The following is a 195338-nucleotide window of genomic DNA, read 5'->3' as shown; positions in this document are numbered from 1 at the left end:
CCCCCCGATGGTCGAGGTCCGGGGACCGCCGGCGACGAGCCTCGAGACCGCCCCGCGGAAAAAAGTCCCTCCATGAGGCAACCAAACCGGCGTCTGTCGCGTCAGACCTCCTTGAGACCACCGTCTCGTCCTCAGACACCAGGACCTCGGACAAGGATCGGCATGACGCAGCCCGCCACCCCAGCAGTGACGCAGGACATCACCCTGCACTGCCTCGACGAGCGCGGCGACGTCGCGTTCGTCGCGTCGTTCGGCTACGGGCCCGGCGACCCGTACGCCGTGTGGCTGACCTTCCACCTCCCCGGCGGCGACGTGAGCTGGGCGGTGGCCCGCTCGCTGATCGTCCGGGGGCTCACCGAGCCGGTGGGCGACGGCGACATCCGACTGTGGCCCTCGATCGACGCCGAGGGGCACGCCGTCGTCGTGTTCGACTTTCACTCCCCCAGCGGCAGGCTGCTCACGCACGCCCGCACCGCCGAGCTGCACACGTTCCTGGGTCAGACCCGCACGGTCGTGCCGTTCGGACAGGAGAGCGCCAGCCTGGATCTCGACGGCTTGGTCGACGCCCTGCTCGTGCCCTCAGAGGCCGAGTAGCTCCGGCTCCCGCTGGCGCCAGGTCGCCAGTGCGTCGCGCGTCACCGGACCCGGCGCCTCGAGCTCGACCCCGTCCCACCGGGTCACGCCCTGGACGTCGCGCGTGGTCGACGCCAGGAAGATCTCGCTCGCGGTCGCCACGACCTCCAGCGGCTCGTCGACCTCCCGACCGCCGTACCACTCGAGGATGAGCGCCCGCGTCACCCCCGCCAGGCACCCGCTGGCCAGGGTCGGCGTCCGCAGCTCGCCGTCGACGACGTAGAAGACGTTGGACCCCGTGCCCTCGCACAGGTGGCCCTGGAGGTTGGCGAACACCGCCTCCGTCGCACCGCGGCGCTTGGCCTCGGCCAGCGCGATGACGTTCTCCGCGTAGGACGTGGTCTTGAGTCCCGCGGTCGCGCCCCGCTCGTTGCGCGGCCAGGGCACCGTCGCCACCGTCGTCGTCGGCGCAGCGGGGTCCATGGGCGCCGCGACCACGACGATCGTGGGCGGATGGTCGCCGCGCCCCGACCCCAGCGGCGCCGGCCCGCCCGTCACCGTGATCCGGACCCGGCCCAGTGGCAGATCCTGTCCCTCCACCGTGGCCCGCACCCCACGCCGTACGGCGTCCAGGTCGACCTCCGGCAGTCCCAGCCCGGCCGCGGAGCGCTGGAGGCGCGCCAGGTGCCGCTCGAGGGCGAACGGCAGCCCCTCGACGACCTTGATCGCCTCGAACACCCCGTCCCCCACCGTGAACCCGTGGTCCACGACCGGCACGGCCGGTCCCGTCGGGTCGGGCAGCAGGTCTCCGTCGATCCAAGCGCGCATCCCGCCACTCTAGGAGGCCGGCCACACGCTCCGAAGCAGCCCGCGCGCGACACACGGCGAGGCCGGTTTGGGACCGCCGCGAACCATCGGGTACGGTTCTCACGCACATCAGGTCCGACCGCAAGGTGGGAGCCGATGAGCGTGCGGACATAGCTCAGTTGGTAGAGCGCAACCTTGCCAAGGTTGAGGTCGCGAGTTCGAGTCTCGTTGTCCGCTCGGAGTAGGTCGTTGGAGGCCTGGCCGTCACGGTGGGTTGGCCGAGAGGCGAGGCAACGGACTGCAAATCCGTGTACACGGGTTCAAATCCCGTACCCACCTCCACAACTTCACAGCGGGCGATTGGCGCAGTGGTAGCGCGCTTCCCTGACACGGAAGAGGTCACTGGTTCAAACCCAGTATCGCCCACCAGTTTCACGCTCAAACGGTGGCATTCAGCCGCCCCATGGTGAAGCATGACCCCCCATGAGATGGCTACAGAGATGGCTGACACAGCCATGAGCCGCGCTGAGTACGGCGCCGGGAGCATGTTCCAGCGCTCATCCGACTGGCGATGGATCGGCACCATCGAGGCCGGATACACCGCTTCGGGCGCCCGGCGCAGGCTCACCGTCTCGACCAAGGGATGCACCGGAGGGTGCGCCAAACGCTGCCCGCACGTCGCTGCCATCAAGCGCAAGATGCGCGACAAGAAGGTAGAAGTCGACCGCGAGGGTCACCGCCAGGTCAAGCGCACCACCTCCGTGGCGAAGTGGTCAGAGATGTGGCTCGAGGACATCCAGACCAAGGTGCGACCATCCGCCTACGAGACCGACAGGGCCGCGGTTCGTGCGATCGTCGCGGCCATCGGCGCGGTGAAGCTCGCCGATCTCACCCCCACAGATGTGAAGGCTGTCGCCAAACGCCTGCGAGCGCAGAAGAAGTCGACGTCGACCGCCCTGCGATACCACGGGTCCCTGATTCGGATGCTCAAGGCGGCATCGAGGGAGGGCTACGCGATCCCGCCGAACGTGCTGCTTGCCGACAAGCCCACCAAGGCCGTCAATGACCGCCAGGCGGTGTCGTTCGAGCACTCCATCAAGGCGCTGGAGGTGATCGCCAAGCGCCCGAACGGCTCCCGCTGGGCGCTCGCCTTCCTTCAGGGGCTCCGTCAGGCGGAGGCGCTGGGACTCACCTGGGATCAGGTCGACCTTGACCGGGGCGCGCTGACCATCTCCTGGCAAGTCAAGTCCCTGCGCTACGTCGACCGCGCGGACCCTAGCGCCGGCTTTCAGATGCCAGACGGCTATGAGGCGCGTCACCTCGTCGGCGCCACCCACCTCGTGCGGCCGAAGTCGCAGGCCGGTTGGCGCGTCATCCCGCTCGTGCCGTGGGCCACGAGCGCGCTGCGGGTCTGGCGCGACCTCGCTCCCCCCCATGAGCTGGTGTGGCCTGGCCGAACTCGGCGGGGGCTCACCTGGCCCCGCAACCCCGCCAGCGACCGCGACGAGTGGGAGGCAATCCAGACCGAGGCCGGGATTGCGCACCCGACCGGGCGCCTCTACGCAGTCCATGAGATCCGCCACGGTACGGCGACGCTGCTTATGGAACTGGGTGTCCCAGAGTCGGTTCGCATCGCCATCATGGGTCACTCGTCCATCGCCGTCACGCGCGGCTACGAGTTCGTGGACATTGAGCAGTCGCGCAAGGCGCTGGAGCAGGTGGCCGAGCGACTTGCGCTCACTCCCCCACGGTGACCTCAGCCATCCGCCGATCCATGTAGCGCTGCTCGTTGCGCCACAGGCTGCCCAGCCGGACCTCCAGCATCCACGGGTCCACCCATAGATCCTCGGCAGCGCGTTCATAGTCGCCATGGTGGTAGGACAGGGTGTCCGCAATGTCCCTCACTGAGGACAGCAGCAGCCGCGACGCCCGGCGATCAACCCGCACCTCTTCATGCAGGACGAAACACCGGGACGTCGGGCCACGTAGGACGTGCTCTACCTCGTGGGTGATCGTGCAACGACGCTCCTCGAACGACAGCCCCTCACGCAAAGTGATCGTGCGGTCGATGAAGTTTGTGTAGCCGTACATGTCGTCCGGCAGGTCGCATGACCAGGCGAGCTTCCACGAAGGCCCCAAGTCGCGCATCCTGCGCCACGCGTGGAATCTGTGTGTCTTCATGCCGGCGGACGCTAGATCGCGGCACCGACAACGGGCTCTTAATCGGACTAGTCCGGCGGCTGCTCTGTCGTGCCGCGCGGCTTGCGCTTCTGGTTGCGGCGCGCGGCTACGTGCATTGAGTCAGTCTTCGGGGGCGGCTTGGGTAGGTCGATGACAGCGGCGCCGCCGGCTCCGTCGTCACCATCTGTATTGGCGGCGGCTTTGACACCGTGACCACCTGCTCTCTTGTCCTCGACGAAGAGCTGAATCACACGGTCGACAGCCTTGCGCTGGTCGTGGTCCATGAGGTCGGCGTCCGCCGGGGGCTCGTAGGTTTCCTCGACCGAGCGCGCGATGCCGATCCATTCATTCAGCCGGATACGTGAGACGCCCAGGACGTCAGCAACCTCGTTTACATTGCGTTGTTCCGGGGTGCCGATGCCGAAGACCATTCGCCGGACAGTCTCGGTGGCTAGCGAGGTTGCCCCCGCGAGCCGCGACACGGACGGCTTGTCGTTGTGCGTGAAGCCCTTCGACTTCATCACCTTGGCCCAGGTCTCGGGCACTTCCTTGCTCACGTCTACGGACTCTCCATGTCGAAGGCCGTTGCTGGCAAACAGCAACGTAGACAAAGGGTAGCCAAATTCCGCCCATGTAGTTACCTGCCGTGCTGGTCAGCAGCCTGCGCGGGGAGACGGGACGTAGACAAACCCGTCTACCTGCTGCTAACGTCTTGTCAGCAGTTAGTAAATGGTCTACGTTGAAGGAGTTGGCGTGATCGCCACCTATTGGAGGCTCGACATGAAGCTCAAGAGCAGGGATGTGCTCCGGCAGTACATGAAGTTCCGGGGCGTCAACGTCCGACAACTGGCCGAGCAGTCAGGGGTCAGCCGCTCGACGGTCGGGCACCTGCACAGCGGCAAACGGAAGGGGTGCCGGCCGGAGGCGGCGACGGCGATCGAAGCCGCGCTTCAGGCACCCCCGGGGCTTCTTTTCGACGCTGTAGTTACTAACGTCTCGCGAGAGGTTGGTGTCCCAGCATGACCACTCCCCTGGCCTACTCGATGTCCGGCGCCGTCGCGGCGAGCGGCATGTCTCGCTCGTCGCTGGAGCGCGCGATCGGCGCTGGCCGCCTCAAGGCGAAGAAGTCCAGTGAGGATGAGGACGGCAATCCGACTGGTAACTGGGTCATCCTCGCGTCCGCGCTTGAGGACTTCCTGAACTCGCTGGCCGACGCATGACCAGCATCTACTTCGCCCGCGTTGGCGAGTACGTGAAGATCGGCTCTGCGAGCTGCGTTCACAAGCGCATGAGGACTGTGCTGAATGGCACGCGCTTGATCTGTCCTGACGACCTGGACCGCACTCTTCCGATCGAGCTTCTACGCCTAGTTCCCAACTGTCGCCGCCGCGACGAGCTGAACATGCACCTCCTTTTCGCGGCCCACTGGGAAGTCGGTGAGTGGTTTCGCTGGTCGCCGACCTTCCGGTTCCAGATGGAGACGATGCGATTCGTCACCCACGCCGAGCGCTTAGTGCTGCTGAGGCAGGCGCGGCGCTCGTTGGGGATCGTGCCCGGCGCTCCGGTCAAGGAGTGGCACTGGGGTCAGCAGGTTCACGAGGTGCTGGCTGAGGCCAAGGCCCGACGCCTCTCGACGTCTCGTGACGACCAGCGACGTGCAGCATGACCCGCGCCCGCCTCACCCTCACCCTCCGCTGGCTCGCCCTGGTCACCCTCCCCCTCGCCGCGTGGGCCTACATCGTCGCGTCGCTCGCAGGCGGTGCGCGATGACCGGGCTGTCGGCGGAGGACAAGGTCACCCTCACCGCGCACTTCTGGGGGTGTTGCATCACCCCTGACGCCTCGCAGTTGACCGACCTAATCGCGCCCGCCGTCGAGCAGCTCATCGCCCGCCACCTCGAGGCGTTCAAGGCCGAGGCGGTCGCAGCGATCGAGGCGCGCATGGGTCGGGACGCGGACTACGACGACGGGATGGAAGACGCCGCCCACATCGTCCGCTACCTCACCCCATAGCCCCCCGCCGCCGACCTGTGGGCAGCGCGTCGGCGGCGGGGTCGCAAGACAGAAAGCGCGAGGCCCGCACCACCACCAGCAGCACGGGCCTCGCAACGGACTTCAATCGAAAGGTTACGGCATGACCACCACCGCCCGACCAACTCCCCTCCACACCCTCGCCGCCCTCATCGGCGGCAACGTGGTCGACTTCGACCGCATCGGCCACCTCCCCCACGGCGGCAAGGTCTACGCATCGTTCACCGGCAAGGTTCGTCTCGACCGTCCTGGGCTGCCGGTGCTCGACCTCGGGATGCAGAGCGACGGGGCCGAGCTGCTCGCGGCTGCGTACTCCGCTGCGGTTGAGGCGGTGGCGTCGTGAGCACCTTCGCCGAACCCGACCTCATCGCCGCCTTCACCGCGACCGAACACAACCTCGGCCGCCGACCCCGCACCGAGACGCCGCTCTCGTTCAGCGACTGCATCAGCGACGGGCTCGACATGGACATGGACGACGGCGAGATCCAGGACGCCGAGAACAGGTACGAGCGCGGATTGGACCGGTGGTTCGAGTGAGCGCCTGGCGTACCGAGACCCACCCCGCCGCAACCCTCACCGACGCCGAGTGGTCATCACTCGACCGTGTCCGCGGCAACGTCCGGGTCGCACGCAACAGCCCGGTCGCCGTTGAGCTGACGGACCTGCGGGCGCTCGTGGCGGCAGTGGAGCGGCTAGAGCGACAGGCGGCGGCGGCATGAACGACTTCCTGACCGTCACCACCGCCATGTGGGAGTCGCCGCTCATCAAGTTCCTCGCCGCCATTGGGCTGCTGCTGCTCGGCATCCAACTCTGCGCACGGTTCGCCGTCTGGTGCCTGACGCAACTCGAGGGCAGTGACGCCGAGTGGGACGACGTGGACTGGTCGGAGGTGCGGCGATGACGTTCTACGACGACGCCGACGTGTCCTGCCCCCGCTGCTCGCTCGACATGGACGCAGCCGACCTCTGTGAGCACGAGGACCCAATGTGCGCGAGGTGCTGCACGGTCGAGAAGCACGAGGACGAGCTGTACGCGGCCTGGCTCTGCCTGGGGTTCACGTCGGAGGCGGTCGCATGACCGCCGTACTGGTCACCGACGCGCCGGCCAACTCTGACGCCTGGCACGCCGCACGCCGACAGGGCATCGGCGCCTCGGAGATCGCTGCCGTCGTGGGCCTGTCGCCGTTCGAGTCGCCGTTCTCGCTGTGGCACCGCAAGAAGGGCAACCTGTCGGGACCCGACCCGTCCAACCCGCTGTTCTACTGGGGCCACGCGCTTGAGCCTCTGGTTGCTGCGAAGTTCGCCGAGGATCACCCCGACTACCGCGCCAAGATGATGGGGACCTACCGCCACTCGCGCAGGCCCTGGCAGTTCGCCAACCTCGACCGCGCCCTAACTCGACGCGACTCCAAGCAGATCATGCCGCTGGAGATCAAGACGACGCGCTACCCGGACGGTTGGGGCAGGTCGGAATCGATGGCACCTGACGCCATCCCGCTGCACGTGCGCTGCCAGGTGTTGCAGCAGATGGACGTGTTCTCTGCGCCCTACGCCTGGGTTGCGGTGCTCATCGGTGGCAACGACTACCGCGAGTACCGCATCGAGTACGACGCCGAGGATGCCGCCGCACTCCGCGAGGCGGGCTCCGCGTTCTGGGACTCGCTACAGACCGACGACGAACCGCCGATCGACGCCAGCTTCGAGACCTACGAAGCGGTGCGCGAACTCCACCCGGAGATCGACCCTGACCTTGACTGCGTGCTCGACCAGCAGATGTGGAACGAGTTCGCCACCACCAAGGCCCAGGCCGACCGCTGGGAGCGAGAGCACCAGAAGGTCAAGTCCCAGATCCTCGCCGCGATGGGCGATGCCCGCCGCGCCCTCGTCAACAACACCCCCGTGCTGCGACGCCAGAAGGCGCGCGGCGGGTCAGTAGCCCTCTACCCCGTGAAGGAATCCGCATGAGCGCCAACAGGCCCGCCTGGGCCAACAGGCCCGCCTGGGCCAGCGAGTACGTGACCTACGAAGACATCGTCAAGTCCTGGGGTTGGCGTGTCGCCAACTTCGAGACGTTCGGCGACTACCAAGGCGACCACCTAGCCCTATTGGAACGCGGTCCCGAAATTGGCCTCATCGTGTTCGGCTACGGATCCTGCTCCGGCTGCGACGAACTGCAGGACATTACGCCCTACCCCACCTATGACGACGACGAGCCAGCCGACTGGTCCCCCGTTATCGACTTCGCCATCCGCCTGCGCGACTCCGTCCACTGGGAGCCCTCTCGTGACGCGCTCCGCGACTGGATTGACGGCGCCCCCCAGAACCACTGGTGGTCATACGACGACGAGATCTCGTCGTGGTTGAACGCGAACCTCGGAACCACTCTGAAAGTCGAGGACTACTGATGTCTCAAATCTCCAAGGCCATCGCCACCCGCTCCGACGCCGCAGACCGCGACCTCGACGCAGCGACCGACTACGCGCGGAAGATCAGCGTCTCCGACCTGCTCCCCGACGCCTACAAGGGCAAGCCCGGCAACGTCCTACTCGCCATCGAGTATGGCCGAAGCGTCGGCATCGACCCCATCACCGCCATGAACATGGTTCACACCATCAAGGGCAAGCCGACCGCCTCCGCGCAGCTCGTGGGCGCCCTGGTCCGCCGCGCCGGTCACCGCCTCCGCGTCTCCTGGGATGGCACTACCGCCGTCGCTGAGATCACCCGTGCCGACGACGCCGACTTCACCTTCCGCAGCGAGTGGACGATGGCCCGCGCGCAGGCTGCTGGACTGTCGTCGAACCCCAACTACAAGAACCACCTGCCGGCCATGCTCAAGGCCCGCGCTATCACCGAGGTTTCGCGCGACGCCTGCCCCGAAGCGCTCGCCGGTATCGCCTACGTCGCCGACGAGGTGGGCGGCTCTGTCGAGGTGGTCGCTGAGCAGACCATGACGCCCGAGCTGCATGTCGACGACGACGGTCAGGTCCACACCGCCGAACTCGTTGACGACGACGCCGACTACCTCGCAGCGATGAACGCCGAGTCCGCGTCATGACCGCCGAGCACACCGCCTGCACCCCGGGCACCTGCCGCGCGACCGACCACCACCGCGCAGTGACGTGCGGTGCCGGCGGTGACGCGCAGGCCCTGGCAGCAGTCGAGGCCGTCGCGCGGGTCGAGGCGCTGGCTGACGAGTACGACCGGCATGAGAACTGGCGGACCTGGCGCATCGGATCCAGCATCCGCGCCGCGCTCCGACCAGAAGGCGGCGACCAGTGAACATCCGCGACCTCATGCAGCCACTCCCACTACCGCCACGACCAAGCCGCTGGGCACAACTCCTCCACCGCCGCCGCTGCAACGACCGGGTGCGCATCAGCCCATCCGTGCGGGCGTGCTCAGTGTGCGGGGATATGCGGGGTGTGTGGTGAGCACCGCCACCCAAGGCCGAGCCCGCGAGCACAAGGTCCGCGACCACATGGCCGACGCCGGCTGGCACTTCATCATGCGAGCCGCCGCGTCAAAGGGGCCCGCCGACCTCCTGCTCGCCCACCCGGAACACGGCGCCGCGCTCGTCCAGGTCGGCACCACCAGCAAGAGCCTCGGACCCGCAGACCGCATCCGATTCCTCACCGCAGCCGACCTCTGCGGCGCGCTGCCCATCCTCGCCACCGTCATCCCCGACCCCGGCAAGGCCACCACCATCCGCTACCTGCTCGTCGGTCCTGGGCCAGCGAGCACCTGGGAGGCGTACACGCCATGAACTACGACGGCCCAGCTCTCATGCACATGCGCCGACCAGCCCAGCGCGCCACGATCGAGGTCCCCCGCGAGAAGGACAGCAACCCACGCTCAGCCTGCTACAACGACCCGCGCTTCATCAGCACCGACCGAGCCGACCGCGAAGCTGCCATCGAGATATGCGACGGCTGCTACTTCCGCGCATGCCAGGACGTCATGGCCGACCTCCTGCCCAGTGAGCGCGCCAACCTCAAGGGTGTCTGGGATGGCACCTACTACAGCGAGGCGCAGTCTCGTCGCGGTGTCGCAGGTGGTGTCGCATGAGCCCGGAGGATTCCCGGCATGGCACCGAAGCGGGCCACGAGCAGCACGTCCGCGACGGCGAGGACCCGTGCGCGGCGTGCCATCACGCGAAGATCATCGCGGGTCGCAGACGGACGAAGCGCAAGACGATGGGCTACGTCTACCAGCGCCCGCTTGGCCCCTTGTTCGCCGTCCTGCGCAACCTCATCGACAAGGGCGTCACGAGTAGGGAGATCGAGGCAGCAACCGGCCTAGTGGAATCCCAGGTCTGGCGCGCCATCAACGGTGGCCCCGAGACCGTCGTCTACACCCGCACCTGGCACAAGATTGCGACGATCGACCTCGACAAGATCGTGACGCCCATCGGCATCACTCGCCGAATCCGGGCACTGCGCTGGCAGGGCTACTCGACTGACGCCATTGCAAGGCGCGCCGGCTGCCACGTCGACACGGTGCGTGACGCCCAAGAGGACGTGCGCATGTTCATCGCGTCCAAGGTCCGCGACGGCATCGTGGCCGCCTATGAAGAGATGTCCTTTGAGCCGCCGCGACCCAGGGGGCAGCAGGAGAAGGCTGGGGTCACTCGGTCTCGCAACACTGCGCTTCGTCGAGGCTGGCACTCGCCGATGGCCTGGGACCGAATCGACCTCGACGACGAACCTGGCAGTGGCGCATCGGAGCACGTCTACCAAGCCGCTGAGTTGGTCGCCGAGTGGGACCACCTTCGCAAGTCGGGCGAGTCCATCGAGCAGGCCGCACGTCAGCTCGGCGTCACTGTCGGCGCCATCGAGAAGGCCATTGAACGGACATCGAAGGGAAGTGCCGCGTGATGACCGCCCTCGGCCTCGCCAACTTCACCTACCGACCAGGGGGTGACTTCTAGTGGCGTGGTTTAACGTGGACGACCACTTCCACAGTCACCCCAAGGCGCGTCGAGCAGGCCTCGAGGCGATCGGCTTGTGGACCATCGCCGGGTCACACTGCCGCGCCCACAAGAGCAACGGTTTCGTGCCCGAGTGGCTGGTGCTGTCCTGGCCGCGCGGACGAGCGACCGCCAAGCGACTCGTGTCCGCCGGCCTGTGGCTCCCCGACGTCGAGGAGGGCGAGCCAGGGTGGCGCTTCCACGACTGGCTCGACATCCACAACGACGCCGACGAGCTGGAGCGGCAACGAGAGGCTGCGCGCGAACGTCAGCGCAAGCGTCGCGCCAAGTTGGAGGAACTCAGGAACGGGGCGACGCCATGAGTCACGTGACACGTCACGTGACAAAACGTGACACCGAGCGTGACATGTCACGCGTGACGGTTCACGTGAGTCACGCGACCACCACCACACCCCACCGCATTAAGTCTTTGGTTGCTCTTGTCTGTGGTGTCAGTGGATCAAGTTTCATTCATCTAACGGTGAGTGGGTCGCCCACCAAGCGCCCTGATCACCTCGCTGCCCTGCCGAGCGGGGTGGCATGAATGACGAGATTGCAGCAGATCACTCACAAGCAAGCCATCGCACTCGCCCGCTTCATCGCCGAACTGCGCCCCGACTGGGATGCTCCCGGTGTCGAAGCTGCACTTGGCAGAGCGCGCACCCTGGCACCCGCCCACGACGTCGCCATCGCCGCGATCAAGGCCGCGAGCATCCAGCACAACCAGACGCCCGCGATCATCGCGCTCGAGGGTCCTCACTGGCGCGGCTCTGAGCACACGCCGCGTCACGAGGAGCCCGAGCGTCACGAGCGGTGCTCTGTGTGCCAGAAGCGTCAGGCCGCGTGTGAGTCGCAGCGGCTGGCTGGTGATGACCACAGCTTCCGCCCCGACGTGCGATCCGAGCGGCCGACTGTCGACGTCACCGCCACAGTCGCCGGACTCAGGACGCTGCTCGAGCCCACCGCAACACCGCCCGCACCCGAACCACTGCCGGCGATCGAAGACCGCAACCCGGCGGCTGTCGCAGTACGTGAAGCCGTGACCGCGCACGACGAGAGGACCGACTGATGACCGCGCACACCCGAACGACCCTCGGTTGCCGCTGGTGTGGCGAGCCGGAGCGGAACTGCCCGAACGTCGAGGGCGAGTGCTGCTGCCTGCCTTGCTATGAGCACGGACACGCGCCCACTAAAGACCGCAATCCGGCGGCGGTCGCAGCACGCGCACAACTCGCCACCACGACTGAGGAGACCGCATGAGCACCGAACTGCATATCGAACTGGCCGCCCGGATGCCGTGGCTGAGCGCCGAGCCTGACTCAATGTGGGTGGCGTCCGGCAAGTCCCCACATGGCTCATTCACTGACTGCCTGGTCCGCGCACTACCCCCGATGGTCACTGGCAGTGAGACGCCGGTCTTCGAGGTACTCATCTACGCGCAACTCGGCTACTGCGTCCCAGCGAGCAGCGTCACCACCGCCAAAGAGCTGCTGCTCGTGATGGCCGACGACCCACGGACCGCCTACTACGTCGATGACCAGCCGACCCTGGACGCACACCTCAAGGCCGAGCGATGAGCGCACAACTCGGCCGTGAGCCCGAGCACATGCCCGAGGCCGCACCCATCACCGAGCGCCAGGAGGCGACCGCATGACCGACCTGACTGCCGCGATTGACGCCTTCCTCAATAAGTACCCCGACAACACACCACTGACCTGGCAGCGACGACGCAAGCCGAACGCGCTCGACGTGATGGTTGCCGACCTGCTCGCCGCCGCCGACCGCACAACCACCAACCCCACAGCCGTCGCGGCGCCCAAGAAGAAGGCCCAGCCTGAGGAGAGCGAATGAATCCCAACGAGTGTGGCGGCTGTCAGAACATCGGCTCCCACCGCCGCCACTGCCCGCGCCATCCCGACTACCACCCGTACCGCCTGCTCGCCGACCGCGCCGAAAGCATCGGGGACAGCATCGGCGTCCCCGAGTTGGCGAACCTGGCGTGGGCTCTGGCGGGTGCGATCCGCGAGGCGATCCCCGATCACCCATACCGCCCCCGAGCCACCACCCCCACCCCGGCGGCCGACGAGAACGGGGCGGGCGCGTGAGTGGGCTCAGTGTCGGCCAGGAGGTCTGGCGGCACGACGTCAACCAAGACCGACTCGGCGGCCCGCGGCGCGTGATCGTGACGAAGGTGGGTCGCAAGCTGGTCACGATCGAGGACAAGGGTCGGCCCGAGGTCTTCCGTGTCGACACTGGCCGCGCGAACGACGCCTACGGTCACGGCTGGCTGTGCACCGACGAGCAACATGCCGAGCACGAAGCCAGGTCGGCAGTGATGGATCGCCTGCACGCGCTCAAGATTCGGTTCGACATGGGTGGCTACGACCGGCGCTACTCAGTCGAGACGCTTGCCGCCGTTGCGGACATCCTCGAGGACGCGCCCACCGCCGAGGCCGACCGATGACCCGCCCGCCAACAACCGGCCCCCACGAGTGCAAGGCGTGCGGCGCGTTGCCGTACAGCGCGCACGAGGCCGGCTGCGCGAGGGTGGCGGACTCGTGAGCGGGGCGACGTTCGCCGCACTGGCTGAGGAGATTGTCCGCGACCGGATGCGCCACTACGGCTACACCGAGGAGCGACTGGCGGCAGCAGAGAACATCGACCACCAGGACGAGGGCTGCACCTACGAGGGGTTTGTCGGCTGGACCTGTGTTGACGAGGACGACCAGCCCATCCATCCAGACCGCGACGAGTTGGAACGCGCCGCCGAGTTCGTCGTCTGGATCTTCGAGCACCCGACCGCCGCCAGAGCCCTAGCCGCCCTGACTGACCCCGAGACCGAGACCGACCGAAGCGAGGACGCATGAGCCACGACAACGCGCCCACATGGCACGAGAATGCCCACCCCACGCCGGAGCAGCTGGCCGACTATCTGGCCGCCATCTCTCGCGAGAAGCGCATCGAGGTAGCCGAGGTGCTGCTCGACGCGATGGACCGGGCCGACAGGTGTTTCCTCGCGGACCATGAGGGCCGACTTGCCGCCATCAAGGCCGAGATGGCCGCCGCTACCCAGGACTCCGCATGACCACCGCAGGCGGCACGCTGGGCGAGGTGCTGGCTGAGGTTCTGCGCGGCATCGACCAGACCGAGGCGGATGGCTCCGGGGGATGGTGGGAGGTATCGACCGGAGCGGGCTTCGGGGCCGAGCGACTGGCCGCGACTGAGGCCGCCGTGCTCGCGTGGATTGCGGAGCGGCTGGATGGGGCGCGGGATGAGGTGGCGGCCGACGTCGCCTCCACTTTTGGCGGATGGCATGACCCAGACCCAGAGCAGGACGGCGACGACTGGACACCTGAGGCCGACGCCGCGCTGACCGCCGTCCGCACCGCGCTGGGGATCGAGGCGCCATGACGATCGACTGTGCAGGCCGCCACCAGTGCGAACCGAGTTGGTATCCGACCGAGATGACTGACCGATGGACCTGCCCCAACTGTGGGGCCGCACATGAACCCCTCTCGGTCGCGGACATGCGACTTCCCGCAAGCGCCCGCCGCTTCGTGAAGCCGGGCCAGTTGGGGTGGGTGCGCCGACCAGTAGGACACAACGAGACGCCTGCGGGCGAAGGGGGATCACGATGAGTGAGCATGAGCGACCAGAGATCCAGGCCGGTCCAGTCGTCAAGGTGGCCCGAGACCTGACGGAGATCGTCAAGCTCGCGACCATGCTCGACGACCAAGCCGAGCACAAGGCGAACAGTCCCGACCACCTCCCTGGCGGTCGCGCATTGGCGTCCATCGCCCCGGTCGCCAACCTCGAGTCCTGGGAGCACCAGTACGAGGGCTACGAGGCGCACAACGCCCGAGTCGCCAATGGTGAGCCCGGCCATCACGTCGACCTGAGCCACATCGAGGACGAGGACGACACTTGGGAGCCGCCGCTGCAAACCCTGTGCTTCTGGTCCGAGCAGTGGCGCCAGATCCACGAAGCCGAGTACGGCGCCCGGGTGACCATCGAGTCCGAGGCCGCATTCATCCGATGGGCGCTCAACTGGGCCTGGGACAACGAGATCCACTGGGATGACTTCGCCGCCGACATCCGCAAGACGCGAGTGCGCATCGAGGAAGTCCTGTACGCCGGCGCCCGGGTCGAGCGCACCCGCGTGCCCTGCACTCGTGAAGCGTGCGAGAAGAGGCCTCGACTCATCAAGCTCTACGGCACCACCGTCGCTGAGGATGGCTACAAGTGCCCGGGCTGCAAGAGCCGCTATGACCAGCAGGAGTTCGCACGCGCGAAGTTGGCGCACCTCACCAGCGAAGGCGCGGAGCGACACGTCAAGATGCAGGACGCGCGCGACGCGATCGACCGGCCTGGCCGCACGTGGCGCAAGTGGATTCGGCTCTGGTACGTCCGCTCCTACCGCGACTCGCGCACCGGGCAGGTGTGGGTCTGGTGGCCGGACGTGCGCGAGATGGACATCGTCACGAAGCGAAAATCCAAGAGTGCGTGACACGAACTACATGCGTGTGGTTTAATGTCTGTGCCGGGGTTGGCTTAATTGCCGACCCTGCACATAGATCGCCACCGTCCTCCGGGACTGGTGGCGTTTTCTATCTCGGGACCGCCTCGGTAGCAGGGGCTACGGCTACGAGCAGCTACCGCAACCCCGCCCACTGCGGACGACGGGTGCGCAACCACCGCAGTGGGATTCGGGGGTGACTCGCATGACGGCAACGATCACGATCACGCGCGCTGGCGACGAGGACGAGTCGGTCCTGGTCGACGCAACCTGCACTGAGGGCGAGAGTCTGACGCTGGCCGAAGCGCTCGGACTGATCGAGCTGGCGAAGGCGACGCTGATCGGGCAGGCGCAGTGACCACACCGCAGACCTCGGCGAATGAGGAGGCTCTAGTGAACCTCGACTACAGCTACCCCCAGGGTGTGCCGACGTCCGCCGCCTGCCGCCACTGCATGCGCGCGAGGATCGTCCACAACGGCGCCCTCCTGTGCCGGATCTGCGATGGCGACGCCGACAAGCAGGGCGGCCTGTGAGCCATGACTACGCAGGTCGCGACCACCACTGACGACGTCACGCGCGACGACGTCATTGAGGCGCTCGGCTACCTGAACAAGTCCGCCATGCAACTCGCTCGCTGCGGCTACACGAGCACCAGGACCCCGCGCTACTCGTTCCTCCACGCCAGCATCAACGACCTGCTCGACGAGCTGGACGCCAGGGCGTGAGTCTCGTGACCGGCGACAATGCCCCCTGGGATCGCGATGGCTGGACCCTTCCGCCTCGCTGCTGCGGCACGTTCGCTGCGGACCCGCACTCGTGTGAGGTGTGCGGGAACGCGGTGCTGAGTGTGCCGGACTCGATTGTGCTCGGCGAGAACTAGCACCGCATTGAGGACGGATACAGACAGCGCGCCCATCAGCGCCCTGTCTGTATCCGCACCACCACAGACTCCGCGACCATCCGCACGGGTGGCCGCGGGCGCCACGTCTCGGACCCACCCCGCCGCAAGGCGCGTCCCCGGAGGTTCCTCCGTGTCTGCACTCGCACAGAAGATCGCCACCACTCCGCTCCCATCTGAGCGCGTGCGTCGCGGCCCAGCCAACGCATGCTTCCCGCTCTACGGCGCCGGCGACCTAGAAGACCTAGGGGAGATCGAGCGCCTACGCGAATCGCTCACGTGGCGCGAAGTGCAATCCCACATCGACGGGCTGCTCGACATCGCCAAGCCACTGCCGCTGGAGAAGTTCCGGTATCACTGGCGCCGCCGCTGCTTCTGCTGGCCCGAGGATCTGCGCCGATGAGCGACCTCGCGGACAAGTTGCGCAAGGTCGGCACCATTGAGCGCGAACACCTGGCGAACAAGGGCACGTTCACCATCGAGTCCGATGGCGGCAAGTTCGAGGACGTCACCCTCGATGCCCCAGTGGTTGACTCCGACTTCTCGCGCGTCTTCCGCATCTTCCAGCAGGACCCTGACGAGTTCGAGATCGTAGACGACACAGTCCGCATGTCCACCTGGCAGCAGTCTGCGCGTGCCAAGGATGGCCACCGCGACCTGATCCAGCTCTACTCCTACTCGGCCCGCTTCCAACGCAAGCCCAAGCAGCGGCTCTCCGACGAGGAGATCGCCGAGCGTCGCAAGGCTGTTGCGAAGTGGAAGTTGCCAAGCAAGAAGGCTCGGCAGACGCCACCGAACGAGCCGTTCCACATCCAGCACCGGACGCCTGTCGCAGCGGTCGTCAACCTCGCCGACATCCAAGGCGGCAAGTCCGAGGGTGGCGGAGTTGCAGCAACCCAGCAGCGGCTGCTCGACGGGCTCGAGAATGTTGACCGCTGGCTCAGTCGTATGACTGGCGACTACAACATCAACGAGATCGTCGTCGTCAACAACGGCGACCCGATGGAGAACTGCGCCGGCAACTACGCCGCCCAACTGTTCACCGTCGAGCTCAACACCCGCCAGCAAATGAACTTCGTTTTGGATATTTGGGAGCAGTACGCCAAGCACCTGTTCCCCCGCTTCGACAAGGCACGGTTCGTGTCGGTGCTCTGCAACCACGGCGAGTTCGGCCGCATGGGTGGCGCCAAGAACCAGACCAGCGACAGCGACAACGCGGGCGGCTTTCTCGCCGAGACGTTGCGCCGCGTGCTCGATCGCCCTGAGTTTGACCACGTGCAGTGGACCATCCCGCACGACGAGATGAACGTCTACACCACCATCGCCGGCATTCCTGTCGCGTTCAACCACGGCCACAAGATCCCCGGCTCCGACGCCAACGGCTTCGAGAAGTGGCTCAATGGCCAGGTTCGCGGCGACGCCAATGCACACGCTGCACGCATCTGGCAGACCGCACACCGCCACCACTTCGCCGCCTGGGATATGGGCTCGTGCTCAGTCTTCCAAGCGCCCAGCCTTGACGGTGGCAGTAAGTGGCTCAAGGACATCACCGGCCGGTACTCACGCTCGGGCATCCTCGCCTACCTCGTTGGAGACCATGCCCCGCTGGGCTGGTCAGACATGGCGTTCTTGTGATGAGCAGGCAACTCGACGACGGCTGCCTGAGCTGCAACGCCAGTGTCGTCCTCTGCGACCTGCTGCAAGACGAGCGCTTCAAGCACACCGCCGCACCGTGCTGCACAACCTGCGCCGAGGTAGGCCACCGCACACCCACAGACAGCCCCCACCCTGAGACCACACCACAGCCACGGACAGCCACGCGCGAGTCATATAGGCCAACGGGTCCAGCGAGTCGGGGCGCAAGTTCATGACCGTCCGCGTCTGCCTCGAGCCCGGCTGTCCCACACTCACTCGGCGCACACGCTGTGCCGACCACGAGCGGGCGAAGGACAAGGCTCGAGGCACACGGCAAGAGCGCGGCTATGGCGCTGACCATGAGGCGAGGCGTGCTGAGTGGGCGCCGATCGTGGCACAAGGTGGCGTGCAGTGCTGGCGCTGCCGTGAGGTGCTGGACCCCGCGCTTCCTTGGCACCTCGGGCATGACGACCACGACCGGACCAAGTACCGCGGCCCCGAGTGTGTGCCGTGCAACACCGCTACGGCTGGGCGGAGTGCATAGTCATGCAGCCCAGCGCATAGGGGTGGGGGGTGACCCCCATTGACCGCGCCAAACAGGACCGCGGGGAAGGCATCTCGCAGTCCAGACCCCTGAACTTTCGTACCAACCCTTGTTTGACTGCATAACCATGCATGGCCGCGATGGCCCTGCGGACGGCGCGATGCCGGAAGGAAGATGCTCATGTCGAATGCACCCGAGTCGCTCGCCTCCGGTGGGCGCAGTCTGTGGGACGCGATCAGCGACGCGCATGAACTTGACGCGACGCAGCTCGTCCAACTCGAGGAAGCCTGCCGAGCCAAGGACCGCTGCGACTTTCTCGACGGTCGACTCCGCGAGGAGATGGACTCGACGGTTCTCAAGGACGCGAACGCTACGGCGAATCTGCTCAAGCAGCTCCTCGCAGCCCTTCGCCTTCCTGACGCCCAGACGGGCAAGAGGCCACAGTTCCGCGGCCCCCGCGGCGCCGTGAAGCCGCAGGTCCCGGGCGGCAAGGTCTCCAGCCTCGACAGGGCGCGAGCCGCCAAGAGCTCCTGATGCCCTGGGCTGGCCCATTGTTCGAGGGCCATGTCTGCTCACTGGGCTACGAGATGCTCGACTGGTATCACGCCTACGAGTGTCACGGTCCTGGCGACGTGCAGGGCGAGCCACTGGACTACGACGACGAGATGCGCGACTTCGTCATCGAGGTCTACCGCATTGACCCCGAGACTGGCCGCCGCGTCTACGACGAGGGTGTGCTGTCCCGCGCAAAGGGCCGCGCCAAGTCTGAGACCGCCGGCCACATCGGCATCGGCGAGGCGTTCGGCCCTGTCCGCTTCGATGGCTGGGATGCTGATGGCCAGCCGGTCGGACGCCCAGTTACCTCCCCACTGCTCAAGTGCCTCGCTACCGAGGAGTCGCAGGCGGGCAACACGTTCGAGAACATCGCCTTCATCGCCGGCGAGTGGGGTCCCGACGTCCACCCCGAGATCTACGGCGGCGTCTCCGGCATTCGTCAGTACCAGTCCGCCACCGCTCTCTATCTGCCCCACGGGGGCGAGATCCGCGCCTGTACCGCAGGCTCCGCGTCCAAGGATGGCGGCAAAGAGACTTGGGTCTGTGCGGACGAGTCGCACCTGTACGTCCTGCGCGAACTCAAGAACATGTACGCCACCGTTCGGCGCAACCTGGGCAAGCGGAAGATCGCCGAGCCGTGGATGCTCCAGACATCTACCGCCTACCGCCCCGGCGAGCAATCCATCTTCGAGGAGACGCTGACCTCGTGGCGCAAGGGCGAACTCTCCCCCACCGTCCTGGTCGACCACCGCGAGGCCAAGGGCAAGATTGACCTCGACGACGAGGCGCACACCATGCGCCAACTCAATCAGGTCTACGGCGCCGCGGCTGGCTGGATGGACCTCGACCGGATCTACCGCGAGATGCGTGACCCGCGCTCGTGCCCTGACGTCGAGACCGCCGCCCGCTACTTCCTCAACCGGCCCATGAGCGGTCAGGACGCCTGGATCGCCAAGGATGTCCACGAGCGCCAGACCCGCCCCGAGATCGTCGAGCCCGGCACGCCTATCGCGATCGGCTTTGACGGGTCCCTCAACGACGACAGCACGGTGCTCCGCGGCTGTCGCATGTCGGATGGCTACCTGTTCAAGATCGGCGTCTGGGCCAAGCCTGACGGCCCGCAGGGCATCGGCTGGGAGGTCCCGCGCCGTGAGGTGCTGGCGGCCTTCCGCGCCGCGTTCGCCAACTACGACGTGACTCGCGCCTACTGCGACCCCCACGAGTGGCGCTCGGACATCGACATGCTGGCTGACGAACTCGGAACCGAGCGCGTCATCCCGTGGACCACTGGTCGGCACGTCGCAATGGGCGCCGCGCTGGATCGCCTCCACACGGGCCTCATGGTCGGCGAGATCTTCCATGACGCCGACCTGGTGGCTGCTGAGCACTACGGCAACGCCTACGTAGCCAAGCGCGGCCAGATCCGTCTGGTCCGCAAGGAGCACCCCAACTCGGGTCGAAAGATCGACTCCGTGGTGGGCGACGCACTCGCCCTAGAAGCACGATCCGACGCCTTGGCCGCTGGCTGGGGCAAGACAGTTGATACGAGCGTGCTCGTGTTCCGATGACGGGAGGTCGACCGTGGCCCTGAGCCTCGATGACGCCCGCCTTGTGAATGATTTGTCGAACCAGTTGACGACCCGCTCTCACATCGATGAGCGGTTCCGTCGCTACTACCAGGGCACGCAGCGTCTCGAGCAGATCGGCTTGGCCGTCCCGCCCGAACTGCGGCGCTTTGAGACGGTCGTGAACTGGCCCCGCCTCGCCTTGGACTCCCTCAATGAGCGCCTGGATGTGAAGTCCTTCATTCTCCCCGGTGAGGACGTCGCAGACGCCGGGCTGGCGGAGGCGTGGGCGGCGAACGACCTTGACTCCGAGGCTCCGAAGCTGCACATCGACACCCTCATCTACGGCCGCGGCTTCGTCTGTGCCGGCACCAATGACGAGGACTCCGAGCGCCCGCTACTGACGGTCGAGTCGCCGCGCGAGCTGATGGTCGAGATGGATCACCGGACCCGCCGCGTGAATCGCGCCTTCCGTGTTTACGGCCAGGACGAGACGGACCTTCAGCCCAAGTACGCCACCATCTACCAGCCCGACCTGACCCGCTGGCTGGTCCGCGATCAGGGCCGCTGGGTCGAGTACGACCGCGACGAGCACAACCTTGGCCGCGTCCCGGTGGTGCCGTTCTTCAATCGCCTCCTGACGGGCGACTGGCTGGGTGAGTCGGAGATGACCGACATCATCCCCCTGACGGACGCAGCGGCTCGCTCGCTGACCAACCTCCAGTTGGCCGGCGAGACTCACGCGGTGCCCCAGAAGTACGTGCTGGGCGCCACTAAGGGCGATTTCGTGGACCCGACGACCAACGAGGTCATCCCAGCTTGGGAGTCCTACATGTCGGCCTTCCTGGCGATGGGCAACGAGAAGGCCACGGTTGGCCAACTCCAAGGCACGTCGCTCTCAAACTTCCACGACACGGTCAACCACTACGCCCGTCTCGTGGCTGCGATCACGGGCCTGCCGCCGCACTTCCTCGGCTTCTCCAGCGAGAACCCCGCCTCGGCTGACGCGATCCGCTCGAGCGAGTCTCGTCTGGTCAAGCGTGCGGAACTCAAGCAGCGCCAGTACGGCGACTCGTGGGGCCGCGTGATGAGCCTCTACTTGCGCCTGCGTGACGGGGACTGGCCTGATGGGCGACAGATCCGTACCGAGTGGTACGACGCCTCCACCCCCACCGTCGCGGCGCGCACCGATGCCGTCGTGAAGTTGATGTCGACCGACATCATCAGCCGCGAGGGCGCCTGGGACGAGCTCGGCTGGTCCGAGGCTCGCAAGGCGCGGGAGCGCGGCTACTTCGAGCGCCAGGCCCTCGACCCCGTGACCCGCGCGATCGTTGACGGCCTTGGCGACGAAGCCCCCCCGCTCGGCGCGTAGGAACTACGCCCTTTCGGCGCTCATCTCGCGCCGCGCGGTCACTGAGGCCCGCAAGGTGCGGGCTAAGGGCTCAGCGGCGGTCGCAAGCGTTGTGGCGGCACATCAGATCGCCAATGCCCAGACATCACAGACCGCCGTGGCCGAGATGCTTGCCGAGCAGGAGATCGACTCCATTGCGGAGGCGCTCCTGAATCTGGCCTCGTTCACCACAGCCCCTGACGACCTGGACCGAATGGTCGCGGACATCGAGACGGACATGGAGTTCGACCGTCTGGTCGCCTCCATCGTCACCGACGCTGCCCGCGCCGCCGAGTCTGTTGCCACCGCCATCCGGCCGAACATCTACCACGTCCGCTTCTTGTCGCCGCCGAGCTGCGCACGCTGCGTCATCCTCGCCGGCAGGGTCTACCGCTGGTCTGACGGCTTCCAACGCCACCCCGGCTGCGACTGCTCGATGATCCCCACGACGGTCGCTAGCCCGCTTGTGCAGGACGTGGACGCGCTGGTCGCCAACGGCCAGGTGCGCGGGCTCTCTAAGGCGGATCTGCAAGCGCTGCGAGATGGCGCCGACCTGAGCCAGGTCGTGAACGTCCGCGGAAAGAAGGCGGGACTGCTCGAGGCCGGTCACGCGCTCACCCGCGGCGGGCGCCCCACTCCCGCCGGCATCTACCGCCTGGCCGGTGACGACCGAGACGAAGCGCTGCGCCTGCTCGCTCGCTACGGCTTCATCACCCCCTGATTCTTCCCGACGACGCGAGGTCGACGGGTCACTCCGCGATGGAGGCTCCACATGTCCGAAACCACCACCGAGACCACCACCGAGACCACTGAGAAGACGCAGGGCGACCCCGCAGACTCTCCGCTGGGCGAAGGTGGGGCGAAGGCCCTTGTGGCCGAGCGCGAAGCCCGCAAGGCGGCCGAGAAGGCCGCCGCTGCGTTGCAGAAGCAGCTCGACGACATCAACGCTGCCAACCTCTCGGATCTCGAGAAGGCGCAGAACGCGGCCAAGGCTGCGGAGGAGGCCGCCACCAAGGCGTCCACCGAAGCGCTTCGCTACCGGATCGCCGCCGAGAGCGGCATCAAGGAGCACGCCGACCTGATTCTCACGGCCTCCGACGAGGAGACCATGCGGAAGCAGGCGGCCCTCTGGGTGGAGCGGACTCCGACCGGACTCAAGCCCGACCCGTCACAGGGCGCGAAGGGCAGCGACACGAAGGCGTCGACCGCGGACCAGTTCGCGGCGGCCATCGATGGCGCATTCACCCGTTGACACACTCTCCGAAAGGTAGGTAACCAACATGGCTGTTGGCGACCTCAAGCGCTCCACCTCTGGTGTTGTGCTCCCCGCGCAGGTCTCGTCCGAGATCTGGGCCACCACGCAGGAGGAGTCGGCCGTCATGGCCGCTTCCCGCCAGATCGCCCTCCCGGGCTCTGGCATCACGATCCCGCTCATCACCGGCGACTCCGCCGCTGACTGGGTTGCTGAGTCGGCCGAGAAGCCGGTCTCGCACGCGACCGTGTCCAGCAAGAACATGACCCCCTACAAGCTGGCCGTCATCGAGACCTTCTCGATGGAGTTCCGGCGCGACCTGCCGGCCCTCTACGCCGAGCTCGCCCGCCGCCTCCCGAACGCGCTGGCCAAGAAGTTCGACAACACCGTGCTCTCCGGCTCGGCCCCCGGCTCGAACTTCGACGTCCTGACGGCCGCCCCGGTCCTCACGGTCGACGGCACGAACACCTACCAGGATCTCGTCGCTGCCTTCTCGGCCGTCGCGGCTGCTGGCGGGGACGTGTCGGCCTGGCTCGCCTCCCCGGCATTCCAGGCGACGCTGCTCGGCACGGTCGACGGCTTCGGTCGCCCGCTGTTCACGAACAGCCCGACGACCGATGCTGTGGTCGGCTCCATCCTGGGTCGCCCCGTCTACGGCACCAGCCGGACCTTCCCGGCCTCGACCACGCTCGGGGACACCGTCGCCGTCGCCGGAGACTTCGCCAACTCGGCGATCTACGGCACCGTCGAGGGCATCCAGGTCGACGTGTCCGACCAGGCCACCGTCAACGACGGCAGCACGCAGGTCAACCTGTGGCAGCGCAACATGTTCGCGATCCGTGCGGAGATCGAGGTGGGTTTCATCACCCGCAACGTGAACCACTTCGTTCGGATCACCGACGGCGTCGTCGACACCCCGTGATCGTCCTGAAGAACCCGGCGACGGGCCACGAGGTGAGGACCGACCGAGAGTCGGCCCCCTTCTGGCTCGCCGCTGGCTACCGGGACGAGAAGCCCAAGGCGCCGGCCAAGAAGGCCGCGCCTCGCAAGTCGAGCAAGTAGGAGGTGGGGCGGTCATGGCAGTTGCGCACTACGAAGACGTGGCCGTGGCGCTTGGCCGCCCCATCACCGACCCCGCCGAGCAGGCGCAGATCACCTACTGGCTGAATGCCGCCGAGCTCGTGATCGGCGCTCGCCTGGGCGATATCACCCTACTCGACCGAGGCGTGCTGCTCTATGTCGAGGTCGAGGCTGTCGTGGCCCGGTTGCAGAACCCGGGCGGCTACCAGTCGGAGACGATCGACGACTACACCTACCGCTTCGGGACCGAGACGCGCCGCGTCACGATCCTTGATGAGTGGTGGCGCCTCCTGTCCCCCAACAGTGGGGATGGCGCGTTCACCATTCGTCCGCACTATGACGATGGCGGCGAGCTCTACCCCGACTGGTGGCACGACCTGTGACGGTCCAGTCCGTAGTTGCCGCCGGGCGTCGCGCCGCACTGGCCCGCATGACCTCCCGCGTCAACATCTGGCGCAGGGTTGGTCTCAGTGAGCAGGACGAGGACAACGGCTCTGAGGCGGTCGTGTGGGCGGCGGTCTACGTCGACCACCCGTTTCGTCTCGGCGGCTCTGAGCGCGGCGGTTCCAGTACGCACACGGTCAGTGTCGGCGGCGTCGAGATGCAGCTTGCGACGCGCGTGGGCAATCTCCCGCACGACACCGACGACCTCATGGATGGCGACCTGATCGAGGTCATCAGCGGCGAGGGTGCTGCGGTCGATTCGGTGTTCCGCATCGTCGAGGCCGACTGGGCTGACCAGCAGACCGCGCGGCGTGTGCCCGTCGTGGCTGCCGATCGACCGGAGGAGTGGCCGTGAGCGTCCGCGTAGAGCACTCCATCGGCGATCTCGCGAAGGATATGGCGAACATCGCGCGCAAGGCCAAGCCGGACATGGCCCGCGTCGTGAAGCGCAACACTCGCGAGGGCAACACACTTGCCCGCAAGTTCGCCCGCGCGTCGTCCGGCCCGCACGGACTCAACTACTTCAAGCGCATCACGCACGAGATGATCGACCCCCTGACTGGCGAGTACGGCCCCCACGGCGACGTTGCCGGGAACGCGGTCGGTGGCGGTTGGCGTCACGGCCCCCCGAACAATGACCTGCCGAAGTCCGCGGACATCATCGGCCCGAAGTTCGGCAACGACATCCAAGACCTGCCGGGCAAGTGGTTCTGGTGAGCCTCATCGACGCCCGCCCCCACTCGGCGGCGGTCAAAGCGGCGATCAAGGCCCAGTTCGGCCCGCGCGACGCCTACGACTACGGCACCGTCCCGGGCGACAAGAACGCGGCGACAGAGAGTCTCCGCAAGGCGAAGCTGCCTGACATCTTCGCGGTCGTCTCGGTCGAGCGCCGCTACAGCCCGGTCCTGCGCACCACCGCTCAGGCTGGCTCGGCTGGCTGGCGCGTGTCGGTGCGCTGCATGGGCCGCACGGTCCTCGAGGCGCAGTGGGCCATGTTCCACGCCAGCCTCGCCCTGAACGAGCGCCGCCTGCTGGTCGACGACAAGCACACGACGCCGTTGCAGTTCGAGTCCGACGAGGCGCCCGCCTGGGATGACGCCCGATTCGCCGGCCTCGTGATCTTCACCTACGCCCACTGAATCCACCCTCACCGAAGGAGCCGCAATGGCTGACCTTGTACGCGTGCGCCTAGACGGCGTGGAGAAGAACGTCGGCCGCGAGTTCGCCGACGCCTACGACCTCGAGGTGCTGGACGAGTCGCCCTACCGCGGTGACGGCCAGCTCCGACCCACGACCCGCAAGGGCGGACGGCCCCGCAAGCCGAAGACAACCGTTGCTGACCAGGCAGCGGCGAAGAAGGCAGCCGCCGTGGCCGCCGACGACACGGCCAAGGAGGCCTGATCAATATGAGCGTGATCTTTCCCGAAGCTACTCAGGTGTACGGCAACACGAGCGTTGCCGTCGTCCAGGACATGGCGGACATGTCCGCCCCCGACCTGTCGACCGACATCCTCGCGTCGACCACCGTCAACGTGAGCTGCTTCCTCTACAGCGGCGGTGTCGGCACCTCGACCACCAACAAGGGCGAGGCTCCCCGGCGCCTCTGCACGACGTCGGTGCTCCAGAACTTCGGCACCACGACCTACGAGGTGACCGACCTTCAGTACACCTACGACCCGCAGGCGGCGCTGTCGACCGATGACAACAAGGCTCGCGCTGCCCTGACCGAGGGGTCGGAGGTCTACCTGATCCTGCGGCGCGGTCTGAACGCTCAGGACACGGCGTTCGCTGCCGGGCAGTACGTGGACGTCTGGCACGTCCGCCTCGGCCCGCAGAACAAGACCCAGACCGGCGACGGCGAATTTGACGAGTATTCAGTAACGCAGACCGTCGTGGCGATCGAGCCCCCGGTCGAGGACGTCCAGATCCTCGCCTGATTCAACGACCGGGCGGCGCGTGTTGGCTGACGCGCGCCGTCCGGTTCATCAGCCACCTCAGCCGTAGGAGCACCATGAGCAAGACCCTCGCAGAACTGCGCGCCAACCCGCCCAAGTCTCGCCCCGAGCGCTCCGTGACCGTCTGCCTGGCGCCGCATCTGGTCGCCGAGGTGCAGCAGTTGACGGACGAACTCGACACGCTCCCTCGAGCCGCAGTGGTCGACGCGGACGGCGAGCGCAATGGCCCTCCCCGACGCGTCGGACAGTCTGCCGAGCCTCCCCGCGCCGCCGAGATCCGCGCCCGCCTGGCCGAGTGCCTGGACGAAATGGCCGAGCACGAGGGCGAGCTGCGGGTGCGCGCCAACCTGACCGATGGCGAGTGGCGCAACTGGGCCAACGCGCACCCTGCCCGCGACGAGGGTCAGCCTGGGTACGCGCGTGACCAGGAAGTCACGATGGGCTACTGCAATGCGGACGCCCTGATTGACAGCCTCGGCAAGTACGCGCACTCGTGGAACGGCGACCCGCTCACCGAGTCCGACTGGGCCGAGGTGATCGAGCCGAACCTCGGTGGCCCCGACCTCAAGCAGATCGCCACCCACGTGGTCGCGATGTTTGAGAGCCGCCTGGATTTCAGGCAGTGGCGGAGCGCCTTGTCAGCCAACCTCAGCAGGTCCAGCGCCTCCGCCTCGCCCGCGACCTCCACGTCAGCCCCCGCCGACTCCACGGCTGGGAGCCCCGAACCTTCCAAGTCGGCTACGACCAGCACGGAGCCCGCGTCCCCCTAGCGGACGCCTGGGAGATCGTCACCGAGACTGAGCCCGAGTGGTCCGACGACGACCGGGCACAGATGCTCGGCCTCGAGGCCTACGAGCGCGGCATCTGTGAGTGCGGGTTCCATCGGAGCCTGACGAGCGACATGTCGAACGTGTTCCAGCCCTCCACTGAGGTCTGCACTGTCTGCTCTGGTGCCGCCCGGTATGCCCGAGTGCTGGCCGATCAGGACGAGAAGCAGATCAAGGCGCTGGGCGAGAATCCCCCGCCGAACGCGCACCGTCCCACCGATGGGCGGCACCTGTACATGCGGCAGTTGAACGCGGGCGAGATCGAGGAGCTACGCGCGCGTCGGCCTAGTCGCGCTGCGGCTTCACCAGGTCCAGGCCCAAGTTCAGCAAACAGACCACGGCGATCAGTAGAGCGATAAACGCGAGCACTGCGCCGGCGCCATTGTCGCGGCCAATCACCAGCGCTCCCAGCCCTATCGGGGCGGCGAGGCATAGGCCGCCCAGGCTCTGCCGAATGCGCTCAGTCACCCCCGCACCATAAGCCCACCTCGCGACTTCTGTCGCGTCCCGACGTAGAAGCGAGGTGCTCCAAATGGCGGTCCGCAATGAGGCAGTTCGCATCTCGGCGATCGACGACTTCTCCACGCCGGTCGCAAAGATGGCGGCGCGCGCTGCCCTGCTCAAGGGCGCGCTCGACACCCTCGATGGCACCAGCATCAATACGACCCGCAGCCTGGGCGACACGGCCAGGGGTGTCGATGATCTCGACCGCTCCACTCGCCGAGCCGAGCCGAGCATCAACCAGTTTTCGGGTCGCCTCCGCCTGATCGCTGAGGCCGCATCGGTGCTCGGTCCCGCCCTGATCCCCATCGGTGCAGTCGGAGTCCCCGCCCTTGCCGGCCTGGCCTCCGCAACGACGGCGGCTGCCATCGCGGGCGGGACCGCGATCGTGGCATTCCAGGGCGTCGGCGATGCGCTCAAGGCTGTCAGTGAGGCCGAGCTGGACCCGACTGTCGCGAACCTCGAGAAGGCGCACGAGGCGATGCAGAGGCTCGGCCCCGATGCGCGCGCCTTTGTGACCGAGTTTCAGGGGTTCCGTCCCGTCCTAACGGACATCCGGGACGCTGCGGCGGCTGGTTGGTTCCCGGGACTGACGGAGTCGCTTGACAGTTTCGAGCGCCTGGCCCCCAGTGTCATCACGCTGTTTGAGCGCGTTGGCGAGGCTGGCGGGCAGGCCGTGGCGAGTGGTGCCGAGTCGCTGGCTGGCGGGCGGTGGCGAGAGTTCTTCGACTTCCTCGCCGACGAGGCCCCCGCGACCATCACTCAGCTTTCGAGGATTGTCGGCGACCTGACTCACGGCATGTCTGAGATGTGGATGTCGTTCGACCCGGGCAACGATGCCTTCCTGTCGTGGGTGGGCGACGTTGCTGACGGCTTCGACTCGTGGGCGTCTTCGGCGGGCGGCCGCGAGGACATCGAGTCCTTCCTGGCCTATGTGAGCGAGACCGGCCCCGATGTCGCGGACGCCTTCGGGTCGCTGGTCAACATGCTGGTCCAGGTGACGCAGGCCGCCGCCCCACTGGGCGGCCCTGTCCTGAACGCCATCTCGGCGGTCGCGGACGTCATCGCCGCCATTGCGGACAGCAGTCTCGGCACTCCCATCTTCACCAGCCTTGCTGCGATGACGCTGCTGACGCGCGCCACCACGGTTTGGGGTGCCGCCTCGACCACCGCGGCGGGCAAGTTCGTTGCGGGCCAGGTTCTCGCCCAGAATGCGGCGGGCAAGACGGTCGTCAGCATGTCCGGTCTCGCTAAGTCTGCGGGCTTGCTGGCTGTCGCCTACGCGGCTATCGAGAGCGGCTCGGGCATCATCGACTCGTTCGGTCGCCAGCGTGACGCCGCGGACAGTGCCTCTACGTCCTACGTCGAGCTGAAGAAGAACCTTGAAGCGTCGAACGTTGGCAAGTTCGCAGATGACTTTGGCATCGACATCGACCGCCTCGCGGAAGAGATGTCGCGGCTCGGCAGTGGGGGGAGCTACTACGCCGAGGTTGTCGAGAAGATGGGGGCGGCGAATGACAACTTCGGCGGCCGGGTGCGCCAGACCGCCGACTTCCTCAACCCCTTCATTGGCCAGACCGAGAAGGCCAGCCTCGCCGCCTATGACCTTGGAAACATCCTTGAAGGCGTCGGAGAGCGAGAGCCTGGCCGACTGATTGCCGGCATGGCGCCCCACCTCGGCGTGGCCGCCGAGGCGATGGACCGGGCGGGCACCAGCGCCTCGGACCTCAGGAGCCAACTACTCCGCCTGAACGACGCCCTCCAAAACCGAGCCAGTTGGCGTGACTACGAGGCCGCCCTGGATGACGTGACTGCCTCCATCAAGGAGAACGGCCGGACCCTCGACACGAACACTGCCAAGGGTCGCGCCAATGAGGCATCACTGGATGCCATCGCGGGCTCGGCGCTCAAGCTCGCCGAGGATATGGAGGGCATCAACCGGGTCCGCTTCCTCCAGCGCGCGCGTGCGGACCTCATTGATGCGGCCCAGAAGTTTGGAATGAGCGAGAGGGCCGCGCAAGAACTTGCGGACACGCTGGGCCTCGTCGGCCGCATGAACGTCGAGCCGACGATCACGGTCGACAACGGTCGAGCCAAGGCCGTCATCAGCGAGACGGCCCGGATGCTGCGCTCTATCGACGGCACTGGCGCCACCACCTACATCCGCACGATCCGCACCGAGGGCAACATGGGCGGCGGCCCGGCCCCGATCCGCGGCGGTTTCGCGTCTGGCGGCTACACGGGTCCGGGCGGCAAGTACGAGCCCGCCGGCATCGTTCACCGCGGCGAGGTCGTGATCCCGCAGGAGTACGTCAAGCGCGACTGGTCGATGCTGACCTCGCGCTACGGCCACCTCCCCGGGTTTGCCGAGGGTGGCGTGGTGAGTGGCAACCGCGGCACCGTCTTCGCCGGGCCAGGCGATTCCGCGAACGGCTTCAACCTCGTCGCCATGTCGCTGCGTGGCCTCAATCGCGCGCTCCGTGAGTCGGAGAAGGCGATCGACAAGGAGAAGCAGAAGCGCGACGACCTTGTGAGTCGGCGCGATGAGGTCCGATCTGGTATCAGTGGTGGTCTCACGGCGGATCTGTGGTCTGGCCCGTCGAACCCGTGGGCGGCTGGTGCGACGGCGAACCCGACCGACGCTCTCCAGCAGTCGACGGCGAACGCGCGGGAGTTCACGAAGCTCATCAAGCAGCTCAAGGGTCGCGGCCTGGATGGTGCGGCGCTGGCTGAGGTGATTGGCTCCGGCGACCTGGAGCGCGCCCGCATGATGGCGTCGCTTCCGGCGTCGGCGCTGCGTCAGTTCGAGACGGCCTACAACCAGAACCAGCAGGCGCTCAGCACTGCCGGTGTCGCTGGCGGTCAGGCGCTCGGTCTGGATCGCGGCATCGCCCGCCTGGACACCCACCTTGCAGGTCTGCGTGGCGACGTGAGGCGGCTCGAGGCTGCCATCAAGGCCAAGGAGAAGGGCGACCACAAGTCGCGCCGGGACGCCGCAGAGTTCGCAGCCCGCGGGCAGCGTCGCGGCGCAGCTCAAGGAGCGAGGAACCGCCCGAATGGTTGACGAGCAGCACGAGCTGATGTTCGGTGACGTGGATCTGGTTTCGGCCAACCCCTCCACGGTGGGCTATGAGGTCAACACCCTCGCAGAGTTGGACTTCGGCAACCCCGAGCCCGTGGTGGCGCCTATTCAGTCGCTGCTCCTCAATGGCTCGCTGGCCGAGGTGTTGTCCTACGACAACCGCAACATCGTCATTCGAGTGGAGATCTCCGGCCCCTCGCTCGTCGACGTGTCGGCGGGCGAGGAAGCACTGATGGCTGAGGTCCGCAAGGGCCGCAACACGCTTACGTGGCTGCCCGCTGACTCGTTCGCTAGCCCGATCGTGTTCGACGTCATCTGGTCGCGCTTCGACTACACCTACGACGACCTCGACGAGGCGCTCCGGCAGAAGCGCACGTTCGTCATCACCCTCAACTGCGCCCCATTCGGTCGCGACGACGAGGAGACCGAGGTCCAGGCGGTCGCGACGGGCGAGTCGCCTCCGGCCCCAGTCACGGACACGGTCGACGCCTGCACTTCCGCCGCTGGTTGGCAATTGACCAGCTTCCCGTCGGCCGGGGCGGTGGGCTTCAACTCGGTGGTCGGTCCCACGGCGACGGACGGCGGCGTGCGTGGCACGTTGAACGCCTACGACAGCGGCAACAGCAACCCGCGCCCCGACCTGTGGGTGAGCCTGACGCGCACCGGACTGTCTGCGGACATGACGGCGACCCCGTACCTGTTGGTCACGGTGCGCCGGTACTTCACCAGGTTTCCGTTCCTGCGCTACGAGTTCCGCGTCAACGGCTCTCTGGTGCAGCCATTGGCCGCGTCTGGGCTCGTGTTCTACCTGGACCTGACGGGCATTGTGACCGTGACGTCGCTGGAGGTGCGCGCCGTCCACGCCTACCGGCACGGCGGCGATGCACTGGGTTACATGACGTTGTCGGTGGACGACATCACCCGCACCAACGTCGCCCCGTTCATCGGCACCCGGCGGATGCAGTTCCGCAAGTTCGTCGTTGGCGGATCGGCGCCCACGGAGGCGTCGCTGCAACTGGCCCACGAGTCGTCGTCACTGGGTGACGTGCGGATCTACACGATGCCCGCCCGGAACTCTGGCTATCAGCCCCCCTTGAGGCAGTACCGGACTGATGGTGCCACGCCGACCCCCGACACGAACACCGCGTCTGGCGGGCGGTCGATGCTGAACGGCGGCACCCCGGAAACCTATGACGTTCCGGCGCACTCGCTCATCGCGGGGACACATCTGCTCGAGGCGATCCTTCGGGGCACCATCGGGCCGAAGGCGGTCAACTACTCCATCTCGACCCTGGTGGGCGACACGGAGCACGGCGTCGTCTCGGGCATCGCGCTGTTCGCGCTCCAGTCCACCGACTGGCAGATCGTCCCCCTGGCGAGCCTGCCCCTGCCCCCGGTCGCATTGCCTGCGGGCTCGACGGCCAAGGTGCGGATCGAGCTGTCATCGCCCACGGCTGTGGAGATCGACGATGCGTTCATCTACAACACCGACGAGGGCCGCCTGACTGGTGTCATCTGCGGCACCGAGTCGCCCACCACCGGCGGCTCGTCGTCGCGGGTGTGGGTGGATGCGCCCCGCCTGGACTGGCCCAACCCTGCGATCTGGCTGGGCACCCTGGCGGATCGCTCTGATGCCCGCCACGCAATCGCCGGCGGTCCCGCTGAGGGTGGCGAGGTGCCGGCGCAGGGCACGCACATCTTTGAGCCGGGCGAGGTGAACCTGTTCACCCTGTCGACGAAGGCGCCTGACGTGGCGGCGTCCCTGCGCTACTTCCGTCGCTATCAGCACAACCGGACTGACTGATGCAGCGCGACTTCGCGATCAACGTCAACAACACCGCCCTGTCCTTCATCAGGGGCGCGTGGTGGGGCGAGCCGGTGATGACGACTCGGCGTCGTGGCGGCTCGTGGGAGCTGACCTGGAGGATGGACTTCAAGCGCGGGTTTCGTCACCCGGACCTCGTGCGCGGCGCCACCGTGACCGCCCGGATCGGTTCGCTGATCGAGTGGCGCGGACAGTTGACCGAGCCCGACATGGACTCGATGCAGTTCACCGCGCAGGGCCAGTGCCGCCAGGCCGAGACCGCGTTGGCGCTGGGCTTCGATGGGATGACGTCCAACCCGAGCGACGCCGTGTTCTACGCCGAGGCCCGCGGTCTCATCGACTGGGGTGGGCTCGAGGTTCTGAGCCCTGTCACCAGCACCGGGACGACCGACCACCCCATGACGATCGCCGAACTCCTGGACGCCTACACCCTTGAGCACGGGACCAACTGGCAGGTCGTTCCCGACTGGGGTCTCGGCACCTACGCGGACCCCACGGTGCCCCGATGGATGGTGACCCCGAACACGGGTGTACTCGGCGTTGCTGACGACGACTACTGGACCAACCTCGTGGGCACCTACCTGACCACCACCGGGGACTACGAACTCGTGACGTCGTCGGATGCCACCCCGCATGTTGGTCGCCGCGAGCGGGCCGTGGACCTGACCGCACTGGGCAGAATGACCTCCGCCCGCGCTCAGGCCGCATTGGACGCGATGCTCGCCAAGGGCCTGGCGCGCACGGGGTGGACGAACGGCATCGAGATTGGCCGCGGACAACTGTTTACGATGGGCGGCACCCCTGCAGCGCCCTCCGTGGTGCGCGGCGGCCACATGGTCCACCTGGCCGGTCTTGCCGACGAGCGGGGTATCGCTCAGTTCACCAACATCATCGTGGACGAGGCGGTGTGGAACGTCGCCGAGGACACTGTGCAGTTGAATCCGGTCGGCCTCGCCCCGCGCGATCTGCCTTCGATCATCGAGTCGATGGGCGGGAAGCTCGTATGACCCGCCGCGCCTGCCAATCCCCAACCCACTGCGACCTGCTCGGCGCCGTGAACCCGAAGAAAGTGGGCTGACTGTGGCTACGACCTTCACGCTGACCGGCGGCATCGCGTCGCTGATCGGTGCGCCCTTCGCGCCAAAGAGGGCTTACGCCTACATCGAGCTTGCGAACGCCGATGACGGCATCGTGGACCAGGGTGAGGCGCGCTGGCTGCTGGGCAGGTGGCCGCTGACGTTGGATGCTGAGGGCGAGTTCACGGTCACGCTGCCCTCGACGGCGCCGGGTGCTGGCTACCTCCCCAATGGCGGCTTCCTGTACCGGCTCGTGGTGGGCTACCGGGACTCTGTGGGCAAGTCCAAGGCCGTCGTGGAGACGTCGGGCGCGTTCGAGCTGACTGGCAACCGGACCCTGGCCTACGCGCTGGCGAACTCAGTCGGGCTCAAGTCGATCTCCTTGGTTGAGTGGGTCGACTTCCTGGCCGAGTTCGCTGGGATGCTCGCGGCGGCAGCGGGCTCGGCCACCTCGGCCGCTGCGTCTGCCGCCTCTGCCGCCGCCTCTGCCGCACTCGCTGAGGACATCTCGAACATCGAGACCCCCGACGCGCTCGTAGAGACGCTGGTCAAGTACCCGAGCCTCACCTCCGATGCGCTCGGGACACAGTTCGCCAACCGCGCCGACACGGCCACCCTGTCCTTGGCGCCGAAGTTCGACAAGGTCGGCGTCGTGCTCGACCGCGGTTACGCTCCGACCGCAACATGGATGGGCATCGAAGGCGCCGCCGTGATCCGTGACTTCGACGGCATCCCGGTCAAGATCGACGGCGCGTACTGGCTCGCCTACGTCGGTTACGGGCAGACCATCGACGGACAGCAGCGCGGCACCATCGGGTTCGCCTACGCCACCGACCTGGCCGATGCGGCGACCTACGTCCAGCAGAACGACATGGGCTTCTCCTTTGGGCCGTCGATGAACCCCGGCGACCCCGACTCTGACTCCGTGTCTGGTGTGTGTCCGGTCCTGGATGACGCAGGCACGACCCTGCACCTGTTCTACATGGGCGGCACCGAGCCGGGTGGCGAGCAGGGCACGATCACGATGTGCCACGCCTCTGCTCCCCTGGCTGGAGTTCTTACCGGTAGCCCTACTTGGACTCGCCACGGTCAGGTCATCGGCCTGGGTCCGGCTGGCACCTGGACCGACACTGCCATCTGGAAGCCACGCCTGCTGCGTGACCCCAAGGGCACTTACCTGCTGCTGTTCTTCAACGCATCCGGCACCTACCTCGGCGTCCCGGACAAGGAGCGCATCGGTTACGCCGTCTCCTCTACTGGCATCAATGGCCCCTTCGCCGTCACCGACACGCCCATCTTGAACATCGGCCGCCCTGGCGCCTGGGATGATGAGCGAATCGGCGACCCCTCGCTGGAGGTCATCGGGGACACCGTCGTCATGGAATACTTCGGCAACGCGGCCGGTGGACTGCGCCCCTCAGACGGGCTCGCCTGGACCACGCTCGCCGACTTCCCCACTGGCCCCGGCGGCGGCATGTGGAACAAGCACCCCGCAAACCCGCTCCTCGAGCCTGGCCCGGCTGGGTCCTTCGACGTCACTGCCGCACACAAGCCCGAGCGTGTCCGTGAGGTTGACGGACGCCGGCGACTGCTGCACCTCTACACCGCGGTCGGTCACGATGGGAAGGGTGACGCCGCAGACATCGCGGGGCAGGGATTCAACATCGCGGCAGCCGTTGCCGCCAGTGGTCCTTCGGGTCTCGTGACGACTGCGCCCCGGCTTCGGTTCGAGCAGCACACGAATGCTGGCGCCGAGATCGCCATCTCCACCACGAGCTGGGGTGACCAACTGTCGGGGATGGACAACTATCTCACCGCCAAGGTGGGCGACGTGATCGAGGTCGGAGTCTCGCTGCGCTATGGCGACGAAGCTGCGGTGTGCTACTTGATGCCCGCCTTCGTCAAGGGCGGGGTGCCCACGAGCACGCTAGCCGCCGCGGCCGGCGCAGCGGACGGCGTGGCAGGTTGGATCTGCTCAGGCGGCACGCAAGGCAACGTCAGCGGGTCGGTACATCTCGTCGTGACCGCCTCCGATCTCGACGCTGGCGGCATGGTCCGGGTTCGCGTGCGCAGCCGCGTGACTAGTGGCACCAAGACCATCTTCGGGACTACGCAGCCGGCGCACATCTGGGCACGCAATCACGGCAAGGCCAACGACTACTAGCCACACCTCCGAACTACGCCGTGTTCACCGTCCGCAACCTGTCCTAGATTCGGCGGGCCACCAGCGCCAGGCTCGCAGCGTGCTCGCGCTTGACGTTGCGCTCGGTCAGCATCCCGGCGCCGCGTAGCGCCGGAGTCGCCAGGAGCGCGGCCTTGCGGCTGAGCGGTCGGCGGTACACCAGCGAGCACCCGGCCGACGCGAGCCGGCCGGTGTAGTAGTGGTGCCGCTCGATCTGGAAGCCGGCCGGCGCTAGCAGGGCCTCCATGTCCTCGATCCAGTAGCCATCGCGCACGTGCCCGATGGCCTCATGGAACTCGCGCCCAAACACCTTCGGGTAGTTGGGCGTGGGGACCGAGATGACCAGGGACGCACCGGGTCGCAGGGCTGCTGCGAGCTGGCGGGCGGCGGTCTCGTGGTCGTCGATGTGCTCCATGACGTCGATGACCAACGCCTGGTCGAACGCCGCCCCCTCCTCCCCGAGGGTGCGCAGGTCTGCTTGCCCCAGCGTGATGTTCGGGTAGGCGAGGGTCTCCTGGATCTGGTGTGCGAGGCCGAGCAGCTCGGTGTCGAACTCGCTCGACACGATCTGTCCGCCCATCCGGGACGCGAGGGCGAAGGTCATTACCCCGGAGTTGGCGCCGACCTCAAGGGTCCGCTCGGCGGTGAAGTCGATGTACCTCTTGGCCGCGTTCCATCGGAAGTGGCTGTGCAGGTCGTCGATGCCGAAGATTCGGTGGTAAGTCTTTCGCGCCGCGCTTGTGTGTAGGACTGCGTGCGAGGCGCCCAGGGTTGCCGTCATAGGCGTGGACGCTACAGGTCCCACAGGCGGCGCTCGACCTCAAACCACAGATCGTCGTCACCCATCAGCGTGGCCAAGGTCCGCACGCGGATGGTCCTGGGCGGCATCCCTGGGAAGTGAACCGTGAGGGTGTCGTCGGGGTCCAAGGGGCGCTCCTCGCCGTCCTGGCTGACGCTAACGATCCTCACGAGGCGGCGTCCCCCCTGATTCCGCGACCGCAATTAGTAGATCCCAGACGCGTCGACTCATGCCGAGAGTCTGCCATCAGTGGCCCCTGCGCTCCCCCGCTTCACCCACCCGAAGGAGACCTCCATGCCGCTCCCCGCTGGCGTCAACACGCGAGTCGTAACGCTCGGCCCCGGCACGACGATGGAGGCTGGTGAGGCGCTCGGCGTGAGGGCCACCGTGAAGGCCTCGCGCAACCTCGTGTGGGCTGCGACTGGTACCGCTGTCCGCAAGGTCGAGAAGACCTACGAGAACGACTCCGGCCTTGAGCTGGAGTTCGAGCTGCCGGTGACCGACCAGGAGGGTTGGCTGCTCAACGGCGGCATCGTCGATGTCTCGGATGGGAAGCAGTCCCACTACTACGTCATCGGCGTGGAGTTCTTCCTGATCGGCAGTTCGCGGCCCGTGTCGACCGACACCCTCGGCCCGTTCTCGATTCCCCAGGGTGACGGTTCGCCGCTGGACCTGGACAAGCTGATCCCTGCCACCACTGCTGGCGGCGCGACGATCTCGATTCCCGACTCGTGGTCGGAGGCGGTGGCGCTCGCTCAGGCTGCTGCGGCTGAGGCGGCGGCTGCGATGGTGGACTCCGAGACCTTCGTGCGGACGACCGTGGTGAGCGACATCCCCGACCCGGAGACCGAGATCGGGGGCGCCCTTTCGGCCACGATTGCCGCCGAGGCGGCGCCGGTCGCAGACGAGCAGATCACCGCCCGCACTCACGGCATCGACCTGCCGAAGTGGCGGGCCGCTCGAGACGCCGTGCTCGCGGGGACCCGCGACGCCAAGATTCTCTGCATCGGCGACTCGACCACCATCGGCGCCGGCACTCTCACTGGAACGCCCAACTCCTACCCCTACCTCATCGCCTCACAGCTCGCCGCGAGCAGCATTCCCGCAGCGCGCGGCCTCGCAGTCCCGAATCGGGCGATCGGCCCCGACGTCCGGTGGTCGGTCGGCGCTGGCTGGGTCGAGGAGGCGTTCGGCTTCGGCGGCGACACGGCGATCAAGGGCAACGTCGGCTGCTCCCCGATGACCTTCACCGACGCCACCCTCGCCGACCGCTACGACGTCTTCTACCTCGCGATCACCGGTGCTGGCGACCTGACCGTGCAGGCGACGGGCGGCTCCCCGATCACACAGCCCACCACCGTCACGCCCGGCCCCGAGGTGCGGAAGATCACCGTCTCCGCAGGCTCGGCGGCGACCACCAACGTAGTGACGCTCACCAACGCCAGCAGCGCCGTGGTGCACGTCGTGGGCATCGAGCCCTGGCACTCCACGACCAAGCGCGTGCGGGTCGCCAATGCTGGCAAGGCGGGCTCTACAACCGACACGTGGATCGCGAGTTTGTCGGGCATCGGCGCGCCGGGCTGCATCCGCAAGTACGCCCCCGACCTCACGATCATCAACCTCGGCGTAAACGACGCCTTCACCCCCAATAGCGCAGCCACCTACCTGGAGAACCTCGCCACCCTTATTGCCGTGGCTTCCGAGTCCGGCGACGTCCTGCTACACCTCCCCGTGCCCGTCACCTCCGCGGCCGACGCCACCCGCAAGGCCAACGAGCCCGCCTATGGTCCGGCGCTGCTCGGCACCGACTGGAACGTCCTCGACCTCTGGGGCGACGGTGGCTGGGGCGCGCCCAGCGCGAACGTCGCTCAGGGCAAGGGGTGGATGCTCGACGCTCTGCACCCGAACGCGGCCGGAAATGCGGCGCTCGCGGCCTTCATCCTGCCCACACTGCTTTCCGACACCGAGCGCATCGCCACCACGGGTGGGGTCGAGGCTCTAGTCGGTGACCTTGCTGGCCAGGCCGACGTGCAGATCTTCAACGCCAGCGGCACCTGGATGAAGAAGTCCGGCGCCAAGTCGGTCAACGTGTTCCTGATCGGTCCTGGCGGCGGCGGCGGCGCAGGTGCTCGCGGCACCTCGGGCACCGCGCTGACCGGCGGCGCCGGTGGCGGTGGTGGTGGCGTCACGTTCGCCACCCTGCCCGCCTCGATCCTGGCTGACTCGGTCACCGTGACCGTCCCGGCCGGCGGCACAGGCGGGGCGGCGCAGAGCGTGAACGACAGCGCGGGAGCCGCGGGAAGCCCGCCTTCCGGCGGCACCGTCTTCGGTCAGCTCGCCGCATCTCGCGGCACTGGTGGTGCGGGCGGGACTACCACGGGATCGTCCGCGGTCGCCGGCACGGGCGGAACCGGCGTCCTAGCTGGCGGTGCTGGCGGTGCGGCCTCGGCTGGCAACAACGGCAACGCAGCAGCAGCCCCGGCCGGCGCTCCCGGTGGCGGTGGCGGTGGCGGCGTCTCCACGGTCCCCGCGGGCAAACTCGGTGGCGCCGGCGGAACGAGCGCGATCTACGTCGGTACCGCCGGCGCAGCAGGCGCGATCGACGGTGCCGGTGGCTCTGGTGCCGCGCTGGTGCTCGTCGGTGGTGGTGGCGGTGGCGGTGGCTCCTCCATCACAGGCGTCGGCCGATCGGGCGGCGCAGGCGCGGCCGGTGCTGGCGGCGGGGGTGGCGGCGCGTCCCTCAATGGCAACAACTCCGGTGCTGGCGGCGCTGGCGGCAACGGCCTCTGCGTCGTTGTGACGTACTTCTAGCCGCGCCACCCCGCAATAAGGAAGCGGGCGCCCCAGTGAGCCGGGGCGCCCTGGCCTTACGACGACCGCGGCAACGGCGTCGAAGGTTCCGAGCAACCAACCATGCACTAGGCGGTCACGTCTAGAGCCCAATCGCGAGGAGCCCGCGATGTTCACCCGACAGGCCAGCCTCGGAGGCGACCCAATGGACTCCCACCTGGTCCGCCGCTTCGGTTACCGAGGCGCCGCATTGCTCATGCTCGGGGCAACCTGGGTCCTGTTCAGTGGCTCCATCCTCATCCGCCCCACAGAGGCCCGCCCCTGGGTCTTCCACGAGTTGATCCCCATACCAATCCGGGCCGTGATGTGGATCACGGTCGGCCTTGTAGCAATCGGCTACGGACTGCGCGGCGCCGAGAAGGACGACACGGTCGGCATGGTCGCGCTGATGGTGATGCCGCTAGAGCGCTTCGTGTCGTTCGCGGTGTCCTGGATCGCCTACCTCGCCACCTCCGCAGCGCACCACTTCTCCCCCGACGTCAAGGTCATCGGGTACGAGGAAGGCGGCTACTCGGCGCTCGTCTGGCTCCTCATCGTCACGCTCCTGCGTCTGGTCGCCGGGTGGCCCAATCCCCGCCGCGTCCTTGCCGTGTCGAGCGGTGACGCCGATGTCTGAGGTCGCAACCGGAGTCATCGCATCCGCCGGGACCATCTTCTGCGCCTGGCTCGTCCTCCTCGGGGTGCGCCACACGGCCCGCGCCTCCACCCAGGCCAACGCCGACACCGTCAGCGCCACCGAGCAGGCCACCGCCGTGCAGGCGCTGGAGTCGATGACGCTCAACCTGTTGCAGCCGTACCGCGACGAGGTCGACCGACTCAGGCAGCAGATGCTCGAGCTGTCAGCGGCGCGCACCGTGGAGCGCATCGAGAGTGACCGGAAGAGCGCAGAAGAGCGCACCGAGCGCGAACAGAAGGCGGCCGAGATTCAGGACCAGATCGCCCGCCAGTCGGAGCGCATCGACATCCTGACCGTCGAGGTCAAGCACTGGAAGGGCATGGCTCGGGCGATTGCTCGGTGGGCCACGACGCTGCGCGATCAGGTGCTGGCTCTCGGCGGCACCGTCCCGACGCTGCCTGACGAACTGCTCGTGGCTCAGCTTCTCGACGAAGACGACCACCTCTGACCCTGCTCCACCGCGTCCGGCTGCGGGTCGGGCGCCTGATCTACGGAGGCACTCGTGCTGACTGACCTTGCCGACGCCTGCCGCAAGTCGGGCCTGAACGTCATTGAGCTGTCCGGCTGGCGCACCCGCGCACGGCCCGCATCGACGGGTGGCTTCGACCCCCGCGGCGTGCTCGTTCACCACACGGGCGGCGCATCCGACACCAAGGAGTACGCGCTGTGGATGGCCGCCACCGGGCGCGCTGACCTGCCGGCGCCGCTGTGTCAGCTCGCACTCGACCGCAAGGGCACCGTCTACGTCTGCGCCGCCGGTCGCGCCAACCACGGCGGCGACGCGAAGGCCACGGGTCCGATGCCCGCGGGCGATGGGAACGCGCTCTACATCGGCATCGAGGCCATGAACGACGGCTCCGAGGGCTGGGCCCCGACGCAGTACGCCGCCTACGTGGCCCTGTGCGCCGCCCTGTGTGACCACTACGGCTGGCCCGCATCCCACGTCCGCGCACACCGCGAGACCAGCCTGACCGGCAAGTGGGACCCGGGCCTGCTCGACATGGACAAGTTCCGCAACGACATCGCCGCACGCCTGGAGGAAGACGAAATGAACGCTGACGAGATCCGCAAGATCATCCGCGAGGAGATCAACGCCTCCAAGCTCGACGTCGGCCGCAAGCACGAGTGGTCTGAGGACACGGTGGCCGAGACGCTGGTCAACCGGCTCGGGCGCATCGAGACGCTGCTGACCAAGTTGCTCGAGGGCAAGGGCAAGTAGTCGTGCCCCGCGTCCTGCGAGTCGGAAGCTGGAACATGAAGGAAGGCCGACCCGCTGGCCGCAAGGTGGTCGACCAAGCAGCCAACGAGGCCGAGGAACTGATCGACGCGTTCGGCCTCGACGTCGCCACCTTCCACGAGGCCAAGCGCTACGCCGGGACCATCGCACGACGAGCACGCGCCGCCGGTCTCAAGGTGGTCCGCTACGACGTCGACGACCCGGCACGCGACTCGCTGATCGTGGCGCGCAAGGGTCTGCGCGCGTGGGGTCGGCGGCTGCACAAGCTCGAGCGCAAGGGCTGGGAGCGGCGACCTGGACGACCGGGGCTGCACCACCCGCGCTCTGCCGTGTCGGCTGTCGTCGGCGGCGTTCGCATCGTCGCGGTCCACATGCCTCCGACGCCCGGACTCAAGGCATACCCGCGGCGAGACGCCGCCTGGGACAACTCGCTCGCCACACTGGCCCGTCTCGGCCGCCGCTGGAACCGCTGGGGTCGCCCGTGGGTGATGACCGGCGACTGGAACCGTGCCGCGTCGTCGCCCGAGGTCCGCGAGTTCGTCAGGCGCCTCGGGGCCAAGGTCTACAGCAACGGCGGCATCGACTACGTCATCGCGCGCGGGGTCGGCATCAAGGACCTGCGGCGCGAGGACTTCGGCGGGAGCGATCACGCCCCTGTCCTGTTCAACATCGTCAAGGAGTAGGTATGCCCACCATCAACATCCCGCCCAAGGTTCGCTTCGTCCTCTACCTCGCCGGCGTACTCGGTGCGGTTCTCGTGCAGTACGCCATGGACAAGACATGGTTCGGCGAGGCTGAGATGCGCCTCTGGTCCGGCGTTGCGGCCGTACTGTTCGCACTCGCCGCTGCCAAGGTCCACACCTCTGACGCACCGCCCGACGCCGAGTAGTCATGCCCAACCGCGACGTCCGACTAGGGCTCGCGCTCGGGGCGATGCTGACCACCGCCGTCCTCGCAGCCTGCACGGTCGCGGGGCACGTGCTGTTCCACCGCACGATCCTCTGACGCGGTACACTTGTACTGCCGTTCGGCGGCGTGGACTTCGGGTCTGTAGCCGCCGATCTGAGCAAGCGGGACAGGTTCCTAGGACGCCCTGCCACGCAGTCGCCCCCCGTTGACTTCGGTCAGCGGGGGGCTTTCGTGCTTCCTGAGCCGCACACACAAGCGCCGCCGTCACCTCCGTTGGGAGGTGGCGGCGGCGCTTCTGCTATTTCGGCTGGACCTAATGGGCGGCCGAGTGAAGGCTGTCACCTTATGGACGGCTTCCTCGTGCTCACACATCTCGCGGCGGCCTTCGGAGGCGGGCTGGTGGGGTGGTCTATGTGTCGGCGGCGGGGTTAACCGGCAGGCGCGTAGACCTTGACGGGAATCCCGGCCTCGCGCGCCAACCTCATGCAGTTCTTGGTGCCACGCGACGACGGCAGCGGGAATGCGAGACACACGTCAGCACCGAGACCGACCATGTGGGCATTGCGCTTCGGCCCCAGCACGTGACCATCCGGCCCCATCTCGGCGGGGTGACCCTCGACCGGGTAGCCCCAGCCGCGCCACGTCTCAGCGGCGATCTGGTCGGCGCCGCCTAGGTGACACTCGCCCTGCACCAGCACTGCGTCGTTCGGCTTGCCAAGCATGTGCCAGGCCTCAGAGAGCGCGCTGCGGATCGTCTGCGCGTCCGTCCAGTCGCGCGACCCGGTGACGAGGATGCGCCCGCTCATGCGCCCGCCTCCCGCTTCCACCGCTGCTCGGTCATCGCTTGCTCTTCACGTAGCGCTCCAGCGCCTCGCGCAGCACGTCACTGATGTTCTCCTGGCGCTCGTCGGCCTTCGCTTTTGCCGCTTCCCAGAGGTCGGCGGGGACGCGTAGGGAGCGCATGACCATCTTGGGCTTCGCCACGCGGTGCAGCGTAGTCATGCCGACCCCTTGCCTAACATGAAGCCTCGCGTCGGGCCGCACCAGTGCTGCTCTTTGCGGTCGGCCCACTCGTTGAGCTCTGCCGCCAACGCCCGGACCGTGACTGGGGTCATCTGGCCGCCGAACTGGGCGGAGAACTGCAGCACCGGACCCGTGTCGACGAACGCGGCGTCGGCGCGACTTTCGCCTTCAGGCATGAGCGCGATGTGCCCGCGACTCTTGTTCCCGTTCGCGACGTTGTCCGCCAGGGCGAACAGGGGGAGGTCGCCGGCCGCGTCGCCCGGCTCAATGAAGCCCATCAGACGCTCCGGCCGGTGATCGGCCGTCCCCATCACGCCACCGCCAGGGCGAGGGACTTGGCGGACTTGAGCGAGTCGGTCATGCCAACCTCGCGCTCGTTGACCTTGACCGCCCAGAGGCCCAGCTCGGTCTGGATGACCTCGGCCGAGAACAGGCCAGTCGCGGTGCGGAGGTTGAGGGAGTACCAACCATTGAGGACTCGGGTCCAGCGGGGCTTCGTCGTCGTCATGTAGGAATCATGGCATGGCGTCATTACGTTTGTCAATACGTTCGTCCCTACAAACTCCGCCACTTGCCGCCGCCTCCTACCCTGCCGCCATGACCTACCGCCGCTCCGACCCACTCGACCCGCCGCTGGTCGAGGTCAACATCGACGGCGCATGGTGGCCCGGTGTCGTCGAAGCGCAAGAGCTGCGAGACGGCGAGTGGCACGTCTGCGTCGTGTGGCAGCAGGACGGGAATCGGCGGGGCTGGTTTCCGGCTGGGAGGGTGCGGGGGGATGGGACTGACTGGGCGCGGGGGCGGGATGTCGGCGGCGACACCTAGCCTCCAACGCGTGACCACCATGGGGGGCGGGCTCAGCGACCGCGAGCACAAGACGCTGCAACTCGAGGCCGTGCGCTTCAAACACGCCGGGGTCAAGGTCGGCCGGATACGTGAGCTGTTCGGCGAGAGCGAGACGCGCTACTACGCGAGGCTGGATGCGCTGCTGGACGAGCCGGCGGCGGTGGCTGCGTATCCGGCGGTGGTCAGGAGGTTGATTCGGCTCAGGCAGGCGAGGCGGGTGGCGAGGTCTGGGGCGTATTCTGGAGTTAATGGCTGACGACATGGCTGACATCTAGCCCGAAAAGAGGCGCTGTGAGCGTCAATAACGCTTCCCTGACACGGAAGAGGTCACTGGTTCAAACCCAGTATCGCCCACCAGAGAATCACCGCAGGTCAGAGGCCCTTTCGAGGGCCTCTTTCTGTTCCGCCGGAGGTGCAGTTCGTCCTCGCCACCGCTGATGTGCTCATCATCACGCCTGACGTCGCGGGCCGGTCGATGTGACCGCCGCCACGTGATGCGAGCCGCGTCGAAGGGTCGGTCCGGTACGCCTCAGACGGCCGCCTAAATTAGGCTCTTTAACCCCTCAACGTAAGGAACTCCATGCGCCGTACGCTCCCCCGCTCGACCCGCATCGCCGTCGCCGGCATCGCCTCGCTCGCCCTGTTCGGGCTGACCGCATGCTCGGACGACTCGGACTCGGACAACGCGTCCGACACGTCGTCCGAGTCGCCGAGCGAGACCGAGAGCGAGAGCGACGCCCCGACCGAGGAGCCGACGGCCTCGGAGGACGACGAGAGCGCGGCCTCAGGGTCCCAGCCGGAGTGGGCCAACCCGGTGACGACGCCGGGCGAGAAGATCACCACGATCGAGGCCGGGGACATGACGGTCGACGTCTACCAGGTGGGCACTGCCAAGGCGACGGAGACCGGCCAGTTCGTCGACCCCGACACCAACAAGCCCCTGCTCGCGGTGGGCGACGAGATCGTGTTCGTCAACTTCGTCGTCACCAACAACGGCGACGACATCGACCTCGGCTCGAGCGGCGTGAGCATCGACGCACGGTACGACGACTGGCCCTACATGCAGGGCATGGACTCGGTCGTGGACGACGCGCTGTTCGAGGCGCAGGACGTCAACGACGGTGCCTTCGCGCCCGGCTCGTACGTCGACCCGTCGGTCTACACCTTCGGGTCCGGGCAGGTCATCTCGTTCGGCGAGAACTTCATCTACCAGAAGGACTCGCCGATCACCTTCAAGGTGTCGGTGACCCCCGTCGACGCCGAGGGCGAGCTGCTGCACGACGAGCGGATCGAGGCCGAGGGCGCCGCGACCATCTCGTAGGGGTCCGGAGGACGGGCGCGGTGGTTTCGAGACTCGCTGCGCTCGCACTCAACCAGCAAAAGGAGCGGGCGCAGCAGCCTCGAGGCTCGCTGCGCCCGTGCCTCAACCGCAGAGAGGCAGCCGCTCAGGCGCGGCGGACCCGACCTGCCAGCAGATAGGCGACCGGGCCGAAGGGCTGCACCGCGAAGGACAGCGCCCACAGGGGCTTGGGGCCCCGGACCTGGTCGGCCGGGCGAGACGCCAGGTCGCGTGATGCGGCGGTGGTCAGGACCACCTCGACGAGGCTGGCCGCGACGATGATGCGTCGTTGGCGCCGGGTGAGGTCGGACCACTTCTTCTTCGCCACCCTCCGATCCTAGGCCGCGTCACCCCCGACACGGGCACACGGGTGGGCCGGTGCGTAGTTCGACGCGAGCGAGGCGGGAGGAGTGAACCGGTGTCTCGGGGGGAAGGGAGTGGGGGCATCACCCCGATCCCTGGCAGAGACGAGAAGCCGATGGACCAGCAGCACACCTCCTGGGCAGTGACCAGGGAGGGCGTCCGGCACCAGCTCACCCTGAGTGCCGAGGGTCTGACCCTGCGCGAGTCCGACGGCGAGGGGGTCGCCCACTACTCCTGGGGGGAGGTGCCGCTGGTCGTGTTCCCGACCCCGCTCAGCGTCGAGCTGCACACCGAGCACGCCGGGGTGATCAACCTCGCGGTGCACGCAGGCTCGATCCAGCGTGACCTGCGCGAGACCCTGCACGAGCTCGGGGTCAGCGTCCGGACGCCGCCGAGGCCCGCCCCTTTGACGGTCGATCTGGACGACCGCGTGACCCAGCGGCGGCGCCCCAAGTATGTCGACGGGGCGGGCTACCTGGCGCTCGGCCTGGCCATCAACGTGATCGGGGCGCTCATGCTCCTGGCGTCCTCGAACGCCCAGACCAGCGCGACGGCCGGTGGGATCACGGCCGGGTACGTGATCGCGTGGCTGACTATTGGCGTCGGCTCGCTCGTCTCGAGCATCGGGGTGGTCGCCATCGGCGTCACCATCGGGCTGCGGCGGGCGGTCGACCTCATGGGTCCGCCCTCGCAGTGGGGGGCCTGGCGGTAGGAGTCGTCCGACGAGGTCTGAGACCCCGACCACCGACCGGCGTCAGGGGCGAGTGACGTCCCCGAGGTCGAGCCGGAAGCGCTTGCCGGTGACGGCCACGGGGATCAGCTCGACGACGTCGTACTTGGGCGTGGAGACCCACGGCCGGCCGGGCAGGTCGTCGGCGCGGCCCCGCTCGTCCTCCTCGAGCCGGCGCAGGACGCCGCGGGCCACGACGGACCAGGCACCCTCGAGGTCGTGCCAGTCGATCTCGAAGGCGACGTCGCTCTGCAGTGCGGCGGCCAGCAGCTTGTTGCCCGGCGCCGTGCGGAACAGCAGGCTGCGGTTGTCGATCAGGTAGTTGATCGGGACGATGTGGACCTCGTCGACCAGGCGGTAGGCCAGGCGGCCGAACTCCTCCAGCTCGAGCAGCTCCCAGCACTCCTCGAGTGTCAGGTCCTCGACCGGTTCGTGGACGGACTGTGCGGTCATCATGGTGCTCACCTCGTTCCGGGGCCGACGGGCAGCTGCGCGTCGTGGTCTCGATGCTGGTACCTCGAGCGCGCCAGCAGGAGGGTCCTTGGTCCCGTCGCCTACGGACCTCAGGCCGTCACCAGGCCCCGCGGCGAGACCCGCTGAGCGGGCCGCCGTCTGGACCCCGGTCCCGGGCCATGGTTAGGCTCCTGAAGTCCAGGGAATGGACCTGTCGACCTATCCGGCGCGCCCGGCGCCGGGACAGAGGTTGTCGAACGAGGACGGTCCGGATGCCGCTTTCACTGCCACGAGAGACCGGCGTACCGGTGCGACTTGCGATCATCACCGACGAGGACGTCGTGTACCGGGGCCTGTCCTCCGTGGTGGTGGAGATGGGCGCGCGGATCCAGCTGCTCGGCCGCACCGTGGACCTCACCGCCGACCCGGGCGTCGACGTCGTGCTGTACGACGTCGCCGGTCTCAGCAGCGGCAGTGCCGACGAGCTCGAGTGGCTGGTCAAGGAGTCCCACGCCGCCGTAGTGGCGATCGCCCGCGACCTGCGCCCCGACCTGGCCAGCCGCGCCCTCGAGAAGGGCGTCGACGGCGCCATCTCGATGTCGGCCGGCACCCAGGAGATCATCCGGGCGATCGAGGCGGCCGCGGCCGGCGACCTCGCGGGGGACCACTCCCCCGAGGCCACCGACTACACCGCCAACCCGAGCCGGCTCGGAGTCGCCGAGGGTCTCTCGCCGCGCGAGGTCGAGGTGATGGGCCTGATCACCCAGGGCCTCGGCAACGACGACATCGCGCATCGGCTCTACCTGAGCATCAACTCGGTGAAGACCTACATCCGCTCGGCCTACCGAAAGACCGGCGTCACCAGCCGAAGCCAGGCCATCGCGTGGTCGGTGCAGCACGGCTTCGCACTCGGCGATGTCCCCGACGCCCCCGCGCAGGGCACCGACGGGCCGTAGGTCGCCTCGCCCTCGCCATGCCCCCGTCGGGTCCGCCGCCGGGCGCGAGTCGCGATCGTGAGCAACTTGTGAGCGAGAAGCGCTGCGCCCCGGCCACGATGCGACATACCGTGTCCACGTCGTATCGGACGGGTCGGGTGATCTGAGAACACGCCGCACTCTGCGTCGCATATGACCGAAACCACCGCTCCGCCTACGAGTAAGAGGCGGACCGGTGGTCTTCGTCATTGACGTTACACCCGGCCGGGATTCCTCCGCGCTCCGCACAATTCACCCGGAGGGATGAGGCGTACGTCACACCACCTCAGTACGTTGGCGGCGTCGGCGGTCTCGAGAGTCAGGGCTTACGCAGCCCTATCGGGAGGACTGCACCTCGAAAGAGACCGCCGACGCCATCCTCCCCGGGTCTCCCGCCGGACGAAGGGCCCGAACGGCGTCATCCGGGGTGATCTACGTCCACTTGGGCGCAAGCCGTTGGGGCGAGGCCGCTCGTCGGCTACCGTGGTGACTGCCGGACCGCTGGCGACCCGAGACGCCAGCGGTTCGGCCTCTTCATGCCTCGTCTCGCGCCCTGGCCGGCCTACGACGGGGTCAGCAGCACGGCGGGCACCCACTCCTCGACCAGCTGCCACGCGTCGGGTCGCAGCTGCACCACGTACGCCACCCGGCCCTCCCAGCCCGTCTCCGCCTGGCGCCACTCCACGAGCAGCCCTGGCCGCTTCACCCCGTGGCGGTCGAGGGCATCGGCGACCCAGCAGTGCCGCGCGGGACACGTCTCGCGCGGTGGGGCAGCTGCGGGACCAGGGGGCGCGCCCGGGCGGACGCGCTCGGAGAGTGGCACCCCGATGCCCTGCTTTCCCCAGCCGCCGCCCATCCCTCCATGGTCTCACACGTTCGAACACACGTTCGACTCAGTGGAGCCTCCGCCAGGTAGGGCTCGTCGGTCATCGCACGCCTCAGTCGGAGGCCGTCTCCTCGTGGTGCGTGCCGGGGCGCGGCGCCCAGGGCAGCTCCTTGGCCGGGCGTACGACGATCAGCCGGTCGCCACGGGCCAGCTGGGTGACGACCGGGTCGAAGTAGCGGTAGACCTTCTCGTCACGCACGACCGAGATCACCTGGTCGGGCAGCTGCTGGGGCTGCTTGCCGACCTCGCTGACCAGCAGGTCGCGCTCGGCCACCTCGAGCCCCTCGCCGTAGGTGAGCAGGTCCTCCATGACCGAGCCCAGCGTCGGCGACAGCGACGAGAGTCCCAGCAGCCGGCCGACGGCGTCGGAGGAGGTGATGACGGAGTTGGCGCCGGACTGGCGCATCAGCGGGGCGTTCTCCTGCTCCTTGACCGCCGCGACGATCCAGGCATCGGGGTTGAGCTGACGGACGGTCAGCGCGGAGAGGACGTTGGAGTCGTCGCGGTTGGTGGTGATGATGATCTGGTCGGCCTCCCCCACTCCGGCGCGGCGCAGCACCTCACGACGCGTGGCGTCGCCGGAGACGACCGCCAGTCCGTCGGCGTGCGCGTCGGCGAGCGCGGTCGGGCTCGGATCGACGATCACGATCGCCTCGCGGTTCTGGCCGTTGTTGACCAGGGTGTCCACGGCGCTCCTGCCCTTCGTGCCGTAGCCGACGACGACGACGTGGTGGCCCATGTTCTTCCTCCAGCGAGAGACCCGGAACATCTCCCGGCCCTGCGACGCCAGCACCTCGAGGGTGGTGCCGATCAACAGGACCAGGAAGGCGATGCGGGCGGGGGTGATGATGAACGCGTTGACGAGTCGTGCGCCGTCGGTGACGGGGGCGATGTCGCCGTACCCGGTCGTGCTGAGCGTGACGGTCGTGTAGTAGATCGCGTCGATGAGGCTGATCTCGTTGTCCGGGTCGTTGCCGTCGACGTAGCCCTTGCGGTCGAGGTAGACCAGGAGCACGGTGCCGACCAGGATCCCGAGCGCCGCGAGCAGCCGGCGACCGAGCTCCCACCATGGGGAGCGGACGACCTCGGGCAGTGCGATGCGCCCACGGAAGGCGCTACCCGCCTGGTCCCCCGTCACGTCCACCACAGGGCGAATCTAGTGGACGCCCCTCACGGCTCCGCTCAGGACCGCTCCTTCGTCATGCGGTTCCTCAGCAGGTGCACGAGCTCCAGGCGCGCGTGGGCGGTGCCCTTCTGCGGGAAGACCGTGTCGAACGCGGCGTTGACGGCCGCGCCGATGAGCACGGCCAGCGCCAGGATGTAGAGCCACAGGAGCACCGCGATGGGCGCCGCGAGCGGCCCGTAGATCGACGTGGAGTCGGCGGCGGTCACGGTGAGCACCCAGCGCAGGACATAGGAGCCCACGATCCACGCGACCAGCGAGAACGTGGCGCCCGGGAGGTTGAAGCTCCAGTTGGTCCGCACCGGCACCGACAGGTGGTAGAGCGTGGCGAGGAAGCACACGCAGACCGCCACGACGACCGGCCAGTAGAAGCCCATCACGAACTGCGCGCTGTCGGGCAGGGCCTCGCTGACCAGCTTGGGTCCGGCGACCACCAGGGGGATCGAGACCGCGCCGGTGATCAGGGCGAGGATGTAGAGCACGAAGGACAGCGCCCGGGTCTTGATGATCCCGCGGTGCCCGCCGAGCCCGTGCATGATCGTGATGGTGTCGATGAAGACGTTGAGCGCGCGCGAGCCCGACCAGAGGGCGAGCACGAAGCCGAGCGAGACCACGTCGAAGCGGCCGGTCTCGAGCTCCTCCATGGTGCGGACGACGATCTGGTTGACGGCGCTGTCGGTGAGGAACGACGACGACAGGTCGACCACGGCCTGGCGGACGTCCTCGACCTGGGCGGTGGTGAAGCGGTCCGAGACGTAGCCGATGGCACCCGCGAGCGCGAAGATCAGCGGCGGCACCGACAGTACCGCGAAGAACGCCGCCTCGGCGGCCAGACCGGTCACGCGGTAGCGCAGGCAGGCGCTCACGGTGGTGACGACGAGCCGCCAGAGGGTCTCGCCGTGGCGCGCGAGGCTCCTGGCCCGGCCCGGTGAGGCGGTGTCCTGGGTGTCCGCCGCCATGGCTCTACGGTAGTCGTATGGCACTCCCGGACCCGCCAACCCCGACGCGCCGCGAGGTGCGCGTCACCACCAACCAGGCGCCTCCGCTCGTCGGTCACAACGTCGTCACCGCCGACGCCGCGCTCAGCGAGGCGGTGCTCCACCACGCCGGCCCCGAGGTCCTGGAGGACCTGGTGGCCCTGGGTGCCGAGGCCGGCACCGCGGAGGCGCGCGAGCACGGCCGGCTCGCCAACGAGCACCACCCGGTGCTCACGCCGTACGACCGGTACGGCGAGCGGATCGACGAGGTCGTCTTCCACCCCTCGTGGCACTGGCTGATGGAGCGCGCGGTCGGCCACGGCCTCGCCGCGACGCCGTGGGAGCAGCAGGAGGCCGGCAGTCCGCACGCGCACCTGCGCCGGGCCGCGGGCTTCATGGCGTGGTCGCACACCGAGCCGGGCCACGGCTGTCCGATCTCGATGACGTACGCGGCCGTGCCCGCGCTCCGCGCCGACGACGCGGTTGCGAAGGAGTGGACACCGCTGCTGGCCTCGACGACCTACGACCCTGGCCTGCGCCCCATCGCGCAGAAGCGCGGCGCCCTCGTCGGCATGGGCATGACCGAGAAGCAGGGCGGCTCCGACGTGCGGGCCAACGTGACCGTGGCGCGGCCGACCGCGGTGGACGGCGAGTACACGCTGCACGGGCACAAGTGGTTCACCTCCGCCCCGATGAACGACATGTTCCTGGTGCTGGCGCAGACCGACGGGGGCCTCACCTGCTTCGTGCTCCCCCGCGTCCTGCCCGACGGCACCCGCAACCAGCTCGACGTCGTCCGACTCAAGGACAAGCTGGGCAACCGCTCCAACGCCTCCTCGGAGCTGGAGCTCGACGGCACGCTCGCCCGCCGGCTCGGTGATGAGGGACGCGGGGTACGCACCATCATCGAGATGGTGGCCGCCACCCGGCTTGACTGCGTGCTGGGGTCGGCGTCGCTGATGCGGCGCGCGGTCTCGGAGGCCTCGTGGCACGCCGCGCACCGCTCGGCGTTCGGCTCCCTGCTGGCCGACAAGCCGCTGATGCAGAACGTCCTGGCCGACCTGGCCGTGGAGTCCGAGGCCGCGACGGCGCTCGCGCTGCGGCTCGCGTCGGCTGTCGACCGAGGCGACGACCCGCACGAGGCGGCGCTGCGGAGGATCGCGCTGCCGCTCGCGAAGCTCTGGGTCTGCAAGCGCACGCCCGCCCACGTGGCGGAGGCCCTGGAGTGCCTCGGTGGCAACGGCTACGTCGAGGAGTCGGTCCTGCCGCTGCTCTACCGCGAGGCGCCGCTCAACTCGGTCTGGGAGGGCTCGGGCAACGTCAACGCGCTCGACGTCCTGCGGGCCCTCGCGCGTGAGCCGGAGGCCCTGGCCGCATGGATCACCGAGGTCGGCCTGGCCCGGGGCGCCGACGCGCGCCTCGACCGCGCCGTCGACGACACCCTGGCGATGCTCGGGGAGTCCGCGTCGCTGGAGGTCGGCGCCCGCCGCCTCGCCGCGCGCATGGCGCTGTGCCTGCAGGGCTCGCTGCTCGTGCGCTTCGCGCCGCCCGAGGTCGCCGACGTCTTCTGCGCCTCGCGCCTCGGCTCGTCGTACGACGGGGTCTACGGCGCGCTGGCCTCCGGGGACCTGCGCGCCATCGTCGACCGCACCCTGCCTACCGACCGCTGACCCGTCAGAGAGTGTCTGACGGGTCAGCGGTGCGGCGAGCTAGGACAGGACCAGTCCGGGGTAGAGCGGGTGCTTGTCGAGCATCTCGGCGGAGGCGTCCTTGACCTTGTCGGCGATGCCGTCGCCGAGGGCGTAGGACGCCTTCGACGGGCCGCCGGCCTTGGTGGTGCCGGGCTGGGTGTTCTGCAGGACGTGGACGATCAGCTCGGCCACCTGGTCGAACTCGTCGTGGCCGAAGCCGCGGGTCGTGAGCGCGGGGGTGCCCAGGCGGATGCCGGAGGTGTACCAGGCGCCGTTGGGGTCCGAGGGAATCGAGTTGCGGTTGGTCACGACGCCCGCGTCGAGCAGCGCCGACTCGGCCTGACGGCCGGTGAGGCCGAAGCCGGAGACGTCGAGCAGCACCAGGTGGTTGTCGGTGCCGCCGGTGACGAGCCTGGCGTCGCGCTTGAGGAACCCCTCGGCCAGCGACTTGGCGTTGTCGGCGACCTTCTGAGCGTAGGCCTGGAACGACGGCTGGCGCGCCTCGGCCAGCGCGACCGCCTTGGCGGCCATGACGTGCGAGAGCGGGCCGCCGAGCACCATCGGGCACCCGCGGTCGACCGACGAGGCGTACTCCTCGGTGGCCAGCACCATCCCGCCGCGCGGGCCGCGCAGGCTCTTGTGGGTCGTGGTCGTCACGACGTGCGCGTGCGGGACCGGGTCCTCGTCACCGGTGAAGACCTTGCCGGCCACCAGCCCGGCGAAGTGCGCCATGTCGACCATGAGCGTGGCGCCGACCTCGTCGGCGATCTCGCGCATCTTGGCGAAGTTCACGCGCCGGGGGTACGCCGAGTAGCCGGCCACCAGGATCAGCGGCTTGAACTCGCGGGCCTTGGCCGCCACGGCGTCGTAGTCGAGCAGCCCCGTCTCCGGGTCGGTGCCGTACTGCTGCTGGTGGAACATCTTGCCGCTGATGTTGGGACGGAAGCCGTGGGTGAGGTGGCCGCCGGCGTCCAGGCTCATCCCGAGCAGCCGCTGGTTGCCGAGCTCGTGGCGCAGCGACTCCCAGTCTGCGTCGGTGAGCTCGTTGATGTTCTTCGAGCCGGCCTTCTCCAGCCAGGGGCCCTCGACCCGGTGGGCCAGGATCGACCAGAACGCGACCAGGTTGGCGTCGATCCCGGAGTGCGGCTGGGCGTAGGCGTACTCGGCCCCGAAGAGCTCACGTGCGTGCTCGGCGGCGAGCGCCTCGACGGTGTCGACGTTCTGGCAGCCGGCGTAGAAGCGGTGCCCGACCGTGCCCTCGGCGTACTTGTCGCTGAACCAGGTCCCCATCGTCAGCAGCACCGCGGGCGAGGCGTAGTTCTCGCTCGCGATCAGCTTGAGCGAGCCGCGCTGGTCGGCCAGCTCCTTGCGGGTCGCGTCGGCGATGCGAGGCTCCACCGAGGCGATGACCTCGAGGGCTTGGGAGTAGGCGCTGCTGGTCAGGGCATCGATGTCGGCCATGACCGCAGCCTAGTGATCCGGCGGGCGGCGGCCCAACGACCGCCGCACGCCGGACGCTCAGGGGTTCGACCGACGCGCGGGACGTGCGGGCACGCGCGCCGACGCCGCGGTCCCGGCCTTGACCGCCCAGCGGCCGTAGGCGTAGCACTCGGCGCTGCTGCAGGCGTAGTAGATGCCGAAGCCGTCGCGCGAGACGCCGGAGGGACCGCCGCCGAGCTCGTCCTGGAAGAAGATGTTGCCGTAGGTCGCACCGCCGCGGTTGAGCTCGTAGAAGCAGGCCCAGCCCGCGGGTCCGACGCGTCCCGGGCCGGGGCACTCGGTGGTCATGGCGGCGCCCGAGTTGATGTAGGTGACCCGCGAGAGCGGGATGTCGCCGGGCAGTCGGCTGGGCAGCGTGACCGCGTCCGCGACGTACCCGTCCGCGTTGCCACCCCACGCGCCCCACAGCCCGGACTGGACCGTCCCGGGCGCGGCCGCCACGCTCCTCAGCTGGGTGGAGTCCAGCCCGTCGAGGCGGTTGGCGTCGGGCGCCTTGGCGATGATGTCGTTGGGCAGGCGACCCTGCTTGTTGGTCGCGACCAGCTTGCCGGCGCGCTTCTTCACCGAGGCTCCGGCGCCCACGGCGCTCTTGTGGTCGACGGTGTCGGCGTTGGTGATCTTGGCGGCGACGCTGGGGGCGGCGAGCACGAGGACGCTGACGACGAGCGCCACGGCGGCGCTGCGCAGGTCGCGACTGAGCTGCTCTCGGCGGAACAGGCGGGGGCGGGTGATCGGTGTCATGGGCGGTTCCTCTCGGAGGGGAGTTCCACGTTCCTCCGCCCTGCGCTCCCCCGCATGACACGGATGGGTCATATCCCCTGCCCATCCCCTCCCAGGGTGGCCGGTGTGACCTGCGCCGCACTACTCACCAGTACAGGCGTGGAGGCCTCAACGAGGGTCTTAGATGCTGGACTCGCATTCCACATCATGAGATTTCAGGTTGTGGGCACCTCGTCCGAACCCTGAGACTGCTTGACATGATCAGCGCCCGGACGCACGCCTACCTCGTGGTACGTCGCCACGTGGACTTCGGGCGCACGCGCAGCGCGATGTGTTGGCCCCGCTGAACAACGCCACCCCGATCATCCCGCGCCGGCCCGTCCGAGGCCCGCGGCACTCAGCGAAGGACCAGCTCCTCATGCCCGATCAGCGCTTCCAGGCCAAGCCTCCCGCCCACACCGAGGTCCCCCGCCCCAAGCGGGCCGAGGGTCAGTGGGCGTTCGGCTACACCGAGCCGCTGAACAAGAACGAGCAGTCCAAGAAGGACGACGACCCGCTCAACGTCCGCGCCCGGATCATCAACATCTACTCCAAGCGCGGCTTCGCCTCGATCGACCCCGCCGACCTGCGCGGCCGCTTCCGGTGGATGGGCCTCTACACCCAGCGCGCGCCCGGCTTCGACGGCGGCAAGACCGCGACACTGGAGGAGGAGGAGCTCGACGACGAGTTCTTCATGCTCCGTGTGCGCTCCGACGGCCGACTCCTGGACCACGAGGCAGTGCGGACCCTGGGCCGCATCGGGGTCGACTTCGCCCGTGACACCGCCGACGTCACCGACCGCGAGAACATCCAGTACCACTGGATCCGCGTCGAGGACGTTCCGGAGATCTGGGACCGGCTCGACGCCGCCGGGCTCAGCAGCCTCGAGGCCTGCGGCGACTCCCCGCGGCCCTTCCTCGGCTCGCCGGTCGCCGGCGTCGCCCAGGACGAGATCATCGACGGCACCCGGGCGCTGGAGGAGATCTTCGAACGCTTCATCGGCAACCCCGACTTCTCCAACTTCCCGCGCAAGTTCAAGACCGCGGTGACCGGCCACCCGAGCCACGACGTCTCCCCCGAGACCAACGACATCTCCTTCGTCGGCACCGTCCACCCCGAGCTCGGCCCCGGCTTCGACCTCTGGGTCGGCGGCGGCCTGTCCACCAACCCGATGCTCGCCGCCCGGATGGGCGTCTGGGTCCCGCTGGACGAGGTGGCCGACGTCTGGGCCGGCGTGGCCGGCATCTTCCGCGACTACGGCTACCGCCGGCTGCGCTCCCGGGCGCGCCTGAAGTTCCTGGTCGCCGACTGGGGCATCGAGAAGTTCCGCGAGGTCCTCGAGAACGAGTACCTCGGCCGCCCGCTCGTCTCCACCCCCTCGCCGCCGTCCCCGGTGGGCCACCGCGACCACATCGGCGTCCACCCGCAGAAGGACGGCAAGTTCTACGTGGGCATCGCGCCCACGGTCGGTCGGGTGTCCGGCACGCTGCTGGTGCAGCTGGCCGACCTGATCGAGGAGTACGGCGTGGCGGGCGCCCGCCTCACGCCGTACCAGAAGATCGTGCTGATCGGCGTCGACGAGGCTCAGGTCGAGCCGCTCGTCGCCCGGCTCGACGCCATCGGGCTCTCGGCGCGGCCCTCCAACTGGCGGCGCAACACGATGGCCTGCACCGGCATCGAGTTCTGCAAGCTGGCGATCGTCGACACCAAGGAGCGCGCCCGCGCGCTCGTGGGCGAGCTGGAGAAGCGCTTCCCCGACCTGGACACGCCGATCACGGTCAACGTCAACGGCTGCCCCAACGCCTGCGCCCGCACGCAGGTCGCCGACATCGGGCTCAAGGGCCAGCTGGTCATGTCCGACGGCGCGCAGGTCGAGGGCTTCCAGGTGCACCTCGGCGGCGCCACCGGCCTGGAGGCCAACTTCGGTCGCAAGCTGCGCGCCCACAAGGTCACCAGCGCGGGCCTGGACGACTACATCACCGTGGTCGTCGGCAACTTCCTCGCCGACCGCACCGAGGGTGAGCGCTTCGCCACCTGGGTGGCGCGCGCCGACGAGGAGCTGCTACGCGGCGAGAAGGCGTTGACCACGCTATGAGCCCACTCCGCGACGTTCTCGCCCTCCCCCGCCTCGCTCCTCCGTCCGACAGGCTCGCGGGGACCCCGAGATGAGCAACGAGCGCGCTGTGCCGTTCCACTGCCCCTACTGCGCCGACGACAACCTGTGGCCGCACGAGTCGGACGACTCGTCGGTCAAGGGTGCCTGGGAGTGCCGGTCCTGCCAGCGCGCGTTCACCGTGAAGATGCTCGGCATGCTGCGACGCGAGGTGCAGGCATGAGCACCCCCACCAGCCACTCGCTGCGCTCGCGCCTCGCCGGGGGCCCCGCATGACCACCGCCACCACCGCCGCCGCCCGCGCCAACCGCGGCTCCCACACCGCCGGCCGCTCCCCCGAGGAGCTGCGCGAGCTGGTGTCCCACTGGGGTGCGGAGCTCGAGCTGGCCCCGGCCGAGCACATCATCGAGTGGGCCGCCGCCACGTTCGGCGAGCGGTTCTGCATCACCTCCTCGATGGGCGACGCCGTGCTCGCCGACCTGGCCGCCAAGACGGTGCCGGGCATCGACGTCGTCTTCCTCGACACCGGCTACCACTTCATCGAGACCATCGGCACCCGCGACGCCGTCCAGGCCACCCTCGACGTCAACCTGCTCACCATCACCCCCGTGCAGTCGGTGGCCGAGCAGGACGCCGCGTACGGCAAGGACCTCTACAAGACCGACCCCGACCTGTGCTGCGCGCTGCGCAAGGTCACGCCGCTGGCCGAGTCGCTGGCGTCGTACGACGCCTGGGCGACGGGGCTGCGCCGTGCCGAGACGCACAACCGGGTGATCGCACCGGTGATCGGCTGGGACGCCAAGAAGGGCAAGGTCAAGGTCTCTCCGCTCGCGCGGTGGACCGACGAGCAGGTCGATCGCTACATCGCCGAGAACGGCGTGCTGGTCAACCCGCTCGTCTACGACGGCTACCCCTCCATCGGGTGCGCACCGTGCACCCGGCGCGTCGCCCCCGGCGAGGACCCGCGCAGCGGCCGCTGGGCCGGCACCAACAAGACCGAGTGCGGGATCCACTCATGACCCCGATCCCAGCCCGACAGCGTCGTCGGCCCACCGAAGCACCCGCAACCCTGGAGAGGAGGCCACGCTGATGGCCGCTCCCGCCCTGGTGGCCCTGGCTCACGGCAGTCGTGACCCACGGTCGACCAAGACCATCACCGCCCTGGTCGCCGAGGTCAAGGCGATGCGTCCCGACCTGCGCGTCGAGAAGGCGTTCCTGGACCTGGCGAAGCCGGGCTTCCAGGCGGTCGTCGATCGCCTGGTCAAGGCCGGGCACGACGAGATCGTCGTCGTACCGCTGCTCCTGACCGAGGCGGCCCACGCCGCCAAGGACGTACCGGACGCCGTCGCCGAGGCCACCTCTCGCCACCCCGGGCTGCAGATCCGGGTCACCTCGATCCTCGGGCTCGAGGCGTGTTTCCTGGAGGTGCTCGACGAGCGCCTGCGCGAGTCGCTGCGCCGCTCGCGGGTCCGTGAGCTGGACGCCCTGGTCCTGGCCGCGGCCGGCTCCACCGACCCGCTCGCCAACCAGGCCGTCTCCCGCCTGGCCCGGCTATGGGGCACCCACCACAAGCTGCCGGTCAGCGCGGCGTACGCCGCCAGCGCCCCGCCGGCCACCGGCGAGGCCGTACGCACCTTCCGTGCCGAGGGCCGCCGCCACATCGCGGTCGCGTCGCTCTTCCTGGCCCCCGGCGACCTGGTCGACCGAGCCGCGGAGCTCGCCCTCGAGGCGGGCGCCGTCGCCGTCTCCGAGCCCCTCGGCGCCCACCCCGAGGTGGCCCGCACGATCCTCGCCCGCTACGCCGTCGGCGCCGTCGAGCTCGTCCCCGTCTGACGCCGACCCGTCAGCCGACGAGCTGGGTGAGCAGGCGCTCGAGCTGGCGGGGCGGATCGGCGGTGACGCCGCCGTGGACGGGGCCGGGCTGCAGCACCGTGCTCTTGGGGGCCTTGAGGAAGCCGAAGCGCTGGCCGAGGGGCTGGGCCGCGGCCGCCCCCCCTCGAGGATCGCCGGCGCAGATGGCCTCGACGTAGGCGAGCGCATCGCAGACCTGGTCGACGTCGAGGCGCGGGTCGAGGGCGAGCAGGCGATCCCGGTCGGCGTTCCAGGCGACGCCTAGGTAGTCGGTGGCCTGGCAGTAGACGACCACGCCGACGTTGAGGAACTCCTCGCGCTCCACGCGGGGCACGCAGCGCAGCACCACGTACTGGTAGGCGAGGCGGGCGGTCATCGGCCGGCCTCCGTCGGGAGCCACTGCCGGGTGCCCAGGCGGGCGGTGAGGAAGTCGACGTACGCCGCCCGCAGCGTGGCCGGGTCCCCGGCGCCGGGCACCCCCTCCAGCCAGGCGTCAGGCACCTGCGCAACGACCTCGGCGAGCAGCTCGGGGGTCACCAGCGCGGAGAGCCGCTCGTCGGTGGCTCCCAGGTCCGCGACGCGGTCCAGCAGCACGTGATCGCTCGGGTCCCAGGGCTGGGCGGCGAAGCGGGCCGGGTCGGTCACGCCCCCCGACCAGGCGTGGTGGAAGTACAGCGAGGCGCCGTGGTCGATCACCCACAGGTGCCCGTGCCAGAGCAGGAGGTTGGGGTTGCGCCACGTGCGGTCGACGTTGGCACAGAAGGCGTCCAGCCAGACGATCGCCGCCGCGTCGCCGGCGTCGGCCGGCAGCTCGCCGTCGTACCCGAAGGAGCCGGGCAGGAAGTCGACTCCGAGATTGAGCCCGGGGCTGGCGTTGAGCAGGTCCTGGACCTCCTCGTCGGCCTCGTAGCGCGCGATCTGCGGGTCCAGGTCGAGGGCGACCAGACGCGGGGTGTCGAGGCCGAGGTGGCGCGCGAGCTCCCCCACGATGACCTCCGCGACCAGGACCCGCACGCCCTGGCCGGCGCCGCGGAACTTGCAGACGTAGGTGCCGAGGTCGTCGGCCTCCACGATCCCGGGCAGGCTGCCGCCCTCGCGCAGCGGCGTGATGTAGCGAGTGACGGAGACGGTCTCGATCACGCCACCGGCACCTCGTTCAGGAGCCGGGCGCGCTGCTCCTCGACGTCGAAGTCCGCTGGCGGCCAGGTCGGTGCCATCTGCAGGAGCTTCTCGTGGAGCAGTCGGGCGATGGTGAGGTTGCGGAACCACTTGCGATCGCTCGGCACGACGTGCCAGGGCGCGACTTCGGTGTTGGTGCGCTCCAGTGCGACCTCGTAGGCCTCCCGGTACGCCACCCAGTGGGCGCGCTCGTCGACGTCGCCGGGGCTGAACTTCCAGTACTTCGCCGGGTTGTCGAGGCGGGCGAGGAGCCGCTCCTTCTGCTCGGCCGCGGAGATGTGCAGCATGCACTTGAGCACCACGGTCCCGGCTGCGACCAGCTCCTGCTCGAACTCGTTGATCGCGTCGTAGCGGCGCTCGATCTCGTCGGCGTCGGCGAGCTGGTGCACGCGCCCGATCAGCACGTCCTCGTAGTGCGAGCGGTCGAACACGCCGATGTGCCCGGGCTCGGGCAGCGCCTGGCGGATGCGCCACAGGAAGTCGTGACGGAGCTCCTCGGCGGTGGGCGCCTTGAACGCCGTGATCTGCACCCCCTGGGGGTCGACCACGCCCACGGTGTGGCGCAGTACCCCGCCCTTGCCTGAGGTGTCCATGCCCTGCAGGATCAGCAACAGCCGACGCGGGGATCCGGTGGTGCGCTCGGCGAAGAGCCGCTCCTGGACATCGGCCAGCTCGGGGGCGAGCGCCGCCAAGGCCGCCTCCCCCGCCTCCTTGTCGCCGTCGAAGCCGGGGGTCGCGTCCGTCGGGATGTCCTTCAGAGACACGGGGCCGGGGGGGAGGCGCACCAGGGGCTCGACGGTCGCGGGGGTCATGGGAGCACTATCCCAGCCCGGTCAGCCGAGCACGGTCGCCACGTCCAGGGTGCAACCGACGACGGTCGCGACGCCGCCGTCGCTCTGTGGCTCGTCGAACCAGACGCCTCGGCTGAAGCCGACCTTGTCGAGCACCCTCAGCGAGGCGGCGTTGCGGTGGTCGGGCGCCGCGAACAGCGACCGGGCGTCGGGGAAGCGCCGCAGCGCCCGCGGCATCCAGGCCCACAGCAGGCGGGCGCCGAAGCCCCGGCCCAGCCAGCTCGGCTCCCCGATCGCGTAGTCCACCCCGATCGCGTCGGGGTCAGGCGTGAGCATCGCGAAGTCCGGGTGGTCGCGGACCCGGTAGTCCTGCAGGAACCCCACGGAGCGGCCGTTGACCTCGGCGACGTGCATGCGGGTCGGCGTCATGCCGTCGATCGAGGGACCGTAGCGGGCGGTGACCCCCTCGAGGGTGGTGTCACCGTCGGTGGGCCACCAGCGGCGGACGTGGTCCGCGACGAGCCAGCGCGCCATGTCCGGGAGGTCGCCTGGGGTCATCGGGCGCACGGCGACCCGGTTGTCGTGGTCGACCAGGAACTGCTTGACCTCGCCGGACAGGTCGACCGGGACCGGCTCGGCGGGCCGACTGGCGACGGTACGGCGCGCGGCGGCGGCCCACGACTCGCCCTCGTGCACGGCACCGAGGAGGTCGTGACCGCGGTCGCGCACGACCAGCCGCACGGCAGGTCCGCTCATCCGTGCGCGGAGCCGCCGCGTCGTACGACCGGCGGCTGGCTCGACCACGGGAAGTCGATCCAGCGCTCGGTGTGACGCCAGACGTAGTCGGGCTGCACCACCGTCCACGGCTTCTCGTAGATGACCGCACTGCGAGCCTCGGCGACGTGGCCGGCGCAGAACTCCTGGACGATCTCCAGGGTCTTGCCGGTGTCGGCCACGTCGTCGGCGATGAGGACCTTGAGCCCGGACAGGTCCACCGCCGCCGGGGTCGGCGGGAGCATGATCGGGACATCGAGGCGGGAGTCGACGCCGGTGTAGAACTCGACGTTGACCGCGGAGAGGTTCTTCACGTCAAGCGCGTAGCCCAGGCCCATGCCCAGACCCAGTCCACCGCGCGCGATGCAGAGCACCAGGTCCGGCTCGTAACCGTCCTCGGCGACCATCTGCGCCAGGTCGCGCACCGCGCCGCCGAACATCTCGTAATTCAGGATCTCGCGTTCATCGGCCACGGGGTGATTGTGGCATCCCGCTGCCGCGAGCCTTCCCCGCTCGCGAGCGGCACCGTCGCTAGAGATCGGCGGGGGCCTCGCGATCGGCGGCCTGGAGCTCGTCCTTGACGACGCGGAAGGCGAGACCGGAGCCGTAGCCCTTGCGGGCGAGCATGCCCACCAGGCGGCGCGTGGCGGTGGTGTCGTCGACGCGGGTCAGGGTGCGCAGCTTCTTACGGACCAGCAGCCGCGCGGAGTGCTCCTCGTCGGCCGGGTCGATCTCGTCGAGGGCCTCGCGGGCGACCTCGTCGTCGATGCCCTTGCGGCGCAGCTCCTGGGCCAGCGCGCGGCGGGCCAGGCCCTTGCCGGGCTGACGACTGGCCACCCAGAGCCGAGCGAAGGACTCGTCGTCGACGAGCCCGACCTCCTCGAACCGGTCGAGCAGGCGGGTCGCCAGCTCGTCGGGGACCCCCTTCTTGGCCAGCTTGGTGGCCAGCTCGCTGCGGGAGCGCGCCTGGCCGGTCAGCTGGTCCAGCAGGATCTTGCGGGCGACCGACTCCAGGTCGGCGTCCGGCCCCGTGGCCACCGGGTCGTCGGGGGGTGGTGACGGCGCGGAACGCGTCCACGCCGCCACCCCGTCCCGGACATCACCGAGCCAGGGGTCGGACTCAGAAGGAGTCGACACCGATCGGCTCGTCGCTCAGGTCGTCGGCGGGCGTGTCGACCTGGGGGCCGACGCCGAGCTTCTCGAGGATCTTCTTCTCCAGCTCGTTGGCCAGGTCGGGGTTGTCCTTGAGGAAGGTACGGGCGTTCTCCTTGCCCTGGCCGAGCTGGTCGCCCTCGTAGGTGTACCAAGCGCCGGCCTTGCGGACCAGGCCGGCCTCGACGCCGACGTCGATCAGGCCGCCCTCGCGGCTGATCCCCTTGCCGTACATGATGTCGAACTCGGCCTGCTTGAACGGCGGGGCCACCTTGTTCTTCACGACCTTGACCCGGGTCCGGTTGCCGACCATATCGGTGCCGTCCTTGAGGGTCTCGATGCGACGCACGTCAAGACGGACCGAGGAGTAGAACTTCAGCGCCTTGCCACCGGTGGTGGTCTCGGGCGAGCCGAACATCACGCCGATCTTCTCGCGGAGCTGGTTGATGAAGATCATCGTGGTGCCGGAGTTGTTGAGGGCACCGGTCATCTTGCGCAGCGCCTGGCTCATCAGCCGGGCCTGCAGTCCGACGTGGCTGTCGCCCATCTCGCCCTCGATCTCGGCTCGGGGCACGAGCGCCGCGACCGAGTCGATGACGATCAGGTCGAGCGCGCCCGAGCGGATCAGCATGTCGGCGATCTCGAGCGCCTGCTCACCGGAGTCGGGCTGCGAGACCAGCAGGGCGTCGGTGTCGACGCCGAGCGCCTTGGCGTAGTCGGGGTCGAGCGCGTGCTCGGCGTCGATGAACGCCACGATGCCGCCAGCACGCTGGGCGTTGGCCACCGCGTGCAGGGCGACGGTCGTCTTGCCGGAGGACTCCGGCCCGTAGATCTCCACGACTCGACCACGCGGGAGTCCGCCGAGGCCCAGAGCCACGTCGAGCGCGATCGACCCCGTGGGGATGACTTCGAGGGGGGCGCGCGTCTCGTCGCCCAGGCGCATGACCGAGCCCTTGCCGAACTGCTTCTCGATGTTGAGCAGTGCCGCGTCGAGGGCCTTGTCGCGGTCTCCACCAGCCATGATGTGTCCGTCCTTCGTCTGTGTGTGCGAGCTTCGTCGGTTGTCGTCGTCGTCTGGTTGGACGCTAGACCCGACCGCCGACAGTCCGCCTCCCCGGCGGGCGGGGCTGTGGATGGCGCCGGCGCCAGCCGGTGGCTGCGCCTGCTTACGAAGACCAACCTAGCCCGAACACCTGTTCGATCCGCGCTTGGCCGTCCGGCGTGTCGCGCCAGGAGTGCGGACTCGGCGCCGCCGGCTCGTCCGGGGCGGCCAGCGCCGCGACCAGCCCGCCCAGCAGGAAGGCCCCGATGGCCGCCGCGAGCGTGCTGCTGGCGAGCCGCGGCACCCACGGACGGGCGGGCGGAGCCCCGTGGAAGCGGTGGGTCAACGCATGGCCCTAATGGCACAGCCGGTCAGGCAGTGCAGGGTGGCGCCGGCGGCCATCGCGTTGCGGCCGGACGCCTCCCGATGGGCTTGGTGTGCGATCCCGGCGTGGTCGTGGCTCACGGCCGCCTCCTTGCGTAATTACCCTAGGGGGGTATAGTACCGAGACATGCAGATCCCGTCGAGCACCCTGGCGCGTGCCCTGGTGTTCGTGGCCGGTTTGGCGCTCGTCTTCGGCGTCGCCCTAGCCGCCGGCGCCACCCTCGGCCCCGTCGACACCGAGCCGCGCGGCCACGACGACACCCACGTGGAGCCCATCGGATCGCAGGCCACCGCCTCCCCGCAGAGCGTGCCCGGTGGCCTCCAGTCCGCGCAGGGCGGCTACCGGCTGGTGCTGGCCGACACCCGCCTCTCCCCCGGCGCCGGCCGCCCGGTGTCGTTCACCATCGAGGGGCCCGAGGGCCCGGTCGCCGAGTACGACGTCGCGCACACCAAGCTCCTGCACCTGATCGCCGTCCGCCGAGACTTCGAGGGGTTCCAGCACGTCCACCCCACGCTCGCCGCGGACGGCACCTGGGCCACCACCCTCGACCTCACCGGCGGCAGCTGGCGGGTCTTCGCGGACTTCACCCCCGCCGAGGGCGAGCCGCTCACGCTGGGCGCCGACCTCGCCGTCCCGGGCCCTGCCGCGGCCACCGACCCGCGGCCGGAGACCCGCAGCGTGACCGTCGACGGCTACACGGTCACGCTCACGGGCGACCTCCTCGCCGGCGCCCACTCCGAGCTCACGCTCACCGTCACCCGCGACGGCCGCCCGGTGAGCGACCTGCAGCCCTATCTCGGGGCCTACGGCCACCTGGTCGCGCTGCGCGAGGGCGACCTGGCCTACCTGCACGTGCACCCCACCGGCGAGCCGGGCGACGGCGTCACGGCCCCGGGCCCGGACGTGACGTTCGGGGTGGAGGTGCCCAGCCAGGGCGACTACCAGCTCTACCTCGACTTCCGCCACAACGGCGTCGTCCGTACGGCACACCTCGCCCTTCCCGCCTCCGCTGACGGGCACGACGACGGCGGGCACGACGACGGCGGGCACGACGACGGCGGGCACGGCCCCTAGCGCGCGCATCGTCGTACCCTCGGCGGGTGGTCCACGAGCTCTCCCGCACCGACGCGCGGCGGTTGGCGCTGCGCGGGCAGCTGTTGACCGGGGAGCGCCCCGACGACTGGCTCGCGGTGCTGCGCCGACTCACGATCCTCCAGCACGACCAGACCAACCACGTCGCCCGCAACGCCGACCTGGTGCTCTGGACCCGGCTCGGGTCTTCCTACTCCCCCGACGACCTCGCCACCGCCGTCGAGGAGCAGCGGGTCCTGGAGCTGGAGGGCCGCCTACGACCCTGCGAGGACCTGGCCCTGTTCCGCGCAGACATGGCCGACTGGCCGGGGCGCGGCCGGCTGCGGCCGTGGCAGGAGGAGCAACGGCAGTGGGTGGAGGCCAACACCGCCTGCCGGCTCGACATCCTCGACCGGCTGCGGATGGCGGGCCCGCTGCCCGCGAGCGAGCTCCCCGACACCTGCGCGCGGCCGTGGCGCTCGAGCGGGTGGAACAACCACCGCAACGTCGTCATGCTGCTCCACCTGCTGGTCGCTCGCGGCGAGGTGGCCTCGGCCGGGCGTGAGGGCCGCGAGACGCTGTGGGACCTGGCCGAGCGCGTCTACCCCGACGACCCGGTCGTGCCCGCCCCGGAAGCGGCGCGCGTGCGTGACGAGCGCCGACTGCGCTCCCTCGGGATCGCCCGTGCCCGCGCCGCGGCCGTGCCCGGCGAGCCCTCCACCAGCGGAGATGCGGGTGAGCCGGCCGTCATCGAGGGAGTCAAGGGCCGGTGGCGGGTGGATCCCCAGCTGCTCGAGGAGCTGTTCGCTCAGCCGTTCACCGCGCGCGCGGCTCTGCTCTCCCCTCTCGACCGGCTCGTGTTCGACCGCCGACGGACCCACGAGCTGTTCGACTTCGACTACCAGCTGGAGATGTACAAGCCGCGTGACCAGCGCCGCTGGGGCTACTGGGCGCTCCCGGTCCTGTACGGCGACCGGCTGGTCGGCAAGCTCGACGCGACGGCCGACCGCAGGGAGGGCGAGCTCCGCGTCGACGCGCTCCACGAGGATGTGCCGTTCACGAAGGCCATGACCGCCGCCGTGGACGAGGAGATCCGCGACCTCGCCGGGTGGCTGGGTCTCGAGCTCGTGGTGGCCGACGAGACGTCGTAGTCGGCTCGAGCCCGTCAGCCGAGGAGACGCCGGCGAGCGGCAAAGGCGGCGGCCACGACGCCGAGGGCGAGCGCGGTCGTGGCCAGGGCGAGGACGGGGTAGCCGAGCAGCCCGACCACCAGGCCGGCGAGCCCGCCGGCGCCGGCCGCCGTCACGCCCATGGTGACGTCAGCCAGGCCCTGGACGTCGGTGCGGGAGTCGAGCGGCGCCAGGTCGGCCACCATCGTCGAGGCGGACACGGTGGCCAGCGACCAGCCCAGCCCCAGCAGGAACAGGCCGGCGAAGATCTGCCAGGACGTCCCCTCCGGTGCGGCCGAGCAGAGGACCAGCGAGACCAGCAGCACCACCCCACCAGCGGCCAGCACCGGCGGCCGGCCGGCACGGTCGGCGAGCAGCCCGACCACAGGCGAGAACGCGAACATGCCGAGCACGTGGACGCTGATCACGAATCCGATCAGGTCCAGCTCGGCGCCGCCGTGCTCCATGTGGATCGGGGTCATCGTCATCACCCCCACCATCGCGGCGTGCGCCCCGGCGAGGCCGGCGACGGCGAGCGCCAGCGCCGGCTCGGCTCGCAGGACGGCGCGGGCCCGGCCCCACGAGGTGCCGGTGGGAGGCGCGGCCGGACGCTCCGCGAGCTCACGGGCCAGCAGCAGCGGGTCCGGCCGGAGCCGGATGAGCACCACCACGGCGGCGAGCAGCATCCCGATGCCCCCGAGGGCGAAGGGCCCCGTCAGGACCGGGATGCCGAGCAGGTCGGCGAACGACGCAGCCGGTCCGGTCAGGTTGGGGCCGACGACCGCGCCGATGGTCGTGGCCCAGACCACGACGGACAGCGCCCGAGCCCGGCGTTCGGGAGCAGCCAGGTCCGTGGCGGCGTAGCGCGAGGCGTTGTTGGCCGCCGTCGTCGCGCCGATCAGGATCGCGCCGATCAGCAGCAGGAGCATCGACCCGATGACGCCGGCGACCACCGCCAGCAGCGCTCCGAGGGCGCCGAGCAGGAGCCCCGTGGCGAGGCCGACCCGGCGCCCGCGCGCGGACATCACCCGAGCCAGCAGGTACGACGCCCCGGCCGCGCCCAGCACCTGGAAGGTGCCGGCGAGCCCCGCCATGCTCTCCGACCCGGACAGGTCGCGCGCGAGCAGCGAGGCCGTGGCGATCCCGATCGTGATGCCGAGCGCGCCGACGGCCTGCGACAGCACCAGGGACCGGATCGTGGCCGCCTGCACGGCGGCCACGTCGACCGCCGCGCCCCTCAGCGTCGACACGGCCTCAGCGCTCGCGGTCGGGCAGCTCGAGGACGCGCCACACGACCGCCCACACCTGCTTGGGCTCGACGCCGGCGTCCAGCGCCTCGGTGACGGTGCGGCCACCGAGGTCGCTCATGACGAACGTGTCGGCCCACACCTGGTAGTAACCCGTCCCGAGAGCGGCCTCGAGCCGGGCCCGGAGCTCGGTGTGCCTCATCGACTCCTCCGCACGTCCCAGAGGTGGTGGACCGCGTCGTGCAGGTGGTAGCGCGCGATCGTGTCCACGGTGAACTCGCTGCCGTTGCTGCGCACGCCGCGCCTGTCCCACGCGTCGTGGGGCACGGCGTCATAGGTGTCGGCGACCCGGGCGGCGGCAGCGAGCAGCTCGGTCCCGACGGCGGCGGGCTCCTGCAGGTCGTAGCGCTCCGCGAGCGCGGTCTGGTCCTGGTCCCAGTTGGGAAAGGTCGGAGCGTCGTCCTCCAGCATCGACCGCACGCGAGCATCGAAGACGCGGTGGACGTCACGGACGTGGCAGGCGTACTCGGCCGTCGACCAGACGCCGGTCGTCCTCCGCCGCGCCGCATCGGGCTCGGCGAGCGCGGCCTGGAAGGCCTCGGCGTTGGCGCGCACAGCGGCACCCAGAGCGGCGCGCTCGACGTCGGCGGCCACGAACCCGCACTCGCCGCAGGGCCGCTCGAGCACCCAGGTCCAGTCCTTGGTGTCGGGCTCGACGGCGGAGGGGTTCGACATGACGCCATCCTCTCAACCGGCGCCGACACCGGCGGCCCCGGATCCTGCCAAAGGTGGCGTGGTTTGCGGACAGGTCGGTGGCTCAGGTCAGCAGCAGCCGGTCCAGCCGCCGGCGTACGACGAGCAGCCCGACCACCCCCATCACGACGAGGTAGACCACCGAGACCGCCGACGCCCACGACAGCGCTCCGGTCGTCAGCTCGCGGCAGAGCACGACCCCGCGGTAGAGCGGCGTCGCCTCGACCAGCCAGCGCACCCAACCGTCGAAGGCGGTGACGGGGAAGAAGGTGGCCGAGAAGAGAAAGAGCGGCAGCTGCACGAGGGTGACCTTCTCGAAGTCCTGCCACGAGGTCAGGTACGTCGTGAGGGCCATGCACACCGCGCTGAACGCGAACCCGATCAGCAGCGCCGCAGGCAGCGCCAGCACCGCCCACCACGACCCGACCAGTCCCATCGCCGCCATGACCAGCAGGAACATCGCGGAGTAGCTGCCGCCGCGCAGCTGGCCCCACGCGATCTCGCCGCGCGCGATGTCGCCGGTGGTGAGCGGCGTCGCGAGCATCTGGTCGTAGAGGCGCACGTAGCGCAGCTTGAAGAACACGTTGAAGCTCGAGTCGAGCAGCGCGCCGTTGAACGCCGACGCCGCGAGCATCCCGGGCGCCACGAACTCGGCGTAGGGGATCACCTCGCCGTTGAACTCGAAGGTGTCGATCAGCTGTCCGACGCCGATGCCGATCGAGAGCAGGTAGAAGACCGGCTCGAGGAAGCCGGTGAGGAACAGCTTCCACGCCTGGCGGTAGACGACGTAGTTGCGGAGCACCAGCAGCCGCAGTGCGGCGGCCGATGAGAGCGGGCGGCCGGGGTGGGCGTCGGGGTAGGGAGTGGCGCTCACGTGATGAGCCTCCGGGTCAGGCCACGCACCGCCCAGGACCAGCCCACGACGAGCAGGACCAGCAGGACGGCGAGGTTGACGGCGGCCGTGGACCAGTCGACCGTGTCGAGGCAGAACATCCGGGAGAGGCTCACGCCCTGCCACAGCGGCGTGATCCTGGCCAGCACGGAGCCCACGTCGCCCAGGTTGGAGACGGGGAAGAACGCGCCGCTGAACAGGAACATCGGGAAGACGCCCAGCCGGAAGAGCACCCCGAACCCCTCGTCCGACTCCAGACGCGCGCTGAAGCCGAACACCAGGGTCGCGAACACCATCCCCACCAGGAGCTGGGAGGCGAACGCCAGGAACGGGCCCCACCACGACTCGAAGACGCCGAACGGCACCAGCACGAGCATGAAGACCCCGCAGGAGGTGGCCAGCCGGGCGAGCACGAACATCAGGTGCCCGGCGACCAGGTGGACCGGCGCCAGCGGCGTGGCGATCTGGCCGAAGTACGACTTGTGCCACTTGATCGCACCCATCACCGGGTACGTCGTCTCGCTGACCGCGGTCTGCATGGCGTGGGCCGCGACCAGGCCCGGCACCATGAACGCGAGGTAGGACGTCGCGCCCTCGAGCTCGGCCGGGTCGCCCTCGATGAAGCCGCCGAGCAGGACCCCCATCGCCAGCACGTAGAAGAGCGGGGAGACGAACGAGGAGATGATCGAGCCGCGCCAGGTGCGCCGGTAGACCGTCCACCAGTAGTCGACCTGACGGCGCAGGCCCTCGGTGAGAGTGAGCTGGCTGACCATCAGTCCACCAGGGTCCGGCCGGTGAGGCGCAGGAACACGTCCTCCAGCGTCGAGCGCCGCACCAGCACCGCCACCGGGGTCAGGCCGCGCTCGTGGGTCTTGGCGATGACCTCCTCGCCGTCGTCGCTGTAGACCAGCAGCCGGTCGGGCAGCACCTCGATGCGCGAGCCGAGGTCGGCGATCTGGTCGGCCAGAGCCTCGTGGGTCCGACCCTCCTCAGCCACGCCGAACCGCAGCTCGGCGACCTCGCGCGTGGCGTGCTCGCGGATGAGCGAGAGCGGCGACCCCTCGGCCACGATCACCCCCTTGTCCATGACCACGAGCCGGTCGCAGAGCTGCTCCGCCTCGTCCATGTAGTGCGTCGTGAGCACCAGCGTCACCCCGGACTGCTTGAGCCGGAAGAGTCGGTCCCACAGCACGTGGCGGGCCTGCGGGTCCAGGCCGGTGGTGGGTTCGTCCAGCAGCAGCAGCTCGGGCCGGTTGATCAGGCTGCGCGCGATGGTCAGCCGCCGCTTCATGCCGCCGGACAGGTCCTCGACCTTGGCCTTCGCCTTCTCGGTGAGCTGGACGAACTCCAAGAGCTCGTCGGCGCGCGCGCTGACCTCGCCCTTGGGGATCCCGAAGTAGCGCCCGTAGATGTAGAGGTTGTCGCGCACGTTGAGCTCGGTGTCGAGGGTGTCCTCCTGCGGGCAGACCCCCAGGCGTCCGCGGATCGCGGGGCCGTCGACGGCCGGGTCCATGCCCAGGATCCGCAGCTCGCCGCCACTGACCGGCGACACCGCGGCGACCATCCGCATGGTCGAGGACTTGCCGGCGCCGTTGGGTCCGAGGAACCCGAACGCCTCGCCGCGGCGTACGTCGACGTCGATGCCCTTGACGGCCTCGAAGTCGCCGAAGGACTTGCGCAGACCGACCGCCCGGATCATCGACTCGCTCACGGCCGCGACTGTATAAGCCCTCGCTGTCCTCGCACTCCGGCCACAAGCTGCGCTACGCCGGGCTGCTGGTGTCGGCGCTGGACCTGGATCGGGTACCCCCTCCCCTGGGTGACTTGCTCGCCTCGCTCTGACCGCGTTATAGTCATTTTGACTTCAACTGGACGGATGTCGAATGAACGTCTCAGCCGGACTGCTCACCGACCGCTACGAGCTCACGATGCTCTCGTCGTGGGTCACCGACGGCAGCGTCGGCGACCGCGCGGTGTTCGAGGCCTTCGCCCGGAGCCTGCCCGAGGGCCGCCGCTACGGGATGCTCGCCGGCCTCGGGCGGCTGCTGCCCCTGATCGCCGACTTCACCTTCGACGCCGACGAGGTGGCCTGGCTGCAGGCCGAGGGCGTCGTCAACGAGCCGACCGCCGACTACCTGCGCACCTTCCGCTTCTCCGGCGACATCGACGGCTACCGCGAGGGCGACCTGTACTTCCCCCAGAGCCCGGTCCTCACCGTCACCGGCACGCTGGGCGAGTGCGTGCTCCTGGAGACCCTGGTGCTCAGCGTGCTCAACCACGACACCGCGATCGCCAGCGCCGCGGCCCGGATGGTGACCGCCGCCGAGGGCCGCCCGCTCGTCGAGATGGGCAGTCGCCGCACCCACGAGGAGGCCGCGGTCGCGGCCGCCCGGGCGGCGTACGTCGCCGGGTTCGCCGCCACCAGCAACCTCGCCGCGGGGCGGCGCCACGGCGTGCCCACGGTCGGCACGGCCGCGCACGCGTTCACGCTCGCCCACGCGAGCGAGGCCGACGCGTTCCGCAGCCAGGTCGCCACCCAGGGCGCCGGCACCACGCTCCTGGTCGACACCTTCGACATCGAGCAGGGCATCCGCACCGCCGTCGAGGTGGCCGGACCCGGGCTCGGCGCCGTCCGCATCGACTCCGGGGACCTTGCGGTCGAGTCGCGGCGCGCCCGCGTGCTGCTCGACTCGCTCGGCGCGACGTCCACCCGGATCACGGTGACCAGCGACCTCGACGAGTACGTCATCGCCGCGCTGGCCGACGCACCGATCGACGGGTACGGCGTCGGCACCCGCGTCGTCACCGGCTCGGGCCACCCGACCTCGAGCATGGTCTACAAGCTGGTCGCCGTCGCGGACTCACCGGACGGCGAGCTGCGTCCGGTGGCGAAGAAGTCCGCGGCCAAGGCCTCGACCGGCGGCCGCAAGGCGGTCCGGCGCACCTATGAGGACGGGATGCTCGTCGCCGAGACGTTCGCGCTCGGCGAGCCGGGGCCAGGCAGCGTCCAGGTGCCGCTCGTGCGCGACGGGAAGGTCGTGCACGAGCCGACCCTCGACGAGGTCCGCGCACACGCCGCCTCCGTGCTCGCGTCCCTGCCGCGCGACGCCCTCGGCGTCAGCCACGGACCGCCGTACCTCACCGCCCACCCCGAGACCGAGGAGCCCGCATGACCGCCGCACCGCAGACCGACCCGCAGGCCGGCCCCCACGCCGCCCGCCGCGCCCTGATCGTCGTCGACGTGCAGAACGACTTCGTCGAGGGCGGCTCCCTCGGCGTGGCCGGGGGGCGTGACGTCGCCACGCGCATCAGTCAGCACCTCGCCACCCATGCCGCCGACTACGCCACCGTCGTCGCCTCCCGCGACTGGCACGACCCGCACAGCCACAACGGCGGCCACTTCGCGACCGAGGGCGAGGAGCCCGACTACGCCACCACCTGGCCGCAGCACTGCGTGAGTGACGGTGCGGGCGCCGACTACGCGCCCGGGCTGGCGCTCGACCTGGTCAGCCACCACGTCCGCAAAGGGCAGGGGACGCCCGCCTACTCGGCCTTCGAGGGTGTCGACGAGGAGGGCCGCTCGCTCGCCGAGCTGCTGACGTCGTACGACGTGACGGAGGTGGACGTGGTCGGCATCGCGACCGACTACTGCGTGCTGCAGACCGTGCTGGACGCCCGCGGGCGCGAGCTGGGCGTGCGCCTGCTCGACGGCCTGCACGCCGGGGTCGCACCCGAGACCAGCGCGGCCGCGCTGGCGTCGATGGCCGAGTCCGGGGCCGAGGTGGTGGCGCCGTGAGCGAGCACCCGCCCTTCGCCGTGGCCGTCGACCTCGCGGTCTTCACGATCCGCGACGGCGTCCTGTGCGTGCTGCTGGTGGAGCGCGGCGAGGACCCGTACGAGGGAGCCTGGGCCCTGCCGGGCGGCTTCGTACAGCCCGACGAGGACGCCGAGACCGCGGCCTGGCGCGAGCTGCGCGAGGAGACCGCGGTGGACCGGTTCCCCGGTCACCTCGAGCAGCTGCGCACCTACTCCGCGCCCGACCGCGACCCGCGGATGCGCGTGGTCTCGGTGGCGCACGTCGCCTTCGCGCCCGACCTGCCGGAGCCCGCGGCCGGCTCCGACGCCGCGGGCGCCCGCTGGTGGCCGGTCGACGGCCTGCCCGACCTCGCCTTCGACCACGCGACGATCCTCGACGACGCGCTCGAGCGGGTGCGGGCGAAGCTGGAGTACACGACGCTGGCCCTGGAGTTCGTCTCCGAGCCGTTCACCCTCCCGGAGCTGCGCGCGGTCTACACCGCGGTGTGGGGCACCCCGCCCGACCTCGGCAACTTCCGCCGCAAGGTCCTCGGCACCGCCGGCTTCGTCGTCCCCACCGGCGAGCTGGGGGAGGCCTCCGGCTCCGGCGGCCGCAAGGCCCTCCTCTACCGCCGTGGCGACGCCACCGCCCTCCAGCCCCCCATGCTCCGCCCCACCTTGTGAGGCCTCCTGGGGGATAGTGCCGGACGTTCGTGTCGTCTGGGAGCCGTGTCGGTGACACGAACGTCCGGGACTACCGCGACGACCCAGACTGCGTTGTGGGTGGCGTAGGCAAGGATGGAGTGGTGTCAGACGCGCTCGCCCGGTTCAGCGAACCGACCCGCACCTGGTTCGGTGCGGCGTTCGCGGAGCCGACTCCGGCGCAGGCCGGCGCGTGGGCCGCGATCGGGGCCGGGCGGCATGCGCTGGTGGTGGCGCCGACGGGGTCCGGCAAGACGCTCAGTGCTTTCCTGTGGTCGATCGACCGGCTGCTGACCGAGCCGCCACCCGCGGACAAGGCGCGCCGCTGCCGGGTTCTCTACGTCTCGCCGCTCAAGGCCCTCGCCGTCGACGTCGAGCGCAACCTCCGCGCGCCGCTGACCGGCATCCGCCACACCGCCGACCGGCTCGGCGTCCCCGCGCCCGAGCTGCGCGTCGGCGTACGCAGCGGCGACACCAGCGCCGCCGACCGCCGCAAGCTCACCACCTCGCCGCCCGACATCATGATCACGACGCCGGAGTCGCTGTTCCTGATGCTCACCAGCCAGGCCCGTGAGTCCCTGCGCGGCGTGGAGACGGTGATCGTCGACGAGGTGCACGCGGTGGCCGGCACCAAGCGCGGCGCCCACCTCGCGCTGTCGCTCGAGCGCCTCGACGAGCTGCTCGACAAGCCTGCCCAGCGCATCGGGCTGTCCGCCACCGTCCGGCCCCTCGAGGAGGTCGCGCGCTTCCTCGGCGGCACCGCCCCGGTCGAGATCGTCGCCCCACCGGCTCACAAGTTGTGGGACCTCAAGGTCGTCGTCCCGGTCGAGGACATGACCGCCCCCGACGACTTCCACGAGGACTCCGACGAGCCGCGCAACACCAGCATCTGGCCGCATGTCGAGGAGAGCGTGGTCGACCTGATCGAGGCGCACCGCTCCACGATCGTGTTCGCCAACTCCCGGCGTCTCGCCGAGCGGCTGACCGCACGCCTCAACGAGATCGCCACCGCCCGCGCCCACCCCGACGCCGAGGCAGGGGCGCCCGGCCGGCCCCCCGCGGAGATCATGGCCCAGAGCGGGGTCTCGCAGCTCGCACCCCGGCCACCGGAGGCGGGCGAGACGGTGATCGCCAAGGCCCACCACGGCTCGGTGTCCAAGGAGCAGCGCGCGCTCATCGAGGACGACCTCAAGCGCGGCCGGCTGCCGGCCGTGGTCGCCACCAGCAGCCTCGAGCTCGGCATCGACATGGGCGCGGTCGACCTGGTGGTCCAGATCGAGTCGCCGCCGTCGGTCGCCAGCGCCCTCCAGCGCGTCGGCCGGGCCGGGCACCAGGTGGGTGAGACCAGCCGCGGCGTGCTGTTCCCCAAGCACCGCGGCGACCTCGCGCAGACCGCCGTCGCCGTCGAGCGCATGCGCACCGGCGGCATCGAGTCGCTGCGCGTGCCCGCCAACCCGCTCGACGTCCTCGCCCAGCAGGTGGTCGCTGCGACGGCGCTGGACGCCTGGGACGTCGACGAGCTCTTCGCCGTCGTACGCCGGACCGCCTCGTTCAGCAGCCTGCCCCGCTCGGCCTACGAGGCGACCCTCGACCTGCTCAGCGGCCGCTACCCGTCGGACGAGTTCGCCGAGCTGCGCCCGCGCATCGTCTGGGACCGCGTCACCGGCAGCCTCACCGGTCGCCCCGGCGCCCAGCGGCTCGCCGTCACCAGCGGCGGCACGATCCCCGACCGCGGGCTCTTCGGGGTCTTCCTGGTCGGCGGCGAGGGCCCGGGCAGGCGCGTCGGCGAGCTCGACGAGGAGATGGTCTACGAGTCGCGGGTGGGTGACATCTTCGCGCTCGGCGCCACCAGCTGGCGGATCGAGGACATCACCCACGACCGCGTGCTGGTCACCCCCGCCCCGGGCGTCCCCGGGCGGCTGCCGTTCTGGAAGGGCGACGGGCTCGGCCGCCCCGCCGAGCTGGGCGCCGCGATCGGGGCCTTCACCCGCGAGCTGGGCGCTCTGCCGCGACCCCAGGCCGTGGACCGGGCCCAGGAGGGCGGGCTCGACGCCTGGGCGGCCGGCAACCTGGTCAGCTACCTGCACGACCAGCTCGAGGCGACCAACGTGCTGCCCAGCGACACCTCGCTGGTGGTGGAGCGGTTCCGCGACGAGCTGGGTGACTGGCGCCTGGTCGTCCACTCCCCCTTCGGCAAGCCGGTCCACGCCCCCTGGGCGCTGGCCATCAACGCCCGGCTGCGCGAGCGCCACGGCGTCGACGGCCAGGCGATGGCCTCCGACGACGGCATCGTGATCCGGATCCCCGACACCGACGCCGAGCCGCCCACCGGCGAGCTCATCGTCTTCGGGTCCGACGAGATCGAGGACCTGGTCACCCAGGAGGTCGGCGGCTCCGCGCTGTTCGCCGCGCGCTTCCGCGAGTGCGCGGCCCGCGCCCTGCTGCTCCCCCGGCGCGACCCCGGCCGCCGCTCGCCGCTGTGGCAGCAGCGCCAGCGCTCGGCCGCCCTGCTCGAGGTGGCCGCCCGCTACCCCTCCTTCCCGATCGTGCTCGAGGCCGTCCGCGAGTGCCTCCAGGACGTCTACGACCTGCCCGCGCTGCTGGCACTCATGCGCTCGGTGGAGCGGCGCGAGGTGCACGTGGTCGACGTCGCCACCACCAGCCCTTCCCCCTACGCCGCGACCCTGCTCTTCGGCTACGTCGCCCAGTTCGTCTACGAGGGCGACTCCCCCATCGCCGAGCGCCGGGCCGCCGCGCTCTCGCTCGACCAGGGGCTGCTCGCCGAGCTGCTCGGCCGCGCCGAGCTGCGCGAGCTGCTCGACCCCGACGTGCTCGCGGAGGTGGAGGCCGAGCTGCAGCGCCTGGCCCCGGACCGTCGGGCCCGGGACGCCGAGGGCGTGGTCGACCTCCTGCGGATGCTGGGTCCGCTGAGCGCCGCGCAGGTCGCGGCCCGCACCGTCGACGACGCCGACGTCACCGGCTGGCTGGGCGCCCTCGCCGACGCGCGGCGGGTCGTCGCGGTCCGCATCGGGGGCGAGGAGCGGTGGACGGTGGTCGAGGACGTCGCCCGCCTCCGCGACGGTCTCGGTACGCCGGTCCCTCCCGGCACGCCCGACGCCTTCACCGAGCCGGTCGAGGACCCGCTCGGCGACCTGCTCTCCCGGTTCGCGCGCACCCACGGCCCGTTCACCACCGAGCAGGTCGCGGAGCGCTTCGGCCTCGGCGCCGCGGTCGTCCGCCACACCCTGCAGCGGCTCGCCGCCCAGGGCCGGGTGCTCGAGGGCGAGTTCCGCCCGTCCGGCTCGGGCTCGGAGTGGTGCGAGGCCGAGGTGCTCCGCAAGCTGCGCCGCCGCTCGTTGGCCCGGCTGCGCAAGGAGGTCGAGCCCGTCGAGCCCGAGGCCCTAGCGAGGTTCCTCGGCGCGTGGCAGCACGTCGCCGGTGCGGCCGGCCGTGGTCTGCGCGGCATCGACGGAGTCCTCGCGGCCGTCGACCAGCTCGCCGGCGCCCCGGTGCCGGCCTCGGCCCTCGAGCCGCTCGTGCTCGGTGCCCGGGTGCGCGACTACGCGCCGTCGTACCTCGACGAGCTCACCGCCTCCGGCGAGGTCCTCTGGGCCGGCCACGGCAGCCTGCCCGGGGCCGACGGCTGGGTCTCGCTCCACCTCGCCGACTCCGCCCCGCTGACGCTGCCCGAGCCCGCGCCGCTCGAGTACGCCGCCCTCCACGAGGCCGTGCTGGAGGCGCTGGCGCCCGGAGGTGCATGGTTCTTCCGCCAGCTCTCCGACGCCGTGCGGTCGGTGTCCGACGCGACCCTCTCGGCCGCGCTGTGGGAGCTGGTCTGGGCTGGCCGCATCAGCAACGACACCCTGGTGCCGCTGCGCGCCCTGACGCGTGCCGGCACCCCCAGCCACCGAAGCCGGCGTCCCCCGCCGCGGGCAGGGCGGCCCGCCCGCACCGGTCCTCCGGAGACCGCCGGCCGCTGGGCCCTGCTTCCGGCCGTCGACACCGACCCCACGCGCCGCGCGCACGCGACGGCCGAGCGGCTGCTGGACCGCCACGGTGTGGTGATCCGTGGCGCCGTGATGAGCGAGCGGGTGCCGGGCGGGTTCGCCGCGGTCTACAAGGTGCTCTCGGCGTTCGAGGACTCCGGCCGCTGCCGCCGCGGCTACTTCGTGAGCGGCCTCGGCGCGGCGCAGTTCGGCACCGCCGGGGCGATCGACCGGCTCCGCACGTTCTCCGAGCGGCCCTCCGACGCCAAGCCCACCGCCGTCGCGCTCGCCGCGACCGACCCGGCCAACCCCTACGGCGCCGCGCTGGGCTGGCCGGAGGGCGAGGGCGGCCACCGTCCCGGCCGCAAGGCCGGGGCCATCGTGGTCATGGTCGACGGCGCCCTCGTCCTGTACGTCGAGCGCGGCGGCAAGACGCTGCTCACCTGGAGCGACGACGTCGACCTGCTCACCCCGGCCGCCGCCTCCCTGGCCGAGGCGGTGGCGCGCGGCTCCCTCGGGCGGCTCACCGTCGAGAAGGCCGACGGCGCGGCGCTGCTGGGCGGAGGCTCGACCCCGCTGCGCGCGGCGCTGGACGCCGCCGGCTTCGTCGCCACGCCACGAGGCCTGAGGTTGCGCGGTGCCTGAGGGCGACACCGTCTACCGCGCGGCCCGCAAGCTCGACCGCGCGCTCTCCGGCCAGCTCCTGGTCCGCACGGACCTGCGGGTGCCGCAGCACGCCACGGCCGACCTCTCCGGCGGCACGGTCATCGCGACCGTCTCGCGGGGCAAGCACCTGCTCACCCGGATCCAGCGCGACGACGAGCGCTGGACGCTGCACACGCACCTGAAGATGGAGGGCTCGTGGCGCCTCCACAAGCCCGGTCAGCGCTGGTCGCGACCGGCCCACCAGGCGCGGGTCGTGCTCGAGACCGCCGAGACGACCGCCGTCGGGTTCTCCCTCGGCATCGTCGAGCTCCTGCCCACGGCCGAGGAGGACCGCGTCGTCGGCCACCTGGGACCGGACCTGCTCGGCCCCGACTGGGACGAGGAGGAGGCCCTGCGTCGCCTGCGCGAGGACCCCGACCGCCCCATCGGGGAGGCGCTGCTCGACCAGACCCGGCTGGCGGGCATCGGCAACATGTACCTGGCCGAGCTCTGTTTCGTCAGCGGCCTGCACCCCCGCACCCGTGTCGGGCAGGTGCCGGCGCTACCCCGCCTGCTCCGCCGGGCGCGGCAGATGCTGGAGCTCAACAAGGAGCGCGCACAGCAGGCCACCACCGGTGACCTGCGCAACCCGCTGTGGGTCTACCGCCGCGACACGGCGTCGTGTCGGCGCTGCGGCAGCCGGATCCGCGTCGACCTGGTGGGTCCGCCCGGGCGCGAGCGGGCGTCCTACTGGTGCCCGGTCTGCCAGCCGGAGCCCGAGCCGATGATCGGCTGAGGATCAGGCGGCGGAGGCGACCACGTCGCCGGCCGGGCGCCGGGCGTTGACCGAGATCGGAGTGGCGGCCAGCGCCGCCTCCTCGAGGGCGACCGCGAGCGAGACCTCGCTGAGGACCTCCGACAGCGGGGCGTCCAAGGCGGCGCACAGCGAGGCCAGCAGCTCGGAGGACGCCTCCTTCTGACCGCGCTCGATCTCGGAGATGTAGCCCAGGCTGACCCGGGCATCGGCGGAGACCTCGCGCAGGGTCATCCCGCGCTCCATCCGACGGGCACGGAGCACGTCACCCAGGAGCCGACGAAACAGCACCACGAGGGTTCCCCTTCCCACTCGATGAGGTGGATATGTCCCCAACGCTACCGGAGAGGCGTTTCTTCCGGACGGAGGAGGCCCAGGAGCGCCGCCAGGGCCTCCTCGCAGGTGCGCTGCTGGATGACCGCCCGGCCGCCCGTCAGCTCCAGCGACAGCACGGTCGCCCCCGCGGGCCCGGCCACCGCCACGAACACCGTGCCCGGCGCCTTGTCCTCCTGCCGGTCCGGTCCGGCGACGCCCGTGGTGCTCACGGCGTACGTCGCCCCGAGGACGCGGCGAGCGCCCTCGGCCATGGCGCGAGCGCAGGCGGCCGAGATCACGCCGTGCTCCTCGACCAGCGCGGACGGCACACCAAGGACGCCGGTCTTGACGTCGGTGGCGTAGGAGACGATGCCGCCGCGGTAGCAGCGCGAGGCCCCGGGCACGCTGGTGAGCAGCGCCGCGAGCCGGCCCCCCGTGAGCGACTCGGCCGTGCCGAGCGTGGCCGTGGCCGCGACCAGCGCGTCCTGGACGGAGGCGGCGAGGGCGGTGCTGTCGGGCCTGGGCGTGCGTGCCATGTCGGCATTGTGCCCGCCCGCAGCCACGACAGCGGGGCCGGCCCCGAGGGCCGGCGCCCGCTGTCGTGGGGTGCTGGGTCAGGTCAGCGCCGCACCACCCGGATGATGTGGCGGACGGTGCCCGCCTTCACCCGGCTGTCACCGCGGTAGACGATGGTCAGCCGCTTGCGGCCCACCGTCCTCCAGACCGGCAGCTTGACCTTGGCCACGCCGTCGACCAGCCGGACCGTGATCACGCCCTTGCGCGTGCCCCGGATCTTGACCACCCCGGTCGGCTTCCCGCCCGGCGCGGTGATCGTGACCCGCACCTTCGCCCTGGTCTTGCCGCGCACGACCTTGGCCGGGAAGTGCTTGACCTTGATCGTCGGCGTCACCTTGACCGGAGCCGGCGGGGTGTCGTCGGCCACGGCGATCGGCACCTCGACCTCCGTGCCGGTGCTGGCGCCCGTGAGCGTGAGCGCCTGCGCGCCGGAGCCCACGCTGGCCGGCAACCGCACGCTGACCGTGGCCTTGCCGGCCTCGTCGGAGGCCGCGACGGGCGTGTGGTCCAGCGGGAAGGTGCCCAGCTGGGTCTCCCCCCACGTGACGACGACCTCGGCGTCCTTCACGTCGCTCGGTCCGGTGAAGGACCAGGACGACACGTCGAACGCCACGGCGTCGCCGGCGTCGTACTCGGCGGGCGCCCCGGAGGGGAAGGAGACCCCGACGGCGTGCTGGCGGTAGTCCACCGGTCGCGGTGCCTCGTCGGCGAACTCCGCCATGAAGTCGACCATGGCCTGGAGGTCGGCCTTGCCGGTGTCGCGCTTGTTGGTGCCGTTGTTGAAGGCACCGAAGTTGTCGCCACCGGCGGCGAGGAAGGAGTTGGCGGTGACCGAGTACGTCGCCGTGGAGATGATCGGCTCGCCGTCGAGCGACATCGAAGTGATCCGCGACCCCTGCGGCTTTGCCGGATCGTAGGTGTACTCGAAGCCCGAGGACGCCCCCAGCTTCAGGAACGGCCGCGACGAGCCCGCGGGCTGCCACTGCTGCTCCAGGACCGCCTTGATGTCCGCGCCGGTCAGGTCCATGTTGACCAGGGTGTTGGCGAAGGGCTGCACCACGGCGGCCTGCTTGTAGGTCAGCGTCCGCGGGAAGGCCCCGCTGCCGCTGCCGGACATGTCCGCCCGCAGGCCACCGGGGTTCATGAACGCGATCTGCGCCTCCCCGGCCTCCGGGGTGTCCGTGGCCCAGCGCTGGACCTCGGCCACCAGGTTGCCCAGGGCCGACTCGCCACCGCGGTTCTCGGTGGTGCCGTCGGCCAGCTTGGCCCGGTCGAAGCGACCGCCGATCTGTCCGAGCGAACGTGCACCGAGGGTCTCGGCCTGCGTCGCCGCCTCGTCGACGATCGCCTTCGTGGCCGGGTCGACGGGGTAGTTGGCGGTGAAGGCCGTGCCGGGGCCGGAGCCGTCGGCGTCGGTGGCCAGCGGCAGGATCGACTGCGCCTTGGCGACGAGCCGGCCGTCCTGGTCGAACTGGAACTTCAGCTGGTTCAGGTTGGTGCCGTACTGGCCGGCCGAGACCACCGGGCGCTCCGTGACCGCGCGACCCTGCGTGGCCCAGGCGGGCACGGGGACCGAGTGGTTGTAGGCGAGGTGGGTGTGACCCGAGACGATGGCGTCCACGTCGGGGCTGACCCCGTTGACGATCCGACCGAACGCCGAGTCGTCGGTCGCGTCGGCCAGGGCCGGCGACTTGGCGCCCTCGTGGACCAGCAGCACGACGAGGTCGACGGGGTCGGCACCGGAGCGCAGCTGCGCCGCCGCCCGGTTGGTGGCCGCGACCACGTCGGTCACGCTCACGCCCGCCATCCGCGACGGGGTGACCAGCGTGAGCAGGTCCTCGGTGACGGCGCCGACGAAGCCGACCCTGACGTCCCCGAAGTCCTCGACCCAGGTCTCGGCCAGCTCCTCACGTCCGTCGGACGCGTCGACGTTGGCGGCGAGGTACTCCCACTCCGCGCGGTCCTGCACGCGGCCCACCAGGTCGTCGTAGCCCTGGTCGAACTCGTGGTTGCCGGCGGCCGAGACATCCAGTCCGGCCTCGTTGAGCGCGTCGATCGTCGGCTCGTCCTCCTGGATGAACGACTCGAACGTCGAGGCGCCGATGAGGTCGCCGGCGGCGGCGAACACCGTGTCGGGGTTCTCCTGCTCGAGCTGCTTGACCGCCCCGGAGAGCACCGCGGCACCACCTTCGGCGCCGTTGGCGAGCAGGCGCCCGTGGTAGTCGTTGGTGGCCAGGATCTGCACCTCGGTGCCGGTCGTCGCGACGTCGAGGCCCACGAGCTTCGGGTTGTGGTCCGAGGCCGCGAACGGGTCGTTGCCGTTGAAGAAGCGGGTCGGGTTGTAGTTGAACCGGCTGTACTGGAACGCGACCGGCTCGTTGGCGTTGATCTCCCACTGGTCGGCTCCCGTCACCATCGTCCGCGCGGCGGTGTTGGCCAGGACGTGGTCGAGCGAGCCCGAGAGTCCGTCGAAGCTGTAGGAGTACTCCCCTGCCGTGGACGACCCGACGATCTCGTAGCCCGCGTTCTTGAGGACCTCCATCGGCTGCTCGAAGCTGTAGGAGTTGAAGTCGCCGGTCAGGAAGATCTCGTCGATCCCGCGCTCCTGGGCGAAGGAGCCCGCGAAGTCGACGAGGGCCTGCGCCTGCCGCACGCGGTCGCCGTTGTAGGCGCCCTGCCCGTCGCCGGTGTCGACGTTGTCGCCGGTGGCGCCGGAGGAGCCCTTGGACTTGAAGTGGTTGACGATGACGCCGAAGGCGTCCGCGTCGGTCGAGCCCACCGGCTTGAACGCCTGGGCGAGCGGCTCGCGAGCGTTGGCGAACGGCGCGGAGCCCACGAGCACCTTGGCAGCACCCACGGGCGCGAGGACGGTCGGGTCGTAGATGAACGCGTTGCGGATCACGTCCTGCTCTGCGAGGGCCGGGAGCTGCTCGGCTGCCGGGGAGGGCGGGTAGGCCCAGCGGCGAGCGCCCGCGGCGGTGTTGAGCGCCTTGACCAGCTGCGCCACCGCGTCGTCGCGGTTGGTCTCGCCGAGCAGCTTGACGGAGTTCTCGATCTCCTCGAGGGAGACCACGTCGGCATCCAGTGTGTTGATCGCCTTGACGATCTTGTTCTGCTGACGGGTGAGGTCACCCGGCTCGGCGGCGCCGCGCGGCCCGTTGGGCGTGCACGAGTTGACGGCGACGGGGTCGTTGTCGCGGTCGCCGTAGTAGGTGCAGGTGCCGCCGCGGGCCTCGAAGGCCGCGCCGGTGGTGTTGAAGTAGTTGAGCACGTTGAAGGTGGCCAGCTTGACGTTGCCCCCGACCGCCTGCGGCGCGAGGTTGGCCGAGCGGGTGTCGCTGAACGTCGCCACGTCGCTGCCGTCCCCGACGACGCGCTGCTGCGGCTGGAACTTCCAGGTGCTGTTGCGGTAGTCGAGCACCACGGGGGCGTTGATGGCGGCCTGGGCACCGACCCGGATCGACTTCGTGGGCGTCAGCCAGGGCAGCGGGATCTGCAGGTTGTCGCGCTCCTCGACGCCGTCGTTGTTGTTGTCGATGTCGAGGAAGTCGATGGACGCACCGTCGTCGAGCGCCACCGCGCGGCCGGCGTTGTCCGCCTCGACGGCGTCGGCCTCCGGGGTGTTCGGCGCGGCGACGTCGGTGGGCTGGCGCAGCGGCGTGCTGCCCGCCGCGAGGCCGATCTCGGCGTACTGGTTGATCGTGTAGGCGTTGGTCACCGTGAAGGGGCCGGTCGGGGCCAGGAGCTCGCCCTCGTGGGCCTCGCGCTCCGCCTCGGTCGCCGGCAGGGCGGTGGCCAGCGGCGTGACCCCGGGCAGGTCGGCGACCGGGGTCACCGTGACCGGCACCGTGGCGGAGACCTGGGTGAGCTCGGTGAGGCCTCCGAACTCGACGACCTTGCCGCGCACCTGCACGGAGTCGCCCACGGCGGGCATGGACTCCCCGAGCGCGGGAGTGAAGACGAAGATGCCGTCGGAGGCCCCCGGGGTCGCGTCGGCCGCGCCGCCGGTGCCACCGGTCTGCAGGAAGAAGCCCCCGAGGCCGCCCGTGGGATAGCGGGCCGTCACCACGCCCGTGGTGGTGGCGTTGTCGCCGGAGTAGGGGCTGGTGGACCCGGTGCCCTGGATCTCCGCGATGCTCGCGGTGACGTCTTGTGCCGGGTCCGGAACCTCGCCGGCCGCGTTGACCGGGGTCGGCGCGCCGGAGGTGAAGTCGGCGATGTTGTTGTCGGTGTCGGCGCCGGCCGCGTTGCGCGACGACGACGTCGCGTTGCTCATGGCGGGCGCCTTGCCGGTGCCCTCCCAGACGTTGCCGTTGACGCCGACCAGGTCGATGATCGCCGCATTGGCGGCGAGGCTGTTGACGCCCGGGTCGACCGGCGCCGTGCCGTTGGACAGGATCGCCGTGCCACCGGTGCCACCCATGGCGATCACCCCGGTCACGTCGGGGGTCGGCAGCGGGGTGGTCCCGCCGGTGCCGGCGCCCTGCTGGACGAGGTAGTGCTTGCCGGCAGGAACCGAGCCGTTGAGCGGCGTCACGCCGCTGGCGGCACCGGTGCTGCCGGCGCTGCGCCACTGGACCGACCACCCGGAGACGTCGATCGGGGCCGTGGTGGGGTTGTACAGCTCGATGAAGTCGTTCGTGAGCGTGGCACCGCTGTTGCCGCCGCCGCCGTAGACCTCGCTGATGACGAGGTCCTCCGGCGCGGCATGGGCCGCGGGCAAGGTGATGACCGAGAGCCCGGTCGCGGCGATCGTGAGTCCGAGTGCCGTGGCCAATCTCTGCCGAGATGAGGACATGTAGCGTTCTCCAGAGGGTGAAAAGGGAGGGCCCCCGAGTGGGACCTGGGTCACCCTAACCCTGGATCGTCCGGGCGAATCCGCCGCCGGATGAACTATTCGGTAACGACGGGGGCACGGACGCGAGATTTGTCCGAATCGCAAGCCCGCTACGGGATAAGTCTCAGGTGGAGGGTGAGACCGGCCCCTCCCGGCGGGCCCGGCGGACGTCGCGGAAGAACTCGTAGCCCGACCAGAGCGTCATCGCCACCGCGCCCGCGAGCAGCACCTCGAAAAGGTAGAACAGCACCTCGCCGGGGACCTCCAGGGCGCCGTCGAGCTGGCGCAGGGGCAGAATCAGCCCCCCGAGGGCAAGGGCCTGGAGCACGGTCTTGATCTTCCCGCTCTGCGCGGCGGCGATGACGACGTGCTTGAGCACCGAGAGCCGCAGCAGGGTCACGCTCCACTCGCGCAGGAGCACCAGCATGGTGACCCACCACCAGATGTCGCCGACGATCGAGAGCCCGATGAAGGCCATGCCGGTGATCGCCTTGTCGGCGATGGGGTCGGCGATCTTGCCGAAGTCGGTGACCAGGTTGCGGGCCCGGGCGATGTCGCCGTCGATCTTGTCGGTGATCATCGCGGCCAGGAAGATCGCGTAGGCCACGCAGCGCCACAGCACCGAGTCACCGCCGTCGACGAGCAGCGCCCAGCCGAAGAACGGCACCATCAGGATGCGCAGCGTGGTCAGTGCGTTCGGCAGGTTCCAGTTGGAGCCGGTGGACATCTGCGGGTCGACGGCGCTCACAGTACGACCGCCTCCGCGACCAGGTCGACACCCTCCGTGGCCACGACGAGCGCCGGCACCAGGTCGCCCACGCGGGCGCCGGTCTCCAGGCCGGTCACCGTCGTCGTGCCGTCCACCTCGGGCCCCTGGTGCGCGCCTCGTCCCTCGGCAACGTCGCCGTCCAGGGACTCGACGAGCACCACGACCCGCTCGCCGATGCGCTCCTCGGCTCGCTGCGCGTTGAGCTCCTCCACCAGGCCGCCGACGTGCTCGAGCCGGGCCCGCACCTCGTCCTCGTCGAGCTTGCCGTCGTAGGACGCGGCCTCGGTGCCGTCCTCGTCGGAGTAGCCGAACACGCCGGTCACGTCCATGCGGGCGGCGACCAGGAAGTCGCACAGCGTCTCCAGGTCGTCCTCGGTCTCGCCGGGGAACCCCACGATGACGTTGGAGCGCACCCCGGCCTGCGGCGCATGGGCCCGCACCTGGTCGAGCAGGCCCAGGAAGCTGTCGGGGTCGCCGAAGCGGCGCATCCGCCGCAGCACCGTGGCGCTGGCGTGCTGGAAGGAGAGGTCGAAGTACGGCGCCACCCCGGGCGTCGTCGCGATCGCCTCGATCAGTCCGGGCCGGGTCTCGGCGGGCTGCAGGTAGGAGACCCGGACCCGGTCGACGCCGTCGACCGCCGCGAGCTCGGGCAGCAGGGTCTCGAGCAGCCGCAGGTCGCCGAGGTCCTTGCCGTAGGACGTGGAGTTCTCGCTGACCAGGAACAGCTCGCGCGCGCCCTGCTCGGCCAGCCAGCGCGCCTCCTGCAGGACGTCGCTGGGCCGGCGGCTGACGAAGGAGCCACGGAAGGCCGGGATGGCACAGAAGGAGCAGCGCCGGTCGCAGCCACTGGCCAGCTTGAGCGCGGCCATCGGGCCTGCGTCCAGCCGGCGACGTACCGCACGAGGCCCGGTCGCCGGGCCACCGAGGCCGACCGTGGTGACGTCTGCGGCGTCGCCGTGCCCCGGGACCGGCACGGTGGAGGCCGCGCGGTCCACGGGCGAGATGGGCAGCAGCAGCCGGCGGTCCTGCGGGGTGTGCGGGTGGTGGGTCTCCCCCGCGACGATGGAGCGCAGCCGGGCTGCGATGTCGGGGTAGTCGTCGAAGCCCAGCACCGCGTCGGCCTCGGGCAGCGACTCGGCGAGGTCCTTGCCGTAGCGCTCGGCGAGGCAGCCGACGGCGACGACGGCCTGCGCGCGACCACCCTGCTCGGCCGACGCCTTGAGGTCGGCGGCCTGCAGCAGGGTGTCGACAGAGTCCTTCTTGGCGGCCTCCACGAAGCCGCAGGTGTTGACCACGACGGTGTCGGCGGTGGCCGGGTCGTCGACGAGCAGGAACCCGTCGGCCTCGAGCCGGCCCGCGAGCTCCTCGGAGTCGACCTCGTTGCGGGCACACCCGAGGGTCACCATCGCCACCGACAGCAGGGGGCGGGAGTCAGTCGTGTGGATGGCCATGATCACCGTCGAGTATGCCCGTCGGCCCTGCCCGCCGTCGAAACGGCGCAGGGCCCCGCACCGCCGGTCAGCGGACGACGTAGGTGGCGGAGGACTCCTGGCCGGTCTTGCCCATCTCGCCGCGGTCGTCGCCGGCGATGCTCACGGTGACCGACCCGTCGCTGGACTGCACCCGCACGGGCGGCGCGACCTTGAGCGTGACGCTCTGCATGAAGGCGACGGCGCCGTCGTAGACGATGTTGCCGCCGGCGTCGCGCACGACCACGGTCGCACCGCCGCCGCTCGCGGTCAGCACGAAGGGCACCTTCGGTGCGTTGACGGTGGTGCCGTTGGCGAGGCCGCCGCTGGCGTTGAGGCGCGGACGCTCGTCGACCTTGCTGCCCCCGCTGGTGACCAGGTGGACGATCGAGCCGACCAGCACGACCGCCATCACCGCGGCCACGAGGACCGACCAGTTGGGCCCGCCGCGGGTGCCGCGGATCGACCCGCCGAACCCGGTCGCGAGCTCGGACTCGAACACCCGGCGCGGGTCGACCGGTGCGTCGGCGTACCGCTCGTCGTAGGACACGAGCAGCGGCGCCACGTCGACGCCGAGGACCCGGGAGAGCGTGCGCAGGTGGCCGCGGGCGTAGAAGTCGCCGCCACAGGGCGCGAAGTCGTCGACCTCGATCGCCTCGATGACGTGCGGACGGATGCGGGTGCGGTCGGCGAGCTGGTCGACGGTGAGACCCAGGCGGGTCCGGGCGGCGGCCAGCTCGGGCCCGATCACCGGGTCGGCGACCAGCGGCACATCGGACAGGTCCCCGATGACCACCGTGCCTTCGTGCTCGGGCGGCAGGTCCTCGCGCGCCCAGGACTGGGTGTCCTCGGTCGTGAGCGGCCGCACGTTCTCGACCCGCTCGGGCTCCGGGTCGGGCACGTGGCGTGACTCGGACCGGGCCGCGCGCAGCAGGGCCCGCAGCGGGCCGGGGGTCGGGCTGGCCAGCGCCGCCGACACGGCGGGGGCCGCCGTCGACCCGGCCTCCGCGGCGCGATCGTCGAGCGGCTCGTCCTCGACCGGCTCCTCGACGAACTTGTCCACTGGCTCCTCGACGGGCTCCTCGACAGGCTCCTCGACGCGGTGGGCTTCGACCGACTCGTCCGCGAGGGGCTCGTTCTCGGCGTCCTCCAGCTCGTCGGCGGGGACCAGGTCGATCTCGACCACGTCGGCGGTGTAGCCGGAGTGGGCGAGCAGGGTGACGGCGAGATCGTCGCCGGCGCCGGTGACGTGGGAGGCGAGGCCCAGGCGGACTCCCCACTCGGTGCCGTCGGCGCCGAAGACGTCGAGCCGGCCGTCGCGCAACGGGCCGCGCGGGGTCAGGTGCTCGACGCGCTCCACCTCCGACCACGGCAGGCCGTGCCAGGACCGGCCGCGGCGTACACGCAGGCCGTGCTCGTCGGCCACCAGCAGCGGCGCGCGGGCGTCGAGCAGCGCGGCGAGATAGACCCCGCCCAGCAGGGCCATGACCCCGAACAGCGACCAGTCGAGGACCGAGCCGGTGTCGGTGGCGCGCACCAGGTAGGCGATCGCCAGCACGGCGCCGGCGACGCCGATGGCGGCGGCCAGCGGCACCCGGCGGCGCACCTCGGTGGTGGCCGGCACGTCGGTCACGTCGGGCCCGTCGGTCTCGTTCAGGGCCACGGCGGTGTCGCTCACCTCGGTCACAGCTCCCCCTGCAAGGTCATGATCACGGCGTCCAGCTCGTCGGGCTTCACCAGCACGTCGCGGGCCTTGGAGCCCTCGCTCGGCCCGACCACTCCCCTGCTCTCCATGATGTCCATCAGCCGGCCGGCCTTGGCGAAGCCGACGCGCAGCTTGCGCTGCAGCATCGAGGTCGACCCGAACTGCGTGGTGACCACCAGCTCGATCGCCTGCACGACGAGGTCCATGTCGTCGCCGATGTCGTCGTCGATCTCGCGCTTGCTCTGCGCCGGCGCGGTGACGTCCTCGCGGTAGGTCGGCTCGAGCTGGCCCTTGCAGTGCGCGACGACCTGCGCGATCTCGGCCTCGGTCACCCAGGATCCCTGCACGCGCACGGCCTTCGAGGCGCCCATCGGCAGGAACAGCCCGTCGCCCTGCCCGACCAGCTTCTCGGCGCCGGGCTGGTCCAGGATCACCCGGCTGTCGGCCAGCGAGCTGGTGGCGAACGCCAGCCGCGACGGCACGTTGGCCTTGATCAGGCCGGTGACGACGTCCACCGACGGCCGCTGGGTGGCCAGCACCAGGTGGATGCCGGCCGCGCGGGCGAGCTGGGTGATGCGGACGACCGAGTCCTCGACGTCGCGCGGGGAGACCATCATCAGGTCGGCGAGCTCGTCGACGATCACCAGCAGGTAGGGGTACGGCGAGAGCACCCGCTCGCTGCCCGGCGGCACCTCGACCTTGCCGGCGCGGACCGCCTTGTTGAAGTCGTCGATGTGGCGGAACCCGAAGTTGGCCAGGTCGTCGTAGCGCAGGTCCATCTCGCGCACGACCCACTGCAGCGCCTCGGCGGCCTTCTTGGGGTTCGTGATGATCGGGGTGATCAGGTGCGGCACGCCCTCGTAGGCGTTGAGCTCGACCCGCTTGGGGTCGACCATGATCATCCGGACCTCGTCGGGCGTGGAGCGCATCAGGATCGAGGTGATCATCGAGTTGATGAACGACGACTTCCCCGAGCCGGTGGCACCGGCCACCAGCAGGTGCGGCATCTTCGCGAGGTTGGCGACGACGAAGCCGCCCTCCACGTCCTTGCCCAGGCCGGCCACCATCGGGTGGTGGTCGGAGCGCGCCGCGTTGGAGCGCAGCACGTCGCCGAGCGAGACGATCTCCTTGTCGACGTTGGGGATCTCGATCCCGATCGCGGACTTGCCGGGGATCGGGCTCAGGATCCGCACATCGGCGGAGGCCACGGCGTAGGCGATGTTCTTGGAGAGGGCGGTGACCTTCTCGATCTTGACGGCCGGGCCGACCTCGACCTCGTAGCGGGTGACCGTGGGGCCGCGGGTGTAGCCCGTGACCTGGGCGTCGATGCCGAACTCGTCCATGACCTGCGTCAGCCGGCCCACCACGTCGTCGCTCGCCTTGGAGCGCGCCTTGTGGACCGACCCGGGCTTGAGGACCTCGTTGCCGGGCAGCGAGTAGGCGATGTCGCCCGACAGCGACAGCTGCTCGACGCGCTGCGGGATCGGCGTGTGCGGGGGCGGCTCGAGGTCGCCCTTGTCCTCCACGACGACGTCGGGCACGACCGGGGGGTGGCTGCCCATGATGTCGAGGCCGGCCTCCTCCTCTTCCAGTGCGACGTCGAGCGCGTCGGCCTTGCGGCGGCGCTTGGGCTTCTCCTCGACCACCGGGGTGTCGTAGGGGACGTCGCCGGTGTGCGGGTCGACGTCGAGGCCCTTGCGCCCGCCCCGGGTGCGGATCGGCTGGGTGGCGTCGAGGTCCTCGTCGTCGTCCAGGTCGCGGCCCAGCGCACTGTCACGCAGCGCCGCGAGACGCTCCGGCACCCGGTAGAGAGGAGTGGCGGTGATGACCAGGGTGCCGAAGAACGCGAGCAGCACGAGCAGCGGCACCACGACGTAGGTCGACTGCAGCAGGTCGAGTAGCAGCGAGGCGACGACGAAGCCGACGGCCCCGCCGGCCTGCTGCAGGTCGCTGGAGTCGCCGACGGCGGGCTGGGGGTTGCCGTTGGCGATGTGGACGAGGCCGAGGATGCCCAGCGTGAACGCCGCCCAGCCGACGAGCTGACGGCCCGCGGGCCCGGTGGCGACCGGGTCACGCATCAGGCGGAGACCGGCGACCACGACCAGCAGCGGCACGAACCAGCCGACCTTGCCGACCGAGCCGGCCACCGCCGTGCGGACGACCTCCATGACGCCGCCGGGCAGCTGGAACCACACCGCGCCCGCCACGACCACGGCGAGCCCGAACAGGAAGAGCCCGCCGCCGTCGCGGCGCTGCTCGGGCTCGAGGTCCCGGGCCGTGTGGCCCACCCCCCGGGCGAGCGCGCCGACGCCGTGGGCGATGCCGAGCCACACCGCGGCGAGGCCACGGAAGACGGCGAGGAAGAGCCGGGCGACCGGTCCGGTGCCGCTGCGTACGGCGCGAGGCGCCGGGCGGGCCGCGGGGCGGCCCTTCGCCGGGGTGCGCTTCGCGGCGGCCGTCGTGCGGCCGCGGCTCTTCGCCTGGGTGGTCCTGCTGGGTGACTTCCGGGCACTCCGCGTTCGGGCGCTCGAGCCTCCTCGTCCGCTGCTCGACCTGGACGAAGGCGTGCTCTTGCTCCGCGAACCCGGCGGGGAAGACGTACGGGTCGCCATGCGACCAAACTAGGCCACAGTCCCACCAGTCACACGCACCACACGTGCGTGTCGTCCGCCCGAGCCGCCGCGGCCCGCTGCCGGAGGTCGTGCCAGCGCGCCGCGCCGGCCGCGGCTGCCGGCCGCGTCACCGCGCCGACATCAGAATGTTTCGCGACGCGGTCCCGAAGCACTAGACCTTGCTGGGGATGTGTACCTAGTGTGCCAATCCGGTGCCCCGGACGACCGAGCCACCGGATCACCCACTCGGGAGGAACAACCAGTGAAACTTCTCAAGACGGGGCTGAGCCTCGTACTCCTCGGAGGCGGCCTCGCGGCGCTTCCTGCGGCGCAGGCCACGGCCACGCCGTCGGCTCCGGGCGCCCCCGACTCCTTGGTGCAGAAGATGCGCAACGAGGCGTCCGGCGCGGTCAAGATCACCCAGGACCGGGCCACCGGCAAGATCGCGTTCATCCGGGCCAGCGGCGGCTCAGCCGACCTGCTGCCCGACGTCGACGGTCGTTCCAGCGGGGCGGCCGCGGCCAAGGCTCGCTCCTACCTCGACGACTACGCGCCGGCCTTCGGCGCTACCGCCGCCCAGCTCACCCAGTCCGGCGTCACCGCCGGCGACTACGGCTGGACGGTCGACTTCGACCAGTCCTACCGCGGCGTGCCCGTCTTCGGCGCCAAGGTGCGCGCCCACCTCGACAGGCAGGGTGACCTGACCTCGGTCAACGGCTACGCCGCCCCGGGCCTGAAGCTCGACACCACGCCCACGCTGAGCGCGGAGGAGGCAGCCACCCGGGCCGTCGCCATCGTGCGGGCCAAGTCCTCCACGCCCGATGCGCGGGTGGCCAAGACCGGCCTGAAGGCCAAGAACACCGACCTGATGATCTACCGCATGGGCTCGGCGCGCGGCGTCACCGGCGCACCCGTCCTCACCTACGTCGTCGAGGTCACCAACAAGACCACGGTGCGCGACATGGTCTTCCTCGACGCGCGCACCGGCAAGATCGTCAACCGCTACTCGATGATGAACGACGCGCTCGACCGCCGCCTCTACGAGGCCTCGGTCGACGACAACGGCACCCCGTCGGACCCCAGCGACGACGAGACCGTCTACACGCTCAAGTACAAGGAGGGCGACCCGCTGCCGGGCACCCTCAACACCGACCAGCTCAATGAGGTCGAGGGCACCGGCGAGGCGTACTGGTTCTTCCGCAACGCCTTCGGCCGCGACTCCTACGACGGCGCGGGCGCGAGGATGATCACGGTCAACAACGAGCCGTCGATCAACTGCCCCAACGCCAACTGGAACGGCGCGACCACCAACTACTGCTCGGGCGTGAGCTCGGACGACACCGTCGCTCACGAATGGGGCCACGCCTACACCGAGTACACCTCGGGGCTGATCTACCAATGGCAGTCGGGCGCCATGAACGAGGCGTTCTCCGACATCTGGGGCGAGAACGTCGACGCGCTCAACAACCGCTACAACGAGGAGCCCGACACGCGTCGCTCCGACGACCCGAGCGTGTGCTCGAAGTACACGCGCGGCGCCGTGGGACTGACCATCAACAGCCCGGCCGACATCGCCGGTGCGTGCGACGCGGCCCCGGCCGCCTTCGGCCCGGTCTTCGACAAGACCGGGGTCACCTCCGACGTCGTCGTGGGGGCACCGCTGGACGGCTGCGCGCCGTTCACCAACGCGGGCGCCATCGCCGGCAAGTTCGTCTACGTCGACCGTGGCACGTGCACGTTCGGCGCGAAGGCCAACGCCGCCGAGGCCGCCGGCGCCGAGGGGATCATCATCGGCAACAACGTCGCCGGTGAGGCACCCTTCTCCCCCTCCGGGCAGGCCGACATCTACGGCGTCATGATCGGGCAGGCCGACGGCGCGAAGATCAAGGGCGCCGCGGGCACCGTCAACGTCACGATCAAGGACATCGACGAGGCCGCCAAGGACGACTCCTACCGCTGGCTCTCCGGCGAGGCCGACCCGGCCTTCGGCGGCGCGATCCGCGACATGTGGAACCCCACCTGCTACGGCGACCCCGGGAAGGTGTCCGACGCGGAGTACAAGTGCTCCGAGGACGACCACGGCGGGGTCCACAGCAACTCCGGTGTCGTCAACCACTCCTACGCCCTGCTGGTCGACGGCGGCACCTACAACGGGGTGACCGTCCCGGGCATCGGGCGCGACAAGGCCTCCGCCATCTACTGGCGGACGCAGAGCGAGTACCTCTTCCCGGTCGCCGACTTCACCGACCTGGCCGACGGCCTCGCGGCGTCGTGCACCGACCTGGTGGGGCAGGAGATCAAGCAGCTGACCCTCGAGCCCAACGCCACCCCGGCCGCGGCAACGCCCATCACGGCGGCCGACTGCACGTCGGTGGCCCTGATGACCGACGCCGTGGAGCTGCGGCGCGACCCGACCCAGCAGTGCGAGTTCAAGCCGCTGCTGGAGAAGGGCGCACCGTCGCAGTGTGGCAAGAACTTCGTCAGCCGGGCGTCGTACTCGGAGGACTTCGAGGACGGGCTGGCCGGCTGGACCAAGAGCGAGGAGGTCGTGTTCGAGGGTGCCAGCGGCATCCCGTGGGAGGCCAAGTCGGCCGCCCCCGGCAGCCACCCCTCCAAGGTCGCCTACGCTCCGGACCCGCCCGAGGCCGGTGACTGCCAGTTCGGCGCCGACGACGTGTCCAGCCGCAACTCGATCACCAGCCCGGTGATCAAGGTTCCGGCCGGCTCCTCGCCCACGCTGTCCTTCGAGCACTACGTCGCCACCGAGTACGGCTTCGACGGCGGCAACGTGAAGATCAGCGTCGGCGGCGGCGCCTTCAAGGTCATCCCGGCCAGCGCCTACCTCTTCAACGCCCCGGGGGCCACCCTGGAGCCGAAGCCCGACAACACCAGCCCGCTGGCCGGCGAGGTCGGGTTCACCGGCACCGACGGCGGCGAGAACCGCGGCTCGTGGGGCAAGTCGATCGTGGATCTGAAGAAGGCCGGCGCCAAGCGCGACCAGCAGGTCCGGATCCGCTTCGACATGGGCCGGGACGGCTGTGGCGGGCTCGACGGCTGGTACGTCGACAACGTCAAGGTCGTCAACTGCAAGAACAAGACGGCCCTCAACGCCCAGGCCCGCCCCAACGGCCGGGTCGCGGCCCGGCTCAAGGTGATCGGCTCCTCGGCCAAGCCCACCACGATGGTGCGGCTGGTCAAGAACGGCCGGTTCGTCGGCAAGGGCGTCGTCCGGAAGGGCTTCGGGATCATCTCCGTCCGCGGCCTGAAGCCGGGCCGTCACCGCATCGAGGTCCGCTTCGGCGGCTCGGACGCGCTGGCGGCGTCTCGCGACACCGTGACGATCTGGGTCAAGAAGAGGTGACCTGAGCGCACCACCACCGAGGCCCCGCCGGAGCGATCCGGCGGGGCCTCGCGCGTCTGCGGCCGAGACGACGGCGTCAGGCCTCGATGACCACCGGGATGATCATCGGCCGTCGGCGGTGGGTGCTGCTGACCCAGCGTCCGACGACGCGGCGCACGGTCTGCTGGAGCTGGTAGGCGTCGGTGGTGCCCTCGCTGATGCTGCGGTGGAGGGCATCGATGATCGGCTGCCTGATCTCGTCGAACGACGAGCCCTCCAGGGCGTTGCCACGCGCGTGGATCTCGGGGCCGCCGGAGACCTTGCCGCTCACGGAGTCGACCACGACGATGACCGAGATGAAGCCCTCCTCGCCGAGGATCCGGCGGTCCTTGAGGTCGGACTCGGTGATGTCGCCGACCGAGCTGCCGTCGACGAAGACGTAGCCGCAGGCGACCTTGCCCGCGATCGACGCGACACCGTCGACCAGGTCGACCACGACGCCGTCCTCCGCGACGACGACGTTCGGTACGCCGGTCAGGCGGGCCAGGTCGGCGTTGGCCAGCATGTGCCGGATCTCCCCGTGGACGGGCAGGACGTTGCGGGGGCGGACGATGTTGTAGCAGTAGAGCAGCTCGCCGGCGCTGGCGTGACCACTGACGTGCACCAGCGCGTTGCCCTTGTGGATCACCCGCGCTCCCAGGCGGGCCAACCCGTTGATGACGCGGTAGACGGCGTTCTCGTTGCCGGGGATCAGGCTGGACGCGAGCAGGACGGTGTCGCCCTCCTCGATGTGGACGAAGCTGTGGGTGCGCTGCGCGATGCGGCTCAGCGCGCTCATCGGCTCGCCCTGCGAGCCGGTGGAGATCAGCACGACCCGCTCGGGCGGCAGCGGGGCCAGCTCCTTGGCGTCGACGAGGACACCGGCCGGCACCGTGAGGTAGCCGAGCTCCTTGGCGATCGCCATGTTGCGCACCATCGAGCGGCCGACGTAGGCGACCTTGCGGTCGTGGGCGACTGCCGCGTCGAGGACCTGCTGGACGCGATGGACGTGAGAGGCGAAGCAGGCGACGACGATCCGCTTCGCGGACTCGCGGAACACCTGGTCGATGACGGGGGTGATCGACTTCTCTGCCGGGGTGAAGCCCGGCGTCTCGGCGTTGGTCGAGTCCGTGAGGAAGAGGTCGACGCCCTCCTCCCCCAGCCGCGCGAACGCGCGCAGGTCCGTGATCCGGCCGTCGAGCGGCAGCTGGTCCATCTTGAAGTCGCCCGTATGCAACACCAGACCGGCACCGGTGCGGATGGCGACGGCCAGCGCGTCGGGGATCGAGTGGTTGACCGCCACGAACTCCAGCTCGAACGGCCCGAGCACGAGCCGGTCGCCCTCGCGGACCCGGTGGTGGACGGTCTCCTTGAGCCGGTGCTCGCGCAGCTTGCCGTCCAGCAGGGCCAGCGTCAGCTCGGAGCCGACGAGCGGGATGTCGGGGCGCTCGCGCAGCAGGTACGGCGTGGCGCCGATGTGGTCCTCGTGGCCGTGGGTGAGGACCAGCGCCTCGATGTCGCCGAGCCGGTCGCGGATCGGCTCGAAGTCGGGGAGGATCAGGTCCACGCCGGGGTGGTGGTCCTCGGGGAACAGCACGCCGCAGTCGACGACCAGCAGGCGCCCGGAGTACTCGAAGACGGTCATGTTGCGACCGACCTCGCCGAGCCCACCCAGCGGGATCACTCGCAGCGCCCCCTCCGCCAGCTCAGGAGGCGCGGACAGCTCGGGGTGCGGATGGCTCACGGACATCGGCTCTCAGAGGAGCCCCGACGCGGCGAGCCCCGCCCGCAGCGCGGCCACCTCGTCGTCGCTCAGCGGCACCAGCGGCCCCCGCACGTTGCGGTTGTCGAGCACCCCGAGCAGCTGCAGCGCCGCCTTGGCGGTCGTCGCACCGTAGTTGGGGACACCCATGACGGCGTCGATCGCCGGCAGCATCCGGGTGTAGCCGGCCAGCGCGGTCGCGTGGTCGCCGGCGGCGTAGGCGTCGACCATCTCGCGGATCTGCGAGCCCGCGACGTGCCCGAGCACCGACACGACGCCGGCACCGCCGTGGGCCAGCCAGCCGAGGGTCGAGATGTCGTCGCCGGAGTAGACGGCGTAGCCCAGCTGCATCAGCCGGACGCCGCGCGCGAAGTCGCCGACCGCGTCCTTGACCGCGACGACGCTGTCCCACTCGATGGCGGCCTCGTAGGTCTCCATGGCGATCGTGGTGCCGGTGCGGCCGGGCACGTCGTAGAGCATGACCGGCACGTCGGCGGCCTCGACGACGCTGCGGAAGTGGTGCAGGACGCCGGCCGGGCTGGGCTTGTTGTAGTACGGCGTCACGAGCAGCAGGCCGTCGGCGCCGATCTTCTCCGCCTGTTGGGCGAGCTCGACGGAGTGCGCCGTCGCGTTGGTGCCGACGCCGGCGACGACGACCGCCCGGTCGCCCACGGCGTCCTTGACCGCAGCCAGGATCTCGCCGTCCTCGGCGACCGACGTGGTCGGCGACTCGCCCGTCGTACCGGAGACCACGACACCGTCGTGGCCGTGGTCGACGAGGTGGGCGGCGATGCGGGCAGTGCCGTCGAGGTCGACGGAGCCGTCGTCGTGGAAGGCCGTCGCCATCGCCGTGAGGACCCGGCCGAAGGGCGCCGGCGAGGTGGGTGCGGGCGTCGTCATCATGGGTGCCAGGCTATCGCTCACACGCGCGGCATCACGGCAGCCGCCACCAGGCGGAGGTGGTCGAGGTCCGTGAGGTCGAGTACCTGCAGATAGAGCCGCTCGCTGCCCAGCGCCGCATAGCGGCCGATCTTGTCGACGACCTCGTCCGGCGTCCCGGCCAGACCGTTCGCGCGCAGCTCGTCCTTGTCCCGGCCGATCGCCTTCGCCCGGCGCTCCACCTCGGCCTCGTCGGCGCCGACGCAGAGCACCAGCGCGTTGGAGTAGACCAGGTCGTCGGGGTCACGGTCGGCGGCCTCGCACGCCGCGCGCACCCGCGCGAACTGCGTCGCGGTGGTCTCCTCGTCGACGAAGGGCAGGTTGAACTCGTCGGCGTACGCCGCCGCGAGCGCCGGCGTCCGCCTCTTGCCCAGGCCACCGATGAGCACCGGCGGCTTCGCCTGCGCGGGCTTGGGCAGGCCCGGCGAGTCCGTCACCCGGTAGTGCGCCCCCTCGTGGGTGAACCCGCCCTCGGTGGCCCACAGCCCGGTGATGATCGCCAGCTGCTCCTCGAGCCGGTCGAAGCGCTCCGCCGTGCTCGGGAACGGGATGCCGTACTTGGTGTGCTCCTCGGCGAACCAGCCGGCGCCGATGCCGAGCTCCACCCGTCCGCCGCTCATCTGGTCGACGTTGGCGACGCTGATCGCCAGCGGTCCCGGCAGCCGGAAGGTCGCACTGGTCATCAGCGTGCCGAGGCGGATGGTGCTGGTGTCGCGCGCCAGCCCGGCCAGCGTCATCCACGCGTCGCTCGGCCCGGGCAGCCCGTCGGTGCCCATGCCGAGGTAGTGGTCGGAGCGGAAGAACGCCCCGAAGCCGAGTCGCTCGGCCTCGAGCGCCACCGCGAGCAGGTCGTCGTACGTGGCCCCCTGCTGGGGCTCGGTGAACACCCGAAGTTCCATGGGTCCACTGTGCCAGGTGGCGGTTTCAACAAGGTCCGTCAGGCCCGGCTGAGCCAGACGACGTCGCGGTCGGGGAAGGTGTCGCGCCGCCGCTCGAGCCAGGCATGGCGGTCGAACTCGGGGTAGAAGGTGTCGCCGTCGGGGGTGAGGTGGACCTCGGTGAGGACCTGCTCGTCGGCCAGCGGCATCGCCTCGGCGTAGACCAGCGCGCCGCCGACGACCATGACGTCGCCGTCCAGGCGGTCGGCGAGCTCGAGGGCGAAGGGAAGCGATGGCGCGACGAGGACGCCGTCGGCGGACCAGGACGGGTCGCGGGTGAGGACGACCGTGGTGCGTCCGGGCAGCGGCCGGCCGATCGAGTCGTACGTCGCGCGCCCCATCACCAGCGTGTGGCCCAGCGTGGTGCGCTTGAAGTGGGCGAAGTCCTCGGGGATCCGCCACGGGATGTCGCCGTCGACACCGATCACGCCGTTGTCCGCCACGGCGGCCACCATGACGACGCGCTTCCCCCCGGGCGTCATACGGCGATGGGCGCCTTGATGCCGGGATGCGGGTCGTAGCCCTCGACCGAGATGTGCTCGAGGTCGAACTCGTCGAGCGCCGTCACCGACGGGTCCAGGCGCAGCGTGGGCAGGGGGCGCGGGTCGCGGGTGAGCTGCAGCCGCGCCTGGTCGAGGTGGTTGGTGTAGAGGTGGGCGTCGCCGAAGGTGTGCACGAAGTCGCCGACCTCGAGCCCGGTCACCTGGGCCACCATGTGCGTGAGCAGGGCGTACGACGCGATGTTGAACGGCACGCCGAGGAACACGTCGGCGGAGCGCTGGTAGAGCTGGCACGACAGGCGGCCGCCGGCCTCGGACGGGGCGACGTAGAACTGGAACATCGTGTGGCACGGCGCCAGCGCCATCTGCGGGATGTCGGCGACGTTCCACGCGGAGACGACGTGGCGGCGCGAGTCGGGATCGCGGCGGATCTGCTCGACGACCTGCGCGATCTGGTCGATGTGGCGACCGTCGGGGGTCGGCCAGGAGCGCCACTGATAGCCGTAGACCGGCCCCAGGTCGCCGTCGGCGTCGGCCCACTCGTCCCAGATCGTCACGCCGCGGTCCTGCAGCCACTTGACGTTGGTGTCGCCGCGCAGGAACCAGAGCAGCTCGGCGAAGATCGAGCGGGTGTGCACCTTCTTGGTGGTCACGAGCGGGAAGCCCTGGCTCAGGTCGAAGCGCATCTGGTGGCCGAACACCGACCGGGTGCCGGTGCCGGTGCGGTCGCCCTTCTCGACCCCGTCGTCAAGGACGCGCTGGAGGAGGTCGAGGTACTGCTGCATGGGCCCAACCTACCGCTCAGAGGGCGACGGTCCCGGTGATGGTCGTGAGGGTGTCGCCGCCCACCCACACCGAGCCGTCGGCCACCGACACGTGGACCCGGCCACGGCGTCCGATCGCGGTGCCCTGCGAGGCGACGTACGACGTCGGCAGCCTGCTGCCCGCCAGCCACTGGGCCAGCCCGGCGTTGAGGCTGCCGGTGACCGGGTCCTCCGGGACCCCCAGCCCGGGGCAGAACGCGCGCACCTCGACGGCGGCCTCCCCGCCGTCCGGATACCGGCCGACGACGCCGATCTTGAGCCCGTCGAAGGCGCCGAGGTCGGGACGGCAGGCGAGGACCGCGGCCGCGTCGGCCAGCACCACACCGACCCAGCCGGGGCCGTTGTCCACCCAGGCCGCGTCCACGATCTCCCCCTCGTGGATGCGCAGCACCCGCGCGATCCGGCCGAGGTCGTCGGCCTCCACCGGCCCGGAGCGCACCAGTGGCGGGCCCTCGAAGGCCAGCCGCTCCCCGCGGCGCACCGGGACCAGCCCGGCGGCGCACTCCTGGACGACGACGTCCCCGGACCGGGGCATGCCGCCGGCCTCCAGCCAGGCATGGGCGCTGCCGAGCGTGGGGTGCCCGGCGAAGGGCAGCTCGCGGCCGGGGGTCCAGATGCGCAGGCGGTAGTCGGCTGCCGGGTCGGTGGGCGTCAGCAGGAACGTCGTCTCCGACAGGTTGGTCCAGCGCGCGAACCGCGCCATCTGCGCCTCGTCCAGGCCGTCGGCGTCGTGCACGACCGCGACCGGGTTGCCGAGCAGCGGCTCGGCGGAGAACACGTCGACCTGCCGGAACCCGCGCATGGCCCCGACGCTACTGGGCCAGCGTCACGGGCCAGTGTCAACGGGCCAGTGTCAATGGGCCAGCGCCGACGGCAGGATCCGTGGGAAGGACACCCGCGTCGTGCAGGTGACCTGCGCGACGAGGTCCGACAGCGGGCAGGTGACGACCAGGACGCTGCCGGCGCTGGAGATGCGCAGACCCTCGTCCGGGTCGGCCGAGGGCCGACCCACGAAGTACGTCGCCACCCCGCGTCGGTCGAGGTTGGCGGCGAGCACCTCGGCGCCCGGTGCCAGGCCGGTGTCGACCTCCGTGCCATCGAGGGTGTCGAAGATCCGGACCGGGCCCTCGGGGCCGCCCTCACGCGTCAGCAGGTAGTCGCCCTCAGGCGACAGCTGCCCACCGAACCCGGGCACGACCGTGCCGGAGCCGGCCCCGATGCGGCTGATCTCCACGGCGCCCGGGAGCTGGTAGACGAGGGTCGGACCAGCCGCGTCGAGGAGCCCGGGCCGGCCCATCAGGACCAGGGCCCCAGGGTTCCCAGCCCCCGCCTGGAGCGAGGAGAAGCCAGCGGCGTCCTCGACGTAGACGACACCGGCGTCCACCGCGATCACGCGGGCCGGCTCCCGCACCGGCGCCGCGGCCACGAGCTCGCCCGAGGCGACGTCGAGCACCCGCAGCTCGGCTGCGTCGTCGTCACCGCCGCCGGTCTGCACCCAGGCCACCAGACCGTCCACCGCCGAGGCGGCGAACGCGCCGTCTCGGTCCTGGCGGCCCAGCAGCGTGCGGTCGCCCTCGGTGTCGACGAGGACCAGGGAGCCGTCGGTGGCGGCGTAGACCGCGCCCTGCTCCAGCTGGACGAAGCTCTCGAGGCCCTCGATGCCCAGGGCCACCCGGTCCAGGCGCAGGGTGTCGTCGGAGTACCAGCCCACCCCGACGGGGTTCTCCAACCGCTCCGCCTCAACGTCGGCGAGGCCGGCAGGCGGGTCGGGGCGCTCGGCCCACCACGTCCAGGCACCCGCGAAGACCGCGAGCACCGCGAGGGCCAGCGCCGAGCGACGCGCCAGTCGCCGTTGCCGGGCCCGTCGGTCGACCCGCTGACGGGCCGCCACGTCGGCCAGCAGCAGCGGCGGGACGGGGATCGAGTCGGCCGCCCGGCGTATCTCCTCGGCGAGGTCCCGGGCGGGGACGGCGCCGGCATCGCCCAGCAGCCAGCCGACCTGGTCGTCGCCCAGACCGGCGGTGACCGGCAGCACCACCGCCGCGCGCTGCGTCTCACCCAGCTGGTCGAGCCGCGCCCGAAGCTCCGGCCAGCCCGGGTCGAGCGGCTCGAGCTCCCCGTCCACGGCGTGGCCCTGCCACCGGCCGGCAGCGTCGTGCAGAGCGTCCAGCAGCACTCGGAAGGTGTGCTCGGCGAGGTCCCCCAGCTCGTCGCGACGCCGCCAGTCGCCGCGCAGCCGGGCCAGCACGGTCACCCCGACGTCGCTCGCCTCTGCGGCCGGCACCCCCAAGAGGACCAGCGAGCGGACCAGCGACGGCCAGCGCGCCAGGGCGTACGCCGAGAAGTCGACGTCGTTGCGCATCGCTCGCCTCCTGTCACGTCCCCGTGCGGGTCACGAGGTGTTCGGAGCGGCGGCCTCGCCGGATCGCTCAGGCGTGCAGCGACATCGGCCCGTAGACCTGACGGTCGTGCTCGAAGAGCGTGACCGCGTCGACGCCCTCGGCGGCGAGCTCGGCCCAGGTCTCCCCGACCCACGACTCGGCGTCTGCCTGGCTGGCGAAGCGCTGGTCGGCGTACTCCGCGGTCACGGTGACGACAGCGCCGGCGGCGTTCTCCAGCCGCCACGTCCACGGTCGCTCGGTGGGGGTGGGTGGGCGGAAGGTGGGCGGCTGGTCCGGCAGGTTCATGACTCCCTCACCGACGTGTCCACGAACGGCGGCTTGGTCAACCGGAAGATCTCGCGGCGCCCGCGGACGTCGACGCCGACCTCGGCCTCGGGATGGATCTCGGAGGGCAGCAGGGCCAGCCCGATGCCCTTCTTGAGGGTGGGCGAGAAGGTGCCGGAGGTGATCTCGCCGAGCATCACGTCGGGGGTGAGGCTGACCATCATGTGCGGGCGCGGGATGGCACGACCCGTGGCCACCAGGCCGCGCAGCGTGCGCTTCGGCCCCGCCTCCCGCTCGGCGAGGAGTACGTCACGCCCCCAGAACGCCTCCTTCTTCCAGCCGACCGCCCAGCCGAGGCGCGCCTCGTTGGGGGTGACGTCGAGGGAGATCTCCTGCCCGTGGAGCGGGTAGCCCATCTCGGTGCGGAGGGTGTCGCGCGCCCCCAGCCCACAGGCGAGCATGCCGTAGGCCGCACCGGCCGCCAGGAGCGCGTCCCACAGGGGCTCGGCGACCCCGTTGGCGGCGATCAGCTCATAGCCACGCTCGCCGGTGTAGCCCGTGCGGCACACGACGACGCCCACGCCCTCGAACTCCGCTTCGACGAAGCTCATGTAGTCGTGTCCGACCGGCAGGCCCACGGCGGACAGCACCTCGTCCGACCTCGTGCCCTGCACGGCGAGCACGACGTAGTCGCGGTGGTGGTCGGCCACGGTGACGCCCGCGGGCGCCTGCGCGGCGAGGCGACGTACGACCTCCGCGGTGTTGGCTGCGTTGGGCACCAGCAGCACGTGCTCGTCGTCGCGGTAGTAGGCGATCAGGTCGTCCACCACGCCGCCGGAGGCGTCGTCGCAGCACAGTGTGTACTGCGCCTGCCCCGGCCCGATCCTGCCCAGGTCGTTGCTCAGCGTGCGGTTGACGTAGTCCGCGGCGCCCGGGCCGCTGACCATCGCCTTGCCGAGGTGGCTCACGTCGAAGATCCCGACCGAGGTCCGCACGGCCGTGTGCTCCTTGACCACGCCGGAGGCGTACTCGAGCGGCATCGACCAGCCGCCGAACTCGGCGAACTTCGCCCCCAGTGCGGCGTGGCGGTCGTGGAGCGGGGAGCGCAGCAGTTCCTCGGCCATGGCGCGAACCTACCCCAGCACCGGGGCGGGTTAGTCTGCCGCGGTGACTTCGTCCTACACCCTGCGCAACGCCAGCCCTGCCAAGTCTCGAGCCGACGTGGTCGTCGTCGGGATCGTGTCCACGGCCAAGGGGCCGCAGGTCGCGCCGGGGGGTGAGGACGTCGCCAAGGCCTACGGCCGCAAGCTCGCACCGTTGCTGGCCACGCTCGGGGTGAAGGGCAAGGCCGGCGAGCTGGTCAAGCTGCCCACCTCGGGGGCGATCGCGGCACCGGTGCTGCTGCTCGCCGGTCTCGGGGACGACGTCACCCCCGAGTCCGTACGACGCGCCGCCGGCGGAGCCGCGCGAGCGGCCGGCAACGCCGCCTCGGTGGCGCTGGCGCTGCCCGCCGACTCCCCCGAGCTCGTCCGGGCCGTGGCCGAGGGCCACCAGCTGGGCGCCTACACGTTCACCGCGTACAAGAACCAGACCGAGGACGACTCCCCCGGCACGGTGGTCGTGCTGACCCCGGGCGCCCGGCGCAAGGAGATCACCACGGCGTTCGAGGAGGCGCAGGTCGTGGTGCGCGCGGTCGTGCAGACGCGCGACTGGATCAACACCCCTCCCGGAGACCTCACGCCGCCCGTGTTCGCCGAGGCGGCCGTCGCGTCGGGCAAGGAGTGGACGAAGGGCCGCGGCGCGCCGAAGGTGAGCGTCAAGGTCCTCGACGAGAAGCGGCTCGCCGAGCTGGGCTGCGGCGGCATCCTCGGGGTGGGCCAGGGCTCCTCGGCCCCGCCGCGCCTGGTGGAGATGACCTACTCCCCCCGCAAGCCCGTCTGCCACCTCGCGCTCGTCGGCAAGGGCATCACCTTCGACTCCGGCGGCCTGACCATCAAGCCCGCGCAGGGCATGCACGAGATGAAGAGCGACATGTCCGGCGCCGCGGCGGTCATCCAGGCGACGTACGCCATCGCCGCGCTGGGACTGCCGATCAAGGTCAGCACCTTCGCGGCCATGGCCGAGAACATGGTCTCCGGCAGCTCGATCCGCCCCGGCGACGTGCTCACCCAGTACGGCGGCAAGACCGTGGAGGTGCTCAACACCGACGCCGAGGGACGCCTGGTGCTCGCCGACGCGCTGGTGCGGGCCACCGAGGTGAAGCCCGACGTCGTGCTCGACGTGGCCACGCTGACCGGTCACATGGTGCTGGCGCTCGGCGACCGCATGGCCGGGGTCATGGGCAGCGACGACATCGTCCGCGACGTGATCGCCGCCTCGACGGTGGCCGGCGAGGACCACTGGCCGATGCCGATCCCCGACGGGATGGTCGAGCGGGTCAAGGGCAGCAAGATCGCCGACCTGGCCCAGCACGACTGGGTGCGCTGGGGTGGCGGCCTGTACGCCGGCACCTTCCTGCGCGAGTTCACCGCCGGTCTGCCGTGGGCCCACCTCGACATCGCAGGCACCGCCTTCAACTCCGGCGGTCCTCGCGGCCACCTGACCTCCGGCGGCACCGGCTGGGGCGTCGCCACCCTGGTCGAGTACGCCCGCGCCCTGTCGGAGCGATAGCCCTCCGGGTCTCGACACGCTCGCTGCGCTCGCGGCTCGACCACCGAGGGGCTCGCGGCTCGACCACCGAGGAGCTCGCGGCTCGACCACCGAGGAGCTCGCTGGTCGAGCCGGGCGAGCGCCAGCGAGCCCGTGTCGAGACCCCGACCTACAGCCCCTGCTCCTTGCGCAGCTGCTTCTGCCGGCTGTTGTAGTCGCGCATGCGCTGGGGGATGCCGACCACGGCGGCGTCGTAGGACGGCACCTGGTGGCGGTTGGCGAAGTCGTGCGCCCACTTGACCGATGGGACCCGGCGGCGGGTCCACTCGCCGTCGTGCGCGACGAGCAGCAGGGTGACGTCGCTGACCGCAGTCCGCGGCTCGACGAAGCCCTCGACCCCGCGACGCGACACCACGAAGTCATGCAGGTGCGCCTCGTCCACCTTGTCCGCGGCGCGCACCCGGGTCGAGCCGGTGCGCGACGCGTCCTTGGCCGGGCTGCTCATACGCGTGCGCGCGCCTCGCCGGAAGCGGTCCAGGAAACCCATGGGCCCAGTCTGCCCTCCCGGGGGTGATCGCGTCCGCAGGACGCGTCGCACGGGCGTCAGGTCCGAGGCCACGAGGCCGGTGTTGTGGTGCGCGACAGAAGTGCAAGGATGGGGCGCACATCACTGGCGGAGGGGACTGGCGTGACTGAGGCGGACTTCGACGTGCTCATCCTCGGGGCGGGCTCGGGCGGGTACGCCTGTGCCTTGCGCGCGTCCCAGCTCGGCCTCACCGTCGGCCTGGTGGAGAAGGACCGGCTGGGCGGCACCTGCCTGCACGTCGGGTGTATCCCCACCAAGGCGCTGCTGCACGCCGCCGAGGTCGCCGACTCCGCACGCGAGTCCGAGCAGTTCGGCGTGCAGGCCACCCTCGAGGGCATCGACATGGCCGGGGTCAACTCCTACAAGGACGGCGTCGTCTCCCGCCTGTTCAAGGGCCTGACCGGGCTGATCTCCTCGCGCGGCATCACCGTCCTCGAGGGCGAGGGTCGCGTCACCGGCGACCGGCAGGTCACCGTCGGCGGCCGCGCCTACACCGGCCGGCACCTCGTGCTCGCCTCCGGCTCCTACTCCAAGTCGCTGCCGGGCCTCGACATCGACGGCGAGCGGATCCTCACCTCCGAACATGCGCTGCGGCTGGACCGGGTACCCGCCTCCGTGATCGTGCTCGGCGGCGGAGTCATCGGCTGCGAGTTCGCCAGCGTCTGGAAGAGCTTCGGCGCCGACGTCACCATCGTCGAGGCGCTGCCCCGGCTGGTGGCGGCCGAGGACGAGGCGTCCTCGAAGGCACTCGAGCGCGCCTTCCGCAAGCGCAAGATCGCCTTCCGCACCGGCACACCGTTCCAGAGCGTCAAGACCACCGACACCGGCGTCGCCGTGACGGTCGAGGGAGGCGACGTGATCGAGGCGGAGCTGCTGCTCGTCGCGGTCGGCCGCGGCCCGAGCACCTCCGGCCTGGGCTACGAGGAGCTAGGTGTCGAGATGGAGCGGGGCTTCGTGCTCGCCGACGAGCGCTGCCGCACCAACGTCGAGGGCGTCTACGCGGTCGGCGACATCGTCCCCGGCCTGCAGCTGGCCCACCGTGGCTTCCAGCAGGGAATCTTCGTCGCCGAGGACATCGCCGGCCTCGACCCGCGCCCGATCGACGAGAGCGCCATCCCCCGGGTCACCTACAGCCACCCGGAGATCGCCTCGGTGGGCCTCAACGAGTCCGCGGCTGCCGACAAGTACGGCGCCGACGGCATCGAGACGCTCATCTACGACCTCGGCGGCAACGGCAAGAGCCAGATCCTGAAGACCCAGGGCTTCGTCAAGCTGGTCCGCCAGAAGGACGGTCCCGTCGTGGGCGTCCACCTGGTCGGCGACCGGGTCGGCGAGCTCATCGGCGAGGCCCAGCTCATCTACAGCTGGGAGGCCCACGCGGAGGACGTCGCGCCGCTGGTCCACGCCCACCCCACCCAGAACGAGGCTCTCGGAGAGGCGCACCTCGCGCTCGCCGGCAAGCCCCTGCACGCCCACTCCTGATTCCCCACCACGAGCTCACGAAGGAACTCCATGGCCACCGAAGTCAACCTCCCGGCACTCGGCGAGTCCGTCACCGAGGGCACCGTCACCCGCTGGCTCAAGCAGGTCGGCGACTCCGTCGCCGTCGACGAGCCGTTGCTGGAGGTCTCCACCGACAAGGTCGACACCGAGATCCCCTCGCCGGTCGCGGGCACCCTGCTCGAGATCAAGGCGCAGGAGGACGACACCGTCGAGGTCGGCGCGATCCTCGCGGTCATCGGCGACGAGGGTGAGTCCGCCGGCGACGCCGACGAGTCCGCGGAGCCGCAGGCGCAGTCGAAGGACGAGGAGCAGGCCGAGCAGAAGGAGCAGCAGGAGGCCGAGACCGAGGACGAGGAGTCCTCCGACGGCCCCGCGCAGCAGGAGCCCGAGCCCGAGGCGCCCGCCGCCTCGTCCGACGACAGCGGCTCCGGTGGCGGCGGTACGTCGGTCACGCTCCCGGCGCTCGGCGAGTCCGTCACCGAGGGCACCGTCACCCGCTGGCTGAAGGCCGTCGGCGACGACGTCGCCGTCGACGAGCCGCTGCTCGAGGTCTCCACCGACAAGGTCGACACCGAGATCCCCTCCCCCGTCGCCGGCACGCTGCTGGAGATCAAGGTCGAGGAGGACGAGACGGTCGAGGTCGGCGCCGAGCTGGCCGTGATCGGCTCCGGCGACGGCGCCCCTGCCCAGGCCGAGCCCGAGGCCCGGCCCCAGGACGAGGAGCAGGCCGAGAAGAAGGAGCAGCAGGAGGCCGAGCTCGCCGAGGAGAAGGCCGAGCCCGAGCCCGAGGAGAAGGCGGAGCCCGAGCCCGAGCCCGAGCCGGAGCCGGAGCCTGAGCCGGCCGAGGAGACCGAGCCCGCGGCCGAGAAGGCGCCCGAGCCCAGCGCCCAGTCGCCGAGCACCGGCGAGGGTGAGTCCGCGCCCAGCGCCGACAGCGGCGGCTACGTCACCCCGCTCGTGCGCAAGCTGGCCGGCCAGCACGGCGTCGACCTGGCGTCGGTGTCCGGCACCGGCGTGGGCGGCCGCATCCGCAAGCAAGACGTCCTGGACGCCGCCAAGGCCCAGGAGGCGCCGGCCGCCGCACCCGCGGCCGCCGCACCCGCGGCCTCCGCACCGTCGGCCCCGAGCGTCACGCCGTCCCCGCTGCGGGGCACGACCGAGAAGATCAGCCGGCTGCGCAAGATCATCGGCGAGCGCATGCTCGACTCGCTGCACTCGGGCGCCCAGCTCACGCAGGTCGTCGAGGTCGACGTCACCCGCATCGCCCGCCTGCGGGAGGCGTCCAAGGCCGACTTCCTGGCCCGTGAGGGCGTGAAGCTGTCGTACCTGCCGTTCTTCGCCAAGGCCGCGATCGACGCGCTCAAGCAGCACCCCAAGCTCAACGCGACGATCGACACCGACGCCGGCACGATCACCTACTACGACCGCGAGAACCTCGCGTTCGCCGTCGACACCGAGAAGGGCCTCATCACCCCGGTCGTCAAGGATGCCGGCGACCTCTCGATCGCCGGGCTGGCCAAGAAGATCGCCGACGTCGCCGAGCGCACCCGCACCAACAAGATCGGCCCCGACGAGCTGGGCGGCGGCACGTTCACGATCACCAACCTCGGCAGCGTCGGCGCCCTGTGGGACACGCCGATCATCAACAAGCCGCAGGTCGCCATCCTGGGCCCGGGCGCGGTCGTCAAACGCCCGGTCGTGATCGACGACCCCGACCTCGGCGAGACCATCGCCGTGCGCCACATGGTCTACCTCGCGCTGACCTACGACCACCGGCTGGTCGACGGCGCCGACGCAGGCCGCTTCCTGCAGGACGTCAAGAAGCGCCTCGAGGCCGGCGTCTTCGAGATCTGAGCCGGACCCGGTCCACCCCACGCTGACCCGTCAGAGACTTTCTGACGGGTCAGCGTCGGTTTGGGCTAGAAGTCCTCGTCGAAGCCGACCGATCCGGTGACGCCGACCTGGTAGGCCGAGACCTTGCGCTCGAAGAAGTTCGAGAGCTCCTGGACGTCCTGCAGTTCCATGAAGGCGAGCGGGTTCTTCGAGCCGTAGATGACCGGCAGGTCGAGGCGCTCCATGCGGCGGTCTGCGACGTACTCCAGGTAGGTGCGCATGTCGGCCGTCGACAGCCCGGCCACGCCTCCGCCGAGGAGATCCTCGGCGAAGGTCGCTTCGGCCTCCACCCCGTCGATGAGCATCTGCCGTACGTCGGCGGCCATCTGCTCGTCGAAGAGCCCGGGCTCCTCGGCGCGCACGGTGTCGACCACGTCGAAGGCGAACGCCATGTGCATCGACTCGTCGCGGAACACCCAGTTGGTCCCCGATGCCAGGCCGTTGAGCAGGCCCCGCGAGCGCAGGAAGTAGACGTAGGCGAACGCGCCGTAGAAGAACAGGCCCTCGATGACCGCCGCGAAGCAGATCAGGTTGAGCAGGAACCGGCGGCGGTGCTCGCGGGTCTGCAGCTCGTCGAGGTCGAAGACCGAGTCGATCCACCGGAAGCAGAAGTCCGCCTTGGTCTTGATCGACGCGATGTTGTCGACGGCCGCGAACGCCTCGTGGCGCTCCGCCTCGTCGGGCACGTAGGTGTCGAGCAGGGTGAGGTAGAACTGCACGTGCACGGCCTCCTCGAAGAGCTGCCGCGACAGGTACAGGCGGCCCTCCGGGGAGTTGATGTGCTGGTACAGGTTGAGCACCAGGTTGTTGGCCACGATCGTGTCGCCGGTGGCGAAGAACGCCACCAGCCGTGACACCAGGTGCCGCTCGGCGGCGGTGAGCCGCTGCAGGTCCTTGAGGTCGGAGTGCAGGTCCACCTCCTCCACGGTCCAGGTGTTCTTGATCGCGTCGCGGTAGCGGTCGTAGAAGTGCGGGTAGCGCATGGGACGCAGGGTCAGGCTCATGCCCGGGTCCAGCAGGTTCGCGGTCACTGGCAGGCCTCGCAGCTCTCGGGGCTCTCGAGCGAGCAGGCCGCCGCGGCCGACTCGATGACGGACGTGGTCGTCTGGGCGATCCGGGTCGCCGGCCGCGAGCGCAGGTAGTACGTCGTCTTCAGGCCCGACTTCCACGCGTGCAGGTACATCGACGACAGCTTGCCGATCGAGGGACCGGCGAGGAACAGGTTCAGCGACTGGCTCTGGTCGATGTACGGCGAGCGCGCGGCCGCCATGTCGATCAGCGCCCGCTGGGGCAGCTCCCAGGCCGTGCGGAACAGCAGCCGTACGTCCTCTGGCAGGGCCGCGATGCCCTGCACCGAGCCCTCGGCGCGGCGGATGGCCTCCCGCACGTCGGCGGTCCACAGCCCGAGCGTCTTGAGCTCGCGGGTCAGCGCCGCATTGACCTGCAGGAATTCCCCCGAGAGCGTCTCTCGCTTGAACAGGTTGGACACCTGTGGCTCGATGCACTCGTAGCAGCCGGCGATCGACGCGATAGTCGCCGTCGGTGCGATCGCGATCAGCAGCGAGTTGCGCAGGCCGTGCGTCGCGAGGTCGGCGCGCAGCGCGTCCCACCGCTCGGTCTGGGTGCCGGTGACGTCCCACAGGTCGGGCTGCAGGACCCCGGCCGCGGCGCGGGTCTCGCCGTACGCCGGGTGGGCGCCGTGCTGGCGGGCCAGGTCGCAGGAGACCTCGAGCGCGGTCAGGTAGATCTCCTCGGAGATCCTGGTCGAGAGCTCGCGCGCCTCGTCGGAGTCGAACGGGAGCCGCAGGGCGAAGAAGACGTCCTGCAGCCCCATGAGCCCGAGCCCCACCGGGCGCCAGCGCGGGTTGGATGCCGCCGCCTCCTCGCTGGGGTAGTAGTTGACGTCGACCACGCGGTCCAGCAGCGGGACCGCCGTACGCACCGTCGCGCGGAGCTTGTCCCAGTCCACGCCCTCCCCCACCTCCGAGAGGTGCTGGGAGAGGTTGACCGAGCCCAGGTTGCACACGGCGGTCTCGGAGTCGGAGGAGACCTCGACGATCTCCGTGCACAGGTTGGAGAGGTGGACGACGGGACCGCCGGGGGTGTCCCGGGTCTGGTTGCAGGTGCGGTTGGCGGCGTCCTTGAACGTCATCCACCCGTTGCCGGTCTGCGCGAGCGTGCGCATCATCCGCGAGTACAGGTCGCGCGCCCGCACCTGGCGCACGTAGCGGCCCTCGGCCTCCGCGCGCCGGTAGGCCTCGTCGAACGCCGCGCCCCACAGGTCCGGCAGCTCCGGTGCCTGGTCGGGGTCGATCAGCGACCACAGCTCGTCGGCCTCGACCCGGCGCATGAACTCATCGGGCACCCAGTGGGCGAGGTTCAGGTTGTGGGTGCGGCGCGCGTCCTCGCCGGTGTTGTCGCGCAGCTCGAGGAACTCCTCGACGTCCGGGTGCCACGGCTCGAGGTAGACGCAGGCCGCCCCCTTGCGGCGTCCGCCCTGGTTGACCGCCGCGACCGAGCTGTCGAGCGTACGCAGGAACGGCACGATCCCGTTGGACTGCCCGTTGGTGCCGCGGATCAGCGCGCCGCGCGAGCGCACCCGCGAGAACGCGATCCCGATCCCCCCGGCGAACTTCGAGAGCTTGGCGACCTGGGCGTAGCGGTCGTAGATCGACTCGAGGTCGTCACGCGGGCTGTCCACCAGGTAGCACGACGACATCTGTGTGTGCCGGGTGCCGGAGTTGAACAGCGTCGGCGACGACGGCAGGTAGGCCAGCGACGACATCAGCCGGTAGAAGCCGATGGCCTCGCCCGGGCTCTGCGCGAGGCCGCACGCCACCCGCAGCAGGAAGTACTGCGGGGTCTCGACGACCTGGCGGGTCGTCGGGTGCCGCAGCAGGTAGCGGTCGTAGACGGTGCGCAGACCGAAGTACTCGAAGCGGTGGTCTGCCTCCCGGTCCACCGCGAAGTCGAGCTTGCGCGCGTTGTCCTTCACGAACGCCGCCGTCTCGTCGCCGATCAGCCCTTCGGCATGGCCGAGGGAGATCGACAGGCTGAAGGAGGCGACGCCCTGGTTGCGCACCTCCTTCTCGATGTACCCGGCCAGCAGGCGCCCGGCGAGCCGGGAGTACTGCGGCTCCTCGCCGATCATCTCGGCGGCCGTCTGGATGGACAGACGGTCCAGCTCGGCGGTGCTGGCGCCGTCGTACAGCCCGCTGATCGTGCGGGTCGCCACCCGCATCGGGTCGACGTCGACCAGGTCGCGTGCCACCCGGTCGACGGCACGCACGATCTTGTTGACGTCGACGGGCTCGGTGTCCCCGTTGCGCTTGCGCACGCTCATGGACGTGCGGCTCTCGATGACGGTCATCGTCTCTCTCCTCGCGAGATCGGTCCTGAGGTCCGGGCTCGCGAGGGGGACGGAGGCACGGCGCGCCGGGGCGCGGCCGTGCGAGCCGTCGGCCGTCCCACGAGGCCTCGGACCACCGCACCCGGTCGGGTGCGGTGCGCTGGCAGGTCTTCGGACTCGTGGGCATCACGCTGACCCCTACTGACCGTCGCTTCCCAGGTCTCTCACCCAGTGCTTCGTGACGGCGTTCGTTCCCACTTACCGCTGCGGGGCAGTCCCGGAGTCTCACCGGGTTCCCTCTTGCCTCGACCCGCCTGGATGGCAGGGCGAACCAGCTACGACGGACACCATATGTAGGGGTCGAGAGAAATGTTGGGACCAGATGTGGGGTCGGCGTGTCGGTTGTCGGGCATGGCAGGGTTGGCGCCATGGCCTCCCTCTCGATCCTCCTCGCCGGCGGCTCGGGCTTCCTCGGCACCCACCTGCGCCAGGAGCTGCTGCGGCGCGGCCACACCGTCACCTCGCTCGTACGGCGCCAGCCGGCGGGCGGCAGCGAGTCGCGGTGGGACCCTTACGCGGGCGAGCTCGACCGCGACCTGGTCGCGGCTGCGGACGTCGTGGTCAACCTGGCCGGCTCCCCCACCGCCGGCAACCCGCACTCGCAGAAGTGGGCCCGGGAGTTGCGCGAGAGCCGCCTGACGACCACCCGGCTGCTCGCCGAGGCCGTCGCCGCGGCCGAGCAGCCACCGGCGTACCTGGCGGGCAACGGGATCTCCTACTACGGCGACCACGGCGACCAGGTCCTCACCGAGGCATCCGACAGTCGCGGCCACGCCCTGCTCACCCAGGTCACGCGGGAGTGGCAGGAGGCGGCCGACCCGGCGGTGGCCGCCGGTGCCCGCGTCTGCATCCTGCGCACCGCCCCGGTGATGGACCGGCGAAGTGCCCCTCTCAAGCAGCTGCTGCCGGTGTTCAGGATGGGCCTCGGCGCACGCCTGGGGAGGGGCCGGCAGCACATGGCGATGGTCTCGCTGCGCGACTGGGTGGGCGGCGTCGTCCATCTCGCCGAGCACGCGGACGCCGCCGGCCCGTTCAACCTCTGCTGCGCCGACACGCCCACCAACGCGGAGTTCACGCAGGCGCTGGCCCGCGCGGTGCACCGCCCGGCGTTCGCCTTCGCGCCCGCGCCGCTGCTCCGGGTCGCCGGCGGCAGGATGGCGCCCGAGCTCCTGGGCTCGCTCAACGTGCGCCCGGCCGCCCTCGAGCAGTGCGGCTACGAGGTGCGCGACCGCGACGTCGACGCCGTCCTGGCCACCGGCCTCGCGTCAGGGACCTGAGTCCGAGACCCGCCCGACGCGCGCGACCCGCCACTGCCCGCCCACCAGCCACAGCGTCACCCGCCGGGTCGCGACGGCACCGCCGGGCAGCGACCACCGCCGCCCACCGGCCGCGGCCGAGCCGCGCGCCAGCCGCTCGGTGACCTGCACGGTCAGCCGGCGCGGGGTCTGCGCGAGCACGCTGCCCTCCAGCACCTGCACCTCCAGCGCCGCGACCGTGAGCCCGCGCGCACGCCAGCGGCGCAGCATCGCGACGTCGCGCCGTCCGGCGACCGATCTGGGGACGTACAGGCGACGCAGCGCCGCGACGTCGCCGGCCGCCCAGGCCGCTGCGCGGTGCCGGTCCCAGGACTGGAGCACCGCGACCGGCGACACCACCACGGCGGCATCGCCCCGCTCGGGCGGCGCAGGCGGCGGCCGGTCCGGTGACGGGGAGCAGCCCAGCAGGAGCAACAGGAGCGCGGCGGTCGCAGCACGTGGAGTCATCCTCTGCTCCTACCCGTTCCCGCGCGTCTCCGGGTGGTTGTCCACAGGGCGCGCGCGGGTAGGGTCGCAGGCGTGAGCGAGCTCCGTTTCGAGCAGGTCGGCCTCGGCGCCGACGCGGTCGACTACCTGGCCGCGTGGGAGGTGCAGCGCGAGGTGCACGCCCGGGTGGCCGACGGCGACCAGCCCGCCACCGTGCTGCTGTTGGAGCACCCCCCGGTCTTCACCGCCGGCAAGCGCACCGAGCCGCACGAGCGGCCGGCCGACCCCGGCGGTGCCGCCGTCATCGACGTGGACCGCGGCGGCAAGATCACCTTCCACGGCCCCGGCCAGCTGGTCGGCTACCCGATCGTCACCCTGCCCGACCACGTCAAGGTCGTCGACTACGTCCGCCGCGTGGAGGAGGCGCTCATCCAGGTGTGCGCCGACCTCGGCGTGGTCACCGCACGAGTGCCCGGACGCAGCGGCGTGTGGCTGCGCGCCGACGACCGCGGCCCGGAGCGCAAGGTCGCGGCGATCGGCATCCGGGTCAGCCGCGGCGTCACGATGCATGGCTTCAGCCTCAACTGCGACGTCGACCTCGGCTGGTACGAGCGGTTCGTCCCCTGCGGCATCGCCGACGCCGGCGTCACGACGCTCTCGCGCGAGCTGGGTCGGCCCGTCACCGTGCCCGACGTACTGCCCTCCGTCGAGCGCCACCTGCGCCATTACCTCGCCTGGGGCGACTACGTGCCCACCCCCGACTACGACGCCCGCCCCGAGCCCGGCCGCACCCCCCGCATCGAGCTGCTCACGCCCTAACTGGGTGTGGCCCGTTTCCGGGCGATGCAGGCCCTGCAAGGAACGCACTCTCCTGCCGATGTGCGCGCACCTGCCGGGCACGGGATTGCCCGTCAATGGGCCCTCAGCTCACGGCATGTTGCCGATGCTCGCCGGCCGCGCGTCGGGGTGGGCATGCCACCACCGGTGATTGAGCGACGTGCGGGCGGAGTCATAGAGGTAGTCGACGACCCAGCGTCGTGCCTCTGCCCGGGTGACGAAGTGGTGCGCGAAGTTTCGCTGACCCCGCTCCGAGTAGAAGACCACCCAGCCACCTTCCTCCGGAAGGAGGTAGAGGCCTTCGACCCCGTCGTAGCGGTCGTCCCGGACGGATGTCGCGGCGAAACCATGCCGCTCAACCCACCGGTCGACGTCCTCCTGCGTCACCGAGATCAGGTCTACGAATCTGACATCGTCAATCGAAACGCCGGTCGGCAGGTGGTCGACGGCCCACCTGAACGCGCGCCATCCCAGGATCGCGCGAATCTGATCGTCGGGCGGCCGAGGTGTGAGTTGCGGAGACATGTCTACCTCCACGCTTGAGGGCACAGGTTGTCAACGACCTGATTGTGAACGAGTCTGCTCATCAACCGCAGCCGCACCGCGATTCCGCTCGGTCATGCCGCTGATCGGTCATGCCGAGATCAGGGCGGATGGAAAAGCGCGGTGGATTGCATGTACCAGGCGCGTGCGATCAACCGCGTTGTTTCGTGACCCGCCCCGACATGCCGCATTCCGCGCGTCACGCTGCGGCAGGGAGTGCCCGCCCTGGAGCCTGAGCACGTGGCCGAGGCGTCCGTAGGCGACCTCGCCGCTCCAAGGTCCGATCTATCGACGCGCGACTAGCGCCCCCACCTGGCTCCGGCCGGGTGGGGCCCTTCGGTGAGTCTGGCGAACGCTCGCTCGTACGGAGACCCGTGCGCATGTCGGCCCTAGAGTTGTGTCCGTGCCCAGCGCCGATCCGTATGCCACCGACCGCCCGTGCGAGGACTGCGGCGGCGTCGTGGTCGCTGGGCAGGAGCCCATCACGGCTGCCGCCGAGCCAGAACTTGCGGCTGCGGGAGTGTGGGTAACAGGGAGCGAGTGGTGCACGAACCTCGACTGTTCTTCCAACCATGTCCTGCGGGGGCTGGCACGAGTCGGCGTAAACGACTACATCTGCGGGGTGTGCAACGCAGCCCTGCGCACCCCGATCACCCTCGTCTTCGCCCATCGCAGGACACACTGATCTGCCGCATTCCGCGCGACCCCGCGGCGGCAGGGAGTGCCCGCCCTGGAGCCTGGCACGCGGCCGAGGCGTCCGTAGGCGACCTCGACGCGCCGGCGTGCCGGAGGAGGCGGAGCACCGGCTGCTTGTCGTCCCACCCGACCCGGCACAGCCAGTAAGGCCCCGGCGAGAGCTCGACGTCCGCCGGGCGCGTGTTGCGACCCCGACGAACCCTCCGGCCTGTTTGGATCGTCGACTGGGACGACGAGAGGGCGACATGAGTGACCTGGTGATCGAGACGAAGGGGCTCCGCAAGGAGTTCCGCAGCCGCAGGGGTGGCCGGCGCGTGGCGGTCCATGACCTCGACCTCGCGGTGCCGCGCGGCGGGGTGCACGGCTTCCTGGGACCCAACGGCTCGGGGAAGACCACGACGATCCGGATGCTCCTCGGACTGGCACGGGCGAGCAAGGGTCGGATGGAGCTCTTCGGGCACCCGGTCCCGGCCCAGCTGCCCGAGGTGATCGACCGGGTCGGCGCCGTGGTGGAGTCGCCCAAGTTCTCCCCCAACTTCACCGGCCGCCAGAACCTGCTGCTGCTGGCCCGCTCCATCGACGTGCCGCGCAGCCGCGTCGACGCCGCGGTCGAGACGGTGGGGCTGAGCGGACGCGACAAGGACCGTTTCAAGTCCTACTCGCTCGGTATGAAGCAGCGCCTCGCGATCGCCGCGACCCTGCTCAAGGACCCCGACCTGCTGATCCTCGACGAGCCGACCAACGGCCTGGACCCGGCCGGCATCCGCGAGATCCGCGACACCATCCGTGACCTCGGCGCGCGCGGCGTGACCGTGCTGCTGAGCTCACACATCCTCGCGGAGGTCCAGCAGGTCTGCACGTCGGCCACGATCATCGGCAACGGCCGCCTGCTCGCCTCGGGCACGGTCGACGAGCTGCTCGGCGAGGGCACGGCCTTCCGGGTCACCGCCCCCGACGCGGGCGCCGCGGCCGCCGTGCTCTCCGCCTCCGGGCTGCCCGCCACCGTCGAGGAGAGCGGCGTCCGCGTCGAGACCGACGACCCGGCGGCGATCACCCGCGCGCTCGCCGGCGCGGACATCTGGCTCACCGAGCTGGTCCCGCTGCGCCAGGACCTGGAGACGTTCTTCCTGCAGCTCACCGCCGCGGATCACCTGGGCGCCTCCGATGCCCCCACCGAGGGAGAGTCCCGATGAAGGCGCTGCTGCGCGTCGAGGCCTCGCGACTGCGCTGGCGCCGGGCGGTGCTCCTGCTGCTGCTCGGAGCCCTCGTCGTCCCCGCGGTGATCGCCCTCTCGGTCGTCTACAGCACCCGCCCGGTCTCCGACGCGGAGATGGAGCAGGCCCGCAGCGACGGCTCCTTCGAGATCCAGGAGTGCGAGAAGCATCCCCGTCGGTACGGCGTGGGCAACGCGGAGGCGTGCGAGGAGCAGATCATCGGCTGGTACACCAGCCGCGAGCCGCTGCGCCTGGGCCAGCAGCAGGGCGAGTCGGGGCTCGCCGTCGTCGCCGTGCTCACCCTCGTGGTCATGCTGGTCGGCACCACCTTCGCCGGCCACGACTGGAACAGCGGCTCGATGAGCAACCAGCTGCTGTTCCAGCCTCGCCGCGGCCGGGTGTGGGCGGCCAAGGGGCTGGTCGTCCTGCTCTTCTCGTTCGTCACCAGCGCCGTGGTCACCGCCGGCTTCTGGCTGACGCTCTGGGCGACGGCCCGTGCGCGGGACCTGCCGCTGCGCGACGGCATCCTCCTCGACTGCCTCGAGTTCGCGCTGCGGGGATCGGCGTTCGCCGCCGCGGCCGCCCTGGGTGCGTACGCCGCCACCATGCTGTTCCGCAGCACGGTGGCGACCATCGGGCTGCTGTTCGCGGTCGTGCTCGCCGGCAGCCTGCTCTTCGGGGCGCTCGGCGTCAGCGAGCGCTGGTACCCGCACAAGAACGTCTCGGCCATCGTCAAGAACGGCACCACCTACTACGTCGAGGTGCCCGAGCGGTGCTGGAGGCAGGAGCGCCAGTGGCCGGTCGAGGAGGGCTCCGAGTGCGACGACACGCGCGAGCTCACGCTCGCGCATGGCAGCGGCTACTACGGTCTCCTCCTGGTCGGCGTGGGGGCGCTCTCGGTGCTCTCGTTCCGCCGGCGCGACGTGCCCTGACCAGGGGGCGAGCCGAGTTGGGCGGCCTCCTGGCCCGGCGTACAGTTGCATAGTGTGACCACCGCTCCCGCCCCTGAGGGCCGCAAGCTCCTCCGCCTCGAGGTCCGCAACGCCGAGACCCCCATCGAGCGCAAGCCGGAGTGGATCAAGACCCGGGCGACGATGGGCCCCGAGTACAAGCACCTCCAGAGCCTCGTGAAGTCCGAAGGACTGCACACGGTCTGCCAGGAGGCGGGCTGCCCCAACATCTTCGAGTGCTGGGAGGACCGCGAGGCGACGTTCCTCATCGGCGGCGACCAGTGCACCCGTCGGTGCGACTTCTGCCAGATCGACACCGGCAAGCCGCAGCCGCTCGACCGCGACGAGCCGCGGCGCGTGGCGGAGTCGGTGCAGAAGATGGAGCTGCGCTACGCCACCATCACCGGCGTGGCCCGCGACGACCTCGAGGACGGTGGCGCCTGGCTGTACGCCGAGACCGTGCGTGCCATCCACGAGCTCAACCCCGGCACCGGCGTGGAGAACCTGATCCCCGACTTCAACGGCAAGCCGGACCTGCTCCGCGAGGTCTTCGAGTCGCGGCCCGAGGTCCTCGCCCACAACGTCGAGACGGTGCCGCGCATCTTCAAGCGCATCCGTCCGGCCTTCCGCTACGAGCGGTCCCTCGACGTCATCACCCAGGCCCGCGACTTCGGCCTGGTCACCAAGTCGAACCTGATCCTCGGCATGGGTGAGACCCGCGACGAGGTCTCCCAGGCGCTGCGCGACCTGCACGCAGCCGGCTGCGAGCTGATCACGATCACCCAGTACCTGCGCCCCTCGCTGCGCCACCACCCCGTCGAGCGATGGGTCAAGCCCGAGGAGTTCGTCGAGCTTCGAGACGAGGCCGACGAGATCGGCTTCTCCGGCGTGCTGTCCGGCCCCCTGGTCCGTTCGTCCTACCGCGCCGGTCGGCTGTACCGTCAGGCGATGGACGCCCGCGAGGGCCTCGTCGGCACCGCCAGCAGCGTCCCCGCCACCGCCTGACACGCATCTCCCGCGTCGGCCCGACCAGTAAGGCAGCTCCGCACCCATGGCCAAGAAGGACACGCCCACCGATCCCGCCGACATGAGTCGTCGGCAGCAGATCGTCGCCACCTACCGGATGACGAAGCAGACCGACAAGCGGATCGGCCTGTGGCTGCTCGGCTCGTTCCTGCTCTTCGGCGCCCTCGGGTTCGGCCTGTTCTGGATCCTGCCCGGCAGCGGCATCATCGGCCTGGTGATGTCGATCGTGGGCGGCCTGCTGTTCGGCTTCCTCGGCATGATGATCGTGTTCTCCCGTCGCGCCCAGCGCACGGCGTACGACCGGATGGCCGGCCAGCCGGGGGCCGCCGCGAGCGCGCTCACGATGCTCAAGCGCGGCTGGAAGTCCGACCCCGTCATCGCGTTCAACAAGCAGCAGGACGTCGTGCACCGCGTCGTCGGCCCTCCGGGCATCGTGCTCGTCGGTGAGGGCAACCCGCACCGCGTGCGTCAGCTCCTCGCCTCCGAGCGCCGCAAGCACGAGCGCGTCGCCTCCGAGACCCCGATCCACGAGGTCGTTGTCGGCGACGGAGAGGGCCAGGTGCCCCTCGCCAAGCTGGTCCGCCATGTCCAGAAGCTGGGCCGTCAGGTCAAGCCGGCCGAGCTGACCGACGTCCTCGCCAGGATCAAGGCCCTGGACGCCAACCGATCGGCGATCCCGATGCCCAAGGGCCCGGTGCCGACCAGCATGAAGGGCATGCGCGGCAACATGCGCGGCCGCTGACCGGCGGCGCCGGCTGCTACTGGACCTGGGAGGCCGGCGGCGCCTGGATGTCGACCGGCTCGCCCCAGTTGTCGTAGCTGGCGGTGGTCGTGCCGCCCAGCTTGCCGAGGTCGGTCACCATCTTGCGGAAGTAGCCGTCCTCGTCGAAGTACAGGTCGTAGGTGTACGACGGCTCCAGCATGTTCTCCGGCAGCGTGCTCGTGTCGACGCCCTGCTCCGAGAGCAACGTGGCGGAGTCCAGCACGAGGCTGTAGTGCTCCATGCCGTCCTCCTCGCCGACGTACGTCGCGCCCGTGATCGCCTTCTCCATGGTGTCGAACTGCGCTCGGATGTCGAGCTGCTTGCTCAGGGCCGCGTACGGGCTGCTCGGGTCGTCGAGCGAGGTCGCGGTGTAGGTCTCGGATCCGGGGTTCTGCTGGTAGACCGTGTTGTCCACCAGCACCATCGTGATCGGGGCCGTCTCGCCGACGTTGATCGTCATGGCCATCTCCGGCGGAGTATTGCTGAAATCCGCCTGCCCCTCGGCGTCGTAGGCCGCGGCGCCCTCGGTGCTCATGGTGAAGGTCGCCGTGCTGGCCTCCTCGAAGGCGCGGGCGAAGATGTCGACCACCTCGGACGGCTCGACCTTCTCCCCCGCGGTCGGCGCGCCCTCCTGGGACGCCCCAGGCGCGGCCTGCTCGCCCCCGTCCTCCGGGTCGGTGCTCTCGCTCGGGTCGGTGGTGGCGCCCTCGGAGGGCGCTGCGCCACCGTCGCGCATCTTCGAGAACAGCCCGCCGCCGCTGCCGCCGCCGTCCGAGTCGTCGGCAGAGGAGTCTCCGTCGTCACCACAGGCGGCGAGCGAGGAGAGGGCCAGAGCGAGGACCGCGGCAGAGGCGGTGCGACGGAGGGACGAGCGAGGCATGGGGCTACCTTTCGGGGCGGCGTGGTCCGGGGCTGAGCTCGTGGAACGTGTCCAACGTAACCGTCACCGTTCCCGCAACCAGGTCGTGCAAACCGCGTCCGTCGGGCCGGTAGATCAGCGGCGGGATCACCAGCGCCACCATCACCTGGCGCAGCAGCGCCTTGAGCGGATTGAGGGGACGCAGGCGGCCGTCGGCGGGCACGACCCGCAGCCGAGTGACGAGCTTGCCGAACGAGCCTCCGAGCAGCCAGGTGAAGAGCGCCGACTCGACGACGTACACGACCAGCACGTAGAACTGGGCGTCGCTGCCGGGCTCGCCGTACTCGTCCAACCCGACGATCGCGATCACCGCGAGGGTCGAGACGAACCAGTCGACGAACAGCGCGAGGATCCGGCGCGGCCACGATGCCGACTCGGGGATCGTCACCATGTCGTCGTCCTCACCCCCGCAGGCTACCGAGGGCACAGGGACGTCACCTCCCCCGGCCACCTGTTACATCCCGGAAACGAAACCGATACGGTCGAGAAATGGCCCGTTCGTAGGTTCGGGTCACCCTCCGGAGCAGCGTCGCTCCGGGGTGTCCACTTCTGCTTGCTTTTGTCGGCTGCCCCGTCACGGGACGCAGCCAAGGAGGACGAATGTTCCAGAACAGCGACGAGCTGCTCGCCTACATCAAGGATGAGGGCGTCGAGATGGTCGACGTCCGCTTCTGTGACCTGCCCGGCGTCATGCAGCACTTCACGGTCCCGGTGTCATCGTTCGACCAGTCCGTCTTCGAGGACGGGCTGAACTTCGACGGCTCCTCGATCCGCGGCTTCCAGGCCATCCACGAGTCCGACATGTCGCTGTTCCCGGACCCGACCACCGCCTACATCGACCCCTTCCGCGCGGCCAAGACCCTGGTGGTCAACTTCTTCATCCACGACCCGCTCACCGGCGAGCCGTACTCGCGCGACCCGCGCAACATCGCCAAGAAGGCCATGGCCTACCTGGGGACCACCGGGATCGGCGACACCGCGTTCTTCGCCCCCGAGGCCGAGTTCTACGTCTTCGACAACGTGCGCTTCGAGACCAAGCAGAACGCCGGCTACTACGAGATCAACTCCTCGGCCGGCGCCTGGAACACCGGTGACGCGTTCGAGAACGACAACCGCGGCTACAAGGTCAAGTACAAGGGCGGCTACTTCCCTGTCGCGCCGACCGACCACTTCGGCGAGCTGCGCGACGAGATGGTCATCGAGCTCGAGAGGGCCGGCCTCCAGGTCGAGCGCGCCCACCACGAGGTCGGCACCGCCGGCCAGGCGGAGATCAACTACCGCTTCGACGAGCTGCTCAAGGCCGCCGACGACGTGATGAAGTTCAAGTACATCATCAAGAACACCGCGTGGCGCAACGGCAAGACGGCGACGTTCATGCCCAAGCCCATCTTCGGCGACAACGGCTCGGGCATGCACGTGCACCAGTCCATCTGGAACAACGGCGAGCCGCTGTTCTACGACGAGACCGGCTACGGCGGCCTGTCCGACATGGCGCGCTACTACATCGGCGGCATCCTCAAGCACGCCCCGTCGCTGCTGGCGTTCACCAACCCCACGGTGAACTCCTACCACCGCCTGGTCCCCGGCTTCGAGGCCCCGATCTCGCTGGTCTACTCCCAGCGCAACCGCTCGGCCTGCGTCCGGATCCCGATCACGGGCTCCAACCCGAAGGCCAAGCGCATCGAGTTCCGCTGCCCCGACCCGTCGGCCAACCCCTACCTCGCCTTCTCGGCGCTGCTGCTGGCCGGCCTCGACGGCATCAAGAACAAGATCGAGCCCGCCGCCCCCATCGACAAGGACATCTACGAGCTCCCGCCCGACGAGATGGCCGACATCGACCAGGTCCCGACCTCGCTCGGCGCCGTCCTCGACTCCCTCGAGGCCGACCACGAGTTCCTGACGGCCGGCAACGTGTTCACGCCCGACCTGATCGAGACCTGGATCGACTACAAGCGCACCCAGGAGATCCTCCCCGTCCAGATGCGCCCGCACCCGCACGAGTTCGAGCTGTACTACGACATCTAGTCACTTGTGCACGTAGCTCGAACCCACGGTTCGATGACGAGGGCCCCGGCTTTGCCGGGGCCCTCGTTGCATGTCGGATTCCGACGCCGGTAGACCCGAGCGCCAGAGGAAAGCTGTCTCCCCTGCCGCGGCTACCGAGGTGCCCGCTCATGTCGATGAGCGTTCAGCGCATTTACATTGAACGGGCATACCGGGTCCAAGGCGGGCCGAGGCACCTCCACCGACAGCAGCGGGGCAAGCGCGTCCAGCAGTGCCGCGACGTAGCTCGGCGGGGTGTGCGGGTCGTCCGCGCTCTCGAGTTCCCCCACCTCGATGCCCACGAGCTCGGACTCAGCGAGCACGACTGTGGTGGCATTGAGGTCGGCGAGGGACATGCCGTCGGGAACGCGGTAGTCGGTCGGCACCGTGCCAGCGTCCAGCACGTCGCAGTCGATGTGGACATAGACCGGGCGGCCGTCGATGACGGCGCGGAGCTCGTCGGCCATGCTCGGCCCGACCTCGACGAGCGCGATGGTGCCGGCATCGACGAGGCCCTGCTCGGCGGGATCGAGGTCGCGCGCTCCGACCAGGACGGCGTTCTCGGCGCGCAGGCCGTCGCCGAGACCGGAGTCCCACATGCCCAGTGGCCCGCTGTACGCGAGGCCGCCGAGATACCCGGTGGTGGAGTTCTCCGGGGTGTTGAGGTCTGCGTGGGCATCGAACCAGACCACCACGGCGTCGGGGCGGTGCTTGGCCACGACGGGGAGCGTTGCCAACGCCACAGCACACCTGCTGGACGCGGTGACCGGCGTACGGCCGGACCGGAAGACTCGGTCGAGCCGGTCGGCCATCTGGCGGAGGGTGGGAAGCGCTGCGTCAAGCTCCTCGCGCCATCCGACGGACAGGCACGGCTCCGGCGAACCGACGATGGTGGCTTCGACGCCCAGCAATGCCACCAGCCCCTCCGCCAGCTGACGTGAGCCGACCATCGCCAGGTCGTTGTGGTCGCCGGCGCGACCCGCGAAGTGGGTCAACGCCAGGCCGGAGCGAGCTGCGCCTCCACTCGGGTCGGCGGACGGGGTCGGGGTCGAGGCGGGAACTGCGTTGGGCATCGGGTCATCTCCTCCAGTCACGCGCGTGCGTGATCTTCTCGCCAGACGCTAGAAGCGGGCGATGTTGTGCCGCAATCGCCAGATTGCGCGCAATCTGTTTGCTACCACGTCCATCTGCCTGCCATCACTAGGCTGTCTGCATGCTTGATGACCTGGACCACCGGCTCATCGCCCTCCTCCGGACGAACAGCCGCACGCCCGTTGCCGTCCTATCCCGAGAGCTCGGGGTGAACCGCTCGACCGTGACGTCTCGCATCGATCGGCTCGTCGACAGTGGGGTCATCGAAGGCTTCACCCTCAGGGTCGGCAACGACGTGGACCGCGATGCGATCCGCGGGGTCACCACCGTCGTGACCACCCCCAACGAGGGACAAGACGTGGTCCGCGAGATCCGCGGCTACCCCGAGGTCGAGCACCTGCACTCCACCACCGGAGCCTGGGACCTCGTAGTGCAGCTGCGCTGCCGCAGCTTGTCGGAGTTCGACCTCGTCCTGGAACGCCTCAGGGCGCTGCCCGGAGTTCGAGACACTCAGACGAGCCTGCTGTTCAACTCCCTCACGAGGTAGAGATGGACAACATCCGGTTCTGCCGCGACCCGCGCGCGGGCCGATGCGCGTCTTTCCACCGAAGGCGATGCGCCCGCAGCTGCTCAGGCGTTCAGGATCCGCAGTGCGGTCTGGCCACCGCCGGCCCGGGAAGGGAAGCCGGGTCAGGCGGTGGTGACGTTGTCCCCGTCGACGGTGACGATCGTCTCGGGCAGCGGTGAGGTAGCCGGCCCGGACTGCGGTGAGCCGTCAGAGAGGGAGAACTTGCTGCGGTGGCAGAGACAGTCGATGGTCTCGGTCACCTTCGTCACCTCGCAGCCCTGGTGGGTGCACGTGGAGCTGAACGCCTTGAACGTCCCCTCCTCGGGCTGGGTCACGACCAGACCGTCGTCGACCAGGATGATGCCGCCGCCGACCGGCACCTCGGCCGTGGTGGTGAGCACGGTGCCGGCACCGGGCGCCTGGACGCCACTGTCGCCGCCGTCGTCGGAGCCGCACGCGGCCAGCAGCGGGAGGCCGACGCCGAGCGCTGCGGCGCCTCCCAGCACGGTGCGGCGGGGTACCCCGGGGGCTGGATCGGACGCGGGTGTCACTCCGCACGGCGCTGCTTTGACTGCCATCGCTGGCCTCCTACCTACGGGTTACATCGCTTGTCTGACGCCTACTTCGTAGCGAGCGAACCTGAGGCGAGTGTTAATGCGCGCCGCGGGGCGGGTCAGCGCACCGCGGTGTCCTCCCCGGTGGCGAGCCGGGCGATCGGGGCGGGCGGGGCGGAAGCCGGAAGGTCTACCCGAAGCAGCGCGCCACCGCGTGCGGAGCGGGCGACGGTGGCGCGGCCGCCGTGGGCGTCGACGACCCGCTGCACGATCGACAGACCCAGACCGGATCCCGGCAACGCCCGGGCGCTGTCGGCACGGTAGAACCGGTCGAAGACCCGCGGTACGTCGGGGGCGTCGATGCCCGGCCCGGCGTCGTCGACCTCGAGCACCGCCGACCTGCCCTCAGCATGGAGCCGGACCTGGACCGGCTGGTCCGCGGGGGACCATTTGCCGGCGTTGTCGATGAGATTGAGCACCGCCCGCTGGAGCGCGGCGGGACGGCCGCTCACCCACACCGACGTCACGTCGAGCGCAATCTCGATGTCGGGCACGCGGGAGCGCGCCCGGGTCGCGGCGGCCACCACCACGTCGGCGAGGTCGAGCAGCTCGGCGCTCTCGTCGCTGATGTCACCGCGCGCCAGGTCGGTCAGCTCGGCGGCAAGGGTGCTCAGCTCGGCCACCTGGGCGCCGAGGTCGTTGAGCAGCCGGGTCCGACTCTCCGCCGGCAGTGCGCGGTCCAGGGTGCCGCGCCGATCGAGCCGGATCAGCAGCTCGACGTTGAGGCGCAGGCTGGTGAGCGGGGTCTTGAGCTCGTGGGCGGCGTCCTCGGCGAGCAGCCGCTGGGCCCCACGCGAGTCCCGGAGCGCGGCGAGCATGGCGTTGATCGACTGGATCAGCCGCCGGATCTCCCCGCCGCCCTCATCCGGGATGTCGGCGTCGAGGTCCCTGGTGTCCGCGACACGTACCGCGGCGGCGGTCAGCCGGTCGATCGGTGCCAGCCCGGTCCGCGCCACGGTCCGCCCGACAAGGGCGCCGCCGACCACGCAGAGCAGCCCGATCAGCAGCATGCCGAACCCGAACCGGTTGACCGGGCTGTCGTCGGCGGCGTGGGCCAGCTGGACCGCGCCGTCGCCCGTCCCCAGCGTGTAGATGAAGTAGCCCTCTTCGCTGTCATTCGACTCCATCAGGTCGGCCGACACGCCCCGCACCACGCGCCCGGCGCCCTCGCTGACCGGGGGCAGAGCCGGTTGGCCGGCCGGGGTCCTGGTCGAGCCGTCGGGCAGGATGACCCGCACCAGCCGACCGTCTCCGGGATACGGCGGTAGCTCCACCTGCGTGAGACCGGCGCGCTCCGCGTTCGTCGCCAGGACCCGGGAGTCGGCGCGCAGCTGGTCCTCGGCGGTGTCCCGTAGCTCCCGGTCCAGCAGCTCGCTGGCCAGCTGGAAGGCCACGAACACGCTCACCGCGATGGCCGTCGCCGCGATCACCGTCAGCCTGGTTCGCAGGGACCACCCGCGCCACCATCGGGTCAGCCGGCGCGGTTCCCGGCCGGTGGGCCTGCTCACGGAGGAGTCTCCCGCAACGTGTATCCCAGGCCGCGCAGCGTGTAGATCAATCGCGGCTCACCCTCGGCCTCCATCTTGCGGCGCAGGTAGCTCACGTACACCTGGAGGTTGTTGGCGGTGGCGCTCATGTCGAAGCCCCAGATCGCCTCGAACAGCATGTCGCGGGTCAAGACCCGGGTCGCGTTGCCCATGAGGACCTGCAGCAGGGAGAACTCGGTCCGGGTGAGGCGCAGCTGTCGCCCGCCCCGCCACGCCTCGAACCTGTCGGGATCGAGCCGGACGTCGGCGAACGACAGGATCTGCGCCTCCTCGTTCGTTGGCGTGCGCCGGCGTAGCAGGGCCCGCACTCGGGCCAGCAGCTCCTCGGTGGCGAACGGCTTGGGCAGGTAGTCGTCGGCGCCCGCGTCGAGCCCCGCGACCCGGTCGGAGACCTGGTCACGGGCGGTCAGCATCAGCACCGGCAGATCCCGATCCGCGGCCCGCAACCGCCGGCAGGTCTCCAACCCGCCCAGGCGGGGCATCATCACGTCGAGGATCAGCAGATCCAGCGTGTCACCGCCGGCCCCACCGACGCCCTCGAGCACGGCGAGGCCGTTGGCGACGGTGCTGGTGTCGTAACCCTCGACCTGGAGCACCCGCTCCAGCGACTCCCGGATGGCCGCGTCATCATCGGCGATCATGATCCGCACGCCGGCCCGCCCCTTCCAGTCGCTGCTTTGCCGCTCATTGTCCCCGATCATCTGAGGCCAGGATCGGCGCGCACGGGTGCAGTTTCAGCCGACGCCTCGTCAGGAATCGCGGGGGGAGACCGTCATGATGCCGATGCACATCTCGTCGCCGGTGCCATCGCCCCACACCACGTACCGCGGCGGCAGCTTGCTCAGCTGCCCCACCTGCTTGCGCAGCCCCGCGTCGTGCGTGCACGTCACCCGCAGAATGTCCCCCGGATCGACCTCCACCGGCTCCGGCAGCTTCGCCATCCGCTGGTTGTCGAAGTCGAACTGCGGCACGTCCAGCAGGACCTTGGCGTTCGGCGTGCCCGGGTTGAGCTCGACCTTCATGGACCGCCCGAGCATGTGCATGTGACCGAACCCGGCGAACACCGTCACCGGCTCCTCCACCTCGTGGTCGCAGGTCTGGGTGTCACCGGGCTTCGGGGCGCCGCCCTCGTTGCACTCCTCCACCTGCTCGTCCGCGAACTCGCCGACCTCCGGCCCGAACCGCTTCGTCACGTCCGCGATCGAGGCCGTCCGGTCGCAGAGCGGACCCGACTCGTCGGCGGCACAGGGCAGGTCGGTCGGCGCGTCGAGCGACCACGTCTCGAGCTCCCGGGTCTGCGGCGTGCCGTCCGTCAGCCGCAGCCGCACCGCCGAGCGGTCCGACCCGCCCGGCTCGCCGCCGGTCGCGAGCAGGTTGTAGTGCATCTGGAAGACGATCAGGCTGCCCGGCTCCAGCTTGTAGCCGGCGTCCTGGTCGAGCAGCGTCTCCGCGGCGCCCGGCGCCCAGGTGTCCACCCACGCCGCGCCAGGGTCGGAGCCCTCGTCGTCATCCTCCACGTCGGCGCCCTCCACGCCGGTCCCGCCGAAACACCGCCAGCCGAGGCCGGGAGTCTTCGCGTCCTGCTCGCGCACCGCGGCGGCGTCGCCCGGCGGCACCGCGTAGACGATGCCGTGGTGCGCGATGGCGACGTTCTCCGGCATGACCTGGGTCCCGGTGAGGAACGCCACCTCGGTCAGGTCCGGATCGAGCACCTGGCACCGGTACTCGTCCATGGCGCCCTCCGGCGGCGCGGGCGTGTATGCCTCGGGCATCTTCAGCTCGACGAACCGCTCACCGGCGCGCAGCGGCTGCGGTGGAGCCGGCGCCTCGCCCCCGTGCGCGCTGTGCGAGCCGGGCGCGGCGGGCTGGGCGGGCTCCGCACTGTTGTCGCTGTCCGAGCTGCAGGCGGCGACAGCGAACACCGTCGCCAGCGCCATGGCGGCCGCCCCGAACTTCCGGGGTAAGTCGGACCTCACTGCGTTGACTGCCATTACTAGCCTCCTGCATACGAGTTGCGTCGCTTGTCTGAGGCCTACTTCGTACCGAGCGAAACTTAGACACCTGTTAGAGCGACGCTCAGGCCGGTTGACCGAATCAGGTGCCCGGCCTGTCGTGCTGCTGATGATCAGATTCGAGAGGAACCGTGATGGCAGCCACATCCATCACCGACAACGACCGAGCGGCGAGCGCACACGTCAGTGACGTGGCTGCAGCGTTGCGTTCGGGAGGACCGGCGCAGGCAGGGGGTCACCGTCGTATCCCCGGACGACGCCGAATCGGCCCGTCGGGTCGGCCGCTCCGATGACCTCGGCCTGCCACTCCTGGCGGTAGCCGACGACCTCGTCGTGGTTGCGGCCGACGAAGTTCCACCACATGACGATCTCCTCGCCCAGTGGCTCCCCACCGATGAGCAGTCCGCGTACGGCGGCGTCACCCGCGCGGATGACGAGTTCGTCGGATCCCGGTGGGACGTAGCAGAGCTGGTCGGCAGCGACCACGACCCCGTTCAGCGCCGGCTCCCCTGCATCGATGAGCAGGCCGTGCTCGAAGGCGGGGTTCACCGGAAGTCGCGCCTCGCCGCCGGCAGGCAGGTCGATCTGCGCCCCCACGAGCGGACTGAACGTCGTCAGGGGGGCCGAGAGTCCCAGAAGCTCACCGAGGAAGACCCGCACGGTGGCGTCACCGTGCGTGAGCGGATGCGGCACGTAGTGCTCGAACAGCGGCGCGGTCCCTCGGCTCGCATCAGGCAACGCGACCCACAGCTGCACACCGTGCAGGCCGCGGGCATCCTCGGTCGAGACCTCTGAGTGCTGGATGCCCCGCCCTGCGGTCATCAGGTTCACCTGGCCGGGAACGATGTAGGCCAGGCTGCCCAGGGAGTCGCGGTGCTCGACCTTGCCTGCGTACAGCCAGCTGACGGTCTGCAGCCCGGTGTGCGGATGCGGACGGGTGTCCATGGTCCGCGGCGAGGGTGCCGGAGTGGGACCGAAGGAGTCGGCGAAGCACCATGCGCCGATGAGGCTGCGCGCGCGCTGCGGCAGGGTGCGCCGGACCATCAACGCTCGCTGACCTCCCAGCGGGACCTCACGCGGCTGCAGCAGCTCAGGACGATCAGCAGGCTCGGTCACGATCACCTCTTCATCGGGGTGCCGCTCAAGGTTGCTCACGCGGCACCTCCCTGCCGTCGTCAGACGGCGAGCCAGGACCCGGCTCGCGGTTGGTGGGACGAGCATTGACGCTGCGGACTGCTTGCTCGAGGTCGTCGACGACGGTGACTCGGCCCCCGTCCCCGGGCTCGGGGTCCGGCACGAGGGCCTCCGGGTCGATGAGAAGGACCTCGTGGTGATCCAACGTGAGTCGGCGCGCGACCTCCAGCAGCATGCGTCGTGCCACGTCGTCGATCGAGTAGACCATGGTGAGATCCAGAGCCACCCACGCTTCGCGGGGTGCTGTGTCCATGACTTCTCGCACGATCCGTTCGGCTCCGGCGAAGCGAATCCCACCCTGCAGCTGGAAGACCCGGACGGCGTGTGGTCCGCCGCCCACCACGTGGTTGGAGCGTACGACCGCGCGCGCAGACGGCGGCACCTCCATCACGTGCAGACCCATGTCGGAGGAGAACCGCTCGAACAGCGTCACCCCGCGAACGCTGTTGCCGTGGGCGTCCAGCCGCGCCGAGAGCGTGGCGATCCCGACCTGTCCGGGCAGGGCGCCGATCAAGCCGCCGGACACCCCACTCTTTGCCGGGATGCCGACCTGGGTCGCCCAGTCACCGGCCGAGTCGTACATCCCGCAGGTGGCCATGACGCTCAGCACCTGACGGACCACCCGCTCGCTGACCACCTGCTGGCCCGAGACGGGGTTCACCCCCCGGTTGGCCAGGGTCGCGGCCATCATCGCCAGATCCCGCACGGTGACGAGCACGGAGCACTGGCGGGTGTAGCCGTCGACGACGGCCTGCGGGTCCTCGGTGAGGATTCCGTAGCTGCGGAGCATGTGCGCGATGGCAAGATTCCGATGGGCATGCTCCATCTCGGAGGCGCACACCCCCTCGTCGATGCGCAGCTGCCGCCCGGCGAAGGCGGACAGGCCGTCGATCACCCGCTCCACACGTCCCGCCGGACCCAACTCCCTCGAGCCCGCCAGCGAGTGCGCGGTGATGGCACCGGCATTGATCATGGGATTGAGGGGGCGCCCGCTCTCACTCTCGAGTGAGATCTCGTTGAACGCCTCGCCCGAGGGTTCTACGCCGATCTTGGCGAGCACGGGGTCGAAGCCGCGATCCGCCAGGGCCAGCGCGTAGGCGAAGGGTTTGGAGATCGACTGGATCGTGAACTCGGCATCCACGTCGCCGGCGCCGTAGATCTCGCCGTCGAGGGTGGCGAAGACCACGCCGAGACGACCGGGGTCGGCGGCCGCGAGCTCGGGGATGTACCCCGCCAGCTCTCCGGAGACGTCGGACGCGACCTCTGCCAGTGCCTCGGTCAGATAGTCAGGAATGACTGATCGCATCGATCCGCTCCTTCATGCTCCGCCTCGTGCGGCCCGGGTGGCGAGGGCGATGTCCGCCGGAGTCGGCCGACGGAACACGCCGCCCCGGGCGGTGAACTCACCACCGTGCGCCTTCAGGTGCCGGGCGAACACTGGGCACACCGGCACGACGGTGAGGTTCCTGCGGATGCTGTCGTCGAGCGCCTCGCGGACCAGCAGTCCCGCGAGACCGCGCCCACCGAACTCCTCGTCCACCTCGGTGTGGAAGAAGATCCGGTCGTTGCCCGCCCCAGGAGAGTCGACGAAGACGGCGCGCCCCACGGTCGTCTCTCCGTCCAAGCTCAGGGTGTAGGAGCTGACATGGCTGCCGGTCTCGAGCTTGACCTGCACGGTCGCACCCGACTTGTCGGTGAGTGTCTTGGTCATGTGGTGGTCCTCTCTTGTGGCGTCGCGATGCGTGGCACGTCAGTCCTTGGCCGTCGACTCCGGCACGCCGTACACCATCGCCACGTACTCGCGATGCCGTCCGATCCAGCCCTTGATGAACGGACACAGCGGCATGACCTTGCGTCGGCCTGCTGCGCGGACGTCGTCCAGCGCGAATCGGGCGAGGGCCGAGCCGACGCCCTTGCCCTCGAACCGGCGCTCGACGTCGGTGTGGGTGAAGACGATCAGCTCGTCGGTGAGGAGGTACTCAGCGAAGCCCGCGGCTTCGCCGCCGATGCTTGCTCGGTAGCGCAGGCGGTCAGGGTCGTGGACAACGTGGATGTCTGTCATTCGGTCCGTCCGGCGCTCAGTCGAGGAAGGACGTCAACGCGGAGTTGACGTCGTCCGCGTGCGTCCAGAGCAGCCCGTGCGGTGCGCCTTCGATCTCGACGTACTCGGCGTCCGGGAGGAGGTGGCGGAAGCGTCGGGCCGTGGCATCGATCGGCAGGATGCTGTCGGCGGTCCCATGCAGGATCAGAGCCGGCTTGCCGCTGGCCCGGACCGCCTCGACATCGCCGCGGAAGTCCTCGATCCACGAGGAGACGACGGCGTAGGCCGCCGCTGGAGCGCTGGAGACGGCGACGTTCCAGCTGCCGGTGACAGCCTCCTGGCCGATCCGGCTGCCGAGGTTCTCCTCGAGGTTGTAGAAGTCGGCGAAGAACCGGGTGAACCACGCGTAGCGGTCCTGCCACGCGGCTGCCTCGATCCCCTCGAAGACCTCTCTCGGCATCCCCTCCGGGTTGTCCTCCGTGGCGACGAGGAACGGCTCCAGCGAGGCCAGGAACGCGAGCTTCGCGATCCGCTGGTGGCCGTACCGCGAGACGTAGCGAGCGAGCTCCCCGGTGCCCATGGAGAAGCCGACCAGCACGACCTCGTCGAGGTCGAGGGTCTCCAGCAGGGTGGACAGATCGGCGGCGAACGTGTCGTAGTCGTAGCCGGAGCCGGGCTTGGAGGACTGACCGAAGCCGCGGCGGTCGTAGGTGATGACGCGGTATCCGGCGGCGCGCAGCGCGCGCGCCTGGCGCTCCCAGCTGTGGCCGTCCAAGGGGTATCCGTGGATGAGGACCACAGGCTGTCCTGCACCCTGGTCCTCGTAGTAGAGCTCGATGGCGGTGCTGTTCTCGTTTCCGACGGTGATGAATCCCATGAGGTGGTTCCTTTCCTTTGTTCGGTATCAGTGGTGGGGTCTGCTAGCAGCGGGTGAGCACCCTCGACCACGAGGCGCTTGCGGCAGTCGCCGGGTCGAAGGAGGCGGTGTCCCGCGTCGCGCACAGGAGCGCCTCCCTGAACGAGCGGGCGTCCTGGAAGCGGTCCTCCCGCCTCTTGGCGAGTGCTTTCGCGAGTACGGCGTCGAGTGCCACGAGCCCCGTCGGAACCCGCGCGGGCTCCTCGTGCACGTGCTGGTAGGCGACAGCCACGGGGTCGTCGCCCACGAACGGTGGCCGCCCGGTCAGGAGCTCGTGGAGCACGCAGCCTGCGGAGTAGAGGTCGCTGCGGGCGTCGGCGGTCTCTCCCCGCGCCTGCTCCGGAGAGAGGTACGAGGGAGTCCCGAGGAACACCTGGGCCTGGGTCAGCGTCGCGGCCGGGCCCTGGGCACTCGAGATGCCGAAGTCCACGAGCTTGACCGCATCCTCGGGCGTGATCATCACGTTCGCCGGTTTGATGTCGCGATGGACGACGCCCGCGAGGTGACTGACGTCGAGCGCTGCGAGGATCCCGACCTCGAAGTGGATCGCCTCGTTGCGGGTCACCGGGCGCATCCTGAGCAGGTCGCGCAACGACCGCCCCGCGACGTACTCCATGACGATGAACGGCACCCGGACCGTGCCCGCCGAGCCGTCGTCGACCTCCTCGTGCCCGGTGTCGTAGACCGCGACGATGGCGGGATGACTGAGACCAGCCACGGTCATCGCTTCGCGCCGGAGGCGGGACCGGAACAGAGGGTCTCGCGCCAGGTCCTTGCGCAGCATCTTGATGGCCACCGCGCGGCCCGAGCGGGTGTCGCGACCACGGTGGACCTCGGCCGTGGCGCCGAAGCCGATGACTTCACCCAGTTCGTAGCGACCGGCGATCACTCGATCGGTGCTCATCGACGGGGCTCCCAGCGGAAGAGCCGGCCGGCCAGTGCCACGGCGACGAGCACCCAGGCCAGCGTGGGCACCACGAGGGGCAGCGAGTCCGTGAGGGGGACACCGCCGTCCCAGGCGTTGACGACCAGCTCGGTGGCTGACCCGCCGGGTAGGAGCCGCTTGAGGTAGGCAAGGTCCTCCGTGCCGCTGATCCCCACCCAGCTGGCCACGGCGATCACCGCCAGGCTGACCGGCAGGGTGGTCACCTGGGCGTGCTCGGGTGAGTTCGTGAGCCCTGCGGTCGCCAACGCGAGAGCCACCATCATGGCCGTCGTCGCCAGGATCGCGACCACCAACAGCGGGATCTCGGCCGGGCGGTCGGTGACCACGCCGAACACCGTCAGGATCGCCACCACCTGGACGAGAGCGATGACGGTGATGGGGAGGACCAGCCCGGTGAGGATGCTCGGGTCGCTCGCGGCGGTGGACCGCAGCCGCTTGAGGAACAGGTCCTGCCGGCGCGCGGCCAGGGTGGTCACCGCTGTGGTGTAGAGCCCGAAGGCCATCACGGTGAACATCACGATGGCTGCGACGTAGCCCAGGCTGCCGAGGTCGGCGAACACCTCGTGCTGACGGACGAAGTAGCCGCTGACCGCGACGGGGATGACCAGGCCGGTGACGAGGACCAGCCGGTTCCGGAACATCTGGACCAGCTCGCTGCGAGCGATCTCGAACATGGCGGTGCCTCGCTTCCCCGTGAAGCTTCGTGGCTCCGGGGGTCTCGTGGGCTTCATGCGGCGTCCAGGGCACGGAAGACGTCGTCGAGACGCGTGGGGCCGGCTGTGAGCTCCAACAGCTCCACACCCGCGTCGTGCGCCCAGCCCAGCAGCCGGTAGAGGTCCTCCTGCAGGCGGAACGTCTCGAGGTGGAATGCGCCGTTGAGTGCACCCACGATCGGCGGCTCGGGCGCCCCGGGTGGCAGGGCAAAGCTGATCACCGACGGCAAGCTCTGAGTCAGCTCGACGACCGTGCCCTCGCGCCGCAGCATGCCCTCGTGCATGAGGCCGATTCGGTCGGCACGCTGCTGAGCCTCCTCCAGGTAGTGGGTGGTGAGCACGACCGTGGAGCCTTCGTCACGCAGTCGATCCACGGCGGACCAGAGCGCGTCGCGGGACTGGATGTCCAGTCCCGTCGTGGGCTCGTCCAGGATGACCAGCTCCGGCCCGCCGTAGACGGCCGTGGCGAAGTCCAGGCGGCGCTTCTCGCCGCCGGACAGCTGGGCGACCCGGGTGCTCGCCTTCCGAGTGAGACCCGCGACGCCGAGGACCCGGTCCACGTCGTCGCGCCTGCCACTGAGCGAGCCGATCAGACCGACCGACTCCCGCACCGTCAGGTCGGGCGAGAAGCCGCTCTCCTGCAGCATGATGCCCATCCGCGGCCGCACCGCGCGCCGATCCTGCGGGCTCTCACCGAAGATCCGCACCGTCCCGGAGGCAGCCCCTCGATGACCCTCGACCACCTCCAGGGTCGAGGTCTTGCCGGCTCCGTTCGTGCCCAGCAGGGCGTAGAGCTCGCCGCGCTGGACCTGCAAGGAGAGGTCACGGACCGCGGCGAAGTCGCCGTAGGTGACGTTCAGGCGTTCGACGTCGATGACGGGAGAGACGGGCATGGGGGTTCCTTTCGTGTGCCGCGAGCCGGTGGCGTCGCAGGTCCGGCTGATCCGGACCGCTCCGATTCGTGTCGTGGCACCAGACTCGCCCTCAGGGAGGTGCCTTCGCGTCGGTGAAAACCTCGGTGCCTTTGCCCGCACCACGCCCGCAGGCGAGCCGGTTCTGGCAGGCTGAGGGCTCGCATCGGTGAGAATCACCTAGCCTGGCGGACTCGAGGAGGAGCGGGAGCTGACGGACCTGGTGGGCCGTCGCGCGGAGTGCGCGAGGGTGGAGCAGCTGCTCACGCAGGCGCAGACCGGGCGCAGCGGGGCTCTGGTGGTGCGCGGCGAAGCAGGCATAGGCAAGACGGCACTCGTGGAGCAGGCATGCAGCACCGCGACGTCATCGGGGTTCCGGGTGAAGTCCTCGGTGGGCGTGGAGGCTGAGACACAGTTCGCGTTCGCCGGGTTGTACCAGTTGTGTGCTCCACTGCTGGACCTCGTCGGTGCGCTTCCGGATCCACAGCAGGATGCGCTGGGGGTGGCGTTCGGACTGCGAGCCGGCCCCGCGCCGGACCGCTTCCTGGTCGGTCTGGCGACCCTCAACCTGCTCGCCGAGGTTGCCGAGGAGGCGCCGCTGCTGTGCCTCGTCGACGATGCGCAGTGGCTGGACGAGGCCTCTGCGCAGGTCCTGGCGTTCGTCGCGCGGCGGGTGTCGGTCGAGCGGGTGGCGCTGTTGTTCGTGCTGCGCGACTCCAGCGCAGGCGACAACCACCCGCTGGCCGGGTTGCCCGAGCTGCGCCTGGAGGGGCTCGGCGCGGCCGACGCGCAGACGCTGCTTGCCGCCTCCGTGCGGAGGCGGCTCGACGACGCCGTGCGGGATCGGATCGTCGCCGAGGCGCGCGGCAATCCGCTGGCCCTGCTGGAGCTGTCGCACAGCACGCAGTCCGCGCAGCTGGCCGGCGGGTTCGAGCTGCCTGACTCGCTGAGCGTCCCCCGCCGCATCGAGGACGGCTTCCGACGGCGTTCGGCCACCCTTCCGGCCGAGACCCAACTGCTGCTGTTGGTGGCCGCGGCAGACCCCACCGGCGATGCCGCGCTGCTGTGGCGCGCGACCTCCCACCTGGGCATCAGCCCGGAGGCGGCCGCTCCTGCCGAAGCCAGCGGCCTGCTGGAGATGGACACTCGGGTGCGGTTCCGTCATCCGCTGGTCCGCTCGGCGGTCTACCAGGCGGCCACCCCGCCGGACCAGCGTCGGGCCCACGCCGCGCTGGCCTTCGCCACCGACCCGACGGTCGACCCGGACCGGCGTGCCTGGCACCGCGCGCGAGCGGTGCAGGGCACCGACGAGGAGGCCGCCGCCGAGCTGGAGAGCGCGGCCGGGCGGGCCCGTGCTCGCGGCGGGGTGGCCGCTGCGGCCGCGTTCCTGCAGCACGCGGCTGAGTTGACCCCCGAGCCGAGCACCCGTGCGACGCGGGTGCTCGACGCCGCGCAGGCCAAACACGACGCCGGCGCCTCGGAGGCCGCCTTGGAGCTGCTCGCCGGCGCCGCGACCGGGCCGTTGGACGCTCTGCAACGCGCGCGTCTCGAGCTGCTGCGCGCCCAGATCGCGTTCCACCTGACCCGAGGCAGCGACGTCTCGGGCATGCTGCTGAACGCCGCCAGGGCCCTCGCCCCTCTGGACGCCTCACTGTCCCGCGAGACCTACCTCCACGCGCTCGATGCGGCCATCATCACCGGCGGCCTCGATCACCGCCGGGGCATGGTGGAGGCGACCGAGGCCGCCCGGTCCGCTCCCCCGCCGCCAGGCCCGCCGGGGGCGGCCGATCTGCTGCTCGACGGACTGGTGACCACCTACACGGACGGCTACGCGGCGGGCGTGCCGCAGCTGCGCCAGGCGCTCGAGGCCTTCTGCGCCGACGATCCAGCCGCCGAGGTTGCCGGGGGCGGAGACACCCGCCGCTGGCACTGGCTGGCCAGCCGTACGGCGCTGACGCTGTTCGACGACGACCTGCTTCACACGCTGGCGCACCGCAACGTACGGCTCGCCCGGGAGGCAGGCGCGCTGACCACGCTCCCGGCCTCGCTGCTGTTCCTGGCAGCCGTCTCGGTGCTCTTCGGCCAGCCCGCGCGGGCCACCGACCTGATTGCCGAGGAGACTGCTATCACCCAGGCGACCGGCGGTGTCTCGCTGCGCTTCGGTCAGCTCCTGCTGGCCGCCTGGCGCGGCCAGCAGGCCGAGACCGTCGAGATCCACGCCGCGGCCGTCAAGGAGGCTGCCGCCCGCGGTAACGACGCTGAGGTCACCTTGGCGCAGGTCGCGATGGCGGTGCTCCACAACGGTCTGGGCAACTACGCAGCCGCGTTCGACGCCGCGATGCGGGCATGCGAGTCACTGGAGCCACCTCACATCAACCTGGCGCTCCCCGAGCTCGTCGAGGCCGCCTCCCGTGCTGACGAGCCGGCCCACGCGGCCGTCGCGTTGGACCAGCTCAACTCCCGGGCCGCCGCCAGCGGCACCCCGTGGGCGCTCGGAATGGCGGCGCACTCGCGGGCGCTCACCAGCATCGGGCCGGGCGCCGAGCAGCATCACCGCCAGGCGATCGAGCTGCTGCAAGGCTCCCGGATGGGTGCCTACCTTGCCCGGGCGCATCTGGTCTTCGGCGAGTGGCTGCGCCGCGAGGGTCGTCGCCACGACGCCCGTGAACAGCTCCGCACTGCCCATCAGCTGCTGTCCGACATGGGCGCGAGCGCGTTCGCCGAGCGCGCCGCTCGCGAGCTGCGTGCCACCGGTGAGCACCCTCGCAAACGAACCGCCCAGCCGACCGACTCCCTCACCGCCCAGGAGCTGCACATCGCGCGGCTCGTGGCGACCGGGGCCACCTCCCGCGAGGTGGCGGGGCAGCTGTTCCTCAGCCCACGCACGATCGAGGCCCATCTGCGCAGCATCTTCCGCAAGCTGGGCATCACCTCCCGCCGACAGCTCAGGGAGCTGCCGCTCTCCTGAACCCGTGTCGGCCGGGCGGAGGGAGGAGCGCGCACGGTCGTCGGGCCGACTCCCACCTCGCCGGGTGAGGGCGCAGGCGAACTCTCACCTCTCGGCGAGCTCGCCCCGGAACATCACGCTCCCGCGGAGGGGCGGTCACCTAGGACGGCGCCCACCGAGGCAGCCAGCTCGGCCGGGTGGGTCATGGGCACCATGTGGGCTCCGACAGCCAGCTCGATCACCGTCCGGTTCGGGGCGCTGCCGCCCAGCGACCGCAGCCAGTCGCTGCGAGCGATGCGGTCGTGCGCCCCGCGGACGAGAACCATCGGGCAGTGGACCTCGGACAGCGTCGCGCCGAGGTCGTCACGGCGCGACTGGTCCATGGTGCGAAGCATCGATCCGAGCGTGGTGCGCCGGTACTGGCGCAGCAACGACGGGAGCTGACGCGGATCCTCGTGGCCGGCGGTTCGAAGCCACAAGGTCGCCAGTGCCCACCACGACGCCGCACGCGGATCAGTCGTCGGCCCGACCAGCACCAGCCCGTCGACCAGGTCCGGCCGTAGGCGTGCCGCATGCGCCACCACCTGGCAGCTCGACGAGTGACCCAGCAGGGTCGTCGGCCCGTTCAGCGCGCCACTCAGCTGGACCGCGACGTCCACAGGCGCACACGGGGCGCGGCGGGAGAGCGGGACGCCGTACCCCGGCAGCACCAGCACGTTGCCGTCTCCGGCTCCCCAGTAAGACAGGGTCGGGCGCCAGGCCTCGACGCCCAGTCCGAGTCCGGGCACCGCGACGAGCCGCGAGTTCTCCAGCGGCAGGCCGATCGGCAGTGGGTCGCCCGCGTAGTCGCGGGCGCGACGTCGTCGCACGTATGCCGCCGTCAGGGCCGGGGGTCGTGGCGCGTCCAGGGCCGGTCGTCCCGGCGGTGTCCGGTGCCGGCTAGGCACCTGCGGCACACCGACGTCACGCGGTCGGCGTCTCGGCCGGTGGCCGGCTGCACGTCCAGCCAGTCGATGTGGGAGAAGCGGCCCAGTCCGGCCCTCTTCACCGGGAGGCCACAGATCGTCTGGTTGGTACCGGGCAGCCAGGCGTGCACCTCCCCCGCCGGCGTCCGAAACCCGTCCGGGTCGATCCAGGAGCTGGTCGCGGCAACCGCCGCCCGCGTGGATGTGGCCATGCGCGCCGGTACCCGGGTTGTTGCCTGTCGGACGGCGCCGACCCGGTCGGATCTCCGGAGGACCGGCCTCGGAGCCCGCACCCGCCGGACACCCGAGAGATCCACGACGATGGAGCCGTTCCCCCTCATCGCCTCGAGGAGCACCCGGGGCCACCCCCGGCGGGCGGATACTACGCACGGTTAGTTAGCATCACTCGCTCTTGCAAGCTGTTTGCATTAAGGAGCGTGGGTTGCCCGCCCGTACCGCACTGAAGGCGTCCTCCGCCGTCAGTGCCGACCCGCTCGGGCGCAGGAGGCGTCGCCGGCGCAACGCGGCGATCGTCGCGGCGCTGGTGATGGGGATGCTCGGTTCGGCGGTACTCGGCATCGGGATCGGGCCGATCATGATCTCGCCGCCCGACGTGCTGGAGGTGCTGTGGGCGCGCCTTCAGTCATCGCTCCCCGAGGGCGTGAGCGACACCTCCGAGGCGATCGTCTGGGACGTGCGCCTGCCGCGCGTGATCATGGCGGTCGGGGTGGGCGCCGGGCTGGCCGTGTGCGGCGCCGCCCTGCAGGCGATGGTCCGCAACCTTCTCGCGGACCCATACCTGCTGGGCATCAACTCCGGCGCCTCCAGCGGCGCGGCCGCCACGATCCTCTTCGGGGTGACACTGGGCGTCGGCGAGCACACCCTGTCGGCCAGCGCCTTCCTCGGAGCCCTGGCCGCCTCGCTGCTGGTCTTCATGGTCGCCCGCGCAGCCGGTCGCATCACTTCGGTGCGCCTGCTGCTCGCCGGCGTCGCCGTGGGCTACGCGCTGTCCGCGCTGACGAGCTTCCTGATCTTCGCCTCGGGCTCCGCCGAGGGCGCGCGCTCGGTCATGTTCTGGCTACTCGGCTCGCTGGCGCTCGCGCAATGGGGCGCGCCCCTGATCGCCCTGACCTTGGTGGTCGTGGGTACGACGACCGTGCTCGCCCTGTGGGGGCGCCGGCTCGACGCACTCGCGATCGGAGACGAGACCGCGCTCGTGCTCGGTGTCTCACCGACCCGCTTGCGCACCCAGCTGCTCGTCATCGTCTCGCTGTGCATCGGGTTCGTGGTCGCGGCGTCGGGCTCCATCGGGTTCGTCGGGCTGGTCGTCCCGCACCTGGCCCGCCGACTGGTCGGTGCGGCCCATGCGTGGTCGATTCCCACGGCCGCGATGCTCGGCGCGATCTTCTTGATCTGGGCCGACCTGTTCTCCCGCATGCTCCTGCAGCCGCGCGAGCTGCCCATCGGCATCGTCACCGCGATGGTCGGCGCGCCGTTCCTGCTCTACCTCATCCGCCGCCTGCACTCCGCGGCCTGACACCGCCTCCGACGAAGGGTTCCCGTGTCCATTCCACGCCTCACCGCGCTCGCGACCACTGCCGTCCTGATCGCAACCCTTGCCGCCTGCAGCACCGAGTCCCGTGACGACACCGGCTCAGGCGGAGCCGCCCCTGTCACCGTGGAGAACTGCGGAGTCGAGGTGGTGCTCGACAAGACTCCCCAGAGGGCGGTGCTGCTCAAGCCTGCGGCCGCCACGTACCTCCACGAGCTCGGCATCCTCGGCGACGTGGTTGTCGCCCGCGCCGGGGCGTACCCCCGGGGCTACTACGACGACGCGACCTGGGCCGAGCTCGAGACGATACCGATGCTGTCGGACGACCTCGACTCCTCCGGCCACCTGGAGATCTCCAAGGAGGTGGTCCTCGCCCAGCGGCCCGACCTCGTCCTCGGCGAGGCTGACAACCTCACCCGCGACGCCCTCACCGCCGTCGACATCCCCCTGGTCGAGGAGCCCGGCCTGTGCCCCGAGCCACCGAGTGACCAGACCTTCACCGACATCCACGAGCAGCTGCGCACCTACGGCCGCATCTTCGACAAGGCCCACGAGGCCGAGAAGGCCGTCGGGCGCCTACAGAGGCACCTCGACGAGGTCCTCGCGCAGGTCGACCCGGACGAGGAGCGCACCGCTGCCGTGCTCTACCCCACTGTCGGTGGCGGTACGCCCTTCGCCTACGGTGCCTCCTCGATGGTCCAGGCCCAGCTGGAGGCCGCCGGGTTCCGCAACGTCTTCGACGACACCAGCGACCGCGTCTTCGAGGTGACCCTCGAGGAGCTCATCGGACGCAACCCCGACGTACTGGTCCTCCTCCACTCCGACGGCGACCCCGCCGACGTGGAGGCCGCCATCACCGAGATGAACGGCGCGCAGGCCCTGGCCGCGGTCGAGAACGACGCCATCCTCACCCAGCTCTTCAACTTCTCCGAGCCGCCCTCGCCGCTGGCCATCGATGGGCTGGAGAACATCGTGCGGCACTTCCAGCGATGATCTCGGCGAGCGGGATCAGGTTCTCCTACGGCCAGCACGAGATCCTCGATGCCGTCGACCTTGACGCGTCTCACGGCCAGGTGCTCGGTCTGGTCGGTCCCAACGGGTCTGGGAAGACCACGCTGCTGCGCACGCTCCACGCCTCGCTGAAGCCGCGAGCGGGCGCCGTCCTCATCGACGGCGAGCAACTGAGCGGCCTCTCGGCCCGCGAGGTCGCACAGCGGGTGGCCGTCGTCGTGCAGGAGAGCACCGGCGACCTCCCCCTCCTGGTCTCCGACATGGTGCTGCTCGGCCGTACGCCGCACAGGTCGGGCTTCGGCCGCCACGGCACGGACGACGACCGCATCGCCGCGGACGCACTGGACCGGGTGGGCGCGCTTCACCTGGCCGACAAGCCGTTCGACGGGCTCTCGGGCGGCGAACGACAACGGGTGCTCATCGCCCGAGCCCTGGCCCAGGAGTCGACCCACCTGCTGCTCGACGAGCCGACCAACCACCTCGACGTGCGCTACCAACATGAGGTGCTCGACCTGGCCCGCAGGCTGGCGGTCGAGGGCGGACACACGGTCGTCGTCATCCTTCACGACCTCAACCTCGCCGCGACGTACTGCGACCGGGTCCTGCTCCTGCACCGCGGCGCGGTGGTCGCCGCAGGGTCCCCCGACCACGTCCTCACCACCGAGCACCTGGAGCCGGTCTACGAGGTGGCGGTGCGCCGCATCGACCTCGACGACGGCTTCCACCTCGCCTTCCGCCCCCTGTCCCCCACCCGCTCTCTCGAGAGGATCCACCGATGACCCGGAGCACCGACGTCCAGACAGCGCTGAACGAGTACTGGACCCAGCGATCCGTGCCGTACGACGAGTACCAGCAGCGGCCGGACCGCAAGGACCTCGACCTCGCCGCCTGGAAGCAGGTCTTCGCCGATGCCCTCGGCACCGCGCCGCTCGACGTCCTCGACGTCGGAACCGGATCGGGCTACGTCGCCTGCATCGTCGCCGAGCTGGGCCACAGGGTCACCGGCATCGACCTGGCTGACGGCATGCTGGGGCGCGCCCGGCTGCACGCCGACGCCATGACCATCCCACCGACCTTCCTGCGCGGCGACGCGGTCGCACCCGACTTCCCCGCCAACTCCTTCGACGCCGTCGTCAACCGCTACGTCACCTGGACGTTGCGCGAGCCCGACACCGCATTGACCAACTGGCTCCGGCTGCTGCGCCCGGGCGGCACCCTCGCGGTCGTCGACTCCACCTGGTTCGCCCGAGGCCTCCACGAGGGCGCCAGCGACCAGTTCAAGTCCTTCTACGACGAGGACGTGCGCCGGGCGCTCCCGCTCGCGGAGTCGACCACCATCGAGCCGTTCGTCGACCGGATCCGCGCCGCCGGCTTCGTCGACGTCGAGGCAGTCGCGCTCACCCGACTGCGCGAACTCGATCTCGAGTACGGCGTCGCGCCGAACCACGAGGTGCTGACGCAGTACCTCATCCGCGGCACCCGTCCTTGACCCCACCCGATGCCAAGGGCTCACAGCCTGCCGCTGCCCTGACCGGTGCGAAGGCATGAGGCAGGCAGCTCAGGGCAGAACGGCAGCGGATCGTGCGTGCTGGATGACTGTCTGGTGTTGAAGCTCCCGGTCGACGACCTGACTTGCGATCACACTGAGCTTGGTTCCGTGGTCACGGGCGTAGCGACGCAAGCCCGCGAACGCGTCGTCCATGCTCAATCCGCTGGCTTGGGCGAGGACACCCTTGGCCTGCTCCACGATAATCCGGCTGGTCAGCGCTCGCTGGAGTTGTGAGTTGACCGTGGCGCGGTCGATAGCAGAGCGCTCATTGACGATGGCGACGGTCGCCACATGCAGGAGCGCCTGGGCGAGAGCGAGATCCTCGTCATTGAGGACACCGGGCGTCTCTCCGAACAGCCCCAGCGCCCCGAGAACATGACCGGTCAGCCTCATAGGCAGCGCATGGACCGACCTGAAACCGGAGTCCCGCGCCGCGCGAGAGAACTGCGGCCATCGTTGCTCCTCGTCCGCCAGGTCACGGACCAGCACCGCCTCGCCACCCTGGAAACAGTCCAAGCACGGACCCTCGTCGCGCTGAAGCTGGAAGACCTCCAGATGATGGACCCGCTCTGAGGACGAAGCGGCGAGGTGCAGGACACCGCGCCCATCGGCAAGAAGCAGACCTGCGGACGCCACGTCGAGCAGCCCAGCGCAATGGCCCGTGAGCTGGGCGAGCACGTCCACCACGTCGTAGTCATCAACAAGCTCGTTGGACATCTCCACGAACGCACGGATGATGCGGTGTTCCCGTGTCTCCGTCATGGTGAGCCATCCCTCGCGCCGGCCCGGCCGTCGGTCTCCAGCATGAGCCTGCGCTCGACGATGGCCCTGGCAACCTGGCTCGCTGTCTGCCCCGTGGTGATGGCATGGGCCCGAAGGCGCACCAGTGCCTCGGTGGCGTCGACATCCAGTGCCGCGATCAGCATCCCAGTCGCCTGGTGGACCTCCACCCGGTCCAACTCCGCCGCGTGCTCGGGTCCAGATGCCACACTCTCGAACAGGTCCTCGCCATGGGCACCGACCCCTACCGCGTCGGCGATCAGGTCGAGCAGCGGAGCAGTAGCCAGCTCCGCGGCCAGCAAGGCCACTGCCAAGTCGTCGCCTTCCAACGGCCCTGGTGCTGACCGAAAGAGATCCAGGGCGCCGACGCACACCGACGTGACCATGACGGGGAGGGCGAAAACTCCTCGGACCCCATCGTCGAGGAGCGCACCCCTCAGGAGCGGCCACCGTCGTTCACGCGGTGAGTCGAGGTTCGGAACCAATACCGCCTCGCGCGTGGCCACCGCATCCAAACAGGGACCCTCACCGAAGGTGAACTGATATTCATCGAGACGGCGGCTGGCTTCGCTGCTCGACCCGAAGGTGCCCCTCGAGGCACCCCGATAGACGACCGAGAGCGCGGCCCCGTCGACGCCGGCCAGACCTACACACGTGGCACACAGCTCGTCCGTTGCCGCGAGACCGGGGGTGTTGTTGGACATCGCGGCGATCAGTTCAGCCCTGATGTCGCTCAGTGACGAGGCCACGCGACTATCTCCCCTGTTCTGCGCTGCCCCATCTAGGCAGTGCGATTTGCAGCCTAGCGCCACCCTCGGCCAGCGGCATGGCACAAACCCGTGGCGGCTTTCCCACCCGCTGCGTGAACGATTGTCGGAACCGTGGCCCCCCCGTAGTCACAACGCATCCTCTCCAAGCCACGGCTCCGGGCGTGCGCGGCTTGCCGCCACTGGCCTGAGCATGCCCGACCCTCTGCTCCGCTGGATTCCAGCTCGAGGCAGTGTGTCGTCGCGGGCGCAGCAAGTGTTCTGCGCCGCGAGAGTCGGACCATGGACGTGAGCAGAGGCGGCGGCTGGAGCCGGGTGTACGGTCGACGAGTAGAGCATCGTTCTCGTCCCGGACCTCGTCGCGGCCGATGTGCGCGAATCGCCACCGCGACTCGACGGCACACCCAGACACGAGCGAGGCCATGCAGCCCATCCCTGAATCCCTCGAGGCGATCAAGCAGCTCGACGCCTACGAGGACGACCAGCATCTGCTTGAGGACATCCTTGCCATCGCGGGGAAGGTCGGGGGCGTCGTGCCCGACTGCCTAGGACTGACCCTGGCCCTCGTCCACGAGGGGATTTCGTTGACCCTCGTAGCTTCGGACGCGCAGTTCGCCGTTCTGGACGCAATCCAGTACTTGGGCGGTGAGTTGGGCGGGGGTCCCTGCCTCGACGCCGTAGCCAGCGAACAAGTTTTGGACTGCACCGCCAGTGACCTCGACGAGAACGGTTGGCAGCTGTTCTCCCAGGCCACTGCCGCTGCGGGAGTCAAGAGCACCCTGACCCTCCCGATCATCACAGAGGGGCGCGTGACCGGGAGCGTCAACCTGTACGCCGGGTCGGATCGGGCATTTGCCGGCCATCACGAGATGCTCGCCGACATCCTGGGCGCATGGGCCGCCGCGGCAGTCACCAACGCCGACCTCGGATTCACCACTCGTGCCCACTCCCAACAGGCGCCGCGGGTGCTACGAGAGGCCGCCGTGATCGACAATGCCGTCGGCTTGCTGATGGCCGCCGACGGGCTCGAGCCCGAAGCCGCACGCCTACGCCTGCAGGGTGCCGCGCTCCGAGCCGGGGTCACCGTCCTACACGTCGCCGAAACGATGCTCGACGACAACAACGACTTCCGCGACTAAAGCGAGTTGCTCGACTTGCCTGCCACCCAGACAATCCTCGATGTCTGCGGCTCGGCAAGGACGGCGGCCTTTACTTATGTGCCGGGCTCCCGTAGTTTCGACTTCATCGCTTCATGCAGAATCCACCCCGGTCCCGGTGGCGTCCATCGCCCTCGCGTTGACATCACCGTCGTCCGGGGCCGCGCACCGGGCCATGCTCGTGCGTTGCCCCGGTTCGCCACCGGAGGTTCTCATGTCCATCTCGGTCCTCGACCGCCCCGCCCATGCACCTGACGCGTTACCTGCGCCTCCTGGCGAACCCGGTCGCGCCGTGGTCCTCAGCCCGTACGAGCTCATCCAGGCGGGTCTCGAGTCCGTGCTGGACGGCGTCCCCGGCCTCCATCTGGGCGCCGCGAAACCGGCGATCCCAGGCGATGCTCTCAGGCCTCAAGGGCTGAGTCGCTGCGACTTCGCCTTCGTTGACTCAGCATGTGTTGACACACCGCTGGCCGACCAACTGATGTGGGCCATCGGGCAGCCGCAGCTGGTCGTGGTGATCCTGGCGCGCGAATCCGATCCCGCCCTCACCGACCGCGCCCTCGACCTCGGCGCAGACGGATGTCTCGCACTGACGGCAACCCGGACGGAGATCGCACTCGCGGTCATGGCGCTGAGGCGCAGGCACCTCCACGCGGACGGTTCTGCTTTCGACGTGGATTACCGGTTGAACCCACACGCAGCGCCCGCGGACCGCGTCACTGACTCGCTCTCGCCTCGCGAGCTGCAGGTCCTGGCGTCCATTGCTCTGGGGCTGTCGAACCGAGAGATCGCGGATCGCATGTTCGTGTCGATCAATACCGTCAAGACCTACATTCGTACGGCATACGCGAAGCTCCGGGTCTACAGCCGCGCCCAGGCAACCCTGTGGGGTGTCGAACACCGTGTGAGCGACCTCGAACGACGCGCACGCCTAGGCAGCTGATATCTACCGATCTCGTGTCAAGAGCAGTGTGAGGCGCCCGGTGCGATCACTCGCGGCAGGCGCCTCTGCTGGGTCGACGTGATCGGGCGTGCCACCGCCCAGACCGCGATCTGGGACTCACCCGAGGCAGCTCCCCGGACTCTGAACCGTCATGGCGCTGACGACGTCATCCCGCTGCCGGTCGATGAGGACGAGCGCCTGGGGAGTTCAGCCATCACTACCCGGCCCCCTGGGACCTGTGGATCTCGATGATGGTCCTCGCCAGCTGCAGCTCGGTGACCCCAGCGCGCAGCGCGGCGTTCTGCATCCGTCGACGGGCCGAGTCCAGATCGATACCCTCGCGGCTTGCGACCATGCCGCTGGCGACGGTGAGGTCGAGCTCCTCACGCAGGAGGCCGGGGGCCGCCTCGGCCAGCTCCCGGGTCGCGAACGACATGTCCGCGTTGGTGACCGCACCCTCTGCCCAGGCGCCGAAGATCCCGGCCACCTCTTCGTGGTGCCCGTGGAAGGCGTCGGGCGTCGCGGCGTAGAGGTTGACGCTGCCGATGACCTGCTCCTCCTCGAGGATGGGCAGAGTCAGGGTGCTTGCCACCGACGCGGCCGCACTGGCCCCGGCGAACAGCTGCCATCCCTGTTCGTCCAGCACCTCTTCGCGCTCGAACCCCAGGATCTCTCGGTCCCTGACCGCCCGCAAGCACGGACCATCGGCCACGTACTGCACCGCGTCCAGCATCGCCAGCTCCCGCGCGGTCGCGACGACGGTGAACGTGACCTCGTCCTCGTTGGAGGCCAGGCTGAGACCGAGGCACTGCGGGACCACGTCCCGCACCTCATCGGCCTTCACGAGCAGCTCGACCAACAGGTCCTCGGTCTCGATCACGAAAGGACCGAACTGCTCGATGGCCTGAACTGTCTCCGGAATCGGCTCCACGTGGTCCTCTACCCTCCACGTCGTGATGACCCCTGGGGGCCTTGGCCTTGGTCTGGAAACGTCCGCGGGTGGTCGACAGCGAGCCCGTGCTCCAGCGCCCAGAGGGTTGCCTGGATCTCGTAGCCGTTGAGGATCGCGAGAGGCAGGGGTGGGGAATGGGTGTTCACGAATCGCCTGATCGGGTTGCGGTTGCGGATAACGGTGATTGCGGGTGGTGGCTCCAAGGAGTCGGAAGGTTCACAGGACGCCCCAGCAAACGGGTCATCAGGCGGCGGATCGCGGGCGAGGGCGGGAGTCCGAGCTCGTTGGCAAGAGCCAGGCGCCTTGCTCGCTCCTCGGCGTCCCCGAGGTCGACGCGCACGTCCTCGGCCAGGCGCACTGTGGTGGTGGTGCACGTGACTAGGGTCCGGCCCCGGGGGCGCGGCAGGCGCAACAGGACCGAAGTCGCTGGCGGGAACGGAGATCCGGAGCACCTCGCCGCGAGAGACACTTCGAAGGACTCGAGCAGCGCCAGGCGTACGAACGGATGCTCTGTCACCGCTGTCGCGCCTCCCGCCCGCCGCGCTCCTCCGAGTCCACGTTGTGACTGCAGGTGCCCTTCGGGCCCGCGAGCGCTCCCACCCCGTGGGGTGATTCGCAAGATCGGTGACGGCCTGGTGACGCGTCGCACACGAACACCCCACGAGGGGTCGTACGTGGTAGCGCATGGACGACACCACGACCCGGACACGGGCAGCGGAGAGCGTTGTCGGCATCGGGAGCGACCGGCGCTCCCACTCCGGAAGGACCACCCATGTTCCGCCACAGCATCGAGCTGCAGAACGACGTCAAGCCCGAGCGCCCCGACGCTCTCTTCGCCGCCAAGATCCAGGAGCTGGTCGGTGGCCAGTTCGGCGAAATGACCGTGATGATGCAGTACCTCTGGCAGGGCTGGAACTGCCGTATCCCCGGCAAGTACAAGGACATGCTGCTCGACATCGGCACCGAGGAGATCGGCCACGTCGAGATGCTGGTGACCTTGATGGCTCGGTTGCTCGAGGGCGCGCCCTCGGAGACCCAGGCCGAGGCCGCCGCCGCCAACCCGGCCCTCGCCGCCGTACTGGGCGGTCAGAACGTCCAGCACGCGATCGTCACCGGCGGGGCGGCCATGCCGACCAACAGCCAAGGCGTCCCGTGGAACGGCGGCTACATCGTCGCCAGCGGCAACCTGCTGGCCGACTTCCGCAGCAACGTCGCCGCCGAGGCGCAGAGCCGGCTCCAGACCGCGCGCGTCTACAACATGACCGATGACCACGGCGTCAAGGAGACGCTGAAGTTCAACCTCGGTCGCGACACCTTCCATCAGCAGCAGTGGTTGCTCGGCATCGAGCAGCTCATCGAGGACGGCTACACCGACGGTCTCGAGGACTCGCTCAAGGAGGAGGAGGACAAGGAGGCCGCCCGCACGTTCTACAGCTTCCACGACGGCAGCACCGCCCACGAGGGCCGCTGGGCCCAGGGCACCACGCTGATCGGCGACGAGGAGATCCGTTTCGAGCAAGGTCGGCCGCTCTCGGACGACATCAACGACGTCCCGGCGCCCGACCCGCTGCTGTTCGCTACGTACGACGGCCACAAGGGTCCCGGCAAGCCGGGCACCGCTGGGGGCGCCTACGTCCAGGGCGCAGAGAACCTGATCTCCAAGGCCAAGGACGCGCTGACTCCGGGCGACTGACCTGCCGGCAACATCCACCCCCATCGGCTCGGAGGAATTTGCCATGACCGAGAGCCTGGTCGAGATCCTGTTGCGACCCCTCGCGGACGCGTTCATGCAGGTGGGGGTGCTCGTGGCGCTGCTCGTCGCCCCCTTCGGCTGGGCCCGGTTGCGATGGGGCCACCGCCTCGACGACGCGCTCGTGCGGCACCGCCAGCTCGGCCCCCTCGTGGCCGCGTTGCTGACGGTGCCGCCCGGGTGCGGCGGGGCGATCATCGTCATGGCGGTCTACGCCCGAGGCGCTGTGTCGTACGGCGCCGCCATCGCCGCACTGGTCGCCACGATGGGGGACGCATCCTGGGTCCTGCTCGCCGCAGACCCGGTGCTGACCTTGCAGCTGAAAGTGCTTCTCATCGTCGTGGGCGCGCTGTCGGGCTACGTCGTCGACGCGCTGGGCATCGCGCCGCGACGACGCGTCGACCTGCTCCCTGCTGCCGGCCGGAGCCCGGCGCCCAGCCCTCCCGTGAGGGTCGCGGCGATGCGACTACCCGCACCCGCCAGGCTGCACGACCTGGGGGTGCTGCCGGCGCTGTTGTGGCTCAGCCTCGGGACCGGCGCGACGATCAGCGTCCCGGTGACGTTCCAGCTGCTCCGACCGGACACCCTCTACCTCGCCCTCGGCGTGGCCGGGACCGCCGTGGCCGCGGTCGCCTTCATCCGCGGGGGGTGCCAGCTCGCCGACGACGACGACGAGACCGCCCACCCGACGTCCATGACGCAGGTGCTCCGTCACGGCGGCCGCGAGATCGCGTTCGTGACGGTCTGGGTGGCCGCCGCCTACGTGGCCTGGTCGCTCATCACCCATCTCACCGGCTTCGACGGCTCACAGATGCCACTCTTCGGCGTCGTGGGCGTCGTCGTGGGCGCGCTTGTCGGTTTGATCCCCGGCTGCGCGGTTCAGATCGTGTTCGTCGGTCTCTTCCTCGCCGGGGGCATGCCACTGCCGACCCTGGTGGCCAACATGGTGAGCCAAGACGGCGACGCGCTGCTCCCTCTACTCGCGCTGGAGCACCGATCGGCGCTCCTGGCGACCGTCCTCACGACCGTCCCGGCACTGCTCGTCGGCTCGGCCATGCTCATCCTCACCTGACACGACTCACTCACCAGCGGAGGTCGCCATGAACACCATCGGCACGACCCGTCTTCACCTCATGCTCGCCGTGCTCGCCCTGCTGACCGGAACGTCGACCGGCCTGACGGTCGCAGCGATCGTGCTCCTCGTCCTGGGGCTGCGGACGATCACCCGCCAACGGCTGGCGCAAGGCCGGTCAGTCGCGGTGGGTCGAGGCGGGTTCGCCCCGACGGAGCACCCCGATCTGTTCCAGGTGACCAGCCCCCGCGCGCCAGCGTCTGGCTGATTGACCGGCAGCCGTACGGCGCGACCGGCGTGCCACGGCGTCCGACACCTCCCTGCTCCGATCGATCAAAGTCAGCGGAAGCACAGCGAGGGCGTTGCCCCGGAGCACCTCGACGAGCCGCTCGACCGCGACGCGACGGTCAGCCGGACCAGGCGTCCGACAGCAAGACCTCCGCCCGGTACGGCGCCCGGACGAAGGTCCGCGCTGAGACCCGCCGGATCAAGTGAAGACCATCACCCGGGACGGCCAGAGCCACAGCCACCGAGCACTGCGCGTGGCTCGACGTCATCAAGCGTAGCAAGAGGCGTGGCTCAGCCCGGCAGCCTGCATCGGTCGCGACATCGGCGGCCTAGGCCGGACTCCTCGATCCCGCTCCGCCGCGAGCCCCAAGCCAAGGTCCCATCGGCGCTCGGCAGACACCGCACGCCGGGTCCTCACTCTTGGCTGCTGGCGCGAAGCTAGGTGCCAGGGCAGCGACGGAACGCTAGTGCGGCCGACGAAGGACCAACGCCGGGTCGATGCTGCGCAGGGTGTCGGGCTGGAAGCCGTTGTTGAGCGCCCAGATGACTGCCTGAGACCGGGAGGCGACCCCGATCTTGCGGTACGCGGTGCGCACGTAGGTCTTGATGGAGTTGATGCTCAAGAACGCCCGGGCGGCGATCTCCTGGTTGCTCAGTCCTTGCGCGATCAGGGCGATGACCTCCGCCTCACGCGGAGACAACCCGATCGACCGCCCCGGCCAGTCGCCTTCCCCACCCACACTCGTCTCGTCGTCCCCCGTCAGGATCACGACCTCACCGGCAACGACTCGCCTGAGCGCCGCGACAACCTGAGGGCCGGTGAGCACCTTCGACAGGTAACCCCGGGCTCCACCAGCCACTGCCTGCTCGACCATCTGGGGCTGGACGTTCCAGCTGTACACAACGACTTTCGCGCTGCAGTCCCGGACAAAGTCCTGCAGGTCGATGCCTTGTCCTTGCACCTGACCGAACGTGTCGTACAGGACGACGTCGACGTCACTGAGCACAGGCTGCGAAGCCCCGGTCTCCACGACGTCGATGGCCTCGGCAGCGAGGAGTGACGCCACCCCGGCAACGACGACGGCGTAGTCATCAACGATGGCCAAGCGCAGAGGAGGGGGCGTCGACGTCACCCTCCTCACAATAGCGGGCAACGCTGGTCCACCCGCATCACAAGCCGACCCATGTGCCCGAGGGCCCGGTCAGGGCCATCCCGGGCTGTGGCACGCCCGCACCGCTGCGCCGCACCCATCGTGGCCGAGGGACGGCTGGTGGGGTGACGAGCCGAACGGGTGCGGTCCCGCGCGGACCCGCGACACTGTGGGCATGAGGAAGCTGCTCCGCGGATGCGCGTTCGTGACCCTGGGGGCCGCCGTCGTGCTCGCCTGCGTGTATCTCGTCCACGGCCTCGTAGGCCAGGCCGCGTTGTCGAAGGCCAAGGACCGGGCCAGCGCGGACATCGCCGAGAAGCTGCCCGCCGCCCGCGAGGTGGCCGCGCAGGACCGGGAGCGGGTCCGCTCCCGGCTCGACACGTTGACCGCCGGCCGCCCGGACCATCCGGCGCACTCGTGGACAGAGCTGGTGTGCGACATCAGCAGCATGGACGCCGGCTGGGTGGTCCAGAGCTACTCCCAGAAGTGTCACCTGCGCACCGTCGACGCCATCCCACTCGAGGGACCGGCCGACGACGGAGCGACACCCGCAGGCGCCGAGAGCTCGGCGGACCGCGAATGCGTCTCCACGCCGCCCGAGCCGGGCGCCGTGGACGTGACCTCCCGCGTGTCCATCCACCGCGGACCGGCCACGGCGTACGACGCCGACGAGCCGCACCGCGAAGGCTGCCCCGACGACATCTTCACGCCCGCGGACCGCGAGACGACCAGGCCCCTGAACGGCACTCGCCCAGCGGGCACCGAGGACGCCCACTCGTGGCTGGTCCTCACGATCGAGACCCCCGTCTCGCACATCGACCTCGGCTGCGACCCGTGGGTGCCGCTGCTGTGCGCCTCGCCCCTCGACGCGCCCGTCCTGGGCGACGGCGACTGAGCACGACGGGCGGTCGCTGTCGGCGGGGCCTAGGCCAACGCCAGGAACAGCTTCTCCATCTTCTTGACGTCGACCCCCTCGAGACCGCCGGCGTCGGCATCGGTCAGGCAGGTCTGCAGGCCCGTGGCGACGATGGCGTAGCCGGCGCGCGAGAGTGCCTTGTTGACCGCGGCCAGCTGGGTGAGGACGTCCTCGCAGGAGGAGCCGTCCTCCATCATCCGGATGACGCTGGCCAGGTGGCCGTTGGCGCGCTTCATGCGCGTGATGATCGGCTTGATGTCGGTGGGCTCGAGGTCCATCAGGCCTCTCCTCGCCACTCGGCGATCCGGGCAGGGAGGTACGCCGCCAGGATCGGCGAGCGCGCGGCAGTCGCCGCCGTCCGGATGCGGCGCCCCGCAAGGGGCGACGGCGTGTCGTGAGTCATGGCGATCCAGCCCTTCCATCGTCGTGAGCCCATGGAGGCCCTGGAATCGCCAACTGTACAACCCCCCAGGGGGATGGGCTACGGTGGATTTCCCGATCCCCCCTGGGGGATCTGCGCCCAGCCGATTCTGGAGGAAGACACCCCATGCGAGAGATCGACATCGACCAGCTCGCCGCGGCCCTGCCGGGAGGGGCCGTGGTCGTCGACGTCCGCGAGCCCGCCGAGTACGCCGGGGCCCACATCCCCGGCGCCGTCAACATCGCGATGGGGCGGTTGACCTCCTGCCTGGACCAGCTCGACCGCAGCTCCCCCGTGCACGTGGTGTGCGCGTCGGGCAATCGGAGCACGGCGATGACCGACGTCCTCCTCGCCCAGGGCTTCGACGCCGTCAACGTCACGGGCGGCACCAGCGCCTGGGTCCGCTCCGGGCGGCCCGTCGCCCGCGGCACCGAGGCGGGAGCGGCGCGATGACAGCGCCGAGCACCCTCACCGTGCTGCCGATCGAGACCCCGACCCTCGGGGACCGCAGCTACCTCGTCCACGACGGCGAGATCGCGTTCGTGGTCGACCCCCAGCGCGACATCGACCGCGTGCTGGCGCTTCTCCAGGAGCACGGTGTCCGGGTCACCCACGTCCTCGAGACGCACATCCACAACGACTACGTCACCGGCGGCTTCGCCCTGGCCGCGGCGACCGGAGCGGCGTACCTGACCAACGCGGCTGACGACGTCTCCTTCGAGCGGACCCCCGTGATCGACGGCCAGGAGATCCTCGTGGGCTCGCGCATGCGGCTCACCGCGCTGGCGACTCCGGGCCACACCTTCACCCACCTCTCCTACGCGCTGCGCGACACCGAGAGCGGATCGGACGTCGGCGTCTTCACCGGTGGCTCGCTGCTGTACGGAGCCACGGGGCGACCCGACCTGCTCGGCGCGGACCACACCGACGCCCTCGTCCGCCACCAGCACGCCTCGGCGCACCGGCTGGCCGAGCTGCTGCCCGACGAGGCGGAGGTCTTCCCCACCCACGGGTTCGGCTCGTTCTGCTCCGCCACCCAGACCGACGCCGCCTCGTCGACGATCGGTCTCGAGAAGCACCGGAACCCGGTCCTGACCCAGGACGAGGAGACCTACGTCCGCGAGCTGCTCGCCGGGCTCGGCCCCTGGCCGGCCTACTACGCCCACATGGCGCCGGCCAACGCCGCCGGTCCGGCCGCGCCCGACCTGAGCCCTCCGGAGCCGGCCGAGGCCGCCGAGCTGCGCCGCCGCATCGAGGCCGGCGAGTGGGTCGTCGACCTGCGCCACCGCACCGCCTTCGCCGCGGGCCACGCGCCCGGCACGCTCAACCTGGGGCTGGACGGCGGCTTCGCGACGTACGTCGGATGGCTGATCCCCTGGGGCACCCCGATCACGCTGCTGGGCGAGACCGTCGAGGACGTCGCCGCAGCCCAGCGCGAGCTGGTCCGCATCGGCATCGACCGCCCCGACGCTCATGCCACGGGCACTCCGCACGACTGGACCGAGGCGGAGCCGGCGAGCTTCGCGACCGCGACCTTCGGCGACCTCGCCCACACTCGCCACCACCGAGACGTGGTGGTCCTGGACGTGCGCCGTCGCGACGAGCACCACGCCGCCGCCGTCGCCGGCGCCCTGAACATCCCGCTCCACGAGCTGTCGAGCCGGCTCGGCGAGGTGCCGGCCGGCGAGATCTGGGTGCACTGCGCCGGTGGCTACCGCGCCTCGATCGCCGCCTCCCTGCTCGATGCGCACGGTCGCACGGTGGTGGCCGTCGACGACGCCATGGACAACGCCGAGCCGGCCGGGCTGCCGCTCACGGGTCAGCCGGCGTGACGCTCGTCCTCGCGATCGTCGCCGGCGCGCTCATCGGGCTCAGCCTCGGGGCGCTCGGCGGCGGCGGCTCGATCCTGGCCGTGCCGGTGCTGGTCTACCTGCTCGACCAGTCGCCCGCCCAGGCGACGACCGGCTCCCTGGTCGTCGTCGGCGTGACGTCGCTGATCGGCGTCGTCGCAGCTCGGCGGTCCGGGCACGTGCTGCTCGCCCGCGGTGTCGCGTTCGGCGTGGTCGCCGTCGGCGGCGCGGTCCTCGGCGCCAAGGCCTCGGCCCACGTCGCCGAGGAGGTCCTGCTCGTCGCCTTCGCCGGCCTGATGCTGCTGGTCGGTGTCCTGATGGCGTCGCGGCTGCGGCGCCCCCGCGACGACGGCCCGGCGCACGTCCGGCGCCCTGCGCTCGACGATCCGATCATCACGTTCAGCCCGACCTTCGCCTGCGCGTGCCCGCGCGCCCTGAAGGTGCTCGTCACCGCCACGCTCGTCGGGCTCCTCACCGGCTTCCTCGGCGTGGGCGGCGGCTTCGTCGTCGTTCCCGCACTGCTGGTCGCCCTCGCACTGCCCCTTCAGTACGCCGCCGGCACCTCGCTCGTCGTCATCACGATCACCAGCGGGGCCGCCCTGGCGACTCGCGCCGGAGTCGGATCGGCCCCCGACTGGGGCACGGTCCTGATCCTGACGCTCGCCTCGGCGCTCACCGCGGTCGCCGGGCCTCGCCTCGCCGACCGCGTCGACACCCGCCGCCTCACCGCCGCGTTCACCGGCCTGGTGCTCGCCGTCGCCGCCTACACAGCGGTCCGCGCCGTCCCTGCCCTCATGTGACGCCGCCGAGGCAGCGCGCCCCGACCGCACGACCCTTCCTGCACCACCTCACCACCACTCACCACCACCTCAAGGAGCCCACCATGTGCCGAGCAGTCACCTGCAAGAAGTGCGGCAAGACCACCTGGGCCGGCTGCGGCCAGCACGTCGACCAGGTCTTGGCCCGCGTCCCGCACGCCGACCGGTGCGACGGTCACCCGCAGGAGCCCCGCAACGGCCTGTGGGCCCGGCTCTTCGGGGGGAGGTGACGAGCCCAGGCACGGGGCGACGACCTCGCCGCCGGCCGAGATCTCAGACGGAGTCGCGGCGTACCAGCTCGGGCACGAAGACCACCCGGCGCGGGACGCCCTGGCCGCCCTCGTCGATGGCCTCGGTGAGCAGCCGGACCGCCTCGGCGACCATCTGGGCGATCGGGTTGTGCAGCGTGGTCAGCGGTGGGCGGGTGCGCTCGGCGACGCCGAGGTCGTCGTAGCCCACGATCGCGACGTCCTCGGGGACGCGGATGCCGCGGGTGGCGAGCTCACGCATGGCGCCTTGGGCCATGAGATCGGAGGCGGCGAAGATGCCGTCGATGTCGGCCCCGGCGTCGAGCAGCGAGGCGCAGGCCTCGGCCCCGCTCTCCTCGGTGAAGTCGCCGTAGGCGACCAGGTCGCTCTGCACCCCGTGGGTCGCCAGCTCGCGACGCCAGCCCAGGAGCCGGTCATGACCCGCGCGCATGTCGGGTGGCCCGGCGATGGTGGCGATCTTGCACCGGCCGGCCTCGAGCAGGACCCGCACCGCCTGGCCGGCGGCACCGGCGTTGTCGCTGTCGACGAACGAGACCCGCTCCGAGCCGATCCACGGACGACCGATGAAGACGCACGGCAGACCGATCTCGGAGAGGTGCTCGGCGAGACGGTCGTCGCGGTGGTGCGAGGCGACGATCGCGCCGTCGACGTAGCGACCGCGCAGGTAGAGCAGCAGGCGCTCCTCCTCGTCACCCGGCTGGGCGAGCAGCAGCACCAGCTGGAGGTCGTGCTCGCGAAGGGAGCGGGCCACCAGGTGCAGCATCCTCGCGAAGAACGGGTCGGAGAAGATCCGCTCATCGGACTCGGGGAGGATCACCGCCACCGATCCGGTGCGCTGGGTGACCAGCGACCGCGCGGCTCCGTTGGGCGTGTAGCCGAGCTCGCGCACGGCGTCGAACACCGCCGTCTGCGCCTTGGCGCTGACCTTCGACCTGCCGTTGATCGCCCGCGACGCGGTGGCCTTGCTGACCCCTGCGAGCTCGGCCACCTCGCCCAGCGTGGACGCCCGCCCGTTGTGAGCCACCCGCATCACGCTACTGGCAGACGGTTCTGGGCGGCGAGCCGGGAGAACCACAGCGCGCTGTCCTTGGGCGTGCGGACCTGGGTGTCGTAGTCGACGTGGACGAGACCGAAGCGGTGGGCGAAGCCGTAGCTCCACTCGAAGTTGTCCATGAACGACCACACGAAGTAGCCGCGCACGTCCACCCCCCTGTCCATCGCGTCCAGCATCGCATGCAGGTGCTGCTCGATGAATCGCTGCCGCGCCGTGTCGTGGACCGCGCCGTCCTCGACGACGTCGCATGCCATGACGCCGTTCTCGGTGATGTAGACGGGCGGCGCGTCGTAGACGTCCTTGAGCCGCACGAGCAGTCGGGTGAACGCGACGGGGTCGATCTCCCAGTCACGGTCGGTGGTCGGCCTGCCCGTGCGTGGGAACACCATGCCGGCCCCGGGGTACGGCGACTGGCGCGGTCGCGAGGAGTGCTCGATGCGGCTGCCCAGCAGCTCACCGGGCTGCGCGTCGTACGGCAGCGCCGCGGGGACGTCGCCGTGGTAGAAGTTCACGCCCAGGAAGTCCAACGGCCGGCTGATCAGCTCGAGGTCGCCGTCGAGGACGAAGTCCTGCCAGGGCTTGGCGTCGAAGAGCATGCCGTCGGTGTCGGACTCCAGGTCGTCCGGGTACTTCCCGTGGAACAGCGGATCGAGGAAGACGCGGTTGTGGAAGCCGTCGAGGCGGCGGGCCGCGTCGACGTCCTCCTCGCGCGACGGGTCGAACGGGTCGGCCACGGTCGGGTTGAGCGTGATGCCCACGGTCTTGCCCCGGTCGGCCGTGCCGCCGCGCCCACGGAAGGCGTCGACGAACAGTCCGTGGCCCAGGAGCAGGTGGTGGGCCGCGACGACGCCGGCGACGCCCTCCTGTCGTCCCGGCGCGTGACCGCCGCCGGTGTAGCCCATGAACGCCGAGCACCACGGCTCGTTGAGGGTCGTCCAGCTGTCGATGCGGTCGCCGAGCGCGTCGTGGACGGCCATCGCATAGTCGAGGAACCGGTAGGCCGTGTCCCGGTTGGTCCAGCCGCCGCGGTCCTCCAGCGCCTGCGGCAGATCCCAGTGGTAGAGCGTCGGGAAGGGCGTGATCCCGGTGTCGAGCAGCTCGTCGGTGAGCCTGCGGTAGAAGTCAAGACCGGCCGGGTTGAGAGCACCGCCGTCGGGACACACGCGCGGCCACGCCAGGGAGAAGCGGTAGGACGCGAGCCCCAGGCGCTTCATCAAGGCGACGTCCTGCGGCATCCGCTCGTAGTGCTCGCACGCGACGTCGGCGGTGTCGCCGTGGAGGATCGCGCCGGGCACCGTGACGAAGGTGTCCCAGATCGACGGCGTGCGCCCATCGGCGTGGACCGCCCCCTCGATCTGGTACGCCGCGGCCGCGGCGCCCCAAAGGAAGCCCGGAGGGAACTCTCGGATCGTCATCCCTTGACGGCTCCTTGCATGATGCCCGCCACGAGCTGGCGGCCGGTGGCGATGAACAGCAGGAGCAGCGGGATCGTGGCCAGCAGCGTGCCCGCCTGGAGCAGCGCGATGTCCGAGATCCCCCCGGCCGGCGCGATCTTGAGCTGGTCGAGCGCCGTCTGCAGGGTCTGGACGTCGGAGCCCTGCAAGATCAGCAGCGGCCACATGAAGTCGGTCCAGGTGTGCATGAAGGTGAACAGCGCGAGGATCGCCATCGCCGGGCGCGCGGCCGGCACGGCGACGGTCCAGAACGTGCGGATCTGCGAGCAGCCGTCGACCCGGGCCGCCTCGATCAGCTCGTCCGGGATCGCGTCGACGAGGTACTGGCGCATGAAGAAGACGCCGAACGCCGTGACCAGCCACGGCAGCACCACCGCGGTGCGGGTGCCGGCCAGGCCCAGGTTGCTGAACTCCTTGAGCAGCGGCATCAACGCCAGCTGGGTCGGCACCGCCATCGTGGCGATGACGAAGCCCATGCCGACGGCGCTGCCGCGGAACCTGAGCTTGGCGAACGAGTAACCGGCCAGGGTGGAGAAGAACACCACCGAGATGGCCGAGACGCCGGAGATGATCACGGAGTTGGCGAGCGCGGACCAGAAGTCGATCTGGTCGAAGACGCGGCGGGCGTTGTCGAGGAAGTGGCCACCCGGCAAGAGCGGCGGCGGACTGTGGATCGCCCGCTCCTTGGTCACCGAGCCGATGACGAAGGACCAGTAGAGCGGGAAGGCCGAGCCGAGCACGAAGGCGGTGAGCAGGCCGTAGACGAGTGCTCCTGGACGGCGGTTCATCGCTCCGACCTCCTCTGGACCAGGCGGGTGACGCCGAAGTTGAGCAGGGCGATCACGATGATGATCAGCACGATGATCCAGGTGGCGGCGGCCGCGCGTGGATAGGGATCGGTGGCGCTGTTGGCGGTGTTGAACACGTACATCGTCAGCGTCTGGTACTGGTAGTCCGCACCCCCTTGGAACTGCAGGTTGGTGTCGAACAGCCGTGGCTCGGTGAAGATCTGTAGGCCTCCGATGGTCGAGGTGATGATGACGAAGACCATGGTCGGGCTGATCGAGGGCAGCGTCACGTGGAAGAACTGCCGGACCCGGCTGGCGCCGTCGATCGACGCCGCCTCGTAGAGCTGGCGGGGCACCGCCTGCAGGGCGGCGAGGATGATCAGGGTGTTGTAGCCGGTCCAGCGGTAGTTGACCATCGACGCGATGGCCGTCCAGCTGGCGAACCGGTCGCTGTGCCAGCCGACCTTGGGCAGGCCCAGCCCTTGGATGATCTCGTTCACCAGGCCGGTCTTGTCGGCGAAGAGGCTGCCGAAGATCAGTGCCGTCGCGGCCGGGGCGACGACGAAGGGCAGCAGCACGCTCATCCGCCACCAGGTGCGACCGCGCAGGTGGGTGTCCAGCATCGCCGCGATCACCGTCGCGATGACGACCTGCGGACCCGAGGAGAGCACGAAGATGCCGATGGTGTTCCAGAAGGCCTTGTGGAACACCGGGTCCTGCAGCACGTGGACGTAGTTGGCCCACCCGACGCCCTCGCCGTGGGTCGGGCCGAAGCGCGGCCATGAGAAGAAGGAGAGGTAGCCGGAGTAGACCATCGGGTAGACCCCGATGAGCAGGAACACCAGGAAGAACGGCACCACGTAGAGGTACGGCGAGAAGTGGAAGTCCCATCGCGAGAGTCGCTGGCGCCGCGTCAGCCTCGGGGGCGGTGTGCCCGTCTGCTTGCCGGCGTCACCGGTCCTGGTGGCCTCGATGGTCGTCATGTCGCTCTTCCTCTCGTCGATCGGGCCCGGCCCACGCCGGAGAGGTCGCATGGACCTCCCCGGCGGAGCCGGGGTGTCGATCACGGACAGCGGTCAGGAGAGGCTCTCGACGGCCTGGACGAACGTCTGCCAGGAGTCGTTGGGTGAGCCGCCCTCGTCGACGCGCTGGATGGCGGTCTGGAAGAGCCCGAGGATGTCGGAGTACTTGTCGCCCTTGTACGGCCGACCCGGGGTCACCGCGGCGGCACGAGTCGCGAGGATCTCCGCCGTGGGTGCGTCGTTGAAGTAGGGGTCGGTGACCTTCTGGGCGGCCAGCTCCTCCTGCGCCTCGACGTTGGCGGGGTAGTTGCCGGCCGCCTCGAAGGCGGCGAGCTCCTGGTCCTTGTCTGTCAGCCAGGCGGCGAGCTGCTTCGCCTCCTCCTGGTGCTCGGACTGCATGGGCACGGCGAGGTAGGAGCCGCCCCAGTTGCCGCCGCCGCCGGGGAAGGCGTCGACGATGTCCCAGCCCTTGACGTCCGGGGCCGACGACTTGATGTTGGAGAACATCCAGCCGGGGCACGGCATGGTGGCGAAGCCGTTGTTGGTGAAGTTGGCGGTCCAGTCCTCGCCCCACTGCACGACTCGGGGCGACAGGGTCGGGGTGTACTTGGTGACGGTGTCCCAGACCAGCTTCACTTCGTCGTTCTCCAGGTCGACCTCGTTGTCCTCGGTCTGGAAGGGGAACTCGGCCTGGTTGAGCATGGCCTGGGCGATCGAGCCGCTGGAGTCGTACCACTTGGTCTTCGGCATCTTCTTCACGAAGTCCTCGCCGGCGGCGAAGTAGCTGTCCCAGCTCTCGAAGATCGCCTTGACCTCCTCGCGGTCGGTGGGCAGTCCGGCCTCGGCGAAGAGGTCGGCGCGGTAGCAGAACGCCTCCGGGCCGGCATCGGTCGGGTAGCCGATCTGCTTGCCGTCCGCGGTCTGCCCGGCCTTGTAGGCGTACTCGACCCAGCGGTCCTCGATCGAGGAGTCCGACAGGTCGGCGAACTGGTCGGAGGCCCCGTCGGCGAGGAACTGGGGCATCGAGTCGCCCTCGACCGCGATGACGTCGGTCAGCCCGTGGCCGGCCTGCAGGTCCTGGGTGAGCGTCTTCTTCCACGGGTCCCAGTCGGCGATCTTGGTCGCCTTGACGGTGAACGGGCGCTCGGGGTCGGCGTTCCACTCCTCGATCAGCTTGTCGTAGCCGAAGTCGCTGAACGTGGTGATGGTCAGGACGTCGTCCTTTCCGAGCTTGCTCTGGCTGGCATCGGAGTCGCCGCCGCAGGCGGCGGTCAATCCGGCGACGAGGACTGCGGCGCCGGCGAGCGCCACCCCTCGTCGGATGGTGGGCTTGCGCATCGCTGAACGCTCCTGACGGTCGTACGCAGATAGTGGAAACGGTTCCACTCCGGTTGCCACGAAACTATGAGGGACGTCACATCGACTGTCAATAGTCCGGATAGCACCGGAGAACCCCGGGAGGCAGCGTCGGTGAAATCGTTTCCACCAACGACTGGATCCGGGGCCGCGTGCGGACACCGTGAGAGCGCGCCGGATCAGACCGTCGGCGATGGCGATCCGAGGGGCCTGGTGGGCGGGTGCTGGATCAGCCCGCAGCCAGGAGGCTCATCTCCAGATCGGCGAGAGTGCGGTAGCAGGCCATGACCTGACGGATCGAGGCGTTGGGCTCGCGCCCCTCTCGGATCGCGGCCACGAACTCGCGGTCCTGCAGCTCGATCCCGTCCATCGACACATCGACGCCGCTGACGTCGATCGGCTCCTCCCAGCCGTCCATGAGGTCGTCGTAGCGCGCGAGGTAGGTGCCGGTGTCGCCGATGTAGCGGAATGTGGCCCCGAACGGCCCGTCGTTGTTGAACGACAGCGACAGTGTGCAGATCGCGCCGTTCTCGGCGCGGAGCTGGATCGACATGTCCATGGCGATCCCGAGCTCGGGATGGATCGGGCCCTGTACGGCGTGGGCCTGCACCACCGGAGATCCCGTCTGGTAGGTGAACAGGTCCACCGTGTGCGCGGCGTGGTGCCACAGCAGGTGGTCGGTCCACGAGCGCGGCTGACCCAGGGCGTTGAGGTTCTCGCGCCTCAGGAAGTAGGTCTGGACGTCCAGCTGCTGGACCTGGAGCTCGCCGGCGGCGACCCGCTGATGCACCCACTGATGACTCGGGTTGAACCGCCGGGTGTGACCGACCATCGCCACCAGGCCGGTGCGCTCCTGCTCGGCCAGGCACGCCTGCGCGTCCGCGAGGGAGTCGGCGAGCGGGATCTCGACCTGCACGTGCTTGCCGGCTCGCAGGCAGGCCAGCGTCTGCCGGGCGTGCAACGGGGTCGGCGTGGCAAGGATGACCGCGTCGACATCCTTGTCGGCCAGCACCTCGTCGAGCGTCGCGACCCCGCGTCCGACGACCTGCTCGGTGGCGAAGCGCTGGGCGGCCTCGAGGTCGGCGCTCACGACGGCGGTGACCTCCACCCCCTCGATCCGCTTGAGCGCCGCGGCGTGCTTGGCGCCGAACGCGCCGCCGCCGGCGAGGGCGATCCGCAGGGTCTGGTCGGTCATGCCGCTCCTTCGCGTCGAGGTCCGCGTCGCACGGCAGCGTAGTGCCGGGACGGTCTCGTGACGGACCGGGTCCGCTCCCCCCGCTCAGCCCGCGAGGGTCTGCGAGGGCAGCTCGTGGACCGAGGCTTGGCGGGGGTCGTCGAGTACCCCCGGTTGGTCGAGGCGGCCAGCGTGGTGCGGTCGGGGGTCGAGAAGCCGCGCTGGATCGCGTGCCCGCCACGACGTCCTCCAGGATGGGCGATCAGCCCGCCCTCGGCGAGGCGCTGCCCCGGCTCAGTCGTCCCGATCGACCACGTCACCGTGTGCGCCTCGGTGAACTCGAGCGGACCCTCCGCCCCCAGCCGGAAGCCGCCGAAGGGCACCCGGTCGTCCTGGGCGACGGCGTTGTGGTTGTTGACCCAGGTCGTCCCGGTCCGCAGCCGGCGCGCGAGGTCCGCGGCGCGGTCACGGTCGGAGGTCCACACCGACGAGCAGAGACCGGCCCACTCGTCGTTGAGCCGGTCGACGACCTGCTCGGTATCGTCGAACGGCAGGATCGTCAGGGCGGGACCCGAACTGCTCCTCGGTGACGATCCGGGCCGCCGAGGCCGTGGCCGAAACGGTAGTAGCCTGGCCAACGAGGCGGTGCACGCCGCGAAGGAGCAGTCGGCTCGGACAACGGCGGCCTGAGGGTCGGTCAGGCGAGCGGCGTCAGCTGAGCAGCCGTGCCACTTCCCGGCGCAGCACCTTGCCCATCGGGTTGGTCGGGAGTTCGTCGACGAAGACCACCCGCCGCGGCACCTTGTACGGCGTGAGGTCACCGCGCGAGTGCGTGCGCAGCTCCTCCGGCAGCACCGGGACCCCCTCGACGAGGACCACCGCGGCCACGACCTCCTCACCACCGTCCTCGTGCGGGAGCCCCACCACGGCGACGTCCAGGACGCCGCCATGCGTGCGGATGACGGCCTCCACCTCCGAGGGGTAGACGTTGAAGCCGCCGGTGATGATGATCTCCTTCACCCGGTCGACGATGGTCAGGAAGCCGTCGGGCGCCATGGTGACGATGTCCCCGGTGCGGAACCAGCCGTCGTGGAAGGCGGCCTCGGTCTCCTCCGGGGCGTTGCGGTAGCCCGAGAACACCTGCGGGCCCCGGACCAGCAGCTCGCCGCGCTCCCCCTGCGCCACGTCGCGGTCCAGGTCCTCGGCGTCGGCGATGCGGACCTCCACGTCGGGGAACGGCACGCCGATCGAGCCGGGCCGCCGCGCGTTCGTCATCGGGTTCCCCACGATCACCGGGGAGGTCTCGGTCAGTCCGTAGCCCTCGACGAGCAGGCCGCCGGTCGCGCTCTCCCAGCGCTCCACCAGCGAGCCCGGCAGCGGCATCGCCCCCGAGAGGCCGTAGCGGATGCCCCGGATCGAGACGCCCCGGCGCTCGGCCTCGTCGACGATGCGGCGGTACAGCGGCGGCACGGCCGGCACGAAGCTCGGCACCTGTCGCTTGATCGCGTCCATGATCAGCCCGACGTCGGGCTTGGGCAGCAGCACCAGCTTGGCGGCCAGGGCGACGCCCAGCAGCACGCTGACCGTCACGCCGTACGCGTGGAAGAGCGGCAGGGCGACCAGGAACGACTCCTCGCCCTCCTTCAGCCCCGAGACCCAGACCCGGCCCTGGAGAACGTTGGCGACCAGGTTGCGATGGCGAAGCGGCACGCCCTTGGGGACCCCCGTGGTGCCGGAGGTGTAGAGCAGCAGCGCGACGTCGTCCTTGCCGGGGCGCGGGTGCGCGGCGTCCAGCGGAGGAGCCGAGGCCAGCTCGGTCCACGGCATCGCGCCGGGCGCCGGCGAGGTGAGCTGGTCTCGCGACTCCCGCGCCTTGGCGATGGGCAGGCGCAGGGCCAGCCGCTTGGTCCACGGCAGCTTGGTGGTGAGGTCGACGGCGACGACGTGCTCCAGGGCGGAGCCGGCGCGCAGTTCCTCGACCACCGGCACGACCTTGTCCCACACGATCGCCACGCGGGCGCCGTGGTCGGCGAACGGCACGCGCAGCTCGGCGGCGGTGTAGAGCGGGTTGTGCTCCACCACGGTGGCCCCCAGCCGCAGCACCGCGAAGAACGCGATCACGTTCTGCGGGCAGTTGGGCATCACCAGGGCGACGTTGTCGCCCGCGCGCACACCGATCCGGTGCAGGCCGCCGGCCACCCGGCGTACCTCCTCGTCGACCTGGGCGTAGGTCGAGCCGCGACCCAGGAAGTCGAGGGCCGGACGGTCGGCGTAGGCCTGCACCGAGCGCTCCCACAGATCCCACACGGTGGTCTCGCCGTACTCGAGGTGCAACGGCACACCGGGTCCGTAGGCGTCGGCCCACACGGGCTCCTGAGCTGGCACGGTTCCCTCGTCTTCCCCGCCCCGGACGTCGTGAGCGGGGCGACTTCTTAACCTAATCGGCCCTCTGGCCGGTCACGCACGCACCCCGCTGCGGTCAGGCCGGCGCCGTCTCCTGCCTGCCGGTGGTCTCGACGAGCACCACCGGGCAGACCGTCGTACGGAGCATCGCACGGGCCACGGCACCGACGTGCGAGCCGACCGGCAGCGCCCAGTGACGGCGACCGACGACGACGAGGTCCGACTCGACCGCCCCCTCGACCAGGCCCACGGCGGGCGGTGCGTGGACGACGACGGTCTCCACCTCGACGCCGGGGAACTCGCGCTGCAGCGGCTCTAGGTGCGGCGCCATCTCGGAGCGGAAGCGCCGGTCGAAGTCTCGGCGCATGTCGTCGTCCACGACCACGACGTCGTAACCGCTGGCGAGCCACCAGGCGTGCAGGACGCGCAGCCTCGCGCCCCGGCCCTGGGCGAGGTCGAACGCCGTGCGGAGCACCGCGTCGGCGCGCTCGGGACTGCTGACGCCCACCGTCACCCGCCCGTGGGGCGGCTCGGCGGGCTGCCAGCCCTGCGGCACCGACGCGACCGGCGGGTGCGCGCGAGCGGCCACGCCGAGGGTGGTCGAGGTGGTGGTGAAGCGTTGCAGGCCCTCGAGGTGGCGGTGCTGCAGCACGACGAGGCGGGCCTCGCGCGAGCGGACAGCAAGGTCGGAGACCGCGCTGCCGCTGCGCTCGACCAGCTCGGTCGTGACCGCGACGCGCCCGGTGACCAGCTCGGTCGCCACCTTCTCGGCGTGCTCCAGCAGCGTGACGGCGTACTGCCTGGCACTGGTGTAGGCGATCGAGTAGGTCTCGGGCAGCATCGCTCCGGGCAGGTACAGGACGTGGACGAGGTGCAGGTCGGACCGGGTGCGGAGGGCCTCATCGACTGCGAAGGTCATCATCGCCTCGACATCCTCGCTGGCGACGGCGACGATGATGCGGTTGCCGGACATGTTCATCGGTGGTGCCTCCCTCTCGGTGTCACCTCCACTCAACTCCTGGTCGGCGGCCGACCGCAGGGCCCAACGGCCACAGGCACCGGGACCTTCGGCCGGCGCTTCCCCCGACGACGAAAGGCGCCACGTGACCGGCTCGGCCAAGCTCCTGGTGCTGAACTGCGGCTCGTCCTCGCTCAAGTACGACCTGTTCGCGCCCTGGGCCGGCGACGCCGAGCCGGTCCGCGTGGCGACGGGCTTCGTGGAGGGGGTCGGCCAGGGGACCGCCAGGCTGCGCCACGACCCGCCCCTGACCGGGCATCGCGGTCCGGTGCAGGAGGTCGAGGCCGGCGACCACGAGGCCGCGCTGCACGTCGTACTCGACGTCCTGCGCGACGACTGGGCGGGCCTGGAGGCACTGGGGGCGGTCGCCCACCGCGTCGTCCACGGCGGCCCCGACCTGAGCCGCCCCGCCGTCGTCGACGAGGCGGTGCTCGAGGCCATCGAGAGCGCCGCCGCGCTCGCACCGTTGCACAACCCCGCGGCCCTGGCCGGGATCCGAGCCGTCGACTCCCTGTGGCCGGGCCTCCCCCAGGTGGTCGTGTTCGACACGGCCTTCCACGCCACGTTGCCCGCCGCCGCCTCGACCTATGCCATCCCGCAGGAGCTGGCGCGCCGCCACCATCTGCGCCGCTGGGGCTTCCACGGGATCAGCCACCAGTACGTCACAGCCCGTACGGCGGACGTCCTCGGCGTCCCGGCCGACCGGGTCAGCCTCGTCTCCTGCCACATCGGCAACGGCGTGTCCGTGACTGCGGTGCGCGAGGGCCGGAGCATCGACACCTCGATGGGGTTCACGCCCATGGACGGCGCGGTGATGGGCACCCGCAGCGGCAGCATCGACCCGGGGGCCGTTCTCCACCTGGGCCGCACCGGCCTGCCTCCCGACGAGGTCGAGGACCTGCTGCAGCACCGCAGCGGGATGCTCGGCCTCTGCGGCGACTCCGACATGCGGCGCGTGCGCGAGCGGGCCGACGCGGGCGACGCCGAGGCGGTGCTCGCCCTGGAGGTCTACTCGCACCGCCTGCGCTCACTGCTCTCGTCCTACCTCGGCCAGCTGCCCGATCTGCACGCCGTCGTGTTCACCGCCGGGGTCGGCGAGCACGATCCGGCGCTGCGCGCCGAGGTCATCGCGCCGCTGGCGCACCTCGGGCTGCAGCTGGACCCGGACGCCAACGCGGCCGCGGTCGGCGGTGACCGGCCGGCACGGATCGACGCCGGAGGCACCCCGGTCCTCGTCGTCCCCACCGACGAGGGGGCCCAGGTCGCCCGCGAGGCGCGCTCAGCCGTCTTCGGCCCAGTCCCCCAGTGACCAGTCGCGCACGGCGGGGAGGTCCTCGAGGTGCTCGACGACGTAGGCGGCGTGCAGGTCCAGCTGGGCGCGACACCACTCCTTGAGCTCGGCTGCCCCGGTCGGCGTGCGCCGGGCGTTGTTGATCGCGTCCATCACCAGGTCGAAGCGCGAGGCCCGGTTGCGCACCACCATGTCGAACGGCGTGGTGGTGGTGCCCTCCTCGATGAAGCCCCGGACGTGGAAGCGGTCCGCGTCCGGGCGTCCGTGCACGAGCTGGTGCACGGCACCGGGATAGCCGTGGAAGCCGAACACGACGTCGACGTGGTCGGTGAACAGCTCGCGGAAGAGGGTGTCGCCCATGCCGTGCGGGTGGTCCTTGGGCCGCGGCAGCGTCATCAGGTCGACGACGTTGACGACCCGGACCCTGAGCTGGGGCAGGCGCTCGCGCAGGATCGCCGCCGCTGCCACCGTCTCCATCGTCACGACGTCGCCCGCACAGGCCAGCACGATGTCGGGGTCGGCGGATCCGTCATCCGTGCCGGCCCACTCCCAGACCCCCGCACCGCGGGCGCAGTGCTCGATGGCCTCGTCGATCGAGAGCCACTGCAGCTGCGGCTGCTTGTCGATGACGATCAGGTTGACGTAGGCGCGCGAGCGCAGGGCGTGGTCGGCCACCGACAGCAGGCAGTTGGCGTCCGGCGGCAGGTAGACGCGCGACACCGACCCGCGCTGGGTGATGACGTTCTGGATGAGCCCCGGCCCCTGGTGGGAGAAGCCGTTGTGGTCGTTGCGCCAGGCCGTCGACGTCAGCAGCACGTTCAGGCTGGGGGCGGAGCGCCGCCACGGCAGCTGCGCCCCCTCCTCGAGCCACTTGCTGTGCTGGATCGTCTGCGAGGCGCTGACCATCGCGAAGGCCTCGTACGTCGCGAACAGGCCGTGCCTCCCGGTCAGGGTGTACCCCTCGAGCCAGCCGTGGCAGTTGTGCTCGCTGAGCACCTCCATGACGCGCCCGTCGCGGGAGAGCGCGACGTCGTCGGGGAAGGCGGTCTCGGCGAAGCACCGGTCGGAGACCTCGAAGACCGCGCCAAGGCGGTTGCTGTTGGTCTCGTCGGGACAGAACAGGCGGAAGTCGTGGGGGTTGAGCCGGTAGACGTCGGCCAGCATCGCGCCGAGCCGCCGCGTCGACTCCGCTCGGTGCCGCGCCGGGTGCGACAACTCGAGGGCGTAGTCGCGGAAGTCCGGCAACACCAGCTCGCCGGAGCCACTGCCCGCGTTGGCGTGCGGGCTGGCGCTCATCCGCAGGGGGCCCTCGGGGTTCGCGTCCAGCACCAGGTCGCTGAGTGAGCCGTCGTCGTCGAACAGCTCCTGCGGTCGGTAGGACCGCAGCCAGCCCTCGAGCAGGGCGAGGTGCTCGGGGTTGTCGCGCACGCCCGAGAGCGGCACCTGGTGCGAGCGCCAGGTGCCGGCGACCTGCACGCCGTCGACCTGGTCCGGACCGGTCCAGCCCTTGGGGCTGCGCAGGATGACCAGGGGCCATCGCGGCCGGCGGCCGTCCCAGTCGCCGGAGCGTGCGGACTCCTGGATCGAGCGGATGCTCCCCAGCGCCCACGACATCGCGGCCGCGACGCGGTGGTGCATCCCCGGCAGGTCGTCGCCCTCCACCTCGACCACCTCGTAGCCGTGGCCCTCGAGGAGGCTGCGGACCTCTGCGGGGTCCTTGCGTGCCAGGACGGTGGGCCCGGCGATCTTGGCGCCGTTGAGGTGCAGCACCGGCAGCACCGCGCCGTCCCGGGTCGGGTTGAGGAAGGAGATGCCCTTCCACGAGCCCTCCAAGGGCCCGGTCTCCGCCTCGCCGTCGCCGACCACGGCGAGCGCGACGAGGTCTGGGTTGTCCATGACCGCGCCGAACGCATGCACCAGCACGTAGCCCAGCTCGCCGCCCTCGTGGATGGATCCCGGCGTGGTGACCGACACATGGCTCGGGATGCCGCCGGGCGAGCTGAACTGGCGGAAGAGCCGGCGTAGGCCCTCCTCGTCCGGCGAGATGTGGGGGTAGACCTCGCTGTAGGTGCCCTCGAGGTAGCCGGCGGCCACCAGCGCCGGGCCGCCGTGGCCCGGACCGGCGAGGTAGATCATCTGTTGGCCGGTACGCCGGATCAGCCGGGAGGCGTGCGCGTAGAGCATCGCCAGTCCGGGGCTGGTGCCCCAGTGGCCCAGCAGTCGGGGCTTGATGTGCTCGGGGCGCAGGGGCTCGCGCAGCAGCGGGTTGGCCTGCAGGTAGATCTGTCCGACCGTGAGGTAGTTGTTGGCCCGCCACCAGGCGTCCACGGAGGCCAGCTCGCCCTCGGAGAGCCGCGCGAGCTCCTCCACGACAGCGGCGGTGTCGGCTTCGCTCATGCGCTTCCTCCTGAGGCGAGGGACGTCGGTGCGACGCGGCGCCGCGACTGCCGGTGCCGCTGGGCGGCGAGCACGGCGCCGGGCACCACGCTCAGGAGCAGCACGGTAGCCGCATCCGACCACGAGAGGGTGTCCGTGCCGAGCAGGCTGCGCAGGGGCGACCACGTGACCGCGAGGACCTGGAGCACCGCGGCGAGCGCGACCGCGGCCTCGAGACCGCGCCCCCGCCAGGTCACGCCCGCGCGGGGCGCACGGATCGCGAGCCCCACGCCCAGCTGGGCCAGGCCGAGGGTCACGAACACCCAGGTCTGCACCCGCGCCTCGGGAGCCAGCAGGCCGGCGGCGAGCGAGACGATGCTGATCAGGGCTCCGGCCAGGAGGATCTGCCCGAACAGGCCCTGCCCGAGGACCGACTGTTGCGGCGGCGGCGACGGGCGGCGCATCGCCTCGGGGTCCAGCGGCTCGCCACCGAACGCGACGCCGGGCACGCCGTGGGTGAGCATGTTGATCCACAGGATCTGCCCCGGCCCGAGCGGCACGGCCAGGCCGAGGAAGGGCCCGAGCAGGATCACGACGACCTCGGCGAGCCCGCCCGCCAGGGCGTAGCGCAAGAACATGCGGATGTTCGCATAGATCCGGCGCCCCTCCCCCACGGCGACGACCACGGTGCGCAGGTTGTCGTCGGCCAGCACCACGTCGGCGGCCTGGCGCGCGACCTCGGTACCGCGCTCGCCCATCGCAACGCCGATGTCCGCCCGGCGCAGCGCCGGCGCGTCGTTGACCCCGTCGCCGGTCATCGCGACGACCTCGCCACGGTCCTGCCAGGCCGCCACGATGTCGACCTTCTGCTCGGGATGGGTGCGGGCGTAGACCCCGATCCGCTCGACGGCCGCCACGTGCTCGCCGCGCTTGACCATGTCGCCGTCGGCCACCTCCTGCGTCGCGCTGCGGATGCCGAGCTCGTCGGCGATCGCGCGCGCCGTCGCCGGGTGGTCCCCGGTGATCAGGACGGTCCGGATCCCCGCGTCCGCGCAAGCGGATACGACGCCGGCCGCGTCGGCCCGGAGGGGGTCGGAGATGGCCACGAGCCCTCGGAGCACGAGCCCGTCGTCGAGCTCGGACCGGGCCGGCTGCGAGGCCCCCGCTGTGTCGGCGACCGCCAGCACCCGGAAGCCCCTGCCGGCGAACTCCTCGGCGGCCGCCCGGGCCCGCTGAGCGACGTCGGTGTCGGCCAGCAGGTCCAGCACCACCTCGGGTGCGCCCTTGCAGACCGTCAGCCAGGCCCCGTCGCGGTGGTGCACCGTGATCATGCGCTGCAGGCTGGCGTCGAACGGCACCTCGTCGACCCGTGACCACAGCGAGCCGAGCCGCAGCAGGTCGGCGTCGTGCTTGGCCGCCGCGATCAGCAGGGCCGCCTCCATGGGGTCGCCGACGATCCCCCACTGTCCGTCCTCCGCGGTCGTGAGGCGGGCGTCGTTGCACAGCACCACGTCGCGCAGCAGCAGCGCCAGCGACTCCGGCTCGTCGTCGCCGACCACCTCCCCGGCGACGTCGTACCCGTGGCCGGTGACCCGAGACGCGCCGGTGGGGGTCCACAGCTGCTGGACGACCATGCGGCCCTCGGTGAGGGTGCCCGTCTTGTCCGAGGCCAGCACGGTGACCGATCCCAGCGTCTCGACGGCCGGGAGCCAGCGGACGAGGGCCGACTGACGCGCCATACGGTAGGCCCCGAGCGCCAGCGCGACCGAGACCACCGCCGGCAGCGACTCCGGGATGGCCGCCACCGCGAGGCTGACGGCCAGGACCACCATCTCGGCGGCGCCCTCTCCCCTCAGCAGGCCGAGGACGAACACCAGTGCCGCCAGCGCCAGCGTCAGCCCGACGAGCTGGCGCGAGAGGGTCGACAGCCGCTGCTGCAGCGGGGTCGGCCGGACACCCGCCGAGGCGATGGCGGCGGCGATGCGCCCCAGGGCGCTGTCGGCGCCGGTGCTGGTCACCTCGGCCAGCCCGCGCCCGCGGGTCACGACGGTGCCGGACAGGAGCGGCTCGTCCACGCCCCGGGCGACCGGCACCGACTCGCCGGTCATCGCGGCCTCGTCGACCTGCAACGCCGCTGCTTCCAGTAGCGACCCGTCCGCCGGGACCACGTCGCCGGCCTCCAGCCGGACCACGTCGCCCGGCACGAGGTCCGCACTGTCGACGCGCACCGGCTCCCCGTCACGCAGCACGGTGGCGTGGGGGGCCGAGAGACGCTCGAGGGACGCGATCGCGTTGGCCGCCCGCACCTCCTGCACCACCCCGATGGCGGTGTTGAGCACGATCACGGCCGCGATGATGATGGCGTCCGCGACGTCGCCGAGGGCCGCGACGACGACCAGGGCGCCAAGCAGCAGCAGGATCATCGGGTCGCGCAGCTGCCCGCCCACACGGGAGACCAGGCTGGGCGGCTTGGGACGGGGTGCCCGGTTCGGTCCGAAGGTCGCCAGGCGCTCCGCCGCCTCCGCGCTCGACAGACCGGTGATGGTCACGACGCCGCCTCCCTCTCTCGCTCGGGCTGGCCCCTCCACCAAACGGCCCTGGACGCTCGGCCAGACGTGCCGTTCGACCCCGAGGCTGCGGGCCTTTCGCCTCTCGGCGCGACGGGTCCCGGCAGTGCTAGTGGCCGGCCGGACGACCCCGCAGCTGTCGCGGGATCCCGGAGTCCACGAGGGCGGCGGGCTCGAGGCGCACCTTCACGTCCACGAGCGCGCAGTCCTCCTCGCCGACCATGACCGGGTTGAGGTCCATCTCGGCGAGGTAGGGCACGTCCTCGGCGAGGCGCCCCAGGCGCACCAGCAGGTCTACGAGCCCGTCCACGTCGCCCTGCAGCAGGGAGCTGACGCGCAGCATCGACACCGCCCGTGCGGCGTCACCGGCGCTCACGGGTGGCAGCAGGAACACGCGGTCCGCCCAGACCTCCGTCGCGACCCCGCCGGCGGCCACCATCACCAGTGGTCCGAACGCCGGGTCGCGCACCGCGCCGAGCGCCACCTCGACGCCCTTCGCCAGGGGCTGCACGAGCAGCGTCGAGCCGCGATGCCCGAGCTCCCGCTCGAAGTCCCGGACCGCCGCACGGACCTCGGGGGCCGTCGTGAGGCCCACCCGCACCAGCCCGCGCGCGGTCTTGTGGACGACGTCGCGGTCGGCGACCTTGACGACCACGGGGTAGCCCACCTCGCGAGCGGCGCGCTCGGCGGAGCGCAGCCCGTGCGCTACCCGGCCCGTGGGAGCCAACCCGTAGTCCGAGAGCAGCACCCCGAGCTCCTCGGCATCGAGCCAGTGGCCGCCCTCGCCCCTGGCGGTCAGGATCTCCTGCGCCGTACGACGGGCGCGCTCCGCGCGGGCGGCGTCCACGGGCGGGGCCTGGTCACGCGGGGACCGGCGCCACTCGGCGTAACGGACGGCGCGCCCCAACGCCTCCGCCGCGGCCCGGATGCTGGGCAGCACGGTCACGCCGGGCAGGTCGGCGGGCACCTCGAGCCCGCCCATGGCGACCAGCACCAGCGGCCGGTCCGGATGCCCTGCACGGGCCTCGGCCACGGCCCGCAGCGCGGCGTCGGCGTCCCCGACGCCCGTGGCGACCAGCACCACCAGCACCACGTCCACCTCGTCGTCGGCGCGCAGCAGCTCCTCCGCGAGCGCGCCGAGCCCGGCGGCGGTCGCGGTCGCGCCGGCGTCCACCGGGTTGGCCGCGCCGGTGGCCCCCTGGACGTGGCGCGCCAGACGGCGACGCAGGCGGGCGCCCGGCTGGGGAACGACCAGGCCGCAGCCCTCCGCCGCCTCCGCGGCCAGGGCCCCCAGTCCCCCGCCGTTGCTGAGCACCGCCACGCGGCTTCCGGACGGCAGCGGCTGCTGGGTCAGCACCAGGGCCGCCTCGGCCATGTCCTCCGCGCTGGTGCAGCTGACGACGCCGGCCTGGGCGAAGAGCGCTGAGACGGCCACGGCCGGCGTGGCCGCCGCCGCGGTGTGCGACCCCCCGGTCCGCCGCCCGCCGCTGGACCGGCCGCCCACGACGGCCAGGAGCGGCTTGGCCTCCGAGAAGCGGCGCGCGAACCGCGCGAACTTCAGCGGGTTGCCGAACGACTCCAGATACAGCGCCGCGGCGCTCACCCGCGGGTCGTCGCGCCAGGCCGCGAGGAGGTCGTTGCCGGAGACGTCGGCCTTGTCGCCGAGCGAGACGAAGGTGCCGACCCCGAGCCCGAGCCGGCGCGCCACGTCGGTGAGGACGATGCCCACGCCCCCGGACTGCGAGGCCACGGCGAGTCCGCCCGGGGGCGGGACGGCGCCGGTGAAGGTCGCGTGCAGGCGAAGGTCGGCGTGGTTCACCAGGATGCCCAGGCAGTCGGGCCCCACGATCCGGATACTGCTGCGGCGCGCCAGGGCCAGCATCTGGCCCTCGGCCCGTGCGCCGGCCGGGCCCCACTCCTGGAAACCGGACGAGACCACCACCGCGCTCGGGACACCCGCGGCGGCGGCGTCCTCCAGCGCCGCGACCACACCCGCCGCCGGGACAGCGACGACGAGCAGGTCCACGCCGCCGGGTACGTCGACGACGCGCGGGTGGGCAGGGACCCCCTCGATCTCGTGCGCCTGGGGATGTACGGCGTGCACCGGACCCGCGAAGCCGCCCGCGACGATCGACCTGACGATGGCAGAGCCCACGCCGGTGCCGTTCCGACGGGCGCCGACGACCGCCACGCTGCGGGGGTACAGCAGCGGGTGCAGGGACCGCGCCTCGGCCTCGGTCTCGCGCTGGTCGGCGGCCTCCACGGCGGCCGCGGAGGCGGTGGTGTCCATCTCCACATGGGCGACACCGGACTCGAACTCGCGCCTGGCGGTGAAGCCGGCGTCGACGAAGACCCGCAGCATCGCGGTGTTGTCACCGAGGACCTCCGCTACGAAGCGGCGCGTCCCGCGGTCCCGGCACGCCGCAGCCAGATGCTCCAGCAGCAGGCTGCCCAGGCCCAGGCCGTGGAACTCCTCGGCGACCAGGAAGGCCACCTCGGCCACCTCCGGCTCCATCTGCTCGGCCGTGGCCAGGGCCGCCAGCCGCCCCTTCCGCTCCGCGACCAGCGCGAAGCAGGCGGGGTCCTCCAGCACGTGCGCGACGTACAGGTGCCCGGCCTTGCGGCCGGTCGAGAAGAAGCGGAACCGGAAGCTGGCGTCGGAGACGTCGTCGTGCAGGGCCCTCAGGGCGTCGCGGTCCGCGGCGGCGGCGCGACGGATGACTGCGACGCTCCCGTCGCGCAGCAGCACGTCCGCGGGCGCCGGACCGTCAGCGACAGCATCGACGCTCATGGGTCCTCCCTCCTCCACGCTCCATCGCACTCTGGCACGGCCGCGGGCCGGATGGCGGTCCGAGGGACCAAGGACCCGGGTCCTCCGAGCCGGGCGGGGGGTGGGTCCTACGGCCCTGCCGGGTGCCCGCTCCCGGCACCAGACTGGAGTGCCCGAAGCAGCAATCGCCCCGCGCAGGAGGCACCGCCATGAAGGCCGCCGTCGTCACCAGCTTCACCGAGCCGCTCGAGATCCAGGACGTCCCGGTCCCCACTCCCGGCCCAGGGCAGGTCCTGGTCCGCATCGAGGCCTCGGGCCTGTGCCACACCGACATCCACGCCGCCCACGGCGACTGGCCGGTGAAGCCCACCCCACCGTTCGTCCCCGGGCACGAGGGCGTCGGGATCGTCGAGGCCCTCGGCGAGGGCGTCACGAACCGTGCCGTGGGAGACCGCGTGGCGCTGCCCTGGCTCGGCCACGCCTGCGGGCACTGCCACTACTGCGTGAGCGGCTGGGAGACGCTGTGCGAGGAGCAGCTGAACACCGGGTACTCCATCGACGGCGGGTTCGCGGAGTACGCCGTGGCCGACGCCGCGTACGCCGTGGCGGTGCCCGACGGCATCACGCCGCAAGACGCCGCCCCGCTCACCTGCGCCGGCGTCACGACGTACAAGGCGATCAAGGTCGCGCGCATCCAGCCCACCGAGCGGGTGGCGATCTTCGGCATCGGCGGGCTGGGCCACCTGGCGCTGCAGTACGCCAGGATCGTGGGAGGGACGGTCATCGCCGTCGACGTCGAGCAGTCCAAGCTCGACCTCGCCCGCGAGCTGGGTGCCGACCACCTCGTCAACGCGGCTGAGACCGACCCCGTCGCCGCCATCGAGGAGCTCGGCGGCGCCGATGTCGCGATCGTGCTCGCGGTGATCCCCCGGGTGTTCGAGCAGGCCTTCGAGTCGCTGAGGCGCGGCGGGCGCCTGGTGTGCGTGGGCCTCCCGCCCGAGTCCGACGGCCCCATGGCGCTGCCGATCTTCCCGACCGTCCTCAAGGGCATCTCGGTGATCGGCTCCATCGTGGGCACCCGGCAGGACCTCGCCGAGGTCTTCGACCTGCACGCGCTGGGGCGCACCCGGGTGATCGCGGAGAGCCGCAGTCTCGACGAGGTGAACGAGTGCGTGGCGGAGGTGCTCGCCGGCCGTGCACCCGCCCGCTTGGTGTTCGAGCTGTGACGCCCGCGGGGGCGGCGGTGACCTGAGGCCGTGCCCCTGAGGACCTTGGTCCCTGTCCCGGCCGCGGCACGCGCACCAGGCTGGAGGCACGAAGAGTGTGGCTCCGCCACCGGCCGACGGCCGGCTCGTGCGGCCACCGGGACGGAGAGCCGCCATGTTGGTCCAGGACGTCATGACCGCCGAGCCGGTCACCGTGCGCATCGACAGCTCGGTGAAGGACGCGCTGATCCTGCTCGCCGACCACGGTGTCACCTCGCTGCCCGTGGTGGACGCGGCCGGCCGCATCCGCGGCATGGTCAGCGAGGCGGACCTGATCCGCGAGGCCGTGGCCCGCGACCCCCGGCTCCGCGAGACCCCGCTGCCCCGCGACCGGACCGGCGCGCCCGACTCGGTCGCGGACGTCTACACGCCGCACGCCGTGTCCGTGCGCGGCCGCGACGACCTCGCCGACGCGGTGGAGCTCATGACCTCGACCAGCGTCAAGAGCCTGCCGGTCGTCGACGCCAACGAGCGCGTCGTGGGCATCGTCAGCCGCAGCGACGTCGTCCGCCTGCTCGCCCGCGCGGACAGCGCCATCGAGGCCGAGGTCGCCGAGCTCATGCGCTCCCTGGGCCACGACAGCTGGCTGGTCGAGGTGCAGGACGGGGTCGTGGAGCTGAGCGGGCCCCGCGGGCACAGCGAGGCGGCCATCGCCCGGGTCACTGCCGGCAGCGTCGGGGGCGTCATCGAGGTCCGGGTGGACCAGCAGCCCTGACCGGCGGGCGGCGCCTCTAGGCTGGCCGCACGCCATGCCGACCTCCCACCCTTCCGTCCGCGAGCCCCGGCTGCTGCTCGCCGTCGACGCCCCCTCCCTGCTCCACCGCAACCACCACGCCCGCGTGGCGACCGCGCTGCGCGACCGGGGCGGCCGGCCCGCCTGGGCGCTGCACGGGATGGTGCGGCAGATCCTGGAGGTGATCGACCAGTTCGCCCCCGACGCGGTGGTCTTCGGCTTCGACGACCGGACCGCCTCGGTGCGGACCGAGACCTACCCGGCGTACAAGGCGGGCCGCCGCGAGAAGGACCCCGCCCTGGTGGACCAGCTCCAGCGCTCCGCCGCCCTCCTGGACGCGCTCGGCCTGCACACCGTCACGCCGGCCGGACTGGAGGCCGACGACGTCAGCGCCACCGCCGCGACCTGGGCCGAGGCCGCGGGCTGGGACTGCGTGATCGTGACCTCCGACCGCGACTCCTTCGCCCACATCAGCGCGCGCACCCGCGTGCTGCGGCTGATCGACGGCGGCGTGAACGCCTCCCCGCTGCTCAACCCGGCCCGGCTGCGCACGCTGTACGGCATCGCGGCCGAGCATTACCTGGAGTACGCCGCCCTGCGCGGGGACACCAGCGACAACCTTCCCGGCGTGCCGGGGATCGGCGAGAAGACCGCCCCGGTCCTGCTCGGCCAGATGGGCTCGATGCGCTCCGTGTGGGCCGACATCGACCACTGCGCGGGCGCCAACCTCGTCGCCGCGCTCGACTCCTACTGCGACGAGGAGGGTCTGCGGCGCATCGGTCCCGGGCTGCTGAAGCGACTGACGGCCCCCGGGGCCCGCGAACGCTTCGAGTTCAACCTCGAGATCATGGCCGGGCGCACCGACCTCGACCTCGGGCTGACCCCCGACGTCCCCGGCTCACCCGGCCTGCTGCCGCTCGACCCCGACCGGGTCGCCCAGGTGGTCGGCTACCTCGGCGTCCCGGCCACCACCGACCTCGCCCTGCGCGTGCTCACCGAGCCTCCGGCCTCCTACGACGACGGCCCCCGGACTGCTCCGGAGGCCGTCGTCGTACAGGAGCGGTGACTAGTCGCCGTTGTCCTCTGAGACCAGCCAGTCGCCGTCCTCCTTGACCAAGGTCAGCGTGCCCTTCTCGGTGCTCTTGGTCTCGTCGGAGCCGATGAGCTCCTTGAACTTCTCCTCGTCGTCTCCGGTGTACTCCAGGGTGGCGGAGTAGTCGACCGTCGCCTTGTCCCCGTCCTCCTTGGCGTCCTCGATCTCGAACTCGGCGTCGACGTCGTCGAGGACCGCGCGGAACTCCTCGAAGTCCTCGTTCTCCTCGATCTTCTTCGCGAGATCACCGCAGTTGTCGACCTCGTAGAGCTCGAAGGTGCTCTCCATCAGGTCCTTGGTGCTGAGCTCGCAGACCTTCTGCTGGTCTCCGTCCGCCTGGGCGTTGAGATAGTCCTCCGCCGCGCCCTGGGCACCGCTGCTGCCACCCAGGACGAGGAACAGCACCAGGCCGAGGACGACCACCAGTGCCACGCCACCCCCGATCAGGGCGATCAGCTTGCCCTTGCCCTTGCCGCCGCCGCCGGAGCCGCCCTGCGGCTGCGACTGCCAGGGCTGCTGGCCCGGGTAGCCCTGCTGCGGGTAGCCCTGCTGGGAATAGCCCTGCTGGGCGTAGTCGGCCTGCTGAGGCGTCTGCCAGCCTTGGGTCGGCGGCGCCGAGGGCGGCGGGCCTGAGGGGGGCGGGCTCGAGGGCGGGCTCGAGGGCGGGGGGCCCGAGGGTGCACCCGCGGGCGGAGTGGCGGGTTCGGGGTCACGCGGCGAGGCGACGACGGTCGCGCCCGGGTCCGGCTGCTGCGGGGGCGCGGACGCCGGCGGCGTCGCGCCCGCTGCCGGCATCGTGTGCTCCGTCCACCCGGTCCCGTCCCACCACCGCTGGTTGCCGTGGCCGTCGGGATACCACCCGGCCGGGGTGCTGGGCTGGTTCGGGTCGCTCATGGGCTTCTCCTCGACGGCGGGACGACGACAGTGAGGCGCATCATCACACGCCCGGTGCGGTATGGCACGGGTGGGCCGGACGCCGGTGTGTCTCCGCGTGCAGGTCAGAGGGCGCCGCTGCCGGGCAGCCAGGTGCCGCAGTTGATCGTCTTGGAGTACTCCTCGGCGGTCCAGCCGCCGAGCTTGGTGACGATCGTGAGCCGGTACGACGTAGCGCCGACGTCGATGAGCTGCAGCCCGGTGGTGAGCGAGACCCGCTTGGTGGTCTCGGTGGCCACCGCACGCTGGGTGTTGCCGCGATACAGCGTAGACACGAACGACACGCCCGCCGGCTGCCGGGGGTCCGCGAAGCCGGTGACGTTGACGTCCACGCCCTCGGTGAGGAACCCGATCCGGCAGGTGTAGGTGCCGGTCACGGCGGAGGGCTTCACCAGCTTCGCGGCGCCCACCGTCATCACCGGCGCGCGGCTGTCGGCGAAGCGGGCGAACGCCAGCTGGGGGACGACGAGGAGGCACAGGACCGCCAGGGTCAGCGACACTGCGCGGCGCAGGGTGTCGGACCGGGTCATCGGTGGGCTCCAAGGTGTGGGTTCGCCAGGTCAGGCGGGGGTGTGGTGGTGATGGCACCAGTCTGGCGAGCGATGTTCAAGGGGGCCCTGGGGGCCACCTCAAGGAGTCCTCAAGGTCTGGCATAGTCCCGCCCATGAATGACGCTCGGGGGGCCGAACGCAGGGCAGTCGTGGTCGAGGACGACGAGGACATCCGATCGTTGATCGAGTTCACCTTGACCAGCCAGGGCTTCGAGGTGAGGTCCGTCGCCACCGGCCTCGACGGTGTCGAGGCCGCGCGTACCTTCGACCCCGACCTGGTCACGCTGGACCTCGGCCTGCCCGGCATCGACGGCATCGAGACCTGTCGCCGCATCCGCGAGACCAGCGACGTGTACATCGTCATGATCACCGCCCGCGACGAGGAGATCGACCGACTGATCGGGCTCGAGACGGGAGCCGACGACTTCCTGTCCAAGCCGTTCAGTCCGCGCGAGCTCCAGGCGCGGGTCAACGCTCTCTTCCGCCGGCCCCGGCGTGCGACCGCGACTCCCGAGCCCTCCGGCCAGGCGCTGGCCGGCCCGGACAACGAGGTGCTCGGCCACGGTCCCCTCCGAGTCGACGTCGACGGCCGTCGTGCCTTCCACGGCGAGGCCGAGCTGCCGCTGACCCGCACCGAGTTCGACCTGCTCACCGAGCTGATGCGGACACCGGCCCGGGTCTGGACCCGCGAGGCCCTGCTGCGCTCAGTCTGGGGCACCGACTGGGCAACCGACACCCACCTCGTGGAGGTCCATGTCGGCAACCTGCGGCGCAAGCTCGGCGAGGCCGCCTCGCTGGTCCGCACCGTCCGCGGCGTCGGCTACCGCATGGACACGCTGTAGCCGCGACGTCGTCACGGACCCGCCCAGGTACGACGACAGTGCGAGGTCGGTGCGGTCGGCGACAGCCGGGATGAGCCGGGCGCGGGCCCCGGCGCCGAACAGGTCGCCGGTGCGGAGCCGGCCGGCGACGTGGGAGGCCAGGTCGAACAGCTCGTGCGCCCCGACGATGCCGGAGGAGACGCGCAGGCTCAAGGCCGCGTCGTGCGCCCCGTCGAGGTCTCCCTCGGCGATCGTGGCCACCAGCCGACCCACGCGCTGGGGCAGGAGCCGGCGGTAGGTGTGCGCGAACCGCTCCATGAAGGGACGGTCCGCCACGTCCACCGCCAGCCGGTTGAGCGCGCTCGGGTGGAAGACGCTCATGCGTCGACCGTCTCGTCCTCGTCGTCGTTGCTGCGGCCCCAGATGCTGGTCAGGCCGAGGAGGATCAGTCCCCCGACGGCGACCCACTTCACGACATGGTGGACGACCGGTGACCGCATGGCGCGGATGACATGGCCGACCTCGGGCACCACCGCCTGGACCTCCCAGACCGTGTCCTCCTCCAGGACGGCGGTCCAGGGGTCGACGTTCGGGTTGGCATCGCCCTTGGTGCGAATGGAGATGGTGCCGTCGGCGGCGCGGTCGACCTCGGTGATGCGGTGGGTCTCGACGCGGTGGTCCTCGATCGGGATCTGGTAGGAGATCACGTCGCCGACCTTGATGTCCGCGGCGGGGCGGGGCGCGGTCACCACGACGTCACCCGGCGAGATGTCGGGCTCCATGGAGCCGGTGAGCATCGTCGACGTGCGGTAGCCGAGCACGTGCGGCCCGATGGCCAGGAACAGGAACGCGACCATGCTGACGACCATCAGCAGGCTAAGCAGCAGGCTCACCAGCCGGCGCAGCAGGCCCGGCCGCCGCGGGGGTTGGCTGCCCGCCCCCGGCCCGTCCGCTGACAGGGCCGAGGACGGGGGCGAGGGGGCCGGGCGGGTGACCGGAGTGACGGCTGACCGGGTGGTCGGGACCGCGCGGTGGCGTCCGCCGGCGGCGATGACGTTGCTCATGGTCTGCCCCTTCTCGGTCAGTCTCGTTCAGGCTCGGTCAGTGGTGGGGCCGGTCACTTGTGGGCAGCGGCCCGCTGGGTCGCGTCGAAGGTGAAGGTGATCGTGTTGCTCAGGCCCTGGAAGGTGTTGTCCGCCGCGGTGGGCAGCGACAGCGAGATCCGCAGGTTCGCGGCCCGACCCGCAGCGTTGAGAGCCGTAGTGGCCGCGCCGAGGTCGAGGTTGGCGCCGACCACGGGGCGAGCGGCGACGACGCTGCTGACGGTGCCGGCGCAGGTGAGCTCGTTGCTGGCGGCCGCCTTGACCCAGCCGCTGGCGCACAGGTCGACCGCGAGCTGCAGGCCGGTGGCCTGGTCGCTGCTGAGCTTGTTGGCGGTGCCGGCGCTGGTGGTGAGCTTGACCGAGCCGAAGGTCTCGGTGTCGCTGGAGCGGTTCAGGACGACGGCGCGCTGGACGGTGTCGCCGGGGACCAGCTCGTTGGCGGCGACGGTGGTGCCGAGGGCACTGTGCTGGGTGAGGTCGAGCTCGACCTTGCCGGTGGCGACCGACTGGTTGGCCGTGGTCGTGTCGGTGAAGCCACCGAAGGTGCCCATACCGGCGACGGAAGCGGCGCCGGCGACGAGGACGACGGAGGCGAGGACCTTGGCGGAGGTGGCGTGGAGGGCGGGAGTGAACATGAGGTGCTCCTTGGGGTTCTGGGTTCGTGAGGGGGTTTCCCTGATGACCAGAACTCTGCCGGGGCCAGATCAAGGCACCCGATGGCGAACTCCTCAGGTTTCCTCAAGCAACCCGCAAGACCCCCTGCCCCGTTCGTGAGCCACGCCACAGGACGCGTGGGGTTTGGGCGGGTCGGGCCCGGGCATCACCACCGCGCGCGCCCTTCCGTCACGCCGAGCTCGGCCTCTCTCGCCAGTCCGCATCCCGGGGGCGGACTGCCTCACCGGCGTCGGCGGCGGGCGCGCCGTTCGCGCGGGGCCCACACGCAAGCGAACCAGGACGCGACCCCTGGGGGGCAGTCGGCCGCGTCCTGGCTCTGACCCGATTCTCTCACAGGTCGCGCTCAGAAGCCCACGCCTAGCTCAGGTCCAGAAGACCCGCTCGACCACCCCGCTGGCGCGGCGCATGCGGCGCAGGTAGTCGTTGACCATCTCGTCCGTCGCCCCGGCCGGGTAGCCGAGCACCCGCGCCACGGCCGCCCGCTGTCGCGGGTCGCGGGGCAGCTCCTCTCCCGGCTTGCCGCGGACGAGCGTGACGGCGTTGCGCACCCGGCTCACCGTGCGCCAGCCCTCGGTGAGCACGGTGGCGTCCTCCTCGGAGATCAGCCCGGCCTCGCGCGCCCCCGCGAGCGCGCCGAGCGTCTGCGGCGTACGCAGCCCGGGGACCCGGCCCGCGTGCTGCATCTGCAGCAGCTGGACGGTCCACTCGATGTCGGCGAGTCCGCCGCGGCCGAGCTTGAGGTGCAGCTTCGGGTCGGCACCGCGCGGAAGCCGCTCGTGGTCGATGCGGGCCTTGATCCGGCGCACCTCGACGACGTCGTCCTCCGAGATGCCCTCGGCGGGGAACCGCAGCGGGTCGATGAGCTCGGTGAAGCGCCGGCGCACGTCGGCGTCGCCCACGACCGCGTCGGCGCGCAGAAGTGCCTGCGCCTCCCACACCTTCGACCACTTCGCGTAGTAGGCCGCGTAGGAGTCCAGCGTGCGCACCAGCGCTCCCTGCTTGCCCTCCGGGCGCAGGTCCGCGTCCACCTGCAGCGGCGGGTCGCCGCCGGGCAGCGCGAGGAGGCGGCGGATCTCGTGGGCGACTGCCTGCGCGTACGACGTCGCCTGCTGCAGGTCGACGCCCGGCACCGGCTCGTGCACGAACAGGACGTCGGCGTCGCTGGAGTAGGAGAGCTCGAAGCCGCCGTAGCGGCCCATGGCGATGATCGCGATCCGAGTGGGGGTCTCCTCGAGCCCGCGCTGCTCGCGCACGGTGCGGGCGGCGACGTGCAGCGTCGCCTCGAGCGTGGCGTCGGTCAGCCGCGAGAGTCCCTGCCCCACGTCGGCGACGTCGGTGAGGCCCAGCGCGTCGCCGGCCGCGATCCGGTAGAGCTCTCGGCGGCGTACGGCGCGGATGGCACGCACCGCCTTCTCCAGGTCCTCGTGGCGCCCCGCGGCGGCCAGCATCTCCTGCGCGACCGGGTCCGCCGCCCGCGGGCTCAGGTCCTCCCCCAGCATCTGCACGCCGAGGGGCTCGCGCTCCAGCAGGCTCGCCACGTAGCGCGACGAGGACAGCAGGTGCGCGAGCCGCTCAGCCACCTGCCCCTCGTCACGCAGCGTCTTGAGATACCACGGGGTGCGGCCGAGGGCCTCGCTGAGCCGCCGGAAGCCGAACAGGCCGGCGTCCGGGTCGGGTCCCTCGGCGAACCAGTCCAGCATCGCCGGCAGCAGCGCCCGCTGGATGGTGGCCGTCCGCGACACCCCGCTGGTGAGCGCCTCCAGGTTTCGCAGGGCCGCCTTCGGGTCGTCGTAGCCCAGCGCCGCGAGGCGCGCCCCGGCCGCCTCGGAGGACAGCCGCGCCTCGGGACCCGGGATGCTGGCGACCGCGGTGAGCAGCGGGCGGTAGAACAGCTTCTCGTGCAGGCGACGCACCTCGCGGCGGTGGTGCTCCCACGCGCGGTCGAGCGACTGGACCGGCTCCTTGAGGAAGCCCATGCTGCGCCCGAGCCGCCGCAGCGAGCGCTCGTCGGACGGTACGACGTGGATGCGCCGCAGCTGGAAGAGCTGGATGCGGTGCTCGAGGGTCCGCAGGAACGCGTACGCCTCGTGCAGCGCCTCCCCGTCCTCGCGCCCGACGTAGCCACGCTCGGTGAGCCGGGCCAGGGCGCTGAGCGTCGTCGGCCGCCGGATCTCCTCGTCCATGCGGCCGTGCACGAGCTGCAGCAGCTGGACCGCGAACTCCACGTCGCGCAGCCCGCCGGAGCCGAGCTTGAGCTGGCGGTCGGCCTCGCGGGCCGGGATGTGCTCGACGACCCGGCGCCGCATCGCCTGCGCGTCGGCGACGAAGCCCTCCCGCTCGGCGGCACGCCAGACCATCGGCGAGACCATCTCGACGTACTCCCGGCCCAGGGCCAGGTCGCCGGCGACCGGACGGGCCTTGAGCAGCGCCTGGAACTCCCAGGTCTTGGCCCACCGCTCGTAGTACCCCCGGTGGCTCGCCAGGGTCCGCACCAGCGGCCCGGCCTTGCCCTCCGGCCGCAGGGCGGCGTCCACCGGCCAGATCGTCCCCTCACCGGTGTGGTCGGAGCAGACCCGGATCAGCTGGCTGGCCAGCTGGGTGGCGGCGCGCAGCGCGGCCTGCTCGTCGGCACCGTCGACCGGCTCGTAGACGAAGATGACGTCCACGTCGGAGACGTAGTTGAGCTCGTGGCCGCCCAGCTTGCCCATGGCGATCACGCCCAGCCGGGCCAGCGCGCTGGCCTCCCCCACGCGCTGCCGCGCGATCGCCAGCGCCGCCTCGAGCGTGCCCGCGGCCAGGTCGGACAGCTCGGCGGCCGTGTCGTCGATGCCGACGGCGTGGGCCAGGTCGCGCGCTGCGAGACGCAGGAGCACCCGGCGGTACTCCACGCGCAGGGCGTCGACCCCGTCCCCCTCGGGCAGCGTGGCCGTGGGCTGCTCGTCGCTCGGGTCGGCCCCGACGGCCGCCAGCAGCTGCTCCCGTACGGCGAACGCCGGCGGGCGGGTGGACCCCAGGAGTGGATCGGTGAGCTCGCGCCACTGCTCCGGGTGGCGCACCAGGTGGTCGGCCAGCGCGGTGCTGGCACCGAGCACCGACAGGAGCCGCATCGCGGTGCCCTCGTCGTCGACGAGCGCCTCGAGCAGCTGGTCGGGGTCGTCGACGCTCTCGTGCAGCCTGACCAGCTCGTGCAGCGCGATGTCGGGGTCGGCCGTGCGGCCAATCAGCGCCAGCAGCGGGTCCGCCGCGCCACCGAGCTCGCCAAGGTGAGCCAGCGCGGCGTCGGTGTCGATGAACCCGAGCCGCAGCAGGCTGCCCTTGGTCGTGCTCGCGCGGATCACGCGCCACCGGACCGAGGGGACGACCCGGGAGCAAGGATCTCGGCCCACGCGAAGGCCAGCGGACGCCAGGCCTGCGTGAGCTCGCCGGCGGCGGCCCCGACGGCGGACAGCAGCGCCTCCTGGTCCACGCCGCGCAGGACGTGGGCGTCGCGGTCGTCCTCGGCCCACGGGCGCAGGGTCTGCTCGTCGACCTCGGGGTGCAGCTGGAGGCCCCACATGCGGGGGCCGAACCGCGCCGCCTGGAGCTCCCCGGCGGAGGTCTCCGCCAGGACGGTGGCACCGTCGGGCAGCCGGGTGACCACGTCGTCGTTCCAATGCACTCCCCGGCGCCACGACGCGAGGGTCGCCGTGAGCTCGTCGGCGGCCGCCTCGCGGGTCCAGCCGACCTCCAGCAGGCCCAGCTGCTGCCCTCGGGGGTTGCGCTCGACCCGGCCGCCCAGGGCGGAGGCCACGAGCTGGTGGCCCAGACAGATCCCCAGGGTCGGCAGGCCCGTCGCCCGGGCCTCGCGCAGCCGCTGCTTGAGCGGAGCGAACCACGGAACCGAGTCGTCCTCCGCGGACTGCGGCCCGCCGAGCACCAGCAGCGCGTCGTACCCGGCCGGATCGGGCATGGGCTCACCGGCGTAGGGCCGCGCGACCTCCAAGGTGCAGCCGGCCTCGAGCAGCCAGTCGCCGACGAGCGCGGGTGGGCACTCGTCGTCGTGCTGGACGATCAGAACCGACGGCATGACGACCCGGTCAGATCACCGGCAGCATCTGGTCGCGCTCGAAGGTGGAGACCTGGCCGCGGTACTCGTCCCACTCGGCGCGCTTGTTGCGCAGGAAGAAGTCGAAGACCTGCTCCCCCAGCGTCTCCGCCAGCAGCTCGGAGTCCTCGGCGATCGCGATGGCGTTCTGCAGGCTCGTGGGCAGCGGCTCGATGCCGAGGCTGGTGCGCTCACGCTCCGTCAGCGACCAGACGTCGTCCTCGGCCTCGCGCGGCAGCTCGTAGCCCTCCTCGATCCCCTTCATCCCGGCCGCGAGCACGACGGCGTAGGCCAGGTAGGGGTTGCAGGCGGCGTCGAGGGTCCGCAGCTCGATCCGCGTCGACTGGCCCTTGAGGGGCTTGTACATCGGCACCCGGATCATCGCGGAGCGATTGTTGTGGCCCCAGCAGATGTAGGACGGAGCCTCGCTGCCGAACATCATCCGCTTGTAGCTGTTGACCCACTGGTTGGTGACGACGCTGATCTCGCGCGCGTGGGTGAGGATGCCGGCGATGAACTGGCGGCCGGTCCTGGAGAGCTGGTACTCCGCTCCGGGCTCGTAGAAGGCGTTCTCGTCGCCCTCGAAGAGCGAGACGTGGGTGTGCATGCCGGAGCCGGGGTGGGTCGTGAACGGCTTGGGCATGAACGTCGCCCACACGCCCTGGCTCAGGGCGACCTCACGGATGACGGTGCGGAAGGTCATCACGTTGTCGGCCGTGGTGAGCGCGTCGGCGTAGCGCAGGTCGATCTCCTGCTGGCCCGGGCCGTGCTCGTGGTGGCTGAACTCCACGGAGATGCCCATCGACTCGAGCATGCTGATCGCCTCGCGGCGGAAGTCGGCGCCACGCGACTGGGCGGTGTGGTCGAAGTAGCCGCTGCGGTCGACCGGCACCGGCTCGGCGCCGGGCACCGGGCTGTCCTTGAACAGGTAGAACTCGATCTCGGGGTGGGTGTAGAACGTGAACCCCTTGTCGGCGGCCTTGCTCAGCGTGCGCTTGAGCACGTTGCGCGGGTCGGCGTACGACGGGGCGCCGTCGGGCATCACGATGTCGCAGAACATCCGCGCGGTCGACGGACCGTCGCCCTCGCGCCACGGCAGGATCTGGAAGGTCGAGGGGTCCGGCTTGGCGAGCATGTCGGACTCGTAGACGCGCGCGAAGCCCTCGATCGAGGACCCGTCGAAGCCGATCCCCTCGGAGAAGGCGCCCTCGAGCTCGGCCGGCGCGATCGCGACCGACTTCAGTGAGCCCAACACGTCGGTGAACCACAGCCGCACGAAGCGGACGTCACGTTCCTCGAGAGCGCGGAGTACGAAGTCCTCTTGCTTGCCCATGTGGCCAGCCTAGGGCCAACCGCACCCGGCCGGTGGCCAGGTGGTGCCCACGCGGACGCCGCCCCGCACGACCCGGTGTGTCAGCGGGTCAGTCTCGCGACGCAGACCTCACCGCTGGCCGGCGTGGCCGTCACGATGAAGGTGTCACTGCCGTCCTCGTCCCCGGCGACCTCCACGTCGAGCTCGGCGTCGGAGTCGGTACGTCGCTCGCCCTCGAGCAGGACAGTGTCCCCCTGCTCCACGACGATCCGCCACGTCTCGTCGGGGGACTCGCTCGTCAGCTCGTAGGAGACTTCGAGCTGGCCGTCGTCCCTCTCCACGGTCAGCTCGTAGGAGACCGGACCGCAGTCGCCGCGCTCGCGAGTGGTGCCGTCGCGACCCGCGTCGTCGCGCAGGATCAGCCAGCCGCCGATCACCACCGCCGCCACCACGACGACCACGCCGATCGCGATCAGGACCGTCCGAGTCATGCCGTCACCTCCGTCGCCTTGTCATGATGACATGGGTGACCAAGATCACTCGGGGATGTTGCGCTCGATCTCGGCAAGCCAGCTGTCGGGCTTGGCGTCCGACGGCATCCGCCAGTCGCCACGAGGTGACATGGTGCCCCCCGCGCTGACCTTGGGGCCGTTGGGCAGGGCCGAGCGCTTGAACTGGCTCATGAAGAACCGCTTGGTGAAGACCACCAGCCAGTGCTTGACCGTGGCCAGGTCGTAGGCGACCCGGCGCTCCTCGGGGAAGCCGGGGGGCCACTCCCCCTCCGCGGCGTCTCGCCAGGCGTGCCACGCCAGGAAGGCGATCTTGCTCGGCCGCTGGCCGTAGCGGATCGTGTGGAAGAGCGTGAAGTCCTGCAGCGAGTAGGGACCGACGGTGTCCTCGGTGGCCTGGGGCTTCTTGCCCTCCTCGGTCGGCACCAGCTCGGGGGTGATCTCCTGCTCCAGGATGCCGCGCAGCAGCTCGTTGGTCTCCTCGTCGAACTGCCCCGAGTCGGCCACCCAGCGGATCAGGTGCTGCACGAGGGTCTTGGGCACGCCGGCGTTGACGTTGTAGTGCGACATCTGGTCGCCGACGCCGTAGGTGCACCAGCCGAGCGCCAGCTCGGACAGGTCGCCGGTGCCGACCACGATCCCCTTGCGGTGGTTGGCGATGCGGAAGAGGTAGTCGTAGCGCAGGCCGGCCTGGACGTTCTCGAACGTCACGTCGTAGACGGGCTCGCCCTCGGCGAAGGGGTGGTCGATGTCGGCCAGCATCTGCCGCGCGGCCGGGCGGATGTCGAGCTCCTCGAACGTCACGCCGAGGCTCTTGGCCAGGCGGGTGGCGTAGGACTTCGTGACGTCGCCGGTCGCGAAGCCCGGCATCGTGATCGCCTGGATGTCGCTGCGGGGGCGCCCGAGGCGGTCCATCGCGCGGGCGATGACGATGAGGGCGTGCGTCGAGTCCAGCCCGCCGCTCACGCCGATGACCGGCCTGGTGTCCCCGATCGCCTGGACCCGCTGCTCCAGGCCGGACACCTGGATGTTGTAGGCCTCGTAGCAGTCCAGTGCCAGCCGGGCCGGGTCGTCGGGCACGAACGGGAAGCGGTCGACCTTGCGCCGCAGCCCGAGGTCGCCGGCCGGCGGCTGGAGCTCGAAGGTGATCCGGCGGAACTCCGCGACGCGACCGGCCAGCGTGCGCCGGTTGTCGTCGACGGTGCCCTGCCGCATCCGCTCCTGGCGGATCCGGTCCAGGTCGACGTCGGCGACCGAGCGCCGTGCCTCGTCGGGGAAGCGCTCGCTCTCGGCGAGCAGGTCGCCGCACTCGTAGATCATCGTCTGCCCGTCCCAGGACAGGTCGGTCGTCGACTCCCCCTGCCCCGCGGCGGCGTAGAGATAGGCCGCGGAGCACCGCGAGCTCTGGCTGCGCACGAGCAACCGACGGTCCTCGGCGCGCGCCACGGTGATCGGGCTGCCCGAGAGGTTGGCGAGGACGGTCGCCCCGGCCAGCGCGGCCTCGGCACTCGGCGGCACCGGGACCCACAGGTCCTCGCAGATCTCGACGTGCAGCTCGAGCCCGCGCACGTCGGTCGCGGAGAAGATCAGGTCCGGCCCGAACGGCACCCTCTCCCCGTTGAGCAGGGTCGTGGAGCCGCGGGTGTCGTCGCCCGGCGCGAACCAGCGGCGCTCGTAGAACTCCCGGTACGTCGGCAGGTAGCTCTTCGGTGCGACCCCCAGGACCCGACCGCGGTGGATGACGACGGCGCAGTTCATGACCCGCGATCCGTGCACCAGCGGAGCCCCCACCACGATCACCGGCAGCAGGTCGCGCGACTCCTCGACGATCGTGGCGATCGCCGCCTCGGTCGCCTCGAGCAGCGTGTCCTGCAGGAAGAGGTCGTCGACGGAGTACCCCGTCAGCCCCAGCTCGGGGAACAGCGCCACCGCCACGCCCTCGTCGTGGCACAGCCGCGCCTGCTCCAGCACCCGCCGCGCATTCGTGGCGGGGTCCACGATCGCCACGGGCAGCGTGCACGCCGCCACCCGCGCGAAGCCATGTGCGTACGCCGAGTAGAAGTCCACGCCCGCGAGTCTAGGGATCCACGCCACCCCCCGCCGGTCGAGGTGCCACGCCCCCCTCTCGGTGGTCGAGGTGTGAGGAGCGCCAGCGACGAGCCTCGAGACCCGGTGAGTCGACAAGCAGCCCGGGGGTGCGGCGATCGGGTCGCGGGGGTCTCGAGGCTCAGGCGTTGCACGCCTTCGCACCTCGACCACCGAACGGGGGCGCGTCCTTCTCGGTGGTCGAGGTGCGAGGAGCGCCAGCGACGAGCCTCGAGACCTGGTGAGCCGACAACCAGCGTGGGGTACGACGGTCGGGTGGCGGGGGTCTCGAGGCTCAGGCGGTGCACGCCTTCACACCTCGACCACCGAGACGCGAAAGTTCCGAGACCCCTTGTGGATAAGGGCATTCTCGGCGCCTCGACTGTCGGTGGCGGGTGCTTGAGTAATCCCATGACCAGCACCGGACCCGACCAGAGCAGGCAGCTGCTCGACGGTGTCCGCGCGCACACCCAGGCCGCGATCGAGGCCGAGCTCGGCCGCGTCCACCTCGTCCATGACTGGTGCTCGCTGCATGAGACCCACGACGAAGACGACGCCGCGTTCGGCGACCACGGCATCCCGCTCGCGGGACCCGGCGCCCCCTGGGTGTCGGAGTTCGCGGTGATGGAGCTCGGCGCCGCCTTGGGGATGTCCACCGACTCCGCCAAGCGCTACGTCGCGCCGCCCTCGAGATCCGATACCGCCTCCCCAGGATCTGGGCCCGCGTCGAGGCCGGTCAGCTCGGGTTCTGGAAGGCCCGCTGGATCGCCGAGCACACCATGTGCCTGCCGATGGCGGGTGCCGCGTTCGTGGACCAACAGGTCGGCTACTGCACAAGGTCTCCTACGCCGAGGTCGAACGCCAGATCACCACCGCGATGGCCAGGTTCGACCCCGAGCAGGCCGAGAAGCTACGCCGCCAGGCCGCCGACGGACGCAAGCTCGACATCCACACCGACCACCTGTCCCTCGAAGGCACCATCGACGTGTCCGGGACCCTGGACGCCCAAGACGCCCTCGACCTCGACACCGCGATCAACCGCCTCGCCGCGCACCGGAAGGCCGCCGGGTCCACCGAGTCGTTGGACGTACGACGCGCCCAGGCCGCCGGTGACCTCGCCCGCGGCCAGGACACGCTGCCCTTCGACCAGGACGCCCAGGACGCCCAGGAGCGTGAGGGTGGTTTCGAGACAGGACTTCGTCCTTCCTCAACCACCGAGGGCATCAAGATCACCCGGGTCATCGACCTGCACATCCACCAGGCCGGCGTGTTCGGAGACCCCCACGCCACCGTCGGACGAGCCGGGCGCAAACCGGTGCTCCTCGAGACCATCCGCGAGTGGTGCGGCGCACCCGACACCGTCATCAACCTCAAACCCGTCAGAGACCTCGCCGAGCACCTCCACGTCGCCGGCTACGAGCACCCCCACCGGCTGGTCGAGCAGGACGACCTCATCGACCACCACTGCGTGTTCCCCTGGTGCACCAGAGCGGCCGAGCGGTGCGACCACGACCACGTCACCCCCTACCAACGCGGTGGACCGACCTGCTCGTGCAACTCCGCACCCCTGTGCCGAGGGCACCATCGCTTGAAGACCCACGGCCGCTGGACCTACGACGTGGTGGACCGCGGCACCTATGTCTGGCACTCACCCCACGGCCACACCTACCGCCGCGACCACACCGGCACCGAACCCCTCCCACCACCAAGCAGCCAGAGACCCTGACCGCCCCCCACCCCGCCACCGGCGGGGCCACGGGCATGCCCGGCCAAGCGCTCAGGCGCTACGGCGCCACGGCGACCAGCGGACGTCCGACGCCCAGAGCTCGGCCGCCTCCATCACCAGGTCGCAGACCGGGTCCTTCACGGCGTAGCAGGCGTCGACGTCGTCCGGCTGTCGTCGAGCGAGCGACTCCTTGATCTCGCCTACGCCGCCGCGCTGGTCGGCGAGTGCCTCAGGTAGTCGCCGCCGTTGAGTCCGGCCGTTGAGTCCCGCCGATGAGTCCCGCCGATCGGACCGGTCTCCACCGTCACCGCACCTACCCGAAGGAGACCGCCATGACCACCATCTCGCCCTGTCTGTGGTTCGACGACAACCTGGAGGAGGCCGCGACGTTCTACACGGGGATCTTCCCCAACGCCTCGGTGGGACACCTCGCCCGCCTGCCCAACGGGGACGTGATGGCGGGCGAGTTCGACCTGGACGGCCTGACGTTCCGCGGGATCAACGGCGGGCCGATGCACGCGCACTTCACCGAGGCGGTGTCGTTCAGCGTGACCTGCCGCGACCAGGCCGAGGTCGACCACTACTGGGACTCGCTGTGCGACGGCGGCGAGGAGTCGATGTGCGGGTGGCTCAAGGACCGGTTCGGGCTGTCCTGGCAGATCGTGCCGACCCGGTTGTTCGAGCTGCTGTCCGACCCGAGCCCCGCCCGTGCCCAGGCGGCGTCGGAGGCCATGCTGGGCATGCAGAGGATCGTGGTCGCCGACCTCGAGGCGGCGGCGAACGCTGTCGGGTGACCGGTGACACAGCGCGCCCGACCGCTAGCCCGGGCTAGCCTGGCACGGTCCGTGGACTCCATCAGGGAGCCCTTCGAGACGGTTGCTGCGCAACCTCCTCAGGAACCACCGCAGATGACGCGATTGGAGCTCGACGATGAGCACTCCCACCCCGGAGGAGCCCGCGCCCTACGGCAGCGGCCCGACCCAGCCCGGCGCTCAGGCGGCCACCGCGATCAAGCGGGTGCGCACCCATCACCTGCGCGAGCTCAAGGAGCGCGGTGAGCGGTTCTCGATGCTGACCGCCTACGAGCAGTACGCCGCCCAGACCTTCGACGAGGCCGGCATCGAGGTGCTTCTCGTCGGCGACTCCGCGAGCAACAACGTCTACGGCAACGAGACCTCGCTCCCGGTCACGGTCGACGAGATGATCCCCCTGACCCGCGCCGTGACCCGGTCGGTTCACCGGGCGCTCGTGGTGGGCGATCTCCCCTTCGGCAGCTACCAGGCCTCGCCCGAGCAGGCCTACCTGACCGCCGTCCGGTTCATGAAGGAGGGCGGCGCCCACGCGGTCAAGCTCGAGGGCGGCGTCGAGATGGTGCCGCAGATCGAGCGGCTCACCCGGGGCGGCGTCCCGGTGATGGCCCACATCGGCTTCACCCCCCAGTCCGAGCACGCCCTCGGCGGCTACCGCGTCCAGGGCCGCGGCGACACCGGCTCCCGCGTGCTCGCCGACGCGCTCGCCGTGCAGGAGGCCGGGGCCTTCGCGGTCGTCATGGAGATGGTGCCCGGTGACGTCGCCGGCCAGGTCACCAAGGAGCTGTCGATCCCGACGATCGGCATCGGCGCCGGCGCCGACTGCGACGCCCAGGTCCTCGTCTGGCAGGACGCGTTCGGCCTGCGCACCGGCCGCATGGCGAAGTTCGTGAAGCAGTACGCCGACCTGCACGGCGTCATGCTCGAGGCGGCGCGCGCGTACGACGCCGACGTCAAGGCGGGCACCTTCCCCGGGCCCGAGCACACGTTCTGATGGGCGAGACTTGCCAATGACCCGGCGTCGCCGACCGGTTACCTTCTGCCCATGCGCCTGACCACTCTCGGAATCCTGCTCAGCCTGCTGCTCGCGGGTGCTCCCGCCGTGGCCGCGCCCGCGCCCGATGACACCGGGAGCGCCGCGTCCGAGCGC

General features: G+C 70.5%; 206 protein-coding genes, 3 tRNA genes and 1 riboswitch (1 of these 210 running past the window's edge). Of the genes, 112 read left to right on the top strand and 97 right to left on the bottom strand.

The window, feature by feature from the left end:
* Nucleotides 1–162 precede the first annotated feature (162 nt).
* Entirely contained in the window at nt 163–594 is a 432-nt protein-coding gene (locus tag LRP67_RS16485) for an SsgA family sporulation/cell division regulator (protein WP_231271253.1), read from the top strand.
* Here LRP67_RS16485 and LRP67_RS16480 read toward each other — a convergent pair.
* Nucleotides 580–1401, bottom strand: a complete 822-nt coding sequence (locus LRP67_RS16480) for an aminotransferase class IV (protein WP_231271252.1) — start codon at nt 1399–1401, stop codon at nt 580–582. The two genes, LRP67_RS16485 and LRP67_RS16480, sit on opposite strands and share 15 nt — an antisense overlap.
* Before the next feature lie 143 nt (nt 1402–1544).
* On the opposite strand from LRP67_RS16480, the gene LRP67_RS16475 reads away from it, so the two are divergent.
* The 4 genes from LRP67_RS16475 (at nt 1545) to LRP67_RS16460 (ending at nt 3134) form a co-directional block, all read left to right on the top strand.
* Nucleotides 1545–1617, top strand: a tRNA-Gly gene (locus LRP67_RS16475).
* A gap of 31 nt (nt 1618–1648) precedes the next feature.
* Nucleotides 1649–1722: transfer RNA gene (locus tag LRP67_RS16470), tRNA-Cys, on the top strand.
* A gap of 12 nt (nt 1723–1734) precedes the next feature.
* Nucleotides 1735–1809, top strand: a tRNA-Val gene (locus tag LRP67_RS16465).
* A gap of 71 nt (nt 1810–1880) precedes the next feature.
* Complete coding sequence (locus LRP67_RS16460; RefSeq protein WP_231271251.1) at nt 1881–3134, top strand: tyrosine-type recombinase/integrase; 1254 nt, start codon at nt 1881–1883, stop codon at nt 3132–3134.
* Here the strand turns inward: LRP67_RS16460 and LRP67_RS16455 are convergent.
* Complete coding sequence (locus LRP67_RS16455; protein ID WP_231271250.1) at nt 3118–3561, bottom strand: hypothetical protein; 444 nt, start codon at nt 3559–3561, stop codon at nt 3118–3120. The two genes, LRP67_RS16460 and LRP67_RS16455, sit on opposite strands and share 17 nt — an antisense overlap.
* A 47-nt stretch (nt 3562–3608) precedes the next feature.
* A complete protein-coding gene (locus tag LRP67_RS16450; RefSeq protein WP_231271249.1) occupies nt 3609–4118 on the bottom strand; it encodes a hypothetical protein in 510 nt (169 codons plus the stop codon).
* Between the two features lie 196 nt (nt 4119–4314).
* On the opposite strand from LRP67_RS16450, the gene LRP67_RS16445 reads away from it, so the two are divergent.
* From LRP67_RS16445 to LRP67_RS16235, 44 genes are all read left to right on the top strand, one after another.
* On the top strand, nt 4315–4584 hold the full coding sequence (locus tag LRP67_RS16445) for a helix-turn-helix transcriptional regulator (RefSeq protein WP_231271248.1): 270 nt from the start codon (nt 4315–4317) through the stop codon (nt 4582–4584).
* The gene (locus LRP67_RS16440; protein WP_231271247.1) at nt 4581–4781 is read left to right on the top strand and encodes a hypothetical protein; all 201 of its coding nucleotides are present in this window, start codon (nt 4581–4583) and stop codon (nt 4779–4781) included. Before LRP67_RS16445 ends, LRP67_RS16440 begins: the two co-directional genes overlap by 4 nt.
* Nucleotides 4778–5227: a GIY-YIG nuclease family protein gene (locus LRP67_RS16435; protein ID WP_231271246.1), complete on the top strand. Its 450-nt coding sequence runs from the start codon at nt 4778–4780 to the stop codon at nt 5225–5227. The genes LRP67_RS16440 and LRP67_RS16435 overlap by 4 nt, the downstream gene beginning before the upstream one ends.
* 100 nt (nt 5228–5327) lie before the next feature.
* Nucleotides 5328–5573, top strand: coding sequence for a hypothetical protein (locus LRP67_RS16430; RefSeq protein WP_231271245.1), 246 nt, complete (start codon nt 5328–5330; stop codon nt 5571–5573).
* A 121-nt stretch (nt 5574–5694) separates the two neighbouring features.
* The gene (locus LRP67_RS16425; protein WP_231271244.1) at nt 5695–5934 is read left to right on the top strand and encodes a hypothetical protein; all 240 of its coding nucleotides are present in this window, start codon (nt 5695–5697) and stop codon (nt 5932–5934) included.
* Nucleotides 5931–6128 carry a hypothetical protein gene (locus tag LRP67_RS16420; RefSeq protein WP_231271243.1) on the top strand — a complete coding sequence of 66 codons (198 nt, stop codon included), beginning with the start codon at nt 5931–5933 and terminating at the stop codon, nt 6126–6128. The genes LRP67_RS16425 and LRP67_RS16420 overlap by 4 nt, the downstream gene beginning before the upstream one ends.
* Before the next feature lie 178 nt (nt 6129–6306).
* Nucleotides 6307–6492 (top strand): hypothetical protein, encoded by a 186-nt coding sequence (locus tag LRP67_RS16415; protein ID WP_231271242.1) that lies wholly within the window; start codon nt 6307–6309, stop codon nt 6490–6492.
* Nucleotides 6489–6668 (top strand): hypothetical protein, encoded by a 180-nt coding sequence (locus LRP67_RS16410; RefSeq protein ID WP_231271241.1) that lies wholly within the window; start codon nt 6489–6491, stop codon nt 6666–6668. The genes LRP67_RS16415 and LRP67_RS16410 overlap by 4 nt, the downstream gene beginning before the upstream one ends.
* Nucleotides 6665–7555, top strand: coding sequence for a YqaJ viral recombinase family protein (locus LRP67_RS16405; protein ID WP_231271240.1), 891 nt, complete (start codon nt 6665–6667; stop codon nt 7553–7555). The genes LRP67_RS16410 and LRP67_RS16405 overlap by 4 nt, the downstream gene beginning before the upstream one ends.
* Nucleotides 7552–7995: a hypothetical protein gene (locus tag LRP67_RS16400; RefSeq protein ID WP_231271239.1), complete on the top strand. Its 444-nt coding sequence runs from the start codon at nt 7552–7554 to the stop codon at nt 7993–7995. The genes LRP67_RS16405 and LRP67_RS16400 overlap by 4 nt, the downstream gene beginning before the upstream one ends.
* Complete coding sequence (locus tag LRP67_RS16395; RefSeq protein ID WP_231271238.1) at nt 7995–8645, top strand: hypothetical protein; 651 nt, start codon at nt 7995–7997, stop codon at nt 8643–8645. Before LRP67_RS16400 ends, LRP67_RS16395 begins: the two co-directional genes overlap by 1 nt.
* Nucleotides 8642–8869, top strand: coding sequence for a hypothetical protein (locus LRP67_RS16390; protein WP_231271237.1), 228 nt, complete (start codon nt 8642–8644; stop codon nt 8867–8869). Before LRP67_RS16395 ends, LRP67_RS16390 begins: the two co-directional genes overlap by 4 nt.
* 148 nt (nt 8870–9017) lie before the next feature.
* Complete coding sequence (locus tag LRP67_RS16385) at nt 9018–9353, top strand: hypothetical protein (RefSeq protein ID WP_231271236.1); 336 nt, start codon at nt 9018–9020, stop codon at nt 9351–9353.
* Nucleotides 9350–9655 (top strand): hypothetical protein, encoded by a 306-nt coding sequence (locus LRP67_RS16380; protein ID WP_231271235.1) that lies wholly within the window; start codon nt 9350–9352, stop codon nt 9653–9655. Before LRP67_RS16385 ends, LRP67_RS16380 begins: the two co-directional genes overlap by 4 nt.
* Nucleotides 9652–10464, top strand: a complete 813-nt coding sequence (locus LRP67_RS16375; RefSeq protein ID WP_231271234.1) for a hypothetical protein — start codon at nt 9652–9654, stop codon at nt 10462–10464. The genes LRP67_RS16380 and LRP67_RS16375 overlap by 4 nt, the downstream gene beginning before the upstream one ends.
* A 67-nt stretch (nt 10465–10531) precedes the next feature.
* Nucleotides 10532–10879, top strand: a complete 348-nt coding sequence (locus LRP67_RS16370; RefSeq protein WP_231271233.1) for a hypothetical protein — start codon at nt 10532–10534, stop codon at nt 10877–10879.
* A 230-nt stretch (nt 10880–11109) separates the two neighbouring features.
* Nucleotides 11110–11625: a hypothetical protein gene (locus LRP67_RS16365; RefSeq protein WP_231271232.1), complete on the top strand. Its 516-nt coding sequence runs from the start codon at nt 11110–11112 to the stop codon at nt 11623–11625.
* Between the two features lie 187 nt (nt 11626–11812).
* Nucleotides 11813–12133 (top strand): hypothetical protein, encoded by a 321-nt coding sequence (locus LRP67_RS16360; protein WP_231271231.1) that lies wholly within the window; start codon nt 11813–11815, stop codon nt 12131–12133.
* Between the two features lie 73 nt (nt 12134–12206).
* On the top strand, nt 12207–12407 hold the full coding sequence (locus tag LRP67_RS16355) for a hypothetical protein (RefSeq protein ID WP_231271230.1): 201 nt from the start codon (nt 12207–12209) through the stop codon (nt 12405–12407).
* On the top strand, nt 12404–12661 hold the full coding sequence (locus LRP67_RS16350; RefSeq protein ID WP_231271229.1) for a hypothetical protein: 258 nt from the start codon (nt 12404–12406) through the stop codon (nt 12659–12661). The genes LRP67_RS16355 and LRP67_RS16350 overlap by 4 nt, the downstream gene beginning before the upstream one ends.
* An 86-nt stretch (nt 12662–12747) precedes the next feature.
* Nucleotides 12748–13020, top strand: coding sequence for a hypothetical protein (locus LRP67_RS16345; RefSeq protein WP_231271228.1), 273 nt, complete (start codon nt 12748–12750; stop codon nt 13018–13020).
* Nucleotides 13021–13114: 94 nt separating this feature from the next.
* On the top strand, nt 13115–13423 hold the full coding sequence (locus LRP67_RS16340; RefSeq protein ID WP_231271227.1) for a hypothetical protein: 309 nt from the start codon (nt 13115–13117) through the stop codon (nt 13421–13423).
* Nucleotides 13420–13641: a hypothetical protein gene (locus tag LRP67_RS16335; RefSeq protein ID WP_231271226.1), complete on the top strand. Its 222-nt coding sequence runs from the start codon at nt 13420–13422 to the stop codon at nt 13639–13641. The genes LRP67_RS16340 and LRP67_RS16335 overlap by 4 nt, the downstream gene beginning before the upstream one ends.
* Entirely contained in the window at nt 13638–13967 is a 330-nt protein-coding gene (locus LRP67_RS16330) for a hypothetical protein (protein ID WP_231271225.1), read from the top strand. The genes LRP67_RS16335 and LRP67_RS16330 overlap by 4 nt, the downstream gene beginning before the upstream one ends.
* 223 nt (nt 13968–14190) lie before the next feature.
* Nucleotides 14191–15063 (top strand): hypothetical protein, encoded by an 873-nt coding sequence (locus LRP67_RS16325; RefSeq protein WP_231271224.1) that lies wholly within the window; start codon nt 14191–14193, stop codon nt 15061–15063.
* Between the two features lie 214 nt (nt 15064–15277).
* Nucleotides 15278–15430 (top strand): hypothetical protein, encoded by a 153-nt coding sequence (locus LRP67_RS16320; protein ID WP_231271223.1) that lies wholly within the window; start codon nt 15278–15280, stop codon nt 15428–15430.
* A gap of 35 nt (nt 15431–15465) precedes the next feature.
* Nucleotides 15466–15606, top strand: coding sequence for a hypothetical protein (locus LRP67_RS16315; protein ID WP_231271222.1), 141 nt, complete (start codon nt 15466–15468; stop codon nt 15604–15606).
* A gap of 3 nt (nt 15607–15609) precedes the next feature.
* Entirely contained in the window at nt 15610–15798 is a 189-nt protein-coding gene (locus tag LRP67_RS16310; RefSeq protein WP_231271221.1) for a hypothetical protein, read from the top strand.
* 306 nt (nt 15799–16104) lie between these two features.
* Nucleotides 16105–16374, top strand: a complete 270-nt coding sequence (locus tag LRP67_RS16305) for a hypothetical protein (protein ID WP_231271220.1) — start codon at nt 16105–16107, stop codon at nt 16372–16374.
* Nucleotides 16371–17606 (top strand): hypothetical protein, encoded by a 1236-nt coding sequence (locus LRP67_RS16300; protein ID WP_231271219.1) that lies wholly within the window; start codon nt 16371–16373, stop codon nt 17604–17606. Before LRP67_RS16305 ends, LRP67_RS16300 begins: the two co-directional genes overlap by 4 nt.
* 232 nt (nt 17607–17838) lie before the next feature.
* Nucleotides 17839–18150 (top strand): endonuclease domain-containing protein, encoded by a 312-nt coding sequence (locus LRP67_RS22070; RefSeq protein WP_374107425.1) that lies wholly within the window; start codon nt 17839–17841, stop codon nt 18148–18150.
* A 180-nt stretch (nt 18151–18330) separates the two neighbouring features.
* Nucleotides 18331–18684, top strand: a complete 354-nt coding sequence (locus LRP67_RS16295) for a hypothetical protein (protein WP_231271218.1) — start codon at nt 18331–18333, stop codon at nt 18682–18684.
* 53 nt (nt 18685–18737) lie between these two features.
* Nucleotides 18738–20273 (top strand): hypothetical protein, encoded by a 1536-nt coding sequence (locus LRP67_RS16290; RefSeq protein WP_231271217.1) that lies wholly within the window; start codon nt 18738–18740, stop codon nt 20271–20273.
* Between the two features lie 13 nt (nt 20274–20286).
* The gene (locus tag LRP67_RS16285) at nt 20287–21642 is read left to right on the top strand and encodes a phage portal protein (RefSeq protein ID WP_231271216.1); all 1356 of its coding nucleotides are present in this window, start codon (nt 20287–20289) and stop codon (nt 21640–21642) included.
* On the top strand, nt 21611–22381 hold the full coding sequence (locus LRP67_RS16280) for a hypothetical protein (RefSeq protein WP_231271215.1): 771 nt from the start codon (nt 21611–21613) through the stop codon (nt 22379–22381). The genes LRP67_RS16285 and LRP67_RS16280 overlap by 32 nt, the downstream gene beginning before the upstream one ends.
* Before the next feature lie 51 nt (nt 22382–22432).
* On the top strand, nt 22433–22912 hold the full coding sequence (locus tag LRP67_RS16275) for a hypothetical protein (RefSeq protein WP_231271214.1): 480 nt from the start codon (nt 22433–22435) through the stop codon (nt 22910–22912).
* 28 nt (nt 22913–22940) lie between these two features.
* A complete protein-coding gene (locus tag LRP67_RS16270) occupies nt 22941–23834 on the top strand; it encodes a phage major capsid protein (protein ID WP_231271213.1) in 894 nt (297 codons plus the stop codon).
* A gap of 154 nt (nt 23835–23988) precedes the next feature.
* Nucleotides 23989–24375, top strand: a complete 387-nt coding sequence (locus LRP67_RS16265; protein WP_231271212.1) for a hypothetical protein — start codon at nt 23989–23991, stop codon at nt 24373–24375.
* Nucleotides 24360–24791, top strand: coding sequence for a DUF6093 family protein (locus LRP67_RS16260; protein ID WP_308189774.1), 432 nt, complete (start codon nt 24360–24362; stop codon nt 24789–24791). Before LRP67_RS16265 ends, LRP67_RS16260 begins: the two co-directional genes overlap by 16 nt.
* Nucleotides 24788–25153, top strand: coding sequence for a hypothetical protein (locus tag LRP67_RS16255; RefSeq protein ID WP_231271210.1), 366 nt, complete (start codon nt 24788–24790; stop codon nt 25151–25153). The genes LRP67_RS16260 and LRP67_RS16255 overlap by 4 nt, the downstream gene beginning before the upstream one ends.
* Nucleotides 25150–25575, top strand: coding sequence for a hypothetical protein (locus tag LRP67_RS16250; RefSeq protein ID WP_231271209.1), 426 nt, complete (start codon nt 25150–25152; stop codon nt 25573–25575). The genes LRP67_RS16255 and LRP67_RS16250 overlap by 4 nt, the downstream gene beginning before the upstream one ends.
* Before the next feature lie 25 nt (nt 25576–25600).
* Nucleotides 25601–25837: a hypothetical protein gene (locus LRP67_RS16245; protein ID WP_231271208.1), complete on the top strand. Its 237-nt coding sequence runs from the start codon at nt 25601–25603 to the stop codon at nt 25835–25837.
* Between the two features lie 5 nt (nt 25838–25842).
* A complete protein-coding gene (locus LRP67_RS16240; protein ID WP_231271207.1) occupies nt 25843–26373 on the top strand; it encodes a hypothetical protein in 531 nt (176 codons plus the stop codon).
* Nucleotides 26374–26447: 74 nt separating this feature from the next.
* A complete protein-coding gene (locus LRP67_RS16235) occupies nt 26448–27161 on the top strand; it encodes a hypothetical protein (protein ID WP_231271206.1) in 714 nt (237 codons plus the stop codon).
* A 342-nt stretch (nt 27162–27503) separates the two neighbouring features.
* Here LRP67_RS16235 and LRP67_RS16230 read toward each other — a convergent pair whose 3' ends face one another.
* The gene (locus LRP67_RS16230) at nt 27504–27686 is read right to left on the bottom strand and encodes a hypothetical protein (protein ID WP_231271205.1); all 183 of its coding nucleotides are present in this window, start codon (nt 27684–27686) and stop codon (nt 27504–27506) included.
* 64 nt (nt 27687–27750) lie between these two features.
* Here LRP67_RS16230 and LRP67_RS16225 point away from each other — a divergent pair, with 64 nt between their 5' ends.
* The 4 genes from LRP67_RS16225 to LRP67_RS16210 all read left to right on the top strand — a co-directional run bounded on the left by LRP67_RS16225 (nt 27751) and on the right by LRP67_RS16210 (nt 35866).
* On the top strand, nt 27751–30783 hold the full coding sequence (locus LRP67_RS16225) for a hypothetical protein (RefSeq protein ID WP_231271204.1): 3033 nt from the start codon (nt 27751–27753) through the stop codon (nt 30781–30783).
* On the top strand, nt 30776–32605 hold the full coding sequence (locus tag LRP67_RS16220; protein WP_231271203.1) for a hypothetical protein: 1830 nt from the start codon (nt 30776–30778) through the stop codon (nt 32603–32605). Before LRP67_RS16225 ends, LRP67_RS16220 begins: the two co-directional genes overlap by 8 nt.
* Nucleotides 32605–33633, top strand: coding sequence for a hypothetical protein (locus LRP67_RS16215; protein WP_231271202.1), 1029 nt, complete (start codon nt 32605–32607; stop codon nt 33631–33633). The genes LRP67_RS16220 and LRP67_RS16215 overlap by 1 nt, the downstream gene beginning before the upstream one ends.
* Before the next feature lie 73 nt (nt 33634–33706).
* On the top strand, nt 33707–35866 hold the full coding sequence (locus LRP67_RS16210; RefSeq protein WP_231271201.1) for a hypothetical protein: 2160 nt from the start codon (nt 33707–33709) through the stop codon (nt 35864–35866).
* Nucleotides 35867–35909: 43 nt separating this feature from the next.
* On the opposite strand, the gene LRP67_RS16205 is transcribed toward LRP67_RS16210, so the two are convergent.
* Together LRP67_RS16205 and LRP67_RS21585 are read right to left on the bottom strand one after the other, a co-directional pair.
* Nucleotides 35910–36665, bottom strand: a complete 756-nt coding sequence (locus LRP67_RS16205) for a bifunctional 2-polyprenyl-6-hydroxyphenol methylase/3-demethylubiquinol 3-O-methyltransferase UbiG (RefSeq protein WP_231271200.1) — start codon at nt 36663–36665, stop codon at nt 35910–35912.
* Between the two features lie 11 nt (nt 36666–36676).
* Entirely contained in the window at nt 36677–36811 is a 135-nt protein-coding gene (locus tag LRP67_RS21585; RefSeq protein ID WP_269211666.1) for a hypothetical protein, read from the bottom strand.
* A gap of 166 nt (nt 36812–36977) precedes the next feature.
* On the opposite strand from LRP67_RS21585, the gene LRP67_RS16200 reads away from it, so the two are divergent.
* The 6 genes from LRP67_RS16200 (at nt 36978) to LRP67_RS16175 (ending at nt 42335) form a co-directional block, all read left to right on the top strand.
* On the top strand, nt 36978–39494 hold the full coding sequence (locus LRP67_RS16200) for an SGNH/GDSL hydrolase family protein (protein WP_231271199.1): 2517 nt from the start codon (nt 36978–36980) through the stop codon (nt 39492–39494).
* Between the two features lie 148 nt (nt 39495–39642).
* Nucleotides 39643–40149, top strand: coding sequence for a hypothetical protein (locus LRP67_RS16195; RefSeq protein ID WP_231271198.1), 507 nt, complete (start codon nt 39643–39645; stop codon nt 40147–40149).
* Nucleotides 40150–40213: 64 nt separating this feature from the next.
* Nucleotides 40214–40657 carry a hypothetical protein gene (locus LRP67_RS16190; protein WP_231271197.1) on the top strand — a complete coding sequence of 148 codons (444 nt, stop codon included), beginning with the start codon at nt 40214–40216 and terminating at the stop codon, nt 40655–40657.
* Between the two features lie 54 nt (nt 40658–40711).
* Nucleotides 40712–41428: an N-acetylmuramoyl-L-alanine amidase gene (locus tag LRP67_RS16185; RefSeq protein ID WP_231271196.1), complete on the top strand. Its 717-nt coding sequence runs from the start codon at nt 40712–40714 to the stop codon at nt 41426–41428.
* A gap of 35 nt (nt 41429–41463) precedes the next feature.
* Nucleotides 41464–42129, top strand: a complete 666-nt coding sequence (locus tag LRP67_RS16180) for a hypothetical protein (RefSeq protein WP_231271195.1) — start codon at nt 41464–41466, stop codon at nt 42127–42129.
* A gap of 2 nt (nt 42130–42131) precedes the next feature.
* Nucleotides 42132–42335: a hypothetical protein gene (locus LRP67_RS16175; RefSeq protein ID WP_231271194.1), complete on the top strand. Its 204-nt coding sequence runs from the start codon at nt 42132–42134 to the stop codon at nt 42333–42335.
* Between the two features lie 448 nt (nt 42336–42783).
* On the opposite strand, the gene LRP67_RS16170 is transcribed toward LRP67_RS16175, so the two are convergent.
* The 4 genes from LRP67_RS16170 to LRP67_RS16155 are packed head-to-tail and all read right to left on the bottom strand — an operon-like array spanning nt 42784 to nt 43886.
* Nucleotides 42784–43161 carry an SLOG family protein gene (locus tag LRP67_RS16170; protein ID WP_231271193.1) on the bottom strand — a complete coding sequence of 126 codons (378 nt, stop codon included), beginning with the start codon at nt 43159–43161 and terminating at the stop codon, nt 42784–42786.
* 31 nt (nt 43162–43192) lie between these two features.
* Entirely contained in the window at nt 43193–43339 is a 147-nt protein-coding gene (locus tag LRP67_RS16165) for a ribbon-helix-helix protein, CopG family (RefSeq protein WP_231271192.1), read from the bottom strand.
* A gap of 14 nt (nt 43340–43353) precedes the next feature.
* On the bottom strand, nt 43354–43656 hold the full coding sequence (locus LRP67_RS16160; protein WP_231271191.1) for a hypothetical protein: 303 nt from the start codon (nt 43654–43656) through the stop codon (nt 43354–43356).
* A gap of 32 nt (nt 43657–43688) precedes the next feature.
* Nucleotides 43689–43886 carry a hypothetical protein gene (locus tag LRP67_RS16155; RefSeq protein WP_231271190.1) on the bottom strand — a complete coding sequence of 66 codons (198 nt, stop codon included), beginning with the start codon at nt 43884–43886 and terminating at the stop codon, nt 43689–43691.
* An 89-nt stretch (nt 43887–43975) separates the two neighbouring features.
* Between LRP67_RS16155 and LRP67_RS16150 the strand changes: the two genes are divergently transcribed.
* The 3 genes from LRP67_RS16150 (at nt 43976) to LRP67_RS16140 (ending at nt 45545) form a co-directional block, all read left to right on the top strand.
* Nucleotides 43976–44203, top strand: coding sequence for a hypothetical protein (locus LRP67_RS16150; protein ID WP_231271189.1), 228 nt, complete (start codon nt 43976–43978; stop codon nt 44201–44203).
* A 19-nt stretch (nt 44204–44222) separates the two neighbouring features.
* A complete protein-coding gene (locus LRP67_RS16145) occupies nt 44223–44480 on the top strand; it encodes a DUF3263 domain-containing protein (protein ID WP_231271259.1) in 258 nt (85 codons plus the stop codon).
* Between the two features lie 324 nt (nt 44481–44804).
* Nucleotides 44805–45545: a hypothetical protein gene (locus LRP67_RS16140; protein WP_231271188.1), complete on the top strand. Its 741-nt coding sequence runs from the start codon at nt 44805–44807 to the stop codon at nt 45543–45545.
* A gap of 124 nt (nt 45546–45669) precedes the next feature.
* Here LRP67_RS16140 and LRP67_RS16135 read toward each other — a convergent pair whose 3' ends face one another.
* Nucleotides 45670–45891, bottom strand: a complete 222-nt coding sequence (locus tag LRP67_RS16135; RefSeq protein WP_231271187.1) for a PLDc N-terminal domain-containing protein — start codon at nt 45889–45891, stop codon at nt 45670–45672.
* 150 nt (nt 45892–46041) lie between these two features.
* On the opposite strand from LRP67_RS16135, the gene LRP67_RS16130 reads away from it, so the two are divergent.
* Nucleotides 46042–46638, top strand: a complete 597-nt coding sequence (locus tag LRP67_RS16130) for a hypothetical protein (RefSeq protein ID WP_231271186.1) — start codon at nt 46042–46044, stop codon at nt 46636–46638.
* 42 nt (nt 46639–46680) lie between these two features.
* Here LRP67_RS16130 and LRP67_RS16125 read toward each other — a convergent pair whose 3' ends face one another.
* A complete protein-coding gene (locus LRP67_RS16125; RefSeq protein WP_231271185.1) occupies nt 46681–47112 on the bottom strand; it encodes a pyridoxamine 5'-phosphate oxidase family protein in 432 nt (143 codons plus the stop codon).
* A 269-nt stretch (nt 47113–47381) separates the two neighbouring features.
* Between LRP67_RS16125 and LRP67_RS16120 the strand changes: the two genes are divergently transcribed.
* Nucleotides 47382–48065, top strand: a complete 684-nt coding sequence (locus LRP67_RS16120) for a response regulator transcription factor (protein ID WP_231271184.1) — start codon at nt 47382–47384, stop codon at nt 48063–48065.
* A 580-nt stretch (nt 48066–48645) separates the two neighbouring features.
* On the opposite strand, the gene LRP67_RS16115 is transcribed toward LRP67_RS16120, so the two are convergent.
* The 3 genes from LRP67_RS16115 to LRP67_RS16105 form a co-directional block, all read right to left on the bottom strand.
* Nucleotides 48646–48789: a hypothetical protein gene (locus LRP67_RS16115; protein ID WP_231271183.1), complete on the bottom strand. Its 144-nt coding sequence runs from the start codon at nt 48787–48789 to the stop codon at nt 48646–48648.
* Nucleotides 48790–49021: 232 nt separating this feature from the next.
* Nucleotides 49022–50116: a TrkA family potassium uptake protein gene (locus LRP67_RS16110; protein WP_231271182.1), complete on the bottom strand. Its 1095-nt coding sequence runs from the start codon at nt 50114–50116 to the stop codon at nt 49022–49024.
* Nucleotides 50117–50151: 35 nt separating this feature from the next.
* Complete coding sequence (locus LRP67_RS16105) at nt 50152–51111, bottom strand: YihY/virulence factor BrkB family protein (protein ID WP_231271181.1); 960 nt, start codon at nt 51109–51111, stop codon at nt 50152–50154.
* A gap of 17 nt (nt 51112–51128) precedes the next feature.
* Here LRP67_RS16105 and LRP67_RS16100 point away from each other — a divergent pair, with 17 nt between their 5' ends.
* Nucleotides 51129–52799 carry an acyl-CoA dehydrogenase family protein gene (locus LRP67_RS16100; protein WP_231271180.1) on the top strand — a complete coding sequence of 557 codons (1671 nt, stop codon included), beginning with the start codon at nt 51129–51131 and terminating at the stop codon, nt 52797–52799.
* A 39-nt stretch (nt 52800–52838) separates the two neighbouring features.
* On the opposite strand, the gene LRP67_RS16095 is transcribed toward LRP67_RS16100, so the two are convergent.
* Nucleotides 52839–54281 (bottom strand): glycine hydroxymethyltransferase, encoded by a 1443-nt coding sequence (locus LRP67_RS16095; RefSeq protein WP_231271179.1) that lies wholly within the window; start codon nt 54279–54281, stop codon nt 52839–52841.
* A gap of 57 nt (nt 54282–54338) precedes the next feature.
* Nucleotides 54339–55061, bottom strand: coding sequence for a hypothetical protein (locus LRP67_RS16090; RefSeq protein WP_231271178.1), 723 nt, complete (start codon nt 55059–55061; stop codon nt 54339–54341).
* Nucleotides 55062–55458: 397 nt separating this feature from the next.
* On the opposite strand from LRP67_RS16090, the gene LRP67_RS16085 reads away from it, so the two are divergent.
* The 4 genes from LRP67_RS16085 (at nt 55459) to LRP67_RS16070 (ending at nt 59025) form a co-directional block, all read left to right on the top strand.
* Nucleotides 55459–57174, top strand: coding sequence for a nitrite/sulfite reductase (locus LRP67_RS16085; RefSeq protein WP_231271177.1), 1716 nt, complete (start codon nt 55459–55461; stop codon nt 57172–57174).
* A gap of 70 nt (nt 57175–57244) precedes the next feature.
* Nucleotides 57245–57415: a hypothetical protein gene (locus LRP67_RS16080; RefSeq protein WP_231271176.1), complete on the top strand. Its 171-nt coding sequence runs from the start codon at nt 57245–57247 to the stop codon at nt 57413–57415.
* Nucleotides 57416–57464: 49 nt separating this feature from the next.
* On the top strand, nt 57465–58211 hold the full coding sequence (locus LRP67_RS16075) for a phosphoadenylyl-sulfate reductase (RefSeq protein WP_231271175.1): 747 nt from the start codon (nt 57465–57467) through the stop codon (nt 58209–58211).
* 70 nt (nt 58212–58281) lie between these two features.
* Nucleotides 58282–59025, top strand: coding sequence for a sirohydrochlorin chelatase (locus LRP67_RS16070; RefSeq protein ID WP_231271174.1), 744 nt, complete (start codon nt 58282–58284; stop codon nt 59023–59025).
* 10 nt (nt 59026–59035) lie between these two features.
* Here the strand turns inward: LRP67_RS16070 and LRP67_RS16065 are convergent, their stop codons facing one another.
* From LRP67_RS16065 to LRP67_RS16030, 8 genes are all read right to left on the bottom strand, one after another.
* Nucleotides 59036–59419, bottom strand: a complete 384-nt coding sequence (locus LRP67_RS16065) for a DUF3037 domain-containing protein (RefSeq protein WP_231271173.1) — start codon at nt 59417–59419, stop codon at nt 59036–59038.
* Nucleotides 59416–60183 carry a HipA family kinase gene (locus tag LRP67_RS16060; RefSeq protein WP_231271172.1) on the bottom strand — a complete coding sequence of 256 codons (768 nt, stop codon included), beginning with the start codon at nt 60181–60183 and terminating at the stop codon, nt 59416–59418. The genes LRP67_RS16065 and LRP67_RS16060 overlap by 4 nt, the downstream gene beginning before the upstream one ends.
* Nucleotides 60180–61034 (bottom strand): PPK2 family polyphosphate kinase, encoded by an 855-nt coding sequence (locus tag LRP67_RS16055; RefSeq protein WP_231271171.1) that lies wholly within the window; start codon nt 61032–61034, stop codon nt 60180–60182. Before LRP67_RS16055 ends, LRP67_RS16060 begins: the two co-directional genes overlap by 4 nt.
* Nucleotides 61035–61055: 21 nt before the next feature.
* Nucleotides 61056–61769, bottom strand: coding sequence for a GNAT family N-acetyltransferase (locus LRP67_RS16050; RefSeq protein WP_231271170.1), 714 nt, complete (start codon nt 61767–61769; stop codon nt 61056–61058).
* The gene (locus LRP67_RS16045) at nt 61766–62260 is read right to left on the bottom strand and encodes a phosphoribosyltransferase (RefSeq protein ID WP_231271169.1); all 495 of its coding nucleotides are present in this window, start codon (nt 62258–62260) and stop codon (nt 61766–61768) included. The genes LRP67_RS16050 and LRP67_RS16045 overlap by 4 nt, the downstream gene beginning before the upstream one ends.
* Before the next feature lie 58 nt (nt 62261–62318).
* Entirely contained in the window at nt 62319–62924 is a 606-nt protein-coding gene (locus tag LRP67_RS16040) for a regulatory protein RecX (RefSeq protein WP_231242613.1), read from the bottom strand.
* On the bottom strand, nt 62908–63960 hold the full coding sequence (gene recA / locus LRP67_RS16035; protein WP_231242612.1) for a recombinase RecA: 1053 nt from the start codon (nt 63958–63960) through the stop codon (nt 62908–62910). Before recA ends, LRP67_RS16040 begins: the two co-directional genes overlap by 17 nt.
* Before the next feature lie 145 nt (nt 63961–64105).
* Nucleotides 64106–64327 (bottom strand): hypothetical protein, encoded by a 222-nt coding sequence (locus LRP67_RS16030; protein ID WP_231271168.1) that lies wholly within the window; start codon nt 64325–64327, stop codon nt 64106–64108.
* A 165-nt stretch (nt 64328–64492) separates the two neighbouring features.
* Here LRP67_RS16030 and LRP67_RS16025 point away from each other — a divergent pair, with 165 nt between their 5' ends.
* Nucleotides 64493–65440, top strand: coding sequence for a hypothetical protein (locus LRP67_RS16025; RefSeq protein ID WP_231271167.1), 948 nt, complete (start codon nt 64493–64495; stop codon nt 65438–65440).
* Nucleotides 65441–65466: 26 nt separating this feature from the next.
* A complete protein-coding gene (locus LRP67_RS16020; RefSeq protein WP_231271166.1) occupies nt 65467–66588 on the top strand; it encodes a DNA glycosylase AlkZ-like family protein in 1122 nt (373 codons plus the stop codon).
* A gap of 14 nt (nt 66589–66602) precedes the next feature.
* On the opposite strand, the gene LRP67_RS16015 is transcribed toward LRP67_RS16020, so the two are convergent.
* The 6 genes from LRP67_RS16015 to LRP67_RS15990 form a co-directional block, all read right to left on the bottom strand.
* Nucleotides 66603–67856 (bottom strand): MFS transporter, encoded by a 1254-nt coding sequence (locus LRP67_RS16015; RefSeq protein ID WP_231271165.1) that lies wholly within the window; start codon nt 67854–67856, stop codon nt 66603–66605.
* A 4-nt stretch (nt 67857–67860) separates the two neighbouring features.
* A complete protein-coding gene (locus tag LRP67_RS16010; RefSeq protein ID WP_231271164.1) occupies nt 67861–68055 on the bottom strand; it encodes a DUF3046 domain-containing protein in 195 nt (64 codons plus the stop codon).
* Nucleotides 68052–68588 (bottom strand): DinB family protein, encoded by a 537-nt coding sequence (locus tag LRP67_RS16005; RefSeq protein WP_231271163.1) that lies wholly within the window; start codon nt 68586–68588, stop codon nt 68052–68054. The genes LRP67_RS16010 and LRP67_RS16005 overlap by 4 nt, the downstream gene beginning before the upstream one ends.
* 82 nt (nt 68589–68670) lie before the next feature.
* On the bottom strand, nt 68671–69480 hold the full coding sequence (locus LRP67_RS16000) for an ABC transporter permease (RefSeq protein WP_231271162.1): 810 nt from the start codon (nt 69478–69480) through the stop codon (nt 68671–68673).
* Nucleotides 69477–70271 carry an ABC transporter permease gene (locus LRP67_RS15995; RefSeq protein WP_231271161.1) on the bottom strand — a complete coding sequence of 265 codons (795 nt, stop codon included), beginning with the start codon at nt 70269–70271 and terminating at the stop codon, nt 69477–69479. Before LRP67_RS15995 ends, LRP67_RS16000 begins: the two co-directional genes overlap by 4 nt.
* Entirely contained in the window at nt 70271–71197 is a 927-nt protein-coding gene (locus LRP67_RS15990; protein ID WP_269211694.1) for an ABC transporter ATP-binding protein, read from the bottom strand. The genes LRP67_RS15995 and LRP67_RS15990 overlap by 1 nt, the downstream gene beginning before the upstream one ends.
* Nucleotides 71198–71381: 184 nt before the next feature.
* Between LRP67_RS15990 and LRP67_RS15985 the strand changes: the two genes are divergently transcribed.
* The 5 genes from LRP67_RS15985 to LRP67_RS15965 all read left to right on the top strand — a co-directional run bounded on the left by LRP67_RS15985 (nt 71382) and on the right by LRP67_RS15965 (nt 79422).
* Nucleotides 71382–72671, top strand: a complete 1290-nt coding sequence (locus LRP67_RS15985; RefSeq protein WP_269211665.1) for a nicotinate phosphoribosyltransferase — start codon at nt 71382–71384, stop codon at nt 72669–72671.
* A complete protein-coding gene (locus LRP67_RS15980; RefSeq protein WP_231271159.1) occupies nt 72668–73294 on the top strand; it encodes an isochorismatase family protein in 627 nt (208 codons plus the stop codon). The genes LRP67_RS15985 and LRP67_RS15980 overlap by 4 nt, the downstream gene beginning before the upstream one ends.
* Entirely contained in the window at nt 73291–73977 is a 687-nt protein-coding gene (locus LRP67_RS21945) for an NUDIX domain-containing protein (protein WP_231271158.1), read from the top strand. Before LRP67_RS15980 ends, LRP67_RS21945 begins: the two co-directional genes overlap by 4 nt.
* 122 nt (nt 73978–74099) lie before the next feature.
* A complete protein-coding gene (locus tag LRP67_RS15970; protein WP_231271157.1) occupies nt 74100–78626 on the top strand; it encodes an ATP-dependent helicase in 4527 nt (1508 codons plus the stop codon).
* Nucleotides 78619–79422, top strand: coding sequence for a DNA-formamidopyrimidine glycosylase family protein (locus tag LRP67_RS15965; RefSeq protein WP_231271156.1), 804 nt, complete (start codon nt 78619–78621; stop codon nt 79420–79422). Before LRP67_RS15970 ends, LRP67_RS15965 begins: the two co-directional genes overlap by 8 nt.
* 3 nt (nt 79423–79425) lie before the next feature.
* Here the strand turns inward: LRP67_RS15965 and LRP67_RS15960 are convergent, their stop codons facing one another.
* From LRP67_RS15960 to LRP67_RS15930, 7 genes are all read right to left on the bottom strand, one after another.
* The gene (locus LRP67_RS15960; protein ID WP_269217209.1) at nt 79426–79734 is read right to left on the bottom strand and encodes a helix-turn-helix domain-containing protein; all 309 of its coding nucleotides are present in this window, start codon (nt 79732–79734) and stop codon (nt 79426–79428) included.
* Between the two features lie 44 nt (nt 79735–79778).
* Entirely contained in the window at nt 79779–80291 is a 513-nt protein-coding gene (locus tag LRP67_RS15955) for a CinA family protein (protein ID WP_231271155.1), read from the bottom strand.
* An 83-nt stretch (nt 80292–80374) separates the two neighbouring features.
* Entirely contained in the window at nt 80375–85129 is a 4755-nt protein-coding gene (locus tag LRP67_RS15950) for an ExeM/NucH family extracellular endonuclease (protein WP_231271154.1), read from the bottom strand.
* A gap of 163 nt (nt 85130–85292) precedes the next feature.
* Complete coding sequence (gene pgsA / locus LRP67_RS15945) at nt 85293–85916, bottom strand: CDP-diacylglycerol--glycerol-3-phosphate 3-phosphatidyltransferase (RefSeq protein ID WP_308189772.1); 624 nt, start codon at nt 85914–85916, stop codon at nt 85293–85295.
* Nucleotides 85913–87388: a 30S ribosomal protein S12 methylthiotransferase RimO gene (gene rimO / locus LRP67_RS15940; RefSeq protein ID WP_231271153.1), complete on the bottom strand. Its 1476-nt coding sequence runs from the start codon at nt 87386–87388 to the stop codon at nt 85913–85915. The genes pgsA and rimO overlap by 4 nt, the downstream gene beginning before the upstream one ends.
* A 67-nt stretch (nt 87389–87455) precedes the next feature.
* On the bottom strand, nt 87456–89093 hold the full coding sequence (locus LRP67_RS15935) for a RodZ family helix-turn-helix domain-containing protein (protein ID WP_231271152.1): 1638 nt from the start codon (nt 89091–89093) through the stop codon (nt 87456–87458).
* Complete coding sequence (locus LRP67_RS15930) at nt 89090–91723, bottom strand: DNA translocase FtsK (RefSeq protein WP_231271151.1); 2634 nt, start codon at nt 91721–91723, stop codon at nt 89090–89092. The genes LRP67_RS15935 and LRP67_RS15930 overlap by 4 nt, the downstream gene beginning before the upstream one ends.
* A gap of 262 nt (nt 91724–91985) precedes the next feature.
* On the opposite strand from LRP67_RS15930, the gene LRP67_RS15925 reads away from it, so the two are divergent.
* Complete coding sequence (locus tag LRP67_RS15925; RefSeq protein ID WP_231271150.1) at nt 91986–95084, top strand: M4 family metallopeptidase; 3099 nt, start codon at nt 91986–91988, stop codon at nt 95082–95084.
* Nucleotides 95085–95160: 76 nt separating this feature from the next.
* On the opposite strand, the gene LRP67_RS15920 is transcribed toward LRP67_RS15925, so the two are convergent.
* The 9 genes from LRP67_RS15920 to gcvT form a co-directional block, all read right to left on the bottom strand.
* Entirely contained in the window at nt 95161–96846 is a 1686-nt protein-coding gene (locus LRP67_RS15920) for a ribonuclease J (protein WP_308189771.1), read from the bottom strand.
* A gap of 12 nt (nt 96847–96858) precedes the next feature.
* On the bottom strand, nt 96859–97767 hold the full coding sequence (dapA, locus tag LRP67_RS15915) for a 4-hydroxy-tetrahydrodipicolinate synthase (protein ID WP_231271148.1): 909 nt from the start codon (nt 97765–97767) through the stop codon (nt 96859–96861).
* A 17-nt stretch (nt 97768–97784) separates the two neighbouring features.
* The gene (locus tag LRP67_RS15910) at nt 97785–98702 is read right to left on the bottom strand and encodes an LLM class F420-dependent oxidoreductase (RefSeq protein ID WP_231271147.1); all 918 of its coding nucleotides are present in this window, start codon (nt 98700–98702) and stop codon (nt 97785–97787) included.
* A 38-nt stretch (nt 98703–98740) separates the two neighbouring features.
* Complete coding sequence (locus LRP67_RS15905; RefSeq protein ID WP_231271146.1) at nt 98741–99223, bottom strand: dihydrofolate reductase; 483 nt, start codon at nt 99221–99223, stop codon at nt 98741–98743.
* Entirely contained in the window at nt 99220–100026 is an 807-nt protein-coding gene (locus LRP67_RS15900; protein ID WP_231271145.1) for a thymidylate synthase, read from the bottom strand. The genes LRP67_RS15905 and LRP67_RS15900 overlap by 4 nt, the downstream gene beginning before the upstream one ends.
* A gap of 16 nt (nt 100027–100042) precedes the next feature.
* The gene (locus LRP67_RS15895; RefSeq protein WP_231271144.1) at nt 100043–100867 is read right to left on the bottom strand and encodes a PhzF family phenazine biosynthesis protein; all 825 of its coding nucleotides are present in this window, start codon (nt 100865–100867) and stop codon (nt 100043–100045) included.
* 51 nt (nt 100868–100918) lie between these two features.
* Nucleotides 100919–102427: a hypothetical protein gene (locus LRP67_RS15890; RefSeq protein ID WP_231271143.1), complete on the bottom strand. Its 1509-nt coding sequence runs from the start codon at nt 102425–102427 to the stop codon at nt 100919–100921.
* Between the two features lie 67 nt (nt 102428–102494).
* Entirely contained in the window at nt 102495–102752 is a 258-nt protein-coding gene (locus LRP67_RS15885) for a hypothetical protein (protein WP_231271142.1), read from the bottom strand.
* Complete coding sequence (gene gcvT / locus LRP67_RS15880; protein WP_231271141.1) at nt 102749–103855, bottom strand: glycine cleavage system aminomethyltransferase GcvT; 1107 nt, start codon at nt 103853–103855, stop codon at nt 102749–102751. The genes LRP67_RS15885 and gcvT overlap by 4 nt, the downstream gene beginning before the upstream one ends.
* 43 nt (nt 103856–103898) lie before the next feature.
* On the opposite strand from gcvT, the gene LRP67_RS15875 reads away from it, so the two are divergent.
* Nucleotides 103899–105401 carry a leucyl aminopeptidase gene (locus LRP67_RS15875; protein ID WP_231271140.1) on the top strand — a complete coding sequence of 501 codons (1503 nt, stop codon included), beginning with the start codon at nt 103899–103901 and terminating at the stop codon, nt 105399–105401.
* A gap of 148 nt (nt 105402–105549) precedes the next feature.
* Here the strand turns inward: LRP67_RS15875 and LRP67_RS15870 are convergent, their stop codons facing one another.
* Complete coding sequence (locus tag LRP67_RS15870; RefSeq protein WP_269211664.1) at nt 105550–105927, bottom strand: hypothetical protein; 378 nt, start codon at nt 105925–105927, stop codon at nt 105550–105552.
* Nucleotides 105928–106068: 141 nt separating this feature from the next.
* Here LRP67_RS15870 and lpdA point away from each other — a divergent pair, with 141 nt between their 5' ends.
* Both lpdA and sucB read left to right on the top strand, forming a co-directional pair.
* Nucleotides 106069–107448 (top strand): dihydrolipoyl dehydrogenase, encoded by a 1380-nt coding sequence (lpdA, locus tag LRP67_RS15865; protein ID WP_231271139.1) that lies wholly within the window; start codon nt 106069–106071, stop codon nt 107446–107448.
* 30 nt (nt 107449–107478) lie between these two features.
* Nucleotides 107479–109323 carry a 2-oxoglutarate dehydrogenase, E2 component, dihydrolipoamide succinyltransferase gene (gene sucB, locus LRP67_RS15860; protein WP_231271138.1) on the top strand — a complete coding sequence of 615 codons (1845 nt, stop codon included), beginning with the start codon at nt 107479–107481 and terminating at the stop codon, nt 109321–109323.
* 65 nt (nt 109324–109388) lie between these two features.
* Here the strand turns inward: sucB and LRP67_RS15855 are convergent, their stop codons facing one another.
* Together LRP67_RS15855 and LRP67_RS15850 are read right to left on the bottom strand one after the other, a co-directional pair.
* On the bottom strand, nt 109389–110393 hold the full coding sequence (locus LRP67_RS15855; RefSeq protein WP_231271137.1) for a ribonucleotide-diphosphate reductase subunit beta: 1005 nt from the start codon (nt 110391–110393) through the stop codon (nt 109389–109391).
* Nucleotides 110390–112732 carry a ribonucleoside-diphosphate reductase subunit alpha gene (locus tag LRP67_RS15850; protein WP_231271136.1) on the bottom strand — a complete coding sequence of 781 codons (2343 nt, stop codon included), beginning with the start codon at nt 112730–112732 and terminating at the stop codon, nt 110390–110392. The genes LRP67_RS15855 and LRP67_RS15850 overlap by 4 nt, the downstream gene beginning before the upstream one ends.
* Before the next feature lie 123 nt (nt 112733–112855).
* A riboswitch (cobalamin riboswitch) is annotated at nt 112856–113062 on the bottom strand.
* 77 nt (nt 113063–113139) lie between these two features.
* Here LRP67_RS15850 and LRP67_RS15845 point away from each other — a divergent pair.
* Entirely contained in the window at nt 113140–114048 is a 909-nt protein-coding gene (locus LRP67_RS15845; protein WP_231271135.1) for a TIGR01777 family oxidoreductase, read from the top strand.
* Here the strand turns inward: LRP67_RS15845 and LRP67_RS15840 are convergent.
* Nucleotides 114037–114534: a hypothetical protein gene (locus LRP67_RS15840; protein ID WP_231271134.1), complete on the bottom strand. Its 498-nt coding sequence runs from the start codon at nt 114532–114534 to the stop codon at nt 114037–114039. The genes LRP67_RS15845 and LRP67_RS15840 overlap by 12 nt on opposite strands.
* Nucleotides 114535–114606: 72 nt before the next feature.
* Between LRP67_RS15840 and lipB the strand changes: the two genes are divergently transcribed.
* Nucleotides 114607–115332 (top strand): lipoyl(octanoyl) transferase LipB, encoded by a 726-nt coding sequence (gene lipB, locus LRP67_RS15835; protein ID WP_231271133.1) that lies wholly within the window; start codon nt 114607–114609, stop codon nt 115330–115332.
* 108 nt (nt 115333–115440) lie between these two features.
* Here the strand turns inward: lipB and LRP67_RS15830 are convergent, their stop codons facing one another.
* Nucleotides 115441–115875 (bottom strand): hypothetical protein, encoded by a 435-nt coding sequence (locus LRP67_RS15830; RefSeq protein ID WP_231271132.1) that lies wholly within the window; start codon nt 115873–115875, stop codon nt 115441–115443.
* A 959-nt stretch (nt 115876–116834) separates the two neighbouring features.
* Here LRP67_RS15830 and LRP67_RS15825 point away from each other — a divergent pair.
* The 4 genes from LRP67_RS15825 to LRP67_RS15810 are packed head-to-tail and all read left to right on the top strand — an operon-like array spanning nt 116835 to nt 120521.
* Nucleotides 116835–117782, top strand: a complete 948-nt coding sequence (locus LRP67_RS15825; RefSeq protein ID WP_231271131.1) for an ABC transporter ATP-binding protein — start codon at nt 116835–116837, stop codon at nt 117780–117782.
* A complete protein-coding gene (locus LRP67_RS15820) occupies nt 117779–118735 on the top strand; it encodes a hypothetical protein (RefSeq protein ID WP_231271130.1) in 957 nt (318 codons plus the stop codon). Before LRP67_RS15825 ends, LRP67_RS15820 begins: the two co-directional genes overlap by 4 nt.
* A gap of 54 nt (nt 118736–118789) precedes the next feature.
* The gene (lipA, locus tag LRP67_RS15815; RefSeq protein WP_231271129.1) at nt 118790–119758 is read left to right on the top strand and encodes a lipoyl synthase; all 969 of its coding nucleotides are present in this window, start codon (nt 118790–118792) and stop codon (nt 119756–119758) included.
* Nucleotides 119759–119804: 46 nt separating this feature from the next.
* On the top strand, nt 119805–120521 hold the full coding sequence (locus LRP67_RS15810; RefSeq protein ID WP_231271128.1) for a DUF4191 domain-containing protein: 717 nt from the start codon (nt 119805–119807) through the stop codon (nt 120519–120521).
* A 16-nt stretch (nt 120522–120537) separates the two neighbouring features.
* Here the strand turns inward: LRP67_RS15810 and LRP67_RS15805 are convergent, their stop codons facing one another.
* Nucleotides 120538–121422, bottom strand: coding sequence for a hypothetical protein (locus LRP67_RS15805; RefSeq protein WP_231271127.1), 885 nt, complete (start codon nt 121420–121422; stop codon nt 120538–120540).
* Between the two features lie 4 nt (nt 121423–121426).
* Nucleotides 121427–121852, bottom strand: a complete 426-nt coding sequence (locus tag LRP67_RS15800; protein ID WP_231271126.1) for an RDD family protein — start codon at nt 121850–121852, stop codon at nt 121427–121429.
* Nucleotides 121853–122061: 209 nt separating this feature from the next.
* Between LRP67_RS15800 and glnA the strand changes: the two genes are divergently transcribed.
* Nucleotides 122062–123486 carry a type I glutamate--ammonia ligase gene (glnA, locus tag LRP67_RS15795; protein WP_231271125.1) on the top strand — a complete coding sequence of 475 codons (1425 nt, stop codon included), beginning with the start codon at nt 122062–122064 and terminating at the stop codon, nt 123484–123486.
* A 131-nt stretch (nt 123487–123617) separates the two neighbouring features.
* Here the strand turns inward: glnA and LRP67_RS15790 are convergent, their stop codons facing one another.
* Nucleotides 123618–124577, bottom strand: a complete 960-nt coding sequence (locus LRP67_RS15790; protein ID WP_231271124.1) for an arginase family protein — start codon at nt 124575–124577, stop codon at nt 123618–123620.
* 140 nt (nt 124578–124717) lie between these two features.
* Here LRP67_RS15790 and LRP67_RS15785 point away from each other — a divergent pair, with 140 nt between their 5' ends.
* Nucleotides 124718–125143, top strand: coding sequence for an Lrp/AsnC family transcriptional regulator (locus LRP67_RS15785; protein WP_231271123.1), 426 nt, complete (start codon nt 124718–124720; stop codon nt 125141–125143).
* Between the two features lie 143 nt (nt 125144–125286).
* Here LRP67_RS15785 and LRP67_RS15780 read toward each other — a convergent pair whose 3' ends face one another.
* From LRP67_RS15780 to LRP67_RS15725, 12 genes are all read right to left on the bottom strand, one after another.
* Nucleotides 125287–125670, bottom strand: a complete 384-nt coding sequence (locus tag LRP67_RS15780; RefSeq protein WP_231271122.1) for a Rieske (2Fe-2S) protein — start codon at nt 125668–125670, stop codon at nt 125287–125289.
* 167 nt (nt 125671–125837) lie between these two features.
* Entirely contained in the window at nt 125838–127286 is a 1449-nt protein-coding gene (locus LRP67_RS15775; protein WP_231271121.1) for a HAMP domain-containing sensor histidine kinase, read from the bottom strand.
* Nucleotides 127283–127975 carry a response regulator transcription factor gene (locus LRP67_RS15770; RefSeq protein WP_308189775.1) on the bottom strand — a complete coding sequence of 231 codons (693 nt, stop codon included), beginning with the start codon at nt 127973–127975 and terminating at the stop codon, nt 127283–127285. Before LRP67_RS15770 ends, LRP67_RS15775 begins: the two co-directional genes overlap by 4 nt.
* A 99-nt stretch (nt 127976–128074) precedes the next feature.
* A complete protein-coding gene (locus LRP67_RS15765) occupies nt 128075–129316 on the bottom strand; it encodes a hypothetical protein (RefSeq protein ID WP_231271119.1) in 1242 nt (413 codons plus the stop codon).
* Between the two features lie 204 nt (nt 129317–129520).
* A complete protein-coding gene (locus tag LRP67_RS15760) occupies nt 129521–130492 on the bottom strand; it encodes a pirin family protein (protein ID WP_231271118.1) in 972 nt (323 codons plus the stop codon).
* On the bottom strand, nt 130479–131837 hold the full coding sequence (locus LRP67_RS15755) for a glutaminase (protein WP_231271117.1): 1359 nt from the start codon (nt 131835–131837) through the stop codon (nt 130479–130481). The genes LRP67_RS15760 and LRP67_RS15755 overlap by 14 nt, the downstream gene beginning before the upstream one ends.
* A 12-nt stretch (nt 131838–131849) precedes the next feature.
* Nucleotides 131850–132242 carry a GNAT family N-acetyltransferase gene (locus LRP67_RS15750; protein ID WP_231271116.1) on the bottom strand — a complete coding sequence of 131 codons (393 nt, stop codon included), beginning with the start codon at nt 132240–132242 and terminating at the stop codon, nt 131850–131852.
* 39 nt (nt 132243–132281) lie between these two features.
* Nucleotides 132282–132593, bottom strand: coding sequence for a GNAT family N-acetyltransferase (locus LRP67_RS15745; RefSeq protein WP_231271115.1), 312 nt, complete (start codon nt 132591–132593; stop codon nt 132282–132284).
* Between the two features lie 16 nt (nt 132594–132609).
* A complete protein-coding gene (locus tag LRP67_RS15740; RefSeq protein ID WP_231271114.1) occupies nt 132610–133449 on the bottom strand; it encodes an alpha/beta fold hydrolase in 840 nt (279 codons plus the stop codon).
* Nucleotides 133450–133492: 43 nt separating this feature from the next.
* Nucleotides 133493–134392: a protein kinase gene (locus tag LRP67_RS15735; RefSeq protein WP_231271113.1), complete on the bottom strand. Its 900-nt coding sequence runs from the start codon at nt 134390–134392 to the stop codon at nt 133493–133495.
* Nucleotides 134389–135108, bottom strand: a complete 720-nt coding sequence (locus tag LRP67_RS15730) for an ABC transporter permease (protein ID WP_231271112.1) — start codon at nt 135106–135108, stop codon at nt 134389–134391. Before LRP67_RS15730 ends, LRP67_RS15735 begins: the two co-directional genes overlap by 4 nt.
* 53 nt (nt 135109–135161) lie before the next feature.
* Nucleotides 135162–136040, bottom strand: a complete 879-nt coding sequence (locus tag LRP67_RS15725) for an ABC transporter ATP-binding protein (protein WP_231271111.1) — start codon at nt 136038–136040, stop codon at nt 135162–135164.
* A gap of 241 nt (nt 136041–136281) precedes the next feature.
* Between LRP67_RS15725 and LRP67_RS15720 the strand changes: the two genes are divergently transcribed.
* Nucleotides 136282–139026, top strand: coding sequence for an AAA family ATPase (locus LRP67_RS15720; protein ID WP_308189770.1), 2745 nt, complete (start codon nt 136282–136284; stop codon nt 139024–139026).
* A 113-nt stretch (nt 139027–139139) separates the two neighbouring features.
* Here LRP67_RS15720 and LRP67_RS15715 read toward each other — a convergent pair whose 3' ends face one another.
* Both LRP67_RS15715 and LRP67_RS15710 read right to left on the bottom strand, forming a co-directional pair.
* Nucleotides 139140–139874 (bottom strand): alpha/beta fold hydrolase, encoded by a 735-nt coding sequence (locus tag LRP67_RS15715; protein WP_231271109.1) that lies wholly within the window; start codon nt 139872–139874, stop codon nt 139140–139142.
* A gap of 11 nt (nt 139875–139885) precedes the next feature.
* Nucleotides 139886–140182 (bottom strand): hypothetical protein, encoded by a 297-nt coding sequence (locus LRP67_RS15710; RefSeq protein ID WP_231242528.1) that lies wholly within the window; start codon nt 140180–140182, stop codon nt 139886–139888.
* Between the two features lie 230 nt (nt 140183–140412).
* On the opposite strand from LRP67_RS15710, the gene LRP67_RS15705 reads away from it, so the two are divergent.
* The 4 genes from LRP67_RS15705 to LRP67_RS15690 are packed head-to-tail and all read left to right on the top strand — an operon-like array spanning nt 140413 to nt 144022.
* On the top strand, nt 140413–141507 hold the full coding sequence (locus LRP67_RS15705) for an iron ABC transporter permease (RefSeq protein ID WP_231271108.1): 1095 nt from the start codon (nt 140413–140415) through the stop codon (nt 141505–141507).
* Between the two features lie 24 nt (nt 141508–141531).
* Nucleotides 141532–142515 carry an ABC transporter substrate-binding protein gene (locus LRP67_RS15700; RefSeq protein WP_231271107.1) on the top strand — a complete coding sequence of 328 codons (984 nt, stop codon included), beginning with the start codon at nt 141532–141534 and terminating at the stop codon, nt 142513–142515.
* Nucleotides 142512–143312 carry an ABC transporter ATP-binding protein gene (locus LRP67_RS15695; protein WP_231271106.1) on the top strand — a complete coding sequence of 267 codons (801 nt, stop codon included), beginning with the start codon at nt 142512–142514 and terminating at the stop codon, nt 143310–143312. The genes LRP67_RS15700 and LRP67_RS15695 overlap by 4 nt, the downstream gene beginning before the upstream one ends.
* Complete coding sequence (locus LRP67_RS15690) at nt 143309–144022, top strand: class I SAM-dependent methyltransferase (protein WP_231271105.1); 714 nt, start codon at nt 143309–143311, stop codon at nt 144020–144022. Before LRP67_RS15695 ends, LRP67_RS15690 begins: the two co-directional genes overlap by 4 nt.
* A gap of 69 nt (nt 144023–144091) precedes the next feature.
* Here the strand turns inward: LRP67_RS15690 and LRP67_RS15685 are convergent, their stop codons facing one another.
* Together LRP67_RS15685 and LRP67_RS21940 are read right to left on the bottom strand one after the other, a co-directional pair.
* Complete coding sequence (locus LRP67_RS15685; protein ID WP_231271104.1) at nt 144092–144844, bottom strand: GAF and ANTAR domain-containing protein; 753 nt, start codon at nt 144842–144844, stop codon at nt 144092–144094.
* On the bottom strand, nt 144841–145611 hold the full coding sequence (locus LRP67_RS21940; protein WP_231271103.1) for an ANTAR domain-containing protein: 771 nt from the start codon (nt 145609–145611) through the stop codon (nt 144841–144843). Before LRP67_RS21940 ends, LRP67_RS15685 begins: the two co-directional genes overlap by 4 nt.
* A gap of 440 nt (nt 145612–146051) precedes the next feature.
* Between LRP67_RS21940 and LRP67_RS15675 the strand changes: the two genes are divergently transcribed.
* The gene (locus tag LRP67_RS15675) at nt 146052–146768 is read left to right on the top strand and encodes an ANTAR domain-containing protein (RefSeq protein WP_231271102.1); all 717 of its coding nucleotides are present in this window, start codon (nt 146052–146054) and stop codon (nt 146766–146768) included.
* A 232-nt stretch (nt 146769–147000) separates the two neighbouring features.
* On the top strand, nt 147001–147729 hold the full coding sequence (locus LRP67_RS15670; RefSeq protein ID WP_231271101.1) for a response regulator transcription factor: 729 nt from the start codon (nt 147001–147003) through the stop codon (nt 147727–147729).
* 217 nt (nt 147730–147946) lie between these two features.
* On the opposite strand, the gene LRP67_RS15665 is transcribed toward LRP67_RS15670, so the two are convergent.
* Nucleotides 147947–148660, bottom strand: coding sequence for a GAF domain-containing protein (locus LRP67_RS15665; protein ID WP_231271100.1), 714 nt, complete (start codon nt 148658–148660; stop codon nt 147947–147949).
* 793 nt (nt 148661–149453) lie between these two features.
* On the opposite strand from LRP67_RS15665, the gene LRP67_RS15660 reads away from it, so the two are divergent.
* Genes LRP67_RS15660 through LRP67_RS15650 form a run of 3 tightly spaced genes read left to right on the top strand, consistent with a single transcriptional unit; the run spans nt 149454 to nt 151771 of the window.
* Entirely contained in the window at nt 149454–150374 is a 921-nt protein-coding gene (locus LRP67_RS15660) for a manganese catalase family protein (protein WP_231271099.1), read from the top strand.
* A 43-nt stretch (nt 150375–150417) separates the two neighbouring features.
* Complete coding sequence (locus LRP67_RS15655; RefSeq protein WP_231271098.1) at nt 150418–151503, top strand: putative manganese transporter; 1086 nt, start codon at nt 150418–150420, stop codon at nt 151501–151503.
* Nucleotides 151504–151531: 28 nt separating this feature from the next.
* The gene (locus LRP67_RS15650; RefSeq protein ID WP_231271097.1) at nt 151532–151771 is read left to right on the top strand and encodes a hypothetical protein; all 240 of its coding nucleotides are present in this window, start codon (nt 151532–151534) and stop codon (nt 151769–151771) included.
* Between the two features lie 484 nt (nt 151772–152255).
* Here the strand turns inward: LRP67_RS15650 and LRP67_RS15645 are convergent, their stop codons facing one another.
* Nucleotides 152256–152924: a response regulator transcription factor gene (locus tag LRP67_RS15645; RefSeq protein ID WP_231242513.1), complete on the bottom strand. Its 669-nt coding sequence runs from the start codon at nt 152922–152924 to the stop codon at nt 152256–152258.
* 193 nt (nt 152925–153117) lie between these two features.
* Here LRP67_RS15645 and LRP67_RS15640 point away from each other — a divergent pair, with 193 nt between their 5' ends.
* The gene (locus LRP67_RS15640) at nt 153118–153837 is read left to right on the top strand and encodes a hypothetical protein (RefSeq protein ID WP_231271096.1); all 720 of its coding nucleotides are present in this window, start codon (nt 153118–153120) and stop codon (nt 153835–153837) included.
* A gap of 29 nt (nt 153838–153866) precedes the next feature.
* On the opposite strand, the gene LRP67_RS15635 is transcribed toward LRP67_RS15640, so the two are convergent.
* Both LRP67_RS15635 and LRP67_RS21565 read right to left on the bottom strand, forming a co-directional pair.
* A complete protein-coding gene (locus tag LRP67_RS15635) occupies nt 153867–154136 on the bottom strand; it encodes a metal-sensitive transcriptional regulator (protein WP_231242511.1) in 270 nt (89 codons plus the stop codon).
* Nucleotides 154136–154261, bottom strand: a complete 126-nt coding sequence (locus tag LRP67_RS21565; protein ID WP_269211661.1) for a hypothetical protein — start codon at nt 154259–154261, stop codon at nt 154136–154138. The genes LRP67_RS15635 and LRP67_RS21565 overlap by 1 nt, the downstream gene beginning before the upstream one ends.
* A gap of 144 nt (nt 154262–154405) precedes the next feature.
* Between LRP67_RS21565 and LRP67_RS15630 the strand changes: the two genes are divergently transcribed.
* From LRP67_RS15630 to LRP67_RS15615, 4 genes are all read left to right on the top strand, one after another.
* Nucleotides 154406–154732, top strand: a complete 327-nt coding sequence (locus tag LRP67_RS15630; protein ID WP_231271095.1) for a rhodanese-like domain-containing protein — start codon at nt 154406–154408, stop codon at nt 154730–154732.
* On the top strand, nt 154729–156111 hold the full coding sequence (locus LRP67_RS15625; RefSeq protein ID WP_231271094.1) for a rhodanese-like domain-containing protein: 1383 nt from the start codon (nt 154729–154731) through the stop codon (nt 156109–156111). The genes LRP67_RS15630 and LRP67_RS15625 overlap by 4 nt, the downstream gene beginning before the upstream one ends.
* Nucleotides 156108–156929, top strand: a complete 822-nt coding sequence (locus LRP67_RS15620; RefSeq protein ID WP_231271093.1) for a sulfite exporter TauE/SafE family protein — start codon at nt 156108–156110, stop codon at nt 156927–156929. The genes LRP67_RS15625 and LRP67_RS15620 overlap by 4 nt, the downstream gene beginning before the upstream one ends.
* Nucleotides 156930–157012: 83 nt before the next feature.
* Nucleotides 157013–157177, top strand: a complete 165-nt coding sequence (locus tag LRP67_RS15615) for a hypothetical protein (protein WP_231271092.1) — start codon at nt 157013–157015, stop codon at nt 157175–157177.
* 43 nt (nt 157178–157220) lie between these two features.
* Here the strand turns inward: LRP67_RS15615 and LRP67_RS15610 are convergent, their stop codons facing one another.
* The 9 genes from LRP67_RS15610 to LRP67_RS15570 form a co-directional block, all read right to left on the bottom strand.
* Nucleotides 157221–158240 carry a LacI family DNA-binding transcriptional regulator gene (locus LRP67_RS15610; protein ID WP_231271091.1) on the bottom strand — a complete coding sequence of 340 codons (1020 nt, stop codon included), beginning with the start codon at nt 158238–158240 and terminating at the stop codon, nt 157221–157223.
* Nucleotides 158241–158245: 5 nt separating this feature from the next.
* The gene (locus LRP67_RS15605) at nt 158246–159685 is read right to left on the bottom strand and encodes a glycoside hydrolase family 1 protein (RefSeq protein ID WP_231271090.1); all 1440 of its coding nucleotides are present in this window, start codon (nt 159683–159685) and stop codon (nt 158246–158248) included.
* Nucleotides 159682–160512 carry a carbohydrate ABC transporter permease gene (locus LRP67_RS15600; protein WP_231271089.1) on the bottom strand — a complete coding sequence of 277 codons (831 nt, stop codon included), beginning with the start codon at nt 160510–160512 and terminating at the stop codon, nt 159682–159684. The genes LRP67_RS15605 and LRP67_RS15600 overlap by 4 nt, the downstream gene beginning before the upstream one ends.
* Nucleotides 160509–161495 (bottom strand): carbohydrate ABC transporter permease, encoded by a 987-nt coding sequence (locus LRP67_RS15595; RefSeq protein WP_231271088.1) that lies wholly within the window; start codon nt 161493–161495, stop codon nt 160509–160511. The genes LRP67_RS15600 and LRP67_RS15595 overlap by 4 nt, the downstream gene beginning before the upstream one ends.
* A 93-nt stretch (nt 161496–161588) precedes the next feature.
* Entirely contained in the window at nt 161589–162872 is a 1284-nt protein-coding gene (locus LRP67_RS15590) for an ABC transporter substrate-binding protein (RefSeq protein WP_231271087.1), read from the bottom strand.
* Between the two features lie 247 nt (nt 162873–163119).
* Entirely contained in the window at nt 163120–164085 is a 966-nt protein-coding gene (locus LRP67_RS15585) for a Gfo/Idh/MocA family oxidoreductase (RefSeq protein WP_231271086.1), read from the bottom strand.
* The gene (locus tag LRP67_RS15580; protein ID WP_231271085.1) at nt 164082–164885 is read right to left on the bottom strand and encodes an aldehyde dehydrogenase family protein; all 804 of its coding nucleotides are present in this window, start codon (nt 164883–164885) and stop codon (nt 164082–164084) included. Before LRP67_RS15580 ends, LRP67_RS15585 begins: the two co-directional genes overlap by 4 nt.
* Nucleotides 164776–166449, bottom strand: a complete 1674-nt coding sequence (locus LRP67_RS15575; RefSeq protein ID WP_231271084.1) for a long-chain-fatty-acid--CoA ligase — start codon at nt 166447–166449, stop codon at nt 164776–164778. The genes LRP67_RS15580 and LRP67_RS15575 overlap by 110 nt, the downstream gene beginning before the upstream one ends.
* A gap of 94 nt (nt 166450–166543) precedes the next feature.
* Nucleotides 166544–167446, bottom strand: a complete 903-nt coding sequence (locus LRP67_RS15570) for a universal stress protein (protein ID WP_231271083.1) — start codon at nt 167444–167446, stop codon at nt 166544–166546.
* A gap of 124 nt (nt 167447–167570) precedes the next feature.
* Between LRP67_RS15570 and LRP67_RS15565 the strand changes: the two genes are divergently transcribed.
* Entirely contained in the window at nt 167571–168794 is a 1224-nt protein-coding gene (locus tag LRP67_RS15565) for an acetate/propionate family kinase (RefSeq protein ID WP_231271082.1), read from the top strand.
* Here LRP67_RS15565 and LRP67_RS15560 read toward each other — a convergent pair.
* The 3 genes from LRP67_RS15560 to LRP67_RS15550 form a co-directional block, all read right to left on the bottom strand.
* Entirely contained in the window at nt 168765–171173 is a 2409-nt protein-coding gene (locus LRP67_RS15560; protein ID WP_231271081.1) for a phosphoketolase, read from the bottom strand. The two genes, LRP67_RS15565 and LRP67_RS15560, sit on opposite strands and share 30 nt — an antisense overlap.
* Nucleotides 171170–173701 (bottom strand): cation-transporting P-type ATPase, encoded by a 2532-nt coding sequence (locus tag LRP67_RS15555; protein WP_231271080.1) that lies wholly within the window; start codon nt 173699–173701, stop codon nt 171170–171172. The genes LRP67_RS15560 and LRP67_RS15555 overlap by 4 nt, the downstream gene beginning before the upstream one ends.
* Nucleotides 173702–173828: 127 nt before the next feature.
* Nucleotides 173829–176510: a GNAT family N-acetyltransferase gene (locus LRP67_RS15550; RefSeq protein ID WP_231271079.1), complete on the bottom strand. Its 2682-nt coding sequence runs from the start codon at nt 176508–176510 to the stop codon at nt 173829–173831.
* Nucleotides 176511–176698: 188 nt separating this feature from the next.
* Here LRP67_RS15550 and adhP point away from each other — a divergent pair, with 188 nt between their 5' ends.
* The 3 genes from adhP (at nt 176699) to LRP67_RS15535 (ending at nt 179553) form a co-directional block, all read left to right on the top strand.
* On the top strand, nt 176699–177715 hold the full coding sequence (adhP, locus tag LRP67_RS15545) for an alcohol dehydrogenase AdhP (protein ID WP_231271078.1): 1017 nt from the start codon (nt 176699–176701) through the stop codon (nt 177713–177715).
* A 154-nt stretch (nt 177716–177869) separates the two neighbouring features.
* Complete coding sequence (locus LRP67_RS15540) at nt 177870–178469, top strand: HPP family protein (RefSeq protein WP_231271077.1); 600 nt, start codon at nt 177870–177872, stop codon at nt 178467–178469.
* 34 nt (nt 178470–178503) lie between these two features.
* Nucleotides 178504–179553: a 5'-3' exonuclease H3TH domain-containing protein gene (locus tag LRP67_RS15535; RefSeq protein WP_231271076.1), complete on the top strand. Its 1050-nt coding sequence runs from the start codon at nt 178504–178506 to the stop codon at nt 179551–179553.
* Here LRP67_RS15535 and LRP67_RS15530 read toward each other — a convergent pair whose 3' ends face one another.
* A complete protein-coding gene (locus LRP67_RS15530; protein ID WP_231271075.1) occupies nt 179554–180474 on the bottom strand; it encodes a DUF2510 domain-containing protein in 921 nt (306 codons plus the stop codon).
* A 104-nt stretch (nt 180475–180578) separates the two neighbouring features.
* Complete coding sequence (locus LRP67_RS15525) at nt 180579–181043, bottom strand: hypothetical protein (RefSeq protein WP_231271074.1); 465 nt, start codon at nt 181041–181043, stop codon at nt 180579–180581.
* Between the two features lie 134 nt (nt 181044–181177).
* On the opposite strand from LRP67_RS15525, the gene LRP67_RS15520 reads away from it, so the two are divergent.
* Entirely contained in the window at nt 181178–181906 is a 729-nt protein-coding gene (locus LRP67_RS15520) for a response regulator transcription factor (RefSeq protein WP_231271073.1), read from the top strand.
* Between the two features lie 356 nt (nt 181907–182262).
* Here the strand turns inward: LRP67_RS15520 and LRP67_RS15515 are convergent, their stop codons facing one another.
* The 8 genes from LRP67_RS15515 to LRP67_RS15480 form a co-directional block, all read right to left on the bottom strand.
* Nucleotides 182263–182949: a signal peptidase I gene (locus LRP67_RS15515; protein ID WP_231271072.1), complete on the bottom strand. Its 687-nt coding sequence runs from the start codon at nt 182947–182949 to the stop codon at nt 182263–182265.
* A 53-nt stretch (nt 182950–183002) separates the two neighbouring features.
* Nucleotides 183003–183623, bottom strand: a complete 621-nt coding sequence (locus LRP67_RS15510; RefSeq protein WP_231271071.1) for a TasA family protein — start codon at nt 183621–183623, stop codon at nt 183003–183005.
* Nucleotides 183624–184025: 402 nt separating this feature from the next.
* Entirely contained in the window at nt 184026–187001 is a 2976-nt protein-coding gene (locus LRP67_RS15505) for a bifunctional [glutamine synthetase] adenylyltransferase/[glutamine synthetase]-adenylyl-L-tyrosine phosphorylase (RefSeq protein ID WP_231271070.1), read from the bottom strand.
* Nucleotides 186998–187729 (bottom strand): type 1 glutamine amidotransferase, encoded by a 732-nt coding sequence (locus LRP67_RS15500; protein ID WP_231271069.1) that lies wholly within the window; start codon nt 187727–187729, stop codon nt 186998–187000. The genes LRP67_RS15505 and LRP67_RS15500 overlap by 4 nt, the downstream gene beginning before the upstream one ends.
* Nucleotides 187730–187739: 10 nt before the next feature.
* Nucleotides 187740–189080 carry a glutamine synthetase family protein gene (locus LRP67_RS15495; protein WP_231271068.1) on the bottom strand — a complete coding sequence of 447 codons (1341 nt, stop codon included), beginning with the start codon at nt 189078–189080 and terminating at the stop codon, nt 187740–187742.
* Between the two features lie 80 nt (nt 189081–189160).
* A complete protein-coding gene (locus tag LRP67_RS15490; RefSeq protein WP_231271067.1) occupies nt 189161–189550 on the bottom strand; it encodes a hypothetical protein in 390 nt (129 codons plus the stop codon).
* A 45-nt stretch (nt 189551–189595) separates the two neighbouring features.
* Nucleotides 189596–191635 carry an NAD(+) synthase gene (locus tag LRP67_RS15485; RefSeq protein WP_231271066.1) on the bottom strand — a complete coding sequence of 680 codons (2040 nt, stop codon included), beginning with the start codon at nt 191633–191635 and terminating at the stop codon, nt 189596–189598.
* Between the two features lie 330 nt (nt 191636–191965).
* Nucleotides 191966–192226 carry a hypothetical protein gene (locus LRP67_RS15480; RefSeq protein ID WP_231271065.1) on the bottom strand — a complete coding sequence of 87 codons (261 nt, stop codon included), beginning with the start codon at nt 192224–192226 and terminating at the stop codon, nt 191966–191968.
* A gap of 304 nt (nt 192227–192530) precedes the next feature.
* On the opposite strand from LRP67_RS15480, the gene LRP67_RS15475 reads away from it, so the two are divergent.
* The 4 genes from LRP67_RS15475 to LRP67_RS15460 all read left to right on the top strand — a co-directional run.
* Complete coding sequence (locus LRP67_RS15475; RefSeq protein ID WP_231271064.1) at nt 192531–193379, top strand: HNH endonuclease signature motif containing protein; 849 nt, start codon at nt 192531–192533, stop codon at nt 193377–193379.
* A gap of 332 nt (nt 193380–193711) precedes the next feature.
* The gene (locus LRP67_RS15470) at nt 193712–194173 is read left to right on the top strand and encodes a VOC family protein (RefSeq protein ID WP_231271063.1); all 462 of its coding nucleotides are present in this window, start codon (nt 193712–193714) and stop codon (nt 194171–194173) included.
* A gap of 136 nt (nt 194174–194309) precedes the next feature.
* Nucleotides 194310–195182 (top strand): 3-methyl-2-oxobutanoate hydroxymethyltransferase, encoded by an 873-nt coding sequence (gene panB, locus LRP67_RS15465; RefSeq protein ID WP_269211658.1) that lies wholly within the window; start codon nt 194310–194312, stop codon nt 195180–195182.
* Nucleotides 195183–195233: 51 nt separating this feature from the next.
* Nucleotides 195234–195338 carry the 5' end (the start) of a sorbosone dehydrogenase family protein gene (locus tag LRP67_RS15460; protein ID WP_231271062.1) on the top strand. It continues 1056 nt past the right edge of the window, so only the first 105 of its 1161 coding nucleotides appear in the window; the start codon lies at nt 195234–195236; the stop codon falls past the right edge of the window.

Origin of the sequence: Nocardioides sp. cx-169, assembly GCF_021083605.1 — a bacterium.
Taxonomy (GTDB): Bacteria; Actinomycetota; Actinomycetes; order Propionibacteriales; family Nocardioidaceae; genus Nocardioides.
The sequence above is the reverse complement of the archived record's forward strand: the minus strand, read 5'-3'. Positions and strand labels throughout refer to the sequence as shown.

Excerpts from the sequence above, each read along its gene's own strand:
- LRP67_RS16485 (WP_231271253.1), top strand. The coding sequence starts at position 163 with ATGACGCAGCCCGCCACCCCAGCAGTGACGCAGGACATCACCCTGCAC.
- LRP67_RS16480 (WP_231271252.1), bottom strand. The coding sequence starts at position 1,401 with ATGCGCGCTTGGATCGACGGAGACCTGCTGCCCGACCCGACGGGACCG.
- LRP67_RS16460 (WP_231271251.1), top strand. The coding sequence starts at position 1,881 with ATGGCTGACACAGCCATGAGCCGCGCTGAGTACGGCGCCGGGAGCATG.
- LRP67_RS16455 (WP_231271250.1), bottom strand. The coding sequence starts at position 3,561 with ATGAAGACACACAGATTCCACGCGTGGCGCAGGATGCGCGACTTGGGG.
- LRP67_RS16440 (WP_231271247.1), top strand. The coding sequence starts at position 4,581 with ATGACCACTCCCCTGGCCTACTCGATGTCCGGCGCCGTCGCGGCGAGC.
- LRP67_RS16435 (WP_231271246.1), top strand. The coding sequence starts at position 4,778 with ATGACCAGCATCTACTTCGCCCGCGTTGGCGAGTACGTGAAGATCGGC.
- LRP67_RS16430 (WP_231271245.1), top strand. The coding sequence starts at position 5,328 with ATGACCGGGCTGTCGGCGGAGGACAAGGTCACCCTCACCGCGCACTTC.
- LRP67_RS16425 (WP_231271244.1), top strand. The coding sequence starts at position 5,695 with ATGACCACCACCGCCCGACCAACTCCCCTCCACACCCTCGCCGCCCTC.
- LRP67_RS16415 (WP_231271242.1), top strand. The coding sequence starts at position 6,307 with ATGAACGACTTCCTGACCGTCACCACCGCCATGTGGGAGTCGCCGCTC.
- LRP67_RS16410 (WP_231271241.1), top strand. The coding sequence starts at position 6,489 with ATGACGTTCTACGACGACGCCGACGTGTCCTGCCCCCGCTGCTCGCTC.
- LRP67_RS16405 (WP_231271240.1), top strand. The coding sequence starts at position 6,665 with ATGACCGCCGTACTGGTCACCGACGCGCCGGCCAACTCTGACGCCTGG.
- LRP67_RS16400 (WP_231271239.1), top strand. The coding sequence starts at position 7,552 with ATGAGCGCCAACAGGCCCGCCTGGGCCAACAGGCCCGCCTGGGCCAGC.
- LRP67_RS16395 (WP_231271238.1), top strand. The coding sequence starts at position 7,995 with ATGTCTCAAATCTCCAAGGCCATCGCCACCCGCTCCGACGCCGCAGAC.
- LRP67_RS16390 (WP_231271237.1), top strand. The coding sequence starts at position 8,642 with ATGACCGCCGAGCACACCGCCTGCACCCCGGGCACCTGCCGCGCGACC.
- LRP67_RS16380 (WP_231271235.1), top strand. The coding sequence starts at position 9,350 with ATGAACTACGACGGCCCAGCTCTCATGCACATGCGCCGACCAGCCCAG.
- LRP67_RS16375 (WP_231271234.1), top strand. The coding sequence starts at position 9,652 with ATGAGCCCGGAGGATTCCCGGCATGGCACCGAAGCGGGCCACGAGCAG.
- LRP67_RS16360 (WP_231271231.1), top strand. The coding sequence starts at position 11,813 with ATGAGCACCGAACTGCATATCGAACTGGCCGCCCGGATGCCGTGGCTG.
- LRP67_RS16355 (WP_231271230.1), top strand. The coding sequence starts at position 12,207 with ATGACCGACCTGACTGCCGCGATTGACGCCTTCCTCAATAAGTACCCC.
- LRP67_RS16350 (WP_231271229.1), top strand. The coding sequence starts at position 12,404 with ATGAATCCCAACGAGTGTGGCGGCTGTCAGAACATCGGCTCCCACCGC.
- LRP67_RS16335 (WP_231271226.1), top strand. The coding sequence starts at position 13,420 with ATGAGCCACGACAACGCGCCCACATGGCACGAGAATGCCCACCCCACG.
- LRP67_RS16330 (WP_231271225.1), top strand. The coding sequence starts at position 13,638 with ATGACCACCGCAGGCGGCACGCTGGGCGAGGTGCTGGCTGAGGTTCTG.
- LRP67_RS16325 (WP_231271224.1), top strand. The coding sequence starts at position 14,191 with ATGAGTGAGCATGAGCGACCAGAGATCCAGGCCGGTCCAGTCGTCAAG.
- LRP67_RS16320 (WP_231271223.1), top strand. The coding sequence starts at position 15,278 with ATGACGGCAACGATCACGATCACGCGCGCTGGCGACGAGGACGAGTCG.
- LRP67_RS16310 (WP_231271221.1), top strand. The coding sequence starts at position 15,610 with ATGACTACGCAGGTCGCGACCACCACTGACGACGTCACGCGCGACGAC.
- LRP67_RS16300 (WP_231271219.1), top strand. The coding sequence starts at position 16,371 with ATGAGCGACCTCGCGGACAAGTTGCGCAAGGTCGGCACCATTGAGCGC.
- LRP67_RS22070 (WP_374107425.1), top strand. The coding sequence starts at position 17,839 with ATGACCGTCCGCGTCTGCCTCGAGCCCGGCTGTCCCACACTCACTCGG.
- LRP67_RS16295 (WP_231271218.1), top strand. The coding sequence starts at position 18,331 with ATGTCGAATGCACCCGAGTCGCTCGCCTCCGGTGGGCGCAGTCTGTGG.
- LRP67_RS16290 (WP_231271217.1), top strand. The coding sequence starts at position 18,738 with ATGCTCGACTGGTATCACGCCTACGAGTGTCACGGTCCTGGCGACGTG.
- LRP67_RS16275 (WP_231271214.1), top strand. The coding sequence starts at position 22,433 with ATGTCCGAAACCACCACCGAGACCACCACCGAGACCACTGAGAAGACG.
- LRP67_RS16270 (WP_231271213.1), top strand. The coding sequence starts at position 22,941 with ATGGCTGTTGGCGACCTCAAGCGCTCCACCTCTGGTGTTGTGCTCCCC.
- LRP67_RS16265 (WP_231271212.1), top strand. The coding sequence starts at position 23,989 with ATGGCAGTTGCGCACTACGAAGACGTGGCCGTGGCGCTTGGCCGCCCC.
- LRP67_RS16245 (WP_231271208.1), top strand. The coding sequence starts at position 25,601 with ATGGCTGACCTTGTACGCGTGCGCCTAGACGGCGTGGAGAAGAACGTC.
- LRP67_RS16240 (WP_231271207.1), top strand. The coding sequence starts at position 25,843 with ATGAGCGTGATCTTTCCCGAAGCTACTCAGGTGTACGGCAACACGAGC.
- LRP67_RS16235 (WP_231271206.1), top strand. The coding sequence starts at position 26,448 with ATGAGCAAGACCCTCGCAGAACTGCGCGCCAACCCGCCCAAGTCTCGC.
- LRP67_RS16225 (WP_231271204.1), top strand. The coding sequence starts at position 27,751 with ATGGCGGTCCGCAATGAGGCAGTTCGCATCTCGGCGATCGACGACTTC.
- LRP67_RS16220 (WP_231271203.1), top strand. The coding sequence starts at position 30,776 with ATGGTTGACGAGCAGCACGAGCTGATGTTCGGTGACGTGGATCTGGTT.
- LRP67_RS16215 (WP_231271202.1), top strand. The coding sequence starts at position 32,605 with ATGCAGCGCGACTTCGCGATCAACGTCAACAACACCGCCCTGTCCTTC.
- LRP67_RS16205 (WP_231271200.1), bottom strand. The coding sequence starts at position 36,665 with ATGACGGCAACCCTGGGCGCCTCGCACGCAGTCCTACACACAAGCGCG.
- LRP67_RS16200 (WP_231271199.1), top strand. The coding sequence starts at position 36,978 with ATGCCGCTCCCCGCTGGCGTCAACACGCGAGTCGTAACGCTCGGCCCC.
- LRP67_RS16195 (WP_231271198.1), top strand. The coding sequence starts at position 39,643 with ATGTTCACCCGACAGGCCAGCCTCGGAGGCGACCCAATGGACTCCCAC.
- LRP67_RS16180 (WP_231271195.1), top strand. The coding sequence starts at position 41,464 with ATGAAGGAAGGCCGACCCGCTGGCCGCAAGGTGGTCGACCAAGCAGCC.
- LRP67_RS16175 (WP_231271194.1), top strand. The coding sequence starts at position 42,132 with ATGCCCACCATCAACATCCCGCCCAAGGTTCGCTTCGTCCTCTACCTC.
- LRP67_RS16170 (WP_231271193.1), bottom strand. The coding sequence starts at position 43,161 with ATGAGCGGGCGCATCCTCGTCACCGGGTCGCGCGACTGGACGGACGCG.
- LRP67_RS16160 (WP_231271191.1), bottom strand. The coding sequence starts at position 43,656 with ATGGGCTTCATTGAGCCGGGCGACGCGGCCGGCGACCTCCCCCTGTTC.
- LRP67_RS16155 (WP_231271190.1), bottom strand. The coding sequence starts at position 43,886 with ATGACGACGACGAAGCCCCGCTGGACCCGAGTCCTCAATGGTTGGTAC.
- LRP67_RS16150 (WP_231271189.1), top strand. The coding sequence starts at position 43,976 with ATGACCTACCGCCGCTCCGACCCACTCGACCCGCCGCTGGTCGAGGTC.
- LRP67_RS16145 (WP_231271259.1), top strand. The coding sequence starts at position 44,223 with ATGGGGGGCGGGCTCAGCGACCGCGAGCACAAGACGCTGCAACTCGAG.
- LRP67_RS16140 (WP_231271188.1), top strand. The coding sequence starts at position 44,805 with ATGCGCCGTACGCTCCCCCGCTCGACCCGCATCGCCGTCGCCGGCATC.
- LRP67_RS16130 (WP_231271186.1), top strand. The coding sequence starts at position 46,042 with ATGGACCAGCAGCACACCTCCTGGGCAGTGACCAGGGAGGGCGTCCGG.
- LRP67_RS16125 (WP_231271185.1), bottom strand. The coding sequence starts at position 47,112 with ATGATGACCGCACAGTCCGTCCACGAACCGGTCGAGGACCTGACACTC.
- LRP67_RS16120 (WP_231271184.1), top strand. The coding sequence starts at position 47,382 with ATGCCGCTTTCACTGCCACGAGAGACCGGCGTACCGGTGCGACTTGCG.
- LRP67_RS16105 (WP_231271181.1), bottom strand. The coding sequence starts at position 51,111 with ATGGCGGCGGACACCCAGGACACCGCCTCACCGGGCCGGGCCAGGAGC.
- LRP67_RS16100 (WP_231271180.1), top strand. The coding sequence starts at position 51,129 with ATGGCACTCCCGGACCCGCCAACCCCGACGCGCCGCGAGGTGCGCGTC.
- LRP67_RS16095 (WP_231271179.1), bottom strand. The coding sequence starts at position 54,281 with ATGGCCGACATCGATGCCCTGACCAGCAGCGCCTACTCCCAAGCCCTC.
- LRP67_RS16090 (WP_231271178.1), bottom strand. The coding sequence starts at position 55,061 with ATGACACCGATCACCCGCCCCCGCCTGTTCCGCCGAGAGCAGCTCAGT.
- LRP67_RS16085 (WP_231271177.1), top strand. The coding sequence starts at position 55,459 with ATGCCCGATCAGCGCTTCCAGGCCAAGCCTCCCGCCCACACCGAGGTC.
- LRP67_RS16080 (WP_231271176.1), top strand. The coding sequence starts at position 57,245 with ATGAGCAACGAGCGCGCTGTGCCGTTCCACTGCCCCTACTGCGCCGAC.
- LRP67_RS16075 (WP_231271175.1), top strand. The coding sequence starts at position 57,465 with ATGACCACCGCCACCACCGCCGCCGCCCGCGCCAACCGCGGCTCCCAC.
- LRP67_RS16070 (WP_231271174.1), top strand. The coding sequence starts at position 58,282 with ATGGCCGCTCCCGCCCTGGTGGCCCTGGCTCACGGCAGTCGTGACCCA.
- LRP67_RS16065 (WP_231271173.1), bottom strand. The coding sequence starts at position 59,419 with ATGACCGCCCGCCTCGCCTACCAGTACGTGGTGCTGCGCTGCGTGCCC.
- LRP67_RS16055 (WP_231271171.1), bottom strand. The coding sequence starts at position 61,034 with ATGACCCCCGCGACCGTCGAGCCCCTGGTGCGCCTCCCCCCCGGCCCC.
- LRP67_RS16050 (WP_231271170.1), bottom strand. The coding sequence starts at position 61,769 with ATGAGCGGACCTGCCGTGCGGCTGGTCGTGCGCGACCGCGGTCACGAC.
- recA (WP_231242612.1), bottom strand. The coding sequence starts at position 63,960 with ATGGCTGGTGGAGACCGCGACAAGGCCCTCGACGCGGCACTGCTCAAC.
- LRP67_RS16025 (WP_231271167.1), top strand. The coding sequence starts at position 64,493 with ATGCAGATCCCGTCGAGCACCCTGGCGCGTGCCCTGGTGTTCGTGGCC.
- LRP67_RS16010 (WP_231271164.1), bottom strand. The coding sequence starts at position 68,055 with ATGAGGCACACCGAGCTCCGGGCCCGGCTCGAGGCCGCTCTCGGGACG.
- LRP67_RS16005 (WP_231271163.1), bottom strand. The coding sequence starts at position 68,588 with ATGTCGAACCCCTCCGCCGTCGAGCCCGACACCAAGGACTGGACCTGG.
- LRP67_RS15995 (WP_231271161.1), bottom strand. The coding sequence starts at position 70,271 with ATGGTCAGCCAGCTCACTCTCACCGAGGGCCTGCGCCGTCAGGTCGAC.
- LRP67_RS15990 (WP_269211694.1), bottom strand. The coding sequence starts at position 71,197 with ATGATCCGGGCGGTCGGTCTGCGCAAGTCCTTCGGCGACTTCGAGGCC.
- LRP67_RS15985 (WP_269211665.1), top strand. The coding sequence starts at position 71,382 with ATGAACGTCTCAGCCGGACTGCTCACCGACCGCTACGAGCTCACGATG.
- LRP67_RS15980 (WP_231271159.1), top strand. The coding sequence starts at position 72,668 with ATGACCGCCGCACCGCAGACCGACCCGCAGGCCGGCCCCCACGCCGCC.
- LRP67_RS15955 (WP_231271155.1), bottom strand. The coding sequence starts at position 80,291 with ATGGCACGCACGCCCAGGCCCGACAGCACCGCCCTCGCCGCCTCCGTC.
- LRP67_RS15950 (WP_231271154.1), bottom strand. The coding sequence starts at position 85,129 with ATGTCCTCATCTCGGCAGAGATTGGCCACGGCACTCGGACTCACGATC.
- rimO (WP_231271153.1), bottom strand. The coding sequence starts at position 87,388 with ATGGCCATCCACACGACTGACTCCCGCCCCCTGCTGTCGGTGGCGATG.
- LRP67_RS15930 (WP_231271151.1), bottom strand. The coding sequence starts at position 91,723 with ATGGCGACCCGTACGTCTTCCCCGCCGGGTTCGCGGAGCAAGAGCACG.
- dapA (WP_231271148.1), bottom strand. The coding sequence starts at position 97,767 with ATGATGACGACGCCCGCACCCACCTCGCCGGCGCCCTTCGGCCGGGTC.
- LRP67_RS15910 (WP_231271147.1), bottom strand. The coding sequence starts at position 98,702 with ATGGAACTTCGGGTGTTCACCGAGCCCCAGCAGGGGGCCACGTACGAC.
- LRP67_RS15905 (WP_231271146.1), bottom strand. The coding sequence starts at position 99,223 with ATGACGCCCGGGGGGAAGCGCGTCGTCATGGTGGCCGCCGTGGCGGAC.
- LRP67_RS15900 (WP_231271145.1), bottom strand. The coding sequence starts at position 100,026 with ATGCAGCAGTACCTCGACCTCCTCCAGCGCGTCCTTGACGACGGGGTC.
- LRP67_RS15895 (WP_231271144.1), bottom strand. The coding sequence starts at position 100,867 with ATGCGCGGGTTCCGGCAGGTCGACGTGTTCTCCGCCGAGCCGCTGCTC.
- LRP67_RS15890 (WP_231271143.1), bottom strand. The coding sequence starts at position 102,427 with ATGCGCAACGACGTCGACTTCTCGGCGTACGCCCTGGCGCGCTGGCCG.
- LRP67_RS15885 (WP_231271142.1), bottom strand. The coding sequence starts at position 102,752 with ATGAACCTGCCGGACCAGCCGCCCACCTTCCGCCCACCCACCCCCACC.
- gcvT (WP_231271141.1), bottom strand. The coding sequence starts at position 103,855 with ATGGCCGAGGAACTGCTGCGCTCCCCGCTCCACGACCGCCACGCCGCA.
- LRP67_RS15870 (WP_269211664.1), bottom strand. The coding sequence starts at position 105,927 with ATGGGTTTCCTGGACCGCTTCCGGCGAGGCGCGCGCACGCGTATGAGC.
- sucB (WP_231271138.1), top strand. The coding sequence starts at position 107,479 with ATGGCCACCGAAGTCAACCTCCCGGCACTCGGCGAGTCCGTCACCGAG.
- LRP67_RS15850 (WP_231271136.1), bottom strand. The coding sequence starts at position 112,732 with ATGACCGTCATCGAGAGCCGCACGTCCATGAGCGTGCGCAAGCGCAAC.
- LRP67_RS15845 (WP_231271135.1), top strand. The coding sequence starts at position 113,140 with ATGGCCTCCCTCTCGATCCTCCTCGCCGGCGGCTCGGGCTTCCTCGGC.
- LRP67_RS15840 (WP_231271134.1), bottom strand. The coding sequence starts at position 114,534 with ATGACTCCACGTGCTGCGACCGCCGCGCTCCTGTTGCTCCTGCTGGGC.
- LRP67_RS15830 (WP_231271132.1), bottom strand. The coding sequence starts at position 115,875 with ATGTCTCCGCAACTCACACCTCGGCCGCCCGACGATCAGATTCGCGCG.
- LRP67_RS15825 (WP_231271131.1), top strand. The coding sequence starts at position 116,835 with ATGAGTGACCTGGTGATCGAGACGAAGGGGCTCCGCAAGGAGTTCCGC.
- LRP67_RS15820 (WP_231271130.1), top strand. The coding sequence starts at position 117,779 with ATGAAGGCGCTGCTGCGCGTCGAGGCCTCGCGACTGCGCTGGCGCCGG.
- LRP67_RS15810 (WP_231271128.1), top strand. The coding sequence starts at position 119,805 with ATGGCCAAGAAGGACACGCCCACCGATCCCGCCGACATGAGTCGTCGG.
- LRP67_RS15805 (WP_231271127.1), bottom strand. The coding sequence starts at position 121,422 with ATGCCTCGCTCGTCCCTCCGTCGCACCGCCTCTGCCGCGGTCCTCGCT.
- LRP67_RS15800 (WP_231271126.1), bottom strand. The coding sequence starts at position 121,852 with ATGGTGACGATCCCCGAGTCGGCATCGTGGCCGCGCCGGATCCTCGCG.
- glnA (WP_231271125.1), top strand. The coding sequence starts at position 122,062 with ATGTTCCAGAACAGCGACGAGCTGCTCGCCTACATCAAGGATGAGGGC.
- LRP67_RS15790 (WP_231271124.1), bottom strand. The coding sequence starts at position 124,577 with ATGCCCAACGCAGTTCCCGCCTCGACCCCGACCCCGTCCGCCGACCCG.
- LRP67_RS15785 (WP_231271123.1), top strand. The coding sequence starts at position 124,718 with ATGCTTGATGACCTGGACCACCGGCTCATCGCCCTCCTCCGGACGAAC.
- LRP67_RS15765 (WP_231271119.1), bottom strand. The coding sequence starts at position 129,316 with ATGGCAGTCAACGCAGTGAGGTCCGACTTACCCCGGAAGTTCGGGGCG.
- LRP67_RS15755 (WP_231271117.1), bottom strand. The coding sequence starts at position 131,837 with ATGCGATCAGTCATTCCTGACTATCTGACCGAGGCACTGGCAGAGGTC.
- LRP67_RS15750 (WP_231271116.1), bottom strand. The coding sequence starts at position 132,242 with ATGACCAAGACACTCACCGACAAGTCGGGTGCGACCGTGCAGGTCAAG.
- LRP67_RS15745 (WP_231271115.1), bottom strand. The coding sequence starts at position 132,593 with ATGACAGACATCCACGTTGTCCACGACCCTGACCGCCTGCGCTACCGA.
- LRP67_RS15740 (WP_231271114.1), bottom strand. The coding sequence starts at position 133,449 with ATGGGATTCATCACCGTCGGAAACGAGAACAGCACCGCCATCGAGCTC.
- LRP67_RS15735 (WP_231271113.1), bottom strand. The coding sequence starts at position 134,392 with ATGAGCACCGATCGAGTGATCGCCGGTCGCTACGAACTGGGTGAAGTC.
- LRP67_RS15730 (WP_231271112.1), bottom strand. The coding sequence starts at position 135,108 with ATGTTCGAGATCGCTCGCAGCGAGCTGGTCCAGATGTTCCGGAACCGG.
- LRP67_RS15725 (WP_231271111.1), bottom strand. The coding sequence starts at position 136,040 with ATGCCCGTCTCTCCCGTCATCGACGTCGAACGCCTGAACGTCACCTAC.
- LRP67_RS15710 (WP_231242528.1), bottom strand. The coding sequence starts at position 140,182 with ATGGCCACATCCACGCGGGCGGCGGTTGCCGCGACCAGCTCCTGGATC.
- LRP67_RS15695 (WP_231271106.1), top strand. The coding sequence starts at position 142,512 with ATGATCTCGGCGAGCGGGATCAGGTTCTCCTACGGCCAGCACGAGATC.
- LRP67_RS15690 (WP_231271105.1), top strand. The coding sequence starts at position 143,309 with ATGACCCGGAGCACCGACGTCCAGACAGCGCTGAACGAGTACTGGACC.
- LRP67_RS15685 (WP_231271104.1), bottom strand. The coding sequence starts at position 144,844 with ATGACGGAGACACGGGAACACCGCATCATCCGTGCGTTCGTGGAGATG.
- LRP67_RS15675 (WP_231271102.1), top strand. The coding sequence starts at position 146,052 with ATGCAGCCCATCCCTGAATCCCTCGAGGCGATCAAGCAGCTCGACGCC.
- LRP67_RS15670 (WP_231271101.1), top strand. The coding sequence starts at position 147,001 with ATGTCCATCTCGGTCCTCGACCGCCCCGCCCATGCACCTGACGCGTTA.
- LRP67_RS15660 (WP_231271099.1), top strand. The coding sequence starts at position 149,454 with ATGTTCCGCCACAGCATCGAGCTGCAGAACGACGTCAAGCCCGAGCGC.
- LRP67_RS15655 (WP_231271098.1), top strand. The coding sequence starts at position 150,418 with ATGACCGAGAGCCTGGTCGAGATCCTGTTGCGACCCCTCGCGGACGCG.
- LRP67_RS15650 (WP_231271097.1), top strand. The coding sequence starts at position 151,532 with ATGAACACCATCGGCACGACCCGTCTTCACCTCATGCTCGCCGTGCTC.
- LRP67_RS15640 (WP_231271096.1), top strand. The coding sequence starts at position 153,118 with ATGAGGAAGCTGCTCCGCGGATGCGCGTTCGTGACCCTGGGGGCCGCC.
- LRP67_RS15635 (WP_231242511.1), bottom strand. The coding sequence starts at position 154,136 with ATGGACCTCGAGCCCACCGACATCAAGCCGATCATCACGCGCATGAAG.
- LRP67_RS21565 (WP_269211661.1), bottom strand. The coding sequence starts at position 154,261 with ATGACTCACGACACGCCGTCGCCCCTTGCGGGGCGCCGCATCCGGACG.
- LRP67_RS15630 (WP_231271095.1), top strand. The coding sequence starts at position 154,406 with ATGCGAGAGATCGACATCGACCAGCTCGCCGCGGCCCTGCCGGGAGGG.
- LRP67_RS15625 (WP_231271094.1), top strand. The coding sequence starts at position 154,729 with ATGACAGCGCCGAGCACCCTCACCGTGCTGCCGATCGAGACCCCGACC.
- LRP67_RS15615 (WP_231271092.1), top strand. The coding sequence starts at position 157,013 with ATGTGCCGAGCAGTCACCTGCAAGAAGTGCGGCAAGACCACCTGGGCC.
- LRP67_RS15605 (WP_231271090.1), bottom strand. The coding sequence starts at position 159,685 with ATGACGATCCGAGAGTTCCCTCCGGGCTTCCTTTGGGGCGCCGCGGCC.
- LRP67_RS15600 (WP_231271089.1), bottom strand. The coding sequence starts at position 160,512 with ATGAACCGCCGTCCAGGAGCACTCGTCTACGGCCTGCTCACCGCCTTC.
- LRP67_RS15595 (WP_231271088.1), bottom strand. The coding sequence starts at position 161,495 with ATGACGACCATCGAGGCCACCAGGACCGGTGACGCCGGCAAGCAGACG.
- LRP67_RS15590 (WP_231271087.1), bottom strand. The coding sequence starts at position 162,872 with ATGCGCAAGCCCACCATCCGACGAGGGGTGGCGCTCGCCGGCGCCGCA.
- LRP67_RS15585 (WP_231271086.1), bottom strand. The coding sequence starts at position 164,085 with ATGACCGACCAGACCCTGCGGATCGCCCTCGCCGGCGGCGGCGCGTTC.
- LRP67_RS15570 (WP_231271083.1), bottom strand. The coding sequence starts at position 167,446 with ATGAACATGTCCGGCAACCGCATCATCGTCGCCGTCGCCAGCGAGGAT.
- LRP67_RS15560 (WP_231271081.1), bottom strand. The coding sequence starts at position 171,173 with ATGAGCGAAGCCGACACCGCCGCTGTCGTGGAGGAGCTCGCGCGGCTC.
- LRP67_RS15550 (WP_231271079.1), bottom strand. The coding sequence starts at position 176,510 with ATGAGCGTCGATGCTGTCGCTGACGGTCCGGCGCCCGCGGACGTGCTG.
- adhP (WP_231271078.1), top strand. The coding sequence starts at position 176,699 with ATGAAGGCCGCCGTCGTCACCAGCTTCACCGAGCCGCTCGAGATCCAG.
- LRP67_RS15540 (WP_231271077.1), top strand. The coding sequence starts at position 177,870 with ATGTTGGTCCAGGACGTCATGACCGCCGAGCCGGTCACCGTGCGCATC.
- LRP67_RS15535 (WP_231271076.1), top strand. The coding sequence starts at position 178,504 with ATGCCGACCTCCCACCCTTCCGTCCGCGAGCCCCGGCTGCTGCTCGCC.
- LRP67_RS15530 (WP_231271075.1), bottom strand. The coding sequence starts at position 180,474 with ATGAGCGACCCGAACCAGCCCAGCACCCCGGCCGGGTGGTATCCCGAC.
- LRP67_RS15525 (WP_231271074.1), bottom strand. The coding sequence starts at position 181,043 with ATGACCCGGTCCGACACCCTGCGCCGCGCAGTGTCGCTGACCCTGGCG.
- LRP67_RS15520 (WP_231271073.1), top strand. The coding sequence starts at position 181,178 with ATGAATGACGCTCGGGGGGCCGAACGCAGGGCAGTCGTGGTCGAGGAC.
- LRP67_RS15515 (WP_231271072.1), bottom strand. The coding sequence starts at position 182,949 with ATGAGCAACGTCATCGCCGCCGGCGGACGCCACCGCGCGGTCCCGACC.
- LRP67_RS15510 (WP_231271071.1), bottom strand. The coding sequence starts at position 183,623 with ATGTTCACTCCCGCCCTCCACGCCACCTCCGCCAAGGTCCTCGCCTCC.
- LRP67_RS15500 (WP_231271069.1), bottom strand. The coding sequence starts at position 187,729 with ATGCCGTCGGTTCTGATCGTCCAGCACGACGACGAGTGCCCACCCGCG.
- LRP67_RS15495 (WP_231271068.1), bottom strand. The coding sequence starts at position 189,080 with ATGGGCAAGCAAGAGGACTTCGTACTCCGCGCTCTCGAGGAACGTGAC.
- LRP67_RS15490 (WP_231271067.1), bottom strand. The coding sequence starts at position 189,550 with ATGACTCGGACGGTCCTGATCGCGATCGGCGTGGTCGTCGTGGTGGCG.
- LRP67_RS15475 (WP_231271064.1), top strand. The coding sequence starts at position 192,531 with ATGGCCAGGTTCGACCCCGAGCAGGCCGAGAAGCTACGCCGCCAGGCC.
- LRP67_RS15470 (WP_231271063.1), top strand. The coding sequence starts at position 193,712 with ATGACCACCATCTCGCCCTGTCTGTGGTTCGACGACAACCTGGAGGAG.
- panB (WP_269211658.1), top strand. The coding sequence starts at position 194,310 with ATGAGCACTCCCACCCCGGAGGAGCCCGCGCCCTACGGCAGCGGCCCG.